The organism is Nocardioides malaquae (assembly GCF_015070385.1).
In the GTDB taxonomy this organism is placed as follows: Bacteria; Actinomycetota; Actinomycetes; order Propionibacteriales; family Nocardioidaceae; genus Nocardioides; species Nocardioides malaquae.
The window spans coordinates 227,413-395,498 of sequence record NZ_JADCSA010000001.1; the positions used below are offsets into that span (position 1 = coordinate 227,413).

The following is a 168,086-nucleotide window of genomic DNA, read 5'->3' on the forward strand; positions in this document are numbered from 1 at the left end:
CCATCACCGAGCCGGAGACCTGCTCCACGAGAGCGAAGTCTGGAGGGATCACGACCGCATCGGGGCAGAGACGTCGGGCACGGGTCATCGGCATCGCCGAGCGCACGCCGCTGCCGCGGGCGAGGTAGTTGGCCGACAGCACCACTCCGCGCCCCCCACCTCCGACGATGACGGGGCGGCCGTCCAGGTCGGGGCGGTCCCGGGTCGCCACGGAGGCGTAGAAGGCGTCCATGTCGACGTGCAGGATCGGGGTGGCGGCCCGTCGACCACCGTGCGCGCCACCGCCGCTCACCACGACCGCTCCCGGTGGTGGCCGGGGCGAGGATCAGCGAGTGGCCAGGACGTGGACCTGCGTCGCGAGGGGGAGGTACTCAGGGCGCGTGGCCACGGCCTTCTCCAGCTCGGCCAGCGCTGCGCCTGCACCGGGCTCGAGGTCGACGAGGGCGCCCGGGACCAGGTCAGCGAAGACCCGGACCGCGTGCACCGGACCGACGTCGAACCCGGCCTCCCGGAGCAGGTCGGTGACCTCCTGGGCGGTGAAGCGGTGGTGGGAACGACCGGACTCTCCCCTGCTCGGGTCACCGTCGAGCAGCTCACGGGCCTGGTCGAAGTGACCCGCCATCGCCCGGGCCACGACCGCCGCGTGACGCTGCGCGACCACGACGCTGAGGGTCCCGCCCTCCCGCAGGGCACGGGCCACGGCACCCAGCGCCCGGACGGGGTCGGGGACGACCTCCAGCACCCCGTGGCAGAGCACCACGTCGACGCTGCCCGGCTCCACCAGGTCGTCCAGGGTCGAGAGGTCACCCTGGACCCCCACCACGTCGACGTCCTCCTCACGCGCCCGACGCCCCAGGGACGCCAGGGCGTCGGGGCTGGGGTCGACCACCGTGACCCGGTGGCCCAACGAGGCCACACGGACGGCGAACCCCCCGGTGCCGCCACCGATGTCGAGGACCTCCCGTGCGCCGGCACCTGCCAGCGCGGACTCGAGCTGGGTCCACACGACGGCGGAACGGGCTGCGCTGCGTCGCTCACTGACTGACATGGCCTCCACCCTAGGCCGAAGAACCGCCCTGTCACCCGGGACTCCCCGGGCTCCGGTGCCACAGTCCGCGCGCCGGGACGCCGCCACCCGGACCGAGGACGACGTCGGCAGGAGCGATGTCGGCGTAGGGCGACATCCGGAAGCCGCTGCTGTGCACCAGGACCCGCCGCTGGTTGGGAGCGCCCTCCTCGACCCGGCGGGGCTGTGCCAGCAGTGCGCGCATCGCGTCGAGGCCGGCCTCGGCGGACGGCGCGGAGGACCAGAGGGCCTGCAGCTCCGGAAGGGCCCACGCACCCGTGGCCCGCACCGAGACGCCGCGGTGCCCGGTGCGTCGCACCACCCCTCGCACCAGCAGCAACCACGAGGAGAAGACGGTCCCGGCCCACGGCCCCTGGGCGTCCTCGAAGAAGGTGGCGTCGACCGGGCCGGTGGAGTCGTCCAGGGTCAGGAAGACCACCCGACGGCCCGAGCGGATCGGTGGCGTCTGGGTGGCGACCTTCACCCCGGCCACCAGGACCTCGCTGCGACTCCGGCACCTCAGCAGGTCGCGGCTGCGCACCACGCCGAGAGCGTCGAGGAGCTCGTCGTGGTCACTGAGCACGTGGCTGCTCACGTCCAGGCCCAGGATCTCCAGCTCCGCCGCCGTGCGTTCGCCCAGGCTGAGCTCGGGCAGGCCGCTGGGGGTGGCGACGTCGGCCTCCACGTCCAGGGAGAGCTGCACCGACTCGAGCGCAGCGGGCCGGGGTGGACGCACCTGGGCAGCGGCCCGGTCCCGGACGTCCGCGGAGGCCGCACTGCGCACCCCCGTCCGGCGTCCGCGTCCCTGACGGCGGTCAGCGCGATCACCCCGTTCGAGCTCGGCCACCCGCAGCAGCAGGTCGCGACGGGTGGTCCGGGTCCGGGCACCCAGCTCTGCCCCCGGGGCGGCGATGCCGTGCACCTGGTCGAGGGCCCCTGCCAGGACCAGCCGTTCGACCACCGGCCGGGAGGTCCTGGCCCGCTGCCACAGGTCGGCGAGGGAGACGAAGGGACGGGCCGCCAGGATCCGGTCGACCTCGGCGTCGCTGATGCCCTTGACCTCGCCCAGCGCCAGTCGGATGGCGTGCCCGGCCGGGTCGTCGGAGGGTTCGACGACGTACTCCTTGGCGGAGAGGTTGACGTCCAGCGGGAGCACGCCGACACCGCACTGCCGGGCGTCGTCGAGGATCAGCCGCTTCGGATACATGCCGGGGTCGTGGGTCAGGACCCCGGCGAGGAAGTGCGCAGGCCAGTGCGTCTTCAGCCAGGCGGACTGGAAGGTGGGCAGGGCGAACGCCGCGGCGTGGGCCTTGCAGAAACCGAAGGAGGCGAAGGCAGCGAGGACCTTCCAGATGCGGTCGACGAAGGCTTCCTCGTAGCCGCGCGCACGGACCACGGGCAGGAACCACTCCCGCACCTGCTCCACGCCCTCGACGCTACCCATGGCACGACGCTTCTCATCGGCCTCGGCGAAGGTGATCCCGGTGAGGCGGGCGAAGATCTCGATGACCTGCTCGTGGAAGACGACCACACCGTGGGTGGACGCCAGGATCGGGCGCAGGTCCGGGTGCGGGTAGACCGCCGGACGCCACCCCTGCTTGGCCTCGAGGTAGGGCGTCACCATGTCGCTCTTGACCGGCCCCGGCCGGAAGAGCGAGATGTCGGTGATCACCTCCTCGAACGTCTCGATGCCGGACTTGCCGACGAGCTCACGCTGCCCCGGTGACTCGATCTGGAAGACCCCCAAGGTCTTGGCACTGCTGATCAGGTCGTAGGTCGCGGGGTCGTCGAGCGGCACCTGCTCCTCGTCGTCGAGGTCGACCTCGACTCCGTCGACCCGCCGGATCTCGGCGACGGCGTGCGACATCGCCGACTGCATCCGGATGCCGAGCACGTCGAGCTTCAGCAGGCCCAGGTCCTCGACGTCGTCCTTGTCGAACTGGCTCATCGGATAACCGGCCGCACTGGCCTCCACGGGGGTCCGGTCGAGCAGTGTCGCGTCGGAGAGCAGGACGCCGCACGGATGGACCGCGATGTGTCGTGGCAGACCGTCGAGGCGCTCCACGAGCGCGAACATCAGGTCGAGCCGTTCGTGGCCCAGGCCGCTGGAACGGAGCTCGGGCAGGTCACGCAGTGCGGCCCGGGCGTCGCGCGCCCGGACGTGCGGGAAGGCCTTGGCGATCGCGTCGACCTCTCCCGGCGGGAGGCCGAGAGCGGCACCGACGTCACGGACCGCATGTCGCACCCGGTAGGTCTCGGTCATGGAGACGCAGACGCACCGGTCTCCCCCGAACCGCTCCAGGATCGCCTCGTAGACCTCGGCGCGACGGGCGGAGTCGACGTCCACGTCGATGTCGGGCAACGAGGAGCGCAGCGGGGACAGGAACCGCTCCATGAGCAGGTCGTGGCGCAGGGGGTCGACACCGGAGATCCCGAGGAGGTAGTTGACCAGGCTCCCCGCCCCGGAGCCGCGGGCGGCGCACCGTACGCCCATGTCGCGCACCAGGTCGGTCACCTCCCCCACCGTGAGGAAGTAGGAGGCGTAGCCCAGGGTCTCGATCACCGACAGCTCGTCGTCGAGCCGCTTCCAGATCCGCTGCCGGGGCGAGGCCCCGTAGCGGCGCTCGACCGCGGACTCGCACCGGGCGCGCAGCTGGGCGTCGGCCGGGGTCGCTCCGACACCACGGTCGGTGACGTCGCTGCGGCGCACCACCTCGAACTCCGGGAAGTGGACTCCACCGATGCCCAGGTCGTCGGCAGGGTCCAGCGCGCACGCCTCCCCCAGGGCACGGGTCCGGCGCAACAGACGACGGGCGCCGTCGGCGCCGTGGCCGGCGGCACGACAGATCTCGTCAGCGACCTCAGCCATCTGGGCGCCGGACTTGAGGTGGCCCTCCGCGTTGGCCCGGTCGAGGTGCCGCGCGTCGAGCGGGACGAGGCGACGTGCTGCGTCAAGCACGTCGACCACCGGGGCGTCACTGCGGCGGGCGTGCCGCACCGCGTTGCTCAGCACGGTGTCGACTCCCTGCTCCTCGGCCAGTCCGGCCATGCGGGCCGCGTGCGGGGTGCTGCCCGGACCCCAGCCGTGCTCGGTGGCACCCCGACGGTGCGAGACCAGCTCGACGCGCAGGTTCTCCCGCCCCGCCGCGCGGGCCCACCGGGCCAGGTGGTCACGGGCCTCGTCGTCGCGACGCAGCGCCAGGGAGGCCCCCACCTCCGACCCGGGTCCGAGCAGCACGACGAGGTGCCCACCGGCCAGGTGCGGAGCCATCGTCGGGAGGTCGGCCACCGGTGCCCCGCGCTCACCCCCCAGGTGGACGTCGGAGACCAGGCGGCAGAGCGCGGCCCATCCGATCCGGTCCCGCGCGAGGACGGTGACCCGGGGCCACCGCCGGTCCCGGTGGGCACCGCCGCGGATCGGCTGCCTCCCACGGCGCAGGGTGGGGGCCGATGCCGGACGCACAGCCAGGTCGACACCGAGCACGGGACGGATGCCGGCCGCGGACGCAGCCCGCGCGAACTTCACCGCTCCGTAGAGACCGTCACGGTCGGTCAGCGCGAGAAGGTCCATCCCCCACTGGTCGGCCTGCTCCACCAATGCCGCGGGAGAGGAGGCGCCGTACTGCAAGGAGTGGCCCGACGCGACCCGGAGGTGGACGAAGGGATCACGCGACACCGTTCCGCTCCGCCCATCCGGCCTGCGCCGAGCCCCGCTGCGATGCCTCGGACACGTGGGGCACCAGGCCCAGCGACGACTCCACCACCGCCAGGAAACGGTCGGCATCCCGCACCAGGTCGTCGGCCTCACGCTCGCTCACCGACCGGGAGAGGCCCGCCTCGGCCGCAGCCCGCTTGCCCGCCCCGGCAGCGAAGAAGGTCGCCCACTCGATGAACTCGGGCGCCACCTCGGCCAACAGGATCCAGGCATTCTTCTGACGGCGCCGAGCTGGCGTGGGGTGGGCCCGGGCGGCGAGCAGTGCGGCCGCCGCCTGGAGGGCAGCGACGTGGGCACAGGCGTACCGGGTGGGCACGTCGGGGGCGATGACCGCCTCCCGCAGCGAGGCGGCCGAGCGGGACAGGTAGGAGTGGGTGGCGGCCGGCAGCATCTGCAGGTCGGGGGTGTGCCGGTGGGGAGCACGGCGCGTCGTGGAACTCATCTCTTCTCCTCGGTCTCAGTCCTGGCATCCGACGAGCTGCCAGCAGCCCTCGGCGCGGTCAAGAGCGAGGTCGAAGACTCCGCTCGACATTCCCTGCTGCGGGTCGCCCGGACGTCCGGCAACCACCCGCCACAGCTCCCGCTCGGCGACCAGCTCGCCGTGGAGCTCCTCCCAGCTGCGCTGGGTCGGCACCTCCTGGTGCACCTGTGGCCCCTTCTCCGCGTCGACGACGGCGCGGACCGAGGGAGAACGCCACCACGGCGCGGTCTCGACCCAGTGCGCCACCACGGAGCGGACCTTCCAGAGTCGGCCCTGCCACAGGAACTGGGCAGGCGCCTCGGGCGCGCCGGCACCGTCGGGGACGGGAGCCCGCAGGACCTCCACCGGGTCGTCGTACCGCCTCATGGTCTCCTCCTCGCGCACCAGTTCGAACAGGTGTTCGAACAGAACGAACGCTACACCCGACCACCGACAACGGGTCAAGCCCGAAGCAGGAACGCATGCAGAAGGGCCGACCCGCGGAGTGCGGAGTCGGCCCGGTGCTCGCCCCCGAAGGAGCGGGAGGTGCGGTCAGGTCTCGCGGCAGTAACGCCCGGTGCTGGGGTGGAGCAGGAGCCCCAGGAGCAGCACGCAGAGCAGCACCGCAACCCCGGAGAGCACCTCGAAGAGCGGCGGAATCCCGCTGGCGATGCTCAGCACGGCCAGGAAGGCGCCGAAGAGGGCGATCGTCGCCAGGCAGATCCGGGCCCAGGTGAAGCCCTCACGGAAGAAGACCGACAGCACGCCGAGCAGCATCAGCAGCACGACGAAGGAGGTGACGATGACCGGCACGAACCCCGGCACGCTGAGGCTCTCCTCCACCGCCTCGATGCCGCCTTCACGCAGCAGCTGCCGCGCACCGGCGTTGCCCTCGGCCCAGGCGAGCACCAGGTCGGTGCGGAAGACCCAGGCCAGCAGGGTGATCACCCCGGAGAGCACCGAGAGCGCCACGACGACACGCAGGGCGTTCACGACCGTGGACGGCCTGTCGACCATGGGTCCTCCAAGGGTGGGTGGCACGGGCACGTCGACCCCGGCGACCTGGAGGGTCCGGGCCGTCGACGCAGGGCCAACGGTACCGGCGTCCACCCGCACCCCCGGCCGGGACCCTGCCCAGCTCCTTGGCAGTCTGGGTGCATGGAGATCTGGCTGAACCCTGCCTGCAGCAAGTGCCACACCGCAGTCCGCACCCTGGACGAGGCCGGGGTGGCCTACACCGTGCGACGCCACCTCGAGGACGTCCCGACCCATGCCGAGCTCGCCGACGTGGTGGCCCGCCTCGGGGTCGAACCGTGGGACCTCGCCCGCCCCCGGGAGACCCGCGAGGCCGGCATCACCCTCCCCCGTGACCCGGACCACCGGGAGGAGTGGCTGCAGGCCCTGGTCGCCCACCCGCGTGCCATCCAGCGTCCGATCATCACCGCCGACGACGGCACCACCGTGATCGGCCGCGACGCCGAGAGCCTCGCCCGGGTGATCGGTGCCGAGTAGTCCCTGACGCGAGGACCCGGACGCGCCGATACCCTCGACCCATGCGCGTGGTGGTCGTGGGCGGCGGGTTCGCCGGCATGGCGAGCGCGGCCCGGTTGGCCAAGCTCGGCCACGCCGTGACCCTCCTCGAGGCCGCCTCCACCCTCGGTGGGGCCCTGGGCAGCACCACCGTCGACGACTTCACCTTCGACACCGGCCCCTCGACGACCCTGCTCCCGGCGGTCACCCGTGACCTGTTCCGCAAGTCGGGGCGTCCGATCGAGCGAGAGCTCGACCTCGTTCCGGTGGAGGTCATTCGCACCCACCGTTTCGCCGACGGCGCCACCCTGGCGCTCCCCGGCGGCTCCCGCGCGGCCCAGAAACGCGCCTTCGACGCGCTCCACCCGGGGTCGGGCGCGGCGTGGGTGGGATACGTCGACTCGTGGGCCGAACCCTGGGAACGGCTGCGCAAGGACTACCTCGAACGCCCGTGGGACCCCGACCTGGCCCACCCCGACGCCGCGGCGCTGCTGCGTTCGCGCACCACGCTGCACCAGGCCGTCACCCGCCACCTCGACGACCCCCGCGCCCGCGCCGTCGCGACCCACTCCTTCGTCGCCGACGGGCACGACCCACGGCGGGTGCCCGCCTGGCTGGGCACGATCTCCTACGTCGAGCAGAAGTTCGGAGCCTGGACGGTCGACGGCGGACTGTCCCTCCTGGGCGAGGCCCTCGCGCGCCGACTGACCACCCGCAAGGTGGAGATCCACACCGCCACCCCCGTCACGGACGTGCTCGTGCGCTCCGCGCGGGTGCGCGGCGTGCGGACCGACGCCGGAGAGCTCGAGGCCGACGTGGTCGTCTGCGCCGTCGACCCCCGCCAGTTCCCTGCCCTGCGCCCCTGGATCCGCGGCACCCGTCCGGTGGCGCTGCCACGGATCACGCACCTGGGGATCTCCGGCGCACTGCCGCCCTGGGTCGCCGACTCCGGCGAGGTCGTGCTGCACGGCGGCCGGGGTGAGTCCACGCTCGTGCTGCGCCACGGCGGCACGGCTCCGGTGGACCACGCCGTCCTCACCGTGCAGCACCGCGGTGACGCGCGGACCGACCTGGTGGCGGAGCTGGCTGCCCGGGGCGTCGACCTGCGCGACCGGGTGGTGACCCGGGTGGAACGCTCCCCCGCCGACCTCACGGCCCTCTGGGGCGGATCGCCCCTGGGCGTCCAGTGGCGAGGACGCTCCACGCTCCGCCGTCGTTGGGGTCCCACGACGCCGGTCGCCGGGCTCTACGCCGCCGGAGCCCACGCGACCCCGGGATCGGGCCTGCCCTTCACCGGACTGTCCGGGGCGCTCGTGGCCCAGTCCGTGGGACCTGCCTGAGGCGCACCCCCGCGACAGGTGGCTAGGCTCGCACCGTGTCGACGCCCCAGACCCCAGCCCCCGTCCCCGTCGAGCAGAGCTGGGACGTGGAGGCCTTCCGTGCCGCTGTCCAGGGAGTGCTGGACGACTTCCTCGACGAGCAGGAGGGCCGCCTGGCGGGCCTGGGCCCCGACGCGGCCCGCCTCCTGGCGGAGGCGCGTACTGCCCTGACGGGCGGCAAGCGCCTGCGGGCCGCCTTCTGCTGGTGGGGTCACCGCGCCGTCGACCCCGAGGTGCGCGACGAACCCTCCCTGCTGCGCGCCTGCGCGGCTCTCGAGCTGCTGCAGGCCAGTGCCCTCGTGCACGACGACCTGATGGACGCCTCCGACACCCGTCGCGGACGGCCCGCCACCCACAAGGCCTTCGAGGGTGAGCACCGTGCCGTGGGCTGGCCCGGCAACTCCGAGCAGTACGGTGCCGCGGCTGCCATCCTCCTCGGCGACCTGCTGCTGGCCTGGGCCGACGAGCTGCTGCGCCGTTGCGGACTGCCCGCCGACCGAGTGTCGCGGGCGCTCGAGATCTTCGACCTCTGCCGCACCGAGGTGATCGTGGGACAGTTCCTCGACGTCTCGGTGCAGGCCAGGGGGCGCGCCGACGTCGACACGGCCATGACGGTGCTCCGCTACAAGTCGGCGAAGTACTCCATCGAGCGACCGCTGCACGTCGGAGCTGCGCTCGCGGGCGCGGACGAGGCCACGCTGGAGGCCCTCTCGGCGTTCGGGCTGCCGCTCGGCGAGGCGTTCCAGCTGCGCGACGACCTGCTCGGCGTCTTCGGCGACCCCTCCACGACGGGCAAGCCCGCGGGTGACGACCTGGTCGAGGGCAAGCGCACGGTGCTCGTGGCGCTCACGCTCGACCGGGCGCAGGCGCCGGAGGCCGCCGAGCTCGATGCCGCCCTGGGCAGCGCGCTCGACGACGAGCGGGTGGCACGCCTGCGCGCCCTCATCGACGGCACCGGGGCGCGCGACGAGGTCGAGGCGATGATCACGGCCCTGACGTCCAGGGCCGAGGCGGCGCTCGACGCGGGTGGCTTCGATCCCGGCGCGGCGGCGGTGCTGCACTCCTTGGCGGCAGCGGCGACCCAGCGCAAGGTCTGAGGACGGCGAGCCAGGAGGACGAGCCGCCTCAGGCGTCCGGTCGACGCTCCGGGGAGTCCGTGTCGTCGGGACCGCGACCGTGCAGGAGCACGACGAAGCCTGGGCGACGCGGGTCTGCTGCTCGCTCGGAGAAGAGGTCCACCAGCGCGGCGAAGGTGCCCGGTTCCGCCGCGGCGAGGGCGCCCCACTCCTCCCACACCAGGACGATCGGCCCGGGCACGTCGGCGAGCAGGTCGGCGAGGGCGTCGAGGTTCTGCCCGTACGTCCCGGGGAACCGCAGCGCCCGGCCCACGGCGGCGAGGAAACGGTACTTCGACGAGGCTCGTGCGCCGTCGACCACTGCGCACGCCCAGCCGGCGCGGGCGGCGGCGGCCACCACCTCGGACTCGTCGGCCTCCGAGCTCCAGCGGTGGACCCCCGGCGGGAGCCGACCGGCGAGCAGGTCGGCCAGCACGTCGGCCGGGTCGCTCATCGCAGGATCCGGGAGAAGCTCTGGTAGTGGTCGTCGGTCCAGTACATCTCCTCCGGGTCGCCGGTGACGATCCGGCGGGCGCCTCGGTGGTCGATCCCGGGCGTCGGCACCGTGTACTCGCGGTAGTGACCGCGCGGCCGGTTCGGCAACAGCCCCTCGTAGTTGCCGAACCGGGAGCCGTCGTGCTCCGGGTGGGCGAAGGGGCCACCGGCATCGATCTGCGCGACCACCTCGGCGGCCTCGGGCGGCAGGTCAGCCAGCCGCACCGACGGCAGGCCAGGGTCCGCCGGCCCGATCGTGCTCGGCCCTCGGTCCTCGACCTGCGGCGCAGGTGCCTCGGCGGTCTCGGTCGTCCACGGCAGGGAGTCGGAGCCGCCCCCCGTCTGCGACCACCACAGGACCAGCCCGACGAGCAGCGCCGCCACGAGGGTGAAGGGCGCCCGGCGCACCACCTCAGAACGCCATCGACTGGGCCCGACGCTTGACCTCGGAGCCGCGGTTCTCCCGCAGCGCGTCGATCGGCCGGCCGGGCAGCTCGAGGTCGGTGAAGAGCCAGGCGATGCACTCACGGTCGTCGTAGCCACCGTCGTGCAGGACGGTCAGCAGGCCGGGGAGCCCCTTGACCACCTCTCCGTCCTGGATGAAGTCGGCAGGAACCTGCTGTCCCGCGCCGGGCCGCGGCACCGCGGCGGCCAGCTGGTGCTCGCGGATCATCGTGCGCACCCGGCTGACCGAGACGCCGAGCTGGGAGGCCGCGCCGGCCCAGTCGATCCAGGTGGGCACCAGCGCGTCGAGGTCTGCCTGGGCGAGGGGTCCGTCGTTCATGTCGACCATGGTGCCACCCGGTCGCGCCACGCCCGAACTGGACAGCGACACCTCCCCCGGAGGGCGCCCTCACTACGATTGGGCGAGCGGCACCGCCGCGTCCCACCCGACCCACCCACCGGAGGACTTCCGTGGAGTCAGACGAACACACGCGACAGCGTGCGGTCGTGGACCCGCGGGACCCGATGCTCGGCCGGGTGCTCGACGGTCGCTACCGCATCGAGCGGCGGGTCGCCCGCGGTGGGATGGCCAGCGTCTACGAGGCGGTCGACCTGCGCCTGGAACGGGTGGTGGCCGTCAAGGTCATGCACGCCGGGCTGGGCGAGGACGGTGACTTCGCCGCCCGCTTCGTCCGCGAGGCGCGAGCCGCCGCCCAGCTCTCCCACCCCCACGTGGTCGCGGTCTACGACCAGGGCGAGGACGACGGCACCGTCTTCCTGGCCATGGAGTACGTCCCCGGCCGCACCCTGCGCGACGTCGTGCGCGAGCAGGCTCCCCTGCCGCCGGCCCGGGCGCTGGCGCTCGTCGAGCCGGTGCTCGCCGCCCTCGCAGCGGCCCACCGCGCCGGCCTGGTGCACCGCGACGTGAAGCCGGAGAACGTCCTGGTCGGGGACGAGGGCGACACCACCACCGTGAAGGTGGCCGACTTCGGGCTCGCCAAGGCCGTGAGCGCGACCAGCAACCACACCGCCACCGGCGTGGTCATCGGCACGGTCTCCTACCTCGCACCGGAGGTGGTGGTCCACGGGCAGGCCGACGCGCGGGCCGACGTGTACGCCGCCGGGGTGCTGCTCTACGAGCTGCTGACCGGCCGCAAGCCCCACGAGGGCGAGAGCCAGATCCAGGTCGCCTACAAGCACGTCCACGAGGACGTTCCCGCGCCGTCCGCGACGGTCCCGTCGGTGCCGGCGTACGTCGATGCCCTCGTCGCCCGGGCCACCTCGCGCGACCGCGACCAGCGGCCCGCCGACGCCGGGGTCCTGCTGCACCAGGTGCGTCGCGTGGCGCAGGCCCTGCGGGAGGGCGTGAGCCAGGACGCCGAGCTCGAGGCCGACCTGCGTCCCACCGCCCCGGCGGCACCGCTCCCGGTCGAGGTCACCGCCGACGACCAGGGGCTGGCCGCCATCGTCGACGAGCCCCCGGTGACCGACCGCACGCAGCAGATCCGGTTGCCCGAGTCCGAGCCTGCCGCCCCGAGCGCCCCGGCGCCGCGCGGCGACCGGATCCGTCGTCTCCCGGCCCCGAGTGCAGCGCCGAGGACCACCTCCCCCGGCCGTCCCCGACGCCGCGGCCCCCTCCTGCTCCTCCTCGCCCTGCTGCTCGTGGTGGGCATCGGCGTGGGCGCCTGGTGGTTCGGCTTCGCGCGCTACACCACCACCCCGTCGGTGCTGGGCCTGGGCCAGGCCGAGGCGGTGGCAGCGCTGGAGGAAGCCGGGCTCGAGGCGGAGGTCGGCCCTGCCGCCCACAGCGAGGACGTGCCGGTCGACGACGTGGTCGCCACCGACCCCGCCCCGGGTGACCGGGTGCTGCCCGGCGACGTGGTGGTCCTGTCGCTCTCCCTCGGTCCGGAGCGCTACGACGTGCCGCGGCTCGCCGGTCTCTCCGTCGACGAGGCGCGCGCCGCGTTGGAGGAGACGAACCTCGAGTTCGGACGTACCGTCGAACGCTGGAGCGAGACCGTGGCCGAGGGCGAGGTGATCCGCAGCAACCCGAAGGCCGGTACGACCGTGCGGGCCAGCGCTGCAGTCAACGTCGTCGTCAGCAAGGGGCGTCGACCGATCGAGGTGACGGACTGGACCGGTCGCCAGGCATCCCGGGCCGAGAAGGCCCTCGCCGGAGCCGGGCTCGAGGTCACGGTCGAGCGGGTCTTCGACGACGAGGTGGCCGAGGGCGTCGTCATCAGCCAGAGCCCCGCCGCCGGCACGCTCTACCGGGGCGACGGCGTGACCCTGACCGTCTCCAAGGGACCGGAGCTGGTGGAGATGCCGCGGGTCATCGCGCAGGGCAAGGACTCCGCCGAGGAGCGGCTCGAGGCCCTGGGCTTCCGGGTGCGCGTCGAGCGCTCGGGTCAGTACCTGGGCCTCGGCTTCGTGCTGAGCACGGACCCCGACGCCGGGACGATGGTCCCCAAGGGGTCCACCGTGACGCTCTACCTGATCTGACCACCTAGGCTGGGCCGGTGCCCCAGCAGTCCTCCCCCCTGCCCGCGACCCCGGAGCCCTCCGCGCTCCGCAACCCCGTCGGGACCCATGTCCAGGTCGGCAGGAACCTCGTCGCCGGCGCCCTCGCCACCGCGGAGACGCTCGGCGCCGAGACGATCCAGGTCTTCGTCGGCAACCCGCGCGGCTGGGCCCACTCCTCCGGTGACCCCGCCGTCGACGCGGCCTTCCGCGACCAGTGCGCCGAGCGGGGCCTGCGGACCTTCGTCCACGCCCCCTACCTGGTCAACCTGGGCTCCCCCACGCCGGCGACCTACGAGAAGTCCGTGGGCGTCGTGGCGCACAACCTGCGTCGCGCCGTCGAGATCGGCGCCGAGGGCGTCGTGGTGCACACTGGCTCCTTCGTCGACCCCACCCACAGCGCCGAACGCCACGCGGCGGCGATGCGACAGGTCCGTGACGGGCTGTTGCCCATCCTCGAGACGTTGGACGACGACTCCCCCTGGCTCCTGCTCGAGCCGACGGCCGGCCAGGGCCACAGCCTCTGCGCGGGGGTGGAGGACCTGGAGCCCTACCTGAGCGCACTCGACTTCCACCCCCGGGCCGGCATCTGCCTCGACACCTGCCACGTCTTCGCCGCGGGAGCCCCCCTGGACGAGGAGGGTGGCGCCACCGCCACGGTCGACCGGATCGTCGAGGTCGCAGGCCCCGGCCGTCTGCGACTCGTGCACGCCAACGACTCCATGGACGTGCGCGGGGCGTTCAAGGACCGTCACCAGCGCATCGGCGAGGGGCACATCGGCACCGGCGCCTTCAGCGAGCTGTTCGCGCACCCGGAGCTCGACGGCGTTCCGTTCATCCTGGAGACTCCCGGGTCCCGCGACGAGGGCACCCCCGACATCCCCCTGCTCAAGGCGCTGCGCGCCGCAGCCCACCGGTGATCCAGCGGCTCGGTCCCCGCGGCACCGGCGTGGTGGCCAGCCTGGCGCTGGTCGCGATGACGGCCTCCTGGGGATCCACCTTCTTCCTCATCAAGGACCTCCTCGACCGGGTCCCGACGCTGGACTTCCTCGCCGTCCGCTTCGCGATCGCCAGCCTCGCGCTCCTCGCCGTGGCGCCCCGTGCCCTCGGTCGGCTCTCGCGGGAGTCGCGACGCCACGCCGTCGTGCTCGGACTGCTCTACGGGCTCGCGCAGATCCTCCAGACCGCGGGGCTGGCCCACACCCCGGCGAGCGTGAGCGGCTTCGTGACCGGGATGTACGTCGTGCTCACGCCGATCTTCGCGGCCGTGCTCCTGCGGACCCGGATCACCGCGCTCACGTGGCTGGCCGTGGCCCTGGCCACCACGGGCCTGTGGGTGCTCACCGTCCAGGGCGGTCTCACGATGGGTTACGGGGAGTCGCTCACGCTGGTCGGCGCGGCCCTGTACGCCCTACACATCGTGGGCCTCGGAGCCTGGTCACGCCCGGAGGAGGCGATGGGCATGTCGATCGTGCAGCTGATCGTCATCGCCGTGGTCTGCGGTCTCGCCACCGCGCCCGACGGGGTGGTGCTGCCCTCCACCACCGCCGACTGGGGGTCGATGCTCTACATGGCCCTGGTGGCCGGTGCGGCTGCGATCTTCGTCCAGACCTGGGCCCAGGCCCACCTGCCCCCGACCCGCTCCGCGATCATCATGAGCATGGAGCCGGTCTTCGCCGCCCTCTTCGCGGTCTGGTTCGGCGGGGAGAGCCTCACGAGCCGCCTGCTGACCGGCGGGCTGCTCGTGCTCGCGGCGATGCTGGTGGTCGAGCTGGCTCCTCGACGCCGCAAGATCGAGGGCGAGGTCACCCACCTCACGGTGTGAGGGGCTCGGCGACCACGTCGTGCGCCTCACGCATCGGCCACCCGGGACGGGTCGAGGCGTCCCGGGGAGTCACGACGACACCGGCCACGCTGTGCCCCAGGAGCGTGGCCCCCACCAGGGCGACGAAGGCGCTGATCAGCTTGTCGGCCACCGAGGCGATCAGGTTGCCGCCCCACAGCGCCACCGCGTACCGGTGCGACAACGCGAGGATGTTCTCCATCAGCTGCACGTGCTGGTGACCCGCCGCGCCCTCGTAGAGGAAATGGAGGATGGGGACGGCGGTGACCGAGCAGGCGAGCGCCACCACCACGGCGAGGCCGAAGAAGCGCGCAGGCGTGCGACCCATCCCGAACCGGTGCACCCCGTAGCCCCACACGAGTGCCCCGACCACGTTGACCACGGCGAACGGCAGCGAGACCGCACCGCTCACGACGACCCCGAGCAGGTTCGTGGTGGCACCGACCGCGGCCCCGCGCCAAGGGCCGAGCACGACGGCCGCCAGCGCCGTACCGACCATGTCGAGGTAGATCGGCACACCCAGCAGGTCGACGAACTGGCGACCCAGCAGGTTGAGCGCCACGCAGGTGAGCATCAGGAGCACCGCGCCCCGCATCCCCCGCGGCCGGGGCACCGCCACGGGTGTCGGCTCGACCGGCTCCTGCTCGACCAGCGCTGGTCGCGCGACCGACTCCGGTCGCTCGGAGACCACCGGGGCCGGGGCGTCGAGCAGGTCCTCCACCGCGGCGGCCTCCACATCCAGCGCCACGGCGATCTCCCTGACGAGACGGCGGTTCACCCGGGACCGCCCGAGACGGAACGCGTCGTAGACGGTCGTACGCCCGACCCGGGCGGCGGCAGGCTCGAAACCCTCCGCCTCGCGACGGCGGCTGATGCGCAGGGCGATCTCGGCGTACGAGGGTTCGTCGGCAGCGCGTCGCCACTCCTGGAGCTGCCTGGCCACGTGGTCCCAGCGGCCGGTGCTCGGCGAGTCGTCCGCGGTCATCGTCGGTCCTTCGTGTGAATCGTCCGGAGGAGCACGGTACCGCGGCGCAACCGGTCGTTCGGGAACGTTCGGGAAGCTCCGGCGCGCTCGATCTCGGCGCCTCTCCCGCCTAGCCTCGGCAGAGGCGTCCTGGTCGCCGACCTCGCGGGGGGAGGTCGGCGGCCACGTCGCGTCCGGCCGTCTTGACCTCCGGCACGGTCGCGTCGGACGCCGCGGGGTCCACTACCGTTCAGGCACACGCTGGTCCGACGTGCGGATCCCGGGAGGAGTGGTCATGGTCGTCGTGATGTCGCCCGACGCGACCGACGAGGACATCGCCCAGGTCGTCGAGCGCGTCGAGTCCGTCGGCGGTGAGGCCTTCGTCTCCAAGGGGCTCGAGCGAGCCATCGTGGGCCTGATCGGTGACATCGAGTCGTTCCACCACCTCAACCTGCGCGCGCTGCGTGGCGTCGCGGCCGTCCATCGCATCTCCGACCCCTACAAGCTGGTCAGCCGCCAGCACCACCCGCAGCGGTCCACGGTGTGGGTGGGTCCGCAGGGCCACCAGGTCCCGATCGGTCCGGACACCTTCACCTTCATCGCCGGACCGTGCGCCGTGGAGTCACCCGAGCAGACGGTCGACGCCGCCCGCATGGCCGCCTCCGCAGGAGCCACGCTGCTGCGCGGAGGGGCCTACAAGCCACGCACCTCGCCCTACGCCTTCCAGGGTCTGGGCATCGAGGGGCTCCGGATCCTCGCCTCCGTGCGGGAGACCACCGGGCTGCCCGTGGTCACCGAGGTCGTCGACGCCCGCGACGTGGAGACCGTCGCCGAGCACGCCGACATGCTGCAGATCGGCACCCGCAACATGGCCAACTTCGGCCTGCTGCAGGAGGTGGGGCGGGCCGGCAAGCCGGTGCTCCTCAAGCGGGGCATGAGCTCCACCGTCGAGGAGTGGCTGATGGCCGCCGAGTACATCGCCCAGCGCGGCAACCTCGACATCGTGCTCTGCGAACGCGGCATCCGCACCTTCGAGCCGTCGACCCGCAACACCCTCGACATCTCGGCCGTGCCGGTCGTCCAGGCGCTGAGCCACCTGCCGATCATCATCGATCCCTCCCACGCCGCGGGTCGCAAGGACCTGGTGGTCCCGCTGACCAGGGCGGCGGTCGCCGTGGGAGCCGACGGGGTCATCGTCGACGTGCACCCCAGCCCGGAGTCAGCCCTGTGCGACGGCCCCCAGGCCTTGCTCGGCGGTGACCTGCGCGACCTCGCCCAGGTGGTGCGGCAGCTGCCGCCGGTCGTCGGCCGCACGGACGCCGCACGGCTCGTGCGACGCTCCTGACTCCGCCCTCAGAGGCGAGCCAGCACGGCGGCGGCCCGCCGGACGGCCTCCGGGCCCACGTCCAGGTGGGTGACCAGACGCACCGTGCGCGGACCCACCGCGGAGACCCGGACCCCCTCCTGGGCGGCAGCCGCGACGAAGGAAGCGGCGTCGTCGCGAGGCACCACCACGATGTTGGTCTCCACCTGCGCGGGGTCGACGCCGCAGGCCTCGGCGAGGAGGCGCGCGTGGTCGTGGTCCTTGGCCAGCCGCTCCACGTGGTGATCCAGGGCGTGCAGACCCGCCGCCGCCAGGATCCCCACCTGTCGCATGCCGCCACCCATCCGCTTGCGCCAGACGCGGGCCTCGGCGATCGCCTCGGTCGATCCGACCAGCAGGGAGCCGACCGGCGCGCCCAGACCCTTGGAGAGGCAGACGGCCAGCACGTCCGCGATCCCGCCGTACGCCGCCAGCTCGGTGCCGGTGGCCACGTGGGCGTTCCAGATCCGCGCACCGTCGAGGTGGACCTTGCAGCCGACCTCGTCGGCCCATGACCGCAGCGCCTGCAGGTCGGCCACCGGGGTGACGGTGCCGCCCGCGAAGTTGTGGGTGTTCTCCACCGACACCGCTGCCGTCGGGACGAAGAAGGGGCCCATGTCGGGCGCGTGGAGACTCCGGACGGCCTCCAGGTCCACGTGGCCGCGCGGATGGGTCCACGTGCGGGTGGTGACGCCCTGCGTGACCGCGTGGGCGCCGAGCTCGGCCCGGACGATGTGGGCCGAGCTCTCGCAGAGCACCTCCTGGCCGGGCGCGACGACGCTGCGCACGGCCAGCACGTTGGCCATCGAGCCGGTCGGCGTGAAGAGCGCCGCGGCGTGGCCGAAGAGGTCAGCGACCCGTTCCTCGAGCGCGAGGACGGTCGGGTCCTCGCCGTAGACGTCGTCGCCGACGTCGGCCGACGCCATGGCCCGGCGCATGGCCTCCGTGGGGCGGGTGAGCGTGTCGGAGCGCAGGTCGACGATCTCAGCCATGCCCCGAGCGTACGCACGCGGTCGCGGCGCCGGCGAAATGACCGACGCCGGCGGTGGCAGGGCCACCGCCGACGTCGGATGAGACGTCAGGCCTTGCGCAGCATCTCCGCCACGAGGAAGGCCATCTCGAGGGACTGCACGCGGCTCAGGCGCGGGTCGCAGAGCGACTCGTAGCGACTCGCCAGCCCGGCCTCGTCGATCAGCTCGCCGCCACCCACGCACTCGGTGACGTCATCGCCGGTGAGCTCGACGTGCAGGCCACCGGGCCACGTGCCGAGCGCACGGTGGACGTCGAAGAAGCCCTGGACCTCGTCGATCACGTCGTCGAAGCGCCGGGTCTTGTAGCCCGAGGAGGCCTCGAAGGTGTTGCCGTGCATCGGGTCGCAGACCCACGCCACCTGCAGCCCGGCCGCCTCGACCTTCTCCACCAGCGTCGGCAGGCCGTCACGGATCTTGCCGGCACCGAAGCGGGTGATGAAGGTGAGCCGACCCGGCGTGTTCTCCGGGTTCAGCTTCTCGGCCAGCGCGAGCGCGTCGTCGGCCGTCGACGTCGGGCCCAGCTTGACGCCGATCGGGTTGGAGATCTTGCTCAGCAGCTCCACGTGGGCACCGTCGACCTGACGGGTGCGCTCACCGATCCACACCATGTGGGCCGAGACGTCGTAGGGCTTCTCGGTGCGCGAGTCGATGCGGGTGAGAGCGTGCTCGTAGTCGAGCAGCAGGGCCTCGTGGCTGGAGTAGAAGTCGACGCGGTGGAACTCGTCGGGGTCCGCGCCGATCGCCTGCATGAAGGTCAGGGCGCGGTCGATCTCGCTGGCGACCTTCTCGTAGCGCAGGCCCGCGACGGAGTCGCGCACGAAGTCGGTGTTCCACGCGTGCACCTGGCGCAGGTCGGCGTAGCCGCCCGTCGTGAAGGCACGCACGAGGTTGAGCGTCGCCGCGGAGGCGTTGTACATCTCCACCAGACGCTGCGGGTCCGGGTGGCGGGCCTCGGGGGTGAAGTCGAAGCCGTTGACCGCGTCGCCACGGTAGGCGGGCAGGGTCACGCCCTCGCGGGTCTCGGTGTCGGAGGAGCGGGGCTTGCCGTACTGGCCCGCGAGCCGACCGACCTTCACCACCGGCACGGAGGCGGCGTAGGTGAGCACCACCGCCATCTGGAGGAGGACACGGAGCTTGTTGCGCACGTTGTCCGCGGTCACGCCGGCAAAGGTCTCGGCGCAGTCACCACCCTGCAGCAGGAAGGCCTCACCGCGGGTGACGGCGGCCAGCTTCTCGGTGAGGTCGTCGCACTCGCCGGCAAAGACCAGGGGCGGGGAGCTGCGCAGGCGGGCGACCGCACTCTCGAGTGCAGCAGCGTCCGGGTAGCTGGGCTGCTGGACCCGGCCGAGGGCGTTCAGTTCTTCGAGGCTCGGGATGGTGGTCACCTCCCAAGGGTACGTCCGCCCCCGCGATGAGCAGGATTCGGAGGGATCCGTGGCCGGGGGCTGAGACGTCACCGCGTGGAGTGTGGCCCTCCTCACGCTCCCCGCCCACCCCTAGACTCACGTCATGGCACCTGCACGCGTCGCCCTGCTGACCGCCGGCGGTTACGCCCCCTGCCTCTCGGCCGCGGTCGGCAGGCTCATCAGGACCTGGACCGAGCTCTCCCCCGAGACCGAGATCATCGCCTACCGCCACGGCTACGAGGGGCTGCTGCGTGGCGACAGCATCGTCGTCGACGAGGCGGTCAGGCGCTCGACCCCGGTGCTCGACCGGTTCGGCGGCAGTCCCATCGGCAACAGCCGGGTCAAGCTGACCAACGACGAGGACTGCCTGCGGCGGGGCCTGATCGCGGAGGGTCAGACCGCGCTCGAGGTCGCCGCCGACCGACTGGTGGCCGACGGCGTCGAGGTGCTGCACACCATCGGCGGCGACGACACCAACACCGCTGCCGCCGACCTGGCTGCCCACCTGGCCGAGCAGCAGATCGGCCTCACCGTGGTCGGGCTGCCGAAGACCATCGACAACGACGTCGTCCCGATCCGCCAGACCCTGGGCGCCCAGACCGCCGCGGAGCAGGCCTCCCTCTTCGCCCAGAACGTCCTCGCCGAGCACGGCTCGAGCCCTCGGATGCTCATCGTCCACGAGGTGATGGGGCGCGCCTGCGGGTGGCTGACGGCGGCCGCAGCCCGCCACTACCTCGACTGGCACGCGCGCCAGGAGTGGGTGCCCAGCATCGGCCTCACTCCCGAGCGGTGGAGCATCCACGGCATCTACCTGCCCGAGCTCGAGATCGACCTCGACGCGGAGGCCGAGCGCCTGCGCGGCGTCATGGACGAGATCGGCTGCGTCAACCTCTTCCTCTCCGAGGGGGCCGGCGTCCCCGAGATCGTGGCCGAGATGGAGGCGTCCGGCACGCCCGTCAAGCGTGACCCCTTCGGCCACGTCATGCTCGACACCGTCAACCCGGGCAAGTACTTCGCCAAGCAGTTCGCGCAGAAGCTCGGGGCCCAGAAGAAGATGGTGCAGAAGTCGGGCTACTTCTCCCGCTCCGCAGCAGCCAACGCCACCGACCTGGCCCTGATCGCCGAGATGTGCGACCTGGCCGTGCGCAGTGCGCTCGATGCGGTGCCCGGAGTCATCGGCCACGACGAGGACCGGGACGACGAGCTGCGCGCCATCGAGTTCGAACGGATCGCGGGCCACAAGGAGTTCGACGTGACCCAGCCCTGGTTCGTCGAGATGCTGCGCAGCATCGGACAGCCCACGCCCTGACGATCCTCCGCCCGTGACGGGAGCGGCACCACTAGGGTCGGGGCCATGAGCGTTCTCGCGATCGATGCCGGCACGACCGGGGTGACGGCCGTGGTGGTCGACACCGACGGCAGCATCGTGGCCAAGGGCTACGAGGAGTTCCGCCAGCACTTCCCCCGCCCCGGCTGGGTCGAGCACGCACCGGAGGAGATCTGGCAGGCCACGTTGGCCGCCACGCGTTCGGTGCTGGAGCAGGTCGACGCCTCGTCGCTGACCGCGCTCGGCATCACCAACCAGCGCGAGACCGTCGTGCTGTGGGACCGTGAGACGCTGGGGTCGCCACGCCGCGCCATCGTGTGGCAGGACAGGCGTACCGCCGACATCTGCAGCCGCTTGCGCGAGGAGGGCCACGAGGACCGCGTCGCCGAGCTGACGGGCCTGCGCCTGGACCCCTACTTCTCCGGCACCAAGTTCACGTGGCTGCGCGAGAACGAGCCGCACACCTGGGCCCTGGTCGAGTCGGGACGGTACGCCGTCGGCACGGTGGACTCCTACCTCATCGCCCGGATGACGCGCGGCACGTGGCACGTCACCGACGTCTCCAACGCCTCGCGCACCCTCCTCTTCGACCTGGAGAAGGGCGACTGGTCGGAGGAGCTGTGCGAGCTCTTCGGCGTCCCGCGCGACGCCCTCCCGGACGTCGTGCCGAGCTGGGGCGTCATCGACGAGACGGATCCGTCCTCCTTCTGCGGCCTCACCCTGCCCATCGCCGGCATCGCGGGCGACCAGCAGTCGGCCCTCTTCGGCCAGACCTGCTTCGAGGAGGGAGAGACCAAGTGCACCTACGGCACGGGGTCCTTCATCCTCACCAACACCGGCACCACGCCCGTACGTTCTGCGGCCGGCCTGCTGACCACGGCGGCATGGCGCAGCCCCGAGGGCGTGACGACCTACGCGCTCGAGGGCTCCATCTTCGTCACCGGCGCCGCGGTCCAGTGGCTCCGTGACGGCCTGGGCCTGATCGGCTCGGCCGCCGAGGCCGAGCCGGTGGCCCGCACCGTGCCGGACAGCGACGGAGTCTTCTTCGTGCCTGCCCTCACCGGGTTGGGCGCCCCCCACTGGGACCCGCACGCCCGCGGGACCATCGTCGGCCTGACCCGCGGCACCACGAGGGCACACGTGGTGCGCGCGACGTTGGAGGCCATCGCCTTCGAGGTGCGCGACGTGCTCGAGACGATGCCGCAGCTGGCCGCGCTCCGGGTCGACGGCGGCGCAGCCGCCAACGGGCTGCTCTGCCAGGTCCAGGCCGACCAGGTCGGCGTGCCCGTCGAGCGGCCGAGGATCGTCGAGACGACCGCCCTCGGGGCCGCCTTCCTGGCGGGCCTCGGCACCGGTGTCTGGTCGTCGACGGACGACCTGAAGGCCACGTGGCAGCTCGACGCCCGCTTCACGCCGCAGGGCGACCGGGAGCAGGCAGACGCGTCGTACGCCCGCTGGCAGGAGGCCGTGGAGCGGTCGAAGGGTTGGGCAGACTGAGTCAGTCGTCGTCCAGGCGGGCCAGGGCAGCGGCCGCCTCGTCACGCTCCGACTCGGCCACGGCGAGCTCCTCGTCGGTCTCGTCACGACCTGCCTCGGCGTCCCCGAGCTCCTCCTCCACCTCGTCGGCCTCGGTCTCCAGGTCGGCCAGGCGTCGACGCAGCTCGTCGGCCTCCGAACGCACCCGGAGCAGACGCGCCTGCAGGTCGTCGACGTGTCGCTGGGCGGAGCGACGTGCCCGTGCAGCGCGAGCCAGGGCGCGCTCGGCGTCGGCCAGCTCCTGCTTGGCCGCGCGCCGCTGCTTGGCGCTGCGCTCCGGGTCCGGCACCAACCGCAGTGCGGGCCGCGGCGGCACCTCCTCCGACTGCGCGGACGCGTCGTCGTGCGGCGCCTCCCGAGGTGGCGCGCTGAATCCCAGGGCAGACGCCAGCGCGACCGCCCCGGACAGGTCAGGGACCTCCACGCCCGTCACGGTGATCGGCTGGACCAGCAGTCCGGACCGCAGCGCCGCGGCGGCCTGCTCGTCGAGCAGGGCTGCCGTGAAGGTGGCCTCGACCTGGTCGGTGACCGACTGGCTGAGCTTCTGCCCCTCGGCCGCCGCCACGGACCTGGCGCGCGAGGCCATCGCGGCGGTGACCTGACGTCTCTGCCGACTCAGGGCCCGCAGCTCGTCACCGTCCAGCGCCTCCTGCGCGTCCCGCAGCGCGACTCCCAGGTCGAGCAACTGGTCGACCTCCGCAGCCTCCCGGCGCACGAACAGGTTCACCACCCACGCCGCCACCGTGGGCTTGCGCAGCGCCTTCACCGCGCCCGCGAGCGCGCCGTCCTCGGCCTTCAGCTCGGCCGCCCTCCGGTCTCGGGCGAGGGTGAAGTCGGTCGTCGGGAGGGCGTACAGGTCGTCCGCCTCCGCGAGCAGCCGTTCCGTGCGCTCCTGCTCCTCCACGTGCCCTCCGTCCGGCGCCCGAGGCGTCAGTCCTCGTCGTCCAGGCCCTGCTCGATGGCCCACCGGGTCAGCTCGACCCGATTGTGCATCTGCAGCTTGCGCAGCGTGTTCTGCACGTGGTTCTGCACGGTGCGGTGCGAGATCACCAACCGCTCAGCGATCTGCTTGGAGCCCCACCCCTTCGCCACCATGCGCAACACCTCGGTCTCACGCTCGGTGAGCAGCGAGACCTCGCCGGCCACCTGGGCAGGGCTGGAGAGACGCCGGAACTCCCCCAGCACCAGACCGGCCAGGCCCGGGGTGAAGACGGTGCCCCCCGAGGCCACCCGCTCGACGGCAGCGAGCAGCTCACTGCTGGAGGCCGACTTCACCAGGTAGCCGGTGGCTCCGGCCTTCAACGCCTCCAGGACGTCCTCCTGCTCGCCGGAGGCAGAGAGGATGAGCACCCGGGCGGAAGGATCCTGGGCCAGCACCGTCCGCGTGACCTCGACCCCGGTCGGCTCAGGGATCTGGAGGTCGAGCACCACCACCTGCGGCCTCGTCGCGGTGAACCGGGCGATCGCCTCCGCCCCACTGCTGGCGACAGCGACCACGTCGAGGCCGGCCTGCTGCAGGTCGCGCTCGACGGCGTCACGCCACATCGGGTGGTCGTCGACCACCATCACGCGGGTCGGTTGCGCGTCGTCGTGCCCGCTCGGTCGCGGGTCGTGCTGTCCGGTCACCAGTCCCCTCCCAGAGGCCTTGCCTGCCGCGCCCGAGGCTACTCGCCGAGCGGCGGGTCCACCTCGGCCGCTCGCCGGTAACGACCTCGGCGATGCACCAGTGGATCGGTCTCGTCGTCGACGTGCAGCTCGACGATGCGGGTGGTGACCAGGGTCGACCACCCGACCTCGGCGGTGTCCTCCAGCTCGACCGCGGCCCAGGTGCCGGCGGAGAGCAGGCGGGGGCCGTGCGGGCCTTCCTCGAAGGCCTCGACGCGGAAGGGGCCACCGGGTGCCGGCGCGAGACCGGCGAAGACCTCGGCCACCTCGCGGTGGCTCCAGCGCAGCAGGTGGACCACCGCGCGCCGGTTGCGCAGGAACTCCTCCGCGAAGTCGGACAACGGGTCGACCAGCGCCAGGACCCGACCCTCGTCCCCGCGGGCCACCATCACGCTGGAGACGGTGAGGCCGGCACGGGTGTCGTCACCACCAGTCGTCCAGAGCGTCACCACGCCGCCCAACCGAGCGCGCAGCCGGCGCACCTCGTCGCTCGGCGCGTCTCCGGTGAAGGGATGCTCCGCATGGATCGTCACGCCCAGGTCCTCCTCTGTGCTGTGCGACGACTCATCGGTCGCCGCGCCGTTCCACGGTGAGTTCCCACTCCGTGCCCCACTCACCCGTCTCGACCCGGGCCCGTCCGCCGATCTCGGTCATCCGACCGCAGATCGACGACTGCACGCCAAGTCTCCCCTGGGCACGCGCCTGCTCGAGTCGGCCTGCCGGGATGCCGGGCCCCTCGTCGCGCACGGTCACCACGACGGAGTCGCCGTGGTCCTCCAGCAGCACCCATGCGGGGGCGGCGAGCCCGACGTGGAGTCGTACGTTGTCCAGGCAGGCGCCCACGGCGCCCAGCAGCGCATCCACCACGTCGCCGGGCAGCACCACGGCGCGGCCGGGGGTGGCCACAGTGACCGTCGGACCGACGGCCTGCTCCAGCGCGCCGGCCAGGTCGCGCGGCGCGCTCAGGTCAGCACCCACGTCCGGCCCCTCGGCATCGGCTCCGCCGACCGGGCGAGCCACCGACGCCGTGGTCCAGACGTCCTGTGCATGGATGAGTGCGCGCAGCGCGGCCTCCTGCTCCCCCGCCAACCCGGCCAACTCGGCCCACTCGCCGTCATCCTGGCCGCCCTTGCGCTGCACGAGCGCGAGCACCTGGAGCACCCCGTCGTGCACCGCGCGGGCAAGTCGTGCGCGTTCACCGGCGACGGCGGCACGACGCTCCGCGACCGCGCGCTCGCTGGCCATCTGCTGCAGGCTCTGGCACATGTAGCCGATGAGCGCGCCGCCGAGCAGGACCAGGAAGACGTTGCCGTAGTTGGTCTGGGTGATCTCGGCACGGATCGAGAGGTCGACGACCGAGACCACGGTCCCGGCGACGAGGCCGCCCCTCCAGTTCCAGTGGATCGCCCACGCGAGCACCGCGCACACCACCCAGAAGCCCGGCACCGAGGCGTTGAACTCGGGGCCCTTCAGCCACGGGGTCGAGGCGAGCAGGGCCACCGACACGGCCAGGTCGGCCACGAGCACCAGAGGCGTACGCCGGTGCGCCTGCCGGTAGAGCACGTGGGCGGTCACGGTCCAGACGACGAGGACGCCGAAGGCCGCCAGCGCCCACCCCGGGCGGTCGAAGTTGTCCCACCGCCACCAGGTCAGACCCAACGTGTTGAGGGTGACGGCGAGCCGCAGGACGGCGAGCGCCCGGTGCAGCCGGTCCTCGACGGCGAGCCGCGCGGCCGCCTCGGGCCCCCGCCCCCTCGTGACGGTCAGGACGCCCTCTCGTCGCCCTGGCCGAGGAGCTCGGCCTCGACGCGGTCACGCTCGGCGTCGGCCTCGGCGGCGCGTGCCGCGGCGGCCGCCTTCTTCGACTCCTCCTTGGCCTTGGTGGCGTACATGTCGACGTACTCCTGGCCGGAGAGGCGCATGATCTCGTACATGATCTCGTCGGTGACCGACCGCAACACGTAGCGGTCGTTCTCCATGCCGGCGTAGCGCGAGAAGTCGAGGGGCTTGCCGAAGCGCACGTGCGGCCGGGTGAAGGAGCCGAACGTCTTGCCCGGAGGGGCGACCACGTCGGTGCCGACGACGGCGACGGGGATCACCGGCACTCCCGTCGAGAGCGCGAGGCGGGCCACTCCCGTCTTGCCTCGGTAGAGCTTGCCGTCGTGCGAGCGCGTGCCCTCGGGGAAGATCCCGAAGAGGTCGCCCTGCCCCAGGATCTTGGCGGCCGACGCCATCGCCCCCGCCGCGGCACTGCCGCTGGCGCGGTCGATCGGCACCTGGCCGACCCCGGAGAAGAACATCTTCTGGAAGAAGCCCTTGATGCCGGGACTGGTGAAGTACTCCGCCTTCGCGACGAACGTGACCCGCCGCGGCAGGGTCAGCGGCATGAAGAGCCAGTCGGCGTAGGAGAGGTGGTTGCACGCGAGGATCGCCGGCCCCTCCGCGGGCACGTGTTCGACTCCCTGCGCGTGGGGGCGGAAGATGACCCGGAGGAACGGCCCGAGGGCAATCCACTTGAGGAACCAGTAGAGCACGACGCGAGCCTAACGCCTGCCGGACTCCGACGGCCCGCGTCGAGCCGGGTGAGACGCCCGGATCGCTGCCACGGCCACCACTGCTGGGGCAGAATGCCCACATGACTGACGAGTCCTCGGCCCCCCTGAGCCTCCCCGCCCGCCCGGAGCTCACCGGAGGGCGTCGCATCGGGGTGATGGTGAGCCACGGGTTCACCGGTTCCCCCCACTCGGTGCGCCCCTGGGCGCTCTCGCTCGCCGAGCGTGGCTACGCCGTCGAGCTGCCGCTGCTTCCGGGCCACGGCTCCACGTGGCAGGAGATGAACACCACGACGTGGGAGGACTGGTACGGCGCCGTCCGAGCGGCCCACGACAAGCTGGCGGAGGAGAACGACGACGTGCTGGTCGCCGGTCTCTCCATGGGTGGGACGCTGGCCCTGCGGCTCGCGGCCGACCTCGGCGATGCGGTGGCCGGCGTGATCGTCGTCAATGCCGCCGTCGCCACCCGCCGCAAGGACGTGCTCGTGCTGCCCTTCGCCAAGCACGTGCTCGGATCGCTGCCGGCGATCGGCAACGACCTGAAGAAGAACGGGGTCGACGAGCGGGCCTACGACCGCACGCCGTTGCGGGCCGCCCACTCCATGATGCAGGCGTGGAAGGTGCTGCGTGACGACCTGCCACGCGTCACGGCGCCGGTCCTCTTCTTCAAGTCGGCTGTCGACCACGTCGTCGACGACTCCTCGCTGCCGATCGTGCGCGCCGGAGTCTCCTCGCGGGAGTTCATCGAACTGGTGCTGCCGGACAGCTATCACGTGGCCACGCTCGACAACGACGCACAGACCATCTTCGACGAGTCCGCCGCGTTCGTGGCACGCGTCACCGACCCGGCGAACGGACGCACCGGACCCCGATCGGCATGACCACGCCGGAGGAGGACGAGGCATGGCGGCTGATCGTCGACCACTACGACGAGACCGCCGTCCGGGAGCCGCGCGAGAGCGGCGAGCAGGTCGACTCCGACTCCGAGCCGCGGGACCTGCAGGAGACTCGCCCCGACGACCCGACTGTCGACGAGGTACTCCCTCCGGCGTCGGGCCCGCTCCCCACACCGGCCCCCTTCCCGGCTGACGCCCCCGCTGCGCCCGACGCCGAGGACGGCGCCACGTGGCGAGACCCCGACGACGACGACGCGTTCGTGCCCCCACCCGCTCCCCCGGCGCCGGACCTCCCGACCGGACGCCTCGTCGCGTGGACGGGCGTGCTCGGCACCCCCCTGCTCTTCTTCCTGGCCGCCCTCACCGGCAGGACGATCCCGGGCGCGCTGGCCGCCCTGCTCGCCGGTGTGCTGGCCGCCTCCTTCGTCTACCTGGTGGTGAGTCAGCCCCGGGACCCCCGCGACCCCTGGGACGACGGCTCCCGCGTCTAACGCGCCGCAGCCGCCCGCCGGGCCAGCGCCACGGCGCCCACCGTGCCGGCGTGCTCCCCATGGACCGCCGGCACGAGCGGCGGGGTCACCCGGTGCCCGGCGCCGACCAGGTGCTCGGCGAGCGACCTCCTCGCCGGCGTGAGCAGCAGGTCGCCGGCCTCGGCGACGCCTCCACCCACGACGACCACCTCGGGATCGAGCACGGCCACCAGGTTGGCCACGCCCACGCCGAGCCAGGCGCCCACCTCCTCGAAAGCCGCCACCGCCTCCCGGTCACCGGCGCGGGCGGCCTCCGCGACTCCCCCGCCTCGCTCACCCGCGCGGCCGGCGCGCGCGACCAACGCCCGACCCGAGGCGTACTGCTCCCAGCAGCCGCGCAACCCGCAGGGGCAGGGTCGCCCCTGCGGCACCACGCGGGTGTGACCGAACTCCCCGGCCATGCCACCCGCGCCGCGCACCACCTCGCCGTGCACCACCACGCCTCCGCCGATCCCGGTGCCGACGGCGACCAACACGCCCTGTGCTACACCGGCCAGGGCCCCGTGCTCCACTTCGGCCCACGTCGCGCAGGTGGCGTCGTTCTCGAGCACCACGTCGAGGCCCCACCGTGTGGACAACCGCTCGCGCACGGCGTCGTCACGCCACGGCAGGTGCGGCGCGAAGACGACGCGTTCGCCGGCCGCGTCGACGAACCCGGCCGCCGCCACCCCGACCCCACGGGGTCGAGCGCCGTCGCAAACCAGCTCGAGGGCGCGGCTCAGCACGTCCTCGAGTCCGGCAGCGTCCTCGACGCCGTCACGAGAAGAGAGGCGGACCGACCGCAGGACCTGTCCGTGGTCGTCGACGAGGTCGGCGAGCACCTTCGTGCCGCCGACGTCGAGGCCGACCCACCCGTCGGAGACCGGACGCCTGTCCACGGTCAGGTGGCGGAGGGATCGGTGTCGTCGTCGAGGCGGATCCGCTGCACCCGCTCCGACGTGGCGTCCTCCGGGCCCGGGTCGGCGGGGCGCTCGAAGGGCGCAGAGGGGTCGCCCGTGGATCCCGGTGAGGCTGATGGCGAAGACGAGGGCGAGGGCGGCGGCGTGGCCAGCAGCGCCGCGGCAGCCCTGCCCAACGACACGACGGCGGCGCTGAGGTGCGTGCGGACCTCGGGGCTGACCGAGCGCACCACGTGGACGGCCCGGCACACCGGGCACCACGTGCACTCGGGAGCGCCGGTCGCACAGTGCTTCTCGGATGCACAGTGCTTCTCGAAGCCTTCCGCGAGGTGCCCGACCTCCTCGACCGTGCGTCGTACGGCCTCGTCGGCGTGCCGCTGCACGTCAGCGCCGTGGTGCGTCATCCAGCCAGAGAGCGCACCCAGGAGGCGCACCGCCTCCTCGCCGAGGGACCCCACCGTCTCGTCGGTGTCCTCACGCTCGTGCGTGCTCACGTCTCCTCCTCAGCGAACCTCACGCGCAGCTCCCCGTCCCTCACGCTCGCACCACGGACCTGCATGCGGGCCAGCACCGAAGGGAGCGTGAGCACGCGACGATACGACCCGTGGGTGATGACCAGGACGTCCGCACTCCTGGCGAGATCGACGTCGGCCCGGTCGGCCCACGGCAGCGCGAGGTGGAGCACCCCGCCGCCGTCGACGACCTCCACCCGGAAGGGATCGACGCCCCCCGCTGGCGCAAGTGCGTCCGTCGCGCCGTAGAGGTCGCGGGCCACGTCGCGCAACGCCTCGACGCCCAACGGCTCGCTCGCACGGTAGGGCGAGGTCCACCTGGTGAGGTCACCGAAGGAGTCGCGCACCTCCTCCAACACCTCCCGCTGCGCCCGCACCCAGCCCTCGCGCCACGCGTCGGCCCCCTCGTCGGGGAAGACCCGGTTCACCACCACGCCGTCGACCCGGTAGCCGTAGAGCGAGAGCGTCGTCCACGCCCGCCTGGCCTCCGCCACGACCATCCGCTCGGGCGTCAGCACCAGCCGTACGCTCGCCTGCGGGCCACTGAGCAGGTGCTGGACCTCGCTGAGCTCGGCGTACAACCGCTCGACCGCGTCGAAGACCGGGTCCTGGGGCATCGGGATGCCGGCGGCCCGGCTCAGGACCGGCCGCAGCGCCTTGACCACCCGGCGTTCGACGGGGAAGAGACGACGCATGTACCACCCCAACGCCTCGGGCAGTGCGAGCAGACGCAAGGTCTCGGCCGTGGGGGCGCAGTCCACCACGATCACGTCCCAGTGGCCGCTGAGCGCCTGGGTCCGCAGCTCGAGCAGGGCCAGCACCTCCTCGGCCCCCGGCAGCACGGTCAGCTCGTCGGCGGTGACGGGGTCGACCCCCACGGCGTCGAGCACCTCGCGCAGGTAGCGCTGCACCTCGCTCCAGGAGCGTTCGAACTGCCGCTGGGCGTCGACCTGCTGCACGAAGAGGTGCGGCCCGACCTGCGTGGGTCCCTCGCCAACGCCCACCTGGAAGGCGTCCCCGAGGGAGTGGGCCGTGTCGGTGGAGACGACCAGGGTGCGCAGCCCCTCGGCCGCGGCCAGCGCGGCCGTGCCCGCGGCAACCGTCGACTTGCCGACGCCACCCTTGCCCGTGAAGAGGAGGACCCGCACCGGCGCCAGCTCTCTCAGAGCGACTCGACGCGCTTCTTCAGGCCCTTGAGGGCGGCATCGATCAGGATCTTCTCGCCCTTCCGCTTGAGCATCCCGATGAGGGGGATGGCCACGTCCAGAGCGAGGCGGTAGGTCACCTCGGTCGTGCCGTCGGCGCGCTCGTCGAGCAGGTAGGCACCGTCGAGGGCCTTGAGCATGCGTCCCTCGGCGAGCGACCAGGTGACCGCGCGGTCACCGTCCCAGTCGTAGACCAGGGTGTACTCGTCCTTGATCGGCGAGACGTCGAGGGAGAAGAACACCGAGCGGGCCCGCGGGCCGTCGCCGGCATCCACCACCGTGGCCTCCCGGACACCGGTGGCCCACTCGGGATACGCCTCGAAGTCCGCGATCACATCCATCACCGCCGTCGCCGGCGCGGCGATGACGATCGACGAGGTGGTCTGCTCGGCCATGGGGAACTCCACTCAGTCGCAGTCGCCGGGGGCGTCCCTGGCCGGCCCGGCACGTGCGGTGGAGACTACCGGATCTCAGGTCGCGGTCTCCCAAAGGTAACCTGCGGGTAACAACGGACAACTGGAGGCCTTGAAGATGCGTGAGTACTCCTCACCTCTCACCGTAGAGATCCCGCAGAGCGGCAACCTGACCGACGACGTCGTCAGGAACGCCCAGGAGGCCCCCGACGCGGTGGCCTTCCGACGCAACACCGGCGAGGGCTGGACCGACGTCACAACTGCGGAGTTCCTCACCCAGGTGCAGGCCGTGGCCAAGGGCCTGATCGCCTCCGGCATCGAGGTGGGCGACCGCGTCGCCCTCATCTCCAAGACCCGCTACGAGTGGACGCTGCTCGACTACGCGATCTGGTTCGCCGGCGCCGTCACCGTGCCGGTCTACGAGACCTCCTCCACCGAGCAGGTCCAGCACATCCTCGCCGACTCCGAGTCGCGAGCCGCCGTCGTCGAGACGCCCGACCACCTCGCCCGGGTGGCGGAGGTGCGCGCCGGGCTCACCGAGCTGCAGCACGTCTGGTCGATCGAGGCCGACGCGGTCGCGACCCTGACCGCCGCGGGCCAGGGCGTCTCCGACGCCGACCTCGAGGCTCGGCGTACGACGGCCACTCCCCTCGACCTGGCCACGCTGATCTACACCTCCGGCACCACCGGCGTGCCCAAGGGCTGCATGATCACCCACGGCAACTTCATGTTCGAGCTCGGCGTCGCCGTCGAGGCCGAGATCAAGGAGCTCTTCGCCCCGGGTGCCTCCACGCTGCTCTTCCTTCCGCTGGCCCACGTGTTCGCCCGCATCATCCAGATCGGGTCGATCAAGGCGCGCGCCACCCTCGGTCACAGCGCGGACATCAAGAACCTCGTCGAGGACCTCGGCGTCTTCAAGCCGACCTTCATCCTCGCCGTGCCCCGCGTCTTCGAGAAGGTCTTCAACTCGGCGTCGCAGAAGGCCGCCGCCGAGGGCAAGGGCAAGATCTTCAACCGCGCCGCCGACGTGGCGATCGCCTGGTCCCGCGCGGTCGACAAGGGTCGCGTCCCGCTCTCACTGCGCGTGCAGCACGCCCTCTTCTCCAAGCTGGTCTACGCCAAGCTGCGCAACGCGCTGGGCGGGCGCTGCCAGTACGCGGTCTCCGGCGGCGCTCCGCTCGGCGAGCGCCTGGGCCACTTCTACCGCGGCATCGGCCTGATCGTGCTCGAGGGCTACGGCCTGACGGAGACCACCGCGGCTCTCGCCGTCAACCAGGTCACCGCCAACAAGATCGGCACCGTGGGCCGCCCCTTCGCCGGCACCAGCGTGCGCGTCGCCGACGACGGCGAGCTGCTCTTCAAGGGCGGCCAGGTCTTCGCCGGCTACTGGAAGAACGACAAGGCAACTGCCGAGGCCGTCGACCGCGACGGCTGGTTCCACAGCGGCGACGTCGGCGAGATCGACGAGGAGGGCTTCGTCCGGATCACCGGCCGCAAGAAGGAGATCCTCGTGACCGCGGGCGGCAAGAACGTCGCCCCCGCCGTCCTGGAGGACCGCCTGCGGGCCCACTTGCTGATCGACCAGTGCATGGTCGTCGGCGACGGCCAGCCCTTCATCGGCGCCCTGATCACCCTCGACGCCGAGACGCTGCCCTCGTGGGCCGAGATGCACGGCAAGACCGGTTCCGTCGCCGAGCTGATGTTCGACGCCGACCTGCGCGCCGAGATCGACGCCGCGGTGGAGGAGGCCAACAAGGCCGTGTCGCGCGCCGAGTCCATCCGCAAGTACACGATCCTGCCGGCGTCGTGGACCGAGGAGGGTGGTCAGCTGACCCCCAGCCTCAAGCTGCGCCGCAACGTGGTCATGCGCGAGTTCCGCGACGACGTGGAGGCGCTCTACCTCCCCTGATCCGGAGGGTGCGGGGCCGTCGGGGCCGTCGGGGCGACACGCCTCCGACGGCCCCTTCGTCGTAGGTGGGAGGAGTTCGACCCAAAACGCGTACAGGGGCCGGTCCAGACAACTAGCGTTCGACCTGACGTTCCCGTCACACCCGTCCCACGCACTGGGCATCGTGACGGGCGAAGAAGACACCGGCGCCCGGTCCGTCCCGGATCGGCCCGCCTCGGACCGAGAGGCTCCCCCACCATGGATCGACGCAAGCTCCTCCTCGTCATGGCCGTCATCGTGGCCCTGGCCGGAGCGGCCCTGGTTTTCGTGTACGTACAGGGCGCCGACAACCGTGCTGCCGAAGAGTACGAGACCGTCGAGGTCCTGACCGCGGTGGAGCCGATCCTCACCGGCGAGACCATCGCGCAGGCCGCGGAGGCCGGAAAGCTCCAGCGCTCCCGGGTGCCGCGCGCGGTCCTGCTGCCCTCAGCCGTCTCCACGGTCGACTCGCTGAAGGGGCTGGCGGCCAACACCAACATCTACGCCGGCGAGCAGATCGTCTCCGACAAGTTCGGTGGTGCCGGTGAGGCCAGCATGCTCCCCATCCCCGAGGACAAGGTCGCCGTCACCCTCGAGCTGACCGACCGGGCCCGGGTCTCGGGCTTCACCGTCGCGGGTTCGCGGGTGGCGGTCTGGCTGACCTCCAACGCCACCTCGACGGGCAACGAGGAGGCCAACCTCTTCACCCGTCTGGTCGAGGACGACGTGCAGGTCCTGGCCGCCGGCTCGAGCACCCTCGTCGCCTCCACCACCACCGACGCCGAGGGCGGCGAGGTCGTGGAGCAGCTGCCCAAGACGCTCCTCACCGTGGCGGTCGACCAGGACCAGGCGGAGCGTCTCAAGACGGCCGTGCTCTGGGCCGAGCAGTTCGGTGGCGAGGTCTCCTTCGGCCTCCTCTCCGAGAAGTCCAAGGTCCGTCGCTCCCCGGGCGTCGAGTCCAAGAACCTCTTCCGCTGAGGAGCAGCACATGCCCATCCTTCTCGGCGCTGACGCCCAGGTCGCGAACCACCTCCGCACCGTCCTTCCTCCGGACAGCCAGGTCGTGGCCTCGGCCGAGCAGCTGCTCCAGTGGCTCGACAGCCACCCCGAGGAGTACGCGGTCCTGATCGGTCCGAGCGTCGACGTGCCCTCCGCCATGGCCCTCGCCGAGCGCCTGCGGATGACGATGCCCACGACCACCGTCGTGCTGCTCCGTCACGACGTCGACACCGCGGTGCTCACCCAGGCGATGCACGCCGGCGTGCGAGAAGTGGTCGCCGCCGACGACCTCACCCAGGTCGGCGGCGCCATCCAACGGGCGCACGCACTCGCGGTGGCCCTGCGGTCGGGCTCGGCCGGCAAGGGGCGCGAGGGCGGCCGGATCATCACGATCTTCTCCCCCAAGGGCGGCGTGGGGAAGACGACGATGTCGGTCAACCTCGCCCTGGCCCTGATGCGCGGTGGCGAGAACAAGGTCTGCGTGGTCGACCTCGACCTCGCCTTCGGCGACATCGCGATCACCCTGCAGCTCTTCCCGAGCCACACGATCGAGCACGCGATCGGCGGGGAGCAGTACATGGACGAGGAGTTCGTCCGTCAGCTCATGACGCGCCACGACAGCGGCCTCATGGTGCTGGCGGCGCCCAGCCAGCCCGACGCCCGCGAACGGGTCAGTGGCGCCCTGGTGCACCGCCTGCTGGAGACGTTGCGCGAGCACTACGACTACATCGTGCTCGACACCGCTCCGGCCTTCGACGAGCAGACGCTGACCGCGCTCGACGAGACCGACGAGTGCATCATCGTCGCCACCCTCGACGTGCCCACGCTGAAGAACGTGAAGGTGGCCCTCGAGACCCTCGACGTGCTCGGGGTGGCGGAGGGCCGCCGTCACCTGCTGCTGAACCGGGCCGACGACCAGGTGGGCATCGGGGCCGACAAGGTCGAGGGCATCCTCGGCATGTCGGTGGCCGTCCAGGTGGCGACCTCCCTCGACATCGCCAAGGCCACGAACGCCGGCCGTCCGCTGATGCTCTCGGCGCCCTCGCACCCGTCGTCCAAGGCCGTCCGGTCGCTGGCCGACCGCCTGATGGGCGTCTCGAGCGCCTCGACGTCCTCACCGTCCACCCCCCGAACCCAGGCCTCCCCCGCAGCCCCGGCGTCCTCCGACAAGCGTGAGGACTCCCCGAGGCGCTTCCGCATCAGCAGGAGATGACCCGATGAGCAACCTCTCCGAACGCCTCGCCGCCCGCCGGGCTGCGGAGGCCGCCGCAGCCGCAGCCGCCGCCCCCGCGCCCCCGGCTCCGCCTGCCGCCGGCGATGCCCCGGCCACGCCCACCGCCGCGCCTGCTGCGCCCGCGGCCATGCCGCCCGCGGCCGCCGCCCCGACGACCACCCTGCCGTCGGTTCCGGCCGCCGCGACTGCCCCGGGCGCCGCCGCCAAGCGAGCCAAGGCCTCGACGTCGCCCCTGCAGGACCGGCGTACGCCGGCGGCTGCCAAGGGTGCTGAGTCCGGCGGGGGTCGTCGTGCCCGCACGTCCGAGTCCGACCGCATCGAGGAGCTGAAGGCCTCCGTGCACGCGGAGCTGCTGCGTCAGCTCGGTCCCCAGCTCTACGACTCCAACCTGGAGCAGAGCGAGCTCGACCAGAAGGTGCGCGCCGCGCTCGCCGACGTGCTGGCCAAGCAGGACCGCCCGATCAGCGCGAGCGACCGGCAGCGGGTCACCAGCGAGATCACCGACGACATCCTCGGCTACGGTCCCATCGAGCCCTACCTGCGTGACCCCGACGTCTCCGAGGTCATGGTCAACGGGGCGCACAACATCTGGCTGGAGAAGAAGGGCCGGCTCGTCCAGGCCGAGGCCGTCTTCACCGACGAGGCGCACCTGCGGCGCACCATCGACAAGATCGTCTCGCGCGTCGGTCGTCGTGTCGACGAGTCCAGCCCCATGGTCGACGCCCGACTGCCCGACGGCTCACGTGTCAACGCGGTCGTGCCGCCGCTGGCGATCGACGGCTCGTGCCTGACGATCCGTAAGTTCGCGGCCGACCCGCTCACCGCCGACGACCTGGTGCGCTTCGGCTCCATGACGGCGAAGACGCGTGACTTCCTGGACGCCTGCGTGCGTGGCCGTCTCAACATCATCGTCTCCGGCTCCACCGGCGCGGGAAAGACGACGACCCTCAACGTGCTGTCGTCGTTCATCCCCGCCGACGAGCGCATCGTCACCATCGAGGACGCGGCCGAGCTCCAGCTCAAGCAGGAGCACGTGGTGCGTCTGGAGTCGCGCCCCTCCAACATCGAGGGCAAGGGTGCGGTCACCATCCGCGACCTGGTGAAGAACTCGCTGCGTATGCGTCCCGACCGCATCATCGTCGGTGAGGTCCGTGACGCCAGCGCGCTCGACATGCTGCAGGCGATGAACACCGGTCACGACGGCTCGATCTGTTCCCTGCACTCCAACGGTCCGCGCGACACGCTGTCGCGCATGGAGACGATGGTGCTGATGGCTGGCATGGACCTGCCCATCAAGGCCATCCGCGAGCAGGTCGCCTCCGCGGTCGACCTGATCGTGCACCAGGCCCGTTTCAAGGACGGTTCACGCCACATCACCCACGTCACCGAGGTGGAGCGGATGGAGGGCGACATCATCACCCTGCAGGACGTCTTCGTCTACGACCACTCGGCCGGCTTCGACGCCGACGGCAAGGCTCTCGGCGGACTGAAGCCGACCGGTCTGCGTCCGAAGTTCCTGGAGAAGATGGCCTACAACAACGTGACGGTCGACCCGCGGATCTTCACGGCGGGAGGCTTCTGATGCGGCGTACGTCCGTGGCCGGCGCCGCCGGTCTGCTCGCCGTCCTCCTGACGGTCAATCCGGCGACGGCCCACGCCTCCGTCATGCCCGCCACCCCGGACGGCCTGGCCCTGCCCGAGTGGGGCAAGTACCTGGCCGTGGCCCTCGTGGGTCTCGGTCTGCTCACCGGCTTCCTCGCGCTCGTGCTCACGCCGAAGAAGGCCGACCTGACCATCGAGGAGCGCGTCAGCCTCTACGCGGCCGGCGGCGATGCCCTGGCCAAGGAGGGCAACCACCGCGCGCCGCAGGTCGACCAGCTCGCCCAGTTCAAGGGGGCGGCCGAGTCGGTGCTGCGGCGCAACAAGTCGTTGGAGGAGCGGATCGCCGCCCGGCTCGACGCCGCGGGCAGCGGTTTCAAAGCCTCGGAGTGGCTCCTGCTGCACGCCGGCATCGTGGTCTTCGCCGGTGCCCTCGGCATCATCCTCGGCGGTGGCAACCTGCTGCTCGGCATCGTCTTCCTGGCGTTCGGCGTGGTCGGCCCGTGGTTCTACCTCGGCTTCCTGCGCAACCGGCGCGTCAAGAAGTTCAACGCCCAGCTGCCCGACACGCTCCAGCTGATGTCCGGCTCGCTCTCCGCCGGGCTCTCGCTCGCCCAGTCGGTCGACACGATCGTGCGGGAGGGCAGTGAACCCATGGCGGGCGAGTTCCGTCGTGTGCTGGTGGAGAGTCGCCTCGGCGTGCCGCTCGAGGACGCCATGGAGGGCATCACCGAGCGTTTCGAGAGCAAGGACTTCGGCTGGATCGTCATGGCGATCAAGATCCAGCGACAGGTTGGTGGCAACCTGGCTGAGCTGCTCGACACCGTCGCGGCCACCATCCGTGAGCGCGAGTACATGCGTCGCCAGGTCGACGCGCTCGCCGCCGAAGGCAAGATCTCGGCCTACGTGATCGGCGGCCTGCCGCCGGTCTTCGGCCTCTACCTCTTCCTGACGCAGCCGGGATACCTCAACCCCATGTTCAACACGCCCATCGGCATCGCCATGCTCGTCGGTGGCGCCGTCATGCTGGGCGCTGGCGCCTTCTGGATGAGCCGCCTCATCAAGGTGGAGGTCTGAGATGACGATGCTGCTGGTGCTCGGCACCATCCTGGTGCTGGTGTCGTTCCTGCTGGTCGGCATGGCCCTGCCCCAGAAGCAGGTCCAGGCGACGGGCGGTCTCGGCCGTTCCCTCGCTGCGTTGGAGGCCATGGGCCACGGGGATGCGGCCGAGGAGATGACGAAGGAGCTGGAGACCCCCTTCAGCGAGCGGGTGCTCGCGCCCTTCCAGGGTCGCGCTCTCGCCATCGGTCGCCGCCTCTCGGGAGCCGACAACGCCGAGCGGATCTACCGCAGGCTCGAGCTCGCGGGGAACCCCGTGGGCTGGACGGTCGACCGCGTCGTGTCGCTCAAGGTGATCGGCGCCGTCGGTGGTCTGGTGGGTTTCCTGCTCTTCTCCTTCATGCTGGACCTCTCGCTGCTGATGCGGGTCGTCTTCGTCGCCGCCGGTGTCCTGGCCGGCTACATGGGGCCGAACATGTACCTCTACCAGAAGGGGTACGACCGGCAGCTGCAGCTCGCCAAGGAGCTGCCCGACGCCATCGACCTGCTGACGATCTCGGTCGAGTCCGGCCTCGCCTTCGACGCTGCCGTCCAGCAGGTGGCCCGCAACACCGACGGTCCCCTGGCCGAGGAGTTCGCCCGAGTCCTGCAGGAGATGCAGATCGGCAACGGCCGCAGCGCGGCGCTGCGCGCGCTGGCCGACCGCACCAACCTCGAGGAACTCCGCTCCTTCGTCAGCGCCATGGTGCAGGCCGACGCCTTCGGCATCCCGATCGCCCAGGTGCTGCGGGTGCAGTCCTCGGAGATGCGCACCAAGCGCCGCCAGAAGGCCGAGGAGAAGGCCCAGCAGGTGCCGGTCAAGATGACCATCCCGCTGATCTTCTGCATCCTCCCGGTCCTCTTCGTCATCGTGCTCGGGCCGGCCGTGATCTCGATCATGGACTCCTTCGGCTGATGCGCCACCGGCCCGACCTGCAGCACGCGGGCCTGATCGAGGGCTCCCGCGCCTTCGTGCTGCTCGCCGTCGCGGCCGCCGTCGTCTGGAGCCGCGACGGCGACGCACTGTCCGGACTCCTGGCGCTGGCCACCATCTGGGTGGTCAGCTCGTGGATCATGCGGTCCGCGGTGGCCCCTGCCCTGGCGGCCTTCACCGAGGCAGCCCTGGTGGCGCTCGTCGCCGGGCTCTACCTCGACATGGCGCCGACGCTGCTGGCCTCGCTGGCTGTGCCTCCCTTCGTCCACGGCCTCATGCGCGGGTGGCGCGGGGTCGCCCAGACGCTTGCGGTGCAGGTGACGGTGCTGGCCGCGGTCGTCGCCGCGGGGGGTGGCGCACCTGACCCGCTCCAGGTGGCCGACCTCTTCACCTGGCTGGTCACCGGCCTCGGCCTGGGACTGGTCGCGAGCTTCTTCGTGTACGACTCAACCCCCGACGACGGGTCCGCCGCCTACCACGAGGCCAGGGCCCTGATCCGCGAGCTCAACACCCTCTCGGGCGACCTGGAGGGTGGACTTGATCCGATGAGCATGGGCGGCGCCCTGCTCGACCAGATCGCCGCGGAGCTGCCGTTGGCCGCCGTCGTGCTGCACGTGGAGCGTGACGGCGCCCTGCTGCCGCTGGTGAGCCGGTCGGCGACCCCGGAGGGCGAGGACGACGAGCACGACGACGAGCTCGCCGAGCAGGTGCGCCGCGACGGACGTACGCGCGTCGTCGGCCACGACTTCGCGTTTCCGGTGATCAGCTCCGGGGACACCGTCGCCGTGGTGAGTGGACGCCTGGCGCCGGGGCTCGACCTGGATGCCGACGCGATGGTCGCCGAGCTCGACGAGGTCGCCACGCACCTTGGTCCTGAGGCCCTGCGCCTCGACACCGCCCAGCTCTTCGTCGCCTTCCGCGACGCGGCCATGTCGGAGGAGCGACGGCGCCTGGCCCGCGAGATGCACGACGGCGTCGCCCAGGACATCGCGTCCATGGGCTACGTCGTCGACGCGTTGATGTCCTCGGCCTCGTCCCCGCAGCAGGAGCAGGCGCTTCGCCAGCTGCGCGACATGATCTCCCGGGTCGTGGCCGAGGTGCGTCGCTCCGTCATGACGTTGCGCACCCAGGCCGGGTCCAGCGAGAGCCTGGGGGCCGCCATCGCCACCCTCGCGCGTCACCTCAGTGACGTGTCGGGCACGCCGATCACGGTGACGGTCGACGAGCGGACCTCCCGGCTGCGTCACGAGGTCGAGGCCGAGCTCCTGCGCATCGCCCAGGAAGCCATGAACAACGCGGTGAAGCACTCGAAGGCCACCCTCATCGACGTGCAGTGCCGGGTCCAGGCGCCCCACGCCGAGATCGTGGTCGCGGACGACGGCCTGGGCCTGCAGGCGGGCCGCCGTGACTCGCACGGGCTCTCGATCATGCGCGAGCGCGCTGCCCTCATCGGCGGCGTGCTCGAGGTGCGTTCCAGCCCGTCGCGGGGCACCACGGTCAGCGTCCGCGTGGGCCACTCGCCCGACTCCCCCACTCCCTCCACCCCCGCCAGGACACCTCGTCCGCGGGGACGCAGCACCTCATCCAGCACTCCGCCTCGGGGCGCGTGACACAGGAGAACAGATGAACCAGACGACGGATGCACCCGACACCAGGACCAGGGTCCTGCTGGTGGACGACCACGAGCTGATCCGCCACGGGCTCGCCACCGCCTTCCTGCTCGACCCGGAGACCGAGGTCGTCGCCCAGGCAGGGTCGGTGGACGAGGCGCTCGACGCCTTCGAGCAGACCTCCCCCCAGGTCGTCGTGACCGACCTGCAGCTGCCCGACGGCACCGGCCTCGACATCGTGCGGGCCCTGCGCCGTGACGCGCCGAGCACCGGTCTGGTCGTGCTCACCATGCACTCGGGCGACGAGCAGATCTTCGCCGCCATGGAGGCAGGCGCGTCGGCCTTCGTCGGCAAGGACGCGCCCTCCGTCGAGGTCGTCAAGGCCGCCAAGCACGCCGCGGTGGCGCCCCGGACGTTCCTCTGTGCCGGGCTCTCGGAGGCGATGATCCGCAGGATGAGCGGAGAAACCAATCGACTCTCCGACCGGGAGCACGAGGTCCTGGTGCTCCTGGCCGACGGGCTGGGCGCCAGTCAGATCGCCACGACCCTCTTCATGAGCGAGTCCACCGCCAAGTCGCACATCACCCGGATCTATCAGAAGCTGGGCGCCAGCAACCGAGCGCAGGCGCTGGTCACGGCCATGCGCAGCGGGCTTCTCTCGTCGATGGACCCGGGGTCCCACTGACGCCCGAACATCCCATGGTCGGCATAGCCCGAAATGACTAGATGAAGGTGCCTGAACCTCCGACCGCAACACCGGGGAAAGTGCCACAGGATGGTGTCAACGGATCAGGCGAATGCCTGCCGGACCACACACAGCAGCATTCTCCGGAAGGAACCACATCATGCTTCAGTACCTCACCATCATGCTCGCCAACCAGAAGGCCAAGATGGACGAGCGCGGCGCCTCCGCCGTCGAGTACGGCCTGCTGGTCGCCGGCATCGCCGCCATCATCGTGGCCGCAGTCTTCCTGTTCGGTGGCATGGTCGAAGGCATCTTCACCGACACCCAGGCCGACATCGAAGGCGGCGGCAACGCCAACTGATCAATCGCTCCTGGCGCGGCCCCGGTCCTCGGGGCCGCGCCAGAGTCGTCTCGGCCCCCCTGCGCACGCCCCAGCCGAAGGAGTACCGGTGCCTGTTCTTCTCTTCCTCCGCGACCTGATCGCGGAGACCCGGCGCAGTGAGCGCGGGGCGTCTGCCGTCGAGTACGGCCTCCTGGTCGCCGGCATCGCCGCGGTCATCGTGGCCGCCGTCTTCCTCTTCGGCGGCGCCCTCAACGTCCTCATGGGCGATTCCTGCGGCACCATCACCTCGTTCGTCACCGGCAACGGCGACTGCTGAGCTCCGCGGGCCGCCATGACCTCGCAAGCGCAACGCGGTCCAGCACCCCGGGATGGCTCCCCCACCACAGGTGGGCCCATGACGGCGGTGTCGGGTCACTCAGCGACCTCGTCGCCAACCGGACCTGCACGTTCTCGAACGCCTCGCCGTCGTTGGTGGCGCAGAGAGCCTCGGTGTCGGCACGCACCTCGACCGCGCGACTGACCGCACTCTGCACCGGCGCCACCCCCTGATCCCCGAAGGCCAGGCAGGCCAGCAGCAGCGGCACCACCCGTGGATCCGTGCTCTCTCGCCCGCCGCGTCTCGTCCAGGCACCCAGGACGATGCCCAGCGCACCCACCGCAGCGACCGCACCCACAGCGCCCAGCGCCGTCCCGACGACCACGTCGTCGTGACGGGCGTGGGCGAGCTCGTGCGCCACGACCGCCATGACCTCGTCGGGCGCCACCTCCGCCACCAGGTTGTCGTGGAGGACGACCCGTCGGGTCTCACCGAAGCCGGAGACCCAGGCGTTGAGCGTGGTGGTGCGCCGGGAGGCATCGGCCACGACCACGTCGTCGATCGAGACCCCCTCCTGCTCGGCGACCCGGGAGATCCGGTCGCGTAGGTCTCCCTCGGGCAACGAGGTGAAGTCGTTGAAGAGTGGCTCGACGACCATCGGATGGACGTAGGAGACCGCGACGACGAGGAGCGCCGCCAGCGCTCCACCGACGAGGGTCCATGCGCGCGGCAGCCGCCGGGCCAGGCCGAGGAGGAGCAGGAGCAGCCCCACCAGCACGACGACGTCGAGCGCCCACTGGACCGCGACGTCCCGCAGGAATCCGGCGGCCGACTGCGCCGAGAGACCGACGTCGCGCCGCAGGCGCCAGGCGCCGACCCTGAGTCCGAGCGTAGCCAGGGTCTGCGCGCTGACGAAGACGGCGACCGCGAGAGCGACCCTGCTCCCCCAGCGACCGGGGAGACGGTCGACGAGGCGCCGTCCCCGAGCAGTGAACCCGAGCAGTGCGGCAACGAGGAGGGAGACCGCCAACGAGCTCCAGCTCCACGCCCGGGCCCTGACGGAGTAGGCCTCAGCGGCGGCGATCTGGTCGAGGCTGAAGAGCTCCCCAGGCGACACCGTGACGCCTCCCGGGCCGGAGGCCCAGGGAACCAACCACAACGCGAGTCCTGCCAGCACGCAGAGCGCGAGGGCCGTCTGGACGACGGCGAGCCGGCGCTGCGTACGCACGAGAGGACCCTCGGTCAGCCGGGGCGGACGGCTCCCACGTAGGGCATCGAGAAGACGCCGTCGATCCGCACGCCCTTGCTCGGGTTGGCCGCGTGGACGATCTGACCATTGCCGATGTACATGCCGACGTGGCTGATCGGGCTGTAGTAGAAGACCAGGTCGCCGGGCTGCAGGTCACCCTGCGAGACGCGGGCGCCGGAGGAGAACTGCGCCGAGGAGGAGTGCGGGAGACCGACACCGGCCTGAGCCCAGGCCATCATGGTCAGCCCCGAGCAGTCGTAGGCGTTGGGGCCCACTGCTCCGTAGACGTAGGCGTCACCGACCTGCGCGAGGGCGGCCTTGACGGCGACCGCGGCACGACCGGAGGCGGGGACGTCGGACGGCACCCGGCCGTGGTCACGGGAGGCAGCCACCTCCTCATGCTCCTCGGCCTCGAGGCGGGCCAGGAGGCGCTTGGCCTGGGCGAGCTTGGTCTCGACCGCACCCTTCTCCTGCTCGAGCGCCTCGGTGGTCTCCGCGATCCGGTCACGCTGCTCACCGGCAGCCGCCTGGCGCAGCCCCAGGGCCTCGGCCTCGGTGGAGAACTCCTCGAGAGCGTCGTCCTGCAGGTCGCCGAAGGCCTGCATCGTCGTCAGCTGACCCAGGAAGCTGCTGGGGTCGTCCGCGACCACCACCTGGCCGAGGGTGGAGACACCCTCACCCTGGTACTGACGGACGATGAGGTCGCGCACCTCACCCTGCACCTCGGCGAGGCGACGACCCTGCCGCCGCTCGTCGGCTCGGAGGGCCTTCAACTCGGAGTTGAGTCCTTCCAGCCGGAGCGCGGCGTCGTTGTACCGCTCCTGCGCCTGCTCAGCCTGGTGGTAGAGGCGCTCGACCCTGTCGCGGACGTCGTCGACGTCGGGCTCCGCCTGGGCGGGACCGACCGAGAAGGCCGTCGCCACTGCCAGGAGTCCAAGAAACGCCGTTGCCTTGCCGCGTCGATTCCGGCCGTGAGTCACGATCGGTCCGTCTCCTCGGTGTCGTCCAGGCCCGGCAGTGCCGGGTCCCTCGTCCGCCCGGACGGGGACGAGGACCGACTCAGGTTAGCCCGACCCGGCGATCCGACCCAAAGCCTGTCCACATGTGTGACTCGGCTCACACCGGGTCATGTCGCTGTCAGGCGGACTCCACCGTCGGACCCGGCACGGACCGCACCATCCGCAGCGGCGGAACCAGCCCTCCCCCCGCAAGTGCCTCGAGAGCGGCGTGCTCGTCATCCTCGAGAAGGAGCTCCCGGGGCGGCCCGAGCAGGACCGTCACCACACAGTCATGGCAGTGCAGTCCGCGGACCACACACGTGTCGCAGTCGATTCGCGTCGTCATGGGAGCGACTCAAGCAGCAGACTCCGACACCTTTGATGGGAAGACCGAAACGGCCTCCAGCCGGCGTGTCGTGCCGCCATGCTGGGTGCATGGCGTCCCTCTCCTCCACCCCGCTCCTCGTCTTCGACGGCGACTGTGGCTTCTGCGCGAAGTCGGCCCTCTGGCTCACCCGCCGGGGCGACGCCCACGCACGGGCGGCACACTCTCTGGCCCTCTCCGATCAGGACGCCGCGCGGACACTGGTGGCCGCCGGATGGATGGTGGACGGGGAGTTCCGCGCATGGGGGGCTTCGGCGATTGCGGCGGCTTTGCGGCATCGGGGTGGCGCGTCGGCCCTCCTGGGCCTGTTACTAAGACTGCCCGTCCTCCGCGTGATATGCGACATGGTCTACGCCTGGGTGGCGCGTCACCGACATCAAATGCCTGGGGCCACCGACCAGTGCCGGATGGATCCGTCACCACCGTCGACTCCATGGAAGAAACGGGCTCTCGCTCTGGTCATCGCTGCACAGATCCTGGTTCCGGCGCTGGCCCTGACTCACCCTCCGAGCCGGTTCGGGTTCCAAATGTACTCGGGTCTAGGGGGCACGGAGGTGAAGGTCCGCGACGCCGCAGGCCGACGCCTGACGGTGGACGCTAGTTTGTTGGCAACTTCCTTACGCGCAGACCTGCCCTACAGCCTCACGCTGCCTGAATTCCTCTGTACGCGCGTGGCGGGGGCGACGACCGTCACCGTCAAGGACGCCGACGACCAACGGAGCGTCAGGTGCTGAGTCCCCAGCGGTCACTGAAGCTCGCGCGGATGGGACTCGGGGTTGCAACGTTCGTCATCGCACTGGAGAGCTGGGTGCTCCTGCGCCTCGTTGCTGAAGGCCGGTATGCCATGCCCGTCTTCTCGTGGGTGCCGCCCCCCACCGAGACGACTGTTTCCGTCTATCTGGTGATGGCGATCTTGTCTGCCGTCGCCATCACATTGGGCTTCCACGTGACGACCGCGTCCGTGGTCTCCACGGCGCTCAGCTGCCTTGTCCTGGTATGGGACCAGCAGACCTTCAGCAATCATCTCTGGCTCGCCCTCGTCATGGTCGCATTGCTCGCTCCGGCGCACGCCGGGGCGAGTCCGCGTGCTCTGGGTGTCTCCGGCACAGCACCCCTCCCCCAATGGCCCCTGACGCTGATGAAGGCGCAGCTTTCGGTCTGCTACGCCTTCGCGGCGCTGAGCAAACTCAACCCTGCCTTCCTCAGCGGGCACCCGCTCGCCGAATGGATGAGGTGGGACCTGGCTTGGTTGCCAGCGCTCGTCCTCTCAGTGGCCACGGTAATAGTCGAACTCTTCCTGGCAGGGGGGCTCTGGTTTCACAGATCACGCCGCCTCGCCGTGCTCCTCGGGTTCGGCCTCCACGCCTCGATCGTGGTCATGATCGGGCAAGAGACGCTCGCGCTCATCGCCTTCTCGATCACCTGCATGTGCCTCTACCCATTGTTTCTCACGTCCGGCGCCTCCAGCGGTAGGGGCGTGACGACGTCGCTGCCCTCGCAGTCACGGACATCCGGCCGCCCCTTCTAGTCACAACGGGCCATCTGCTCCTGAACCCCCACGGCGTCCTGCTACGCGTCCTAACCTCGGAGGCGCGCTGTGTCGCCAGATGAGAGAGAGCACCCACCCATGTCACGGACCCGGGCCCGGACCACCACCCTCACCGCGAGCTTCGCGCTGGCCGTACTGGCGGCGTCGGCCACGACACTGCCCGCCGCCACCGCGGCCGCGCCCGGCCAGCCCGGTGGCCTGCTCGCCGACACCCCCAACAGCACCACCACGGTGCTCTCGTGGGACCGCGAGCCCAGCGCGGTGAGCTACCTGGTCGAGGTCGACGAGGACTCCGGCTTCCGGTCCCCGGAGTTCAGCCAGACGACCACCAACGTCTCCGCCGTGCCGAGCACCGTGCTCAAGGCCGGCACCAACCACTGGCGGGTGCGGGCCACCAACCGCGACGGCACCTCGGAGTGGGCCGTCGGCTCCTTCGTCCGGCCCGACCCCCTCGTGCCCCAGCTCCAGGCGCCCGCGGACAACGCCATCCTCAGCCAGCCCGACGACCCGCCGCTGCTGCAGTGGGGCTCCGTCCAGGGCGCCAAGTCCTACACGGTCGAGATCGACGACGCCGAGGACTTCATCGGCGCGAAGAAGTGGACCACCTCGACCACGTCCTTGGTGCCCGACGCGGCCCTGCAGCTGGGCCGGTGGTACTGGCGCATCACCGCGGTCGACTCCGGCAACCAGCTGAGCGCCCCCTCCACACCGCGTTCGTTCACGATCCCCTCCCTGCCGGCACCACGCCTGGTCTCCCCCGTCAACAGTGCCAACGAGCTGGTCGAGGACGTCGTGCTCGACTGGGCGCCCGTGCCCGGTGCCTCGTCCTACGAGCTCCAGGTGGCCACCAACTCCGGCTTCGAGAGCAGCGACATCATCGAGGACGTCCGAAGCATCCGTGGCACCCGGTGGTCACCGCCCCGCGGGCTGGACAACGACCAGTACTACTGGCGCGTCCGGGCGGTGGACCCGGGCGGCGCCCCGTCCGCGTGGGCGGCGTCGCCGAACAACTTCGACCGGCAGTGGCCCGACCGCCCCTGGCCGGTGGCTCCCGCGCAGCCGGGCTTCCCGGAGTACCCGAGCGACTTCGACACCGAGGACCCCGGTCACCGGAACCATCCCTTCTTCACCTCCGGGACCTACCAGCGCAACTACAACCCCGATGCCCTGCCTCCGGCCACGATGGACAGTCGTGCGCCCTACGTGCAGTGGACGCCGGTGCAGCACGCCAGCTACTACGAGCTGAACCTCTCGACCGACCCGAACTTCTCCCTCGCGAAGTCGGTGACCTGCCAGACGGCGGGTACCACCTACACCCTGCAGAACTACGGTCGCGAGCAGCGCTGCCGGCTGACCGGCACGGCTGGCGAGTCGAGCACCTGGTACTGGCGAGTCCGTCCGATCGACGGTCCCGGGCCTGCCGCACTGCGACGCGGGATCAACGGCCTCTGGTCCCCCGCCCAGAAGTTCACCTGGACGACCCCCGTGACGCCCGCCGACACCGAGCGCGCGCCCCAGCCAGTGACCGGGTTGCGGATCGCGCTCGACGGTCTCTCCCTGGCGGAGCGACGCGGCTGCGACCTGCTGCTGGACACCACCTCCAACATGTCGCGGTGCCCGGAGGTGCCCACCACTCCGGTCTTCTCGTGGGAGGCCTCTCCTGACGCGGCCTACTACATGCTCTACGTCTCCTACGACCGCAACTTCACCAACCTGGTGCACAAGGCTCTTCGCCGCGACGACATCCCGTCGACCTCGGGCACGAACTACGCCTTCACCATGCACGGGCCCGAGCCCCAGACGTTGGCCGACAACACCTCCGGCGTGCCCTACTACTGGCACGTGCGCCCCTGCACGATCTCCCACGTCTGCGGTCCGGACCCCGTCTCCTCGGCCACCAGCCTCGCGGTCAACGCCTTCAAGAAGGTCTCCCCGCAGGTGCAGACCACGGCGACCCCGGCCACGGTGGACACCAGCGAGGTCACCTTCGCGTGGGAGGACTACCACCGGACCAACCAGCAGCACTGGGTCACCCGTGACGGCGCACCCTCCTGGTCCGCGACCTACCACCGGCGCCCCACCAACGGCTTCATCAACCCGCGCGACCTCAGCAACCAGAGCGCCATGCGCTACCGCATCCGGGTGGCGACCGACGAGAACTTCAACAACGTCATCGACGACCAGCTCGTCGACCAGACCACCTACACGGCCGTCACCAAGCTCTACCCCGAGGGCCCGAAGTACTGGAGGGTCACGGCCCTGGACAACGCCGGCAACGAGCTGAGCGCCTCGACGACGCGCAGCTTCGTGAAGGCGAGCGCCACCGTGCCGACGCTGACGCCCGCCGCCAACTCGTCGGTGGCTGGCACCACGCCGTTCCGCTGGAAGGGCCTGCCGTTCACCGGTGAGTACGAGGTCGAGGTTTCGCGCAACGACCCGCAGTTCTCGTCCGTGAACCGCCAGTTCCTCGCCAAGACCTGGGCCACGGCCTACACGCCGCTCACCCCGCTCCCGGTCAGCGACCAGCCCTACTACTGGCGGGTGCGTCGCGTCGATGCCTCGAAGAACCCCACGACCTGGAGCCAGGGCGTGCCCTTCCGGGTCGCCTCGACCGGCGTCGTGCTGGTGGGCCCCGGCGACGGCAGCACCCAGGCCCCGAACGGTCCGCTGCTGAGCTGGCAGCCCCTGACCGAGGCCACCACCTACCTGGTGGAGGTCAAGGACGCCACGGGCCGTGTCGTGGCCAGCCAGGTCACCCCCGCGACGGGCTACGCGCCGGTCCGGTCGCTGGCCGCTGGCCGGTACACCTGGTCGGTCACCGCCCGCAACAGCGACGGCAGAGCGCTGGCTGCCCCGTCGACCCGCAGCTTCGTCGTGGACACGACCCTGGTCGCCACCTCGGCGCCCGTGATCGCCCACGACACCGCACGGCCCCAGGTCGGCAGCGTCCTCAGCGTCGCCCCCCTCACCTGGAACCGCCCCGGCGTCCGGGAGTCCTACGTCTGGCTGCGCAACGGGTCCGCGATCCGCGGCGCCACCTCGTCGACCTACACCGCGACCGAGGCCGACTTCGACAAGCAGGTCTCCGTGCGGGTGAAGGGCTCGCTGCCCTCGCACGCCGACACCGAGGTCACCAGCGCACCGGTGCTGATCGGGCCCGGAGCGGCGGTCGTCGCCTCCGCGCCGCCGCAGATCTCGGGCACCGCCCAGGTCGGCCAGCGCCTGACGTCCACGGCCGGGTCGTGGCCGGACCGCACCAAGGTCACCTACGAGTGGCTGCGCAACGGGTCGCCGATCACCGGCGCCACCGCCAGCAGCTACACCCTGCAGGCGGCGGACGCGACGACCCGCGTCTCGGTGCGTGTCACCGGCACGCTGGCGGGACGGGCGCCCGGCACCGCGACGTCCTCGACCGTGAGCGTGGGCAAGGCCAGGTCGACGACCACCGCCACCGTCTCGCCGAAGACGGTCAAGCGCGGCGCCAAGGTGCGCATGACCGTCACCGTGAAGGTGCCCGGCGTCGCCCGGCCCACGGGCAAGCTGATCGTCAAGGTGGGCAAGAAGAAGATCAAGACGGTCAAGCTCAAGGCGGGCAAGAAGGGCAAGGTCACCTTCACCCTGCCGGCCAAGAAGCTCCGGAAGAAGGGCAAGTACCGCCTCGTCGTGCAGTACAAGGGCACGACCAAGATCGGTGGCTCGAAGTCGAAGAAGGTCGTGTTGACGGTCCTCTGACCGTGACCTCCTGACATCCGTGGGGCCCGCTCGCCACCTGGTGGGCGGGCCCTCGGCGTTTCCGCGGCAATCCTGTCGGCGCCCACACCTAGCGTCGTCGTCATGAGCACGGCCGTCGACCACTTCTCCCCCGCACTCCCTCTCGCCTGGGAGGCACAACAGGGGTTCGACGACCTCGGGCGTCCACTCAGCGACATCACCTTCACCGTGGTCGACCTCGAGACCACCGGGGGCTCCCCCGCGCTCGGGTCGATGATCACCGAGGTGGGCGCGGTCAAGGTGCGCGGCGGCGAGGTCCTCGGGGAGTTCCAGACGCTCGTCGACCCGCAGTCGTCCATCCCGGTGGCCATTCAGGCCCTGACCGGGATCACCGACTCGATGGTCGCGGGCCGTCCGGCGATCAGCTCGGTCCTGCCGGCCTTCCTGGAGTTCGCGGCGGGCACGGTGCTGGTGGCGCACAACGCGGCCTTCGACGTCGGGTTCCTCAAGCACTTCGCCAAGGAGCTGGGCCATCCGTGGCCGCGCTTCGAGGTCCTCGACACGGTCAAGCTGGCGCGGCGCCTCGTGCCGCGTGACGAGGCACCGAACTGCAAGCTCGGCACGTTGGCCCAGCTCTTCAACGCGACGACCACCCCCAACCACCGGGCCCTGGCCGACGCCCGGGCGACGGTCGACGTGCTGCATGCCCTGATCGCCCGGGTGGGCGGCCAGGGAGTGCACACGCTCGAGGAGCTGCGGGCGTGGAGCACCAAGGTGAGCCCGGCCCAGCGCCGCAAGCGCCACCTCGCGGACGGACTGCCCTCGTCCCCCGGCGTCTACCTCTTCGTCGACGCCACGGGACGCGTGCTCTACGTCGGCACCTCGAAGGACGTGGCCAGGCGCGTCCGCACCTACTTCACCGCCTCGGAGACCCGCAGTCGGATGGGCGAGATGGTCGCCGTGACCGAGGAGGTCCGGGCGGTGGAGTGCGCCTCGCCGCTCGAGGCCCAGGTGCGCGAGCTGCGCCTCATCGCGCAGCACAAGCCGCCCTACAACCGGCGTTCGAAGTTTCCCGAGAAGGAGTGGTTCCTCAAGCTGACCACCGGACCGTGGCCCCGGCTCTCCGTCGTCCGGTCGGTGCGCGACGACGGGGCGTCCTACCTGGGCCCCCTGTCGTCACGGAAGGTCGCGGACCGGTGTCTGGCGACGCTGCACGATGTCTTTCCCCTGCGCCAGTGCTCGCAGAACCTGCGCCCGGAACCGACCGGGGTGGCCTGTGTGCTCGCCGAGCTCGGCCGCTGTCTCTCCCCCTGCGACGGCTCGGTGGATCGGGCCTCCTACGACGCCGTGGTCGAGCAGGTGCGCAACGTCCTCACCTCCGACCCCGGCCCCGTGGTGGACCGGGCCCGCTCCGTCATGGATGAGTACGCCCGTGCCGAGCGCTTCGAGGAGGCGTCACGCCGCCGTGACTTGCTCGCCACCTTCCTGCGGTCGGTGGCCCGTTCCCAGTCCCTCTCCGCCCTCGCGGCCTGCCGGGAGATCGTCGCGGCACGCCGTGAGGAACGCGGCTGGACCGTGCACGTCGTCCGCCACGGGCGTCTCGTGGCCGCCGGCGTCATCCCGGCGGGCGCCGACGCCCACCGGTTCGTGGACCAACTGGTCGCCGGCGCCGAGACCGTGGTGCCCCCGATCGGACCGGCGGCGTGCGCGAGTGGCGAGGAGAGTGCCCTGGTGCTGCGGTGGCTGGAGACCCCGGGGACGCGCCTGGTCCGCGTCGACGGCACCTGGAGCTCCCCGGCCGCTGGCGCGGGACGCCACCGCGACCTCGTCACCTCCCTCGAGGCCTCCCGCCTCTCGGCGACCGCGTTCGACGAACGGCGTCAGCCTCGGGTCGCTGCCGTGTGAAGCAGTGAGCGGCGAGGGGCCCGAGTCAGTCGAGGCCCAGGGAGAAGGCCGACTCCAGGTCGTGCCGGGAATAGGCGCGGAACGCGATGTGCGTCTCCGTCTCGGTCACCCCGGGCACCTTGTTGAGCCGGTCGGCGACCACCTCCGCGATCTCCTCGTGGCGTCGCACCCGGATCAGGGCGATCAGGTCGATCTGGCCGGTCACCGAGTAGACCTCGCTGACTCCCTCGAGGGCGGCGATCTCCTGCGCCACCTCAGGGATGCGAGCGACCTCGGCGTTCACGAAGACGATGGCGGTGATCATGGGGACACGGTAGCGAACCCGGCCGCCACGGCCCGGCGCCGCGTGGGTCGCCCCGCGGCTCACTCGTCGGCTGCGTACCAGAGCTCGTCGAGCGCGTGGCGCTCCCCGATCGAGAAGTCGTACTGCACGAGCCTCAGGTCCTCCAGCAGCTCCTGCTGGGCCTCGGTCAGGTCGTGCTCCTGGACGCGTTCACCCTCGGGGGTGACGATCCCGTCGTGGCGCACCGTGCCGATCTCCTCCTGGACCCGGGAGAGCAGCACGAACCACGGCGGCAGGTCGGCCCCGAGCTTGCGGAGGGCCAGCGGGAGCGCCGCGGTGGGCGGCACGAGCCCCTGGGGTCCGATCGACCGGCTGGAGGCGGAGTCCCAGACGAAGAAGGGGGTGCGGAAGAGGTTGAGCCCCTCCTCGTCCCTCGTGCCCGGGTCGAAGATCGAGGGGTAGTGGTCACCGAAGTGCACCACGATGGTGCGCTCGTCGGACTCCTCGAGCTCATCGAGGAAGTCACCGAGCGCCCGGTCGGTGAGCTCCAGCCCCCGGGCCCACTGGCCCACGGTCGCGGCCCGGTCGGGGTCGTCACCGCTGACCTCGACCGGGTTGCGGTAGAGGTTGGTGAACGGGAGGTGGTTCTGCATCGTGACGAGGTGGACGAGCATCGGATCGTCACTCTCCGTCAGGTGGCGGGTCACCTCGGCGTAGGCGGTGGCGTCGGAGACGTATCCGCGGCGCGTCAGGCGTTCGGGGTCCTCGATGTCGTCGACGGTGCGGAACGCCTCGAAGCCGAAGATGTCGTAGACCTGCGGGCGCCGGTACATGTCGCTGCGGAAGGGGTGGACGGCGACGGCGCGGTGTCCCAGCGAGCGCAACCAAGCTGCCGCGTTGGGATAGTCGGAGTGCCGGGTCACGAACTGCTGGTAGGGCGCGTGGATCTGGCCACGGAAGAGACCCAGCGCCTGCCCGGTCAGCACCTGGAACTCCATGGCGGAGGTCCCGCTCCCGAAGAACTGCGCCATCATGTGCCCGCCGTCGCGCTCCATGAGGCTGCGTACGGTCGGCAGCACGTCGCGCTGCACGGTCACGTCCTCGATGAGGCTGGGGTCACCCATCGTCTCGCTCAGCACCACCACCACGTTGGTGTCGGCCAGGACCTCGGGGTCCGCCTCCGCGTTGACCCGCTCCGCCTCTGCGCGCCACCGCGCGGCGAGCTCCGCCATCGCCTCCTCGCTGTAGCCCGCGGGCTGCGCCATCGGGGAGACGGGAAGGTTGTAGAGCAGACCGCCGACGAAGCCGTTGGCGCGATAGTTGTCGGCCTGCGACCAGCTCCGCCACAGCGCCCCGCTCTGCTTGTAGCCCTCCCGCAGCGGGTTGAAGGGTTCGTTGAAGCCGGAGGCGACGAGCGCGAACGCCAGGAAGCCGACGACCCACGTGCCTCGGAAGGCCCACCACCAGCGACGGTGGGGATGCTCACGGGAGATCCCGGGTCGGTGCCTGCCGACGCGTCGCAGCAGCAGCCACAGGGCGCCCGCGAGGAGCGCCAGCCCCGCGACGGCGGCGAGCACCGCCCGAAGCCCCACCATCTCCACCATGAAGATCGGGTCGCGCAGGAACTCGACGTCGCTGAGGAAGAGGGGGACGTCGAGCAGCGCCATGCGGGTGGCGTTGAGGACCGCCAGGGCCGTGCTCACCGTGAGCGCTCCGACCACGACGACGCGCAGCCGACCCGCCAGGCCGTACAGCGCCAACAGCAGGAGCCACACCACGCCCAGGCCGATCAGCCCCGGGCCGCGCGTGAGCGGCTGGGGCTCCTCCAGCCGCAGCGAGACGGCCAGCAGCGCGTCACAGACCACCGCGCACGCCAGGGTGGCCGCCAGCACCCACGCCGCGTGGCGCCACACGCTCGGGTGGAGCGTCCCCTCGTCCTTCTGCACCGGTGAAGCGTAGGCCGCGACACCTCGACGCGGCAGGCAGACGTGCGGGAGACGCCTGTGCGTGTGGCGGACTGCATACACTCCGCCCATGGACTGGGTCAGCGACCACTGGCTCGACGCCGTCGGGTGGGGCGGCAGTGTCCTGCTCGTCTACTCGCTGCTCCAGTCACGGGTGCTGAGGCTGCGGTGGCTCAATCTGGCTGCCTGCGTGCTGCTGGTCGTCTTCAACGCCGCCATCCAGGTGTGGCCGATGGTGGCCATGAACGTGGCGTTGAGCCTCATCAACCTCTGGTACATCGTCCGCCTGACCCGGCAGCGCCACGACGAGTCTGCGTTCACGGTGATCGAGGTCGGCCCGGGCGATGCCTACCTCGCCCACGTCCTGCAGGTCCACGGCGGGGACATCGCCCGCTTCCAGTCCGACTTCGACGCCTCCACGCTCGTCGGCAGCCGTTGTTTCCTCGTGCAGCACGGCGACGAGACCGCCGGCGTCGTGGTCCTCCGGGTGGTCGGTGACGAGGCGCGGGTCGTGCTCGACCACGTGACGCCACGGTTCCGGGACTTCTCACCCGGGGAGTTCGTGTGGCGCCGCAGCGGACTGCTGCGCAGCGCGGGAGTCTCCCGGGTCGTCACCCACCCCGGAACGCTCGACCCCTACTACGACCACGTCGGCTTCCGACGAGAAGGCGACGCGTACGTCCTGGAGCTGTGAGCCGGGTCAGGCAGTTGCCGTGATCCACCGCTCGAGCAGCGTCGCGGCCGAACCGTCGTCGAGCACTGCGCGCGCCCGCGCGATGCCGCGGGACAGACGTTCCTCGACCGTGCCCTCGGAGGCGGCGGCGTAGACCGCCAACGCGGCGCCGGCGTTGAGCACGACCGCGTCGCGGACGGCGCCGGGTCGGCCGGCGACGAGGTCGCGTACGACCTGGGCGTTGTGGGCGGGACTCCCACCGCGCAACGCCTCGGCGTCCGAGAGCTCGATGCCGTGGTCGGTGGGGTCGACCCGGTGGACGGAGACGACACCGCCGTCGACCGCCCACAGCGTCGAGGTGGTCGTGGTCGTGAGCTCGTCGAGGCCGTCGTCACCCCGGAAGACCCAGGCATCCACGCCGCGGCGGGCGAAGACCTCCGCCATGATCGGCGCCATCCGGGCGTCCGCGCACCCGATCGCCTGGGCGGCGGGTCGCGCGGGGTTGGAGAGGGGACCGAGGAAGTTGAAGGTGGTCGCCACACCCAGCTCGCGACGAGGCACGGCCGCGTGCCGCATCGCGGGGTGGAAGGCGGCGGCGAAGCAGAAGGTGATGCCGACCTCGTCGGCGATGCCGGCGACCCGGTCGACGGGCAGGTCCAGCCGGATGCCCAGCGCCTCCAGCACGTCGGCCGACCCGCACTCGGACGATGCCGAGCGGCTGCCGTGCTTCACGACCTTGGCCCCGGCCGCGGCCGCGACGATCGCCGACATGGTCGAGATGTTCACCGACATGGAGCGGTCGCCCCCGGTGCCGACGATGTCGAGCAGGCGCCCCGGCACGTCGATCGGGTTGCCGGCCGCCAGCATGGCGTCGGAGAGGCCCTGGACCTCGTCGACGCTCTCACCCTTGGCGCGCAGCGCCACGGCGAACCCGGCGATCTGGGCCGGGGTGGCGCTGCCCTCGAGCACCTCGTTCATCGCCCAGGAGGCCTGGGCACGACTCAGGTCGGTCCCACCCATCAGTGCGGTGAGGACCTCGGGCCAGGTCGAGCCCACGGCTCAGGCGGACGCGGGGACGCGGGGCGCCAGCAGGGCGGCCACGGTCTCGGCCAGCTGGATCGGGTCGATCGGGTGCGGCACCGCCGCCTCCGCCCGCGACCACGTGGCGAGCCAGGCGTCCTGCGGGCGGCCGGTCAGCACGAGCACCGGCGGGCACTCGTGGATCTCGTCCTTGAGCTGCTTGGCGATGCCCATGCCACCGGACGGCACCGCCTCACCGTCGAGGATGGCCAGGCTGATGCCACCGGCCTCCATGTTCTGGATGACGACGGGCTGGGTGGCGACCTCCACGTACTCCACCTCGGGGAGCTCGGGGTGCGGTCGCCGGCCGAGGGCGAGGATGACCTGCTGCCGGGTGTCGATGTCGTCGGAGTAGACGAGGACCTTCAGCGAGGAGGGCTTCGGGGCGGTCTGGTCAGTCACGCTCGCGACTCTACCGCCCGCCCCGCGCCGAGGGCATCCGGGCGGCACGGACGAGACGAACGCACCGGGCCCGGCGAGGCGATCGGGGGCCCCGCGACACCCCGAACGCCCAAAGTACGGGGGTGGGGGTGCCCTGTGGTCCGGGTGAGTCCATAATGTCTCTCGTGGCGACAGCAACGACGGCTATTCCGGCATCCCGACTTCACGGGCATCACGACCGACCCTCGATGGTCAGCGTGGGCACGATCGTCTGGCTCTCCAGCGAGTTGATGTTCTTCGCGGCTCTGTTCGCGGCGTACTTCACGATCCGCGCGGTGAGCCCCGAGCTCTGGGCCCAGGAGACCGCACTCCTCAACGTGCCGTTCGCGGCCGGCAACACGAGCATCCTCGTGCTGTCGTCCGTGGCCTGCCAGATGGGTGTCTTCGCGGCTGAGCGTGGTCAGGTGGGCCGCACCGGCTCCCTGCTCAACGTCAAGCTGTGGGGACTGCGTGAGTGGTTCATCCTGACCTACGTCATGGGCGCGATCTTCGTCGCGGGACAGGCGCTCGAGTACGTCGAGCTCGTGCACCACGGCGTGACGCTGCAGGACTCGGCCTACGGGTCGGTCTTCTACCTGACCACCGGGTTCCACGGGATCCACGTCATCGGTGGACTCGTCGCGTTCCTCTTCGTGCTCGGACGCACCTACATGGCGCGCCGCTTCACGCACGAGCAGGCCGTCAGCGCCATCGTCGTGTCCTACTACTGGCACTTCGTCGACGTCGTGTGGATCGCGCTGTTCGCAGCGATCTACCTCATCCAGTGAGTCCCGTTCCGGATCTGAAGAGGATTGAGACAATTGCGTTTCCTGAACCGCACCGCTGGTCGGCTCTCCCGGCATCGCCGGGGTCCGCTCGCGGGACTTTCCGTACTCCTGGTCGGTCTGCTCATGACCGGCGGTGCGTACGCGTTCTTCTCCCCTGCCACGGCGCAGGACGCCAAGACCGACGCTGAGCTGATCGAGCAGGGCCGCGAGCTCTTCCTCGTCGGATGCTCGTCGTGCCACGGCGTCAACGGAGAGGGCATCAACGCCAAGCGTGAGGGCTACCAGTACGGTCCCTCCCTCGTGGGCGTGGGTGCCGCCGCCGTCGACTTCCAGGTCGACACCGGCCGCATGCCGATGGCACAGCCCGGCCAGCAGGCTCCCCGCAAGGAGTCGGTCTACAACGACGACGAGATCGCGGCCATGGCGGCCTTCGTCGCCTCCCTGGGCCCCGGCCCGGCGGTCCCCTCCGAGGCCGACTACAGCATCGACGGCATGAGCGAGGCGGAGCGCGAGGCCGCCATCGTCCGCGGTGGCCAGATCTTCCTGACGAACTGCACCGCCTGCCACAACTTCAACGGCCAGGGCGGCGCCATGCCCGAGGGTGGCTACGCCCCCTCGCTCAAGGGCGTCGAGGAGAAGCACATCTACCAGGCCATGCTGACCGGCCCCCAGTCGATGGACAACTTCTCCGACGGCAACCTGTCACCCGAGCAGAAGCGTGACGTCATCGCCTACCTCAAGTCGATCGAGGAGCAGCCGGAGTACGGCGGCTTCACCCTCGGCGGCCTCGGTCCCGTCTCCGAGGGCATGTTCGCCTGGCTGCTGGGCATCGGCGGCATGGTCGGCTTCGCCGTGTGGATCGCGGCCCACTCGACCCGCTCCAAGAAGGACAAGGTGGAAGCGTGAGCAACGACAACCAGACCACCGAGGTCGCACACGTCGACCCGGTGGCCGACCCGGGCCTCCCGGCCCACGCCTGGCGTCCCACCGACGTCGACCCGAAGGCCGAGAAGCGCGCCGAGCGCCAGGTCGCCGCCTTCTTCATCGCCTCCATCGTGATGGCCGTCCTCTTCTGCGTCTCCTACTTCGTGTTCGAGATCGGCGAGGACTGGGACACCATCGGCGGCATGGGTGCCTCCACCGTGGCACTCGGTGTCACCCTCGGCCTCGCGCTGATGTTCATCGGCATCGGGATCATCCAGTGGGCCCGCAAGCTCATGGCCGACCACGAGCTCGTCGAGTACCGCCACTCCGCCTCCTCCAGCGACGAGGACCGCGCCGACGCGGTCGCCGCGCTGCAGCAGGGCATCGAGGAGTCCGGCATCGGCCGTCGCCCCCTGGTCCGCAACACGCTGCTCGGTGCCGTCGGCGCCCTGGGGCTGCCGGCCGTCGTGCTCCTGCGCGACCTCGGCCCGCTGCCCAAGGACGTGGTCGACCCCGAGAACGGCAAGGGCCTGGAGCACACCCTGTGGAAGAAGGGTGAGCGCATCGTCCGCGACGTCATCGGCACCCCGATCCTCGCCTCGGAGCTCGAGGTGGGCGACCTGGTCAACTGCCAGCCGGAGATCCTGCTCGCCACCGACGAGAACGGCAACCACGTCCTCCACGGTGTCGACGTGCAGGTCGGCAAGTCCAAGGCCTCGCTGATCCTGCTGCGCATGGAGCCCGACGACATCACCCACGGCAAGGGCCGCGAGAACTGGACGGTCGACGGCATCGTCGCCTACTCCAAGATCTGCACCCACGTCGGTTGCCCGATCTCCCTCAACGAGCGGACGACGCACCACCTGCTGTGCCCCTGCCACCAGTCGACCTTCGACCTGGCCGACAGCGGTCGCGTGGTCTTCGGTCCGGCTGCCCGTGCCCTCCCCCAGTTGCCGATCGCGGTCGACTCGGAGGGCTACCTCGTCGCCCAGAGCGACTTCACCGAACCCGTCGGTCCGAGCTACTGGGAGCGTGACTCGAAGTGAGCGTCGACACCACCAAGGTGGCGAAGAGCAACGCCACGACGGCCGCCACGCCGGCCAAGCCCTCGAAGCTGGGGGGCGCGGCCACGTGGGCCGACGAGCGCCTCGGCCTCGGCGGCGTCGTGAAGAAGAACATCCGCAAGGTGTTCCCCGACCACTGGTCCTTCATGCTGGGCGAGATCGCCCTGTGGAGCTTCGTGGTCCTTCTGATCACCGGCGTCTTCCTGACCCTCTGGTTCACCCCGAGCATGGCGGAGCAGCAGTACCAGGGCTCCTACGACCAGCTGCGCGGCATCTACATGACCGAGGCGATGATCTCGGCGCTCGACATCTCGTTCGACGTGCGCGGTGGCCTGCTGATGCGCCAGATGCACCACTGGGCCGCGATGCTCTTCATCGCGTCGATGATGGTGCACCTCATGCGCGTCTACTTCACCGGCGCCTTCCGCAAGCCGCGCGAGATCAACTGGGTCATCGGCATGCTGCTGTTGCTGCTCGGCACGATCGAGGGCTTCACCGGTTACTCCCTGCCTGACGACCTGCTCTCCGGCACCGGCGTCCGGGCGGCCGACGGCTTCATGAAGGCCGCGCCCGTCGTGGGCACGTACATGTCGTTCTTCCTCTTCGGAGGCGAGTTCCCCGGCGACATGATCATCCCGCGCCTCTACATCGTCCACGTGCTGCTCATCCCGGGCCTGCTCCTGGCGCTCATCGCGGCGCACATGATGCTGCTCGTCTACCACAAGCACACCCAGTGGCCTGGCCCCGGCCGCACCGAGGGCAACGTCGTGGGCTACCCGATGCTCCCCGTCTACATGGCGAAGGCCGGCGGCTTCTTCTTCATCGTCTTCGGTGCCACCGCCCTGATGGGTGGTCTGATGACCATCAACCCGGTCTGGAAGTACGGTCCGTACGACCCGTCGAAGGTGACTGCTGGCTCCCAGCCCGACTGGTACATGGGTTGGCCCGACGGCGCGCTGCGCATCATCCCCGGCTGGGAGTCCCACTTCTGGGGGGTCACCCTGTCGTGGAACATCCTGCTGCCGATCCTCATCCTGCCGATCGTCTTCTGGCTGCTCGTCATGATGATGCCCTTCATCGAGGCCTGGATCACCGGTGACAAGCGCGAGCACCACCTGCTCGAGCGTCCGCGCAACGCCCCGACCCGCACGGCCCTGATGGTCTCGTTCATGACCTTCTACGGCCTCATGTGGGCCGCGGGCGGCAACGACCTGATCGCCATCAGGTTCGACATGAGCATCAACGCGATCACCTACTTCATGCGGGTGGCCGTGTTCGTCGGACCGGTGATCGCCTTCATCATCACGCGCCGCTGGTGCATCTCGTTGCAGCGTCACGACAACGAGCGTCTGCTGCACGGCTACGAGACCGGCGTCGTCAGCCGCTCCCCCGAGGGTGGCTACTCCGAGCTCCACCTGCCGTGGTCGGAGGAGAAGCAGTTCACGCTCACCTCCCGCGACCGCGACGAGGTGTACGCCCTGGAGTCCGACGTGGACGCGAACGGCGTGCCGGCTCCCGGCACGCGGGCCAACCGCCTGCGCGCCAAGCTGTCGAAGTGGTGGTACGGACCCGCGGTCCAGAAGCCCACTGCTGAGGACTTCGCCCACGCCCACCACCACGGAGACCACGAGGTCGAGGGCGGTGAGCAGGGCAAGGAGCTCCACTGATCCGCACCTCCCGGTGACCTCGTCACCGAGAGAACCATGAGAAGGTCCGGTCCCCCAACGGGGGCCGGACCTTCTTGGCGTCCTGTCGGGGAACATCGGACCCTCACGAGTAGTTGTGTCGTCAACCGCTTGAGGAGACACGATGACCTACTTCCCGCTGCACCCCAGGACCCCCTACGAGAAGTGGCGCTGGGCCGAGCAGCTCTTCGAGGCCCGCGACCACCTCAAGGCCGCGGAGGTCCTCGAGGACCTGCTCCAGGACCCCGAGGTCCCGGTCGGCGACCTTCCCCAGGTCCGCGAGCTGCTGGCGCGGGCGTACTTCCACTCAGCTCGCCTCGATCGTGCTGCGGACGCGGCCCGCGAGGCGCTGCGGCACGAGCCGGGCAACACCTACCTCGTGCTCCTGCTGGGTCGTAGCCTCGAGCGTGCCGGACGACAGGCCGAGGCCGAGCCCCACCTGCGCATGGCCGCAGCTGCCGGACTCATCTGATCTCCCACCCCGCCACTCCCCTGCCCTGAGAAGGACTCATGGAACTCGAACTCGGTCTCGACACCTTCGGCGACGTCACCGTCGACCGCGAGGGCGCACCACTCCCCCACCACCAAGTGATTCGCGACGTCCTGGCGCAAGCGGTACTGGCCGACCAGGTCGGTGTCGACGTCTTCAACGTCGGCGAGCACCACCGTGACGACTACGCCGTCACGGCGCCCGACATCGTGCTGGCCGCCGCAGCAGGGCGTACAGAGCGGATCAAGCTGGGCACCGCCGTCACCGTGCTCAGCTCCGACGACCCCATTCGCGTCTACGAGCGCTTCGCCACCCTGGACGCCCTGGCCGACGGCCGGGCCGAGGTCACGCTGGGGCGAGGGTCGTTCACCGAGTCCTTCCCGCTCTTCGGCTTGGACCTGCAGGACTACGAGGTGCTCTTCGAGGAGAAGCTGCAGCTCTTCGCGGCCCTGAGGTCGGAAGGACCGGTCTCGTTCAACGGCACCACGCGTCGCCCCCTGGCCCCCACGGAGGTGTACCCGAAGACCGCTGCCGGGTCACTGCCCGCCTGGGTGGGGGTCGGCGGCTCGCCCGAGAGCGTCGTCCGCGCCGCTCGACACGGCTTCTCGCTGATGCTCGCCGTCATCGGCGGCGAGCCCGCGAGGTTCGCGCCTTACGCCGACCTCTACCGCCGGGCGCTGGAGGAGCTGGGACAGCCTCAGCTGCCTGTCGGCGTGCACGCCCCGGGCTTCGTCGCTGCGACGGATGAGGAAGCCCAAGAGCTGCTCTTCCCCCACTTCAAGGCCAACCGGGACCGCATCGGAGCTGAGCGGGGCTGGCCGCCGGCCACCAGGCTCCAGTTCGACCAGGAGGTGCGCCACGGAGCGCTCTTCGTGGGTTCACCCGACACGGTGGCAGCCAAGATCGCCTCCACCGTGCGGGGGCTCGGCCTGCAGCGGTTCGACCTCAAGTACAGCAACGGCCCCGTGCCCCACGAGCACCTGATGGAGTGCGTACGCCTCTACGGCGAGGAAGTCATGCCGCGGGTCAGGCACCTGCTCGCCGAGTGAGAGCAGGTCCCTCGGACCACGGGACACCGGAAATGCAGAACGGGCGGGAGAGCAGTTGCTCTCCCGCCCGTTCGTCACTGATGCACGGCCCTCAGTGGGCGTGCTCCCCGCGGTAGTACTCGAACACCATTCCGGCCAGCGCCACCATGCCGAGACCCAGGGCGATGACGAAGAGCCACCAGGCCCCCAGAGCGATGCCGTAGACACCGAGGCTGAGGGGCAGGGCGTTCCACAGGGGCCACCACGAGTAGGGCGGGAAGAAGCCGTACTCGCCGGCACCCTCCGCGATCTCGGCGTCCTTGCGGTCCTCGAGACGCGCGTCCATGCGGTTGGCGTGGAAGCCGAGGTAGCCGGCGACCATGAGCGCCAGGAAGGCGGACATCGTCAGGGCCGAGGTGCCGGTCCAGTCCTTCGCGATCACCCAGTAGGCCGGGGTGACCAGCGCGAAGAAGATTCCGCAGATCGCGAAGATCCATGCTTCGACCTTCATCGGCCCTTCTCCTTCTTGGTGGTCTCAGTCGTCTGGGCGACCGATTCGTCGTCGTTGGCCGCGAGCTCCGGGTGGTGGAGGTCGAAGGCCGGGGACTCCGAACGGATGCGCGGCAGCGCGTGGAAGTTCTGGCGCGGCGGCGGCGACGTGGTCGCCCACTCCAGCGAACGGCCCCAGCCCCACGGGTCGTCGGTCATGACCTGCTCCGACTTGTGGGTCTTGTAGACGTTCCAGAGGAACGGGAGGGTCGAGAGGGCGGTGAGGAACGCGCCCACGGTCGACACCTGGTTGAGGACGGTGAAGCCGTCGTCGGGCAGGTAGTCGGCGTAGCGACGGGGCATGCCCTCGACACCCAGCCAGTGCTGCACCAGGAAGGTGGTGTGGAAGCCGACGAAGAGCAGCCAGAAGTGGATCTTGCCCAAGCGCTCGTCGAGCATCTTGCCGGTGAACTTCGGCCACCAGAAGTGGAACCCGGCGAACATCGCGAAGACGACGGTGCCGAAGACCACGTAGTGGAAGTGGGCGACCACGAAGTAGGAGTCAGAGACCTGGAAGTCCAGCGGGGGGCTGGCCAGGATGACGCCCGTCAGACCACCGAAGAGGAAGGTGGTCAGGAAGCCCATGGTCCACAGCATCGGGGTGTCCATGGAGACGGAACCGCCCCACATGGTGCCGATCCAGTTGAAGAACTTCACTCCGGTCGGCACCGCGATGAGGAACGTCATGCCCGAGAAGAACGGCAGGCTGACCGCGCCGGTGACGAACATGTGGTGGGCCCACACCGCGATCGAGAGGATCGCGATGGCCAGCGTCGCGCCGACCAGACCCACGTAGCCGAAGATCGGCTTGCGGGAGAAGACCGGCAGGATCTCCGACACGATGCCGAAGAACGGCAGGGCGATGATGTAGACCTCGGGGTGGCCGAAGAACCAGAACAGGTGCTGCCACAGGATCGGACCGCCGTGCGACGGGTCGAAGATGTGGGAGCCGAGCAGTCGGTCGGCCTCGAGCGAGAGCAGCGCGCCGGCCAGGATCGGGAAGGCCAGGAGCACCAGGATCGAGGTGATCAGGGTGTTCCAGGTGAAGATCGACATCCGGAACATCGTCATGCCGGGAGCGCGCAGGCAGATGATCGTGGTGATGAAGTTGACCGCACCGAGGATGGTGCCCAGACCAGCCATGTAGAGGCCCATGATCCAGAGGTCGCCACCCACGCCCGGGGAACGCACCGCGTTGGAGAGCGGCGTGTAGGCGAACCAACCGAAGTCGGCGGCACCGGAGGGCGTCAGGAAGCCCGAGGCAGCGATGAGCCCACCGAACAGGTAGAGCCAGTAGCTGAACATGTTCAGTCGCGGGAACGCGACGTCGGGCGCACCGATCTGGATCGGCATGACCAGGTTCGCGAAGGCGAAGAAGAGCGGCGTCGCGAAGAGCAGCAGCATGATCGTGCCGTGCATCGTGAACATCTGGTTGTACAGCTCGTCGTTGATGACCTGCTGGCCCGGGAACGCGAGCTCCGTGCGGATCAGCATGGCCATCAGGCCGCCGAGCATGAACCAGATGAACGCCGTGACGGTGTACATCTTGCCGATGAGCTTGTGGTCCGTGGTCGTGAGCAGGCGGACGACCTGCTCGCCGATGGACTTGGCTCCCGGGTCAGCGGTGACGGTCACTGGTCGTCTCCTTCGGTCTCGAGGCCCGGCTGCGTGTTGACGTCGGAGCCACCCAGGACGGGGGCCTGCGCAACGTTGTCCGGGTTCTCCTGGAGCTCGTCGAGGTACGCGTCGTACTCGGCCGCCGTGACGACCTCGACGTCGAAGAGCATGCGCGAGTGGTAGACGCCGCAGAGCTCGAAGCACTTGCCGCGGAACTCACCCGTGACGGTCGGGGTGGCCTGGAAGGTGTTGACCCGGCCCGGGATGACGTCGAGCTTCATGAGGAACGAGTCGATCATGAAGGAGTGGATGACGTCGGGCGAGTGCAGCCTGAACTCCACGAGCTGGTCGACCGGCAGCACCAGCTTCGGGCGGTCGGCGGTGGTGCCGACGACGTACGGCGTGGTCCCGCCCTCGCCCTGGTCGGTGTAGTTGAAGGTCCACGACCACTGCTGACCCACCACGTCGATGGTGATGTCGGGGTCGTCGACCTTCTCGGTCACCGCGTTCTGCGTGTTGACCGTGTGGAAGAAGAACACGATCACCATGAGGATCGGCGCGACCGTGTAGAAGATCTCCAGCGGCAGGTTGTAGCGAGTCTGCACCGGGACGAGGTTCGTACTGGTGCGGCGGAAGCGCCACGCGGCGTAGAACATCAGTCCCCAGGTCAGGACGCCCACGGCCATCGCCGCGACCCAGGACCACTTCCAGAGCTCGAAGATTTCGGGAGCCCGGTCCGATGCCGGCGAAGGCATGGCGAGTCTTCCGATCTGATCTTTGTCCTCAGCAGAACACGCACCGAGTGCGAGCACGCTGAGACCCAGCACAGCGCCTTGCACACTCCTCTTCAGGGGTGCCGCTGCGCGCGAGGGGAGTTGCAGACCCACGAACGAGCCTCTCTCTCTTGGGCAGTCACGTATAGGCGCAACACTATCCGAATCCGCCCGGGCGGTGGAGGCAGGGTCACTCCGCGTGGCCAGCGGCTAGGTTCGACGTCGTGAGTACGCCCGATCCCACTCCCCGTCGCCCCCTCGACGCGGCCTCCTCGGAACCCCTCCATCCCCGCGCACGCGAGGTCCTGGCGGCGGCGCTCGACCAGGGCTGGGCCGATCCCCGACGCCTGCACCACGAGGCCCGTCGGGCCCGGATGCTGCTCGACAACGCCCGGGAGGCGGCGGCGGAGGCGCTCGACGTGCGTGCCGACGAGGTCACCTTCACCACCTCGGGCACCGACGCGGTCCACCGCGGGCTGCTCGGCCTCCACGCCGTGAGGCGGCGCACCTCCCCCGCGGTCGCGCACTCCGCGGTGGAGCACTCCTCCGTCGTGCACGCCGCCCGCTGGACCGGCGACCCCCTCGTGGAGGTGCCGGTGACACCGACGGGTGAGGTGCTGGCGACCGCCGTCGCCGAGGCACTCGCCTCGGCGCCCGCCCCGGCGGGCGTGCTGGCTGTGCAGTCGGCCAACCACGAGGTCGGCACGGTCCACGACGTCGCTGCTGCGGCGGAGGTCGCCGGCGACGTGCCGCTCTTCGTCGACGCCTGCGCAAGCCTGGGCCGACTCCCCCTGCCCCGGGGATGGGCCGCGGCGGCCGGATCGTCACACAAGTGGGGTGGACCGGCCGGCGTCGGCCTCCTTCTCGTGCGCAAGGGCGCCCGGTGGCGCAACCCGTTCCCGGGCGACGACCGGGCCGACGAGCGCGCGTGCGGCTTCGAGAACGTACCCGCGGCGCTCGCGGCTGCCGCGGCCCTGCAGGCCATGGTGCAGGAGCGGCAGGAGACCGCCGCACGGCAGCACGCCCTGGTCGACCGCATCCGAGAGGCGGCTGCTGCTTTGCCCGACGTGGAGGTGGTGGGCGACCCGGTGCGGCGCCTGCCCCACCTCGTGACCTTCTCCTGCCTCTACCTGGACGGCGAGTCGTTGGTCACCGAGCTCGACCGCCGGGGGTTCGGCGTCGCGAGCGGGTCGGCCTGCACCAGCTCGACGCTCACGCCGTCGCACGTGCTGGCCGCGATGGGGGCGCTGACGCACGGCAACCTGCGGGTCTCCCTGCACCAGGGCACCACGGAGGCCGACGTCGAGGCCTTCCTCGAAGCCCTGCCGGAGGTCGTCGACGAGCTGCGGGGACGGATCACGTGGTGAGCCCGGATGCCGATGGGGGCACCCTGCCCACGGCCCGGCTCGAGCTCGACTGCCGGCAGATGCTGTGCCCGATGCCCGTGATCGAGCTGGCCCGTCACGTCGACGACGTGGCCGTGGGTGACGTGGTGGCCGTGGTCACCCTCGACGTCGCGGCCAGGACCGACGTGCCGGCCTGGTGCAGGATGCGCGGGCACCAGTACGTCGGTGAGGACGCGGCGCACGACGGCGCCCCGCGCCACCTCGTGCGCCGCCTGACGTGAGTCGACAACGCCCGAGCACGACGGCGTACGTGCTCATCCGCGGTCCCCTCAGTGCAGGGTGTGCAGGTGCGGAGCGATCGCGGCCGCGGTCTCGGCCCCGTAGGCCTCCTCGCAGCGCACCAGGAACTTGTCCCGGCTGAGCGTGTACTCCTGCGTGCCGACCTTCTCGACGACGTGGGCGGCCAGCAGGCAGCCGAGCTCCGCCGCGAGCCGGTGGTCCAGGCCCCAGGCCAGCGCGGCCAGGAAACCGGCCCGGAAGGCGTCGCCGACACCGGTCGGCTCGATGGCCACGACCTCGGAGAGCGCGGGGACCGTGATGGTCTCGGCACCGTTGCCCAGGATCTTGACCCCGGCGGCACCGAGCGTGACGACCCAGGTGCCGACGCGGTCGAGCACCTCCTGCTCGCTCCATCCGGTCTTCTGGGTGATCAGCGAGGCCTCGTACTCGTTCGAGAAAAGGATGTGGGCGCCGTCGACGAGCTGGCGGATCAGGTCGCCGTCGCCGAAGGCCAGCTGCTGCGACGGGTCGGCCACGAAGCGGTAGCCGCGCTGGCGGCACTCGTCGGTGTGGCGCAGCATCCCCTCCGGGTCGTCAGGGCCGATCAGGACGTAGTCGGGGGCTCCGACGCGGTCGGCGATCGGCTTCAGCTCGATCTCGCGGGACTCGCTCATCGCCCCGGGGTAGAAGGACGCGATCTGGGCCATGGAGGTGTCGCTGGTGCAGACGAAGCGCGCGGTGTGGCGGGTCTCGGAGACGTGCACGGAGTCGCAGTCGACGTTGTGGCGCTCGAGCCAGGCCCGGTAGTCGGCGAAGTCCTCGCCCACCGCGCCGACGAGCACCGGGTTGAGGCCGAGGCTGCCCAGACCGAAGCAGATGTTGGCCGCGCAGCCACCGCGGCGCACCTCCAGGTCGTCGACCAGGAACGAGACCGAGAGCTTGTCCAGCTGGTCCACCACCAGGGAGTCGGCGAACCGGCCTCCGAAGGACATCAGGTGGTCGGTGGCGATGGAGCCTGCGATGAGCAACGACATGCTTCCGCACACTACCGCTCAGTACTGGTTTCAGTACCAATCGGTAACGCCTAGCGTCGTGGTCATGACCTACAGCGCTCCGAGCTCACACCTGACCCACGACGAGTTGCCGACCACCCACGAGATGGCCGCAGACTGCCGTGAGGTCGTGTCCTCCCTCCGCTTGGACCGCGCGGTCAGGGCAGCAGTCCGACAGGCGCCGAGCATCCACTTCGAGGACTACCCCCGCGACGTGGTGAAGCAGGAGATCAAGGTGAGCGCGGCAGCCACCCGGATCGCCAACTCTCTGCACCTGCACCTGGACTGACGCCACTCCGCGTCCCTCCCTGGACGCACACGCGAAGAAGCCCCCACCTGCTCGGTGGGGGCTTCTTCCGTGCTCGGGGCCGGGCGGCTCAGTGAGACGAGTCGCCGCAGCAGCAACGGCTCAGTGGAACGAGTCGCCGCAGGCGCAGGAGCCGGTCGCGTTGGGGTTGTCGATCGTGAAGCCCTGCTTCTCGATCGAGTCGACGAAGTCGATCATCGCGCCGTTGAGGTAGGGCACGCTCATCCGGTCGACCACGACGCTGACGCCGTCGAAGTCGGTGACGACGTCACCGTCGAGGGTGCGCTCGTCGAAGAACAGCTGGTAGCGCAGGCCCGAGCAGCCACCGGGCTGCACGGAGATGCGCAGGGAGAGGTCGTCGCGCCCCTCCTGCTCCAGGAGGCTCTTCACCTTGGCGGCCGCGACCGAGCTCAGGTTGATCTGGTCGGTGCGGCGCTCTTCGGTGGTCTCGACCTGCTCGGTCATGTGAACTCCCATGCAGTGGTTCGTGGTTGTTACCGACGTCAATCGTCTCACAGATGCGGTTATTCCCCCACCGTCCAGCTGCGCGCGACGCGTTCGGCCAGCTCGGCCAGCGCGACGGCAGGTTCGGCGAAGGCCCGTTCCTCACCGACGGCGTCCACGAGGGCGTAGGCGCCGTCCATGCCCAGGGCCCGCATCTCGCGGGAGCCGACGAGCACCTGTCCGGCCAGAGTGATGCAGGGCCTCAGCGCCTCGACCGCCACCTGGGCCACCCCGTAGGGCACCTTGCCCGACCGGCTGGAGAAGTCGAAGGCACCCTCCCCCGTCACCACCAGGTCGGCGGCCCGGACCCGGTCGGCGAGACCGACGGCCTCCGCCACCACGTCGAGACCCGGTCGTCTGGTCGCGCCGAGCAGCAGGGCCGCGAACCCCACTCCCCCCGCCGCACCGGCGCCCGGCTCCAACGACGTACGCCGGTCGCACGCGTGGGCGTACGCCTCCAGCAGGCCGTCGACCTCCACGACGTCAGGTTCGGTGAGCCCCTTCTGCGGGCCGTAGGTCTTGGCGGCCCCGAAGAGGCCGGTCAGCGGGTTGTCGACGTCGCTGGCCAGGACCAGCTCCACCCCGTCCAGCGCGGCACGCGCCGGGGCGACGTCGACCTGGCTGACGCCCGCCAGGCCGTCCGGGCCGGCATCGAGGGGCACGTCGGCGGTGGCGCCGAGGGCGGCCAGCAGACCCGCGCCCCCGTCGGTGGTGCCGGACCCTCCAGCACCCAGCACCACGCGGCGTACACCCTGGGCCAGCGCCGCGCGCACCAGCTCACCCACCCCGAACGAGCCGGCACGACGCGGCTCCTGCCCGCCGGTCAGGTGGAGGCCGCAGGCCTGCGCGGACTCGACGTAGGCGGTCTCCCCCACGACCAGCACCCGTCCCGGCACCTCGCCGCCGTGCGGGCCGCGGACCCAGACCTCGACGATCGTGCCGCCGGTGGAGGCATGCAGCACGTCGACGAATCCGGGCCCGCCGTCAGCCATCGGCGCGAGGTCGACCTCCACGTCGGGGGCACGCCGCCGCCACCCCTCCGCGATGGCCTCGGCGGCCTGGACGGCGGTGAGGGTGCCGGCGAACTTGTCGGGGGCGATCAGGACGCGCATGCCCCCCATCCTGCCGCGCGGCCCACCAGGGCCGGCAGGAGCCCGGCGACACCACCACGCGTCGCTAGGGTGCCGACATGGATACCCGAGCCCCGGCGCCCCTCCTGCCCGACGGGATCGTGGTGCGCCCCATGCGACCCGACGACCTCGACGACGCCGAACGGCTCTCCGACCTGGCCTTCTCGCGCATCGATGCGCACAGCACCGGGCGTACGCCCCAGCGCGCCGCAGCATGGAAGGCCCGGACCGCACACCTGCTCGCGCAGGACGGGGCAGGGTGCTGGGTGGCCGACCGCGACGGCCGAATGGTCGGCCTCGCCGTCTCGTTGCGCCGCGAGACGCTGTGGGCCCTGGCGACCCTGGCCGTGCACCCGGACTGGCAGGGCCGGGGCGTGGGCCACGTCCTGCTGCAGGCGGCAGGCACCCACGCCCGGGGAGCGCTGAGAGGGATGATCTCCTCGTTCTCGGACCCGCGGGCGGTGCGGCGCTACCGCACGGCCGGTTTCGACCTGCATCCACAGATGCTCCTGGAGGGAGTCGTCCACGTCGACGGACTGGAGGCGTCTCGTCACGTGCGGGACGGCACCGGAGGTGACCTCGAGTGGATGGACTCCCTCGACCGAGGTCTGCGTGGCGCGGGACGTGGCGACGACCACGCGCTGCTGAGGGCGACGCACCGGTCGCGCGTCGTCGACAGGGCACACCGACGGGGGTACGCCTACGTCGGTGAGGACCACACGGTGGTGCTGCTCGCGGCCAGCGACCGGCGCACCGCCGCAGAGCTGCTCACCGACGCCTGGCTCGGGGCGGCGGGCGAGGTCGTGCGCCAGCCCCACGTCACCGCCGCGAACCAGTGGGCCCTGGATGTCGGGCTCGCGGCAGGCCTGTCGGTGCGCACCGAGGGCTACCTGTGCGTGCGGGGTCTGAAGCCGCCGACGCCCTACCTCCACCACGGTTCGCTGCTCTGAGCCGCCACCCGGGGCCGGGTCGCGGCGGCGGGAGCCTCAGTCCTTCGCGGTCTTCCCCGGCAGGTCGAGCATCCGCTGGAGCGCGACCTTGGCCCACTCCTCGGTCTCGGCGTCGACGCTGATCTGGTTGACGACGGTGCCCTGGACGAGGTTCTCCAGTGCCCACACGAGGTGGGGCAGGTCGATCCGGTTCATCGTCGAGCAGTAGCAGACGTTGCGGTCGAGGAAGACGATGTTCTTGTCCGGGTGGGCGTCGGCCAGCCGCTTGACCAGGTTGAGCTCGGTGCCGATCGCCCACGTGCTGCCCGGTGCGGCCGCCTCGATCGTCTGGATGATGAACTCGGTGGAGCCGACCAGGTCGGACTTCGTGACGACCTCGTGGGTGCACTCGGGGTGGACCAGGATGTTGATCCCCGGGTGCGCGGCCCGGAGCTCGTCGACCACGTCGGGGCTGAAGCGGCCGTGCACCGAGCAGTGTCCGCGCCACAGGATCATCCGGGCGTCGCGCAGCTCCTCGACGGTGAGCCCACCGTTGGGCAGCATCGGGTTCCAGACCACGCAGTCGTCCAGGGAGAAGCCGAGCTGCAGCACCGCGGTGTTGCGCCCCAGGTGCTGGTCGGGGAAGAAGAGGACCTTGGCGTCGGGCTTCTGGTCGAAGGCCCACTCCAGGGCGACCTCGGCGTTCGACGAGGTGCAGACGGCGCCGCCGTTGCGGCCGCAGAACGCCTTGATGTCGGCGGAGGAGTTCATGTAGGTGATCGGCACGACGGAGTCCTGGATGCCGGCCTCGGCCAGCGCGTCCCAGGCGTCCTCGACCTGACCCAGCCGCGCCATGTCGGCCATCGAGCAGCCGGCGGCCATGTCCGGCAGGATCACCTGCTGGGCGTCAGAGGTGAGGATGTCGGCCGACTCGGCCATGAAGTGCACGCCGCAGAAGACGATGAACTCGGCCTCGGGACGGGCGGCCGCCTCGCGGGCGAGCTTGAACGAGTCGCCGGTGACGTCGGCAAACTGGATGACCTCGTCGCGCTGGTAGTGGTGACCGAGCACGAAGAGCCGGTCACCCAGCGCCTCCTTCGCCGCTCGGGCCCGCTCAACCAGGTGGGGGTCCGACGGCGCAGGAAGGTCGCCGGGGCACTCGACGCCGCGCTCGGAGTCGAGGTCGCGGCCCTTGCCCAGCGGAAGCAGCGGCAGGTCGATCGTCGTCATGGTGCCGATCCTAGTCGCCACACCCCGCCGACGGACCTCAGCGGTGCTCGGCGGGCGCCGCCGCGGGCACCTCGAACCAGACCGTGGTCCCGACGCCCGGGGTGGAGTCGATGCCCACGCGACCCCCGGCCCGGGTCACGATGCGGGCGACTCCGGCCAGGCCCAACCCCAGCCCGGGCACCCGCTTGTCGAGGCGCACCGTAGGGGCCAGGACCCGTTCCACGTCCGCCTCGTCGATGCCCCGGCCGTTGTCGCTCACCGCGATCCGCCACCTGTCGCCCACCTGCTCCGCGGCGACCACGATCTCCAGGTCGACGTCGTCGCGGCGGAACTTGGTCGCGTTCTCCCACAGCTCGCCCAGCACGGTGCGGGCCTCGTTGGCCGCCAGGGCCACCACGGGCAGGTCACCTGCCACCCGGACCGTCTCGTCGAGGAGGGGTTCGTAGTCGGCCAGCAGCGCCGGCACCTCGACCGAGAGGTCGCAGGCACCCGGCTCCGCCGGTTGGCCGTAGTCGGACAGGGAGACGACGAGGGTCTTGAGCTTGGCCGCGCTGCCCGCCGCCCGGTCGAGCAGGTTGGCGAGCAGCTCGCCCTCCGGCACCTCGTCGCGCGCGATCTCCAGGCACATCGAGATGGCCGCCAACGGGTTGTTCAGGTCGTGCACGATCTGACCCGACGCACGGGACAGCTCGTCCTCGCTGCGGGCCACGACCTCCTCGAGGTCGAAGAGCCGGCTGCGCGCCGCCTCGAGCTCGACCATCGAGGTGACGGCCGCGGCCACCGCCTCCAGCGGCGCGGTCTCGACCGCCGCGGGTGCGTACGCCGTGAGCGTGCCGAAGGCCTGTCCGTCGGACGTACGCAGGTCGACGGTGGTCGGCACGCCGCCGAGGTCGGCCGCCCCCGAGCGCACCCACGGGTCCTCGTGACCCACCAGGGTGAGCAGGACCACGTCGGCGCCCGTGACCGCACGCGCCAGGTCACACTGCCCCTGCACCCCGTCCGGCACCGCTCCCCCGGCAACACCGAGGCCGCGCAGGAGGTCGTCCTGCGGCGCTTGCTGAACGGGTCCAGACGTGTGTTCGCTCACAGTCCCGGAGCATCCCACAGAGCGAGCCACCGCTGGAGGTCTTTCTCCATGACGAGCTCACCGGAGAGCTGGTCGCGCACCTGGAGCTCGAGCACGTTGTCCCGGCTGCGCACGCCCGGGACCGGGGCGAACGGGTAGAAGGTGCCCTGCTTGTAGAGGTAGACCAGCGCCACGGGCCGGCCGTCGGAGGCCCGGAACGAGATCGTGGTGCACAGCAGGCCGGTGGCGAACCCCTGGGACTCGAGGGTGGAGTTGACCGCGTGGAGCTGGGTGCAGAGGCCGGAGAGGTCGTCGGCGACCCCACGCACCTCGAACCACGTGTAGCCGAAGTCGTCCTGGGTCGTGACCACGTCGGGCGCGTCGGCGCCGTCGCCGACCAGGGCGCGGACGTCCTCGGCCACCCGGGCGAACGCCGGGCCGGAGGCGGCGCGGAAGCAGACGGTGCCGGTGCCGGTCGGCTCCATCCCGAGCGCACTGCGCAGGGTCAGCGCAGCCCCCGGCACGCTGAACAGCGAGTCGAGGTCGGGGCGTTTCGGCTGGCTGCGCCCCAGGAGGGCGTCGAAGAGACCCACTCCTCAGCCGATCGTCCGGTCGAGCTCGGTCTGGATCCGCGCGAGCTGCTCCAGCCGTCTCTCCAGCGGAGGATGGGTGGCCGTGACGGTCGACAGGCTCAGGCCCTTGAGCGCAGGCACGATGAAGAAGGCGTTCATGGCCTTGGTGCCGCGCAGGTCCTCGGTGGGGATCGCCGCCACCTGGCCGCTGATCTTGCGCAGGGCCGACCCCAGGGCGGCAGGCTTCAGGGTGAGGTGAGCCCCGGCGCGGTCGGCGGACAGCTCGCGATAGCGCGAGAGCAGCCGGATGAGCACGAAGCTGACGGCGTAGACCACGACGCTCACGAGCAGCGTGACGGCGATGACCGCCGCCGCGTTGCCGTTGCGCCCCCGGGCCAACGAGCCGAACCGGGCCCCCTGCGTCACCATGCCGGCCAGGATCCCGGCCGAGGCTGCGAAGGTCATCACCAGGACGTCGCGGTGGGCCACGTGCGCCAGCTCGTGCGCCAGGACACCCTCGAGCTCCTCGGCCGTGAGCATGCCCAGGAGCCCGGTCGTCACGCAGACGACCGACCGGTCCGGCGAGCGGCCGGTGGCGAAGGCGTTGGGCACCGACATCTCGGCGATCCCGACCCGCGGCTTCGGCATGTCGGCCATCGCGCACAGGCGGTCGACCATGGCGTGCAGCTCGGGGGCCTCGGCGGGGCTCACCTCACGGGCGCGCATGGCCTTCATGGCCATCTCGTCGGAGCGCCACCACTGGTAGAAGGCGATGCCGATGGCGATGACCGCGACGAGGAGCGGGGCCACGCCGCCGAACGTCTGACCGACGACCGCCATCAGCACGGCGACGAATCCCACGAAGAGGGCGCCGAGCAGGAACATCACCAAGGTCATCCGCGCGGTGAGGCCGGTGTCCTTGATGAAGCGGGATCGCGGCATCGTCAGCCCGGGATCAGGCCGTCGTCGGCCAGCATCTCCTGCACCTCCGCCAACGTGGCGTCGGCCATCGGGAGGATCAGGTCGGAGGAGTCGAGGCTGTCGAGCTCGTGCTGGGTGCCCAGGCGGCGTACTCCCTCGAGCAGCGCCTGCAGGGCGTCGGCGAATGCTTCCTCGTTGCCGGCGCGCACGGCGGTGTCGACCACGGAGTCGAGCGCGTTGAGCTCCTCGAGGTCGGCGTCGCTGACGTCGAACTGCCCCTCACCTAGGATGCGGATGATCATCAGTTGCCCTCCGTCTGACGGGACTGCTCGGGCGACAGGGACTCCTGACCACCGGCGCCGGCCTCGAGGGCGTCGGGGTTCTTCCGTGCCTTGAGGGCCGCCAGCTCGCTCTCCACGTCGGAGACGGAGCTGAGCGCGTCGAGCTCGCGGCTGATGTCGTCGCCACCACCGATCTGGGTCACGTCGTCGAGCGCGCCCGAGCTGATGAGCTCGTCGATCGCCCCCGCGCGGGCCTGCATCTGGGCCGTCTTGTCCTCGGCCCGCTGGATGGCAAGGCCGACGTCGCCCATCTCCTCACCGATGCCCGACATGGCCTCGTTGATGCGGGTCTGGGCCTCCGCGGCGGAGTAGGTGGCCTTGATGGTCTCCTTGCGGGTACGGAAGGCCTCGACCTTCGCCTGCAGGCGCTGCTGCGCGAGGACGAGCTTCTCCTCCTCGGCCTGCAGCTGGGCGTGCTGGGCCTTGAGGTCGTTGACCTGCTGGGCCAGCCCGGACTTGCGGGTCAGCGCCTCCCGAGCAAGGTCCTCACGCCCGACGTCGATGGCCTTCTGCGCCTGGCCGGAGAGCTTGTCGGACTGCTGCTGGAGCTGGTTGAGCTGCAGCTCCACGCGCTTGCGGCTGGTGGCGACGTCGGCCACCCCACGGCGCACCTTGTTGAGGAGGTCGAGCTGGCGCTGGTAGCTGTAGTCCAGGGTCTCGCGAGGATCCTCGGCCCGGTCCAGCGCCCGGTTGGCCTTGGACCGGAAGATCAGGCTGATGCGCTTCATGAGACTCATGGGGGCCGGCCCCTCCTCGTGGAATCAGTGGTGATGGGTGCGCGGCGAGCAGTCGCCGCCGTGACGGTGGTCCAACCCTAGGACCATGCGCCAAGGCTGGCGAGGGCGGTTCACGCGTGCACGCCCGGTAGAATCTCGACTCCCGCCCCCGCTCAGCCGTCACGAAGGTCGTCCGCGTTGTTCCGTCGCACCCAGCCCTCCCCCGCCGAGCCGCAGAGCACCGACCCCGTCCGACCGGGGGCCAAGGGGCGCCCCACGCCCAGCCGCAAGGAGGCCGAAGCGGCGGCACGCGCCCGGGCGAAGGCTCCGCGGACGCGCAAGGAGATGGCGGCTGCGGCACGTGCGGCGCGCCAGGAACAGTCGCAGCGCATGCGCGAGGCCCTGAAGACGGGCGACGAGCGCCACCTCCCCGCCCGCGACCGAGGACCGGCCCGTCGCTTCATCCGTGACTACGTGGACGTGCGCTTCTCGGTGATCGAGCTCCTCATCCCGATCATGGTCGTGAGCCTGCTCCTCAGCTGGTCGGGCAACGCCTACCTCATCGGCGTCAGCGAGATCGTCCTGCTGGGCGCGATGGTCCTCATCGTGATCGACATGGTGTTCCTGCGCCTGAAGCTGCGCCGTGAGCTGACGCAGCGGTTCCCCGAGGAGTCCCTGAAGGGCACGACCTACTACGCCGTGATGCGCGCGATGCAGATGAAGTTCATGCGGCTGCCGAAGCCCACGCGCAAGATCGGCGAGTCACTCCCCGACACCTACCGCTGAGGACCCCCGCGGCGGTCGTCGGCCCCGGCGGGCAGGATGGAGCCATGACTCTCCCCACCGCCGACGTCTCGGTCCGCATCGCCTGGGCCGACGACGCCCCCGCGATCGCTGCCACCCAGGTCCGCGCCTGGCGCGCCTCGCTGTCCGACGTGGTGCCGGCCGAGCACCTGCCCACCGATCCCGCTGACGTGGCACCGGCCTGGCAGCAGGCGCTCGCCTCCCCCGGTGACGCACGGCGCCGGGCGTTGGTGGCGCTCGAACGCAACACCGTCGTGGGCTTCGTGCTGACGTCACCGGCCGAGGACCCCGACTGCGACCCCATCGCCGTGGGCGAGATGGCGGAGCTGACCCTCGCGCCCGACGTGCACGGCCGTGGGCACGGCTCCAGGCTGCTGCAGGCCGCGGTCGACACGCTGGCGGCTGACGGCTTCACCACGGCGGTGACCTGGGTGCACAGTCGCGACGACGCCCTGCGCGGGTTCCTGGAGTCGGCCGGCTGGGCGGCCGACGGTGCGCACCGCGAGCTGGCCCTCGACGAGGACGCCGAGAGCGGCGTGCGACAGGTCAGGCTCCACACGGCGATCGGCTGACCGACGGTTCTTGATTTTTCCCCGGCAGCAGGCAGGATGGAGGTGACCCGCGTCACGTGCGGGTCCTGAGGGAGGATGAGATCGACATGCTGGGAGTGCTTCCCAAGCGGTACCGCCGTTCGATCGCTGCCCTGGTCCTGGGGGCCTGCGTGGTCCTGGGGTTGTGGCTCGGCGCCAACCCCGACGTCCCGATCCTCGCCCAGGCCGGTTTGACCCTGGGCCTTGCCGCCGGGGTGCCGCTCGCCTGGCTCCTCACCCACGCCCCGCGGCACGACACACCCTCGGTGTCCGGCGAACACCCCCCTCACTCCCCCCAGCACTGACCAGCAGACCCTGCGGGTCACGCACAGTCCTCGAACCAGGTCCCCAGAACACTGAACAACTCACGCGGTCACGCCCCCGATCCCGCACCCGAACAGCCGCTCTCCCCTGCAGCTCGCGCCGCGATCGTGCGGGACTCCTGGGGCGTCGGCCTCGCCACCGGGCTCTACGGTGTCTCCTTCGGCGCCATCTCGGTGGCCACCGGACTGTCGGTGGCCCAGGCCTGCGTCCTCTCCCTGCTCATGTTCACCGGCGCCTCCCAGTTCGCCTTCGTCGGCGTCCTGGCGGCCGGAGGCAGCCCGTGGTCGGGGGCGATGACGGCAGCCCTTCTGGGCACCCGCAACACGCTCTACGGCCTCACCCTGGCGCCGCTCCTGGGATGGCGCTCACTGCGCCGAGCAGGGGCCGCCCACCTGGTCATCGACGAGTCGACAGCCATGGCGGCGACCCGCGCCACGCGGGCGGCTGCCCGGGCGGGTTTCCTGCACACCGGCGTGGCGATCTTCCTCCTCTGGAACCTTGCCACCCTGCTCGGCGCGGTCGCCGGCGACCGGATCGGCGACCCACGGACGTACGGTCTCGACGCCGCCGTCGGCGCGGCCTTCCTGGCGCTGCTGTGGCCCCGGCTCGCCAGTCGCGACAACCAGGTGGTCGCGCTCGCGGCCGCCGCCGTGGCACTGGCGCTCGCCACCGTCACCGGGGCCGGGATCCCGGTGCTCGCCGCAGGCGGGGTGGCACTCCTGGCGGGCCTCCTCGACCGGGCGCGACGTGGCGACGGACCCGGGAGCCTGCCGTGACCTGGGCCGCGATCGTGGTGGCGGGCCTCGGGTGCTACGCCCTGAAGTGGGCGGGCCTCTCCCTGCCGGCTGCCACGCTCGAGCGCCCGCTCGTCCGTCGGGTGGCGGACCTCGTGCCGATCACCCTGCTCGCGGCGCTGATCGCGGTGCAGGTCTTCACCCTCGAGAAGGCCCTGACGCTCGACGCGCGGGCAGCGGGCCTGGCCTTCGCCGCCGTGGCGCTCGTGCTCCGGGCCCCGTTCCTGGTGGTGGTCTTCGGGGCCGCGCTGGTCGCCGCCCTGGTGCGGCTGGCCTGACCGGCCAAGCCGCGGGGCCCGTGCGCCCCGTGAGTCAGGGCAGGTCGAGGAAGTGCTCCAGCCCCACGGTCAGCCCCGGGTGGTCGTCGATCGCTCGCAGCCCGGCCAGGACCCCCGGCCCGAAGCCGGCGCGGTCCAGGGAGTCGTGCCGGATCGTCAGGGTCTCACCCAGCTCGCCCAGGATGACCTCCTGGTGAGCGACGAGCCCGCGGACCCGCACCGAGTGGACCGGCACCCCGTCGACGTCGGCCCCACGCGCACCGTCGAGTGCCGTGGAGGTCGCGTCGGGCATCGGGGCGGAGCCTGCCGTCCGTCGCGCCTCGGCGACGAGCTCGGCCGTCCGGCGGGCCGTGCCGGAGGGGGCGTCGGCCTTCGTCGGGTGGTGCAGCTCGACGATCTCGACGGAGTCGAAGAAGGGAGCGGCCTGGGCGGCGAACCGCATCATCAGCACCGCGCCGATCGAGAAGTTGGGGGCGATGAGGACGCCGGTCGCGGGCGATGCCTCGAGCCACCCCCGCAGCGTGGCGAGGCGCTCGTCGTCGAAGCCGGTGGTCCCGACCACGGCGTGGATCCCGTGCCGGACGCAGAAGTCGAGGTTGTCCATGACCACGTCGGGATGCGTGAAGTCGACCACCGCCTGGGCGTTCGCCTCGAGGAGGGCCTCGATCGCGTCACCCGCGTCGACGGAGGCGACCAGCTCCATGTCGGAGGCGGCCTCGACCGCCCGGCAGATCTCGCGACCCACCTTGCCCCGGCTGCCGAGGACCGCGACACGGAGGGGGGAATTCGTCGTACTCACGCGCCTAACCTAGCGTCTCGGGCGCAGGACAGCCGGTGGCGGTGCCTGACGCGGTCCCCCGGTAGTGGCAGGCTGTACCCATGGCCATGCAGACGATTCCGCCCCGACTGAAGTGGGCGGTGGACGTGATGGACGTGCAGCCCCACGACCAGGTGCTGGAGATCGGGTGTGGCAACGGTGCCGGCGCCGAGCTCATCTGCGCCCGCCTCCAGACCGGGAAGCTCTTCGCCATCGACCGCTCCGAGTCCGGCGTCGACCGCACCAAGCGACGCAACGCCCAGCACGTCGAGGCGGGGCGCCTCACGGTGCGCCAGATCGACCTGGCGACGCTGCGGGTGCCGGTCAAGCGGCTGACCAAGGTCTTCGCCTTCAACGTCAACCTCTTCTGGGTGCGCGAGTGCGCCGACGAGGTCGCCCTGCTGCACGAACGAGTGGTGCCCGGAGGTGCCGTGCACCTCTTCTACGAGGCGAACCGGCCCGAGCTGGTGCCGAACATCGTCAAGAAGGCCTCGCAGGCCCTCGTCGACGGTGGCTTCCGGGTGTCGATCGTCGAGAACAAGGCTCCCGCAGTCATCGGACTGATCGGCAAGAAATGAAGTCTGCAACCTGATTGATTGACCTCATAAGGTTCAATCCTTATGGTCGCCGTATGAACGCCCCGCAGACCGAGCCACACCTTCGCGCGCTGGTGCTGACGGCCGACCAGCGTTCCAGCCGCACCAGCACCGACGCGGTGCCCCAGGCACTCGGACTGCTCGACCACGTGCCCACGCTCCGGTCGTGGGAGCGCACCGCAGGCGACGAGTTCCAGGGCCTGCTGGACTCCCCCGCGGCGCTGACCGAGGCCCTGCTCCTGCTGATGCGCGACGGTCGCTGGCACGTCGGCGTGGGCGTCGGTCGCACCGAGACCCCTCTGCCACCCTCCACCCGCGCCGGGCGAGGACCCGCCTACGTCGACGCACGGCGCGCCGTCGAACGGGCGCGTACGTCCGCGCACCACGTCGCCGTCGAGGGCGACGCCGCCTGGTGCCGCCACCTGGAGTCGGCGCTGTGGTTGTGGCACGACCTCCTCGACCGTCGGTCGGAGAAGGGGTGGCAGGTCGTCGACCTGCTGGCCCAAGGCCTCACCCACGAGCGGGTCGCTGCGACCCTGGGCGTCAGCCAGTCGGCGGTGAGCCAACGCGCCTCGGCCGCCGCGCTCGCCGAGGAGCTCCGCGCCCGGGAGCTCGTCACCGCACTCGCCACGCTCTGCCTGGAGGACCGATGACCGGCACCACCGTCCTGGCCAGCTCCCTGCTGGGCCTCGCCCTGCTGGCCGCCGCGCTCGGGTGGCGCCTCCACGGCAACCGGTTCGTCGCCGCGCTCGTCATCGGCAGCACGCTCGCCGCCGTCCTGCCGGTGGAGGCGGTGGCCCGGTCGACGCCGGGCGAGGCCACCACCGCGGCGCTGGTGGTGGCCCTGGCCGTCCTGGCCGTCGCCGGCGGCGGCCCCGTCACCGCCGCGACCTTCCGCCTGGTCGACGGCCCCGGCGCGCCGCGTACCGGCTCGGTCCGTCGCGCCGCCGAGGTGCTCCGCGGAGGTGCCTGGATCGGCGCCCTGGAGCGGGTGGCCGTCTTCGCCTCACTGGCCAGCGGGTGGCCGGAGGGCCTTGCCCTGACCTTGGCCATCAAGGGCCTGGGCCGCTATCCCGAGCTGCGCCACGAGGAGCGCCCGGGCATCGCCGAGCGCTTCCTCATCGGCACCTTCGTGAGCGTCCTGTGGGCCTGCGCCTGCGCCGGACTGGCCCTGCGCCTGCTGTGAGCCTCAGGGCCCCACGGTGGCCAGGACCTCTGGAGCCGAGAACAGCTCGGCAGCCAGGGCGTTGACCTCCTCGAGCCGGACGGCGTCGATGCGGGAGACCACGTCGTCCATGCTCAACAGCTCGTCGTAGACGAGCTCAGCCTTCCCGAGGCGCGACATGCGCGCGCCGCTGTCCTCCATGCCCAGCACCAGCCCACCTCGCAGCTGTCCCTGGCCACGCACGAGCTCCTCGGCGCTGATCCCCTGCTCGGTCAGACGCTGCAGCTCGGCACGCACCACGGCGAGGGTGTCGTCGACCTTGGCGGGCAGGCAACCCACGCCCACCCCGACGAGACCGGCCACGTCGTGGTGGGAGGCGAACGCGTAGACCGAGTAGGCCAGACCCCGCTTCTCCCTGACCTCCTGGAAGAGCCGCGACGACGTCCCGCCGCCCAGCACCGTGGTGAGCACCCCCAGCACGAACCGGCGGGGGTCGTTGCGCGTCAGGCCCTGCATCCCGAGCACCAGGTTGACCTGCTCGAGGGGCCGCGAGACGTGCGCGTGACCGGGCGTCACCGCCTGCGCGTGCGCGGTCACCGTGGCCCGCACCGGTGGCTCCTCACCGGTGAGGAACCCGTTGCGCCCGAAGGCTCGACGAGCAGCCGCGACCACCTCGTCGTGATCCACGTTCCCGGCGACCGTCAGCACCATCGAGGCCGGACGGTAGTGGCGCCGGTGGAAGTCGACGATCCGCTCGCGGGTCAGCGCGGCGATCGACTCCTGGGTGCCGGCGATGGGCCTGCCCAGGGGCGAGTCGCCCCACGCCTGGGCCGCGAAGAGGTTGTGCACCACGTCGTCGGGGTCGTCGTCGTGCATGGCGATCTCGTCGAGGATCACCTCGCGCTCGGCCTCCACGTCGTCGTCGGAGATCACCGAGCTGGTCATCATGTCGCCGATGACGTCGACGGCCAGGCCCATGTCGCTGTCCAGGACCCGGGCGTGGAAACAGGTGTACTCCTTCGCGGTGAAGGCGTTGAACTCGCCACCCACCTCGTCGAGGGCCACCGAGATGTCCATGGCTGAACGCTCCTGCGTGCCCTTGAAGAGCAGGTGCTCGAGGAAGTGTGAGCAGCCGTGCTCATCGGGGCTCTCGTCGCGTGAGCCGACGGCGATCCAGACGCCGACGCTGGCCGAGCGCACGCCCGCCATCTGCTCGGTGACGACCCGGGAGCCACCAGGCAGGACCGTACGCTTCACGACGGCACTCACCCGGCCGTCGGGGTCGTGGACCGTCTGGAGGGTCCGGGTGACGTCGACCGGCTGGTCGGCCGCGCTGGAAACGGCCGACCGGCCAGCAGAATCCTGCTGGCCGGTCGACTCGTGCTCGAGGGAACTCACTCCGAGTCGGACCCCTCGGCAGCCTCGCCCGCGGCGTCGGTCTCCACGACCGGCACCAGCGAGAGCTTGCCGCGGTCGTCGATCTCACCGATCTCGACCTGGATCTTCTGGCCCACCGAGACGACGTCCTCGACGTTCTCGATGCGCTTGCCGCCGTTGAGGGCCTTCAGCTTCGTGATGTGCAGCAGGCCGTCCTTGCCGGGCATCAGCGAGACGAACGCACCGAAGTTGGTGGTCTTCACGACGGTGCCGAGGTAGCGCTCGCCGACCTCGGGCATGGTCGGGTTGGCGATCGCGTTGATCGCCGACCGGGCTGCCTCGGCGGCGGCACCGCTGGTGGCACCGATGTAGACCGTGCCGTCGTCCTCGATCGAGATCGAGGCGCCGGTGTCGTCCTGCAGCTGGTTGATGACCTTGCCCTTGGGCCCGATGACCTCGCCGATCTTGTCGACGGGCACCTTGACCGTGATGATCCGCGGCGCGGTCTCGGCCATCTCGTCGGGGCCGTCGATGGCCTCGTTCATCACGTCCAGGATCGCGTGACGGGCGTCGCGCGCCTGGGTCAGCGCGGCGGCCAGCACGTCGGCGGGGATGCCGTCGAGCTTGGTGTCGAGCTGGAGCGCGGTGACGAAGTCGCGGGTACCGGCGACCTTGAAGTCCATGTCGCCGAAGGCGTCCTCGGCACCGAGGATGTCGGTGAGGGCCACGTAGCGGGTCTCACCGTCGACCTGGTCGGAGATCAGGCCCATCGCGATGCCGGCGACCGGAGCCTTGAGCGGCACACCAGCGGCGAGCAGGGCGAGCGTCGAGGCGCAGACCGATCCCATGGACGTGGAGCCGTTGGAACCCATGCACTCGGAGAGCTGCCGGATCGCGTAGGGGAACTCCTCGCGGCTCGGCAGCACCGGCAGCAGGGCACGGCGCGCGAGCGCACCGTGGCCGACCTCGCGACGCTTGGGCGACCCGACGCGGCCGGTCTCACCGGTGGAGAACGGGGCGAAGACGTACTTGTGCATGTAGCGGCGGTGCTTCTCCGGGGAGAGCGTGTCGAGCTGCTGCTCCATCTTGAGCATGTCGAGAGTGGTGACGCCCAGGATCTGGGTCTCGCCACGCTCGAAGAGCGAGGAGCCGTGGACCCGCGGGACGACGCCGACCTCGGCGTGCAGCGGCCGGATGTCGGCCAGGCCGCGACCGTCGATGCGGACCTTGTCGCGCAGGACGCGCTCGCGGACCAGCTGCTTGTTCAGCGAGCGGAAGGCCGCGCCGATCTCCTTCTCGCGGCCCTCGAAGTCAGCGCCGACCTTGCTGAGGAGCTCGGCCTTGATCTCGTCGAGGCGCTCCTCGCGCTCCTGCTTGCCGGCGATGGTGAGCGCCTCGGCGGTGGCGTCCTTGACGGCGGCCTCGACCGCGGCGTAGGCGTCGTCCTCGTAGTCGAGGAAGATCGGGAACTCCTGGACGGGCTTCGCGGCGACGTTCGCCAGCTCCACCTGAGCCTCGACCAGCTGCTTGATGAAGGGCTTGGCGGCCTCGAGACCGCTGGCCACGACCTCCTCGGTCGGCGCGGTCGCGCCACCGGAGACGAGCTCGATCGTGCGCTCGGTGGCCTCGGCCTCGACCATCATGATCGCGACGTCACCGGTGTCGGTGACCCGACCGGCGACGACCATGTCGAAGACGGCGTCCTCGAGCTGGGCGTGCGTCGGGAAGGCGACCCACTGGTTCTCGACCAGGGCGACGCGGGTGGCGCCGACCGGACCGGAGAAGGGCAGGCCGGAGAGCTGCGTCGACATGGAGGCGGCGTTGATCGCCAGCACGTCGTAGGGCTGGTTGGGGTCGAGCGCCATGACGGTGATGACGACCTGGACCTCGTTGCGCAGACCCTTCTTGAAGGTCGGGCGCAGCGGGCGGTCGATCAGGCGGCAGGTGAGGATGGCGTCCTCGCCCGGGCGACCCTCGGAACGGAAGAACGAGCCGGGGATCTGACCCACGGCGTACATGCGCTCCTCGACGTCGATCGTGAGGGGGAAGAAGTCGAAGTGGTCCTTCGGCTGCTTGCCGACGGTGGTTGCCGAGAGCAGCATCGTCTCGTCGTCCAGGTAGGCGGTGACGGAGCCAGCGGCCTGTCGGGCCAGCAGGCCGGTCTCGAACTTGACGGTGCGCTGGCCGAACTTGCCGTTGTCGAGGACGGTCTCGACGGCGGAGATGGTGGGTTCCACTGTGTGGGTGGGCCCTTTCTGTACGCGGAGCCCCCGCGGATGACCGGTCCCCGACGGGGACGTGGGCCGGTCTTCGATCGAGGCCCGCAGCAGACGTGACGTCTCCTGAAGGCCACTACCGAGGACCGGGCCGATGCGGGGTCACTCCTGGTGGTTTGTGTGTTCAGTTGTACTGCTTGGCTCAGGATAGCCAAAAGCCAGGCCACAACCTACTGAGCAACGTCAGGGGCGTGGCCTGGCAAGGCGAAACGTCAGCGGCGGAGGCCGAGACGCTCGACGATCGAGCGGTAGCGCTCGATCTCCGTCTTCTGCAGGTAGTTGAGCAGACGGCGGCGCTGGCCGACGAGCAGCAGCAGACCACGACGGCTGTGGTGGTCGTGCTTGTGCTGCTTGAGGTGCTCGGTCAGGTGCGAGATACGGTGGCTCAGCAGAGCGATCTGCACCTCGGGCGAACCGGTGTCACCCTCGGTCGTGGCGTACTCGGCGATGATCTTCTTCTTGGTCTCCGCGTCAGTTCCGATCGACATGCGGGGCTCCCTTCGGTTCGTTGCGCGGCGCGCCCGGGCCTGTTCACCGGGGCACTCTGGTTCCGCGGCCGTTGTACGGCAGGTGTTGCCCGTGTGGGCAACCGGACAAGACTAACCTCGCGGCCCGGGCGTCACCCAATCGCCACCGAATCGACACCGAATCGCGGGAGCGTCACCTCACGAAGGGTCGCGCACCACGGCGACGTCGAACTCGCCGGTACGCTCCTCGCCCAGCGCCGTCAGAAGTACCCAGGCGTCCCGGCCAGCACTGATGAACGGCCACTCGCTCGTCCCCAGGCTCTCCAGCCGCACGGTGTCGTTCTCGCCGCATCCGTTGCATCCCCGCGGGTACACCGGGGTCACGAGCACCCCCGCCTCGGCTCGCCACGCCCCTGCGGGAGCACGCGAGACGACGAGACGAGCGGCGCGCGATCGCTCCTCGTCCTCCTCCGGTGACACGGGCACCAGGACGCGCCTGCCGTCCTCGGCCACGGGAACGGTGACGGACGGTCCGTCTCGCTCCACCCGTTCCGGGTGCAGCGCCAAGGAGGCCAGAGACACCTGGTCGTCGTCGTTCCTCGTCCACCCCGGGAGCAGGACCAGCGTGGTCGTCTCGGACGGCGACGTGCGGGCCAGGCCCGCGCCGCTGTCGAGTTGTCCCTGGGGCGCCAACGCCAGCACCGACCAGCCTGACTCCACGGGCAGGCGCACGTCGAGGAGGCCAGCAGCAAGATCCGCTGCTCGGTCAGCCGTCACGGTCACCACAGCACCAGCGGCCGACCTGGGCAGCGACACCGGAGCCCCGTCGACCTCAGGCGTGAGGACGGGCAGGTCGTCACTGCGGACACGCAACCGTGCGCCGACGGGACGGAGCGCCCGCAACCGTTGGCCGGAACGGGCCGCGCCGTCGCTCCACTCCAGGTGGTCGAGCAGCACCGGGGCTCCCGGAGTCAGGAGCACGTCGTCACCGGACCGGAGCTCGGGCGGTTCCTCGAGAAGTCGGCCGCCGAGCACGGCGCGGTCGAACGCCTGCGCTGCGACGAGGCGCGCGCCCGTCTCGGGCACCCGCACGTCGAGGGCGTACTGGATGCCGCGCTTGGCGCGCCGGGTGACGCGACGGTCGGGCGCCGCTTGGATGGCCACCACCTTGACCAGGTGCGTGCGCTTCGTGGTGGCGGTGAACCGGAACCGGTACGTCCCGCTCGCGCGCAGTCGATGGAACCCGACCTTGCCGGGAGCGATCCGCTTGCCTCCCGGTCCGACCAGGCGCACCTGCCGGGGACCGAACCATCCGTGACGCCCCGCGGCACCCATCGGCGCCATCCGCACCAGGTCGCCGCGCCGACCCTTGAAGACGACGGCGTAGGAGCGACCCGGCACGGTGCGCACCGGGGCCTTGCCGTAGGCGCGACGGACGCGCTTGCGCTTCGGCTTCGCGGCGGGCTCCTGCACCACCCCGGCCACCGCAGCGCGGGGGGTCTGCGCGACGCTCTCGGACTGCACGGTGGCGGTCGCCGCGACCGGCGCGGAGAGGACTCCCGCGACCAGGCAACCGCCGAGCAGGAAGGAAGTGAGGCGTCGCACCATGGGGATCTCCTCAAGGAGGGTCGCACGTTCGGCGGCCACTGGCCCGCACGCTACTCCCGGGACGGACTCGCGCCCAGTCGTTGTCCACCGCCGCGGGCGCCCCGGGCAGGTCGGTGGCGAACCAGTCAGGTCGCGAGGATGACGCGAGCCCGCTCGACGTCGTCGCGCATCGTCTCGACGAGCGCCTCGACGCTGTCGAACCGCACCATGCCGCGGATCCGGTCGACGAAGGCGACCTCCACCTCGACCCCGTAGAACTCCAGGTCGTCACGGTCCAGGACGTACGACTCCACGCGTCGCTCGCGGTCCCCGGCGAAGGTGGGGTTGGTGCCCACCGAGATGGCGGCCGGGTAGCGCTGACCCGTGTCGCGACGGGTGAGCCAGCCGGCGTAGACGCCGTCAGCGGGTGCGGCCTCGTTGCCAGGGGTGGGCACGTTGGCCGTGGGATAACCGAGCTCCCGACCTCGCTGGTCACCGCGGACGACGGCCCCCCGCACCGTGAACTGTCGCCCGAGCGCCTCCGCCGCGCCGGCGACGTCTCCGGTGGCCAAGCACTGGCGCACGTAGGTGGAGGACCAGACCTGCGGTCCGCCGTCGAGGGCCACGCCCTCCACCTCGAAGCCCCGCTCGACGCCCGCCTCGCGCAGCAGGGCGACGTCGCCTGCGGCCCGGTTGCCGAATCGGAAGTTCGCCCCGACCACGACGGCGCGGCTGCGCAGTGGCGTGGTCAGCACCCGGTCGATGAACTGCTCGGGGGTCCAGGCCGCGATCTCACGGTCGAACGGCACCACCAGCACGGCGTCGACACCGTGCTCGGCGAGCAGCGCGACCCTGGTGTCGATCGAGGTCAGCGTGGGGGGCGCGTGCTCCGGCCGCAGGACAGCGATCGGGTGCGGGTCGAAGGTGACCACGACGAGCTTCTCGACGCCCAGCTCGTCGGCCAGCGCCCGAGCCCGACGCAGGACGTGCTGGTGTCCGCGGTGGACACCGTCGAAGTTGCCGATGCTCACCACGGTCGCCCCGAGGTCCCGGGGCACTTCGTCGAACTGTCGCCACACGTGCACGCGAGAACTCTGCCACCTGTTGGCGACGGCGTGCACGCGGCCCCCGTCCGTCGGGCGGTCGGCCTCCGGTTGCCGACTCACTGGACGAAGACCGCCACCGGCTTCGCGCCACCGTCGTGGGGCTCGTAGAGCGCCAGGAAGTCGCCCTCCGGCGAGAAGACGGCCGTCAGCTCCGTCACGGCCAGGTCGAGGCGCCGGCCGAAGCGCACGGCGGCCGCGTCGTCCGCGGTGAGCTCGAGGGTGGGAAACGTCGCGCGCGCCGCCTCCTCGATCGGCACCACGTCGAGGTGCTCCTCGAGCTGCTCGAGGGTGCGCGCCCGGCGGAGGTCGAACTCGCCCACCGCCGTGCGACGCAGGGAGCTCAGGTGGCCCCCCACCCCCAGGACAGCGCCCAGGTCGCGGGCGATCGCGCGGATGTAGGTGCCGCTCGAGCAGCGCACGGTGAAGTCGACCTCGGTGGTCTCCCCCACCGCCTCGACCCGGTGCACCTCGAGGGAGTCGATCGTGACCCGACGCGGCTTCAGCACGACCTCTTCTCCGTCGCGCACCCGGGCGTACGCCCGCTTCCCGTCGACCTTGATCGCCGAGACCGCCGTGGGCACCTGGTCGATCTCGCCCACGAAGGCCGCCAGGGCCTCGCGGACCTCGTCCGAGGACAGGTGGGTCGCCGACGTGGTCGCGGTGACCTCTCCCTCGGCGTCGTCGGTCGTCGTGGCGACACCGAGCACGGCGGTCGCCTCGTAGGTCTTGCGGGTCAGCATGAGGTGGCCCAGGAGCCGGGTGGCCCGGTTGGTGCCGAGCACCAGGACGCCGGTGGCCATGGGGTCGAGCGTGCCGGCGTGGCCGACCTTGCGGGTGCCGGCCAGACGCCGGACACGCGCGACCACCGCGTGCGAGGTGAGCCCTCCGGGCTTGTCGACGACGACGAGCCCGGAGGGGGCCGCGGAGCTGCTCACTCCTCGACGTCCGCCTCGTCGTCGGTCAGGTCGTCGTCCTCGGGCCGAGGCTTCCGGTAGGGGTCCTCGTCGGAGGCGTAGGCGGCACCCACCCGCTGGGCCGCGACCGCCTCGTCCTGGGCCTTCGCCTTCGCCAGCACCTCGTCGAGGTGACGGGCGGTCTCCGGCAGGGCGTCGTGGATGAACTCGAGGGTGGGCACGTGGCGCGTGCCGAGCTGCTTGCCGACCTCCGAGCGGATGAGGCCCTTCGCGGACTCGAGCGCAGCAGCCGACGACTCCAGCGAGGACTCCTCACCGAACACCGTGTAGAAGATGGTGGCCTGCTGGGTGTCACCGGTGACCCGGACGTCGGTGACGGTCACGAACCCCAGGCGGGGGTCCTTGATCCGACGCTCGAGCATCTCGGCCACGATCACGTGGATCCGGTCGGCGATCTTGCGCACTCGGGGACTGGTCATGGTTCCTACTCTCGGGGCAAATGGGGAGTCGGCGCCAGCCTGAGGCCGGCGCCGACTCCTTCACGGGGTGTCAGGAGCGCGGGATCTCGCGCATCTCGAAGGACTCCACGACATCGCCGATCTTGATGTCCTGGTAGTTCTTCAGCACCATGCCGCACTCGAAGCCCTCACGGACCTCTGCGGCGTCGTCCTTCTCGCGGCGCAGCGAGGCGAGGTCGAGGTTGTCGGCCACCACGTTCTTGTCGCGGATGACCCGGACCTTCGCGTTGCGGCGGATGACACCGTCGATGACCATGCAACCCGCGATGTTTCCGGTCTTGGAGGAACGGAAGATCTCGCGGATCTCGGCCTGGCCGAGGGTGACTTCCTCGTACTCGGGCTTGAGCATGCCCTTGAGCGCTGCCTCGATCTCCTCGATGGCCTGGTAGATGACCGAGTAGTACCGGATCTCCACGCCTTCCTTGTCGGCCATCTGCGCCGCCTTGCCCTGCGGGCGGACGTTGAAGCCGATGATGATGGCGTCGGAGGCGGCAGCCAGGTCGACGTTGGTCTCGGTGATGGCACCGACACCGCGGTCGATGACGCGGATCGAGACCTCGTCGCCGACGTCGATCTGGGCCAGCGAGTCCTCGAGGGCCTCGACCGAGCCGGACACGTCGCCCTTGAGGATGAGGTTGAGCTCTTGGCTCTCGCCCTTCTCCATGGAGGCCATGAAGTCCTCCAGCGTGCGACGGACGCGACGCTTGGCCTGCATGGCCGCACGCTCACGGGCCTCACGCTTCTCGGCGATCTGGCGAGCCATGCGGTCGTCCTCGACCACGATGAAGTTCTGGCCAGCACCGGGCACGGCGCTGAGACCCAGGACCATCGCGGGACGCGACGGGTCGGCCTCCGCGATCTCGTTGCCGAACTCGTCGAGCATCGCGCGGACACGACCGTAGGCCGGACCGGCGACGATCGAGTCGCCCACTCGCAGGGTGCCGCGCTGGACCAGGATCGTGGCGACCGGACCGCGTCCACGGTCGAGGTGCGCCTCGACGACCAGACCCTGGGCGTCCTGCGTGGGGTTGGCCCGCAGGTCCAAGGACGCGTCGGCGGTGAGCACGACGGCCTCGAGCAGCTTGTCGAGGTTGAGCTCGGACTTGGCCGAGACGTCGACGAACATCGCGTCGCCGCCGTACTCCTCGGGGATCAGCCCGTACTCGGTCAGCTGACCGCGCACCTTCGTCGGGTCGGCGTCCTCCTTGTCGATCTTGTTCACCGCGACCACGATCGGCACACCGGCGGCCTTGGCGTGGTTGAGCGCCTCGACCGTCTGCGGCATGACGCCGTCGTCGGCCGCGACCACCAGGATCGCGATGTCGGTGGCCTGGGCACCACGCGCACGCATGGCGGTGAAGGCCTCGTGACCGGGGGTGTCGATGAAGGTGATGCGACGGTCCTCGCCGTCGACCTCGGTGTGCACCTGGTAGGCACCGATGTGCTGCGTGATGCCACCGGCCTCCTTGGCGCCGACGTTGGCGTTGCGCAGGGCGTCGAGCAGCTTGGTCTTTCCGTGGTCGACGTGACCCATGACCGTGACGACCGGCGGGCGGACCACGAGGTCGCCCTCGTCGCCCTCGTCGGCACCGAACTCGAGGTCGAACGACTCGAGCAGCTCGCGGTCCTCGTCCTCCGGGGAGACGATCTGGACGACGTAGTTGAGCTCCTCGCCGAGCAGCTCGAACGTCTCGTCACCGACCGACTGCGTGGCGGTCACCATCTCGCCGAGCGAGAAGAGCATCTGCACCAGGGCAGCCGCGTCGACGTTGATCTTCTCGGCGAAGTCGGTCAGGGACGCGCCCCGCGCCAGGCGAACGGTCTCGCCGTTGCCCTTGCGGACGCGCACGCCGCCGATCGTCGGGGCCTCCATGGCCTCGAACTCCTGGCGACGGGCGCGCTTCGACTTGCGACCGCGACGCGACGGACCACCGGGACGCCCGAAGGCACCCTGGGTCTGGCCGCGCTGACCGGGACGACCACCGCCGCCGGGACGGCCGGGGCCGCCACCGAAGCCGCCGGGACCGCCACCGGGACGACCCGCGCCGGCACCGGCGCCAGCGCCGGGACGACCACCCGGACCACCCGGACGACCGCCGGGACCGGGACGACCGGGCGCACCACCGCGGGCGGGGGCGCCACCGGGACCACGGCCGAAGGCGGCCGGGGACTTGGGCATCATCGCCGGGTTGGGGCGCGGCATGCCGCCACCGGGACGGGCGCCGGGGGCGCCTCCGTCACGGGACGACGGGGGACGCGGCGGGCGGTTCTCCTCGCCGGCGCCGCTGGCCGGCGGGGCCGCGGGACGACGTCCCATGCCCTGGCTCGGCGCGAAGGGGTTGTTGCCCGGGCGCGGGGCGCCCGGCTTGCCGACCGGCCGGGGGGCCGGGGACTTGGGGACACCGCCGGGTCGCGGGGCGCCGGCCGACGGTCGGGGACCGGGGCCCGCGGGCTTCGGGGCCGCGGCAGCGGGGGCCGACGGGGCCTCCGGTGCAGCCGGCTCTGCCTGCGCAGGCGCCTCGGCGGCCGCAGGCCTGGGAGCCTTGGGGCCCGGCTTCGGCGCGACCGGAGCGGTCGACTCAGCGGCAGGCGCGGGGGCCTCGGGGGCCGCAGGCTTCGGTGCGGCGGGCCTGGGGGCCGACGGCTTGGCCGCGGTCGGCTCCGCCGGCTTCTCGGCGGCAGGAGCCGCAGCGCCTGCCTTCTTCAGCTCGTCGCCGAACTGCTTCTTGAAGCGCATCTCGACCGGGGGCTCGACCGTCGACGATGCCGACTTGACGAACTCCCCCATCTCCTTGAGCTTCTCGAGAACGAACTTGCTCTCGACTCCGAACTCCTTGGCGAGTTCGTGGACTCGGGTCTTGGCCACGTTAGAACGTTGCTCCTTCTGGCCCGAGTCCCGGTGGGGTCGGACCGTTAGTGGTGGTGCTGGCTCATCGGAAAGTACTCATCGAGTGCTCATGAGCTGCTGCTCCAGTTTCTGGTCGGTTGGTTCACTGATCATCGGTCCGAGCGAGGTGTTCCCCCACCAGCTCGCCGGCCAGGTGCTCGGAGACCCTCAGGGCCCGGCCGAACGCCCGGCGGCGCACGGCGAGTTCATGGCACCGGGCGGTCGGGTGCAGGTATGCCCCTCGGCCCGGAGCGGTGGCGGTGGGATCCGGCACGACGACCACACGACCGTCGGGGCCCGAACCGGCCACCACGCGCAACAACTCACTCTTCGTGGCCCGCTCACGGCACCCGACGCATGTCCGGACAGGACCTGCGGACGGGGTGACCGTTGCGCGAACCACTGGGCCAACCCTACCCCGTCGGCCCCACAGGACCGAACTGGGCCGCCGGGGCACCCGCCCGTGGCGGGACGCCCACGACCCGCAGGGGCCATGATGTGGGGGTGTCCTCACTCCAGTGTCCCGCCACGCTGCTGGTCGCGGCCTGCGGTGCCGTTGCGGAGGCGTCGGCCGCCGAGGTGGTCCGGGACTGGTACGCGCAGCTGGCGCACCGACGGGTGGCCTCGGTGTGGTCGGCCCCCTCGGCCGGGGCCCGGGCGGTCGCCAGGGATCTCTCCGTACGTCTGGGGTGCCCCGTGCAGCTCCGCCCGGACCTCGACGACGGCGTCCCGGGGCAGGGGGCGGCCTCGACCCTGCGCGAGGTCCTGCAGGAGGCCGCCGACCTCCACCGCGGGGAGACCGTCCTGGTGCTGCTCGGCGCCGCCACCCCGGGAGACGCATTGGAGCGGATCGTCGGCGGGACGTCCCGTGGCCACCGCGACACCGACCTCGTCGAGCTCGAGGTCGACGAGGAGTGGCGCGTGGTCACCGGCCCGGACCGACCGTCCCCCTGATCGGTCCGGTGCCGACGGTCAGCCCTGCGGAGACTCCTCGTCGGAGCGGATGTCGATGCGCCAGCCGGTGAGGCGCGCCGCGAGCCGGGCGTTCTGCCCCTCCTTGCCGATCGCCAGGGAGAGCTGGAAGTCGGGCACGACGACACGACAGGCCTTCGCAGCGCGGTCGACCACCTCCACGGAGGAGACGCGGGCCGGCGACAGGGCGTGGGCGACCAGCTCGGCCGGGTCCTCCGACCAGTCGACGATGTCGATCTTCTCTCCGTGGAGCTCGGCCATCACGTTGCGGACCCGGGACCCCATGGGGCCGATGCAGGCTCCCTTGGGGTTGACGCCGGGCACGGTGGAGTGGACCGCGATCTTGGTGCGGTGGCCGGCCTCGCGGGCGATCGCAGCGATCTCGACGGTGCCGTCGGCGATCTCGGGCACCTCGAGCGCGAAGAGCTTCTTGACCAGCCCGGGGTGGGTGCGCGAGAGGGTGATCTGGGGGCCCCGCATGCCCTTGCGCACCGACACGACCAGGCACTTGATCCGGGTGCCGTGGGTGTACTCCTCCCCGGGCACCCGCTCGCCGACCGGCAGCAGCGCCTCGAGCTTGCCGAGGTCGACCATGACGTCGTCGGGGTTGCGACCCTGCTGGATGACGCCGGAGACGATGTCGCCCTCACGGCCGGAGAACTCACCGAAGCGCAGCTCGTCCTCGGCGTCGCGCAGACGCTGGAGCATGACCTGCTTGGCCGTGGTGGCGGCGATGCGACCGAACCCGTCGGGTGTGTCGTCGGACTCCCCGATCACCTGTCCGTCGTCGTCGAGCTCGGGCACCAGCACGGCCACGTGGCCGGTCTTGCGGTCGACCTCGACCCGCGCACGGCCCTGGGAGCCGGGGGTCTTGTGGTAGGCCGTCAGCAGCGCCTGCTCGATCGCCTCGACGAGCACGTCGAAGGAGATCTCCTTCTCGCGCTCCAGCATTCGCAGGATGCTCAGGTCGATGTCCATCAGTCGTCCCCGTCCTCGTCGTTGCTCCTGCGGTTGAACTCGACCTGCACCAGCGCCTTGACGACGTCGGCGTAGACCACGGTGTGGTCGGCCCCGTCGACCTCCACGGTCGCCGAGGTCTCGTCGCTGTCGCCGATGCGGCCGCTCACCTCGCCACCCTCGACGAGGGTGATCCGCACCAACCGGCCGGCGTTGCGGCGCCAGTGCCGGGGAAGGGTCAAGGGACGGTCCACGCCCCGGGAGGTCACCTCGAGCAGGTAGGGCTGCTCCCCCATCACGTCGGACGACTCCAGGACCACGTCGACGGCACGGGTGGCCTCGGCGACGTCGTCGAGGGTCACACCCCCGTCCTTGTCGACCGCGACCCGGAGGACCCGCCGCTTGCCGGCAGCCGAGAGCTCGACCGCCTCCACGTCCAGTCCGAGCTCACCGAGCGGACCGAGGAGGGCCTCCTCGACCCGGGCCCTGGTGGCGTCTGTCTTGGCACTGCTCACGGGTGGACCTCCTGTTCTGTTGTCGCAGGCCACCTTAGCCGTCCAGCCCCTCGGCTTCCACGTCCGGCCCGACGCCCTAGGCTCTCGCCATGCCCTCGCCCCTCCGCGCCTCACGCCGCGCCGTGCTGGCGGGCGCAGGAGTGGCGGTGCTGGCCGGCGGGTTGACCGGCTGCGACCTGCCGGGACCCTCCGGCACCACGTCCTCCGACGCACCACCGGGGACCTCGGCGGACCACCCGGACGACGACCTGGTGAGCGGTGCGGTCGCCGACTCCGAGGAGCTCCTGGCCCTGACCCTGGCCGTCGCCGCTGCGCATCCCGCGCTCGGTGGCACGACCGAGGCGTGGGCCGAGTGCCACCGCAGCCACCTGCAGGTGCTGCGCGTCGACTCCCCCGGCGAGACCCCGAGCGCCACACCGGCGCCGAGCGTGAGCCCCCCAGGGGTCCCGACGTCTCCCGGGCGCGCCCTGCGCCAGCTGCTCTCCCGCGAGCGGGCGCACGCGGCCACCCTGGCCGCGGCGGCGGCCACGGCCGAGTCGGGCGCCCTGGCCCGTCTGCTGGCCTCCATGTCGGCCGGCGTCCAGATGCATCTCGCAGCCACCGAGGCCCGGCCGTGACGACCGACGCACCCACCCTCGAGTCAAGCGTCCCCGCCCTCCAGGAGGCGCTGGCGGCCGAGCACGCTGCAGTGCACCTCCTGGGCCACCTCGGGGGCGTCGTGTCGGCACGGACCGATCCGGCGCAGCACCTGCTGCTGCGCGCAGGGCACGTGCGCCACCGCACGCTGCGCGACCGTCTGGTCGAGGCGCTGCGCTCGGTCGGCGCGACCCCCACCCCGGCCGAGGCGGCCTACTCGCTGCCGACGGGCTCGGACGCCACCTCCGTGCGGACGGCGGTCGTCGACCTGGAGGAGCGGTGCGCGCAGACGTACGCGCTGCTCGTCGCCTCCACGACGGGCGAGCTGCGCGCCACCGCCATGGAAGCGCTGGTCGCCGCAGGCCGGGCGCAGGTCGCGTGGGGCGCACCTCCCACGCCCTTTCCGGGCGCCCCCGAGCTGCTCGACGCCTCGCGTTCCTGAGCGACTCCCGTCCAGGCCAGCGACCGCCGACAGGGGCAGCGACGCCCCAAATGGGGAGCGACCCGGGGCCACTGCTCGGTGAGGGAGTCCCGAGATCTCCCCCAACGAGTGGGCCACCGGGTCGCACGGGGTTGGTCAGCAACAACCCCTGTGGTCAGAACCTGGGTCGAGGATTCTTGCCACTGACAAGAGTGTGCAGCATGCGGAACACAGGAACCACACAATTCAGACTGCATGTTCTTGCACTGCGAAAAGGCGCAAGACGACCAGTGGGTAACCTTCGGTCGCGTAGCCCACTCAGGAGCGGACCAGCGCCACCAGGTGAGCGACGGCGTCGGCCAGGGCGACCTCGGTACGCTCGCCGCTCGCACGGTCCTTGACCTCCACCACACCGTCCGCCACACCGCGACCGACCGTGAGGATCGTGGGCACGCCGATCAGCTCGGCGTCCTTGAACTTCACCCCGGGGCTGATCTTGCCGGCGCGGTCGTCGTAGATGACCTCCACGCCTGCGGCGTCGAGCTCACCCGCGATGCGTTCCGCCTCCGCGAAGACCGCGGCGTCCTTGCCCGCAGCGACGACGTGGACCTGGGCCGGCGCGACCTCGCGCGGCCAGCAGAGACCGATCTCGTCGAGCGTGTTCTCGGCGATCGCACCGACCGCGCGGGAGACCCCCACACCGTAGGAACCCATCGTGACCGTGACGAGCTTGCCGTTCTCGTCGAGCACCTGGAGCCCCAGCGCCTCGGCGTACTTCGTGCCGAGCTGGAAGACGTGGCCCATCTCGATGCCGCGAGCGGACTCCAGGGTGCCCTCGGTGCAGTCGGGGCAGGCGTCGCCGTCGCGCACCTCGGCGGCCTCGATGGTGCCGTCGGGCGTGAAGTCCCGAGCGGCCACGAGGTCGATGACGTGCTGGCCGGCGACGTTGGCGCCGGTGACCCAGCGGGTGCCCGCGACCACGCGTGGGTCGACCAGGTAGCGGATGCCGGACGCAGACTCGGCACCGAGCACCTCGGGGCCGATGTAGCCCTTGACCAGCGCCGGGTGCCTCTTCAGCTCGTCGTCGTCCATCGGCTCGACCTCGATCGGCTCCAGCTGTCCCTCGAGGCGCTTGACGTCGACCTCGCGGTCGCCGGGCAGGCCGATGGCCAGCGGCTCGGAGGTGCCGTCCGGGTGGCGCAGCACGACGAGCACGTTCTTCAGCGTGTCGGCCGCGGTCCACGCACGGTCGTCGCGGGCGAACTTCTCGTTGAGGTGGTCGACGAGGGTCTCGATGGTCGGGGTGCTGGGGGTCTCCTCGGCGTGCGCGGCGGGCAGTCCGTCGATCGCCAGCGCCTCCGGCGCGCGCGTGGTCACCGCCTCGACGTTGGCCGCGTAGTCGCAGCGCGTGCAGCGCACGTAGGTGTCCTCGCCGACCTCGGCGGTGGCCAGGAACTCCTCGGAGGCAGAGCCGCCCATGGCGCCGGAGGTCGCCTTGACGACCACGTAGTCGAAGCCGAGACGGTCGAAGATGCGTACGTACGCGGCGCGGTGCGCGTCGTAGCTGGCCTGCAGGCCGGCCTGGTCGACGTCGAAGGAGTAGGAGTCCTTCATGACGAACTCACGACCACGCAGGATGCCGGCGCGCGGACGCGCCTCGTCGCGGTACTTGGTCTGGATCTGGTAGATCGACAGCGGAAGGTCCTTGTAGGAGGAGTACAGGTCCTTCACGACGAGGGTGAACATCTCCTCGTGGGTCGGGCCGAGCAGGTAGTCGCCGCCCTTGCGGTCCTTGAGCCGGAACAGGTTGTCGCCGTACTCGGTCCAGCGGTTGGTCGCCTCGTAGGGCTCCCTGGGCAGCAGGGCCGGGAAGAGGAGCTCCTGGGCACCGATGGCGTCCATCTCCTCGCGGACGACGTTCTCGACCTTGCGCAGGACCTTCAGCCCCAGCGGCAGCCAGGAGTAGACACCCGGGGCGGCGCGCCGCACGTAGCCGGCACGCACCAGCAGCCGGTGGCTCGGGACCTCGGCGTCGGCCGGGTCGTCACGGAGGGTGCGTACGAAGAGCTGGGACATCCGCATGATCATGGGAGCAGGCTACTGGCGCCTCCCGCGGGGACGTGCACCGCGGACGACGGCCCCTGCCCGCCTCACCACATGACGGTGGCGAAGCGCGCCGTCTCCACGAAGCCGACCTTCTCGTAGGCCGCCCGCGCGGGTGCGTTCCACTCATTGACGTAGAGCGAGACGACCGGCGCGACCTCGCGCCGCACGGACTCGGCGACCGCAGCCATCCCCGCCACGGCCAGCCCCTGACCGCGCAGGTCCGGCCGGACCCAGACGCCCTGGACCTGGGCGGCCCACGGCGAGGCGCACGCCACCTCCGCCTTGAACTCCACCTGGCCGTCGGCGTCGTAGCGGGCCCACGACCATCCTCGGGAGACCAGCTGGCGCACCCGGGCCAGGTAGGCCTCGGCTCCCCCGCCCGCCTCCGGGGAGACACCGACCTCCTCGGTGTACATCGCCACGCACGCGGGATGGAGCGCCTCGACGTCGTCAGCGCGGCTGTGTCGCACGAGCGGGTCGGGCGCCACCCGGGGTGGGCCCACGTACTCCAGGTGGGGTTGCGACCAGCGCTCGTCACGAGCCGGCCCCCAGGCGCCGTCGAGCTCGTCGCAGAAGGCGGCGACGAGGTCGTGCTCCCCCACCACCGTGCTCGCACGACGTCCGTGGCGCAGGGCGTGGCGCGCGAACCGCCGGACGTCGTCGGGGTCGCAGCCGACCGGGACCAGGTTGGCGGCCACATGGCAGGCCGCCACGAGGACGTCGCCCTCGAACCGCCCCCAGACCTCACCCCCGAGCCAGCGGGGGTCGAGGGCGGTCGCGCGGGCACGGTGCTCGGCGAAGACGTTGACGACGCGATCCTGAGCGGTCAGCGCGAGGAAGTCCGCCAGGTCACCGCGACCGAGGACCCGGATGCCGTCGTCGTCCACGGCTGACCTCAGGAGACCTGGACCTCCGCCGCCGCGCCCTCGACGGGCTCCATGCCCTCGGCGATGCGCAGGGCCTCCTCGATCAGGGTCTCGACGATCTTCGACTCGGGCACCGTCTTGATCACCTCGCCCTTGACGAAGATCTGCCCCTTGCCGTTGCCGGAGGCGACGCCCAGGTCAGCCTCACGGGCCTCGCCGGGTCCGTTGACGACGCACCCCATGACGGCCACCCGCAGGGGCACCTCGAGTCCGTCGAGCCCGGCGGTCACCTGCTCGGCCAGCGTGTAGACGTCGACCTGGGCGCGGCCGCACGAGGGGCAGGAGACGATCTCGAGCTTGCGCTCGCGCAGGTTGAGCGACTGCAGGATCTGCAGGCCCACCTTGACCTCCTCCACCGGCGGGGCGGAGAGCGAGACCCGGATCGTGTCGCCGATGCCGCGGCTGAGCAGCGCCCCGAACGCGGTGGCGGACTTGATCGTGCCCTGGAAGGCCGGTCCGGCCTCGGTGACCCCGAGGTGCAACGGCCAGTCGCCGGCCTCGGCCAGCAGCTCGTAGGCCCGCACCATCACGACGGGGTCGTTGTGCTTCACCGAGATCTTGAAGTCGCGGAAGCCGTGCTCCTCGAAGAGGCTGGCCTCCCACACCGCCGACTCCACGAGCGCCTCGGGAGTGGCCTTGCCGTACTTCTCCAGGAGGCGCTTGTCCAGGGACCCCGCGTTGACGCCGATGCGGATCGAGGTGCCGTGGTCGGAGGCCGCACGCGCGATCTCCTTGACCTGGTCGTCGAACTTCTTGATGTTGCCCGGGTTGACACGCACGGCGGCACACCCGGCCTCGATGGCGGCGAAGACGTACTTCGGCTGGAAGTGGATGTCGGCGATCACCGGGATCTGCGACTTCTTCGCGATCGCGGGCAACGCCTCGGCGTCGTCGGCGCTGGGACAGGCCACGCGGACGATGTCGCAGCCGGCCGCGGTCAGCTCGGCGATCTGCTGCAGCGTCGAGTTGACGTCGGAGGTGAGCGTCGTGGTCATCGACTGCACCGAGACGGGGTGGTCGCTGCCGACCCCGACCGAGCCCACCCGGATCTGCCTGGTCTGTCGACGCGGAGCAAGGACCGGAGGGGGAAGGGCGGGCATGCCCAGACCGATGGAAGTCATGCCGACAGGCTACTGCTCACCCGGGAGCGGGACCGCGTCGGACCAAGCCGCCCCGCGAGGCGCTGTGCCGTCAGCCCGCGAGGCGGACGGGAACGACGAAGTCGCCCACGATCAGCACCACGCCCATGACCAGCAGCGAGACACCCACGACGTAGGCCACCGGCAGCAGCTTGGCGACGTCGAAGTATCCCGGGTCGGGGCGCCGGAAGAGCTTCGCCCACCCACGACGCACGGCCTCGTAGAGCGCACCGGCGATGTGCCCGCCGTCGAGCGGCAGGAGGGGGACGAAGTTGAACACGCCGATGAAGAAGTTGAAGCCGGCGATGAGCATCAGCAGGAAGGCGCCCTTGTCCGCCCAGTCGATGACCTCGTGCGAGACGGTCTCCCCCGCCAGGCGACCGCCGCCGACGATCGACACCGGTCCCATGGGGTCGCGCTCCTCGAGGCCGACGATCGCCTTGGCGACCCCCCAGACCTTGACGGGCAGGTCGACCAGCGCCTCCGCGGTGCGCACGGTCATCGCCCCCATCTCCTCGACGGTGTAGAGCAGTCCCCCGGTCTGGGGGCTGGCCGTCGGGGTGACACCCAGGAACCCGACCTGCTCCACCTCCGCACCCTCCCCGGTGGGCCGGGCGGTGACGGTGGTGTTGGTGGTGAGGGTCAGCTCCTCGCCGTCGCGTCGCACGACGATCTCGGCGCGGCCGTCGGAGTTGTCGCGGATGACGCGCTGCAGTGCCTCCCAGTCGTCGGCCGGGGCCCCGTTGAAGCTGAGGATCTCGTCGCCGACCTCGATGCCGGCTGCGCGGGCCGGCGCGATCGGGTCGTCGGGCGTGCAGACCCGGGCGTTCTCGCTCGCCGGCACCACGCAGGCCGACACGTCGGCGACGACGGGGTCGATGCGTACGTCGGCCGTGTTGCCGTAGGTGGCGAAGAGCGGGAGGAAGATGGCGAACGCAATGGCGATGTTGACCGCCGGCCCGGCCGCCATGACGGTGACCTTCTTCCACCAGGCCATCCGGTAGAAGAGGCGCGGCTCGTCCTCGGGAGAGATCAGCTCCCACTCCGCTGCCCGCGCGTCGGAGACCAGCTGGGTGAACATGCCGGTGTTGGAGCGGCGGATCCGGTGCACCGGCTGGCCGTGCTCGTCGACGCCGGCGGGCTTGGCCAGGTCGTCGGCGCCGGGCGGGAGCATCCCCACGATCTTGACGAACCCGCCGAGCGGGATCGCCTTGAGGCCGTACTCCGTCTCGCCGACCTGCGTGCTCCAGACCGTGGGCCCGAAGCCGACGAAGTACTGGGTGACCTTGCCGCCGAACTTCTTGGCGAAGGCCATGTGGCCGACCTCGTGCAGGGCGATGGAGATCACCAGGGCGAGGGCGAAGATCACCACGCCCAGGGTGTAGAGCAGGACGGTCACGGCTGGTCGCTCCCCGGGTGCGTACGCGGACGGTCGGACGACGTCTCGGCGACGCGTCGCTCGGCCTCGGCCCGGGCCCATGCGTCGGCAGCCAGCACGTCGTCCACCTGGAGCGGCTGCGAGTCCGAGCCTACGTCGTGGGCGGTCACCACCGCAGCCACGACGTCGACGATGTCGACGAATCCGAGCCGGCCGTCGCGGAACGCCTGCACGCAGACCTCGTTGGCCGCGTTGTAGACGGCAGGAGCCGTACGCCCCCGCTCCCCCGCCGTGCGCGCCAACGACACCGCGGGGAACGCCTCGTCGTCGAGCGGGAAGAACTGCCAGGTCTGGGCCGTCGTCCAGTCGACCGCGGGAGCCGCGTCGGGCACCCGGTCGGGCCACGCCATGCCCAGGGCGATCGGGATGTGCATGGTGGGCGGGCTCGCCTGGGCCAGGGTCGACCCGTCGACGAACTCCACCATCGAGTGCACCACGCTGGTGGGGTGCACGACGACCTCGATCCGGTCGAAGGGCACACCGAAGAGCAGGTGCGCCTCGATGACCTCCAGCCCCTTGTTGACCAGCGTCGCGGAGTTGATCGTGATGACCGGGCCCATCGCCCAGGTGGGGTGGTCCAACGCCTCGGCGGGCGTCACCTGCGCCAGCTCGTCACGCGTACGCCCGCGGAACGGCCCGCCGGACGCGGTCAGCACGAGCTTGCGCACCTCCCGCTCCGTGCCCGCACGCAGGCACTGGGCCAACGCGGAGTGCTCGGAGTCCACCGGCACGATCTGGTCCGGTCCGGCGGCCCGGGTGACCACCTCGCCACCCATGATGAGCGACTCCTTGTTGGCCAGGGCCAGGGTGGTGCCGGCCTCCAACGCCGCCATCGTGGGGCGCAGGCCGACGGCGCCGGTGATCCCGTTGAGCACCACGTCTGCACCCATCCCGGCAGCCTCGACGGACGCCTCCTCGCCGAGCCCTCGCCGCGCCGGAGCGAACTCGGCCACCTGTGCCTCGAAGAGCTCAGGGTTGCTGCCCCCGGCCGTCAGCCCGACGACCCGGAAACGGTCGGGGTTGGCCCGCACGAGGTCGAGGGCCTGGGTGCCGATGGATCCGGTGCTGCCGAGGATGACCACGTCGCGTCGCTTCACCCCCGCAGTCTCCCAGACCCGGTGCGGGCCGGTGCCGGGGTGGCACACCTCTCACGTGGCGCACCACGACCCAGCGCCTGGCTGCAGGTGTGGCAACCTCGGAGCATGAACGACGACTCCGCCCAGCCGGACTGGCACACGGCCACCCGGGCCGTGCGCGCCGGGCTGACCCGCAGCCAGTTCGACGAGACCTCCGAGGCGCTCTACCTCACCAGCGGCTACGTCTTCCCCAGCGCGCAGGCCGCCGCCGACACCTTCGCCGGCGAGCTCGACCACGACGTCTACTCGCGCTACACCAACCCCACCGTGCGCATGTTCGAGGAGCGCCTGGCCGCGCTCGAGGGTGCCCAGGCCTGCGCCGCCACGGCGTCGGGCATGTCGGCCGTCTTCGCGTCGCTGGCGGTGCTGCTGGAGTCCGGTGACCGCGTGGTCGCCTCCCGGTCGATGTTCGGCGCCATCATCTACGTGGTCAACGAGTTCTTCCCGAAGTGGGGCGTGGAGACCGTCCTGGTCGACCCGACGGACCTCGACGCCTGGGCCGAGGCGCTCTCGGTGCCGACGAAGGCAGTGCTCTTCGAGACCCCGTCCAACCCGCTGCTCGCGATGGTGGACATCGAGGAGGTGTCCGCCCTGGCCCACGCCGCGGGGGCGACGGTCGTCGTCGACAACGTCTTCGCCACCCCGGTCTTCTCCAAGCCGCTCGAGCAGGGCGCCGACGTGGTCGTCTACTCCGCCACCAAGCACATCGACGGCCAGGGCCGGGTGCTCGGCGGCGCTGTGCTCGGCACGAAGGACTACGTGGCCCAGATCGTGACCCTGCTGCGCAACCTCGGCCCGTCGCTCTCGCCGTTCAACGCCTGGGTCCTGCTCAAGGGCCTGGAGACCCTCGACCTGCGCGTGCGCCGGATGGCCGAGAACGCCGAGACCGTCGCGCGCTTCCTGGAGAGCCACCCGAAGGTCGCGACCACGATCTATCCCACCCTCGACTCGTTCCCGCAGCGGGAGCTGGTCGCCCAGCAGCTCACCGGTGGCGGCGGCACCGTCGTGGCCGTCAAGCTCGACGGTGGCCAGGAGGAGGCGTTCCGGTTCATGGACGCCCTGGAGGTCTTCGACATCTCCAACAACCTCGGCGACGCCAAGTCACTGGTGACCCACCCGGCGACCACCACCCACCGCAGGATCGGCGCCGAGGGCCGGGCCGCCGCCGGCATCACCGACGGGACCGTGCGCTTCTCGATCGGTCTCGAGGACTCCCGTGACCTGCTCGCCGACCTCGAGCAGGCGCTGGCCCGCCTCTGACCAGAACGCCTCAGCCCGGGCCAGTCACTCTTGGCCCATTACTTCCTGGCCCAGTACTTCCTGGCGCAGTCACTCCTGGCGCAGGGCCGGGCGCAGCGTGTCCAGGACGCTCGGGTCCTCGATGGTGCTCGGCACGGGCGTGTCCTTGCCGTCGGCGATCTCCCGCATCGTGCGTCGCAGGATCTTGCCGCTGCGGGTCTTGGGCAGGCCACCGACGACGACGACCTCCTTGAAGGCGGCGACCGCACCGATCTCTCCACGCACCATGGCGACGAGCTCTTCGCGGATCTCGTCGGGATCTGCCTCGACCCCCGTCTTGAGCACGACGAACCCGCGCGGCAGCTGGCCCTTCAGGGTGTCCGCCACGCCGATCACGGCGCACTCCGCCACGGCCGGGTGGCGGGAGATCACCTCCTCCATCGACCCGGTGGAGAGGCGGTGGCCGGCGACGTTGATGACGTCGTCGGTGCGGCCCATCACGAAGAGGTAGCCGTCGTCGTCGACGTAGCCGCCGTCGCCGGAGAGGTAGTGACCGTCGAAGGCCGAGAGGTAGGAGGAGATGAACCGTTCCTCGTCGCCCCACACGGTGGTCAGGGTGCCCGGCGGCAGCGGAAGTCGCAGGCAGATGGCGCCCTCGGTGCCCGGGGGCACCTCCTGCCCGGCGCCGTCGAGCACGCGTACGTCGTAGCCGGGCACGGGCACCGACGGCGACCCGGGCTTGATCTCCATCGGCTCGAGGCCGCGCAGGTTGGCTGCGATCGGCCACCCGGTCTCGGTCTGCCACCAGTTGTCGACCACGGGCACCCCGAGGCGCTCCCCCGCCCACTGCCAGGTGTCCGGGTCGAGCCGCTCCCCGGCCAGGAAGAGCGTCTGCAGGCTGGAGAGGTCGTGACGCGAGAGGAACTCGCCGGCCGAGTCCTCCTTCTTGATCGCCCGGATCGCGGTGGGTGCGGTGAAGAGCGCCTTCACCTCGTACTCCTCGACGACGCGCCAGAAGGCGCCGGCGTCGGGCGTACCGACGGGCTTGCCCTCGTAGAGGATGGTGGTGGCTCCACTGATGAGCGGGGCGTAGACGATGTAGGAGTGGCCCACGACCCAGCCCACGTCGGAGGCGGCCCACCACACGTCACCCGGACCGCAGTCGTAGACGTGGCGGAACGACCACGCCATCGCCACGGCGTGGCCGCCGTTGTCACGGACGATGCCCTTCGGCCTGCCGGTCGTGCCGGAGGTGTAGAGGACGTAGAGCGGATCGGTGGCGGCGACCTCGACGCAGCCGGCGGGCTGGGTGCGTCCGGCGCGCATCGCGACCTCCCAGTCGAGGTCTCGGCCGTCCTGGAGGTCGGCGGTGACCTCGGGACGCTGCTTGACGATGACGGCCTCGGGCGCGTGGGTGGCGAGCTCCAGGGCGCGGTCCAGGAGCGGCTTGTAGGCGATGGTCCGGCTGGGCTCAATGCCGCAGCTGGCGCTCACCACGACCTTGGGGGTCGCGTCGTCGATGCGCACGGCGAGCTCGTGGGCGGCGAACCCGCCGAAGACCACCGAGTGCACGGCGCCCAACCGTGCGCAGGCCAGCATCGCCACCACGGCCTCGGGGATCATCGGCATGTAGATGACCACCCGGTCGCCCTTCTCGACACCCAGCTGCTGCAGGGCGCCGGCGAAGGCCGCCACGTCGGCGAGCAGCTCGGCGTAGGTGATGCGGCGCTTCGTGCCGGTGACCGGCGAGTCGTGGATCAGGGCCACCCTGTCCGCCGCGCCGTTGACCACGTGACGGTCGAGGGCGTTGTAGCAGGTGTTGAGGGTCGCGTCGGGAAACCAGCGGTGGTGCGGAGCCCGGCTGCTGTCCAGCACCTGCCGGGGCTTGCGGATCCAGTCCACGAGGGAGGCCTGGTCGCCCCAGAACTCCTCGGGGGAGGTGATCGACTTCTCGTACGCCGCGCGGTAGTCCATGACGTCATCGTGCCGGGTGCTGCCGACGAGCGACAGCCCCCGTTCCACGACCGGCAGCCCGGTGCGACGAACGGCAGACCCGCTCACCCCTGCGGCAGCACCAGTCCGTTCTCCACGGTGCGTTCGGGCTTGGCGGGTGTGCGGAGCCAGGCATCGAAGAAGCCCTCGAGGTCCGCGCCACTGACCTCCTCGGCGAGCTCCTCGAACTGCGCCGACGACGCGTGGCCACCGCCGTGGCGGGCCGACCAGGTGCGCAGCAGTCGCCAGAAGGGCTCCTCGCCGATCCGTTGACGCAACGCCTGCATCGTCATCGCACCCCGCTCGTAGACCGGCCACGCGAAGAGGTGGTCAGCCCCGGGGTCACCGATCGTGCGGCGCCAGAACCTGTCCCCCGGTGGCCGGGTGGCGTACTCGTTGCGCAGCCACGTGGCGACCGAGCGCCCGCCGGAGGCCTCCACCCAGCGGTGCTCCATGAAGGTCGCCGCTCCTTCGTTGACCCAGATGTCGCGCCAGCGCGCCACCGAGACGTGGTTGCCGAACCACTGGTGGGCGAGCTCGTGCACCAGCAGCCAGGTGCTGCGAGGACCGAGTGGCCAGTAGACCGGGCGGGTCTGGTTCTCCAACGCGAAGCCGGCGGGCAGGGAGGTGACCACGCCGCCGGTCGTCTCGAAGGGATAGGGCCCCAGGTCTCGCTCGAGCCGGGCGACCACCGCGGCGCTGCGCCGCAGCATCCGCAGGGAGAGTCGACGCTCCCGCGGAGCGAGCCGGGAGGAGACGGCGTTGTGCCAGGGCAGGCCGTGGGAGCGTCCCGTCTCCACGTGGAAGCGCCCCGCGGCGAAGTAGGCGAGGTAGGGCACCATCGCGTCCCGGGCGCCCCAGCGCCACGTCACCTGACCGCCGCGCGCACGGCGCTCCAGCAACCGGCCGTTGGACACGACCGTCATCCCTCGCGGCACCGTCACCGCGATCCGGAACCTGGCCCGGTCGCTGGGGTGGTCGTTGGCGGGGAACCACCACGGGGCCATGTGCGGCTGGTTCATGGTCACGACCTCGCCCTCGCTGGCCAGCCAGTTGCGCTCGCCGACGTAGGCGTGGCGCTCGGGGAACCCGGCGTACCGCACCGCCACCCGCACCGCCCTGCCCGCCCTCAACGGCCGACGTGGCGTCACCACGAGTTCGTGCCCGGCCCGTGAGCGGTGCGCCGCCTTCTGCCCGTCGACCCGCACGGAGCTCGCCGGCAGGAGCAGGTCGAGGTTGAAGCGGCGCAGGGCCACCTCGGGCACCAGGGTGAGCACGGTGTGCCCCACGAGACGGCGCCGGTCGAAGTCGTAGCGCACCCGCACGTCGTAGCGGCGTACGTCGTAGCCCCCGTTGCCGTCGAGCGGGAAGTAGCTGTCCCCCACCCCGGCGCTGCCCATGACCGGCGCACTGCCCATGACCGACGCCCGGGGCGTGACCGGCGCACTGGAGGCGTCCGACGACGCCCGGGCGGCAGCACCCGCGCCGAGCGCCGCTGACGAGACTGCCAGCGCGACGACCAGCAGGCCCGCCACGCGGTTCGGGGCCGGACGACGGCTCTGGGCGACCGGGATGTGCATGCCCCGACGCTACTCCCGTCACGCGGTCCTCGTGCGCCCTACGGCACCGTGCTGGCGCAGGGGGCTAGGTTCGACCGGGTGAGGCACACACGAGGACGCACGGTCGACGTCGACTCCGTCGAGGAGTTCGATCGGCGACTGGCTCGAGGCACCTGCACCATGGCCGGCTGGCGCCTGCGCGGAGTCGACCTGACCGGACGCCGAGCCCAGCTGGAGACGGCCGACGTCACGGGCGCCCTCTTCCTCGGGTGCCGACTCGACCCGGGGCTGGAGGACCGGCTGCGGGCGCGGGGAGCCATCGTCTTCCCCACGCTGCCCGACGTCCCGGTGGAGGTCTACCGCAGCCGGCTCTACACCCCTCAGGAGCTCTACGACACCGCCGACTACCAGACCTCGCTCGACGCCCGCGCCTACGCATGGGCCGGGGCGGGCGTGGACCCCGACCTGGCTGCAGCCCTCCACGACCACGCCGTCGACGTGGCCCTGACGGGCTGGATCGAGGGGCGCCACCTGGTGGGCGTGATGGGTGGTCACGCGCTGCGCCGCGGCCAGTCGGAGTACGCCTTCGCCGCACGGCTGGGGCGGGCGCTGGGGGTTGACCAGGTGGTGACGACCGGCGGAGGGCCGGGAGCGATGGAGGCGGCCAACCTCGGGGCCTACCTCTCGCGCGAGCCGCAGGAGGCACTCGACGCCGCCCTGGGCGTGCTGGCGGCAGCGCCCTCCTTCGTGCCCGACGTCGGCGCCTGGGTCCGGGCCGCCTTCGAGGTGCTCGACGCCCACCCCCACGGGGCCGAGACCCTCGGCATCCCGACGTGGCACTACGGGCACGAGCCGCCGAACCCGTTCGCGACCCGGATCGCGAAGTACTTCCGCAACGCCACCCGCGAGGCGATCCTGCTCGAGGTCTGCGACCGCGGCATCGTCTTCCTGCCGGGCGCCGCCGGCACGCTGCAGGAGGTCTTCCAGGACGCGTGCGAGAACTACTACGCGGACGAGTCGGCGATCGCACCGATGGTGCTGGTGGGGCGGGAGCACTGGACCGACACCGTGCCGGCGTGGCCACTGTTGCGGACGTTGGCCCGCGGGCGCCCCATGGAGGACCACGTGCACCTGGTCGACACCGTGGAGGAGGCGGCCGAGGTCATCGGTGCTCGAGGCTCCCGCGACTCACGGGTGGCACCCGACGCCTGAGGACGTACGCAGCACTGACGTACGCAGCAGCTGCGGAGGGTCAGGGGGCAGCGGCGAGCTGCCCGCACGCGGCGTCGATCTCGTCGCCACGGGTGTCGCGCACGGTGGTGCTGATGCCCTTGGCCTCGAGCCGTCGGACGAACTCGTCGGTGTCCTCGTCGCGCGAGCGGGTGTACTTGGAGCCGGGCACCTCGTTGAGCGGAATCAGGTTCACGTGGGCCCAGGCCCAGTCGCCGTACGAGTTCAGCACGTCACCGAGCAGGTCGGCGCGCCACGCCTGGTCGTTGATGTCGCGCATCATCGCGTACTCGATGGAGACCCGACGCTTGGTCGTACGCGCGTAGGTCCACGCAGCCTCGACGGTCTCGGCGACGGACCAGCGGGTGTTGACCGGCACCAGCTCGCTGCGCAGCTCGTCGTCGGGGGCGTGCAACGACAGCGCGAGCGTGCACGGGATGCCTTCCTCGGCCAGCTGCAGGATGCGCGGGACCAGCCCGACCGTGGAGACTGTCACGTGACGGGCGCTCATGCCGAGTCCGGCAGGGGTGGGGTCGGTCAGCCGGCGCACGGCGCCGACGACGGCCTTGTAGTTGGCCAGCGGCTCGCCCATGCCCATGAAGACCACGTTGGAGACGCGGCCCGGACCGCCGGGGACCGAGCCGCTCGCCAACGTGCGGTTGGCGTCCACGACCTGCTCCACGATCTCGGCGGTCGACATGTTGCGCTGCAGGCCACCCATGCCGGTGGCGCAGAACGAGCAGGCCATGCCGCACCCGGCCTGGCTGGAGACGCAGACCGTCGACCGCGTCCGGTAGCGCATCAGAACGGACTCGACGAGGGCGCCGTCGAACAGCTTCCAGAGCGTCTTGACCGTGGTGCCGCGGTCGGCGGTCTGGACCTTGATCGGGTCCATCAGCTTCGGCAGGAGCGCCGCGACGAGCTCGTCGCGCTGGGCCGCGGGCAGGTCCGTCATTTCCGCGGGGTCGTTGACCAGGCGGGTGAAGTAGTGGGTGGAGAGCTGCTTGGCGCGGAAGCCGGGCAGGCCCGCGTCGACGAGCAGCTGCTTGCGCCCGGCCTCGTCGAGGTCGGCCAGGTGCCGCGGCGGCTTCTTGCGGCCTCGGGGCTCGTCGAAGACGAGAGGGAGCAACGGAGGATTCTCGGACATCGTCCCCATCCTCCCACCGCAACGGGCGAGGCGCGAAACCTCAGGCGTCCATCTCCACCATGAACCAGAGCACGAGGGAGGCCACACCCAGCACCACGAGGAGGGTCAGCACCATGCCGATGGCCATGTAGGTGCCGAAGCGCCGGGTGCGCGGTGCGACCAGGAGACCGAGCGGCACCAGCAGGGCCAGCGTCACCAGGGGGAACCAGCGCTCCGCCGTCTCGTACGTGAACAGGAGACGTAGCACGCCGGCGAACCCGCCCGGGACGGCAGTGACGAAGAGCATGCCGGTGAAGAAGCCGGTCAGGGCGGTGAAGGTGGGGTGGTCGCGGTGCCACCAGTCGGTCTCGCTGCGCTGCAGGTCGGCCCGGTCCGCCGTGTCGGTCATGCCGACCATCCTAGGGGCGTCAGAACGCGAGGTAGTGCAGGAGCAGCCACACCGGCGCGATCGTGGCGAGGAGCGAGTCCAGACGATCCATGATGCCACCGTGACCGGGGATGACCTGGGACATGTCCTTGACGCCCAGGTCGCGCTTGATGACGGACTCCACGAGGTCACCCAGCGTCGCCATCACCACGACGATGAGACCCACGAGGACGCCCACCCACGCCTCGGCGTCGAGCAGCGTGGTGACCAGGAACCACCCGGCGGCGACGCAGGCCAGGGCCGAGCCCGCGAAACCCTCCCAGGACTTCTTGGGCGAGATGACCGGAGCCATCGGGTGCTTGCCGAAGAGCACCCCGGCGATGTAACCGCCGGTGTCGGAGGCCACCGTCACCAGCACGAAGACGACGATCCCCTTCACGCCGTCGTCCCACCGTTCGAAGTCGACGGCCCCGCCCTCGGAGAGCATCAGGCCCACGAAGGAGGCGAGGAAGGGCAGGTAGACGAGCACGAAGACCGACGCGGTGGCGTTCTGCACGAAGCCCTCGACCCCACGCCGCAACAGCCACAGCATCGTGACCAGGGCGGTGACGGCGGTGGCGGTGACCAGGGCGGCAGGACCGGAGAAGTAGGCGACCAGGATCATCACCACCGCCCCGATCATCAGCGGCTGCTCCGGGACGTCGATCTCCTTGGCCCGGAGCGCGCGGCCGATCTCCCAGATGCCGATCACGATCGCGACCGCGACCACCCCGATGAAGGCGGTCTTCCAGAAGTAGAGCGTGCCGGCGATCAGGGAGAGCAGCACCACGCCCGACGTGATCGCGGCCGGCAGGTCGCGACCTGCTCGTCCGTGGTCCTTCGTCGGCGCTGCGGCCTTCGGTGGAGGGTTCGTCATCTCGGTGTGGCGCCGGGTCCGGGGATCAGACCTCGAGCAGCTCGGCTTCCTTCTTCTTCAGCATCTCGTCGATGGCGTCGGTGTGGTCCTTGGTGAGCGCGTCCAGCCGCTTCTCGGCACCGGCCACGTCGTCCTTGCCGACCTCGCCGTCCTTCTCGAGCTTCTCCAGCGACTGCTTGGCCTGCCGACGCACGTTGCGCACCGAGACGCGGCCGTCCTCGGCCTTGCCCTTCGCCAGCTTGATGTACTCCTTGCGGCGCTCCTCGGTCAGCTCGGGGAAGACGCAGCGCAGCACCCGTCCGTCGCTGGAGGGGTTGACGCCCAGGTCGGAGTCGCGCACGGCGCGCTCCACGGCGTCGACCGCGCTCTGGTCGAAGGGCTGGATCAGGATGGTCCGCGCGTCCTGCGAGGTGAAGGTCGCCAGCTGCTGGAGCGGGGTGGGGGTGCCGTAGTACTCGACCACGATCTTGTTGAACACCGTGGGGCTGATGCGACCGGCGCGGATGGTGGTGAAGTCCTCACGCGTGGACTCCACCGACTTGTCCATCTTGGTCGTGGCTTCACGGAGGATGTCGTTGATCACGGGCGCCTTCTCTCGTCTCGGTGTACGGCTGGGGTACGTGCCTGGTAGCTGGGGAGGTAGCTGGGGCGGTCAGCCCTGCGAGCTGACCAACGTTCCGATCTTCTCACCCTGCACGATGCGCAGGATGGCGCCCTCGTCCTCCATGCCGAAGACGATCAGCGGCATGTCGTTCTCCATGCAGAGCGCGAAGGCAGTCGCGTCGGCCACCTTGAGGCCCTTCTGGAGCGCGTCCTGGAACGAGAGGGTGTCCAGCTTGGTGGCGTGCGGGTCGACCCGGGGGTCGGCGGTGTAGACCCCGTCGACGCCCTGCTTGGCCATGAGCACGACCTGCGACCGGGTCTCCAGCGCGCGCTGGGCGGCGACCGTGTCGGTCGAGAAGAACGGCATGCCGGCGCCGGCGCCAAAGATGACCACGCGCCCCTTCTCCAGGTGGCGGATGGCCTTGCGCGGGATGTAGGGCTCGGCGACCTGGCCCATCGTGATGGCGGTCTGCACGCGGGTCTCGATGCCCTCCTTCTCCAGGAAGTCCTGGAGGGCCAGGCAGTTCATGACCGTGCCGAGCATGCCCATGTAGTCGGCGCGGGCCCGGTCCATGCCGCGTTGCTGCATCTCCGCGCCCCGGAAGAAGTTGCCACCGCCGACGACGATGCTCACGCCCACCCCGGCGCGCACGACCTCGGCGATCTGGCGCGCGACCTTCGAGACGACGTCGGGATCGACACCGACGCTTCCGCCTCCGAAGACCTCACCGGAGAGCTTGAGCAGGACGCGGTTGTAGGCGGTCACGTCAGATCCTTTCGACACGGGGCGGAGCGGGACGGTGGTGCGGGTGCCAGAAGGCCGGCCCGATGGTCATCGCGTGATCCATCGAACCGGCCTCCTGGGTGGTGGTGCTTGGTGTGAACCCTGTCAGGCTCAGGCGCCGACCTCGAAGCGCACGAAGCGCTTGACGGTCGTGCCGGACGCGTCGAGGACCTGCTTGACGGTCTTCTTCGACTCGGTGATCGACTCCTGCTCGAGCAGGACGATCTCCTTGAAGAAGGCGCCCAGGCGACCCTCGACGATCTTGGCGACGGCGGCCTCGGGCTTGCCCTCCTCCAGCGTCTTGGCGGTCAGGACCTCCTTCTCGCGGGCGACGACGTCCTCGTCGACCTCCTCGCGGGTGAGGAACTGCGCCTTCATCGCGGCGACCTGCATGGCGGCGGCACGAGCGGCCGCCTCGTCACCCTCGTACTCGACGAGCACGCCGACGGCGGCGGGCAGGTCGGCAGCACGCTTGTGCATGTAGGCCACGGTGGTGCCGTCGAAGTAGGCCACACGGCCGAGCTCGATCTTCTCACCGATGGTGACGGCCAGGCCCTCGACGACCTCGCCGACGGTCTTGCCGTCGAGCTCGACGGCCTTGAGCGCCTCGGCGTCGACGGCCTTGTGGGCGTCGGCGGCCGCGGCGATCTTCTCCGCGGTGGCGATGAAGTCGGCGTTCTTGGCGACGAAGTCGGTCTCCGACTTGAGCTCGACGAGCGCCCCGCCGGCGGTGACGACCAGGCCGGAGGAGGCCTCGCGCTCGGCGGCACGGGCAGCAGCCTTGGCGGTGCCCTTGACGCGGAGCAGGTCGACGGCGGCGTCGAAGTCACCGTCGGTCTCGGTGAGCGCCTTCTTGCAGTCCATCATGCCGGCGCTGGTGAGCTCACGGAGCTTCTTGACGTCGGCAGCGGTGAAGTTGGACATGAATCCTCTTCCTCGAAGTAGTCGGGTCGGCTGGGAGACGCGTCAGTTGGTCTCGGCAGCCTCGGCGGCGGGAGCCTCGGTCGCCTCAGCGGCGGGCGCCTCAGCAGCGGGAGCCTCGGTCGCCTCGGCGGCGGGAGTCTCGGCAGCGGGAGTCTCGGCGGCGTCGGTGCCCTCACCGGCGAGGATCTCGCGCTCCCACTCGGCCAACGGCTCGGCGGTGCCGCCGGACTTGGCGCCCGAACGGGCCACGAGGCCCTCGGCCACGGCGTCGGCGACGACGCGGGTCAGCAGGCCCACGGCGCGGATGGCGTCGTCGTTGCCCGGGATCGGGAAGTCGACCGAGTCGGGGTCGCAGTTGGAGTCCAGGATGCCGATGATCGGGATGCGGAGCTTGCGCGCCTCCTCGACGGCGAGGTGCTCCTTGTTGGTGTCGACGATCCAGATGGCGGACGGGGTGCGCGTCATCTCGCGGATGCCGCCGAGCGACTTGTTGAGCTTGTCGCGCTCGCGGCGCATCTGCAGCAGCTCCTTCTTGGTGCGGCTGCTGGAGGACTCGTCGAAGTTGATCTCGTCGAGCTCCTTGAGACGGTTGATGCGCTGGTGCACCGTCTGGAAGTTGGTGAGCATGCCGCCGAGCCAACGCTGGTTGACGTAGGGCATGCCGACGCGGGTCGCCTGCTCGGCGATGGCCTCCTGGGCCTGCTTCTTCGTGCCGACGAACATCACGGTGCCGCCCTTGGCGACCGTCTCCTTGATGAACGCGTACGAACGGTCGATGTAGCCCAACGACTGCTGCAGGTCGATGATGTAGATGCCGTTGCGCTCCGTGAGGATGAAGCGCTTCATCTTGGGGTTCCAGCGACGGGTCTGGTGCCCGAAGTGGACGCCGCTCTCGAGCAGCTGGCGCATGGTCACGACTGCCATGGGGTTCTCCTGTGTCGGTCGCAGGCTCGCGCGGAGCCAGCGTGGGTTTCAGTTGGTCGCCCCGTCCCCGGGGCCCTGACGCCCACGCGCGACCCGATCCTCCGCCGTGGAGCGGTGGAACTGAGGGCCGCGCCCACGGTGGATCGGGGTCTGACTCAACCCCGTCGCGGCGTGTGGGCGTGCGAAGTCAGCCCCTGAGGGCTGCTGCCGGACAGACTACGGCACCCGGGCCGGGCTGACGAAACCGCCGCACTCCCCGCCACGACACCTGCACATCCGAGCAGCGAGACCCGCCCTCCCCACCCCGCGGTCGCCTCCCCGGAGGACGGGCGCGCCGGTCACGAGGATGAGTCGGGTGAAGACTCCTCCCCTGCCGCGACGCCGCGCGTCCCACGGCGCCGGTCGACCCGGGCACAAGCTCGCCCGGTTCGTCGCCACCGTGGGTCTGGTGCTGTTCCCCGGTCCCCACGGGCCCGCGGGCTCCGACGCCCCCGACGCCCCGGACGGCGCGAGTGGGCAGGCGGGCACCGGGGTGTGGCCCCTGCCCGGCACCCCGCAGGTCGTCACCGGGTTCTCCCCGCCCGACGAACGCTGGGACTCCGGGCACCGCGGCGTCGACCTGGCCAGCGCGCCGGCCCAGCCGGTGCTGGCGGCCCTGCCGGGTGAGGTCACCTTCGCCGGCTCCGTCGCAGGGCGTGGCGTCGTGGTGGTCTCGCACGGTCCCACCCGTACCACCTACCAACCCGTCCTGGCCGACGTGGCGGTCTCGACCCCCGTCAGCGCCGGGCAGAGGATCGGGTGGCTGCACCCGGCCGGCTCGCACTGCGCACCAGCCGCCTGCCTGCACTGGGGCTGGCGGTTCGGGGACCTCTACCTCGACCCGCTCGACCTGGTCGGCGGGACGGGCGTACGCCTCCTGCCGCTGTGGGGGCTTCCGGGGTTGCTTCCCGGGTTCCTTCCGCCGTGGCCCGCGTACCCGCTTCAGGCCCGGGGGTGGGCCTGGGAGTAGGCCCGCCGCAGTCGGTCGGTGCTCACATGGGTGTAGAGCTGGGTCGTCGACAGCGAGGCGTGCCCCAGGAGCTCCTGGACGGTGCGCAGGTCGGCTCCCCCCTCGACGAGGTGGGTCGCGGCCGTGTGACGCAGACCGTGGGGTCCCATGTCGGGAGCCCCCGGCACCTGGGACAACCGGCGATGGACCATCTCACGGACCACTCGTTGGTCGAGGCGACCGCCACGCACGCCGAGGAAGAGTGCCGGGGGCGACGTCGCGGAGGCCAGCTCCGGCCGGCCATTGCGCAGCCACTGCTCGAGGGACCGCGCGGCCGGCACGCCGAAGGGCACGCTGCGTTCCTTGCGCCCCTTTCCGAGCACCCGCACCACCCGACGGTCGCCGTCGACGTCGTCGACGTCGAGCCCGACCAGCTCACCCACGCGCACACCGGTGGCGTAGAGCAGCTCCAGCACCGCCACGTCACGCAGACCGACGGGGCCCTCGCCGGCCGCGTTGGTGGCGACCTCGATCAGCTGGGCGGCCTCGTCGGCGCGCAGCACCGAGGGCAACGCCCTGGCCAGCTTCGGGGAGAGCAGGAGGGCGCCTGCGTCCCCCGTGGCCCGTCCGGTGCGGGCCAGCCAGGCGGTGAAGACGCGGACCGCACTGGCCCGACGCGCCAGGGTCGCCCGCGAGCGTCCCTTGCTCTGCTGCAGGGCCAACCAGCTCCGCAGGGTGCGCAGGTCCACCTCGGCCGGCTGCTGGATGCCGAGCCGGTGCGCGTGCTCGAGCATCCCGGCGACGTCGCCGACGTAGGCGCGCACGGAGTGGGCGGAGAGGTTGCGCTCGGCGACCAGGTGCCGTTCGTAGTCGCCGAGCGCCACCGCCATGGGCTCGGGCAGCACCGGGTCGTGGTCCATGCCGTCATGCTAGGTCGCGGGACGGACGACGACGGGACGCCTCACCGGCGTCAACCGCCGCGCCCCGACCTCCGCGACACCCTCCACGCGTCCCCCTCCTGGTGGACCCACCCCCGGGCCTCGAGGGAGAACAGGGCGGTCTGCACCTCGCGCAGTCCCACTCCCGCGGTGGCGGCGACGTGCGTGGCGCGACGGGCACGACCGACGGGCACGGCGTCGAGCACCTGTCGCTGCCGCACGGTCAGTCGGTCGCGCGGCCCGGGTGGCTCGCGACGGTCCTCGACGAGGTTCTCACCGGCAGCAGAGAGCAGCTCCCTCACGTCGTCGCCACCCGTCACGACCATGGCTGCGCCCGTGCGCAACCGCTCGTGGACCCCTTGGGACTGGGCGCTGGTCACAGGACCTGGTACTCCCATGACCGGACGCCCCAGACGCTCGGCCCAGGCCGCGGAGCTCAGCGCCCCGGACCGCAGCGCCGCCTCCACGACCACCGTGCCGCCGGTGAGGGCAGCGATCAGACGGTTGCGGGCCAGGAAGCGTACGCGCATCGGCGCTCCCCCCAGGGGTGCCTCCGAGACCACGGTGCCCACGTCACGTACGTGCTCGACGAGCGCCCGGTTCGCCGCCGGGTAGATCCGGTCGACACCGCACGCCAGCACCGCGACGGTCGGGCCGTCCACCGCCAGGGCACCACGGTGGCTGGCCTGGTCGATCCCCAACGCCGCACCGGAGACCACGCTGAGTCCCGCCTCGGCGAGCTGCGCCGCCATCTCGGAGGCGACCCGGGTGCCGTAGGTGGTGGCGGAACGGGACCCCACCATGGCCACCGCCCGCGGCGTCGCCGGCAGGGGCAGCGGGCCCCGCACCCACAACCCGATCGGCACCCCACCCCGCTCGTTGACCACGCCCGCCCCGGCCAGCGCGTCGAGTCCGTCCGGCCACTCCTCGTCACCGGGCACGACGAAACGGATCCCGGCCCTCTCCGCGACCTCCAGCTCCCGCGTCGGATCCACGGCCGCGAGCCGGGTGGCGACGTCGTCGTGCAGCGACGACAGACCCCTTTCCTCGAGGAGGTGGTCGCGCACCGCCCTGGCCCCCAGGTCGCGGACCAGACGGTTCATCCGCACGTCGCCGGGCTCGGCGAGACGGTTGAGGGCCACTCGAGCGAGACGCTCGTCCTCCCCGACTGCGCCGCCAGCACCGACAGCGCCCTGGGCGCCGAGGGCACTCACCCTGCCCTCCCGACGGCCGTCAGGACCAGGGGTTCCCCGGTGCGCAGCCGCAGTGCGGTGTCGAGACATGCGACGTCCGGCACCTCGAGACCCAGCAGGTCGGCCACCGTGAGCGCCAGCCGGTGCACCCGGGTGGCACCGCGTCGACTGAGGAGACCGGCATGCACCTCGTGCTCGAGGCGTCGCTCCAGCTCCGGCCCCAGGGGCCAGCGGGAGCGCAGCAGGTGGCTGGGCACGTGGGCGTTCAGGCGCCACCCGGAGTGGGCGTACCGGTCTGCCTGTCGGCGTCGGGCAGCGGTGACCCGGTCCCGGATCGTGGCGCTCGCCTCGCGGCTGACGTGCGCGCCCTGGTCGGCGCGACCCGGCGGAAGGACGTGACGCAGCACGTCGATCCGGTCGGCGACGGGACCGGAGACCCGGCGGCGGTACTCCCGGCGCTGCACCTCCGTGCAGGTGCACCTGTTCTGCTTGTGGTCGGGGTGGTAGTCCCCGCAGGGGCACGGGTTCGACGCGAGGACCACCATGCCCCGGGCCGGGTAGACGGCCGACTCCTCGCCTCGCGAGACGCTGATCTCGCCGCTCTCCATCGGCTGGCGCAACGCCTCGATGACGTCGGTGCGGAAGAGGGGGAACTCGTCGAGGAAGAGCACCCCGCAGTGGGCCCGGGAGAGCTCGCCGGGGCGCACCCGACCGGCACCGCCCCCCAGGAGGCTGGACTTCGAGGTGTCGTGGTGGGGCGCCCTGAAGGGCGGACGCACGACCAGCCCGGGAGGGTTGTCCCCACCTGCGAGCGAGAGCACCGCGGTGAGCTCGAGCGCCTCGTCGCGGCCCAGGTCCGGCAGCAGGGTGGGGATGCGTTCGGCGAGGCTCGTCTTGCCCGAGCCCTTCGGCCCGGTCAGCATCAGGTGGTGGCCTCCGGCAGCGACCACCTCCAGGGCGAACCGCGCGTCGTCCAGCCCCACGAGGTCGGCCATGTCGACCTCGTCGGCGCGGTCGTCACCACGCCAGGTGAGCAACGTGGCGCCCCGGGAGTCGTGCACGGGGGCAGCAACCGGCACCTCCTCGCCACGCAGCTGGGCGACGACCTGGGCCAGGGAGCGTACGCCGAAGACCTCGACCCCGGGCACCATCGCCGCCTCGCGCGCCTGGGGCTCGGGCACGAAGACCCGGCGGACGCCGCGGGCGGCCGCCGCCATGACCATCGGCAGCACCCCGGGCACCGCACGCAGGGCGCCGTCGAGGGTGAGCTCGCCGATGAAGACGGTGTCGGCGGTCGAGCCCGGCGGCAGGGTGCCGTCGGCGCCCTTGATGCCCACCGCGATCGCGAGGTCGAAGTGCGTGCCGCGCTTGGGCAGGTCGGCAGGCGTCAGCAGGATGGTCACCCGGCGGGTGGAGGGCCACGGCGGCGCGGCGTGGGTGATCGCCATCCGCACCCGGTCACGCGCCTCCAGCAGGGAGGCGTCGGGGCGACCCACGATCGTGGCTCCCACCACGCCGGGCGAGATGTCCACCTGGACCTCCACGAGGTGGCCCACCGCGCCCTGGAGCGCCATCGTCCACGCCGTCGCCAGCATCAGAAGGCTCCCCGCACGTGGTCGACGACCGGTGCGCCCCGGCGCGCCTGCACCACCGCCACGAGGTCGAAGCGGACGTCCGTCGGTCGCGTCCCGGTCGTCACCATCCAGCGGGCCGCGAGCCGACGCAACCGGGCCGCCTTCTCCTGCGTGACCGCCTCGTGGGGCGTTCCGTAGGCCGTCGAGCTGCGGGTCTTGACCTCGCAGACGACCAGCGTGGCGCCCTCGCGCAGGACGAGGTCGATCTCGCCCAGCTCACAGCGCCAGTTGCGGTCGAGGACCTCCAGCCCCGCCGCCGTCAGGTGACGTGCGGCGACCCGCTCGCCGTACTCCCCCAACGCGTCGCTGGCCCGCATCGCGGGCTGCTCCCCCGGGCGCGGGTCCGTCGTGCTGCGTCCCTCCACGGGACCACCTCCTGCTGTCATCGGCTGATGACCAGCGTGGCGGCGGCGCGGCGTCCCCGCTCCGAGGCCGAGGCTGCTGTGGAGCGCGGGCAGGGCTGTGGACGAGCAGTGGCGCTCAGTCCTTGGGGAGGTCGATCTCCTGGTGGCTGAGCTCCTCGATGTTGACGTCCTTGAACGTCAGCACCTTCACGTTCTTGGCGAAGCGCGCCGGCCGGTACATGTCCCAGACCCAGGCGTCACTCATGGTGACCTCGAAGAAGACCTCACCGTTCTCGGTGCGGGCCTTGAGGTCGACGGCGTTGCACAGGTAGAACCGTCGGTCGGTCTCGACGACGTAGGTGAAGATGGAGACGACGTCGCGGTACTCCCGGTAGAGCGTCAGCTCCATCTCGGTCTCGTACTTCTCGAGGTCCTCGGCGCTCATCGCCCCTCCTTCGCTGACCCGCTCACGAGCGAGCCTAGTGCGCTGGGGGCGGAGACACCCGGCAGGCTCCACGACCGGCGGTGCACCGGAGAAGGGCCGCGCTCGCGCAATGCCGCGACGTGCTCGGGCGCCGAGTAGCCCTTGTTGTCGACCCAACCGTAGTGCGGGTGCTCCCGGGCCAGCTCGAGCATCATTGCGTCGCGCTCGGTCTTGGCCAGGATGCTCGCCGCGGCGACTCCCGCGCACCGCATGTCGCCCTTGACGCAGGTGACCACCGGCGGCACGTCGTCGAGCAGGCCTGGTGGTCCCCCGAAGAGTCCCATCTGCTCAGGGACGCTGAGGTAGTCGTGGTTGCCGTCGAGCAGCACCAGGTCGGGGCGGGTCCCGAGCCCCGCCAACGCACGGTGGCCGGCGAGACGGAGAGCGACCATGATGCCGTGCTCGTCGATCTCCTCGGCCGAGGCGTGCCCCACCGCGTACGCCGTGGCCCACCGCCGCACCCGGGGGGCGAGCGCCTCGCGGGCCGCGGGAGTCAGGAGCTTGCTGTCGCGCACGCCCTGGGGGGCCGTGCGGGTCTGCTCGGTGATGACCACCATGCCGATCGAGACGGGGCCACACAGGGCTCCGCGACCCACCTCGTCGGCACAGGCGAGCTGACGCACCCCGCCGCGCAGCAGGCTGCGTTCGAGCCGGAGCGTGGGTCGGTGACCGGTCGGGGTCGTCCGCGCCATCGTCTGACCTACTCGTCCTCGAGCGTCTCGAAGACGTCAGGACGCCGGTCGAGCCGCATCCGGTCGAAGGGCCAGATCACGGTGAAGAGCCGACCGACCACGAGGTCCACTCCGACGAACTCGTTGCCCTCCACGCAGTCGGTCTCGTCGGGCCGGCAGAGGTGCTGCGAGGAGTCGGCGGAGCGCCCCCGGTTGTCACCCATGACGAAGAGGTGGCCGTCGGGCACCGGGCCGGCCTTCCAGTCGCACGTGCCGGGCATCGGGCCGTTGCAGGTGGTCGCGGGGTCGTCCTTGACGTAGTCGGACTCGTCGAGGGACACCCCGTTGACCATCAGGTTGCCGTCGTCGTCGCAGCACTCGATGACGTCGCCCTCCACGCCGATCACCCGCTTCACCAGGTGGCCGCCCTCGGGGTAGAGCCCGATGCGGGTCATGACGCCCTGGAGCAGGCCGGGCGGGCGGGTCGCGCCGCCGAGCCAGCCGCCCGGGTCCTTGAAGACGACGACGTCGCCGCGCTGCGGCTCCCCGGCCCAGTAGGAGGGCTTCTGCACGAGGATGCGGTCGTCCTTGACGAGCCCCGGCTCCATCGACTCCGACGGGATGTAGAACGCCTGGACCAGGAAGGTCTTCACCACGACGGCCAGGACGAGGGCGACGACGGCGAGCAGGATGGTCTCCTGCCACAGCGGCAGTGGCGCCTTCTTCGTCCGACTCGAGCGGCCCTCCCCGGAAGCAGAAGACCGCGACTCCGCCCCGTCTCGCAGTGGGGTGGAATCGCGGTCTTCGGAAGTCACGCGCTGATGGTATCCGCCTTGCGGTGGATCCCTTCGATCAGGACTCGCGACGCTCCTTGATCTTCGCCTTCTTGCCGCGCAGCTCGCGCAGGTAGTAGAGCTTGGCGCGACGGACGTCACCGCGGGTGACGACCTCGATCTTCTCGAAGATCGGGGAGTGCAGCGGGAACGTACGCTCCACGCCGGTGCCGAACGAGATCTTGCGGACGGTGAAGGTGCGGCCGACGCCGGAACCCTGCACCTTGATCACGACGCCCTGGAAGACCTGGACACGCGAGCGGCTGCCCTCGATGACCTTGACGTGGACCTTGACGGTGTCGCCGGCGCGGAAGTCGGGGACGTCGTCACGCTTGACGGCGTTGCCGATCTCGGCAATCAGGTTGGTCATTCTTGCTCCTCGCGACCGCCACAGGTCCGCCGCGGAATCAGGTGTTCAGACGGATGGTCCCTCGCCGCGCGACCTCCGCGTCCCGTCCCCCTGTGGCAGGAGCTGGACGCCGTTCCCCGGTGCGTTCCTCCGGGCGATCGTTGGTCCGGCGTGGACCGAGGGGTGATTTTGCCACAGCGTCGGAGTCAGGGGCCAATCGGTCGGCGCTTGCGCAGGCTCAGGACCCCGGGCAGGTGCTCGCCTGCCGGCCGGTAGCCCGCTCTGCGGTACATCTTCAGGTTGCGGCTGGACCCGGCCCCGGTGAAGAGCACGACCGTCGAGGTGTCCTCCGGCGCCGCTTCCTCGATCCGCTCGAGCATCCACCTCCCGAGGCCCTGACCCTGGAGGTCCGGGGCCACCATCAGTCGCTCGACGGCCCACTCCCCCGGCTCGGTCACCCGACCCCGCGCCGCGGCGACAAGACGTCCTCCACGGTGGGCGACGAGCACGGTCCACTCGCCCAGCCACGCGCGTACGTCGTCGAGCGACTCGACGAGGGCAGGGATCTCGACCCCCGGGTTGTCGAGCAGGCCGGTCAGCCAGCAGGCGCGCTGGAGCGTGTAGATCTCGCCGGCGTCCGCGGGCTGCGCCAGCCGCAGCGAGGTGTCGTCGGGCAGGGCGCTGGCGGCCACGAGGTCGGGACGTCGCCGCGCCGTACGCCGCACCCGCTGCTCGTGGCGCCACTCGCCGATGGCGCGGTGGTTGCCGCCCAGCAGCACGTCGGGCACCGCGTGCTCACGCCACACGGCGGGCTTGGTGTAGACGGGGTACTCCAGCAGGCCGTCCTCGTGGGACTCCTCGACCAACGAGTCGGGGTTGCCCATGAAGCCCGGCAGCAGGCGGACCACTGCCTCGGTCACGGCCAGGGCCGCGACCTCCCCGCCGTTGAGGACGTAGTCGCCCAAGGAGATCTCGCGGACGCGGCCCCAGGCTCCGGCGTGGTCGATGACCCGCTGGTCGATGCCCTCGTAGCGGCCGCAGGCAAAGATCAGGTGCTCCTCCGCGGCCAGCTCCCGGGCCACCTTCTGGGTGAACGGCTCGCCGCTGGGGGTGGTGAAGACGATGACGGGGTCGCTGCCGGCGGTGACCTCGTCGAGGGCCTCGCCCCAGGGCTCGGGCTTCATCACCATGCCGGCGCCACCACCGTAGGGCGAGTCGTCGACCGTGCGGTGGCGGTCGTGCGTCCAGTCCCTCAGGTCGTGGACCCGGACGTCGAGCAGCCCCTTCGCGCGCGCCTTGCCCGGCAGGCTCAGCTCCAGCGGTGCGAGGTAGTCGGGGAAGATCGAGACGACGTCGACGCGCACACTCAGTCCTCGGCGTCGTCGGGGAACGGGGCGACCAGGCCGGGTCGGTCGGCCACCACCACGAAGCCGCCGGCGACGTCGACCTCGGGCACCAGGGCACGCACGAACGGCACCAGCGTGTCGCGCCCGTCGGTGGCACGCACCCGGAGCAGGTCCTGCGCAGCGCCCGGGACGAGGTTGCTGACCTCTCCGATGACCTCGCCGTCGAGGTTGCGCACCTCCAGACCAGCGAGCTGGTGGTCGTAGAACTCGTCGGGGTCGGTCGGCACGTCCTCCTCGGTGAGGGTGACCTGCAGCAGGATGCCGCGCGCGGACTCCGCGGTGTTGCGGTCGGCCCACTCCTCGAAACCGAGGAGCAGGACGCTCTGGTGCCAACGGGCCGTACGCACGGTGAGGGTGCGCCAGGGCGCTGTCGAGCCCTTCGGTGGCACGACGTCGATCGTGGAGCCGACCGCGAAGCGGGCGTCAGGCTCGTCGGTGCGGACCTCGACGGTCACCTCGCCCCGGATCCCGTGGGGCTTGCCGATCCGACCGACGACGACATCGATGCTCTTCACGGGCCCCAGCCTAGGGCCACCCTCACCCGGGCCCGGGCGGCGCCGGGGTCAGTCGCGTCCCAGTGGGTTGCGGCTGGTGCGCTCGCGCTCGGTGGCGGCCACCTTGCGGTCGGTGACGACGATCCAGGCCGTGAGGGCCACACCGGCACCCACCGCGAAGACGAAGAAGGAGAACGCCACGACCGGCAGTCCCAGCACCTGGGTGCCACCGGGGACGCGAGCCAGCAGTGCGGCCCCGAGGATGGTGGCGGCGATCACCATGCCGAGGGTGATCCGGTTGGCGACACGCTGGAGCACGGTGTGCAGCCGAGCCTCGTCGATGGCGTGGACCTGGAGGTGGAACTCGCCCTCGGCCAGGTTCTCCATGATGCGGTTGGCCCGCTTGGGCATCATGGCCGCGAACTCCTTGGCCTCGACGGCGGCCGCGAGCAGGCCACCGGGACTCACCTGCAGCCCGCCGGACATCATGCGTCCGACGTTGTCGCGCAGGGCGTCGGCGGGCTGGAAGTCGGGGTCGAGGTGCAGGGTCGCCTCGTCGAGGTTGAGCAGCGCCTTGCCGATCATCGACATCTCCGCCGGCGGCCGGAGCCCGTGCGCGCCGGAGACCCGGCTGAGCTCGACCAGCACCGTGCCGACCTGCAGGTCGGTGCCCGCGTTGATCGCCTCGGAGACCAGGTGCGTCACGTCGTCGCGGAACGCGGCCGCGTCGTAGTCGGGCAGAGGATGGCCCATCCCCGCGAGCACGCGGGCCGACTCCTCGCCGTCGCCGTCGCTGATCGCGAGCAGCAGCTTGAGCACCTGCTCCTGCAGCCGGCTCGAGACCGACACCACCATCCCGAAGTCGATCAGCGCCAGACGACCGTCGTCGGTGAGCAGGAGGTTGCCGGGGTGGGGGTCGGCGTGCACGACGCCGTCGCGCAGCATCATCGTGAGGTAGAACGTGAAGAGCTGTTCCACGATCGGTCGCGTGTCGACGTCCAGGAGGCCCAGGCGCCCCACGTCGGTCACCTTCCGGCCATGGACCCGGTCCATGGTGAGCACCCGCCCGCTGGTGTGGGTCGGCACGGGCTCGGGCACCAGCAGCAGGTCGTGCTCGGCCACCATCTCGCGGAACTTCACCAGGTTGCGGGCCTCACGCCGGTAGTCGAGCTCGCCGGCCAACGACCGGGAGAACTGGGCGAGCAGCTTCTCCAGGCCGTAGCGACGCCCCGCCTCGGTGCGCTTGTCGGCCGTCGCCGCGAGCTTGCCCAGCACCTCCATGTCGGAGCGGACGACCTCACGCACGCCCGGACGCTGGACCTTCACGACCACCTCGCGCCCGTTGCGCAGGGTGGCCCGGTGCACCTGCCCCAGCGACGCGGCGGCCAGCGGTTCGGGATCGAAGTCGGCGTAGAGGTGGCGCAGCTCGCCGCCCAGCTCGGACTCCACGATCTCGCGCACGAGCGCGAAGTCGAACGGCTCGACCTCGTCCTGCAGACGCGCCAGGGCGGTGGTGTAGGCCGCCGGGAGGAGGTCGTAGCGGGTCGAGAGCAGCTGACCCAGCTTGACGAAGGTCGGCCCGAGCCGCTCCAGGTCGGTGGCGAGCTGCTCAGCCTTGTCGCGATCACCGTGGACCGCGTCCTCGTCACCGAACGTGAAGTCGCCCAGACCGCTGTCGGCCCAGAGGTCGGACCGGCCGTGACGCCACACGAGACGCGCGAGGTCCCGGTAGCGCACCGGGCTCGGAGCGGAGTCGGAGGAGGCTGCGGAAGTCACGGGCGGGCCTTTCGGGCGACATCAGGACCGTGGCCGCCGAGGTCGGCCGCTCCACAGGTGCCCGATGCGGGCCCTCCTGAAACGCCGCCGCGGGCGCCACCCCAGTGGGGTGACGCCCGCGGCGTGCAGTGCTGTGCGCCCGCTCCGGCTCAGCGCCGGCGGTCGACGTCGACGAAGTCGATGCGTGCTCCGCCCCGCCCGGCCAGGGCCGAGACCACGGTGCGGAAGGCGGTCGCCGTGCGGCCGTTGCGGCCGATCACCTTGCCGAGGTCGTCGGGGTGGACCCGGACCTCGAGGATCGATCCGCGGCGGAGCTGCTTGTCCTTGACCGTGACGTCGTCGGGGTTGTCGACCACTCCACGGACCAGGTGCTCGAGCGCGTCGGCCAGCATGCTCAGGCGTCCTCGGCCGGCTTCTCAGCAGCCTCGTCGGCGGGGGCCTCGGTCGGGGCCTCCTCGGCGGGAGCGTCGGCCTCGGCAGGAGCCTCGTCCTTCTTCTCCGCCTTCTTCTCGGCCTTCTTCGTCACCGCGGCGCCCTTGGGCTCCTTGGCGGCGTCCTTGAGGGCCTCGTTGAAGATCTCGAGCTTGTCGCGCTTGGGCTCGGCCACCTTGAGGGTGCCCTCGGTGCCCGGCAGGCCCTTGAACGTCTGCCAGTCACCGGTGATCTTCAGGATGGCCTCGACGGCCTCGGTCGGCTGGGCGCCGACACCGAGCCAGTACTGGGCGCGGTCGGAGGTCACCTCGATGAAGGACGGCTCCTCCTTGGGGTGGTACTTGCCGATCTCCTCGATGACGCGACCGTCGCGCTTCTTGCGGGAGTCGACGACGACGATGCGGTACTGCGGCACCCGGATCTTGCCCAGGCGCTTCAAGCGGATCTTGACGGCCACGTTTGTGGTGTCTCCTCGTAAGTCGTGGTGGATGAGTGCCCCGCAACCAGGTGGGGACCGGGTCGGGTCACTCGCATGGGCTCTGTCAGTCCGGGTGAGAGGGTCCGTCCAGACAGGACACAAGGATCAAGTGTGCCAGACGACGAGCGCGACCCACCAATCCGGCCCCACGCCCGGTCCGCTCAGGCCACCACGCGGCCGCGCAGCACCACGCAGGCGGGTCGGGCCAGCACCCCGAGGTCACGGGTCGGGTCGGAGTCGTAGACGACGAAGTCGGCCTCGGCCCCCTCCTCCAGGCCACGCAGTCCCAGCCACTCGCGCGCCCGCCACGACGCGGCGGCGAGCGCCTCGGTGCGGCTGAATCCGAGCTCGTGCAGGGCGACCACCTCCCCGGGCAGGTTGCCGTGACGGGCAACGCCCCCGGAGTCCGACCCGGCGTACATCGGCACCCCCGCCTCGTGGGCGGCCATCAACGTACGCCGGTGGCGGGCGTACAGGTCGTCCATCCGTGCGGCGTACCGCGGGAACCGTGCGCGCCCCTGCGCGGCGTGCAGCGGGAAGTTCTGCAGCTGCATCACGGTGGGGACCAACGCGGTGCCCTGGGCGACCATCTGGTCGACGAGGGCCTCGTCGAGACCGGTGCCGTGCTCGATGCAGTCGATCCCGGCGTCCAGCAGGCCGGGCAGCACGTCGGGGCCGAAGCAGTGCGCGGTGACCTTGGCGCCCTCGGCATGGGCGGCCTCGATCGCCGCGGCGAAGGCCTCCGGCGGGAAGGAGGGAGCCAGGTCGCCCTCCTCACGGGAGATCCAGTCGCCCACCAGCTTCACCCACCCGTCGCCGCGCCGCGCCTGGGTCGCCACCGCGGCGGGCAGCTCGTCGGGCTCGACCTCGTGGGCGTAGTCGCGCAGGTAGCGCCGCGTCCTCGCGACGTGGCGTCCCGCGCGCAGCAGTCGCGGCAGGTCCTCACGTCCGCGCACCCAGGCGGTGTCGGCCGCCGACCCGCAGTCACGGATCAGCAGCGCGCCGGCGTCGCGGTCGGCCACCGCCTGACGTTCGGTCTCCTCCACCCCGACGGCACCGTGGTCGTCCATCCCGAGGTGGCAGTGGGCGTCGACCAGTCCCGGCACGATCCACCCCGTGGCGACGGTGTCGGCACCCGGCTGCGGCTCGAAGGTGATGCGGCCCTCGACGACGTAGAGGTCGGCCGCCTCGCCGTCGGGCAGCAGCGGTCCGGAGAACCTGTGCGCACCCATGCGCCGACCCTAGCCGCCAGCGGTAGCCTCTCCCCCGTGAACCCGACGACCGCCGCGCGGAACCGCCGCAACCTGGCGATCTTCGGGCGCTTCGCCGTGGTCGGCGCCTCCGGCGTCCTGGTCAACCTGGTCGTCCTGGTGCTGGTGGAGCGCCTCGGACCCGACGCCCAGCGAGTCTTCTGGGACCTGCCGGCCACGCGTTTCAACGTGCGCTGGTACCACGTCTTCTCGTCGGTGGCCTTCAGCGTGGCGGTGCTGTGGAACTTCCAGCTCAACCGTTCCTGGGCCTTCAACTCGGTCGGACGAGCCACCTGGTGGACGGAGTTCCGCCCCTTCTTCGCCGTGGGCATGCTGGGGCACCTCGTCGGCCTGGGGCTGCTGACCCTGCTGATGCACGACCACTCCCCGGTGGCGTTGTCGACCACGCTGTTCGACGATTCGTCGTTGCTGCGCACCCGCCTCTACTGGGCCCAGCTGGCGGTGATCGCGGCGGTCACGCCGCTGTCGTTCGTGCTGCACAAGCTCTGGACGTTCTCCTCGGTGCGCAGCCACCGCCTCCAGGTCGGCGAGGGCGACCTGCTGCCGCCCACCTGACCCGTCCCGCCACCACCGGGTCAGAGGTGGTCGAGCAGCCAGCTCGGGCTCATCGCCATCGCGCCCATCCCCTGGACCCGGGCCCGCAGGAAGTTGTCGGCGGTGATCACGGTGACCACGTGACCGGCGTCCAACGCCGCGCGGGTCTGACGCTCGATCTCCGAGTCACCGTCCTTCGGCGCGTGCACGGTGCGCACGTGGGCGTCGCGCCCGGGGCGTACGCCGCCCTTGGCCGCACCCTCGAGCACGAGGACGATCTCGTCGTGCGGGGTGTCGCCCACGAGCAGCTCCTCGTGGAGGCGCCGCGCCGCGCCGGCGCGGTCCTTCCACCAGCCGTCCGGGCGCGAGCCCACCACGTTGGCCGCGTCGACGACCAGGACCGTACGCCTCACTTGAGGAACTTCGAGAAGTCCTTCGGCAGCTGCAGGTTGGCGGCCGCGGCCTCGTAGTCGACCTCGTCCCCACCGAACGGGTTCGCGGGGGACTTGGGCTTCTCCGAGAGGGCCTTCTTCTGCGCAGCGGCCTTCGCCGGGTTGCCCGAGACCCTCTTGCTCTTCGCCTTCTTGGGCGCCTGACGCCCCTTCTTGCCGCCGCCGGCCCCCGGCATCCCCGGCATGCCCGGCATGCCCGGCATGCCGCCCTTGGCGACCTGCTGCATCATCTTGCGTGCCTCGAAGAACCGGTCGACGAGCTGGTTGACGTCGTTGACCTTGGTGCCCGAGCCCTTGGCGATGCGGGCGCGCCGCGACCCGTCGATGATCTTCGGGTTGGCCCGCTCGGCCGGCGTCATCGACGAGATGATGGCCTGGATGCGGTCGATCTCCCGCTCGTCGAAGTTCTCGAGCTGCTCGCGGTACTGCCCCATCCCGGGGAGCATCCCCAGGATCTTCGTCATGGAGCCGAGCTTGCGCAGCTGCTTCATCTGCTCCATGAAGTCTTCGAGGGTGAAGTCACCCTTGCCCGACAGGAGCTTCTCGGCCGCCTTCGCGGACTGCTCGGCGTCGAAGGCCTTCTCCGCCTGCTCGATCAGGGTGAGCACGTCACCCATGTCGAGGATGCGCGAGGCCATCCGGTCGGGGTGGAAGAGGTCGAAGTCGGTCATCTTCTCGCCGTTGGAGGCGAACATGACCGGCTTGCCCGTGATCGACGCGATCGACAGCGCCGCACCACCGCGGGCGTCACCGTCGAGCTTGGTGAGCACGACCGCGTCGTAGCCCACGCCGTCGAGGAAGGCCTGGGCGGTGGTGACCGCGTCCTGACCGATCATCGCGTCGACGACGAAGAGGACCTCGTCGGGCTGGACGGCGTCGCGGATGTCGGCGGCCTGCTGCATCAGCTCGGCGTCGACGCCCAGGCGTCCGGCGGTGTCGATGATGACCACGTCGTGCAGCTTGCGCCTGGCCTCCTCGATCGAGGAGCGGGCGACCTCGACCGGGTTGCCGACGCCGTTGCCGGGCTCGGGCGCGAAGACGGGCACGCCCACCCGGCCACCGTTGACCTCGAGCTGCTTGACGGCGTTGGGCCGCTGGAGGTCGGCGGCGACCAGCATCGGGGTCTTGCCCTGCTCCTTGAGCCACAGCGCCAGCTTGGCGGCGAGCGTCGTCTTGCCGGCACCCTGGAGGCCGGCGAGCATGATGACGGTCGGTCCGCTCTTGGCGTAGCGCAGGCGACGCGTCTCGCCGCCGAGGATGGTGACGAGCTCCTCGTTGACGATCTTGACGATCTGCTGGGCGGGGTTCAGCGCCTGGCTGACCTCCTCGCCCCGGGCCCGCTCCTTGACCGCGCCGACGAACTCCTTGACGACCGGCAGGGCGACGTCGGCCTCGAGCAGCGCGATGCGGATCTCGCGCGCGGTCGCGTCGATGTCGGCCTCGGAGAGCTTGCCCTTCCCCCGCAGGTTCTTGAAGGTGTCGGCAAGGCGGTCGGAGAGTGTGGCGAACAAGGTGCTCTTCCCTCGGGGGCGTAGTGGCGGTGCAGGACGTACGGACGCCAGACTATCCGGCCACCACGGGGCGGGCAGCAGCCGCGGCGGGGGTGAGCGCGCGGCGCACCGCGTGCGCCGCCTCCGCGGAGCGCCGCTCCCCCAACGGACCCGCTCCCCACTCGCAGAGGTAGAAGACGTCCACCGCCTGCGGACCGAGGGTGTCGACGTGCGCCGACCTGACGGTCATCCCCAACCCGGCCACGGCGCCCAGCACGGTGTGCAGCAGGCCCGGTCGGTCGCCGGCGCGCACCTCGAGCACGGTCGCCCGGCGCGACGCCTCCGGGTGCACCTGCACCGTGGGTTCGAGGAGGTCGGCCTCCACCGGGGCCAACCGCTCGACACCACCCGCCCCGGCGACGACCAGGTCGAAGCGGTGCCGCAGCAGGGCCGGGTCGAGCGCCTCGTGGCTGACCTCCCAGACCGAGACGCCCCAGGCGCCCTGCGACCAGGCGCGCGCTGCCCGCACCGGAGCTTTCTGCAGGGCCAGCACGGCGGCCAGGTCGGCCAGCAGACCGACCCGGTCGGGCGCCACCACCGTGACGGTGCACCCGGTCGCGTGCTGCTCCACCTCTACGTGCAGGGGCACCCGCCCCTCCGCGAGGGCTGCGGGCACCTCGACCCGCTCCCGCGGGCTCCCGTCATCCGGGGGCACCTCGTCGCCCCGGGCGCGCAGCACGCCCTGCACCTGAGCGGCCAGGCTGTGCACCAGCTGGGCCCGCCACGTCGACCACGCCTTGGCCGAGGCGGCCAGGGCATCGGCCTCGGTGAGGGCGACCAGGATCGACAGCACCAGGGGCGTACGCACCTTGCTCGCGACATCCTTCTGGGTCACAGGGTCGTCGGGGTCGCGGGTGGTCGCGGTCTCGGCCAGCAGCAGGTGCCAGCGCACGACGGCGGTCAGCACCTCGGTGTCGGCCGCGTCGAAGCCGAGGCGTCGGGCGAGTGGCTCGACCATCTGCGCGCCGGCGACGCTGTGGTCGAGCGTGCTGCCCTTGCCGAGGTCGTGCAGGAGTGCGGCGACCAGCAACAGGTCGGGGCGCGCGACCCGGCGGATCAGCCGTGACGCCTCGATGCACGTCTCCACCACGTGGCGGTCGACGGTGAAGCGGTGCACCGCCGAGGCGTGTGGCAGCAGCCGGATCTCCTCCCACTCCGGCAGCACGCGCTCCAGCGCGCCGGTCTCCTCCAACGTCTCCCACACCCCGAGCAGCGGCCGACCCGAGGCGAGCAGGCGCACGAGCAGGGCACGCGCCTCCGCCGGCCACGGGTCCGGCAGCGCGGGACACTCCGCCACCATGCGCGCGGTGCTCACCGGGGAGAGCACGAGGCCGCGCTCGGCGGCGTGCGCCGCGGCCCGGAGCAGCAGGACCGGGTCGTCGGCCGGCGCGACCTTGCCGTCGAGCACGACCTCACCCCCGGACTCGGCCACCCCCGTGGCGAGCGGCGTGAGGTGCGGGCGTCGGTCCCGGGGCCCCGAGCCGGTGGCGAGCACGGCCTCGGCCCGGTGCCAGGTCAGGCGGCTGAGGTGTGCCAGCCGTCGGCCCAGACGACGCACGTGACGCTGTGCCTCCTCCGCGCTCTCCAGCCCCAGCTCGGCCGCCAGCGGACGCCAGGCCTCGGGGCCGATCCGGTCACCGGCGCGGCCGGCCACCGCGTGCAGCGCGTCGCGGACGTCCAGCAGGCCACGTCGACTGCGTTCGAGGTCGGCGTGCGGCACGTCGACCAGCCAGGAGGCGACGAGGCCACGCATCACGACCGCGTCCCTCAGGCCACCCGCCGACTCCTTGAGGTCGGGGATGGAGGCGTGGGCCAGCTCCCCGACGCTCTCGTGGCGACGACGCACCAGGTCGTGCACGTGGCCGAGCCGCTCGCGGGCGGTACGCCGCCACCCGGCCAGCACCGTCGTGCGCAGCCGCAGGGTGAGGTTCGGGTCGCCCGCGAGGTGACGCAGGTCGAGCAGCCCCAGCGCGACACGGGCGTCCGCGTCGGCGGCGGAGCTCATCTGGGAGAGGGTGCGCACGGCGTGGTCCACCTTGAAGGCGGAGTCCCACAGCGGGTACCACAGGTCGGAGGCGAGAGTGCCGACCTCCACCTCGTCGTCGTGCACCAGGACGACGTCGAGGTCGGAGCGCGGGGCCAGCTCTCCGCGCCCGTAGCCCCCGACCGCCACCAGGGCGACGCCCGTCGTGGGTCCGTCGACGGCGGCGTACGCGGCACGACACGTCAGGTCCGCGACCTCGGTGCGGGCGGCGCGTTCTTCGGCAGTCACGAGGAGGTCCTCCGGATCGGTGAGGGGTACGGGTCAGGCCCACCCCCGCACTGGGGGTGGGCCTGACCAGGAGTGTCACAGCGGGTGAGGTGCGGGTGAGGTCGCTCAGAGAGCGGCTTCGTCCTTGTCGCCGGTCCGGACCCGGACCACGGAGTCGACCGGCATGACCCAGACCTTGCCGTCGCCGATCCGACCCGTCTGGGCCGTCTTGACGATGATGTCGACCACGTCGGAGGCGTCGGTGTCCTCCACCACGATCTCGATCCGGATCTTCGGCACCAGGGCGATGTCGTACTCGGCGCCCCGGTAGACCTCGGTGTGGCCCTTCTGGCGGCCGTAGCCGCTGACCTCGGAGACCGTCATGCCGGCGACCCCGAAGGTCTCCAACGCCTCACGGACGTCCTCCCACTTGTGCGGCTTGATGACCGCGGTGACGAGCTTCATGCGCCCGCTCCTTCCTTGACCTTGTCGGTGGTGGTGCCGGCGACCGAGCTGCGGCCACGGCCGCGGGAGGTGCCGAGCTCGTAGCCCGACTCCCCGTGCTCGGAGAAGTCGAGACCGTCGATCTCGTTCTCCTCGTCGACCCGCAGACCCATGACCGCCTTGATCGCCAGGGCGACCACGAGGGTGGCGACCGCCGACCAGAACATCGCGAAGAGGGCGATGGCGACCTGGACGACGAGCAGCTTGACGCCGTCACCGTAGAAGAGGCCGCCGGAGACCGCGAGGAGGCCGATGCCGACGGTGCCGACCAGACCACCGACCAGGTGGACGCCGACCACGTCGAGCGCGTCGTCGTAGCCGAACTTGTACTTGAGGCCCACGGCCAGGGCGCACAGGGCACCGGAGGTCAGGCCCAGGAGGATGGCGCCGACCGGCGAGAGCGCCCCGCAGGCCGGGGTGATGGCGACCAGACCCGCGACGACACCGGAGGCGGCACCCAGCGAGGTGGCCTTGCCGTGACGGATCTTCTCCACGACCATCCAGCCGACGATCGCGGCAGCGGTGGCAACGGTGGTGTTGAGCCAGACCAGCGAGGTCTCGGCCAGGAAGGTCGCGTTCGACTCCTCCGAGCCGTCGGCCGGGAAGACGATCGAGCCGACGTTGAAGCCGAACCAACCGAACCAGAGCAGACCGGCACCGATCATCGTCAGCGGCAGGTTGTGCGGCTTGATCGGCTCCTTGCCGAAGCCCAGGCGCTTGCCGAGCAGGATGGCGAGGACCAGGCCGGCGACACCGGCGTTGATGTGCACGACCGTGCCACCGGCGTAGTCGACCGGGGCGACGTTGGCCACGATCTCACCAGCGGCCTCGGTGGTGCCGAAGATGAGCGCGGCAAGACCGCCCTCGGCGTGGCTCAGGAAGCCGCCGCCCCAGACCATGTGGGCGAGCGGGAAGTAGGAGAGCGTGACCCAGATCGGCAGGAAGACGACCCAGGCGGAGAACTTGAGGCGGTCGGCGACCGCTCCGCTGATCAGGGCGGCGGTGATCACCGCGAAGGTCAGCTGGAAGCCGACGAAGATGTAGTCGACGCCCTCGATGCCCTTGAGGCCGAAGGTCTCGAACGGGTTGTTGAAGAGCATGGCGACGTCCTGGTCGCCGTAGGACATCGACCAGCCCCACAGGACGTAGACGATGCCGACGATGCCGATGGCCGAGAAGGACATCATCATCATGTTGAGCACGGACTTCGAGCGGCTCATGCCGCCGTAGAACAACGCCAGCGCGGGCGTGGTCATCATCAGCACCAGGGACGCTGCGATCAGCATCCAGGCGTGGTAGCCGGTGTCCATCGGACCTCCAGATTGCTTCGGGTTGTGATGGAAGAACGATCCGTCCGCGAAGTTTCCGGACCCGGCTCCACGTGTTGCACCCGTGCAACGTCTGGGGCGGGACGTGTTACGTCCGTGTGAACACCGCTGGCCTCAGGCGCCGATGCGCCGGAGCCGGGCCTCGACGGCCACCTCGACGAGGCGCCGGGCCCGGGCGTCGAAGGAGTGCTCACGCCGCACGCGCTCGGCCACCCGTCGGCGCTCGGCGTCGTCGCCGAAGACCTCGTCGGGGTCGGCGAGGGTGCTGAGCCGCACCAGGTCGTCAGGGGTGCGCACCACCTGCACCGAGCGGCCGAAGAGGTCACGGAGGCCCGCCACGTCGTCGGTCAGCACCCGGGCGCCGCTCGCCACGGCGTCGAAGAGCCGGTTGGAGAGGAAGCCCTCGCGCCTCATGTCCTCCCAGTGGTCGTTGAGCACCACCCCGGCGCTCCGGTAGGCAGCCGACAGCTCGGTGTTCGCCACGTACTCGCCCCGCAGGACTCCCGGCGGCACCCTCTCCGCCCACCCGGTGCCGTACAGGGCGAGCGGCACACCGTGGGTCACGGCGTCGCGCACCATCGGGCGGTACTCCCCACGGGCGCTGCCCACGAAGAGCACCCGTTCGCCGGTGTCGGGCAGGGCGCTGTCGGGGTGGAACAGCCCGGGGTCGGTGGCCTGCAGGAGGGGCTCGACCGGAGTCCCCCACCGTCGGGTGTGCTCCTCGGCCCACGTCACCGAGGCTGCCAGCACCCGGTCGTACGCCCGGGCCTCCGCCTCGTCGAGAGCCTCGGGGTGGGAGATGACCCAGGCCAGGGTCACGCGGTCGGGGACGGGGCGCAACGGCTGCAGCCCCCGCAGCAGCAGGTCGACGTCGTCGTGCTCAGCGGTGGGGCGGTCGAAGGCCTCCCGACGGTCGACCACCACCTCCTGACCCACACGACGCAGGGCTGCGGCCAGCGAGGAGGCGAAGTGCGTGTCACCCCACCGCTCCCCCACGGCGCCGGCCGGCGCCGGGTTCTTGATCGCCCAGCGCAGCCGCGGGGACGGCTCGTCCACCTCGAGGCGCAGTCGGCGCAGCCGGGACGGAGGGGCGACGGCGTCGAAACCGTGGGCGGCCCACAGCTCTGCCTCCTCCGGCCCCGACACGGTGCGGCCACCCTCCAGCGCCAGGCCGGCTCCGCCGCGGCGTCGGACCACGACGGAGTCCGGGGTGACCATCCATCGACCGCCCGCGGTCGTGGGGGTGACGTCGGGGGCGCCGGATCGGAGGAGCTCGGCCACGTCGTCGGTGCGCAGGGCGACGCACGCCTCGAGCCCGGAGAAGTCGTGGCGCTCGACGCCGCGCGCGTCCTCGAGGGGAAGACCGGCCAGGAAGGAGTAGGCCGCCTGCCCCCGGGGACGCACGCGGCCCGCGCTCAGCACGGTGCCGTCACGCCCGAGCACCACGGGCTGGACCGCACGTACGTCCTGGGCCCCCAGCGCCTCGACCAGCGGGGTCACCCACGCTCCGCGCACCGAGACACCGTGGTCGAGCAGCACGCTCACCGTCCCCCGGGCCCGGGCCAGGATCTGGGGTGCCCAGCGTGACAGCGCCTCCGCGGGAGTGGAGCCGCTGCCGTCGACCGGGCCGTGCCACACCTCCACCTCGGGGTGCCGCAACCCGAGGACGTCGAGCCGGACCGCGTCGTCGGCGGCAACGCCACCGTCCACGACGAGCACCTGGAGCTCACGCTCTGCGGCCCCGGCCTCCACCAGGGGCGTGACGGTCTCCCAGGCGTCACGCCAGGTCCCGCTCCCGGGCGGCACCGGCACGACGACGCTCACCACGTCGGCGGAGCGCGCGGCGGGAGCCCGGGGCGTGACGGCGTCGTCCGGGCGTGCTGACCGCAGGCGGAGCAGCTCCCGGTGCCGGTCGAGGTGCCAGGCCCGCAGGTCCGGACCGCGCCCCTCGGCGTCCACCGGCAGGAAGCGGTGACCGGGCACGCCCTCGGCGGCCCCCACCTCGACGTAGTGACCGATCGGACCGTGGGGGTGCTCCTTGGCTCCCGGCACCGTGCGCCGGTAGTGCACGGTCGAGAAGGCCGGGTGGGTGGGCGTGCCGAATAGCCGTCGCCGCAGGTAGACCAGGAACGGGTCCTTGCCCCGCAGGTCGAGCGGACTCTGCTCGCGGAACCACTCGGGGTCGAAGAGGGGGTGCGGGGAGACCCGGCTCTCCAGGGGGGTGTCCAGGTAGTGCCTGACCAGGGCCGCGCGGTCGCCCTCGGCGCCGGTACGCAGCGCGTACCACTCGGCGTCGAAGAGCGGGCTGGAGAGGAGGAGGTCCGCGGCGTCCCGGGCCACGTGCGCCGTCAGCCCAGCAGTGCGTCCACGAAGGCACGCGGGTCGAAGGGCGCCAGGTCGTCGGCACCCTCACCCAGCCCGACCAGCTTGACGGGCACCTTCAGCTCGCGCTGGACGGCGACGACGATGCCGCCCTTGGCCGAGCCGTCGAGCTTGGTGAGGACGATGCCGGTGACGTCGACCGCCTCCGCGAACACCCGCGCCTGCATCATGCCGTTCTGGCCGGTGGTGGCGTCCAGCACGAGCAGGACCTCGGTGACCGGGGCCTGCTTCTCGATGACCCGCTTGACCTTGCCGAGCTCGTCCATCAGGCCGGCCTTGTTCTGCAGGCGACCGGCGGTGTCCACCAGCACGGTGTCGACCTCCCGCTCGATGCCCTGCTTCACCGCGTCGAAGGCGACGCTGGCGGGGTCGGTGCCCTCCGGCCCGCGGATGACCTCGACGCCCACGCGCTCGCCCCAGGTGCCGAGCTGCTCGGCGGCCGCGGCGCGGAACGTGTCGGCCGCCCCCATCAGCACCGAGCGCTCCTCGGCCACGAGGATCCGGCCGATCTTGCCGACGGTGGTGGTCTTGCCGACGCCATTGACGCCGACCACGAGGACCACCCCCGGCTTGCCGTCCTCGCCACTGACCTGCAGGCGGCGGTCGAGCTCGGGGTCGACGAGCGCCAGGAGCTCCTCGGCGAGCACCTCGCGCACCTGTCCGGCGTCGAGTCCCTCCACCCGCAGACGGGTACGCAGGTTGTCGACGAGCTGCTGGGTGGGCGCCACCCCGATGTCGGCGGTGAGGAGGGTGTCCTCGATGGACTCCCAGGTGTCCTCGTCGAGCTTGTCGCGCGACAGCAGCGCCAGGAGTCCCTTGCCCAGGGCGCCCTGGGAGCGGGAGAGCCGCTGGCGCAGCCGGACCAGGCGTGAGGCCGTGCCCTCGGGACGCTCCAGCGTCGGGGCGGCCACCTCCGGCGCGACCTCCGGGGCCTCCGCGGGGGCGGTGGCGGCGTCCTCGCGCTCAGGCGCCGTCTCGACCTCGGGCGGCGGGGTGACGTCGCGGGTCGGGGCGGCCGGCGGGGTCGCCTTGCCGCGCGGAGTGCGCAGGGCGAGGGCGACCGCGGCCACGACGGCCAGCACCACCAGGATCGCCAGGGCGATCAGGACGTAGGTCCAGGCGGGAACGAGAGCTTCCATGGGGATCATCTTCCCATCACGCACCCACGCGACGGCCCACGGGTGCGCGTGCGTCAGGCGGGCTCGGCGTCGCGCAGCCGTTGACTGATCACGGCGGAGACGCCGTCTCCGCGCATGGTCACGCCGTAGAGCGCGTCCCCGACCTCCATGGTCCGTTTCTGGTGCGTGATCACGAGCAGCTGGGAGTTCTCCCGCAGCTCCTCGTAGATCTGCAGCAGGCGCCCCAGGTTGGTGTCGTCGAGGGCTGCCTCGACCTCGTCCAGGATGTAGAAGGGAGAGGGGCGCGCCTTGAAGAGCGCGACCAGGAAGGCCACGGCGACCAGCGAGCGTTCACCGCCGGAGAGCAGCGAGAGCCGCTTGACCTTCTTGCCGGGCGGGCGCGCCTCGACCTCCACCCCCGTGGTCAGCATCGACGAGGGGTCGGTGAGCACCAGTCGCCCCTCCCCGCCGGGGAAGAGACGCGCGAAGGTCGCGTCGAAGGCCTTCTCCACGTCGGCGTAGGCCTCGGTGAAGACCTGCTCGACGCGGGCGTCGACCTCCTTGACGATCTCCATCAGGTCCTTGCGGGTGCGCTTGAGGTCGTCGAGCTGCTCGGTCAGGAACTTGTGCCGTTCCTCCATCGCCGCGAACTCCTCGAGCGCGAGCGGGTTGACCCGCCCGAGCTGGGCGAGGGCCCGCTCGGCCGACCGGAGGCGCTTCACCTGCACCTCGCGGACGAAGGGTTCGGGCTCCGGCGCCTCCTCGCCCTCGGGCACCTCGCCGAAGAACGGGACCGCGACGTGCGGGCCGTACTCGTCGACGAGCACCTGAGGGTCGAGACCGAGCTCGTCGACCGCCTTCTCCTCGAGCTGCTCGACGCGCATGCGCTGCTGGGCGCGCGCCAGCTCGTCGCGGTGCACCGAGCTGACCAGCTCGTCGTGCTCGCGGGTGAGATCACGCAAGCGGGACCGGACGCGCAGCAGCTGCTCCTCCCGCTCGTGGCGAGCGCGCTCCACGGAGGCACGCTCCTCGGCGGCCTCGTTGACCGACGACTCGAGGGCGTGGAGCACCACCGCCACCGCGGTGCCGACCGCCTCCGCCGCGCGACCCTCGCGCAGCAGCCGCTCGCGTCGCGCCGCCACCTTGGCCCGGTTCTCACGCTCGTTGCGGGCCTGACGGAGCAGGGCGTCGGCGCGCCCGTGCACTGCTCGCGCGCGCTCCTCGGCCGTCCGCAACGCCAGACGGGCCTCCATCTCGTGCTGTCGGGCGGCCCGTGCCGCCTCCACCAGCTCCTCGCGGCGCGTGGTGTCCGGCTCCTCCTCGGGCGCCTCCTCGGCGAGGGAGAGACGCTTCTCCAGCTCCACCAGCCCCGCCTGGTCCCGCTCCCGGGCCTCGGTGGCGGTGGCGATCGCCCGCTCGAGCCGGTCGGCCTCCCCGCGAGCGGCGCGGGCCTGGGAGTGGTGGTGCCCGAGCTCCTCGGCGATGGCGGCCAGGGTGGCGTCGGACTCGTGGAGCCGGGCCAGGGCGACGTCGACGCGCTTCTGCGCCTCGAGCCGGCGGGCCTCGACCCCCGAGATCTCGAATCCCAACCGCTCGCCCCGGGCGGTCGCCTCGGCGAGCTGCTGCTCGGCCTCGTCGTGGGCGGCCTGCACCTCCAGGAGGCTGGGTTGGCTGGCGGAGCCGCCGTGGGCGAGGTGGGGCCCGAGGCGGTCCCCCTCGCGCGTCACGGCCACGACCTCGGGCAGCTCCTCGACGAGGCGTCGCGCGGAGGCCAGGTCGTCGACCACGGCCACCCGGTCGAGCACCCGCTCGAGCGCCCCGGACAGCTGCGTCGGCGCGGTGAGCACGTCGATCGCCCAGACCGCTCCACCGGGCAGTGCGGGCCACGCCCGCTCAGGGGCAGGGGGGCCGCCCACGAGCAGTGACGCCCTGCCGAGGTCCTCGGCGCGCAACAGCTCCATGGCACGCACCGCGGCGGCGGCGTCGGCCACCGCGACGGCGTCGGCGACCCCACCCAGGGCGGCGGCGACCGCTGCCTCGTGGCCTGGGTGCACCGTGACGAGACCCGAGACGGCGCCCAGCAGCCCGTCGACCTCGGCCAGCAGCAGGGCACCTGCCCCGTCCTTGCGGTTGAGCCCCAGGGCGAGGGCGTCGACCCGGGCCCGCAACGCCGTCCGGTCGCGGTCGGCCTGGGTGACGGCCTCGCGCAGACGGGTCAGCTCCGCCTCCACGGCATCGAGGTCGTCGACGGCCGCCTCGTGCTCGGCGTCCAGGCCCTCCTCGCCGGCGTCCAGCCCTGCCACCTTCGTCTCGAGGGCGGTGAATTCGGCCTCGGCCCGCTCGGCACGCACCAACGCCTCGCGGCGAGCCTCAGCCAGGCGTCCGATCTCCTCGCCGGCCGCCGTCGCGCGGCTCCTGGCCGCGTTGACCTGACCGGTCAGACGGGCCAGGCCCTCCCTGGCGTCCGCAGCCGCGCGCTGCAGTGCGTGGAGGCGCCGCTCCTCCTCGCCGGCCGCGTCCTCGGCCTCGCGGCGTGCGGTGACCGCCTGCTCCAGGGCCGACCTGAGTTCCTGCACCTCGAGCGCGACGGCCTCCTCCTGCTCCCTCGCGCGCTGCGCGTCCGCCTCCAGACGGTCGGGGTCCCGGCCGGTGTCGACCTCGACGTCGGTCGACCCCTGGGCGTTGCGGAGCCGTTCGGCGGCCAGCGACTGGGTCCCGCGGAGGCGCTCGCGCAGGCCCGAGAGAGCGAACCAGGTCTCCTGGGCGGCCGCCAGCATCGGGAGGTCCTCGCGCAGGGAGGCCTCGAGCTGGGCCTCGACGTCGCGCACCCGGGCCAGCTCCGCCTCGACCTCGGCGCGCCGTTCGACGAGGACCGTCTCGTCGGCCAGCTCCTGCTCGAGCACCGTGCGAGCCGTCACCAGGTCGTCGGCAGCGATCCGGGCGCGGGCGTCCCGCACCTCCGCCTGCACGGTGGCGGCGCGACGGGCGATCTCGGCCTGGCGCCCGAGCGGCTTGAGCTGGCGCCGCAGCTCGACCAGCAGGTCGGCGAGCCGGGTCAGGTTGCCCTCGGTGGAGGCGAGCTTGCGCAGCGCCTTCTCCTTGCGCTTGCGGTGCTTGAGGACGCCGGCGGCCTCCTCGATGAAGCCGCGCCGGTCCTCCGGGGTGGCGTGCAGGATCGAGTCGAGCTGGCCCTGGCCGACGATGACGTGCATCTCCCGGCCGATGCCGGAGTCGCTGAGCAGGTCCTGGACGTCGAGCAGCCGACAGGCGGTGCCGTTGATCGCGTACTCCGAGCCGCCGTTGCGGAACATCGTCCGGCTGATGGTGACCTCGGAGTAGTCGATCGGCAGCGCGCCGTCGGAGTTGTCGATGGTCAGCTGCACCTCTGCGCGGCCCAGCGGCGGGCGACCGGAGGTGCCGGCGAAGATGACGTCCTCCATCTTGCCGCCGCGCAACGACTTGGCGCCCTGCTCGCCCATCACCCAGGCGAGGGCGTCCACGACGTTGGACTTGCCCGACCCGTTGGGTCCGACGATGCAGGTGATGCCGGGCTCGAGGTGGAGGGTCGTGGCGGACGCGAAGGACTTGAACCCCTTCAGGGTCAGGCTCTTCAGGTACACCCGTGTCTCCTCCACGTCCCGACGCCGGCACGGCGCGGGTCAGAGACTACCGCTCCGCCTCCCCCGTGGGGCGGCGGAGAAGGGCGACGTCTCAGGCGGGGAGCATCTCCTGCTCCATCAGCGTGGTCGTCTCGATGTCGCGGAGGCGGTCGTTCTCCTGCTGCAGTCGCAGGACGAGGGTCTCCAGCTCGCTGACGCGCAGACGCAGACGGGCGTTCTCGGAGGTGAGTCGGTGGACACCGCGCGTGTCGGAAGGGAGGTGTCCGAGGAGGGCCTTGGCCATCAGGAACCTTTCACAGGAAGAGGGCTGGGCCCGACAGGGCCGTGTTCCAGAGTCCCACCGTCGACGGGCGGGGTCAATTCCGCGTCGCGTCGCCGCGCAGCCTCAGCCCGTCCCGCTGCGCCGACGCCGCGGGACCGGCTGGCAGGTGGGGCAGAAGTAGGAGGAGCGGTTCATGAAGGCGACCCGCCGGATCGCCGTGCCGCACCGCTCGCACGGCTCGTCCTCACGGCCGTACGCGTGCAGGCTGCGGTCGAAGTAGCCCGACTCGCCGTTGACGTTGACGTAGAGCGCGTCGAAGCTCGTGCCGCCCTGCTCCAGCGCCTGCAGCATCACCGACCGCGCCCGGTCCAGCACCTCCAGCGCCTGGGCCCGCGTGAGCCGGTCACCGGGCCGCTCCCCGTGCACCCGGGCGAGCCAGAGCGCCTCGTCGGCGTAGATGTTGCCGACCCCCGAGACCAGGGTCTGGTCGAGCAGCTGCCGCTTCACCGCGCTCCCCCGCCGCCGGATCCGCCGACCCACCTCCTCCGCGTCGAACGCGGGGTCGAGGGGGTCGCGGGCGATGTGCGCGATCTCGGTGGGCAGCTCGGCGCCGCCGGGGGCGAAGGAGAGACCGCCGAACATCCGCTGGTCGACGAAACGCAACTCAGCCCCGGAGTCGAGGGCGAACCGGACCCGGAGGTGCCGCTCCGCAGGAGCGTGCGGGGTCTTGACGAGCATCTGCCCGCTCATGCCGAGGTGGCCGAGCACGGCGTCGGTGTCGTCGAGGGCGAGCCAGAAGTACTTGCCGCGGCGCGACACCGCGGTGACCGTACGCCCGGTGACCGCCCGCGCGAATCCCTCGGGCCCCGTGGGGTCGCGGCGCAGCGGACGGGCGTGCAGCACCTCGACGCCCGTCACCCGGGCGCCGACGACGTGGGCCTCCAGGCCCCGTCGGACCACCTCGACCTCGGGCAGCTCCGGCACGGCTCAGGAAGCCGGGACGCCGTCGGAGGCGGCGGTCTCCTCGGCGTCGCGCAGCGCGTGGGCCTCGGTGATCTCGCCGTAGGCCGTCTGGGCCGCTGCCTGCTCGGCCTCCTTCTTCGACCGACCGGTGCCGTGCCCGTAGAGGTCACCGCCGACGCGCACCTGGGCGGTGAAGGTCTTCTGGTGGTCGGGACCCTCGTCGGAGATGACGTACTCCGGGACCCCGAGGTTGTGCGAGGCGGCCAGCTCCTGCAACGACGTCTTCCAGTCGAGGCCCGCGCCCATGTCGGCGGCCGCCTCCATCAGCGGGTCGAAGAGGCGGTGCACGACGGCAGAGGACTCCTCGATGCCGCCGGAGAGGTGGATGGCGCCGATGACCGCCTCGACGGTGTCGGAGAGGATCGAGGCCTTCTCCCGACCGCCCGTCGACTCCTCACCCCGCCCGAGCTTGATGTGCTCACCCAGCCCGATCGAGCGGGCGACCTCGGCCAGGGCGCGCGCGTTGACCACGGCGGCACGCAGCTTCGCCAACCGTCCCTCGGAGAGGTCGGGGTGGGTGGTGTACAGCGTCTCGGTGACCACGACGCCGAGCACCGAGTCGCCGAGGAACTCCAGGCGCTCGTTGGTCGGCAGACCGCCGTTCTCGTAGGCGTACGAGCGGTGGGTCAGGGCGCGGTCGAGCAGCTCGGGGTCCAGGACTGGATCCCCGAGCTGCTCGCGCAGACGCTCGGTGCTCAGGACCTTCGGCCGGTCAGAGGACCTGACGACGCGCGGCACGCGCGCCGTACTGGCCACACTCGCCGCACGCACGGTGCGGGAGGTGCTTGGCGTCGCACGCCGGGTTGGCGCAGTTCACCAGCACAGGGGCGACAGCCTTCCACTGCGAGCGACGGTGGCGCGTGTTGCTGCGCGACATCTTCCGCTTCGGAACAGCCACTGTTTTCTCCTCATGCCTGGGCCGCGAGGGCCACTTGCTTCTCGCCCGGTCGGTCGACCGGTCTCAGTCTTCGTCCTGCTCGTCCTGCTGGAGGGCCTGCAGGCCGGCCCATCGCGGGTCGATCGCAGCCTCGTGCCCGTGGTCGGGGTCGTCCGCGAGCCGGGCGCCACACTCGACGCACAACCCGGGACAGTCGTCCTGGCACAGCGGCTGGAAGGGTAGTGCAAGCACCACCGCGTCCCGCAGCAGGGGCTCGAGGTCGAGCAGGTCGTCCTCGAGCTTGCTGACCTCGTCGTCCAAGTCCTCGTCGGACTGGTCGTGCCGGATGTCGTCGTACACGTACAGCTCCTGGAGGTCGACGACGATCTCGTCCTCGATCGACTCCAGGCAGCGCACGCACTCGCCGACGAGCGTGGCTTGCGCCGTGCCCGTCACCAGCACGCCCTCCATGACCGCCTCGAGCCGCAGGTCCAGGTGGACCTGCTCCCCGGGGGGGACGTGGAGAACTTCGATGCCCAGCTCTGTCGGCGCCTCGACGTCGCGGACCAGCTCACGTTGGACCCCCGGGCGGCGGCCGAGCTCGCGAGTGTCGAGCACGAGCGGCGCTCTCGGGTCCAGACTGCTCACTGACCACTTTCGTTTCGGCGCAACAGAACCAGCCAAGCCTAACCGTCCCCACCGCGACGGGGCAAAACTGGGTGGCCTCAGCCCCGCTCGGCCAGGCGCGCGGTCAGCCGCTCCAGCACGAAGGCGGGCAGGAAGGCGGCCACGTCCCCACCCAGTCCGGCCACCTCCTTCACCAGGCTGGAGGAGACGAACGCGTACTGGGGGTCGGTGGCCACGAAGACCGTCTCGACCCCGGCGAGGTGCGCGTTCATCTGGGCCATCGGGAGCTCGTACTCGAAGTCGCCGGCGGCGCGCAGACCCTTGACGATCGCGTGCACGTCCTCGGCGACGCAGAAGTCGGTCAGCAGACCGGTGAACCCCGCCACCCGCACGTTGGGCAGGTCGGCGACCGCCTCGCGCAGCATCTCGATGCGCTCCTGCGGGTCGAAGAGGCGGCTCTTGGAGGGGTTGGTGCCGGTCGCCACCACGACCTCGTCGAAGAGCCCCGCCGCCCGACGGAAGATGTCGAGGTGACCGTTCGTCACGGGGTCGAACGACCCGGGGCAGACAGCACGACGCACGCTCACTCCTCCTCGACGGTCGGGGCGGTGAGGTGCTCGGGCTCGCCCTCCGGCTCGTCCCGCTCGTCGGCGTGACCGTACCAAAGCACGGTCTCCCCGTACTTCTTCCGGCGCCGCTCCACCAGGCCCGCCGGCCAGACCGGTCCGGGCGAGCGTGAGCCCCGCTCCACGACCACCAGGGCTCCGGGCACCAACCACCCGTGACGCACCAGGGCCAGCAGGTCCTCCTCCACCCGTGCGGTCTCCAGCGGGTAGGGCGGGTCGGAGAAGACCACGTCGTAGGGGGCCGCCGGCGGCGTCCCGAGGACGGCGGCGACCGACGCGGCGCGCACGTCGGCGTGGGCGAAGTCCAGCGCGCCGGCGTTGGACCGGATGAGGGACGCGGTCCGCCGGTCCTGCTCGACCAGCGTCACGACGCCCGCACCCCGCGACCACGCCTCGAGCCCCACGGCGCCCGACCCGGCGTACAGGTCGAGGAAGCGCAGGCCGTCGAGCGGACCGCACCACGCCTCGACGGCCGAGAAGAGCGCCTCGCGCACCCGGTCGCTCGTCGGGCGGGTCAGCTGGCCGCGAGGCGTGGTCAGGCGCCGCCCACCGGCACGGCCTCCGATGATGCGTGTCATGCCTTCTCCAGGTAGTCCGAGCTCGCGCTGGCCTCGATCTGCGTCACCCGCTGCGCCAGCACCGGCGCGGCGGCGAGGTCGGGGTCGGCCTCCAGCAGGCGCTCGGCCTCCTCGCGCGCCGCGACGATCGTCCGCTCGTCGCGCAGCACCCGCAGCGTGACGAGGCTCGAGCGGAACCCGCTCTGGTCGGCCCCCAGCACGTCGCCCTCGCGGCGCTGCTCGAGGTCGACCCGGCTGAGCTCGAACCCGTCGGTCGTCGCGGCGACCGCGGCCAGGCGTTCCCGCGCCGGCGTCTGCGCCTCCGCACGGGTCACCAGCAGGCACAGCCCGGGCAGACCACCCCGGCCGACCCGGCCACGGAGCTGGTGGAGCTGCGAGATGCCGAACCGGTCGGCGTCCATGACGACGATCGTGGTCGCGTTGGCCACGTCGACGCCCACCTCGATCACCGTGGTGGCCACCAGCACGTCGACCTCGCCGGCCGCGAAGCGGCGCATCACCGTGTCCTTCTCCTCGGGCGAGAGCCGACCGTGCAGCACCTCCACGCGCACCCCGGCGAGCGGTCCAGCCCGCAGCTGCGGCGCCAGGTCCTCCACCGCCGTCAGGGGTTGGGCCGGCGCCCGCGGGGCCGCACCCTCGGCACCGGAGTCCGGGTCGGCGGGCGCGTCGCTCTCCCCCACCTCCTGCTCGTCGCCGACGATGCGGGGGCACACGACGTACGCCTGGTGGCCCGCCGCCACCTCCTCCGCGACGCGCTGCCAGACCCGCTCCTCCCAGTGGGGCTGCTCGGCCAGGGGGGCGACGTGGGTGGCGATGGGGGCCCGTCCCGCCGGGAGCTCGCGCAGCACCGAGGTCTCCAGGTCTCCGAAGACCGTCATCGCGACGGTCCGAGGGATGGGGGTCGCCGTCATGACCAGGACATGGGGCGGCGAGCTCGCCTTGCCGGTCAGGGCGGAGCGCTGCTCCACCCCGAACCGGTGCTGCTCGTCGACCACGACGAGGCCCAGGTCGAAGAAGGTGACCTCGTCCTCGAGGAGCGCGTGGGTCCCGACCACGATCCCCGCCTCCCCCGTCGCGATGTCGAGCATGGCCGCCTGGCGCTGCGCCCGTCCCATGGAGCCGGTGAGCAGGGTGACCCGGGTGGCGTCCTCGGCACCACCCAGCATCCCGCCGCCGGCCAGGTCTCCGAGCATCGCGGTGATCGAGCGGTGGTGCTGCTGGGCCAGCACCTCCGTGGGGGCCAGCAGCACGGCCTGGCCGCCCGAGTCGACCACGCGCAGCATCGCTCGCAGGGCGACGACCGTCTTGCCCGACCCGACCTCACCCTGCAGCAGGCGGTTCATCGGGTGGGGACGGGCGAGCTCGGCCTCGAGGACCGCACCGACCTTCCGCTGCCCGGCGGTCAGGTCGAAGGGCAGCCGCGCGTCGAAGTGCTCCAGCAACCGGCCTTGACCACCGGTCCGGGCCTGCGCACCGAGGCTGCGCTGGGCGGCGCGGCGACGCGCCAGCACCAGCTGCAGCACCAGGGCCTCGGCGAACCGGAACCGTCGACGGGCCGCGTGCACCTGGTCCATGTCGTCGGGCGCGTGGATCCAGCGCAGCGCCGTCATCACGTCGGGCAGGTCGTGCCTGCCGCGCACCTCCTCGGGCAGCTCCTCCTCCACCCCCGAGACGAGGTCGAGGGCCACCGCCACGGTCTTCTGCAGGTCCCACGAGTAGAGCTTGGCGGTCAACGGGTAGACCGGCATCAGACCCTTGAGGCTCGCGGCGAGCGTCTCGTCGGGCCCCCCTTCGCCGTCACCGCGCCCGAAGATGACCACGTGCGGCTGGGCGAGCTGCCAACGACTGTTGAAGCGCTGCACCTTGCCGCTGAAGAGGCCGCGCGACCCCACGGCCATCCGGGCCTGCTCCCGCTCGGCCATCGTGCGGTGCGGCAGGAACCAGGTGGCGGTGAACTCGGGCCCCTGGGTCACGACCCTCACCTCGACCCGGTGCCCCGGCTTGTTGGTGCGCCGGTTGGTGAAGGTCTTGAGCTGGCTGGAGGCGACCTCGCCGACGACGGTGACCATCTCCCCCTCCTCGGGAGTGACGTCCTCACTCAGCTCGGTGGTGCGCACGTAGCGCCGCGGGAAGTGGTGCAGCAGCTCGCCCACGGTCCGCAGGCCGAGCCCGTCCTCCACCGCCTTGCGCTTCGTCGTCGACCGCCCGAAGACGGTCGCGACGGGCGAGTCCGGCGTGATCGCGACCACGGGGCTACTCGACGCAGACCAGGAGCGGGTACCGGTCCTGGCCGCCCTCGTGCACCACGACCTCGGCCAGCGGGTGACTCTCGGCCACGGCCGCTGCACACTGCGCCGCGAGGTCGGCCGAACCCTCGTCGCGACCGGTCACCAGGGTCACCAGCTCGCCACCCGCGCCGAGCAGGCGGTGCACGACGTCGCCGGCGACCTCGCACAGGTCCGTGCCGATCACCGCGAAGTCGCCGTCGATGACGCCCAGGGCATCACCGGGCTCGCAGGGCCCGGCGCTGGTGAAGGCCTGCTTCGCCGCCACGGTCACCGCACCGTGGCGGGCGTGGCGGGCGGTGGCCGTCATCTCGAGCACGTCCTGCTCGAGCGTACGTCCGGGCTCGTGCACGGCGACGGCGGCCAGGCCCTGCACCTGGGCCTGGGTGGGGATCACCACGACGCGGACCTCGCCGGACTCCTCGGCGGTCCGGGCTGCGATCTCGGCCACCCGCACGGAGTCGGGGTCGTTGGGCATGACCACGACCTCGGCGGCCCCGCTCGCCTCGATCGCCGCCAGGATCTCACCGGTCGACGGGCGGCGCCCGACCTCGGCCTCGACGGCGACGGCGCCGGCCTCGGTGAAGAGGTCGCGCAACCCCGGACCCATCGCGACCGCGACCACGCGCCGGCCGCTCCGGCCGGCGTCGCGGCGACGCCCCTCGGCCTGCTGGGCGAGCTGCTGCGCGATCTGCTCCGCGAAGTGGGTGACCCGGATGCGGTGCGGACGCCCCGCCCGGATGCCGGCCTCGATGGCGGCGCCCACGTCGTCGACGTGCACGTGGACGTTCCAGAGGTCCTCGTTGCCGACGACCACCAGTGAGTCACCCAGGCCGGCCAGCTCCTCGCGCAGGACGGCGACCGCTGCCTCCTCGGCGTCGAGCAGGAACATCACCTCGTAGCCCGGGCCCCCCTCGATGAGGTCGTGCTCGGCGGCGGGGAGGCGGACGGGGACGCGCGGAGCGCGCTGGCGGCCCTCGTCGATGGGGTGCCGGCCGGTGAGCACGCGCTCGGCGGCGTCGAGGACCACGCAGAGTCCGCGACCGCCGGCATCGACGACGCCGGCGTCGGCGAGCACGGACAGCTGGGTGGGGGTCAGCTCGAGCGCCTCGCGAGCGGCAGCGGCGGCCACGACGATGACGTCAGCGGCCCGCACCCGGCCCTCGGGCTCGTGCACCAGGGACATCGCGCGCTCGCTGGCAGCGCGCGCGACGGTGAGGATGGTGCCCTCGACGGGCGTGGCCACGGCGTCGTAGCTCGCCCGGGTCGAGGCAGCCATCGCCTCCGCGACCACGGTGGCGACGTCGTCGTCGGGGCTTGCTCGCTCGATGCGCTGGGCGACGGCGCCGAGCATCTGACTCAGGATGACGCCGGAGTTGCCGCGTGCTCCCAGCAGCGCGGCTCGACGGAAGGCGGCGAGCCCCTCGAGGAGCCCCCCGCCGTCGTCGGCCACCTCACGGACGGCGTTGCGGGCCGCCGAGAAGGTGAGGAACATGTTGGTGCCGGTGTCGCCGTCGGGCACCGGGTAGACGTTGAGGGCGTCGATCTCCTCGCGGGCCGCACTCAGCGCGTCGGTGGCCACGTCGACGAAGCGCAGCACCGTGGGAAGCGTGATCCCGTGCGGCACCTGCTCCATGCATCCACTCCTGCGGTCCTCGACGTCCAGCACACCTTAGTGCGGCTCTCCCGGGCACCACCGCCGGGTCACCGGAAATGCAGAAGACCTCGGGAGCACTGCTCACCGAGGTCTTCGTCGCTGTTGCCAGCGGCGTACGTCCGCGTCAGCGCGTGACCTTGCCGGCCTTCAGGCAGCCGGTGCAGACGTTGACGCGCTTGGGCGAACCGTTCACCGTGGCGCGCACGCGCTGGATGTTCGGGTTGAAGCGACGCTTCGTGATCTTGCGCGACCAAGGACGGTTGTTGCCGAAGCCCGGCTTCTTGGCGCAGATGTCGCAGACGGCAGCCACCGTGCACTCCGATCAGTTCGTTGGATTCCTCGAATGTGTGCTCGCGCCGGCCGATGTCCTGGCCCGGAGCAACCGCACCAGAGTAGCCGAGATCCCTCGACCGGAGAAATCGAGGTCCCCGCCGGACGACTCCTAGAAGTGCACCCAACCCGCGGGCCCCTCGAAGGGACTCCCGTCCACGGTCACCCCCGAGCCCTCGGCGACCTCACCCACGACGCGCCACCCCTGCGGCACGGCCCCGGTCGACGCGAAGGTCGCCAGCAGCGGGTGGTCGTCACCTCCGCCCAGGATGAACTGCATCGGGTCGGCGTTGAGGGCAGCCCCCACCGCGTGCAACGGCTCGGCCACCTCGAAGGCGCCGGCGTGCAGGTCGATCGCGACCCCGGACTCCGCGGCCAGGTGACCGGCGTCGGCGACCAGCCCGTCGGAGACGTCGATCATCGAGGTGGCCCCCGCGGCGGCCGCGACGACGCCCGCCTCGTACGGCGGCTGCGGGCTGCGGTAGGCCTCCACGAGCACCCGCGGGGAACGGAAGCCCCGGGTCAGCACGGCCAACCCACCCGCCGCCCAGCCCTGGCGCCCGCACAGGGCGACCACGTCACCCGCGCGAGCTCCCGACCGGAGCACGGGGGCGTGGGTGAGGGCACCGATGGCCGTGACCGCCACCACCACCTGGTCGCCGCGGGTGGTGTCGCCACCGACGACCTGGGCGCCCACCTTGGCGCACTCCTCGGCGAACCCGCGCGCGAACTCCAGCGCCCACCCGGCCTCGAGGTCGCCGGGAAGGGTCAGGCCGACCGTCATCGAGTGGGCCCGCCCACCCATGGCGTTGATGTCGGAGAGGTTCTGGGCCGCGGCCCGCCGGCCCACGTCACCCCCCTGGACCCAGTCACGGCGGAAGTGACGCCCCTCGACCATCACGTCGGTGGAGACCACCACGTGGCCGTTGCGGATGCGCAGCACAGCGGCGTCGTCGCCGGGGCCCACGATGACGTCGTCACCCTGCGGGTAGAGACCGATGAACGCCTCGATCAGCTCGAACTCGCCGACCTCGGACAGGGGGGACTGCTCAGACAACGCCATGGCTCCATCTCACCAGACCGGGCCGCGGGGTCGTGGCACCCGTGAGCCTTCCGGCGCGTGGCAGGGGCCTGTAGGTTGGGCTCGTCGTCGCCCCAACGGAGGAGTCCCCATGGTCCAGGCCTACATCCTGATCCAGACCGACGTCGGCAAGGCGGCAGAGGTGGCCGCGGCCATCGCCGAGATCGACGGCGTGACCAGCGCCGAGGACGTCACCGGCCCCTACGACGTCATCGTGCGCGCCGAGGCGCGCAACGTCGACGAGCTGGGGCGCATGGTCGTCTCCCGGGTGCAGAGCCTCGAGGGGATCACCCGCACGCTGACCTGTCCCGTCGTGCACATCTGAGGGTGTCGCACCGCCCACGCCGCCGGCCGGGACCGCGTCGGTCCCCCCTGCTGCGCACCCCGTCGCTGCTCGTCTCCGTGGCGGCCCTCGCCGCCCTCGCCGCCTGCGGGTCGGACGTCGAGATCACCTCGACGGGACTCTCCGAGGAGGAACGCGCTGCGTGCGAGGCGCTCGTGGCCGACCTGCCCGACACCCTCTTCGACCAGGAGCGGGTCGAGACCTCCGGTGACGGCATCGGCGCCGCCTGGGGCGACCCGCCGGTGGTGCTCACCTGTGGCGCCGGGGACCCCGAGGAGTTCGACGCGTGGGCCCGCTGCAGCGAGATAGCCGGCATCGGGTGGTACGTGCCGGACTCCCAGATGAAGGACGCCGAGAGCGACGTGGTGATGACCGCCCAGAGCCACTCCCCCCGAGTGAGCCTGGCGATCCCCGCTGCTCACCGGTTCAACGGTCCCGACACCCACCTGAAGACGATCGGCGAGGTGCTGGGGCGACACCTCACCGAGACGCAGCCCTGCCGCTGAGGCTCGGACTCAGCGCAGCCCGGTGTCGCGCTGCAGCGCGAGCTGGATGAGCCGGTCGACGAGCTCGCCGTAGGAGACGCCTGCGGCGGCCCACATCTGCGGATACATCGAGAGCGGGGTGAAGCCCGGCATCGTGTTCAGCTCGTTGACCACCAGGGAGTGGTCGGGCATCACGAAGAAGTCGACCCGGGCCAGCCCCTCACCCGAGACCGCCTCGAAGACCTGGGCGGCGAGCGAGCGCATCCGGGCCGCGACCTCGTCGGGCAGCACCGCGGGGATGTCGAGCTCGGTGTGCTCGGCGGGGCGGTACTTCGCCTCGAAGTCATACCACTCGTGGTCGCCGCTGATCCGGATCTCGGCCGGCTGCGAGGTCAGGACCTCGCCCTCCAGCGACTCCAGCACCCCGCACTCGACCTCGCGGGCGCCGACGGCCGCGGCCTCGACGAGGATCTTGGGGTCCTCGGCCTGGGCCAGCGCGATCGCCGCGTCGAGCTCACTCGCGTCGTGGACCTTGGAGATGCCGATGCTGGATCCACCACGGGCCGGCTTGACGAACAACGGGTAGCCGAGCGCCTCGATCTCAGCCCGGCACTGCGCGGGCTCGCGGGCCCAGCGGCGGGTGGTGACGACCACGCCCGGCATCACCGGGATGCCGGCCGCCTCCAGCACGACCTTCATGTAGGCCTTGTCCATGCTGATCGCCGAGGCGAGCACACCGGCGCCGACGTAGCGCACGCCGGCCATCTCGAGCATCCCCTGGATGGTGCCGTCCTCGCCCCACGGACCGTGCAGCACCGGGAAGACCACGTCGACCTCGCCCAGCGTCACCGGCGGCCGGTGCGGCTCGGTGACCGCCAGGGCCGCGTGTCCCTCCTCGCGCAGCAGCGACACGGCCGGCCGCTCCCCGTCCACGGCGGGCAGCTCCCCGCCCGTCAGCCGCAGCCGGGCGGTGTCGTCGGACTCGAGCACCCACCGTCCGTCGCGGGCGATCCCGACCGGCACCACGTCGTAGGTGTCGCGGTCGATGGCGTCCATCACCGCGCCCGCCGTCACGCACGAGATGGCGTGCTCGGAGGAGCGTCCGCCGAAGACGACGGCGACGCGGGGCTTGCGGCTGAGAGGTGCGTTCATCGCCCCGCACCCTATCGGCCTACGCTCTTGGCCATGGCACCTGACATCCCCGAGGACCCGTCCGCCGCCACCCCCGGCCCCGCCCCTGGCCCCGTGCTGCGCCCGCACACCCTCGCGGTGACGCTGGGACGACCGGCGAAGGAGCCGGACGCACCCCTCAACGCGCCGATCACCATGGCCTCGACGTACGTGGCCGGGGGCGACGTCGAGTACGGCCGCTACGGCAACCCCACCTGGACCGCGCTCGAGGAGGCCATCGGTGGTCTGGAGGGCGGACGGTGCCTCACCTTCGCCTCCGGACTGGCGGCCGTCGCCACCGTGCTCGACCTCGTCGGCACCGGCGGCAAGGTCGTGGCGCCGCGCCACGCGTACAACGGCACGGTCATGCAGCTGGCCGACCTCGAGTCGCGGGGCCGGCTCGTCTGCGAGCTGGTCGACATCACCGACACCGAGGCCGTGGTCGCCGCGTGCCAGGACGCCGTGCTGGTCTGGCTCGAGTCGCCGACCAACCCGGCGCTCGAGGTCGCCGACATCGCGACGATCCGTGCGGCGGCCCACGAGGCCGGCGCCTACGTGGTGGTCGACAACACCTTCGCCACTCCCCTGCTGCAGCGTCCCCTCGAGCTCGACGTGGACATCGTGGTGCACTCCGCCACCAAGTACCTCGCCGGGCACAGCGACGTGCTGATGGGCGCGCTGGTCACCCGCGACGACGAGCTCCACCGGGTGCTGAAGGGCCGGCGTGAGCTCATCGGTGCGGTGCCCGGCGCCTTCGAGGCGTGGTTGACGCTGCGAGGGTTGCGTACGCTCGGGCTCCGGGTCGAGCGCGCGCAGGCCAACGCCACCGAGCTCGCCCGCCGCCTCTCCGAGCACCCGGCCGTCGCCGAGGTCCGCTACCCCGGCTTCGGCGGCATCATCTCCGCGGTGCTCGCCGAGGGGGCGATGGCCGCCGACCTGCTGACCCGCAAGACCAAGCTGTGGGTGCACGCCACGTCACTGGGCGGGGTGGAGTCGACCTTCGAGCGTCGGCGTCGCTGGAAGGTGGAGCCGGCCACGATCCCCGACGGCCTGGTGCGGATGTCGGTCGGCATCGAGGACGTCGAGGACCTCTGGGACGACCTCGTCCGGGCGCTCGACGACCTGGTCCTCTGACCCCCGACGCCCCGACCCCCGGGCCGGGGCCACTCGACGTTCAGTCGGTCTCGGCCTTGGTGTCGCGGGCGATGAAGGCCTGGATCATGTCCTGGGCGGTGATCTTGCCGGCGACCACCAGGTCGACAGCGGTCGCGATCGGGGCGTCGACGCCGTGCTTCTCGGCCAGGGCCCGCAGCGACGAGCAGGACTTGGCGCCCTCGGCCACCTGACGGGTGGAGGCGTAGATCTCCTCGGTGGTCATGCCCTGCCCGATCTTCTCGCCGAAGGTCCGGTTGCGCGACAACGGCGAGGAGCAGGTCGCGACCAGGTCCCCCAGACCGGCCAGCCCCATCAGCGTCAGGGGGTTCGCGCCGAGGGCGACCGCGAGACGGGCCGTCTCGGCCAACCCACGGGTGATCACCGAGGCGGTCGTGTTGTCGCCGAAACCCAACCCGACCGCCATGCCGACCGCGAGCGCCACGACGTTCTTGTAGGCGCCCCCCAGCTCGCAGCCCACGACGTCGGTGGAGGTGTAGGGCCGGAAGGCAGGTCCGTGGCACATGTCCTGCAGCCACTTCGCGACGCTCTCGTCGGCGCAGGCGACCACCGAGGCGGCCGGCTCGCGCCGGGCGATCTCCTTGGCCAGGTTGGGGCCGCTGATCACCGCGATCCGCTCGGGGCCCGCGCCGGTGACCTCCGCGATGACCTCGCTCATCCGCTCGAGCGTGCCGAGTTCGACGCCCTTCATCAGGCTGACCATCACGGCCTTCTCCGGCACGTGCTCGGCCCACTGGCCGAGGTTCTCGCGGAAGGTCTGCGACGGCGTGGCGAAGACGACCACCTCGGCCCCGGCCATGGCGGCCGCGACGTCGCTGGTGGCGGAGATGGTGGCGGGCAGCTCGATCCCCGGCAGGTAGTCGGGGTTCTCGTGGGAGGTGGTGATCGCCTGGGCCAGCTCCTCGCGGCGGGCCCACAGGGTCACCTCGTTGCCGGCGTCAGCGAGCACGATCGCGAAGGCCGTCCCCCAGGAGCCGGCCCCGATCACTGCCACCTTGTTCATCTCGCGTCGCCCTTCTTCCTGCTCGTACGCCCCAGGCGCGCCCTGCGCCTGCGCGGGTTGCCGATCTGCTGGATCCCGCGGTCACGGGGGTCGAAGCGCTCGGCCGGCGCCTCAGCCTGCCGCAACTCCTCGAGGAGGGCCACCAGGGCGGCCATGATCCGGTCGGTCGCCTGCTGGATCACCTGCGGGGTGACCTCCTGCTCCAGGAGGTCGGCGAGGTCGACCGGCTCCCCGACCCGCAGCGTCACCCGGCCCCGGGGCCACAGCCGCGGGAACCGGGCGTACGGCCCGAGGGTGTCCTGGGCGCCCCAGTGCGCGACGGGGATCACCGGCGCGCCCGTCTCCAGGGCGATGCGTGCAGCCCCCGACTTGCCTCGCATGGGCCACAGGTCCGGGTCGCGCGTGAGGGTGCCCTCCGGGTAGACGGCCAGGCACTCCCCTGCCCTGACCGCGTCGACCGCGGCCCCGTACGCGTCCTGGGCGTGGGTGGTGAGCCGGGCCACGGGGATCTGCTTGGCGTTGCGCAGCACCGCTCCGAAGAAGGGGGGCCGGAACAACGCCTCCTTGACCAGGTAGCGCGGGATGCGTCCGCGCGACCACAGCAGGTCTCCGGTCATCAGCGGGTCGAGGTAGGAGAGGTGGTTGAACACCACGATGCAGCCGCCCGACGCCGGCAGACGGTGCGCGTCGAGCCACGTGCGGGCGCTGAGCGCGCGCACCGGCGGCAGGAGCAGGGTCGTGCCGACCCAGAAGCCCCAACCCGGCTTCTGGGCGACGAGACGCCTCCACGCCACCTTCGTCGAGCTCCGCTGCACCACGCAGCAGAGGCTACTCCGTGGGTGACCTGCGCCACTCGCAGGGATCGTGGCGCGCCGCAGGCTCAGAGCGTCGCGGGCTTCCAGGACGGTCGCGACGCCTCGTGGGCGAGGATCTCCGCCTCGTGACCCAGCGTGATGCCGATGTCGTCGAGGCCCTCGAGGAAGCGCCACCGGGTGTAGTCGTCGATCTGGAAGGGGGCCGACCAGTCGCCGGCCCGCAGCTCGCGCGCCTCCAGGTCGACGGTGACCTCGAGGCCCACGTGGGCGTCGAGCAGGTCCCACAGGGCGATGACCTCGGCCTCGGCGACCTCGACCGCGAGCAGACCCGACTTGCCGGCGTTGGAGCGGAAGATGTCGCCGAAGCGCGGCGAGACGACGACCTTGAAGCCGAAGTCCTGCAGCGCCCAGACGGCGTGCTCACGCGACGAGCCGGTGCCGAAGTTGGGGCCGGCCACCAGCACGGTCGAGGCCGTGTAGGGCTCCTGGGCGAGCACGAACCCGGGGTCCTGGAAGAGGCCGAAGAAGAGGCCGTCCTCGAAGCCCGTGCGCGTGATCCGTTTCAGGAAGTCGCTCGGGATGATCATGTCGGTGTCGACGTCGCTGCGGCGCAGCGGAGCGGCCACGCCGGTGTGGGTGGTGAACTTCTCCATCTCAGTGCTCCGTTCAGGCCAGGACCGACGCCAGGTCGGCCGGGGAGGAGAGGGTGCCGCGCACGGCGGTGGCGGCGGCCACGGGCACCGAGACCAGGTGCGTACGCACCCCGTCACCCTGTCGACCCTCGAAGTTGCGGTTGGAGGTCGAGGCAGTACGCACCGGACCGTCCAGCTTGTCGTCGTTCATGCCCAGGCACATGGAGCAGCCCGCGCCGCGCCACTGGGCGCCGGCGGCAATGAACACCTCGTGCAGGCCCTCGGCCTCGGCCTCCAGGCGTACGCGTGCCGAGCCGGGCACCACGATCATGGTGACGCCGTCGGCGACCCGGTGCCCCTTGAGCACCTCGGCGGCGGCGCGCAGGTCGTCGAGGCGTCCGTTGGTGCAGGAGCCGATGAAGACGTGGTCGACCGGGATCTCCTTGAGCGTCTCGCCACCGGCCAGACCCATGTAGGCGAGGGCGTTCTCCGCGGCGGTGCGCTCGATCTGGTCGTCGAAGTCGGCCGGGCGCGGCACGGTGCCGCCCAGCGGGGCGCCCTGACCGGGGTTGGTGCCCCAGGTGACCCAGGGGGTGACCTCGGAGGCGTCGATGACGATCTCCTTGTCGAAGACCGCGTCCTCGTCGGTGTAGTAGGTCTTCCAGTGCTCCAGGGCGGCGTCCCAGTCGGCGCCACGGGGAGCGTGCGGCTTGCCCTTCAGGAACTCGAAGGTGGTCTCGTCGGGAGCGACGAGGCCGGCCTTGGCGCCCCACTCGATGGACATGTTGCAGACCGTCATGCGGCCCTCCATCGAGAGCTTGCGGATGGCCTCGCCGCGGTACTCCACGATGTAGCCCATGCCGGCGCCGGTGCCCACCTGGGTGATCAGGTAGAGAATCAGGTCCTTGGCGGTGACGCCCTCGGCGAGCTCGCCGGTGACGGTGACCGCACAGGTCTTGGGGCGGCTGGAGGAGAGCGTCTGGGTGGCCAGCACGTGCTCGACCTCGGAGGTGCCGATGCCGTGGGCGATCGCGCCGAAAGCGCCGTGGGTGGCGGTGTGGGAGTCGCCGCAGACGATCGTCATGCCCGGCTGGGTCAGGCCCAGCTGTGGTCCGACGACGTGGACGATGCCCTGCTCGACGTCACCCAGCGGGTGCAGCCGGATGCCGAACTCCTCGCAGTTGGCGCGCAGCGCGTTGATCTGGGCCCGGGAGACCGGGTCCTTGATCGGCTTGTCCCAGTTGAGGGTCGGGACGTTGTGGTCCTCGGTGGCCAGGGTGAGGTCGGGACGGCGTACCGTACGTCCGGCAAGGCGCAGGCCGTCGAAGGCCTGCGGGCTGGTCACCTCGTGGATGAGGTGGAGGTCGATGTACAGGAGGTCGGGTTCTCCGTCTGCACTGCGGACGACGTGCTCGTCCCACACCTTCTCGGCCAGGGTTTTGCCCACGACCTGCTCCTCTCTCGGCGAAACGGTCCGGGTCAGGACCATTTGCAATCTACCCCTTGCATCCCAGCAAGTGAGACGGCAGTATTGCCATATGGACAACTCTAGCGGAGTCGGGGTTCTCGACAAAGCCGCCCTCGTGCTCGCTGCCCTGGAGGCCGGACCGGCCACCCTGGCCGGCCTCGTGGCCGGCACCGGGCTGGCGCGCCCCACTGCCCACCGTCTTGCCGTGGCCCTCGAGCACCACCGGCTGGTGGCGCGCGACATGCAGGGACGTTTCGTGCTCGGCCCCCGCCTGGCCGAGCTGTCCGCGGCCGCCGGCGAGGACCGCCTGCTCGCCGCCGCGGGCCCCGTGCTCGCGCGCCTGCGCGACATCACCGGCGAGTCCGCCCAGCTGTGGCGTCGTCAGGGCGAGCACCGCGTCTGCGTCGCAGCGGCCGAGCGTCCCAGCGGGCTGCGCGACACCATCCCGGTGGGCTCCCAGCTGACCATGCGCGCCGGCTCCGCGGCCCAGGTGCTGCTCGCGTGGGAGGACCCCGAGCGCATGCACCGCGGCCTGCAGAACGCCGCGTTCTCCGCCACCGCCCTCTCCGGCATCCGGCGTCGCGGGTGGGCGCAGAGCGTCGGCGAGCGCGAGCAGGGCGTCGCGTCGGTCTCCGCCCCGGTCCGCTCCCCCGGCGGGAAGATCATCGCCGCGGTCTCCGTCTCCGGCCCGCTCGAGCGTCTCTCGCGCCAGCCTGGTCGCATGCACGCACCCGCGGTGCTCGCCGCCGCCGAGCGGTTGAGCGAGTCGCTGCGCCGCGCGGCCGCCGACTGACGTCGCTAGCCACGCCCGCGCTCAGAACAGCAGGTCCTCCTCCGACCGTTCCAGGTCGAGGAGGACCTGTTTGCGTTCCAGTCCCCCCGCGTAGCCGGTGAGGGAGCCGTCGGCTCCCACGATCCGGTGGCAGGGCACGACGACCGGGATCGGGTTGCGGCCGTTGGCCGACCCCACCGCGCGGGAGGCGCCCCGTGGCTGGCCCAGCGCGGCCGCGATCTCGGCGTAGGTCGCGGTGCGGCCGTAGGGCACCTCGCGCAGCGCCGCCCAGACCCGGTGCTGGTAGTCGGTGCCGCGCGGCGCCAACGGGAGGTCGAAGTCGGTCAGCTCCCCGGCGAAGTAGGCCCGCAGCTGGCGAGCCGCCTCCACGAGCAGGGGCGCCTCGTCGTTGCGCTCCCCCACCTGGGCCTCCTCGTCGAACGGTGAGAACTCGATCGCCGTGACTCCCTCGCCACCCCCGACGACCCGCAGCGGGCCGATCGGGCTCTCGACCACGGTCCAGACCTTCATGGGTGCCATCATCGCTCCTCGTTCACGGGGTGGTCGTCGGTGTCGTGCAGGCTGCGCCAGACCAGGTGCTGGGCGTAGGAGCGCCACGGTCGCCAGCTCTCGACCACGCCGGCGACGTCGCCGGCGCCGACTCCCCAGCGGCCGAACGCAGCACGGGTGCCGCTGTCGGCGAGGAGGAGCCGATCGGGGTCGCCCAGCGCGCGCATCGCCACGTAGTCGGCCGTCCAGGGGCCGATGCCGGGCAGGGCGAGCAGGGCGGCGTGCGCAGCCTGACGGTCGGCGCCCCGGTCGAGCACGAGGTCACCCGCGGCCACGGCAGCACAGAGTGCAGCCAGGGCCCGCACCCGCGAGCCGGGCACCGGGAGGTCGCCGGCGACGAGCGCGGCCACGGCCTCGGGTCGGGGGAAGAGTCGGTCGAGCCCCGCGATGCCGGTGGCGACCCGCGGCCCGTGGTCCGCGACGAGGCGACCGGCGAGCCCGCGCGCGGCGGCGAGAGTGACCTGTTGCCCGAGCACGGCGCGCACGGCCACCTCATGGCCGTCCACGTGGCCCGGCACCCGTAGCCCCGGGTGGCGCGCTGCCGTGGAGCCGAGCAAGGGATCGGCCTCCAGAGCGGCGGCGACGGCGACCGGGTCGCAGTCCGCGTCGACCAGGCGACGTACGCGCTCGGCCGCGGCGCCGAGGTCGCGCAGGTCGGTCAGGGCGAAGCTGGCGTGCACGTGGGCCCGGACGCCCACAGCCTGTTCCTGCGGCAGTCGGAGCACCACGGTGCCGGGGCCGTGCGGCAGGTCGAGGGTGCGGGCGTACGTGCCCTCCCGCACCACCTCGACGCCGGGCACGGCCCGCGCCTCGAGGTGCGCGAGCAGGCACGCTCCGTCGTACGGCGTGCGCACCGGCAGGCGTACGTCCACCCGTCCAGCCGGGAGCCCGTCGCCGGTGCCTCCCGGCTCCCGGGGGGTGGGTCGGCGGGCCGCCCGCCGAGCCCGCATGGCGGTCGGGGTGAGCGCGTAGACCTCGCGCACGGTGTCGTTGAACTGCCGCACGCTCGCGAAGCCGGCGGCGAAGGCGACGTCCGCGAACGCGAGGTCGGTCTCCTCCACCAGCGTCCGGGCCTGCTGCGCCCGGCGGGCCCGGGCCAGCGCCAGGGGGCCCGCCCCCAGCTCCTCGCGCAGCAACCGGGTGAGGTGGCGCGGCGAGTAGCCCAGCCTGGCCGCGAGCCCGGTGACGCCCTCGCGCTCCACGACGCCGTCGGAGACCAGGCGCATTGCGCGACCGGCCACGTCGGCAACGACGTCCCACCCCGGCGCGCCGGGGGTCGCGTCCGGCGCGCACCGCTTGCAGGCGCGGAACCCTGCCGCCTGGGCGGAGGCGGCCGTGGGGTGGAAGGAGACGCGATCGGCTCCCGGGGTGCGCGCGGGGCAGGACGGACGGCAGTAGATGCCGGTGGTGTGCACCGCGGTGAGGAAGACGCCGTCGAAACGTCGGTCCCGGCTGGCGACGGCGCGGTAGCAGCTCTCGGGGTCGAGCTGGGGCCAGACCGTGGTCGTCATGACACCAGTGTGCGCCCCCCGGGGCACCTCGGCTGGCGGGATTCGGACACGGCAGCACTCAGTCGAACGAGCGCGGTGTCGGGCAAGCACGGGGTCAAGCGTGGGGAACGACGAAGGGCCCGGCCGTGTGGCCGGACCCTTCGACTCTGTACCCCGGATGGGATTTGAACCCACGCTACCGCCGTGAGAGGGCGACGTCCTAGGCCGCTAGACGACCGGGGCATCATCTCCAGCACCGAGCGGCGCTTTCGACGGGGAAAACAGTAACACCCACGGGCCGGGCTCTCCCAACCGGGGCCCGCGAGGCGTACGTCACGCAGGCCCCACCCGACAGCCCCGCACATGACAGAAGGGCCCGGTCGATGACCGGACCCTTCGGATCTGTACCCCGGATGGGATTTGAACCCACGCTACCGCCGTGAGAGGGCGACGTCCTAGGCCGCTAGACGACCGGGGCAGGAGTCCACGAGCTGGGCTCGGAACTTCGCTGGGATACTAGGACTCGAACCTAGAACGACTGAACCAGAATCAGCTGTGTTGCCAATTACACCATATCCCAAGGTGCTTCAGGCGCTGGGCGCCCGACCTGAAGAACCATACACGGGCACCTGAGGCGGCGACAAAACGGCCCCCCAGACGGCGTTGGCCAGGCCCATCCGCCGCGCTGCCCACCACGCTAGGGCGAGGTAGACCAGCGACTGGGTCAGCGTGCTCGGCAGTGTCCACCACGTGCCCGCCGTGGGGTTCAGGGCCGAGGTCATGTCGGTGAAGGCGATGGCCATCCCGAAGGCCAGCAGGTTGTTGAGCACATGCATCGCGATCGCGGCCTCCAACCCACCGGTGACCAGCACCAGCACGCCGGCCACCACCCCGAAGGCGAGTCGGTCGAAGAAGATCGGCGGGTCCTGCGCCCCGTGGGCCAGGGCGAAGAGGAACGCCGGCACCAGCACGGCGACGCTACGCGCGACCCACCGACGGGTGAAGAGTCCGCCGCACGCCTGGGTGAGGTAGCCGCGGAAGAAGTACTCCTCCCCCGCCGCCTGGAAGGGCACCAGGAACACCACGATGAGTAGGTAGGCCGCCGTGGTCCGGGTGAAGTCGTTGAGCCCCAGGTCGTCGGTCGGCATGGCCTCCTGCGGCGTCAACGCGCCCACCGCCAGCGTGGCGCCGAGGGCCACCACCGAGAGCCCGACGCACACCAGCGTGTAGGTCCAGCGCATGCGCCCGAAGACGGAGGTGACCCACCCCAGGCGCAGCCCGTGCAGTGGGCGGCTGACCACCCAGACCGCTGGGATCAGGCTGATCAGGGTCACCATCAGGTAGGCGAGCGCCCAGGGGGTGACCTCACCACCGACGATGCCGTCCACCAGCTCGTCGGGCTGCCGCCCCATGAGGACCGCGACCACCATGAAGACGAACATCCAGGCGATCGGCACCACACCGAAGCCGAGGAGCGCCACCAGCAGCATGCCGACGAGCGGCTTCCAGACGCGGTAGTTCCGGGCCCGGTGGAGCTGGTGGTACTCGAGTGGGTGCTCCTGCAGCGCGAGGTCGCCCACGGGTCAGCCGGCGTGCAACGCGTGGTGGAGCCGAGCCATGGTGCGCTCACGCCCCAGCAGCTCGATCGACTCGAAGAGCGGCGGCGACACCTTGCGACCACTGACCGCGATGCGCACCGGACCGAACGCCTTGCGGGGCTTGAGTCCGAGCTTCTCGATCAGCGCGTCACGCAGGGCCTCCTCGATGGCGGCGGTCGACCAGGTCTCCAGCTGCGACAGCGCGGCGTAGGAGGCCTGGACGACTTCCTTGCCCGCCTCGTCGATGGTGTCGACGAGCGCGAAGTCGGCGTCGTCGACGAAGAGGAACCCGAGCAGCTCGGGCGCCTCGGTCAGCTTGTTCATGCGCTCGGCCACCAACGGCATCGCCAGCTCCAGCATCCGGGCGTCCGCGTCGTTGACGGGGTCGGTGACCACGCCGGCGGCCTTGAGGAACGGGATGACCCGGTAGGTCAGGTCGTCCAGGGTCAGCATGCGCATGTGGTCGGCGTTGATGGCCGAGGCCTTCTTGGCGTCGAACCGGGCCGGGTTGGGCTGCACGTCGGCGAGGTCGAAGGCCTCCACCATCTCGGCCAGCGTGAAGACGTCGCGGTCGGCGGCGATCGACCATCCGAGCAACGCCAGGTAGTTGAGCAGGCCCTCGGGCACGTAGCCCTGGTCGCGGTAAGCCAGCAGGTGGGCCTCGGGGTCACGCTTCGAGAGTTTCTTGTTGCCCTCGCCCATGACGTAGGGCAGGTGGCCGAACTCGGGCGTGAAGTCGGCGACGCCGATCGCCTTGAGTCCCTCGAAGAGGGCGATCTGGCGCGGAGTGGAGGAGAGCAGGTCCTCACCGCGCAGGACGTGGCTGATCTTCATGGTGGCGTCGTCGACCGGAGCGGTGAGCGTGTAGAGCGGGTCACCGTTGGCGCGGGCCAGGGCGAAGTCGGGCACGAACTCGGTCTGGAAGGTGATGTCGCCGCGCACCAGGTCGGTGAAGGTGATCTCGCCGTCCGGCATCCGGAAGCGGACGACGCTGCTGCGGCCCTCGGCCTCGAAGGCGGCGCGCTGGTCGTCGGTGAGGTCGCGGCAGAAGCCGTCGTAGCCCATCACCTTCGAGCCGGACGCCTTGCGGCGCGCGGTCACCTCGTCCGTCGTGCAGAAGCAGTCGTAGGTCCAGGACGACTCACGGAGCCTGGCGAGGACGTCCGTGTAGATCTCGGTGCGCTCGGACTGGCGGTAGGGACCGTAGGGCCCACCGACCACGACGCCCTCGTCCCAGTCGAGGCCGAGCCACTGCATGACCTCGATGAGGGACTGGTAGGACTCCTCGGTGTTGCGCTCCTTGTCGGTGTCCTCGATGCGGAAGACGAAGGTGCCGCCGTGGTGGCGGGCGAAGGCCCAGTTGAAGAGGGCCGTGCGAGCCAGACCGACGTGCGGGCTGCCGGTGGGGCTGGGCGCCATGCGCACGCGGACCGGGCGAGGGGTCGGGGAGTTCATCAGCGCTGGGCCACCTTGTTCGTGAGGGTTCCGAGACCGGCGATCGAGACCTCGACCTCGTCACCGACCTGCATGCGGCCGACACCCTCGGGGGTGCCGGTGAGGATGACGTCGCCGGGCAGCAGCGTCATCACCGAGGAGATGTGGGCGACGAGCGTCGGCACGTCGAAGACCATGTCGGCGGTGGTGCCGTCCTGCACCAGGTCGCCGTTGAGGTGGGTCTGGATGCGGAGGCCGTCGGCGAAGGTCTGCGGGTCGAGGTCGGTCTCGATCCAGGGGCCCAGGGGGCAGAAGGAGTCGAAGGACTTCGCCCGGGTGAACTGCACGTCGCGGGCCTGCAGGTCGCGAGCGGTGACGTCGTTGGCGATGGTGTAGCCGTGGATCACGTCGGTGGCCTGCTCCGCGGGGACGTCGCGGCACATCCGGCCGATCACGACCGCCAGCTCGCCCTCGTAGTGCACGTCCTGCGACTGCGGGGGGTGGAAGATCCGGTCGCCGGGGCCCACCACGGAGGTGTTCGGCTTCATGAAGAGCATCGGCTCGGCGGGCAGGTCGTGGCCGAGCTCGGCCGCGTGCGCGGCGTAGTTGCGCCCCACCCCGATCACCTTGCTGCGCGGCAGCACCGGGGCCAGCAGCCGCACGTCGCCGACGGCGTACTCCTGCTCGAGCAGCTTGAGGCCGACGTAGAGCGGGTCGCCGGCCAGAGCCACGATCCGCGCCTCCTCGTCGGGCTGCCCGAACTGGTCGAGCTCGCCGGTGAGGACGCCGTACATGGGTTCTTCGCCTGTGGTGAATCTTGCGATGCGCACGCTTGAACACTATCCGCCTGCACCCACGCGGGGCCGCGCCGGTTGGGAGTGCCGGCGAGCGCTGGTTACCGTGAGCCCCGTGCACACGCTCGTCCCCGCGCAGTGGCAGGCGCGCGCCGCGGCGCACGAGGCCCGCCTCGCGCCCTTCCTCGACGCGCACCTCGCTCGGCGTACGGCCCGGGTGAAGCACCCGGTGCACGACTTCCTCTTCGTCTACTACTCCCACAAGCCGGCCGCGCTGCGGCGCTGGCACCCGGGCTTCGGCACGGCCCTGGTCGACGCGGAGGCCTACGCCGGCCTCAAGGGCTACGAGGTCACCGACGGAGTCGCGGCGGTGACACCGGCGTACGTCGCCACGCAACGCGTGCTGCTCACCACCCTGCAGCGCCTGCTGCGCGCCACCCTGGGCCGCGCGGGTCACTTCGGCTGCTTCGGGCTGCACGAGTGGGCGATGGTCTACCGCCTCGAGCAGGGCGAGACGCGGCACTCGTCGTGGCCGCTGCGCCTGGGCGGCGAGGCGACCGACCGGGTGGTCGAGTCGCACCGCATCACCTGCTCCCACTTCGACGCCTTCCGCTTCTTCACGCCCCCGGCACGCGGGCTCAACACGCTCACTCCCGGGCGCGACGACCGCGCCGACTTCGAGCAGCCCGGCTGCCTGCACGCGTCGATGGACCTCTACAAGCACGCCTTCCGGCTCAGCCCGATGATCGGCTCGGACCTGGTGGCCGACTGCTTCGAGCTGGCCCGCGAGATCCGCATCCTCGACATGCGGGCGGCGCCCTACGACCTCACCGGACTGTGGCTCGACGACGAGGAGTTCACCCCGGTGCGGGTGGAGACGGCCGAGGGCAAGGCGGAGTACGCCGCCCTCCAGCGCGAGTTCGCCGAGCGGGCCGCACCGCTGCGTCGTCGGTTGCTGGCCGAGGTCGACCGTCTGCTGGCCGTGGTGCCCGCCGACGGCGTGGCGACGCCGGCATGAGTGGTGGGCACGGCGCGGACGGTGCCGAGCCGGGTCGGCGCCAGGGCCACCACTCGGGCCACCACCCGGGCCACAGCGTCCTCCAGGTGCCGGTCCCGGCGATAGAGGCGTGGGTCCGGGCGAGGACGGAGCACTACGACACCGACTACCTCTCCCCCGACCCCGACTTCGTGCACGCCCACGTCACGGCTCTGGGCCCCTTCGTCGACGCGCTCGACGAGGCGACCGAGCGTCAGGTCGCCGCGATCGCGGCCCGGGTGGCACCCTTCGACTTCCGACTCGCTCGTCTCGGCACCTTCACCACCGGGATCGTGCACCTGGTGCCGGAGCCGGCCGAGGGATTCGACCGCCTGACCGCGCTGCTGATGGAGGCCTTTCCCCAGTTCCCGCCCTACGGCGGCGAGTTCCCGCCGGCGCCGCACCTCACCCTCGACCTCGTGCACGACGACGTCACCCAGGACTCCACGCACGCCCTCGTGGCGCACCTGCTGCCGGTGGTCTCGCGCGCGGAGTTCCTCGACCTGGCCTGGTACGAGGCGGGACGCTGCCGGTTGCTGCGACGCTGGCCGCTCGGGACGCGGCGGGCGTCGGACGTCTCAGACCGGGCGCAGTGACCGGGCCCTGATCCCGTCGACGACCAACGCCAGGGAGTCGGCGAAGGCGCTCGCGGGCGGGCCGTCCTGGGGACCGGCGTCGATGGCACCGGCGCTGCTGGCCTGGAGGTGGGTCTGCTCGGCGGTCGCGTGGCCGACCACGAGGTGGAAGACCGCGTCGGCCGCGGCCGCCCGCCACCGGGCGTCCAGACCACTGTCCTCCAGCGGTGCCGCCACATGGTCGTGGGCCTGCCGGGCCCCCAGACCGAAGGCGTGCACGGTCGCGACGAGCTCGGCCCCGTCGCGCCAGGCGAGGAGCGCGTCGCGCAGCTGCGTCGCGGCGGCGGTCAGGCGTACGTGCCACTCGCCCTCGCCCGCCCGAGCCGCCGGCAGGCTGCGCACCAGCAGGGCGTCGGCGACGGCGGCCAGCAGGGTCTGCTTGTTGGCGAAGTGGTGGTAGAGCGCACTCGGCCGCACGTCGAGCTCGGCGGCGAGACGTCGCATCGTGAGGTCGGCCAGGCCGTACGCGTCGAGCACGGCGACGGCGCGCTCGACGACATCGTGACGGTGATGACGCACAGGACCTCCTGAGATGCGGATCACAGTGCCGGGCGGCACTGAACCGATTGACGCGAATCTGCGCGCCATCCTAACCTGAACGCCGTTCACCTGATCACTGTTCAGGTCACCGCCGGCCCCTTCTTCCGCCGGGTTCATCCGCGTGGCCCGTCGGCCCCGAGAGCAAGGACTCCCCATGGACACCCGCAGCAACTCGCTGCGCGACCTCGCGCTGATCGTCATCTTCGCCGCGATCATCGCCGTCTGCGCCATCCTGCCCGCCATCAAGACCGGCGGCCTGGTCCCGATCACCCTGCAGACCTTCGGCGTCCTCCTCGCCGGCGCGGTGCTGGGCCCGAAGCGGGGCTTCCTCGCGGTGGCGCTCTACCTGCTGGTCGGTGCCGTCGGCCTGCCGGTCTTCTCCGGTGGCGGCGCAGGTCCCGGCGTCCTGGTCGGACCCACGTCGGGCTACCTCCTCGGCTTCCCGCTCGCGGCCGCTCTCTGCGGCTTCCTCGTCTCGTTGGTCCGCACCTCGCGTCCCGCCCTGCACGTCGCCCTCGTCTTCGCCGCCGGCCTGAGCAGCTCCGCGGTCTTCATCCACACCCTCGGCATGACCGGCCTCGTGCTGCGCGCCGACTACTCCTGGGCAGCCGCCTGGGCCACCGACGTCATCTTCTGGCCCGGCGACGTGATCAAGAACGTCGTGATGGCCTTCGTCGCCGTCTCGGTGCACCGCGCCTTCCCGGACCTGCGTCCCACCCGCCGCACCCCGGCCGCTGCGCCTCCGCAGGAGCGCGAGACCATCGACGCGTGAGCACCCTGCGCCTCGACCGAGTGGTCGTCACGGCCCCGACGGTCGAGGGTGAGATCACGATCCTGCGCGAGACGAGCCTGACGCTCACCGAGCAGCGCATCGCCCTGGTCGGGCCCAACGGGTCGGGCAAGTCGACCCTGGCCCGCCTGCTCAACGGACTCGTGAGTCCCGCGAGCGGGCGGGTCACGCTCGACGACCTCGACGTCGCGACCGACGGACGCGAGGTGCGGCGCCGGGTGGGCTTCATGTTCACCGATCCCTCCTCCCAGCTCATCATGCCGACGGTCGTCGAGGACGTGATGCTCTCGCTGCGACGGACGCACCGCTCCGCCCGCGAGCGCCGAGAGGCCGCGATGGGCGTGCTGGCGACGTACGGGCTCCAGGGGCTCGCCGACCGCAGCGTGCACGCACTCTCCGGTGGCCAGCGCCAGCTCCTGGCGCTGGCCGGCGTGCTCGCCTGCGAGCCGGAGGTGGTCGTGGCCGACGAGCCCACCACGTTGCTCGACCTCGCCAACGCGCGCCGGGTGGGCGACCTGCTCATGTCGCTGCCGCAGCAGGTCGTCGTCTGCACCCACGACCTCGACCTGGCCGAACGGTGCGACCGAGCGCTGTGGATCGAGGACGGGGCCGTGCGCCACGACGGACCGGCCGCCGCGACGGTGGCCGCCTACCGCGCGAGCGTGGGATGAGCACGGGCGCCGACCTGCTGCTGGGGTCGTACGTCCCGGGCCGTTCCTGGCTGCACCGGCTGCCCGCGGGCGCGAAGATGCTGGCCCTGATGCTCCTGAGCACGGCACTGGTCCTGCTGCGTGGCCCGTCGCCCGGCCTCGTCGGCGTCGCGGTGGCGACGGTGCTGCTTGGGGTGGCCGGTGTGTCGGTGGGCCGTACGTGGCGCGCCCTGCGCGGACTGCTGCTCGCCGTCGTGCTGATCTCCGCGTGGAACCTGCTGCAGGGCAACTACGCGCGGGCCGCCGAGCAGGCTGGCGACCTGGTGGCGATGGTGCTGCTGGCCACCGTGCTGACCTCCAGCACCCGCGTCGACGACCTGGTCGCCGTGATCGTCCGCTGCCTCGAGCCCTTCCGGCGCTTCGGCGCCTCTCCCGAGAAGGTGGCGCTCGCCTTCAGCCTGGTGCTGCGCACCGTGCCGATCCTGCTGACCCTGGCCCGCGAGACCCGGGAGGCCGCCCGCGCGCGCGGCCTCGAACGTTCACCCCGCGCCTGGCTCACCCCCTTCGTCATCCGCTCGGTCGCCCATGCCCGCGACACCGGCGACGCCCTGCACGCCCGCGGCCTCGGGGACTGACGTACCAACCACAATGGTCGTGAATCGCCGGGCGGGTTCTAGGTAGTCACGCAACACCTCGAGGTTCGAGGAGTTGTTGTCGATGGCGTATTCGTTCGAGGTACGTG

General features: G+C 71.4%; 169 protein-coding genes, 3 tRNA genes and 2 pseudogenes (1 of these 174 running past the window's edge). 61 read left to right on the plus strand and 113 right to left on the minus strand.

What is annotated here, in order from left to right; genetic code table 11:
* The 6 genes from dinB to IEQ44_RS01090 form a co-directional block, all read right to left on the minus strand.
* On the minus strand, positions 1 to 292 hold the 5' end (the start) of the coding sequence (dinB, locus tag IEQ44_RS01065; RefSeq protein ID WP_319804404.1) for a DNA polymerase IV. 920 nt of this gene lie to the left of the window's left edge; 292 of the gene's 1,212 nt are visible here — the first part of the coding sequence; the start codon lies at positions 290 to 292; its stop codon lies off the left edge, out of view.
* A 33-nt stretch (positions 293 to 325) separates the two neighbouring features.
* Complete coding sequence (locus tag IEQ44_RS01070) at positions 326 to 1,048, minus strand: class I SAM-dependent methyltransferase (protein ID WP_193636564.1); 723 nt, start codon at positions 1,046 to 1,048, stop codon at positions 326 to 328.
* A gap of 31 nt (positions 1,049 to 1,079) precedes the next feature.
* Positions 1,080 to 4,742, minus strand: coding sequence for a DNA polymerase III subunit alpha (locus IEQ44_RS01075; protein ID WP_319804405.1), 3,663 nt, complete (start codon positions 4,740 to 4,742; stop codon positions 1,080 to 1,082).
* Positions 4,732 to 5,223, minus strand: coding sequence for an SAV_6107 family HEPN domain-containing protein (locus tag IEQ44_RS01080; RefSeq protein ID WP_227486654.1), 492 nt, complete (start codon positions 5,221 to 5,223; stop codon positions 4,732 to 4,734). The genes IEQ44_RS01075 and IEQ44_RS01080 overlap by 11 nt, the downstream gene beginning before the upstream one ends.
* A gap of 15 nt (positions 5,224 to 5,238) precedes the next feature.
* Positions 5,239 to 5,628 carry a DUF6504 family protein gene (locus tag IEQ44_RS01085; RefSeq protein WP_193636566.1) on the minus strand — a complete coding sequence of 130 codons (390 nt, stop codon included), beginning with the start codon at positions 5,626 to 5,628 and terminating at the stop codon, positions 5,239 to 5,241.
* A 165-nt stretch (positions 5,629 to 5,793) separates the two neighbouring features.
* On the minus strand, positions 5,794 to 6,351 hold the full coding sequence (locus IEQ44_RS01090; RefSeq protein WP_193636567.1) for a hypothetical protein: 558 nt from the start codon (positions 6,349 to 6,351) through the stop codon (positions 5,794 to 5,796).
* 48 nt (positions 6,352 to 6,399) lie between these two features.
* Between IEQ44_RS01090 and IEQ44_RS01095 the strand changes: the two genes are divergently transcribed.
* The 3 genes and pseudogenes from IEQ44_RS01095 to IEQ44_RS01105 all read left to right on the plus strand — a co-directional run bounded on the left by IEQ44_RS01095 (position 6,400) and on the right by IEQ44_RS01105 (position 9,247).
* Positions 6,400 to 6,753 (plus strand): ArsC/Spx/MgsR family protein, encoded by a 354-nt coding sequence (locus tag IEQ44_RS01095; RefSeq protein WP_193636568.1) that lies wholly within the window; start codon positions 6,400 to 6,402, stop codon positions 6,751 to 6,753.
* Positions 6,754 to 6,776: 23 nt separating this feature from the next.
* A pseudogene (locus IEQ44_RS01100) lies at positions 6,777 to 8,111 on the plus strand (phytoene desaturase family protein); the annotation flags it as partial.
* Between the two features lie 35 nt (positions 8,112 to 8,146).
* On the plus strand, positions 8,147 to 9,247 hold the full coding sequence (locus IEQ44_RS01105; protein WP_193636570.1) for a polyprenyl synthetase family protein: 1,101 nt from the start codon (positions 8,147 to 8,149) through the stop codon (positions 9,245 to 9,247).
* Positions 9,248 to 9,275: 28 nt separating this feature from the next.
* Here IEQ44_RS01105 and IEQ44_RS01110 read toward each other — a convergent pair whose 3' ends face one another.
* The 3 genes from IEQ44_RS01110 to IEQ44_RS01120 are packed head-to-tail and all read right to left on the minus strand — an operon-like array spanning position 9,276 to position 10,574.
* Positions 9,276 to 9,719, minus strand: coding sequence for a barstar family protein (locus IEQ44_RS01110; RefSeq protein ID WP_193636571.1), 444 nt, complete (start codon positions 9,717 to 9,719; stop codon positions 9,276 to 9,278).
* Complete coding sequence (locus tag IEQ44_RS01115; RefSeq protein ID WP_319804406.1) at positions 9,716 to 10,171, minus strand: guanyl-specific ribonuclease; 456 nt, start codon at positions 10,169 to 10,171, stop codon at positions 9,716 to 9,718. Before IEQ44_RS01115 ends, IEQ44_RS01110 begins: the two co-directional genes overlap by 4 nt.
* 1 nt (position 10,172) lies before the next feature.
* The gene (locus IEQ44_RS01120; protein WP_319804407.1) at positions 10,173 to 10,574 is read right to left on the minus strand and encodes an Rv2175c family DNA-binding protein; all 402 of its coding nucleotides are present in this window, start codon (positions 10,572 to 10,574) and stop codon (positions 10,173 to 10,175) included.
* Between the two features lie 101 nt (positions 10,575 to 10,675).
* Between IEQ44_RS01120 and pknB the strand changes: the two genes are divergently transcribed.
* The 3 genes from pknB to IEQ44_RS01135 are packed head-to-tail and all read left to right on the plus strand — an operon-like array spanning position 10,676 to position 14,549.
* Entirely contained in the window at positions 10,676 to 12,706 is a 2,031-nt protein-coding gene (gene pknB, locus IEQ44_RS01125) for a Stk1 family PASTA domain-containing Ser/Thr kinase (RefSeq protein ID WP_319804408.1), read from the plus strand.
* Between the two features lie 17 nt (positions 12,707 to 12,723).
* Positions 12,724 to 13,644 (plus strand): deoxyribonuclease IV, encoded by a 921-nt coding sequence (locus IEQ44_RS01130; RefSeq protein ID WP_319804409.1) that lies wholly within the window; start codon positions 12,724 to 12,726, stop codon positions 13,642 to 13,644.
* Positions 13,641 to 14,549 carry a DMT family transporter gene (locus tag IEQ44_RS01135; RefSeq protein ID WP_319804410.1) on the plus strand — a complete coding sequence of 303 codons (909 nt, stop codon included), beginning with the start codon at positions 13,641 to 13,643 and terminating at the stop codon, positions 14,547 to 14,549. The genes IEQ44_RS01130 and IEQ44_RS01135 overlap by 4 nt, the downstream gene beginning before the upstream one ends.
* On the opposite strand, the gene IEQ44_RS01140 is transcribed toward IEQ44_RS01135, so the two are convergent.
* Positions 14,539 to 15,552, minus strand: a complete 1,014-nt coding sequence (locus IEQ44_RS01140; RefSeq protein WP_193636572.1) for an ECF transporter S component — start codon at positions 15,550 to 15,552, stop codon at positions 14,539 to 14,541. The genes IEQ44_RS01135 and IEQ44_RS01140 overlap by 11 nt on opposite strands.
* 250 nt (positions 15,553 to 15,802) lie before the next feature.
* On the opposite strand from IEQ44_RS01140, the gene aroF reads away from it, so the two are divergent.
* Positions 15,803 to 16,876 carry a 3-deoxy-7-phosphoheptulonate synthase gene (gene aroF / locus IEQ44_RS01145; protein ID WP_319804411.1) on the plus strand — a complete coding sequence of 358 codons (1,074 nt, stop codon included), beginning with the start codon at positions 15,803 to 15,805 and terminating at the stop codon, positions 16,874 to 16,876.
* Positions 16,877 to 16,884: 8 nt separating this feature from the next.
* Here the strand turns inward: aroF and IEQ44_RS01150 are convergent, their stop codons facing one another.
* Together IEQ44_RS01150 and IEQ44_RS01155 are read right to left on the minus strand one after the other, a co-directional pair.
* Positions 16,885 to 17,886 carry a threonine aldolase family protein gene (locus IEQ44_RS01150; RefSeq protein ID WP_227486655.1) on the minus strand — a complete coding sequence of 334 codons (1,002 nt, stop codon included), beginning with the start codon at positions 17,884 to 17,886 and terminating at the stop codon, positions 16,885 to 16,887.
* A gap of 86 nt (positions 17,887 to 17,972) precedes the next feature.
* Positions 17,973 to 19,310 (minus strand): class II 3-deoxy-7-phosphoheptulonate synthase, encoded by a 1,338-nt coding sequence (locus IEQ44_RS01155; protein ID WP_193636573.1) that lies wholly within the window; start codon positions 19,308 to 19,310, stop codon positions 17,973 to 17,975.
* 124 nt (positions 19,311 to 19,434) lie between these two features.
* On the opposite strand from IEQ44_RS01155, the gene IEQ44_RS01160 reads away from it, so the two are divergent.
* Positions 19,435 to 20,640 (plus strand): pyrophosphate--fructose-6-phosphate 1-phosphotransferase, encoded by a 1,206-nt coding sequence (locus IEQ44_RS01160; RefSeq protein ID WP_193636574.1) that lies wholly within the window; start codon positions 19,435 to 19,437, stop codon positions 20,638 to 20,640.
* Positions 20,641 to 20,685: 45 nt separating this feature from the next.
* Complete coding sequence (glpK, locus tag IEQ44_RS01165; protein WP_193636575.1) at positions 20,686 to 22,155, plus strand: glycerol kinase GlpK; 1,470 nt, start codon at positions 20,686 to 20,688, stop codon at positions 22,153 to 22,155.
* Between the two features lies 1 nt (position 22,156).
* On the opposite strand, the gene IEQ44_RS01170 is transcribed toward glpK, so the two are convergent.
* The 5 genes from IEQ44_RS01170 to IEQ44_RS01190 all read right to left on the minus strand — a co-directional run bounded on the left by IEQ44_RS01170 (position 22,157) and on the right by IEQ44_RS01190 (position 26,393).
* Entirely contained in the window at positions 22,157 to 23,098 is a 942-nt protein-coding gene (locus IEQ44_RS01170; protein WP_193636576.1) for a hypothetical protein, read from the minus strand.
* 26 nt (positions 23,099 to 23,124) lie between these two features.
* A complete protein-coding gene (locus IEQ44_RS01175) occupies positions 23,125 to 23,760 on the minus strand; it encodes a response regulator (protein WP_193636739.1) in 636 nt (211 codons plus the stop codon).
* Between the two features lie 98 nt (positions 23,761 to 23,858).
* Positions 23,859 to 24,392, minus strand: a complete 534-nt coding sequence (locus IEQ44_RS01180) for a flavin reductase family protein (RefSeq protein ID WP_193636577.1) — start codon at positions 24,390 to 24,392, stop codon at positions 23,859 to 23,861.
* A 31-nt stretch (positions 24,393 to 24,423) separates the two neighbouring features.
* Positions 24,424 to 25,626 carry a MacS family sensor histidine kinase gene (gene macS / locus IEQ44_RS01185; RefSeq protein WP_193636740.1) on the minus strand — a complete coding sequence of 401 codons (1,203 nt, stop codon included), beginning with the start codon at positions 25,624 to 25,626 and terminating at the stop codon, positions 24,424 to 24,426.
* Positions 25,623 to 26,393 carry a lysophospholipid acyltransferase family protein gene (locus tag IEQ44_RS01190; protein ID WP_193636578.1) on the minus strand — a complete coding sequence of 257 codons (771 nt, stop codon included), beginning with the start codon at positions 26,391 to 26,393 and terminating at the stop codon, positions 25,623 to 25,625. The genes macS and IEQ44_RS01190 overlap by 4 nt, the downstream gene beginning before the upstream one ends.
* A 101-nt stretch (positions 26,394 to 26,494) precedes the next feature.
* Here IEQ44_RS01190 and IEQ44_RS01195 point away from each other — a divergent pair, with 101 nt between their 5' ends.
* Both IEQ44_RS01195 and IEQ44_RS01200 read left to right on the plus strand, forming a co-directional pair.
* Positions 26,495 to 27,292: an alpha/beta hydrolase gene (locus IEQ44_RS01195; RefSeq protein WP_193636579.1), complete on the plus strand. Its 798-nt coding sequence runs from the start codon at positions 26,495 to 26,497 to the stop codon at positions 27,290 to 27,292.
* Positions 27,289 to 27,798 (plus strand): hypothetical protein, encoded by a 510-nt coding sequence (locus IEQ44_RS01200; RefSeq protein WP_193636580.1) that lies wholly within the window; start codon positions 27,289 to 27,291, stop codon positions 27,796 to 27,798. Before IEQ44_RS01195 ends, IEQ44_RS01200 begins: the two co-directional genes overlap by 4 nt.
* Here the strand turns inward: IEQ44_RS01200 and IEQ44_RS01205 are convergent.
* Genes IEQ44_RS01205 through IEQ44_RS01220 form a run of 4 tightly spaced genes read right to left on the minus strand, consistent with a single transcriptional unit; the run spans position 27,795 to position 30,848 of the window.
* Positions 27,795 to 28,715 (minus strand): ROK family protein, encoded by a 921-nt coding sequence (locus tag IEQ44_RS01205; RefSeq protein WP_193636581.1) that lies wholly within the window; start codon positions 28,713 to 28,715, stop codon positions 27,795 to 27,797. The genes IEQ44_RS01200 and IEQ44_RS01205 overlap by 4 nt on opposite strands.
* A gap of 2 nt (positions 28,716 to 28,717) precedes the next feature.
* Complete coding sequence (locus tag IEQ44_RS01210) at positions 28,718 to 29,230, minus strand: hypothetical protein (RefSeq protein ID WP_193636582.1); 513 nt, start codon at positions 29,228 to 29,230, stop codon at positions 28,718 to 28,720.
* Complete coding sequence (locus IEQ44_RS01215) at positions 29,227 to 30,396, minus strand: ArsA family ATPase (RefSeq protein WP_193636583.1); 1,170 nt, start codon at positions 30,394 to 30,396, stop codon at positions 29,227 to 29,229. Before IEQ44_RS01215 ends, IEQ44_RS01210 begins: the two co-directional genes overlap by 4 nt.
* Before the next feature lie 14 nt (positions 30,397 to 30,410).
* Positions 30,411 to 30,848: an SRPBCC family protein gene (locus tag IEQ44_RS01220; protein WP_193636584.1), complete on the minus strand. Its 438-nt coding sequence runs from the start codon at positions 30,846 to 30,848 to the stop codon at positions 30,411 to 30,413.
* Between the two features lie 136 nt (positions 30,849 to 30,984).
* On the opposite strand from IEQ44_RS01220, the gene IEQ44_RS01225 reads away from it, so the two are divergent.
* The 10 genes from IEQ44_RS01225 (at position 30,985) to IEQ44_RS01270 (ending at position 41,611) form a co-directional block, all read left to right on the plus strand.
* A complete protein-coding gene (locus IEQ44_RS01225) occupies positions 30,985 to 32,775 on the plus strand; it encodes an AMP-dependent synthetase/ligase (RefSeq protein ID WP_193636585.1) in 1,791 nt (596 codons plus the stop codon).
* Positions 32,776 to 33,012: 237 nt separating this feature from the next.
* Positions 33,013 to 33,771, plus strand: coding sequence for a Flp pilus assembly protein CpaB (gene cpaB / locus IEQ44_RS01230; RefSeq protein WP_193636586.1), 759 nt, complete (start codon positions 33,013 to 33,015; stop codon positions 33,769 to 33,771).
* A 10-nt stretch (positions 33,772 to 33,781) separates the two neighbouring features.
* A complete protein-coding gene (locus IEQ44_RS01235) occupies positions 33,782 to 35,005 on the plus strand; it encodes a CpaE/TadZ family protein (RefSeq protein WP_193636587.1) in 1,224 nt (407 codons plus the stop codon).
* Between the two features lie 4 nt (positions 35,006 to 35,009).
* Positions 35,010 to 36,608 carry a TadA family conjugal transfer-associated ATPase gene (locus tag IEQ44_RS01240; RefSeq protein ID WP_193636588.1) on the plus strand — a complete coding sequence of 533 codons (1,599 nt, stop codon included), beginning with the start codon at positions 35,010 to 35,012 and terminating at the stop codon, positions 36,606 to 36,608.
* Positions 36,608 to 37,702, plus strand: coding sequence for a type II secretion system F family protein (locus IEQ44_RS01245; RefSeq protein ID WP_193636589.1), 1,095 nt, complete (start codon positions 36,608 to 36,610; stop codon positions 37,700 to 37,702). Before IEQ44_RS01240 ends, IEQ44_RS01245 begins: the two co-directional genes overlap by 1 nt.
* A 1-nt stretch (position 37,703) precedes the next feature.
* On the plus strand, positions 37,704 to 38,639 hold the full coding sequence (locus IEQ44_RS01250; protein WP_193636590.1) for a type II secretion system F family protein: 936 nt from the start codon (positions 37,704 to 37,706) through the stop codon (positions 38,637 to 38,639).
* On the plus strand, positions 38,639 to 40,267 hold the full coding sequence (locus IEQ44_RS01255) for a sensor histidine kinase (RefSeq protein WP_193636591.1): 1,629 nt from the start codon (positions 38,639 to 38,641) through the stop codon (positions 40,265 to 40,267). The genes IEQ44_RS01250 and IEQ44_RS01255 overlap by 1 nt, the downstream gene beginning before the upstream one ends.
* A 13-nt stretch (positions 40,268 to 40,280) precedes the next feature.
* Positions 40,281 to 40,952: a response regulator transcription factor gene (locus IEQ44_RS01260; protein WP_193636592.1), complete on the plus strand. Its 672-nt coding sequence runs from the start codon at positions 40,281 to 40,283 to the stop codon at positions 40,950 to 40,952.
* A 160-nt stretch (positions 40,953 to 41,112) separates the two neighbouring features.
* Entirely contained in the window at positions 41,113 to 41,313 is a 201-nt protein-coding gene (locus tag IEQ44_RS01265) for a Flp family type IVb pilin (protein WP_193636593.1), read from the plus strand.
* An 88-nt stretch (positions 41,314 to 41,401) separates the two neighbouring features.
* Entirely contained in the window at positions 41,402 to 41,611 is a 210-nt protein-coding gene (locus IEQ44_RS01270; protein WP_193636594.1) for a Flp family type IVb pilin, read from the plus strand.
* Here IEQ44_RS01270 and IEQ44_RS01275 read toward each other — a convergent pair.
* The 3 genes from IEQ44_RS01275 to IEQ44_RS01285 form a co-directional block, all read right to left on the minus strand.
* On the minus strand, positions 41,589 to 42,839 hold the full coding sequence (locus IEQ44_RS01275; RefSeq protein WP_193636595.1) for a M48 family metalloprotease: 1,251 nt from the start codon (positions 42,837 to 42,839) through the stop codon (positions 41,589 to 41,591). The two genes, IEQ44_RS01270 and IEQ44_RS01275, sit on opposite strands and share 23 nt — an antisense overlap.
* A 14-nt stretch (positions 42,840 to 42,853) precedes the next feature.
* Entirely contained in the window at positions 42,854 to 43,840 is a 987-nt protein-coding gene (locus IEQ44_RS01280; protein ID WP_193636596.1) for a C40 family peptidase, read from the minus strand.
* A gap of 157 nt (positions 43,841 to 43,997) precedes the next feature.
* Positions 43,998 to 44,204 carry a hypothetical protein gene (locus tag IEQ44_RS01285; protein WP_193636597.1) on the minus strand — a complete coding sequence of 69 codons (207 nt, stop codon included), beginning with the start codon at positions 44,202 to 44,204 and terminating at the stop codon, positions 43,998 to 44,000.
* An 89-nt stretch (positions 44,205 to 44,293) separates the two neighbouring features.
* Between IEQ44_RS01285 and IEQ44_RS18025 the strand changes: the two are divergent.
* The 5 genes and pseudogenes from IEQ44_RS18025 to IEQ44_RS01305 form a co-directional block, all read left to right on the plus strand.
* Positions 44,294 to 44,620, plus strand: a pseudogene (locus IEQ44_RS18025) (DCC1-like thiol-disulfide oxidoreductase family protein); the annotation flags it as partial.
* A gap of 177 nt (positions 44,621 to 44,797) precedes the next feature.
* Positions 44,798 to 44,977, plus strand: coding sequence for a hypothetical protein (locus IEQ44_RS17575; RefSeq protein ID WP_264674416.1), 180 nt, complete (start codon positions 44,798 to 44,800; stop codon positions 44,975 to 44,977).
* Positions 44,971 to 45,771, plus strand: coding sequence for an HTTM domain-containing protein (locus tag IEQ44_RS01295; protein ID WP_193636599.1), 801 nt, complete (start codon positions 44,971 to 44,973; stop codon positions 45,769 to 45,771). The genes IEQ44_RS17575 and IEQ44_RS01295 overlap by 7 nt, the downstream gene beginning before the upstream one ends.
* 99 nt (positions 45,772 to 45,870) lie before the next feature.
* On the plus strand, positions 45,871 to 49,524 hold the full coding sequence (locus IEQ44_RS01300; RefSeq protein ID WP_193636600.1) for an Ig-like domain repeat protein: 3,654 nt from the start codon (positions 45,871 to 45,873) through the stop codon (positions 49,522 to 49,524).
* Positions 49,525 to 49,626: 102 nt separating this feature from the next.
* Positions 49,627 to 51,408: a DEDD exonuclease domain-containing protein gene (locus IEQ44_RS01305; protein ID WP_193636601.1), complete on the plus strand. Its 1,782-nt coding sequence runs from the start codon at positions 49,627 to 49,629 to the stop codon at positions 51,406 to 51,408.
* A 25-nt stretch (positions 51,409 to 51,433) separates the two neighbouring features.
* Here IEQ44_RS01305 and IEQ44_RS01310 read toward each other — a convergent pair whose 3' ends face one another.
* Both IEQ44_RS01310 and IEQ44_RS17780 read right to left on the minus strand, forming a co-directional pair.
* Positions 51,434 to 51,712: an Lrp/AsnC family transcriptional regulator gene (locus tag IEQ44_RS01310; RefSeq protein WP_193636602.1), complete on the minus strand. Its 279-nt coding sequence runs from the start codon at positions 51,710 to 51,712 to the stop codon at positions 51,434 to 51,436.
* A gap of 59 nt (positions 51,713 to 51,771) precedes the next feature.
* A complete protein-coding gene (locus tag IEQ44_RS17780) occupies positions 51,772 to 53,637 on the minus strand; it encodes an LTA synthase family protein (protein ID WP_193636603.1) in 1,866 nt (621 codons plus the stop codon).
* An 88-nt stretch (positions 53,638 to 53,725) separates the two neighbouring features.
* Between IEQ44_RS17780 and IEQ44_RS01320 the strand changes: the two genes are divergently transcribed.
* Complete coding sequence (locus IEQ44_RS01320) at positions 53,726 to 54,349, plus strand: YgjV family protein (protein WP_193636604.1); 624 nt, start codon at positions 53,726 to 53,728, stop codon at positions 54,347 to 54,349.
* A 6-nt stretch (positions 54,350 to 54,355) separates the two neighbouring features.
* Here IEQ44_RS01320 and trpD read toward each other — a convergent pair whose 3' ends face one another.
* Together trpD and IEQ44_RS01330 are read right to left on the minus strand one after the other, a co-directional pair.
* On the minus strand, positions 54,356 to 55,348 hold the full coding sequence (trpD, locus tag IEQ44_RS01325; RefSeq protein WP_193636741.1) for an anthranilate phosphoribosyltransferase: 993 nt from the start codon (positions 55,346 to 55,348) through the stop codon (positions 54,356 to 54,358).
* A 39-nt stretch (positions 55,349 to 55,387) separates the two neighbouring features.
* Positions 55,388 to 55,810 carry an Rv3143 family two-component system response regulator gene (locus IEQ44_RS01330; RefSeq protein ID WP_193636605.1) on the minus strand — a complete coding sequence of 141 codons (423 nt, stop codon included), beginning with the start codon at positions 55,808 to 55,810 and terminating at the stop codon, positions 55,388 to 55,390.
* A gap of 155 nt (positions 55,811 to 55,965) precedes the next feature.
* Here IEQ44_RS01330 and ctaE point away from each other — a divergent pair, with 155 nt between their 5' ends.
* The 6 genes from ctaE (at position 55,966) to IEQ44_RS01360 (ending at position 61,828) form a co-directional block, all read left to right on the plus strand.
* Positions 55,966 to 56,616, plus strand: a complete 651-nt coding sequence (ctaE, locus tag IEQ44_RS01335) for an aa3-type cytochrome oxidase subunit III (RefSeq protein WP_193636606.1) — start codon at positions 55,966 to 55,968, stop codon at positions 56,614 to 56,616.
* Between the two features lie 33 nt (positions 56,617 to 56,649).
* The gene (gene qcrC, locus IEQ44_RS01340; RefSeq protein WP_227486656.1) at positions 56,650 to 57,522 is read left to right on the plus strand and encodes a cytochrome bc1 complex diheme cytochrome c subunit; all 873 of its coding nucleotides are present in this window, start codon (positions 56,650 to 56,652) and stop codon (positions 57,520 to 57,522) included.
* A complete protein-coding gene (gene qcrA / locus IEQ44_RS01345; RefSeq protein WP_193636607.1) occupies positions 57,519 to 58,586 on the plus strand; it encodes a cytochrome bc1 complex Rieske iron-sulfur subunit in 1,068 nt (355 codons plus the stop codon). The genes qcrC and qcrA overlap by 4 nt, the downstream gene beginning before the upstream one ends.
* Positions 58,583 to 60,271: a cytochrome bc1 complex cytochrome b subunit gene (gene qcrB, locus IEQ44_RS01350; protein ID WP_193636608.1), complete on the plus strand. Its 1,689-nt coding sequence runs from the start codon at positions 58,583 to 58,585 to the stop codon at positions 60,269 to 60,271. Before qcrA ends, qcrB begins: the two co-directional genes overlap by 4 nt.
* Before the next feature lie 142 nt (positions 60,272 to 60,413).
* Positions 60,414 to 60,761, plus strand: coding sequence for a tetratricopeptide repeat protein (locus tag IEQ44_RS01355; protein ID WP_193636609.1), 348 nt, complete (start codon positions 60,414 to 60,416; stop codon positions 60,759 to 60,761).
* Between the two features lie 38 nt (positions 60,762 to 60,799).
* Positions 60,800 to 61,828 (plus strand): LLM class flavin-dependent oxidoreductase, encoded by a 1,029-nt coding sequence (locus tag IEQ44_RS01360; RefSeq protein ID WP_193636610.1) that lies wholly within the window; start codon positions 60,800 to 60,802, stop codon positions 61,826 to 61,828.
* 91 nt (positions 61,829 to 61,919) lie between these two features.
* Here IEQ44_RS01360 and IEQ44_RS01365 read toward each other — a convergent pair whose 3' ends face one another.
* The 3 genes from IEQ44_RS01365 to ctaC are packed head-to-tail and all read right to left on the minus strand — an operon-like array spanning position 61,920 to position 64,860.
* Positions 61,920 to 62,318: a cytochrome c oxidase subunit 4 gene (locus IEQ44_RS01365; RefSeq protein WP_193636611.1), complete on the minus strand. Its 399-nt coding sequence runs from the start codon at positions 62,316 to 62,318 to the stop codon at positions 61,920 to 61,922.
* Positions 62,315 to 63,991: an aa3-type cytochrome oxidase subunit I gene (gene ctaD / locus IEQ44_RS01370; protein WP_193636612.1), complete on the minus strand. Its 1,677-nt coding sequence runs from the start codon at positions 63,989 to 63,991 to the stop codon at positions 62,315 to 62,317. Before ctaD ends, IEQ44_RS01365 begins: the two co-directional genes overlap by 4 nt.
* Complete coding sequence (gene ctaC / locus IEQ44_RS01375) at positions 63,988 to 64,860, minus strand: aa3-type cytochrome oxidase subunit II (protein WP_193636613.1); 873 nt, start codon at positions 64,858 to 64,860, stop codon at positions 63,988 to 63,990. The genes ctaD and ctaC overlap by 4 nt, the downstream gene beginning before the upstream one ends.
* Positions 64,861 to 64,970: 110 nt before the next feature.
* Here ctaC and IEQ44_RS01380 point away from each other — a divergent pair, with 110 nt between their 5' ends.
* Complete coding sequence (locus IEQ44_RS01380) at positions 64,971 to 66,113, plus strand: cysteine desulfurase family protein (RefSeq protein ID WP_193636614.1); 1,143 nt, start codon at positions 64,971 to 64,973, stop codon at positions 66,111 to 66,113.
* Positions 66,110 to 66,373: a sulfurtransferase TusA family protein gene (locus tag IEQ44_RS01385; protein WP_319804412.1), complete on the plus strand. Its 264-nt coding sequence runs from the start codon at positions 66,110 to 66,112 to the stop codon at positions 66,371 to 66,373. The genes IEQ44_RS01380 and IEQ44_RS01385 overlap by 4 nt, the downstream gene beginning before the upstream one ends.
* 48 nt (positions 66,374 to 66,421) lie before the next feature.
* Here IEQ44_RS01385 and IEQ44_RS01390 read toward each other — a convergent pair whose 3' ends face one another.
* Positions 66,422 to 67,405, minus strand: a complete 984-nt coding sequence (locus tag IEQ44_RS01390; protein WP_193636615.1) for a carbohydrate kinase family protein — start codon at positions 67,403 to 67,405, stop codon at positions 66,422 to 66,424.
* Positions 67,406 to 67,469: 64 nt separating this feature from the next.
* On the opposite strand from IEQ44_RS01390, the gene IEQ44_RS01395 reads away from it, so the two are divergent.
* Positions 67,470 to 67,712: a hypothetical protein gene (locus IEQ44_RS01395; protein ID WP_193636616.1), complete on the plus strand. Its 243-nt coding sequence runs from the start codon at positions 67,470 to 67,472 to the stop codon at positions 67,710 to 67,712.
* Positions 67,713 to 67,832: 120 nt separating this feature from the next.
* On the opposite strand, the gene erpA is transcribed toward IEQ44_RS01395, so the two are convergent.
* Positions 67,833 to 68,195 (minus strand): iron-sulfur cluster insertion protein ErpA, encoded by a 363-nt coding sequence (gene erpA, locus IEQ44_RS01400; RefSeq protein WP_193636617.1) that lies wholly within the window; start codon positions 68,193 to 68,195, stop codon positions 67,833 to 67,835.
* Positions 68,196 to 68,254: 59 nt separating this feature from the next.
* Positions 68,255 to 69,346 carry a glycerate kinase family protein gene (locus IEQ44_RS01405; protein ID WP_193636618.1) on the minus strand — a complete coding sequence of 364 codons (1,092 nt, stop codon included), beginning with the start codon at positions 69,344 to 69,346 and terminating at the stop codon, positions 68,255 to 68,257.
* 77 nt (positions 69,347 to 69,423) lie between these two features.
* On the opposite strand from IEQ44_RS01405, the gene IEQ44_RS01410 reads away from it, so the two are divergent.
* Positions 69,424 to 70,314 (plus strand): GNAT family N-acetyltransferase, encoded by an 891-nt coding sequence (locus tag IEQ44_RS01410; protein ID WP_193636619.1) that lies wholly within the window; start codon positions 69,424 to 69,426, stop codon positions 70,312 to 70,314.
* A gap of 36 nt (positions 70,315 to 70,350) precedes the next feature.
* On the opposite strand, the gene nadA is transcribed toward IEQ44_RS01410, so the two are convergent.
* The 6 genes from nadA to IEQ44_RS01440 are packed head-to-tail and all read right to left on the minus strand — an operon-like array spanning position 70,351 to position 75,160.
* Positions 70,351 to 71,523, minus strand: a complete 1,173-nt coding sequence (gene nadA, locus IEQ44_RS01415) for a quinolinate synthase NadA (protein ID WP_193636620.1) — start codon at positions 71,521 to 71,523, stop codon at positions 70,351 to 70,353.
* A 37-nt stretch (positions 71,524 to 71,560) separates the two neighbouring features.
* Positions 71,561 to 72,610, minus strand: coding sequence for a sensor histidine kinase (locus IEQ44_RS01420; RefSeq protein WP_193636621.1), 1,050 nt, complete (start codon positions 72,608 to 72,610; stop codon positions 71,561 to 71,563).
* A complete protein-coding gene (gene pspAB, locus IEQ44_RS01425; RefSeq protein ID WP_193636622.1) occupies positions 72,607 to 73,182 on the minus strand; it encodes a PspA-associated protein PspAB in 576 nt (191 codons plus the stop codon). The genes IEQ44_RS01420 and pspAB overlap by 4 nt, the downstream gene beginning before the upstream one ends.
* 3 nt (positions 73,183 to 73,185) lie before the next feature.
* A complete protein-coding gene (gene htpX, locus IEQ44_RS01430) occupies positions 73,186 to 74,103 on the minus strand; it encodes a zinc metalloprotease HtpX (RefSeq protein ID WP_193636623.1) in 918 nt (305 codons plus the stop codon).
* A 2-nt stretch (positions 74,104 to 74,105) separates the two neighbouring features.
* Complete coding sequence (gene pspAA, locus IEQ44_RS01435; RefSeq protein WP_193636624.1) at positions 74,106 to 74,384, minus strand: PspA-associated protein PspAA; 279 nt, start codon at positions 74,382 to 74,384, stop codon at positions 74,106 to 74,108.
* Complete coding sequence (locus tag IEQ44_RS01440; protein ID WP_193636625.1) at positions 74,384 to 75,160, minus strand: PspA/IM30 family protein; 777 nt, start codon at positions 75,158 to 75,160, stop codon at positions 74,384 to 74,386. Before IEQ44_RS01440 ends, pspAA begins: the two co-directional genes overlap by 1 nt.
* 177 nt (positions 75,161 to 75,337) lie before the next feature.
* On the opposite strand from IEQ44_RS01440, the gene IEQ44_RS01445 reads away from it, so the two are divergent.
* From IEQ44_RS01445 to IEQ44_RS16685, 5 genes are all read left to right on the plus strand, one after another.
* Positions 75,338 to 75,925, plus strand: a complete 588-nt coding sequence (locus IEQ44_RS01445; protein ID WP_193636626.1) for a DUF3043 domain-containing protein — start codon at positions 75,338 to 75,340, stop codon at positions 75,923 to 75,925.
* A gap of 44 nt (positions 75,926 to 75,969) precedes the next feature.
* Positions 75,970 to 76,515 carry a GNAT family N-acetyltransferase gene (locus IEQ44_RS01450; protein WP_193636627.1) on the plus strand — a complete coding sequence of 182 codons (546 nt, stop codon included), beginning with the start codon at positions 75,970 to 75,972 and terminating at the stop codon, positions 76,513 to 76,515.
* An 86-nt stretch (positions 76,516 to 76,601) separates the two neighbouring features.
* The gene (locus IEQ44_RS01455) at positions 76,602 to 76,838 is read left to right on the plus strand and encodes a hypothetical protein (RefSeq protein WP_227486658.1); all 237 of its coding nucleotides are present in this window, start codon (positions 76,602 to 76,604) and stop codon (positions 76,836 to 76,838) included.
* A gap of 126 nt (positions 76,839 to 76,964) precedes the next feature.
* On the plus strand, positions 76,965 to 77,633 hold the full coding sequence (locus tag IEQ44_RS16680) for an AzlC family ABC transporter permease (protein ID WP_319804413.1): 669 nt from the start codon (positions 76,965 to 76,967) through the stop codon (positions 77,631 to 77,633).
* A complete protein-coding gene (locus tag IEQ44_RS16685; protein ID WP_319804414.1) occupies positions 77,630 to 77,929 on the plus strand; it encodes an AzlD domain-containing protein in 300 nt (99 codons plus the stop codon). Before IEQ44_RS16680 ends, IEQ44_RS16685 begins: the two co-directional genes overlap by 4 nt.
* A gap of 34 nt (positions 77,930 to 77,963) precedes the next feature.
* Here the strand turns inward: IEQ44_RS16685 and dapB are convergent, their stop codons facing one another.
* A complete protein-coding gene (gene dapB, locus IEQ44_RS01465; RefSeq protein ID WP_193636630.1) occupies positions 77,964 to 78,728 on the minus strand; it encodes a 4-hydroxy-tetrahydrodipicolinate reductase in 765 nt (254 codons plus the stop codon).
* An 80-nt stretch (positions 78,729 to 78,808) separates the two neighbouring features.
* Between dapB and IEQ44_RS01470 the strand changes: the two genes are divergently transcribed.
* Genes IEQ44_RS01470 through IEQ44_RS01480 form a run of 3 tightly spaced genes read left to right on the plus strand, consistent with a single transcriptional unit; the run spans position 78,809 to position 80,528 of the window.
* The gene (locus IEQ44_RS01470) at positions 78,809 to 79,324 is read left to right on the plus strand and encodes a class I SAM-dependent methyltransferase (RefSeq protein ID WP_193636631.1); all 516 of its coding nucleotides are present in this window, start codon (positions 78,809 to 78,811) and stop codon (positions 79,322 to 79,324) included.
* 53 nt (positions 79,325 to 79,377) lie between these two features.
* Positions 79,378 to 79,995 carry a transposase gene (locus tag IEQ44_RS01475; RefSeq protein ID WP_193636632.1) on the plus strand — a complete coding sequence of 206 codons (618 nt, stop codon included), beginning with the start codon at positions 79,378 to 79,380 and terminating at the stop codon, positions 79,993 to 79,995.
* A complete protein-coding gene (locus IEQ44_RS01480; protein ID WP_193636633.1) occupies positions 79,992 to 80,528 on the plus strand; it encodes a hypothetical protein in 537 nt (178 codons plus the stop codon). The genes IEQ44_RS01475 and IEQ44_RS01480 overlap by 4 nt, the downstream gene beginning before the upstream one ends.
* Before the next feature lie 3 nt (positions 80,529 to 80,531).
* Here IEQ44_RS01480 and IEQ44_RS01485 read toward each other — a convergent pair whose 3' ends face one another.
* The 9 genes from IEQ44_RS01485 to IEQ44_RS17785 form a co-directional block, all read right to left on the minus strand.
* Positions 80,532 to 81,905: a M16 family metallopeptidase gene (locus tag IEQ44_RS01485; RefSeq protein WP_193636634.1), complete on the minus strand. Its 1,374-nt coding sequence runs from the start codon at positions 81,903 to 81,905 to the stop codon at positions 80,532 to 80,534.
* Complete coding sequence (locus IEQ44_RS01490) at positions 81,902 to 84,121, minus strand: polyribonucleotide nucleotidyltransferase (RefSeq protein WP_193636635.1); 2,220 nt, start codon at positions 84,119 to 84,121, stop codon at positions 81,902 to 81,904. Before IEQ44_RS01490 ends, IEQ44_RS01485 begins: the two co-directional genes overlap by 4 nt.
* A gap of 251 nt (positions 84,122 to 84,372) precedes the next feature.
* Entirely contained in the window at positions 84,373 to 84,648 is a 276-nt protein-coding gene (gene rpsO / locus IEQ44_RS01495; protein ID WP_116572135.1) for a 30S ribosomal protein S15, read from the minus strand.
* 177 nt (positions 84,649 to 84,825) lie between these two features.
* Entirely contained in the window at positions 84,826 to 86,274 is a 1,449-nt protein-coding gene (locus tag IEQ44_RS01500; RefSeq protein ID WP_193636636.1) for a hypothetical protein, read from the minus strand.
* An 86-nt stretch (positions 86,275 to 86,360) separates the two neighbouring features.
* Positions 86,361 to 87,299 carry a bifunctional riboflavin kinase/FAD synthetase gene (locus tag IEQ44_RS01505; RefSeq protein WP_193636744.1) on the minus strand — a complete coding sequence of 313 codons (939 nt, stop codon included), beginning with the start codon at positions 87,297 to 87,299 and terminating at the stop codon, positions 86,361 to 86,363.
* A gap of 77 nt (positions 87,300 to 87,376) precedes the next feature.
* On the minus strand, positions 87,377 to 88,255 hold the full coding sequence (truB, locus tag IEQ44_RS01510) for a tRNA pseudouridine(55) synthase TruB (protein WP_193636637.1): 879 nt from the start codon (positions 88,253 to 88,255) through the stop codon (positions 87,377 to 87,379).
* The gene (gene rbfA, locus IEQ44_RS01515; protein WP_193636638.1) at positions 88,252 to 88,713 is read right to left on the minus strand and encodes a 30S ribosome-binding factor RbfA; all 462 of its coding nucleotides are present in this window, start codon (positions 88,711 to 88,713) and stop codon (positions 88,252 to 88,254) included. The genes truB and rbfA overlap by 4 nt, the downstream gene beginning before the upstream one ends.
* Positions 88,714 to 88,783: 70 nt before the next feature.
* A complete protein-coding gene (gene infB / locus IEQ44_RS01520) occupies positions 88,784 to 91,618 on the minus strand; it encodes a translation initiation factor IF-2 (protein ID WP_193636639.1) in 2,835 nt (944 codons plus the stop codon).
* A gap of 124 nt (positions 91,619 to 91,742) precedes the next feature.
* Positions 91,743 to 92,042 (minus strand): YlxR family protein, encoded by a 300-nt coding sequence (locus tag IEQ44_RS17785; protein WP_319804415.1) that lies wholly within the window; start codon positions 92,040 to 92,042, stop codon positions 91,743 to 91,745.
* 101 nt (positions 92,043 to 92,143) lie between these two features.
* Here IEQ44_RS17785 and IEQ44_RS17790 point away from each other — a divergent pair, with 101 nt between their 5' ends.
* A complete protein-coding gene (locus IEQ44_RS17790; RefSeq protein ID WP_227486659.1) occupies positions 92,144 to 92,593 on the plus strand; it encodes a hypothetical protein in 450 nt (149 codons plus the stop codon).
* A gap of 18 nt (positions 92,594 to 92,611) precedes the next feature.
* Here the strand turns inward: IEQ44_RS17790 and nusA are convergent, their stop codons facing one another.
* Both nusA and rimP read right to left on the minus strand, forming a co-directional pair.
* Entirely contained in the window at positions 92,612 to 93,589 is a 978-nt protein-coding gene (gene nusA, locus IEQ44_RS01530; protein WP_193636641.1) for a transcription termination factor NusA, read from the minus strand.
* Positions 93,589 to 94,083: a ribosome maturation factor RimP gene (rimP, locus tag IEQ44_RS01535; protein WP_193636642.1), complete on the minus strand. Its 495-nt coding sequence runs from the start codon at positions 94,081 to 94,083 to the stop codon at positions 93,589 to 93,591. Before rimP ends, nusA begins: the two co-directional genes overlap by 1 nt.
* Before the next feature lie 89 nt (positions 94,084 to 94,172).
* Here rimP and IEQ44_RS01540 point away from each other — a divergent pair, with 89 nt between their 5' ends.
* Positions 94,173 to 94,700, plus strand: a complete 528-nt coding sequence (locus tag IEQ44_RS01540; RefSeq protein ID WP_193636643.1) for a hypothetical protein — start codon at positions 94,173 to 94,175, stop codon at positions 94,698 to 94,700.
* Positions 94,697 to 95,161, plus strand: a complete 465-nt coding sequence (locus tag IEQ44_RS01545; RefSeq protein ID WP_193636644.1) for a ferritin-like domain-containing protein — start codon at positions 94,697 to 94,699, stop codon at positions 95,159 to 95,161. Before IEQ44_RS01540 ends, IEQ44_RS01545 begins: the two co-directional genes overlap by 4 nt.
* 297 nt (positions 95,162 to 95,458) lie before the next feature.
* On the opposite strand, the gene IEQ44_RS01550 is transcribed toward IEQ44_RS01545, so the two are convergent.
* From IEQ44_RS01550 to dxr, 5 genes are all read right to left on the minus strand, one after another.
* Positions 95,459 to 97,228, minus strand: coding sequence for a proline--tRNA ligase (locus IEQ44_RS01550; protein WP_193636645.1), 1,770 nt, complete (start codon positions 97,226 to 97,228; stop codon positions 95,459 to 95,461).
* 62 nt (positions 97,229 to 97,290) lie between these two features.
* Positions 97,291 to 98,133: a GNAT family N-acetyltransferase gene (locus tag IEQ44_RS01555; protein ID WP_193636646.1), complete on the minus strand. Its 843-nt coding sequence runs from the start codon at positions 98,131 to 98,133 to the stop codon at positions 97,291 to 97,293.
* An 8-nt stretch (positions 98,134 to 98,141) separates the two neighbouring features.
* A complete protein-coding gene (ispG, locus tag IEQ44_RS01560; protein ID WP_193636647.1) occupies positions 98,142 to 99,293 on the minus strand; it encodes a flavodoxin-dependent (E)-4-hydroxy-3-methylbut-2-enyl-diphosphate synthase in 1,152 nt (383 codons plus the stop codon).
* Between the two features lie 70 nt (positions 99,294 to 99,363).
* A complete protein-coding gene (locus tag IEQ44_RS01565) occupies positions 99,364 to 100,791 on the minus strand; it encodes a M50 family metallopeptidase (RefSeq protein ID WP_319804416.1) in 1,428 nt (475 codons plus the stop codon).
* Positions 100,707 to 101,846 carry a 1-deoxy-D-xylulose-5-phosphate reductoisomerase gene (gene dxr, locus IEQ44_RS01570; protein WP_193636648.1) on the minus strand — a complete coding sequence of 380 codons (1,140 nt, stop codon included), beginning with the start codon at positions 101,844 to 101,846 and terminating at the stop codon, positions 100,707 to 100,709. Before dxr ends, IEQ44_RS01565 begins: the two co-directional genes overlap by 85 nt.
* Before the next feature lie 105 nt (positions 101,847 to 101,951).
* Here dxr and metZ point away from each other — a divergent pair, with 105 nt between their 5' ends.
* Entirely contained in the window at positions 101,952 to 103,145 is a 1,194-nt protein-coding gene (gene metZ / locus IEQ44_RS01575) for an O-succinylhomoserine sulfhydrylase (RefSeq protein WP_193636649.1), read from the plus strand.
* Positions 103,146 to 103,214: 69 nt separating this feature from the next.
* On the opposite strand, the gene IEQ44_RS01580 is transcribed toward metZ, so the two are convergent.
* The gene (locus IEQ44_RS01580) at positions 103,215 to 105,185 is read right to left on the minus strand and encodes a propionyl-CoA synthetase (protein ID WP_319804417.1); all 1,971 of its coding nucleotides are present in this window, start codon (positions 105,183 to 105,185) and stop codon (positions 103,215 to 103,217) included.
* Complete coding sequence (locus IEQ44_RS01585; RefSeq protein WP_193636650.1) at positions 105,182 to 106,696, minus strand: M1 family metallopeptidase; 1,515 nt, start codon at positions 106,694 to 106,696, stop codon at positions 105,182 to 105,184. Before IEQ44_RS01585 ends, IEQ44_RS01580 begins: the two co-directional genes overlap by 4 nt.
* Here IEQ44_RS01585 and IEQ44_RS01590 point away from each other — a divergent pair.
* Entirely contained in the window at positions 106,691 to 107,887 is a 1,197-nt protein-coding gene (locus tag IEQ44_RS01590; RefSeq protein ID WP_319804418.1) for an LOG family protein, read from the plus strand. The two genes, IEQ44_RS01585 and IEQ44_RS01590, sit on opposite strands and share 6 nt — an antisense overlap.
* A gap of 40 nt (positions 107,888 to 107,927) precedes the next feature.
* On the opposite strand, the gene rlmN is transcribed toward IEQ44_RS01590, so the two are convergent.
* The 7 genes from rlmN to rpsB all read right to left on the minus strand — a co-directional run bounded on the left by rlmN (position 107,928) and on the right by rpsB (position 113,570).
* Entirely contained in the window at positions 107,928 to 109,052 is a 1,125-nt protein-coding gene (gene rlmN / locus IEQ44_RS01595) for a dual-specificity RNA methyltransferase RlmN (RefSeq protein WP_193636651.1), read from the minus strand.
* A 40-nt stretch (positions 109,053 to 109,092) separates the two neighbouring features.
* Complete coding sequence (locus IEQ44_RS01600) at positions 109,093 to 109,440, minus strand: hypothetical protein (RefSeq protein WP_193636652.1); 348 nt, start codon at positions 109,438 to 109,440, stop codon at positions 109,093 to 109,095.
* A gap of 19 nt (positions 109,441 to 109,459) precedes the next feature.
* A complete protein-coding gene (locus tag IEQ44_RS01605; RefSeq protein ID WP_193636653.1) occupies positions 109,460 to 110,335 on the minus strand; it encodes a phosphatidate cytidylyltransferase in 876 nt (291 codons plus the stop codon).
* 25 nt (positions 110,336 to 110,360) lie between these two features.
* Positions 110,361 to 110,915 (minus strand): ribosome recycling factor, encoded by a 555-nt coding sequence (frr, locus tag IEQ44_RS01610; protein ID WP_319804431.1) that lies wholly within the window; start codon positions 110,913 to 110,915, stop codon positions 110,361 to 110,363.
* Positions 110,916 to 110,987: 72 nt separating this feature from the next.
* The gene (gene pyrH, locus IEQ44_RS01615; RefSeq protein ID WP_193636655.1) at positions 110,988 to 111,704 is read right to left on the minus strand and encodes a UMP kinase; all 717 of its coding nucleotides are present in this window, start codon (positions 111,702 to 111,704) and stop codon (positions 110,988 to 110,990) included.
* A gap of 129 nt (positions 111,705 to 111,833) precedes the next feature.
* Positions 111,834 to 112,646, minus strand: coding sequence for a translation elongation factor Ts (gene tsf, locus IEQ44_RS01620; protein WP_193636656.1), 813 nt, complete (start codon positions 112,644 to 112,646; stop codon positions 111,834 to 111,836).
* A 42-nt stretch (positions 112,647 to 112,688) separates the two neighbouring features.
* A complete protein-coding gene (gene rpsB, locus IEQ44_RS01625) occupies positions 112,689 to 113,570 on the minus strand; it encodes a 30S ribosomal protein S2 (RefSeq protein WP_193636657.1) in 882 nt (293 codons plus the stop codon).
* Between the two features lie 355 nt (positions 113,571 to 113,925).
* Between rpsB and IEQ44_RS01630 the strand changes: the two genes are divergently transcribed.
* The gene (locus IEQ44_RS01630) at positions 113,926 to 114,579 is read left to right on the plus strand and encodes a M23 family metallopeptidase (RefSeq protein ID WP_319804419.1); all 654 of its coding nucleotides are present in this window, start codon (positions 113,926 to 113,928) and stop codon (positions 114,577 to 114,579) included.
* On the opposite strand, the gene IEQ44_RS01635 is transcribed toward IEQ44_RS01630, so the two are convergent.
* The 14 genes from IEQ44_RS01635 to IEQ44_RS01700 form a co-directional block, all read right to left on the minus strand.
* Positions 114,552 to 115,478, minus strand: a complete 927-nt coding sequence (locus IEQ44_RS01635; RefSeq protein ID WP_193636659.1) for a tyrosine recombinase XerC — start codon at positions 115,476 to 115,478, stop codon at positions 114,552 to 114,554. The two genes, IEQ44_RS01630 and IEQ44_RS01635, sit on opposite strands and share 28 nt — an antisense overlap.
* 50 nt (positions 115,479 to 115,528) lie before the next feature.
* On the minus strand, positions 115,529 to 116,710 hold the full coding sequence (gene dprA, locus IEQ44_RS01640; RefSeq protein ID WP_319804420.1) for a DNA-processing protein DprA: 1,182 nt from the start codon (positions 116,708 to 116,710) through the stop codon (positions 115,529 to 115,531).
* A complete protein-coding gene (locus tag IEQ44_RS01645; protein WP_227486660.1) occupies positions 116,707 to 118,284 on the minus strand; it encodes a YifB family Mg chelatase-like AAA ATPase in 1,578 nt (525 codons plus the stop codon). Before IEQ44_RS01645 ends, dprA begins: the two co-directional genes overlap by 4 nt.
* Positions 118,284 to 118,688, minus strand: a complete 405-nt coding sequence (locus IEQ44_RS01650; RefSeq protein WP_319804421.1) for a YraN family protein — start codon at positions 118,686 to 118,688, stop codon at positions 118,284 to 118,286. Before IEQ44_RS01650 ends, IEQ44_RS01645 begins: the two co-directional genes overlap by 1 nt.
* A gap of 115 nt (positions 118,689 to 118,803) precedes the next feature.
* Complete coding sequence (locus tag IEQ44_RS01655; protein ID WP_193636661.1) at positions 118,804 to 119,112, minus strand: DUF2469 domain-containing protein; 309 nt, start codon at positions 119,110 to 119,112, stop codon at positions 118,804 to 118,806.
* Entirely contained in the window at positions 119,109 to 119,843 is a 735-nt protein-coding gene (rnhB, locus tag IEQ44_RS01660; protein ID WP_193636662.1) for a ribonuclease HII, read from the minus strand. Before rnhB ends, IEQ44_RS01655 begins: the two co-directional genes overlap by 4 nt.
* 8 nt (positions 119,844 to 119,851) lie before the next feature.
* Positions 119,852 to 120,637, minus strand: a complete 786-nt coding sequence (gene lepB / locus IEQ44_RS01665) for a signal peptidase I (protein ID WP_193636663.1) — start codon at positions 120,635 to 120,637, stop codon at positions 119,852 to 119,854.
* 37 nt (positions 120,638 to 120,674) lie between these two features.
* Complete coding sequence (gene rplS / locus IEQ44_RS01670) at positions 120,675 to 121,025, minus strand: 50S ribosomal protein L19 (RefSeq protein ID WP_193636664.1); 351 nt, start codon at positions 121,023 to 121,025, stop codon at positions 120,675 to 120,677.
* Between the two features lie 185 nt (positions 121,026 to 121,210).
* The gene (trmD, locus tag IEQ44_RS01675; RefSeq protein ID WP_193636665.1) at positions 121,211 to 122,368 is read right to left on the minus strand and encodes a tRNA (guanosine(37)-N1)-methyltransferase TrmD; all 1,158 of its coding nucleotides are present in this window, start codon (positions 122,366 to 122,368) and stop codon (positions 121,211 to 121,213) included.
* Between the two features lie 2 nt (positions 122,369 to 122,370).
* Positions 122,371 to 122,925, minus strand: a complete 555-nt coding sequence (gene rimM, locus IEQ44_RS01680) for a ribosome maturation factor RimM (RefSeq protein WP_319804422.1) — start codon at positions 122,923 to 122,925, stop codon at positions 122,371 to 122,373.
* 48 nt (positions 122,926 to 122,973) lie between these two features.
* The gene (locus IEQ44_RS01685) at positions 122,974 to 124,680 is read right to left on the minus strand and encodes an ABC1 kinase family protein (RefSeq protein ID WP_319804423.1); all 1,707 of its coding nucleotides are present in this window, start codon (positions 124,678 to 124,680) and stop codon (positions 122,974 to 122,976) included.
* A gap of 149 nt (positions 124,681 to 124,829) precedes the next feature.
* Positions 124,830 to 125,072, minus strand: coding sequence for an RNA-binding protein (locus IEQ44_RS01690; protein WP_193636666.1), 243 nt, complete (start codon positions 125,070 to 125,072; stop codon positions 124,830 to 124,832).
* Between the two features lie 2 nt (positions 125,073 to 125,074).
* Entirely contained in the window at positions 125,075 to 125,569 is a 495-nt protein-coding gene (rpsP, locus tag IEQ44_RS01695; RefSeq protein ID WP_193636667.1) for a 30S ribosomal protein S16, read from the minus strand.
* Between the two features lie 182 nt (positions 125,570 to 125,751).
* Positions 125,752 to 126,822: an amidohydrolase family protein gene (locus IEQ44_RS01700; protein WP_193636668.1), complete on the minus strand. Its 1,071-nt coding sequence runs from the start codon at positions 126,820 to 126,822 to the stop codon at positions 125,752 to 125,754.
* Positions 126,823 to 126,858: 36 nt separating this feature from the next.
* On the opposite strand from IEQ44_RS01700, the gene IEQ44_RS01705 reads away from it, so the two are divergent.
* Positions 126,859 to 127,416: a GtrA family protein gene (locus IEQ44_RS01705; RefSeq protein ID WP_193636669.1), complete on the plus strand. Its 558-nt coding sequence runs from the start codon at positions 126,859 to 126,861 to the stop codon at positions 127,414 to 127,416.
* Between the two features lie 20 nt (positions 127,417 to 127,436).
* Here IEQ44_RS01705 and IEQ44_RS01710 read toward each other — a convergent pair whose 3' ends face one another.
* The 19 genes from IEQ44_RS01710 to IEQ44_RS01800 form a co-directional block, all read right to left on the minus strand.
* Positions 127,437 to 127,808, minus strand: coding sequence for a PIN domain-containing protein (locus IEQ44_RS01710; RefSeq protein WP_193636670.1), 372 nt, complete (start codon positions 127,806 to 127,808; stop codon positions 127,437 to 127,439).
* On the minus strand, positions 127,805 to 129,358 hold the full coding sequence (ffh, locus tag IEQ44_RS01715) for a signal recognition particle protein (RefSeq protein WP_193636671.1): 1,554 nt from the start codon (positions 129,356 to 129,358) through the stop codon (positions 127,805 to 127,807). Before ffh ends, IEQ44_RS01710 begins: the two co-directional genes overlap by 4 nt.
* A gap of 52 nt (positions 129,359 to 129,410) precedes the next feature.
* The gene (locus IEQ44_RS01720) at positions 129,411 to 131,669 is read right to left on the minus strand and encodes a [protein-PII] uridylyltransferase (protein WP_193636672.1); all 2,259 of its coding nucleotides are present in this window, start codon (positions 131,667 to 131,669) and stop codon (positions 129,411 to 129,413) included.
* Positions 131,670 to 131,774: 105 nt separating this feature from the next.
* Positions 131,775 to 132,113 carry a P-II family nitrogen regulator gene (locus tag IEQ44_RS01725; protein ID WP_193636673.1) on the minus strand — a complete coding sequence of 113 codons (339 nt, stop codon included), beginning with the start codon at positions 132,111 to 132,113 and terminating at the stop codon, positions 131,775 to 131,777.
* Entirely contained in the window at positions 132,110 to 133,462 is a 1,353-nt protein-coding gene (locus tag IEQ44_RS01730; RefSeq protein ID WP_227486661.1) for an ammonium transporter, read from the minus strand. Before IEQ44_RS01730 ends, IEQ44_RS01725 begins: the two co-directional genes overlap by 4 nt.
* 132 nt (positions 133,463 to 133,594) lie before the next feature.
* Entirely contained in the window at positions 133,595 to 135,820 is a 2,226-nt protein-coding gene (locus tag IEQ44_RS17795; RefSeq protein WP_193636674.1) for a glycosyltransferase family protein, read from the minus strand.
* 8 nt (positions 135,821 to 135,828) lie between these two features.
* Entirely contained in the window at positions 135,829 to 137,001 is a 1,173-nt protein-coding gene (gene ftsY, locus IEQ44_RS01740) for a signal recognition particle-docking protein FtsY (protein WP_193636675.1), read from the minus strand.
* A gap of 53 nt (positions 137,002 to 137,054) precedes the next feature.
* A complete protein-coding gene (smc, locus tag IEQ44_RS01745; protein ID WP_193636676.1) occupies positions 137,055 to 140,600 on the minus strand; it encodes a chromosome segregation protein SMC in 3,546 nt (1,181 codons plus the stop codon).
* 91 nt (positions 140,601 to 140,691) lie between these two features.
* The gene (locus tag IEQ44_RS01750; RefSeq protein ID WP_193636677.1) at positions 140,692 to 140,883 is read right to left on the minus strand and encodes a hypothetical protein; all 192 of its coding nucleotides are present in this window, start codon (positions 140,881 to 140,883) and stop codon (positions 140,692 to 140,694) included.
* Between the two features lie 102 nt (positions 140,884 to 140,985).
* Positions 140,986 to 141,846, minus strand: coding sequence for a bifunctional DNA-formamidopyrimidine glycosylase/DNA-(apurinic or apyrimidinic site) lyase (mutM, locus tag IEQ44_RS01755; protein ID WP_193636678.1), 861 nt, complete (start codon positions 141,844 to 141,846; stop codon positions 140,986 to 140,988).
* Positions 141,847 to 141,849: 3 nt separating this feature from the next.
* Complete coding sequence (gene rnc / locus IEQ44_RS01760) at positions 141,850 to 142,623, minus strand: ribonuclease III (protein ID WP_193636679.1); 774 nt, start codon at positions 142,621 to 142,623, stop codon at positions 141,850 to 141,852.
* The gene (gene rpmF / locus IEQ44_RS01765) at positions 142,598 to 142,783 is read right to left on the minus strand and encodes a 50S ribosomal protein L32 (RefSeq protein WP_193636680.1); all 186 of its coding nucleotides are present in this window, start codon (positions 142,781 to 142,783) and stop codon (positions 142,598 to 142,600) included. Before rpmF ends, rnc begins: the two co-directional genes overlap by 26 nt.
* A gap of 63 nt (positions 142,784 to 142,846) precedes the next feature.
* Entirely contained in the window at positions 142,847 to 143,410 is a 564-nt protein-coding gene (locus IEQ44_RS01770; RefSeq protein WP_193636681.1) for a YceD family protein, read from the minus strand.
* A gap of 77 nt (positions 143,411 to 143,487) precedes the next feature.
* Positions 143,488 to 143,970: a pantetheine-phosphate adenylyltransferase gene (gene coaD, locus IEQ44_RS01775; RefSeq protein WP_193636682.1), complete on the minus strand. Its 483-nt coding sequence runs from the start codon at positions 143,968 to 143,970 to the stop codon at positions 143,488 to 143,490.
* Positions 143,971 to 143,972: 2 nt separating this feature from the next.
* Positions 143,973 to 144,593, minus strand: a complete 621-nt coding sequence (gene rsmD / locus IEQ44_RS01780) for a 16S rRNA (guanine(966)-N(2))-methyltransferase RsmD (protein ID WP_193636683.1) — start codon at positions 144,591 to 144,593, stop codon at positions 143,973 to 143,975.
* Positions 144,590 to 146,842 carry an ATP-dependent DNA helicase RecG gene (locus IEQ44_RS01785; protein WP_319804424.1) on the minus strand — a complete coding sequence of 751 codons (2,253 nt, stop codon included), beginning with the start codon at positions 146,840 to 146,842 and terminating at the stop codon, positions 144,590 to 144,592. The genes rsmD and IEQ44_RS01785 overlap by 4 nt, the downstream gene beginning before the upstream one ends.
* Before the next feature lie 4 nt (positions 146,843 to 146,846).
* Positions 146,847 to 148,514: a DAK2 domain-containing protein gene (locus IEQ44_RS01790; protein WP_193636684.1), complete on the minus strand. Its 1,668-nt coding sequence runs from the start codon at positions 148,512 to 148,514 to the stop codon at positions 146,847 to 146,849.
* Positions 148,515 to 148,659: 145 nt separating this feature from the next.
* Positions 148,660 to 148,845 carry a 50S ribosomal protein L28 gene (rpmB, locus tag IEQ44_RS01795; RefSeq protein WP_193636685.1) on the minus strand — a complete coding sequence of 62 codons (186 nt, stop codon included), beginning with the start codon at positions 148,843 to 148,845 and terminating at the stop codon, positions 148,660 to 148,662.
* Positions 148,846 to 148,977: 132 nt separating this feature from the next.
* Positions 148,978 to 149,928, minus strand: coding sequence for a thiamine-phosphate kinase (locus IEQ44_RS01800; RefSeq protein WP_227486662.1), 951 nt, complete (start codon positions 149,926 to 149,928; stop codon positions 148,978 to 148,980).
* Positions 149,929 to 150,037: 109 nt separating this feature from the next.
* On the opposite strand from IEQ44_RS01800, the gene IEQ44_RS01805 reads away from it, so the two are divergent.
* Positions 150,038 to 150,271 carry an Lrp/AsnC ligand binding domain-containing protein gene (locus IEQ44_RS01805; RefSeq protein ID WP_193636687.1) on the plus strand — a complete coding sequence of 78 codons (234 nt, stop codon included), beginning with the start codon at positions 150,038 to 150,040 and terminating at the stop codon, positions 150,269 to 150,271.
* 2 nt (positions 150,272 to 150,273) lie between these two features.
* The gene (locus IEQ44_RS01810) at positions 150,274 to 150,795 is read left to right on the plus strand and encodes a DUF3515 domain-containing protein (protein WP_193636688.1); all 522 of its coding nucleotides are present in this window, start codon (positions 150,274 to 150,276) and stop codon (positions 150,793 to 150,795) included.
* A gap of 9 nt (positions 150,796 to 150,804) precedes the next feature.
* Here IEQ44_RS01810 and IEQ44_RS01815 read toward each other — a convergent pair whose 3' ends face one another.
* The gene (locus IEQ44_RS01815; RefSeq protein ID WP_193636689.1) at positions 150,805 to 151,926 is read right to left on the minus strand and encodes a D-alanine--D-alanine ligase family protein; all 1,122 of its coding nucleotides are present in this window, start codon (positions 151,924 to 151,926) and stop codon (positions 150,805 to 150,807) included.
* Positions 151,927 to 151,959: 33 nt separating this feature from the next.
* Between IEQ44_RS01815 and IEQ44_RS01820 the strand changes: the two genes are divergently transcribed.
* Complete coding sequence (locus tag IEQ44_RS01820; protein ID WP_193636690.1) at positions 151,960 to 153,078, plus strand: trans-sulfuration enzyme family protein; 1,119 nt, start codon at positions 151,960 to 151,962, stop codon at positions 153,076 to 153,078.
* A 40-nt stretch (positions 153,079 to 153,118) separates the two neighbouring features.
* Here the strand turns inward: IEQ44_RS01820 and IEQ44_RS01825 are convergent, their stop codons facing one another.
* The 4 genes from IEQ44_RS01825 to leuC all read right to left on the minus strand — a co-directional run bounded on the left by IEQ44_RS01825 (position 153,119) and on the right by leuC (position 157,014).
* On the minus strand, positions 153,119 to 154,120 hold the full coding sequence (locus tag IEQ44_RS01825; protein ID WP_193636691.1) for an NAD(P)H-dependent glycerol-3-phosphate dehydrogenase: 1,002 nt from the start codon (positions 154,118 to 154,120) through the stop codon (positions 153,119 to 153,121).
* On the minus strand, positions 154,117 to 154,938 hold the full coding sequence (locus tag IEQ44_RS01830; RefSeq protein WP_319804425.1) for a lysophospholipid acyltransferase family protein: 822 nt from the start codon (positions 154,936 to 154,938) through the stop codon (positions 154,117 to 154,119). The genes IEQ44_RS01825 and IEQ44_RS01830 overlap by 4 nt, the downstream gene beginning before the upstream one ends.
* Positions 154,939 to 155,000: 62 nt before the next feature.
* Positions 155,001 to 155,588, minus strand: coding sequence for a 3-isopropylmalate dehydratase small subunit (gene leuD, locus IEQ44_RS01835; RefSeq protein ID WP_193636692.1), 588 nt, complete (start codon positions 155,586 to 155,588; stop codon positions 155,001 to 155,003).
* A gap of 13 nt (positions 155,589 to 155,601) precedes the next feature.
* A complete protein-coding gene (gene leuC / locus IEQ44_RS01840; RefSeq protein ID WP_193636693.1) occupies positions 155,602 to 157,014 on the minus strand; it encodes a 3-isopropylmalate dehydratase large subunit in 1,413 nt (470 codons plus the stop codon).
* A gap of 91 nt (positions 157,015 to 157,105) precedes the next feature.
* Here leuC and IEQ44_RS01845 point away from each other — a divergent pair, with 91 nt between their 5' ends.
* On the plus strand, positions 157,106 to 157,828 hold the full coding sequence (locus tag IEQ44_RS01845) for an IclR family transcriptional regulator (protein ID WP_110238898.1): 723 nt from the start codon (positions 157,106 to 157,108) through the stop codon (positions 157,826 to 157,828).
* Positions 157,829 to 157,849: 21 nt separating this feature from the next.
* Here the strand turns inward: IEQ44_RS01845 and IEQ44_RS01850 are convergent, their stop codons facing one another.
* The 8 genes from IEQ44_RS01850 to IEQ44_RS01885 all read right to left on the minus strand — a co-directional run bounded on the left by IEQ44_RS01850 (position 157,850) and on the right by IEQ44_RS01885 (position 163,729).
* Complete coding sequence (locus IEQ44_RS01850; protein ID WP_319804426.1) at positions 157,850 to 158,347, minus strand: methylated-DNA--[protein]-cysteine S-methyltransferase; 498 nt, start codon at positions 158,345 to 158,347, stop codon at positions 157,850 to 157,852.
* Positions 158,347 to 159,888: an AlkA N-terminal domain-containing protein gene (locus IEQ44_RS01855; RefSeq protein ID WP_193636694.1), complete on the minus strand. Its 1,542-nt coding sequence runs from the start codon at positions 159,886 to 159,888 to the stop codon at positions 158,347 to 158,349. Before IEQ44_RS01855 ends, IEQ44_RS01850 begins: the two co-directional genes overlap by 1 nt.
* Before the next feature lie 149 nt (positions 159,889 to 160,037).
* Positions 160,038 to 160,110 (minus strand) — tRNA-Glu (locus IEQ44_RS01860).
* 162 nt (positions 160,111 to 160,272) lie between these two features.
* Positions 160,273 to 160,345, minus strand: a tRNA-Glu gene (locus IEQ44_RS01865).
* A gap of 30 nt (positions 160,346 to 160,375) precedes the next feature.
* Positions 160,376 to 160,447, minus strand: a tRNA-Gln gene (locus tag IEQ44_RS01870).
* A 7-nt stretch (positions 160,448 to 160,454) separates the two neighbouring features.
* Positions 160,455 to 161,447 (minus strand): CPBP family intramembrane glutamic endopeptidase, encoded by a 993-nt coding sequence (locus tag IEQ44_RS01875; protein ID WP_319804427.1) that lies wholly within the window; start codon positions 161,445 to 161,447, stop codon positions 160,455 to 160,457.
* A gap of 3 nt (positions 161,448 to 161,450) precedes the next feature.
* A complete protein-coding gene (gltX, locus tag IEQ44_RS01880) occupies positions 161,451 to 162,920 on the minus strand; it encodes a glutamate--tRNA ligase (protein ID WP_193636695.1) in 1,470 nt (489 codons plus the stop codon).
* Positions 162,920 to 163,729, minus strand: coding sequence for a fumarylacetoacetate hydrolase family protein (locus IEQ44_RS01885; RefSeq protein ID WP_193636696.1), 810 nt, complete (start codon positions 163,727 to 163,729; stop codon positions 162,920 to 162,922). Before IEQ44_RS01885 ends, gltX begins: the two co-directional genes overlap by 1 nt.
* Positions 163,730 to 163,808: 79 nt before the next feature.
* On the opposite strand from IEQ44_RS01885, the gene IEQ44_RS01890 reads away from it, so the two are divergent.
* Positions 163,809 to 164,711, plus strand: a complete 903-nt coding sequence (locus IEQ44_RS01890) for a 3-methyladenine DNA glycosylase (protein ID WP_193636697.1) — start codon at positions 163,809 to 163,811, stop codon at positions 164,709 to 164,711.
* Positions 164,708 to 165,325, plus strand: a complete 618-nt coding sequence (locus tag IEQ44_RS01895) for a 2'-5' RNA ligase family protein (protein WP_193636698.1) — start codon at positions 164,708 to 164,710, stop codon at positions 165,323 to 165,325. Before IEQ44_RS01890 ends, IEQ44_RS01895 begins: the two co-directional genes overlap by 4 nt.
* Here IEQ44_RS01895 and IEQ44_RS01900 read toward each other — a convergent pair.
* Positions 165,308 to 165,883 carry a TetR/AcrR family transcriptional regulator C-terminal domain-containing protein gene (locus tag IEQ44_RS01900; RefSeq protein ID WP_193636699.1) on the minus strand — a complete coding sequence of 192 codons (576 nt, stop codon included), beginning with the start codon at positions 165,881 to 165,883 and terminating at the stop codon, positions 165,308 to 165,310. The genes IEQ44_RS01895 and IEQ44_RS01900 overlap by 18 nt on opposite strands.
* 175 nt (positions 165,884 to 166,058) lie before the next feature.
* On the opposite strand from IEQ44_RS01900, the gene IEQ44_RS01905 reads away from it, so the two are divergent.
* Genes IEQ44_RS01905 through IEQ44_RS01915 form a run of 3 tightly spaced genes read left to right on the plus strand, consistent with a single transcriptional unit; the run spans position 166,059 to position 167,979 of the window.
* A complete protein-coding gene (locus tag IEQ44_RS01905; protein WP_193636700.1) occupies positions 166,059 to 166,676 on the plus strand; it encodes a biotin transporter BioY in 618 nt (205 codons plus the stop codon).
* Positions 166,673 to 167,365: an energy-coupling factor ABC transporter ATP-binding protein gene (locus tag IEQ44_RS01910; protein ID WP_193636701.1), complete on the plus strand. Its 693-nt coding sequence runs from the start codon at positions 166,673 to 166,675 to the stop codon at positions 167,363 to 167,365. Before IEQ44_RS01905 ends, IEQ44_RS01910 begins: the two co-directional genes overlap by 4 nt.
* A complete protein-coding gene (locus IEQ44_RS01915; protein WP_227486664.1) occupies positions 167,362 to 167,979 on the plus strand; it encodes an energy-coupling factor transporter transmembrane component T family protein in 618 nt (205 codons plus the stop codon). The genes IEQ44_RS01910 and IEQ44_RS01915 overlap by 4 nt, the downstream gene beginning before the upstream one ends.
* The last annotated feature ends 107 nt before the right edge of the window (positions 167,980 to 168,086 follow it).

What these genes read in the sequence shown, in the direction of transcription:
- IEQ44_RS01070 (WP_193636564.1), bottom strand. Translation starts at nt 1,048, where the DNA reads ATGTCAGTCAGTGAGCGACGCAGCGCAGCCCGTTCCGCCGTCGTGTGG.
- IEQ44_RS01080 (WP_227486654.1), bottom strand. Translation starts at nt 5,223, where the DNA reads ATGAGTTCCACGACGCGCCGTGCTCCCCACCGGCACACCCCCGACCTG.
- IEQ44_RS01085 (WP_193636566.1), bottom strand. Translation starts at nt 5,628, where the DNA reads ATGAGGCGGTACGACGACCCGGTGGAGGTCCTGCGGGCTCCCGTCCCC.
- IEQ44_RS01095 (WP_193636568.1), top strand. Translation starts at nt 6,400, where the DNA reads ATGGAGATCTGGCTGAACCCTGCCTGCAGCAAGTGCCACACCGCAGTC.
- IEQ44_RS01110 (WP_193636571.1), bottom strand. Translation starts at nt 9,719, where the DNA reads ATGAGCGACCCGGCCGACGTGCTGGCCGACCTGCTCGCCGGTCGGCTC.
- IEQ44_RS01140 (WP_193636572.1), bottom strand. Translation starts at nt 15,552, where the DNA reads ATGACCGCGGACGACTCGCCGAGCACCGGCCGCTGGGACCACGTGGCC.
- IEQ44_RS01150 (WP_227486655.1), bottom strand. Translation starts at nt 17,886, where the DNA reads ATGGCTGAGATCGTCGACCTGCGCTCCGACACGCTCACCCGCCCCACG.
- IEQ44_RS01160 (WP_193636574.1), top strand. Translation starts at nt 19,435, where the DNA reads ATGGCACCTGCACGCGTCGCCCTGCTGACCGCCGGCGGTTACGCCCCC.
- glpK (WP_193636575.1), top strand. Translation starts at nt 20,686, where the DNA reads ATGAGCGTTCTCGCGATCGATGCCGGCACGACCGGGGTGACGGCCGTG.
- IEQ44_RS01175 (WP_193636739.1), bottom strand. Translation starts at nt 23,760, where the DNA reads ATGGTGGTCGACGACCACCCGATGTGGCGTGACGCCGTCGAGCGCGAC.
- IEQ44_RS01195 (WP_193636579.1), top strand. Translation starts at nt 26,495, where the DNA reads ATGACTGACGAGTCCTCGGCCCCCCTGAGCCTCCCCGCCCGCCCGGAG.
- IEQ44_RS01200 (WP_193636580.1), top strand. Translation starts at nt 27,289, where the DNA reads ATGACCACGCCGGAGGAGGACGAGGCATGGCGGCTGATCGTCGACCAC.
- IEQ44_RS01220 (WP_193636584.1), bottom strand. Translation starts at nt 30,848, where the DNA reads ATGGCCGAGCAGACCACCTCGTCGATCGTCATCGCCGCGCCGGCGACG.
- IEQ44_RS01225 (WP_193636585.1), top strand. Translation starts at nt 30,985, where the DNA reads ATGCGTGAGTACTCCTCACCTCTCACCGTAGAGATCCCGCAGAGCGGC.
- cpaB (WP_193636586.1), top strand. Translation starts at nt 33,013, where the DNA reads ATGGATCGACGCAAGCTCCTCCTCGTCATGGCCGTCATCGTGGCCCTG.
- IEQ44_RS01235 (WP_193636587.1), top strand. Translation starts at nt 33,782, where the DNA reads ATGCCCATCCTTCTCGGCGCTGACGCCCAGGTCGCGAACCACCTCCGC.
- IEQ44_RS01240 (WP_193636588.1), top strand. Translation starts at nt 35,010, where the DNA reads ATGAGCAACCTCTCCGAACGCCTCGCCGCCCGCCGGGCTGCGGAGGCC.
- IEQ44_RS01245 (WP_193636589.1), top strand. Translation starts at nt 36,608, where the DNA reads ATGCGGCGTACGTCCGTGGCCGGCGCCGCCGGTCTGCTCGCCGTCCTC.
- IEQ44_RS01250 (WP_193636590.1), top strand. Translation starts at nt 37,704, where the DNA reads ATGACGATGCTGCTGGTGCTCGGCACCATCCTGGTGCTGGTGTCGTTC.
- IEQ44_RS01255 (WP_193636591.1), top strand. Translation starts at nt 38,639, where the DNA reads ATGCGCCACCGGCCCGACCTGCAGCACGCGGGCCTGATCGAGGGCTCC.
- IEQ44_RS01260 (WP_193636592.1), top strand. Translation starts at nt 40,281, where the DNA reads ATGAACCAGACGACGGATGCACCCGACACCAGGACCAGGGTCCTGCTG.
- IEQ44_RS01265 (WP_193636593.1), top strand. Translation starts at nt 41,113, where the DNA reads ATGCTTCAGTACCTCACCATCATGCTCGCCAACCAGAAGGCCAAGATG.
- IEQ44_RS01285 (WP_193636597.1), bottom strand. Translation starts at nt 44,204, where the DNA reads ATGACGACGCGAATCGACTGCGACACGTGTGTGGTCCGCGGACTGCAC.
- IEQ44_RS01300 (WP_193636600.1), top strand. Translation starts at nt 45,871, where the DNA reads ATGTCACGGACCCGGGCCCGGACCACCACCCTCACCGCGAGCTTCGCG.
- IEQ44_RS01305 (WP_193636601.1), top strand. Translation starts at nt 49,627, where the DNA reads ATGAGCACGGCCGTCGACCACTTCTCCCCCGCACTCCCTCTCGCCTGG.
- IEQ44_RS01310 (WP_193636602.1), bottom strand. Translation starts at nt 51,712, where the DNA reads ATGATCACCGCCATCGTCTTCGTGAACGCCGAGGTCGCTCGCATCCCT.
- IEQ44_RS01320 (WP_193636604.1), top strand. Translation starts at nt 53,726, where the DNA reads ATGGACTGGGTCAGCGACCACTGGCTCGACGCCGTCGGGTGGGGCGGC.
- trpD (WP_193636741.1), bottom strand. Translation starts at nt 55,348, where the DNA reads ATGGGTGGGACCGACCTGAGTCGTGCCCAGGCCTCCTGGGCGATGAAC.
- ctaE (WP_193636606.1), top strand. Translation starts at nt 55,966, where the DNA reads ATGTCTCTCGTGGCGACAGCAACGACGGCTATTCCGGCATCCCGACTT.
- IEQ44_RS01355 (WP_193636609.1), top strand. Translation starts at nt 60,414, where the DNA reads ATGACCTACTTCCCGCTGCACCCCAGGACCCCCTACGAGAAGTGGCGC.
- IEQ44_RS01360 (WP_193636610.1), top strand. Translation starts at nt 60,800, where the DNA reads ATGGAACTCGAACTCGGTCTCGACACCTTCGGCGACGTCACCGTCGAC.
- IEQ44_RS01365 (WP_193636611.1), bottom strand. Translation starts at nt 62,318, where the DNA reads ATGAAGGTCGAAGCATGGATCTTCGCGATCTGCGGAATCTTCTTCGCG.
- IEQ44_RS01390 (WP_193636615.1), bottom strand. Translation starts at nt 67,405, where the DNA reads ATGTCGTTGCTCATCGCAGGCTCCATCGCCACCGACCACCTGATGTCC.
- IEQ44_RS01395 (WP_193636616.1), top strand. Translation starts at nt 67,470, where the DNA reads ATGACCTACAGCGCTCCGAGCTCACACCTGACCCACGACGAGTTGCCG.
- erpA (WP_193636617.1), bottom strand. Translation starts at nt 68,195, where the DNA reads ATGACCGAGCAGGTCGAGACCACCGAAGAGCGCCGCACCGACCAGATC.
- IEQ44_RS01405 (WP_193636618.1), bottom strand. Translation starts at nt 69,346, where the DNA reads ATGCGCGTCCTGATCGCCCCCGACAAGTTCGCCGGCACCCTCACCGCC.
- IEQ44_RS01410 (WP_193636619.1), top strand. Translation starts at nt 69,424, where the DNA reads ATGGATACCCGAGCCCCGGCGCCCCTCCTGCCCGACGGGATCGTGGTG.
- nadA (WP_193636620.1), bottom strand. Translation starts at nt 71,523, where the DNA reads ATGACGACGATCGACCTGCCGCTGCTTCCGCTGGGCAAGGGCCGCGAC.
- htpX (WP_193636623.1), bottom strand. Translation starts at nt 74,103, where the DNA reads ATGCCGCGATCCCGCTTCATCAAGGACACCGGCCTCACCGCGCGGATG.
- pspAA (WP_193636624.1), bottom strand. Translation starts at nt 74,384, where the DNA reads ATGATCATCCGCATCCTAGGTGAGGGGCAGTTCGACGTCAGCGACGCC.
- IEQ44_RS01440 (WP_193636625.1), bottom strand. Translation starts at nt 75,160, where the DNA reads ATGAGTCTCATGAAGCGCATCAGCCTGATCTTCCGGTCCAAGGCCAAC.
- IEQ44_RS01450 (WP_193636627.1), top strand. Translation starts at nt 75,970, where the DNA reads ATGACTCTCCCCACCGCCGACGTCTCGGTCCGCATCGCCTGGGCCGAC.
- IEQ44_RS01455 (WP_227486658.1), top strand. Translation starts at nt 76,602, where the DNA reads ATGCTGGGAGTGCTTCCCAAGCGGTACCGCCGTTCGATCGCTGCCCTG.
- IEQ44_RS01470 (WP_193636631.1), top strand. Translation starts at nt 78,809, where the DNA reads ATGGCCATGCAGACGATTCCGCCCCGACTGAAGTGGGCGGTGGACGTG.
- IEQ44_RS01475 (WP_193636632.1), top strand. Translation starts at nt 79,378, where the DNA reads ATGAACGCCCCGCAGACCGAGCCACACCTTCGCGCGCTGGTGCTGACG.
- IEQ44_RS01480 (WP_193636633.1), top strand. Translation starts at nt 79,992, where the DNA reads ATGACCGGCACCACCGTCCTGGCCAGCTCCCTGCTGGGCCTCGCCCTG.
- rpsO (WP_116572135.1), bottom strand. Translation starts at nt 84,648, where the DNA reads ATGTCGATCGGAACTGACGCGGAGACCAAGAAGAAGATCATCGCCGAG.
- rbfA (WP_193636638.1), bottom strand. Translation starts at nt 88,713, where the DNA reads ATGACCAGTCCCCGAGTGCGCAAGATCGCCGACCGGATCCACGTGATC.
- nusA (WP_193636641.1), bottom strand. Translation starts at nt 93,589, where the DNA reads ATGGACATCGACCTGAGCATCCTGCGAATGCTGGAGCGCGAGAAGGAG.
- IEQ44_RS01540 (WP_193636643.1), top strand. Translation starts at nt 94,173, where the DNA reads ATGCCCTCGCCCCTCCGCGCCTCACGCCGCGCCGTGCTGGCGGGCGCA.
- IEQ44_RS01550 (WP_193636645.1), bottom strand. Translation starts at nt 97,228, where the DNA reads ATGATCATGCGGATGTCCCAGCTCTTCGTACGCACCCTCCGTGACGAC.
- ispG (WP_193636647.1), bottom strand. Translation starts at nt 99,293, where the DNA reads ATGACTTCCATCGGTCTGGGCATGCCCGCCCTTCCCCCTCCGGTCCTT.
- IEQ44_RS01565 (WP_319804416.1), bottom strand. Translation starts at nt 100,791, where the DNA reads ATGGGCCCGGGCCGAGGCCGAGCGACGCGTCGCCGAGACGTCGTCCGA.
- metZ (WP_193636649.1), top strand. Translation starts at nt 101,952, where the DNA reads ATGAACGACGACTCCGCCCAGCCGGACTGGCACACGGCCACCCGGGCC.
- IEQ44_RS01585 (WP_193636650.1), bottom strand. Translation starts at nt 106,696, where the DNA reads ATGCACATCCCGGTCGCCCAGAGCCGTCGTCCGGCCCCGAACCGCGTG.
- rlmN (WP_193636651.1), bottom strand. Translation starts at nt 109,052, where the DNA reads ATGTCCGAGAATCCTCCGTTGCTCCCTCTCGTCTTCGACGAGCCCCGA.
- IEQ44_RS01600 (WP_193636652.1), bottom strand. Translation starts at nt 109,440, where the DNA reads ATGACCGACACGGCGGACCGGGCCGACCTGCAGCGCAGCGAGACCGAC.
- IEQ44_RS01605 (WP_193636653.1), bottom strand. Translation starts at nt 110,335, where the DNA reads ATGACGAACCCTCCACCGAAGGCCGCAGCGCCGACGAAGGACCACGGA.
- tsf (WP_193636656.1), bottom strand. Translation starts at nt 112,646, where the DNA reads ATGTCCAACTTCACCGCTGCCGACGTCAAGAAGCTCCGTGAGCTCACC.
- rpsB (WP_193636657.1), bottom strand. Translation starts at nt 113,570, where the DNA reads ATGGCAGTCGTGACCATGCGCCAGCTGCTCGAGAGCGGCGTCCACTTC.
- IEQ44_RS01635 (WP_193636659.1), bottom strand. Translation starts at nt 115,478, where the DNA reads ATGGACCACGACCCGGTGCTGCCCGAGCCCATGGCGGTGGCGCTCGGC.
- IEQ44_RS01645 (WP_227486660.1), bottom strand. Translation starts at nt 118,284, where the DNA reads ATGCTGGCGACGGCGTGGACGATGGCGCTCCAGGGCGCGGTGGGCCAC.
- IEQ44_RS01655 (WP_193636661.1), bottom strand. Translation starts at nt 119,112, where the DNA reads ATGAGCGCCGAGGACCTCGAGAAGTACGAGACCGAGATGGAGCTGACG.
- rnhB (WP_193636662.1), bottom strand. Translation starts at nt 119,843, where the DNA reads ATGGCGCGGACGACCCCGACCGGTCACCGACCCACGCTCCGGCTCGAA.
- rplS (WP_193636664.1), bottom strand. Translation starts at nt 121,025, where the DNA reads ATGACCAACCTGATTGCCGAGATCGGCAACGCCGTCAAGCGTGACGAC.
- IEQ44_RS01690 (WP_193636666.1), bottom strand. Translation starts at nt 125,072, where the DNA reads ATGCTGGCCGACGCGCTCGAGCACCTGGTCCGTGGAGTGGTCGACAAC.
- IEQ44_RS01700 (WP_193636668.1), bottom strand. Translation starts at nt 126,822, where the DNA reads ATGGGTGCGCACAGGTTCTCCGGACCGCTGCTGCCCGACGGCGAGGCG.
- IEQ44_RS01725 (WP_193636673.1), bottom strand. Translation starts at nt 132,113, where the DNA reads ATGAAGCTCGTCACCGCGGTCATCAAGCCGCACAAGTGGGAGGACGTC.
- IEQ44_RS01730 (WP_227486661.1), bottom strand. Translation starts at nt 133,462, where the DNA reads ATGGACACCGGCTACCACGCCTGGATGCTGATCGCAGCGTCCCTGGTG.
- ftsY (WP_193636675.1), bottom strand. Translation starts at nt 137,001, where the DNA reads ATGGAAGCTCTCGTTCCCGCCTGGACCTACGTCCTGATCGCCCTGGCG.
- IEQ44_RS01750 (WP_193636677.1), bottom strand. Translation starts at nt 140,883, where the DNA reads ATGGCCAAGGCCCTCCTCGGACACCTCCCTTCCGACACGCGCGGTGTC.
- rsmD (WP_193636683.1), bottom strand. Translation starts at nt 144,593, where the DNA reads ATGACACGCATCATCGGAGGCCGTGCCGGTGGGCGGCGCCTGACCACG.
- IEQ44_RS01790 (WP_193636684.1), bottom strand. Translation starts at nt 148,514, where the DNA reads ATGGAGCAGGTGCCGCACGGGATCACGCTTCCCACGGTGCTGCGCTTC.
- IEQ44_RS01800 (WP_227486662.1), bottom strand. Translation starts at nt 149,928, where the DNA reads ATGGCGTTGTCTGAGCAGTCCCCCCTGTCCGAGGTCGGCGAGTTCGAG.
- IEQ44_RS01805 (WP_193636687.1), top strand. Translation starts at nt 150,038, where the DNA reads ATGGTCCAGGCCTACATCCTGATCCAGACCGACGTCGGCAAGGCGGCA.
- IEQ44_RS01815 (WP_193636689.1), bottom strand. Translation starts at nt 151,926, where the DNA reads ATGAACGCACCTCTCAGCCGCAAGCCCCGCGTCGCCGTCGTCTTCGGC.
- IEQ44_RS01820 (WP_193636690.1), top strand. Translation starts at nt 151,960, where the DNA reads ATGGCACCTGACATCCCCGAGGACCCGTCCGCCGCCACCCCCGGCCCC.
- IEQ44_RS01825 (WP_193636691.1), bottom strand. Translation starts at nt 154,120, where the DNA reads ATGAACAAGGTGGCAGTGATCGGGGCCGGCTCCTGGGGGACGGCCTTC.
- leuD (WP_193636692.1), bottom strand. Translation starts at nt 155,588, where the DNA reads ATGGAGAAGTTCACCACCCACACCGGCGTGGCCGCTCCGCTGCGCCGC.
- IEQ44_RS01845 (WP_110238898.1), top strand. Translation starts at nt 157,106, where the DNA reads ATGGACAACTCTAGCGGAGTCGGGGTTCTCGACAAAGCCGCCCTCGTG.
- IEQ44_RS01850 (WP_319804426.1), bottom strand. Translation starts at nt 158,347, where the DNA reads ATGGCACCCATGAAGGTCTGGACCGTGGTCGAGAGCCCGATCGGCCCG.
- IEQ44_RS01855 (WP_193636694.1), bottom strand. Translation starts at nt 159,888, where the DNA reads ATGACGACCACGGTCTGGCCCCAGCTCGACCCCGAGAGCTGCTACCGC.
- gltX (WP_193636695.1), bottom strand. Translation starts at nt 162,920, where the DNA reads ATGAACTCCCCGACCCCTCGCCCGGTCCGCGTGCGCATGGCGCCCAGC.
- IEQ44_RS01895 (WP_193636698.1), top strand. Translation starts at nt 164,708, where the DNA reads ATGAGTGGTGGGCACGGCGCGGACGGTGCCGAGCCGGGTCGGCGCCAG.
- IEQ44_RS01905 (WP_193636700.1), top strand. Translation starts at nt 166,059, where the DNA reads ATGGACACCCGCAGCAACTCGCTGCGCGACCTCGCGCTGATCGTCATC.
- IEQ44_RS01915 (WP_227486664.1), top strand. Translation starts at nt 167,362, where the DNA reads ATGAGCACGGGCGCCGACCTGCTGCTGGGGTCGTACGTCCCGGGCCGT.